This window comes from Corynebacterium sp. FDAARGOS 1242, from assembly GCF_016889985.1.
Taxonomy (GTDB): domain Bacteria; phylum Actinomycetota; class Actinomycetes; order Mycobacteriales; family Mycobacteriaceae; genus Corynebacterium; species Corynebacterium minutissimum_B.
Genome location: NZ_CP069568.1, coordinates 172,002 through 402,687, shown reverse-complemented (window position 1 = coordinate 402,687; position 230,686 = coordinate 172,002). Strand labels below are relative to the sequence as shown.

Genomic DNA, 230,686 nt, shown 5'->3' with positions numbered 1-230,686 from the left:
ATCATACTAAGCAAAGTTGATTTTCCGGAACCGTTTAGTCCGATAATTCCGATCGACTCCCCCGGCAAGGCGATCAGGGAAGCATCGACTATAGCGTCCACAACTGTTTTCCCACGACCTGCCCGCGTCATACTGGCATCTGAAGAACGCCCCTGACTTATCACGTATCTCTTGGACACATTGTCCACTACAACGTTTGCCCGTTCTACATAATTGATGTCAGGTTCCGATTCCTTCACAGCAGGAGCCGTTGACTCTTCACGCATTTGTGCTTCTTTCTTCCGCTTCGCAGAAAAATACTCGCCGGGTTCAGCCGGCAACTTAGACGAGTCGAACATACTGGTCCTCCGCTCTCCAAAAGAAGATAAAACCAATCACAAAGGCACCTACGCTCCATGCTAAGAGCTCTCCCCACGTCGAAAGGCTCGGCGCGGTGCGGTATATAGAGCAGTCACGGACAGCTGTAAGAAAGATGTAGCAGGGGTTAGCCGACATTATCTGATGAACCGCTGAATGCTCTGTAAACCTGTCGATTGAGAACATCACGCCCGACAAGAAAAACAAGCCACGAGTCAGAAGTCCCAAAATGGTCTTAGCCTCTGGGACCTGTGCAGTGAGACGAGCAGTGATCATCATTAGGCCGCAGCCAAAAACATGGATTAGAAGGAATAGCGGTATCACAAAAACTACAGTCCACGATGGCCACGTTCCCCACTGAAAAAGAAAAGCCGCTATGAGCGCCACACACGCTGGCAATACGTTATCTATTAGTGAACGCAATGCGGTCGAGAAAGGAATTGATGCCCTTGGAAACTGAAATGCCCGAATCATCGAGCGCGAGGACTGCATGAGACTGATGCCAGCGTTCATGAGCCCCGTCATCATAGACATGAAGATAATCCCGATGAAAAGAAAACCAATGAAGTTCTCGATACCACGAGAGGTCTTCAGGAGAAGGCCGAAGAGAAAACCATAGAGCGCGACATCGAATAAAGGGTTTAGCACAAGCCACAACTGCCAAAGACGATAATCCCGTGTTGTACGAAGCGCCTTGGCGCGTGCGTCTGCGGCGATAAAGTGTCGTCGGTCCACCAACTGTGAAATGTACTCCCCAAGAGTAGGGCGTGTAGCCAACGGATGGAGACCTTCAGGGTTGACTATCTGTACGCGACCTTCATGTCGCGCTACCTGGGCATTGAGCTCTTCGACTCCTCGCTGTGAAGTCTTGGAACCGCGCCATTTGTGGCGTGCCAATATGAATCAGCCCTTCCAGATTTATTGTGTTCGAACGTCCATATAAGTCACGATCTTCGCTGAGGACGCTGAGAATTGCTACAGGGAATTGTACTCAGTCTGTCTAAGAAGTTCGTCGAGAACACCACGGGCTTGCTCGACGTCACCCGCCTGCGAAGTGAATTCAAGTGGAAGCCCTGACAGAGGCGAGCCCTCTACGATGACTCCCCACACAGCTGCCCCACTACCGACGTAGTCAGCATACTTCGAGGGAAGGAATGGGTTAAGGCTCAACGCTGTCCCCGCTGTGTTGGTGTCATTGACAACAAGAGCGTCGAAACGCGTGGAAACGTTAAGGAATTCGAGGTACGGCAAATACCCGTTGATGCAGAGGCATTCCGCTGCGGGATGATTCCACAATTGACGACGAAGCTGGTCGGGCGCCGCGGTGAAGATATGAAGGCGGAACAGGTTACGCACCGGATGATCTTGGAGCGCGGTGAGAACGTCACCAATTCCGCGGTTGGCATAGAAGTTGCCAAAGTAACCGATATTGATGTGATCTGCATCGAGGGCATAGTCCGCCTCCACGAGCTGATACATCTCTTTTGTCGGCTCTGCGTGGTGCCGAATCGTCGACTTAGCGCGCACAAACTCTTGGAGGTCGGTGGGATAACGCTCCAACATGACTTGTCGCTGGTTGGAATTAGTGAAGATGACTTCGTCGGCATACAGCAGTGTTACTAGTTCAGTAAGCTCAAAGTGAGTGGTATACGAGATGTTCGGCCAATCAGATCGCGTGACCATCGTCTTAAGCTTGTGAGTGGTCACTCCCCTAGTGAGCTTTCCCGGCCGAGGTTTTCCGTCTACACCAATGCAGAGTGGATCAGAGAACTCCGCCTCCCATCGTGTCTCAGGATGGTTGTCTTTAAAAAGAGCCGCAGCCACATGGGAACCGGACCAAAGAGCGCGCGAATACATCGATTTATAGGGACCGTAGGCCTTCGCGCGCTTGGCGGCTTTCGTCGCAGCTTGTCGTGCATAAGAACAAATAGCACCCCAGTGTGCAAAAGAAGCGACGACATCGAGCTCTTCAGCGTGAACAAGATAAGGATCCACGATGAGCTTTGTCGAATCATCGTGACCGCGCACGCGCCCCATATTTGCATAAAAGACGTCAACAAGCTCCGCATCATTCCGAATCACTTTTGCTGTCACGTTGGCCGAAGTGTCTGCGAAGGGCGGGAAACAGTAGGAGAACACTAGTCGATTCGCTTTTTCGGTACGCAAACCGCCCCAGCGCAAACCAGGAACACCAATATCTACGGCAGTGTCGATGGCCCGCTGAACATCTGTGGGATGGGCGCGTAGGTAAGTCTCGATGAATCCGAATTGGGCATCCTCAAGCTTCTGAAGGGCCTGCTGCTTAGAGTCACCCTCACGAATCTCGCGGAGTTGTGCAATGCATTCGAGACGCTGCGCTACGTTGAAATCAAAGCTCTCAACTTGGCGCGACACAGAATCGTGTCGGATGGTTCTCAAATACGATGAGTTGCTTGGTGCTGCTGGAACGTTGAACACGAGTCCTGATTCTTCAAGGAAGTGTGCAAAGTAGGCGACGTCCTCACCCGAACGCAGCGATTCCTCATAGCGATAGTTTTGGGCCAGCTCCGAAGGGAATACCTTGCAGGCGTTAAAGCCGAGTGCCCACGGCGCTCTCGCTACTGGAACGGTGGTGCCGCGAAGTGTTGATATACGCGCATTGAGCGAATTCTCTTGAAGGGACCCATCATGTCCCTTATCGAGGATCGGCAGAAGCACACAAACGCCATTGCGAGCATGCTCTAACCCCGTCTCAAGGAATCGAGGTTGAAGGGCGTCATCATCATCGAGAAAAGTAACGAAATGGCGACCAGCACTTGCAATACCAAGGTTGCGGGCGCGGCCGACGCCGGGTGATGCGGTCCGAAGTACTCGTAGATCGAGCTGCGAGAATTGATCTTCCAGATCTAGTTCTATGTCTAGTGCCGCTGGCCCGTTGAAGACGACTAAGACCTCGAAGAGATCGGTGCTTAAGGTTTGATTCGAAAGCGAAGCGAGCGCCGCAGTGAGGCCAGAGCTTGCATCGTTGGTTGAATCATGCGCATAAGAGGGAATGATGACACTGATTCCTGGAAGATTGGCGCTCATCTTATCTTCTCCAACATTTTGTACAGCGACACCACCGCAGAGCTTGGTAGATATTGCTTAACTGGCTTAGCCAAGGTCGCAACGCGTGAAATCACTAGTGTTCGGAGCGTCGGGGCATCGGGGGCTGGACCCTGGTCGCGCGGACCGACATTGGACGCCGAAAGAGGCGCGGAAAGTCCCCGAAGAAAATCATCGGGGGGCCGAGACGTACCGGCTGATTCCTCTACTCTGAGATGAATCCATCTTTCGGAAATGTGCACTCCTGCGACGCCTAGATCTTCGCTCACTATGTCATCGCTATCAACTAGGTCATAGAGGTTGTCCGCCGCTGAGCGCGGCGCCCAGTATTCGACTACTTCCCTATCCCGGATGAGCCGAGCGAGAATAGGAGTTGCTTGGGCAGCGGGAACGTCGGCAAGCACCGCCGGCATATTAACCGCGTGATCGAGTTCCTCCTCGCTGAAACAAAACACCACTGTCCCATGGCTAGCGGGTAAGGGCTGGAGCTGCTCTGAAGAGCACAGGAGCACTGCATAGTCGGTCTCGGCGGGCTTGTAATCATCAAGCGATCCAATTCTCATCGGCACGTTGTCCTTGCCTAGCTAGTTCTTTTCCGAAACAACGCTCGTTACGATCTCCCGAATGACGTGCGGAACGGCTTCATCACGTTGTTTGGCAACCCATTCACGTCCACGCGCGGATACGTGAAGCCTCGAGCGGTCCTCTATGAGGCTTATCCACATATTTGCCAGAGCTTCTGGATTATCAGGTTCCACAACATGCCCAGCCTCAAGTTTCTCAACCAATGCGGCTGCTTCTCCTTGCACTACACCACTAATGTGGAGGCCAACCGACATCAACTCATAGGTCTTTGAAGGCACCGTGCGAGTTAGTGGCTCCCATGAGGTGAGATGAACCAACGCCGTGTCTGCCCAGTCATAAAACTCTTCTAGTCGCTCTGCGGGATAACGGTGCTCGATCGAGGCGTCAGCCCCTGTTTCTTGAATCAAGTCCCTAACAGCAAGCCACGCAGCGCCGTCGCCGACGATGCGTAACCGCACCTTATAGCCCCGATCCTGAGCAATTTTTGCCGCTCTGACTGCATTATCGATTCGCTGAGCACGCCCCACTGTGCCGGCGTAGAGGACATGAAGCTCATCTCGCTGTATCCGGCTCATATCCGCGGCCAGATACTTAGTCTTTGGCGGAAACACATTACGGACGGTGCGAATAACACGTTTACGGCCGTCCCGCTTCGCAGGCAATGTGGCACCCAAATCCGTTGCTAGGTCCTTGGAGGTCGTGATGATTCCATTGGCATGGGTTAACGCGCGCATCATGGCCGTCTCAGTAAGAGCCGTCAAAACTTGGAAAGGGCCTTTGCTCAAGACCACCTCGCGGATCGAGCGTCTGCCCGTTCCGGAGTTCCAGTCATCTTTCTCACGTAGAAGCTCCGGCCATGCGTCGCGAAGATCCACGATGTAGGGAGCTCCAAGATGCCGTGCGACCAGCATGGTGACCACCGAAGTTGGGAGAGCAGGGACGGTGCCGATAATTAGATCGGGAGAAATCTCCTGAATTTGCTTCCGATGCGTCACTTGCATTGCCAGCATCGAAGTTGCGACTGAGGCTTGGTTTAATATTCGGCGAGTTAACGTAGAACCAGCAGGGAAAAACCCTGAGCGGAAGATCCTCTCACCCGAGTTTCCTAGCTCAGCTCGGCGGCAGCCAAGGATGGCGTCTTTAGACAGCCACTGCTTCAAACGGATTTGACGTTGGTAGTGAGGTGGAGGCGCAATCACAGCCACCTCATGCCCAGCCTCGACAAGGATCTTTGTCAGCCACGACCACCGTCGCTGCGGCACGCCGTTCTCTGGGGCCCAGTACTGGGAGAGGACTAGAATCCGCATCCTACGCCGTTCTTCCTAAGTGTCGACATCCTGCGCGGCCCTACAATTAGACCGCGCGGATGTTTCTTTAGCGCCAAATACCCTTGGTATCAATAACAGTCTTGCCTTCTAGCACAGACTGATTGAGGTTAACGAACTCCTTGTGGTTAACGAGGAGGAGAACTACGTCAGCAGCCGCAATAGCTTCCTTCGTGTCCTGCTTTGTAAGGTTGGAAATGTTCGAAAGCACAGCGGGAAGCTCATCGACATTCGGCTCAACGACCCGGATATCGAGCTCTGGGTTATCCACACCGAGACGCTTCACGATTTCCAAGGAAGGCGATTCACGCAGATCATCGATGTCGTTCTTAAAAGCAATACCAAGAGCCGCCACAACTGGCTTCTCTTTACCCTCTAGAGCCGTGACTACTTGCTCAATAACCCATTCCGGCTTGCCGTCGTTGACATCACGTGCCAGCTTAATGAGCTTGGCTTCCTCTGGTGCCGCCGACACAATGAACCACGGGTCAACCGCGATGCAATGACCGCCAACGCCTGGCCCCGGCTGCAGGATGTTCACGCGCGGGTGGTGGTTCGCTAGCTCAATGAGCTCCCAGACATCAATCCCCAAACGGTCGCAAATCAGGGATAGCTCATTAGCGAACGCAATGTTGACGTCACGGAAGGAGTTTTCCGTAAGCTTTGCCATCTCTGCAGTCGTAGCGTTGGTCATAAGAAGTTCCGCTGTACAGAAAGTTGCGTACAGATCACGAGCAAGCTCAGTGCCCTTGGGCGTCAAACCACCGATAACACGGTCATTGTTTTCCATTTCTTCCATGATCTGGCCCGGTAGAACTCGCTCTGGGCAGTGAGCTACGAAAATGGCGTTATCATCTTCATCATTAAGGGACAGATCCGGTCGCAGCTCAATGAGGTGCTTCGCCATATCCTCAGTAGTGCCCGGAGGAGAGGTCGACTCCAAAACGACAAGCGCGCCAGGGCGAAGGTGCGGGGCAAGCGCCTCAGACGCAGCACGAATGTACTTGGCATCTACCTTGTGATTGTCCTGGAAAGGTGTTGGAACGCAAACAATGTAAGCGTCAGCTTCAACCTGCTCAGCCTGCGCGATAAGGTTTCCTTCTCCTACCACCTTGGCCAGAAGCTCTTCGAAACCCGGTTCAAAAAAGGGCACTTTGCCTTCATTAATAAGCTTGACGAAACGTTCATTTACGTCAACGCCGACGACTTTGACGCCCTTTGAGGCGATAAAAGCCGCCGTAGGTAGACCGATGTATCCGAGGCCTACAACGCAAACTTTGTCAAAGCTATTGGCAGCATTCTCCTGAGGCGTCATCTTTTACCTTTCTCGCTACAGTGCTCAGTCAACGGTAGCATGCGAAGCCATTCCACAAACGCGACAGTCTCACTAATAGAAAAATCTACTGCCGGTTTAGCGTTCCCCGCTTTTAGTTTCCTTCGGACCCTATATCCACTGCCCACAGAAATCCCATTTTACCGCCTCTTCACGATAAGCTGACGGACTATGTCACTGAGGAGAAACTACGCGCGCTATGGCGCTTCAACTACTTTTTTCGATTCTGTAGAGGAATTTCTCAACTCAGCCGTGCCAGGTAGCTCTTCCGAGGAGGCTGAGGCGATTTCAATTCGCTATGGTGCTGCCTTCATGGATGTGCTCGTTGAAGATCGCGGCGCCGATACGACTATCGTGTTGTTTCACGCGGCCATTGACCCAGACAAGACCACTCTCCCAGTCTTCATTGGTCGGCACATGGTCGAAGGTGTTGATGCCAACCTGGTGTATGTTTCCGATCCCTCGCTTGATCGGGGCGCAAGTATTGGGTGGTTCACGGGAGATGAGTCGCGCCCATTTCAGGAAGACTTCACTTCGTGCCTGACTCATATTTTCGCTAACTTTTACCCTGATGTGCCTGTCGAGGACTTGGGGAAGAAGGCTATCTTCTTTGGGGCATCAGCCGGTGGATTTGCCACGCTGTATTTCTCGCGCCGCTTCCCCGGTTCATTAGCCGTAGTGTCGAACCCTCAAACCCATATCGGACGCTACCTTGAGCCGCAGGTAAAGGCGTACCGCAAGAAGTGTTGGAGTAGCCGGAAGCTCTCCGAGACGACCATGACCTTCGACTTGGTCACTGAGTACGGTAAAGGTTTCGATAACTTCGTGGCCTACCTTCAAAACCGGGACGATGAGCTGCATTACACCCAGCATTATCTGCCATGGTCCCAAGCAGTGGCTAAGCATCCACAACAGTGGAAGCTTCTCCTCGGGGATTGGGGCGAAGGCCATGCCCCTGCTCCACAGATGCTCCTCACCGGAATTCTCGGCTACGCAGCATCACTAGCTGGCGATTGGGAGCGACTCTTCGAAGACGAGATGTTTGCCAGTTCAGACTAGGGCCGCCCCTAGTTGCGTAGCTTCTTGTTCAGCTGGTCCAAGCGTGCGATGACCTTGTTAGCGCGATCCTCCCCAAGAACGCTGCGCACGTTAGCCACGATGCTCGTCCGATTCTGATAAACGCTGTCGATCGCTTGGTCAACTAGCCTACGCACGCCTCGGCTTCGCGCTAAATTCCAGTTCTCCTGACTGACGAAGCGCGCCTTCCCGCCTCGCTGCTGCATGACGATCTTTGCGACCCGAACTCCCTCGGCTCGCTCGCTTTGTGCCAGAATACGGAAGCCACGAAGGATGTGGCCATGCTCCAAATGAAGGCTCACCAATGTTCGAAAGGTTCCGTCCTCCGTAGGAACGTACGCGAAGTGCCCGATACTCGGGTTATTGGAGGCAGCAAACCCCTCGACTGTCTTGTAGGAAGGAACGCATCGCCCACGGGAATCCTCAATCCACAGGCTCACGAGGAGCTCATTATCGAGTTCGCACTCTGACTCTCCGTAGATGGCGAAGCTGACATCTCCGCTAGCAGGCTGAAGAATGTAGTGCTGACCGCCGCCAACGGTGTCATCAATATTTAGCGAAGTGCTCGTGCTCTGCATCTGCTTAAACACCGTGGGAAAGGCAGCCTCAAGGGCAGCGACATCCGTAAAAGGTGGGAAGGCCGCCATGTTCTCCATGAGGCGTCCCATCACTACGCCTGGCTCATGGCGCATGGCGTTGTCTTGCCCCTCGTGGATAGCACGCAAGTAGCCCACCTGAGAGGCATCCAAAATCACTGGCGCATACCGATCTGATTTATCGTGCGGCCCGCTTTGAGGCTCCACGACGGTGCCGTCTCCCCGCACGGAGCAGATGGATAACAAGCCCATCGAGTTCATCGGCGTGTGGGCTTCACGCAGGTGGAAGAACTGGCCATCTGCATAGACCGCCTCAATGCCAAGCGGCATGCTGACGAGCATGCCTTCAAACTCCGGTTTGATATAGGGCGCAGTGGCTCGGAAGTAGTGAGCGGATAAAACGTCGTCGTCGTCTAGGCGGTAGCGCCCAAACGTTCCCTTAAACCCAATTTCTTGAACGTAGCGACGCACCGCTGTCCACCCGCTATCACCATCAGGAAGCTCGTCGAGGCGCAAAACTTCGAAGTTGTCTGCCGCCTCTTGCAGCTGCGCCCTGAACTTCTGCGGCAAGGACTCAGAGAAAGAGACAACGTGCTTCACATCGAAACCATCGGCGGCCTTCGCAAGTGTTGGCACCGTGTGGTTGAGAAAAATGTCCGTGCGTAGCGACAGGCGTGCATCATCGTAGAGGTAGTCGCGGTATTCGTCTTCCGAGAACCCGGTCTGCTCGTTGCTCGCACGCCACGACGTCGAATCGGGGACGAAGAGACTAAAGCGAGTATGTCCGACGAACATGAAGAAACCTCTACCTCTTCCCTGCGAGTGATATCTGACGGACAGTCTAGCCTTGTTTAGGGGTGGGCTTAAAAGATGCCACACTGGGCCGTTTGAAAAAGCGTGCTGTGCTGGCGATTTGTAATCATCATCGCAAACCTTATATAGTTACATCTCGTTGCACCGAGCGAGGTTACTTGCTCAGCAGCATACGCATAATCCTCCATAGCTCAGTTGGCAGAGCATTCGACTGTTAATCGAAGGGTCACTGGTTCGAGCCCAGTTGGAGGAGCAGATAACGCGCTCGTTGACTATAACAGTAGTCAACGAGTTTTTCTGCTTTTAGGCTCAAGGGCGCTTTCGCGCTCAATGCGGGCCTAGCTCAAAACCAAAGCACATTTAACCTCTCAGAAACTTTGACGAAAGGTTCCTGTTCTACGGTGTCTATGTCTCATCACCGACTACCTCTCGAAGGAACTTTTTCTCATGCGTATTCGTGCTATCGCACTTGCAACTGCTGTTGCTTGTGCTGTTTCCTCAGCTCCAGCTTTGGCTGCTAATGCTTCGACCTACTACTCCACTAAGCAGCACTATGAGCCGCAAGGTTCTGTCTACGCTGAAGCACCCGCAGGCTTTCACCAGATCTACACGTCAACCGTAAACCGCCACGGTTCCCGTGGCTTGTCCAGCTTCAAGTACGACGACCTAGCACAGCAGATGCTGGAGTACGCCAAGGAGCACGACCAGCTCACCGAGTTGGGTGAAAAGCTCATCCCTCAGGTTGAAGCCATGATCATTGTGAACAAGGAACTCGCGGGCGGTACTGGCCAGGATGCCGGCTATGGCAACCTCACTGTCGTAGGCCGTGAGGAACTACAGGGCATCGGGCAACGCAATGCTCAGCGCAACTCCGCATTGATGGACCGAATCGAGGATGAGAACCTCAAGGTCAAGTACATTTCTTCCGGTGAAGACCGTGCCAATGACTCCGGCTGGAACTTCGGCGAGTCCTGGCTTTCGGAGAATCCCAAACTTGCAGACAACCTTGTTGACGGTACGGAGGACGGCCACGTGACCATTGAGACACGAACTGACCTCATGTACGCGCACAAGGATAAGAATGCCCCTTCCTATGAGAAGTACTCGGAATGGAAAGACTCCGAGACCCTCGACAGCAAGGTCGAGGAGGCATATGCCAAACCAGCATCGCAGACCGCTGCACGCAGCCTGCTAAACAAGATCTTCACCGAGGATTTCATCGCGGGCCTCGAAGACGGATCCATCAGTTTTGTGGGCCGAGAAAAGGACGACAAGACAGTCGAGGGCATTGTGGACGCCGCCCTGCAGTTCTACAACCTGTATATCATTGCCCCTGCTCTTGCCCATGAGGAGAAGACTCCGGCAGAGGGTTGGATCTTTGACCAGTATATGGATGAGGCGAGCGGCCCAACCTTTGCTTACCTCCTCGACGTTGAGGATTACTACCAGAAAGGCCCTGCTATTGAAGGCCAGACGGTGGCCTACGACAACTTCGAACCGCTGCTCAAGGAAATGATTCAAGGCGTCAAAGACCGCGCCGACGGCGGTGACATCGCTGCTGAGTATCGCTTTGGTCATGCGGAAACCATTATCCCTCTGGCAGCTTTGCTGAAGCTCCCTGGCTCTGAGAAGGGAATCCCCGCTGATGAACTCTATTCGTGGGAGAACTCCGACTGGCGTGGAGACAAAGTAGCGCCGATGGGTGCCAATATTCAGTGGGATGCTTTCCAGAACGAGCACGGAGAAACGCTCGTGCGCATGCTTTACAACGAGAAGGAAATCGCTTTCCACGACGGTTGTGAGCCCATCGCTGAGGGGTCGACGTTCTACACCATCGATGAGCTTTCCGAGTGTCTGCCACTTGGCTCAACGTCGGACCATTCCAAGGCCCGTCTCAAGGAAGATAAGAATCAGGACAACCCGCAGCCGTCACCGTCTGGTGCCGTGTCTTCCAAGGCCGAGGTGTGGGGTGTTGTCGCTGCGGTCGTTGGCGCACTGGCAATCGCTGTCGGTACCGCTGCTGCTAACACTGAGCAGATTAAGCGCATCCTCAACAAGTATGGAATCCACTTGCCCTTTTAAACTGCGGACTTAGACGCGACAGAACTAGCCGGCTCCATTGATCCTTATGGGTTGATTGGCCGGCTTTTATTTTGCGCCTAGCGCTTCACCACATGCACATCCACCCCACCAAAGAGGCTGAAGCAGTTCACCACGACTTCTGGGGCGCTGGCGGGTAGCTCGGCGGGGTCGGTGGCTCCCTTTTCGACCTTGATGTCGTGGCCGCCAAAAAGGCCAATGCCGCTCACACGGACACGGAACCCTTCCGGAATCCAGACATCGACGCCGCCGAATACCCCGACCGCTTGGATCGTCGTGACGTGTTCTTTGAGGGAGGCTCCGCGAAAGTCCACGTCAGTGCCGCCAAAGATGCCCATGGTGGTGTGATGAGAAGCGATGGGCGTACTACGCACCGTGGTGCCGCCAAAGATGCCGAGGGAGAGGCTCTTCGCGCCATGAACGGCAGGCTCAACCTGAGCCAAGGCACGGCTTACTACCGGTTCGGTCTCACTGTTGACGCGGGTAGTGTTGAGTTCATGGGAGCTCCGCTGTGCGACCTCATGGCCACCAAAAAGTACTCTTTCAGGGTTGTCGAGGAGGTCTGATACAAGGTCAAGCAACTCACCACGGGTTACTGCTTCCGCACAGGCATCAGAGCGTTCCTCGAACTCGGTAACGCTGAGTTGTCCCACAGACATCGCATCAGCCAGAATCTGTGAAGTCGTAGTGCGCTGGGGGGTTGTGCATTTAATGTCGCATGGTTCCATATCTTCATTTTACCTGGTACCGCGTTGTTCAGCGCGAGAAAAAGAAGTGGTCTCTCCCCCACACTGAAACAGGTTAGGCACCAATTTCCGGAGAAAAGTCTGGAAGGCGCTCCCCTATTCCAAGGAGCTCAGCAATAGCTGCCACGGCGCGCTCAGCGCCTTTGCCATCGCCGTACGGGTTGACGGCGTTGGCCATGGCGTCGTAGGCAGCGGAGTCATCAAGAAGCAGCTTGGCTTCTGCCACGATGAGGCTGCGGTTGGTGCCCACCAGCTTCACAGTGCCGGCGACGACGGCTTCGGGGCGCTCGGTGTTCTGACGCATGACCAGAACGGGCTTGCCCAATGCCGGGGCTTCCTCCTGGACTCCGCCGGAGTCCGTCAAGATGATGGTAGCGCGGGCGAGCAACTTGGTGAATTGGTCATACGGCAGTGGGTCCGTAATGATGACGTTAGGCAGGGACTCTACCTCCGGAAGGACGGCGTCGCGCACCTTCGGGTTGAGGTGCAGTGGCAACGCAAAGTTGATGTCCGGGTAGGCCTCCGCGAGATCCTTGACAGCGCCGCCGATTTCCTTCATGGCTTCGAGGTTCTCGCGGCGGTGGGTGGTGACCACGACAAGGCGCTTGTCAGATGCTGCGGCTTCCTGAAGAGCGGAATCCTCAAACTCGGTATCCCAACTTGCGGCTTCCAGCAGTGCATCGATAACCGTATTGCCGGTCACCGCGATGTCCTTGGAACGAACGTTTTCGCGGCGGAGATTCTCCATGGAACCTGCCGTGGGTGCGAGGTGCAGCTCAGCTACCTGGCCAATGAGTTTGCGGTTAGCTTCCTCCGGGAAGGGCGAATGAATGTCACCGGTGCGCAGGCCAGCTTCGAGGTGCACGATTTTTACACCACGATGGAAGCCGGCAAGCGCAGCTGCCATGGCGGTGGAGGTATCTCCCTGCGAAACAATGACATCGGGCTGTTCGGCATCGATAACCTCATCAAGGCCCATGAGAGCACGAGAGACAATCTCATTAAGGCTCTGCCCGGGCTTCATCAGCTGCAGGTCCAGCTTCGGCTCAATCCCGAACATTGTGTTGACCTGCTCCAGCATCTCGCGGTGCTGCCCCGTAGAGACAGCCACCGATTCAAAGCGATCGTCCTTTTCCAGTGCCTTGATGACCGGTGCCACCTTGATTGCTTCCGGGCGGGTGCCATACACAGTCATGATCTTCGGCTTAGACATAAACTTCCTTCGACTTTACTGGGAGAGAATTTCTTTTAGAGTCTACATTGCTTGTGCTACGTGCACATTTCCATCTGCGTCCACACTCACGTGCGCACCCAACGCCTTCACCAGGTTGATGCGCTGCCACGAGCCGCTTGCGCCCTGCCAATCCAGTGGGGTGCCGGGCGCGGTAGCGGTCTGGCGGAGGACGTCGGCGCGCTGTTCGTAGTTGAGGTTGGGGTGGGCGGCCTCGAGGAGGACGGGTGCGGCCTTGGGCACGATCATGGGCGCGTCTGGGTGATAAACGGTGCTCAATCCGTAATCGGCCATAGGTTCATACCGCTCGGCGGCTTGGGCAGCGGTGGTATAGGTGGTGCCGGCAGCATTCTGCTCGTCCACAAGGGTGACGATGTCCTTGCCGGTGCGCCACTGGATCTCAGCACGGATTTCGGCCTCGGCTTGGTGCAGGGCATCGCGCATGCGCGGATCGTTGAGTCGGTCGGCGGCAGCGGCTAGGCCTGTCATGCGGCCGCCGATGACGTCCAGGGGCGAATGCACGCCCATGACCACGCGGCGGTTGCCTGCCTCAACGCCGCGCAGGGCCAGCTGCGGGCCGACCTCCGGAAGCATGGAGGCTAACAACGTGGTGACCCACACCGCTTGGTTGGTGTGGCCGGAGGGGAAGGCTGGGGAATCCAGGTAGTAGTTCTTCCTGCCGTCGTTGTAGCGCTTGATGCGGTCCGGAGCCTGTTGGAAAGGACGGGCAGCTTTGAAGTAGTGCTTCTCGGCAAAGGTAGAGCTAGCCAGTCCACCCGCGCGGGCGAGGTAGCCATTGCCCAGCAGGTATTCGGTCTTGGGCAGGCGGTGCTCAGCCAGGGCGTCGCGGAAGGCTTGGCCAAGCTCAGGGCCCATAGCATCGGAGACCGCGGCCATGACGCCATCGGTGTCCGCGGCGGCGTCGCGTTGCGCGCGGGCGATGAGGGTGGCGTCGCCAGCCGCGGCGTTGTTGATTGCCACGGCTTTATCGAGGTCCTCGGCCATGGTGGTGGGGTTGGTCTTGATGTCGTCATAAAGCCGCACCACTTCCCAATACACGCCGTACTGATAGGACGAGACATCGGAGGGAAAACCCACGAGGTAGTCCGGGGTAAAGGGCCGGGGTGTGGGCGCGCCGGGATGCTGTACTGGTGCCTCACCGGTGCTTGAGCCCGTCATGGGATCTGCGAGCGCGGGGATGGTGAAGGGAAGGTCGGCCGCCAAGGCTGCGGGCTGGGCGGAGGTGACCACCAGCACGGCGGCAATCGGGGCCGCCAGCGCGCGGGAAAATGTAGGCATAAGGGATGTCTTACACCTTTTAGGTGTCCGCGACGTGACGGAAAGGTAAACGGCGATGGTGCGCCACTAGTCTTCCGCGGCGCTGACCTCGCGAATTTCCTCGGGGCAGGCAGCGCGGGATTCTGCAGGGGTCAGGCTGGCGGTAAGAAGTGCCGCCATAGCCACGGCTGCCGACGCCGCATGCGTTGTCTTCGAATTCTCCACACATTTAACCTAACGTGAGGTGGGCCGCAGGGGAAGTCCTCAGCGGAAAACTATTCTCCACTCCCCACATAGCCTTACTTTGCGGGCTCGCGGCAGGTAGGCTGTGTCTCAGACGTGTACGTGCCAGCAAAGCCGCCTGCGCGCGTACTGTGAACGCTGATGTGAACGCCACCGCTGGTACTTGTTGCCGGCTGAAGAAGGGGATGACTAGTTTCCAATGATCCAATTTGTTGTGGGCGCTGCCGCCGGATACGTCTTTGGAACCAAGGCTGGACGCAAGCGCTACCACCAAATTAAGGGCGCCTACGAAAAGGCCGTGAACTCCCCTGTCACCAAATCCGCGGTGCGTTCGGCACGCAAGGCTGTGGCCAACCGCTTGGATCCGGACCCTCGCATGCGCGAGCTGAAGGACTACAACAAAGGGAAGCGCGGCAAGCGTGGCGCCAGCGGCACCGCGGATGGAATGACGGCGGACCGGATTTACGAGCCGGACGAGGATTAGCGCGCACGCTACAGCGCGTACGCATGGCTGCGGATTAGCGTCTGCGTCAGTTAGCGTACGCCGCGGAAGGCGCGGTCATTGAGCTCGCGGCGAGCTTGCTCGAGGGCGACGAGGTCCGCGAAGAGTGAGTTATAGGCCTCTTCGTCGTCGGAGGGGCGCATGCGGCCTAGTTGTGCCTTGAGTTGGGCTACTTGGTCGCCCACCCGGGCTTCCTGAAGTCGCGAGAGCACGGAATCGGCGTAGGCCTCCAGGTCGGTATCGGGGTTGCCGGTCTCGCCCAGCTTGATGGGTTCGACGGCCAGCTCAGAGACGAAGTTGCGGGCCATAAGATCCGGCATCTCCCCGGCCACGGCGGCGAGCCACTCCACGCCGGGCTGTTCGGCACCGGCGGTCACGCCACCGAGGGTGGAGATAGCGCGGCGGATCGTGCGGTAGGCCTCGTTGGAATAGGCGTCCTCGGTAATACCATCGAAGTAGCTGCCGGCGATCTGCGGGTACTGCAGGGCCAGCTTGAGGGCCTCGCGCTGTGGCCACAGGTGCGGCTCGCGGGGACCGGGGATGTGCATGACGGGGGCGCTGGTCTGCGCGGGTGCTGAGGACGTTTCCTCCAGGCTGGCAAAACGCGGGCGCTCCTGCTTTTTAGGTTTGCGGGCCTCCTGGCGTACTTGGTGGAGGACTTCCTCCGGGTCCGGCCAGCCCACCCACCCGGCGAGGCGGCGGGCGTACTCGCGCTGCAGAGGTTGGTCCTGGATCTGGGCTACGACGGGCACGGCGCGGCGCAGGGCCTGGAGACGACCTTCGGCCGAGTCGATGCTGAAGTCTGAAATGACCGAACGAATGACGAACTCAAACATCGGTATGCGGTCCGCCACGAGGTCGCGCACGGCGGCATCGCCGCGCTCAAGGCGAAGGTCGCACGGGTCCATACCGTCGGGAGCAACAGAGACGAAGGACTGGCCGGTGAACTTCTGCTCACCCTCGAAGGCGCGCATGGCGGCCTTCTGGCCGGCCTCATCACCATCGAAGGTGTAAATGAGCTCGCCATGGAAGTAGGAATCATCGAGCATGAGCCGGCGCAGCACTTGGAGGTGATCGCCGCCGAAGGCGGTGCCACAGGAGGCCACGGCGGTCTTGACACCCGCGGCGTACATGGCCATGACATCCGTGTAGCCCTCCACCACCACGGCCTGGTGCTGCTCCGCAATATTGCGCTTGGCCAAATCGAGGCCGAAGAGCACCTTGGATTTGCGGTAGAGCATGGTCTCCGGGGTGTTCATGTACTTGCCCAGCTTGTCATCGTCGAAAAGCTTGCGGGCGCCAAAGCCAATGACATTGCCGGAGAGATCCTTGATGGGCCACAGCAGGCGGCGGTGGAAGCGGTCAATCGGGCCGCGCTTGCCCATCTTGGAAATACCGGCGGCCTCCAACTCTTCGAAGGAAAAGCCCATACGCAGCAAGTGCTTGGTGGCGGTATCCCAGCCCTCAGGCGCATATCCACATTCAAAGTCGTAGATGATGTCCTTGGAAAAGCCTCGGTCCAGGAGGAACTCGCGGCCGGTTGCTGCCTGCGGGGTTTCTAACTGCTGGCGGTAGAACTCGTGCGCAGCCTTGTTGGCGGCGATAAGGCGCTGGCGGGTGCCGGGCTTTTCATCGCGTGCGCCGGTGGAGCCCCCTTGATAATTGATGTGGTAGCCAATTTTTTGGGCTACGGCCTCCACGGCTTCCGGGAAGGTGACCTGTTCCATCTCCATGAGGAAGCTAAAAACATCGCCGCCTTTGCCCGTGGAGAAGCAGTGATAATAGCCGCGCTGCGGGCGCACGTGGAAGGACGGGGTCTTCTCATCCTTGAAGGGGCTCAGCCCCTTGAGCGAGTCATAACCCGCGGGCTTGAGCTGGACGTATTCGCCCACGATTTCCTCAATAGGCGCGCGTTCACGGATAGCTTGGATGTCGCTGTCCGGAATTCTGCCTCGTGCCATGCGTACAGACTACCCCGCGCGGTGGACATGGAGCCATCGACGGTCAGGAGTCCTGCCGCGCGGCTTACAGTACGCGCGGACGGGATTTCAGTTTTGGCCCTATAGCTGCAATGATGGGGGCATGTCCCAGTCCTCCCCTTCCAGGAAATCACTGCCTGCTCTCATCGGTGGTGCAGTGCTCGTGCTTGTTGCGGGTTATTTTGGCATCGACCTCGGTAGTGATGGTGGGAGCAGCAACGGCGGCCAGACGGAGCAGGCCTCGGACAAGGGGGACGAGGGGGACGTCGGCAAGCATGGCTCCGAGGAGGGTGACCTGCCCACCTGCTCTATGGACTCCCTGCCTGAGCAGGCGGAGGAGACCGCGCAGGACATTCTGGCCGGCGGGCCCTATGACTATCCGGACAATGACAACGTGCGCTTTGGCAATTATGAGGGCGTGCTGCCGCAGCAGGATAAGAATTATTATCGCGAATACACGGTGGATACCCCGGGCATCGGACACCGCGGCGCCAAGCGCATCGTCACTGGTGGCGGCAGTGAGACGGACCCGGACGTGTGGTACTACACCGATGACCACTACGAGAGCTTCTGCACGATTCCGGACGCCGAGTAGTGCGTAAGAACTAAAGGATTGTAAACAGCATGGACCGCATTCTCATTACGGAGACTATCCGCAGCCGCGAGGATTTCTATGGTGCGCTGGGCCGTCTGCGCAGCAATGCGGCGGGGGCGCCGCACAACCTCGATGACCTCGCGGATTTCCTGCGGGAGCAGCACATCCAGGCGATCATTGCCGCCGACTTTGACCTAGAGCAGGACGACTTGTCGCGGATCTCTTCGGTGTTGGAGGACCAGGGCGTAGCGCTCGTGCGCTAGCTGAGGAATCCGAAGAGCTCGGCGCTGCGTTGGGCTAGGCGCTCGAGGCGGGATTCTGTCATGGAAGCGATCTGGTCGATGATGGCGCGGTCGCGCTCCACATCGGACTCGGCCTGGTTCCACCACAAGGCGAAGGTGGCGTCCAGCGAGCCGGGGGCGCCGGCGACGAGGTAGTCGTAGACGCGGTAGATGCGCTCGCGTTGGCGGTCTTGGCGGGCTAGGTGGGCGGGCTCGTCCATGACGTAGAGAACGGCGATGGTCTTGAGCAGGGTGACCTCAGCGACCGCGCCTGGCGGGACGTGGAGGTCACCATTCATGCGGCCGAGCGGACCGTCATTGGCTTCTAGGGTGGCGGAAACGGTAGCGCCCACGTAGCGGCCGACGAGCTCGGAGGTCATCTTCTTTAAGTTGGTATAGGAGCGCAGGGAATAGTCGAAGTTGCCGATGGCATTGATGATGTCCAGTTGGCGCAAGCGGTCGGCAGCCTCGAGCAGTTCGTCGGCGGTGCCGCCAAAGGCCTTAGCACCCTTGTCTGCCAGCTGTGCGAGTTCCACAAGGTCCCACAAAACACCCAGTGAGATGCGGCGGGAGATGATGCCGTCTTCGACGTCATGGACGGAATAGGCGATGTCATCTGACCAGTCCATCACCTGGGCTTCCATGGACTTGCGCTGGTCCGTGTGGCCCTGGCGGAGCCACTCCAGGACGTCCGCGTCTTCGTCATAAGCGCCGTATTTGCGGTTGAGTGTGCCGTCGGGGTTGGTCTTGGTCCAGGGGTATTTGCAGGCGGCATCAAGCGAGGCGCGGGTGAGGTTGAGGCCATAGCTGCTCAGGCCCTGCGGCGTGTCCAGGACGACTTTGGGTTCCAGCTTGGTGAGGATGCGCAGGGTCTGGGCGTTGCCTTCGAAGCCGCCGAGGGCCACCTCGTTGAGCGCGTTCTCGCCGTTGTGACCGTAGGGCGGGTGGCCAATGTCATGGGTCAGACCGGCCATATCGCAGAGATCGGGATCCAAGCCCAACCCGGCGCCGATGCTGCGCGCAATCTGGCTGACTTCCAGGGAGTGGGTCAGGCGAGTACGCGGGGTATCGCCGTCGCGGGGGCCGACAACCTGCGTTTTATCCGCCAGACGGCGCAGGGCCGCCGAATGCAGGACGCGGGCGCGGTCCCGGGAAAAGGCGCCGCGGTGCTCCTCGGTGGGGCTGAGGGCTGAGCCTTTGGGGCTCTCGCTGGCCAAGCGGGCGACGTCATCGGCGGAATAGTTGTAACTCACAGGGCTTCAGTTTAGGCGTTGTCCTCGCCCTGCTGGGGCTGCCTCGCGCCAATGACACGGTGGCGCAGAGCCTGGTTAGGTCGGATGATGCGCTCGATGCGGTAGAGGGCCGTGCGCAGGCCTGCGGAGCGCTCCTCCCCTACTGCGGTGCGCAAGCCCAGATAGATAAGCCCGCCGGTCTCGTGGGCTAGATAGCGCCACCACGGGATGGAAAAGCGCGGGGAGGGGTAATAGGGGGTGCCGAGGACGGTGGCCCTGATTCCTTCCTGGCGGGCGATGACGTAGGTGCGCAGGCGGTGGAGCGGATCGGTCACAATGACCGCGTCGGTCACGTTGAGCTTCTCGCGTGCGGCCGCCAGTGAGCTGCGGGTATCGAGTCCTTCGGGGAGGGCGGTGACGTTAAGGGGGACGTCGGCAAGCATGGCTCGTGCTACCCCCGCCTCCGTGAACTTATCTCCGGGCAAGTTCCCTCCCACGGTGATGATGGGGAGATTGTGCGCGGTGGCGTACTCGGCGGCGTAACGCACGCGACCGGCCAGGATGCGGGAGGGGCGGCCGTCGTACTGCGCGGCGCCTAAGACAATGACGTATTTCACTGTCTTACTACCTTAGCGCCGGGAAGGTATCGTGGTGCGCATGACTACTGCCGCTCGTATTGGCCGCGCTGCCCTCGCCGCCCTGGTGTTGGGGTGCGCGACGGCTGGGCCTGCTCTGGCCACAGAATTCGTTGTTGCCGCACCTGAGGCCGCCTCGCTCAAGGACAAGGTGACGGATGAGGCTGGGGTCCTCTCGAGCTCGGAGAAGTCCGAGTTGGAGGACAAGATTGTCAAGCTGCAGCAGGAACACCACGTGGTGGTTTTCGTGGTCTTCGCCTCCTCCCTGCCGGAAGGTGCGGAGGCCTATGCGGGTGAGATTGTGAAGGCCAAGGGGCCGAATTCCGCTGCCTATGTGGTGGGCGTGGAGGATTCCACAATGGGCGTGCAGACCGGTAAGGAGTGGCCGCGCGGGCGTCTGGATGCGATGTATGACGCGGCGTACGGCAAGCTTGCGGGCGGCCGCGAGTATGGGGCGTCGGCGCTGGCGCTTGTCGACGCTGCAGCTTCCGGTTCTTCCGGTTCCTCTGGTGCTTCGGGCTCTTCGGGCTCCTCTGGTTCCTCTGATGGCTCCGGTGGCAATGGTGGGCTGTGGCTGGCTGGTGGCGCCGGTGCCTTGGTGGTGGCTGGTGGCGGCATTGCGGCGGCGAGCCGGCGCAAAACCAAGAAGGACTCGGCAGCCGCGTTGGAATCCGCGCGCCAGATTGAGCCGGGGAATACCTCGCAGCTCGACCGCCTAGATCTGGCCACTCTGTCTCAGCTGGCACAAGAGGAGTTAGTCTCTACCGACGAGTCCATCCGCCGTGGCAAAGAAGAGCTCGATATCGCGGTGGCCGAGTTCGGCCCAGAGCGTACCCGCCCGTTCACGCGCGCGATGAACCACTCCACGCTGACCTTGCAGAAGGCCTTCCAGTTGCAGCAGCAGCTCAACGACAACCTGCCGAAATCTGAAGGTGAGCGCCGCCAGATGCTGGTGGAGATTATTTCCTCTTGTGGCCAGGCTGACGATGCCCTCGACGCGCAGGCAACGGACTTCGCCCAGATGCGTGACCTGCTGATTAACGCCGGCTCGAAACTCGATGAACTCACACGCCGTACGGTGGATCTGCGTGGCCGCTTGCCGCAGGCTCGTACCACCTTGTCCACCCTTGGCGGTTCCTATTCCGAGGAGGCATTGTCCTCCATCGCGGATAATCCGGAGATGGCGGAGGTCTCGCTCTCCGAGGCCGAGAAGTTACTCGAGCGCGGCCGTTCGCTGCAGTCCCAACCAGCCGGCCAGCAGGGGCCTCTCGTGGGTATTATCCGCGATGCCGAACATGCCCTTGAGGTTTCCGACCGACTGCTCACTGGTGTGGAGAACGCCGAAAACTCCATCGCTTCTGCCAAGGCCACCCTGCCGGCGCTCATCGATGAAGTCGAGGGCGAAATCGCCGAGGCCCAGCAGCTGGAACAGCAGGGCAAGGCCCAGGGCTCGCCTGCCGATTGGTCCACGCTGGAGGACTTGCTTTCCACGGCGCGGGCCGCCGTGGACCAGGCGCGCAGCAACGGCCAAGCTGACCCGTTGGGCCAGTACACCGCGCTGACGGCTATCGATACCAAGCTCGACGAGCAACTCGACACCGTCCGCGAAACCAATTCCACTCGTGAGCGCCAGATCGCGCTCTACCGCCAACAAATCGCCGCGGCGGAATCCGCCATCCAGGCAGCCGAGGACCTGCTCTCCTCCCGTGGCCGCGTGGTGGGTCCCGATGCGCGTGTGGCTCTTGCCGATGCCACCCGCCTCTACGCTCAAGCCCAGAATTCCGCATCCAAGGACCTGCGTGCGGCGCTCAACTTCTCCCGCGATGCGGCTGCGGCTGCCCAGACCGCGCTGAGGCGCGCCAAGGCGGACCTGGAGGCGTATCGCCGCCAGGAGCAGCGCCGACAAGCCACCGATGCTGCGGGCAATATCCTCACCGGCATGGTGCTGGGCCAAGTCCTCGGCGGCGGTAGCTCTCGCGGCCACGGCGGCGGCTTCGGCGGCGGGTTCTCTGGAGGCGGCTTCGGCGGAGGTGGCTTCTCGGGCGGCGGCGGTGGCGGTTTCCGCGGCGGCTCCTTCTAGCTGCGCCTTGCGATTTCTACTCAGCTCCTTCCAGCCGCCCCGCATTCACCCGGCGGCTCGGACTTGGTATGGGTCCCAGCCCTGCCTCTGGGTCTGGATCTGGGGGTTGGGGGACACAGTGCACGGGCGGCATGCCGCACAAGGCATCTGCTAGAAGGCGTTTTCACAGCTGAAAACGCCTTCTACTGCCTCTACATGGCATTTTCACGCCCAAAGATGCCTTTTGGCGGATGCCCTTTGCCACTTGCCTTCTGCCAAGTGCCTTGAGCCAGGTGCCTTGCGCCAGCGAAGCTGCTAGTGGGGATTTAGGTGCGTAAGGGGCGGGTGGAGCCGTCGAGAAGCAGGCAGCAGTAGCTAGTGAAGGCGGCGTCCGTGAGAGGTAGTGTGCCCACCGCAACCTCGAGGTCGCGGCCCCGCGGGGTGGTGCGGGCAACCTCGGTGGCGGTGCCAGATACAGCGAGGATGCGGCGCTCGCGGCGGAAAGGATTGGTGCGCTCGAGCAGGTACTCGCGGTCCTGACAGACCGCGCGCAGCTTTTTCACCGTGAAGGTAACCTGCTCCGCCGAAAAGTCGGGTCCGCGCACGCTAAAGCTGCGCGCGTCCGGGACGTGCTCGAAGGCGATGGTGGTGCCCGATCCGGGCAGCAGCAGGCCCGTCGGCGTCACGCGGGCAAGGGTCTCGCCTTCCTCATTCACCAGCGCCTCATCGCGCCACACCCAGCGCTGCATTAGATCAGCACCGTAATGATGGCGACGATGGACAACAGCACCAGCGTTGCGATGATGGGAATCGCGGTGCGCTGCGTGCGCGCTTCCAAGATGACGCGCGTAAACCAGCTCAAGCCCGCGACTTCCCAGTCGTCGAGGTCGCCGGAGTCAGAGCTGTTCTCGCCTTCGAACTCGAGGATGGCCTTGCGCACGCCGGAGTTCTTGGAGGAGAACTGGGCTACCTTGACGCCCGAGCTGTCCTCCACAATCCAGTCCCCGCCTGCCTCGTTGATGAAGGCGAAGGTGCGGCCGTCCAGGGAGGCCTCCAGGCGCTTGTCGCGCTTGGGGTTGCCGGCGAGGCGGTAGACGCGGTCGTCGCTAAGCGTGATCGACGCGCCGAGGTCACCAACGTCGAGGCGCCAGTGATCGCCTTCCACGTCAGCCGAGCGTTCCTGGAACATACCCAGCGATTCTGGCCCCTCCTCCACGAGGAGGACGGGGTTCTTGCTATCGCTGCGGTCCCAGCTGGTGTAATGCATTAGCAGCCAACCAGGCGGGCGGCCAGGTACGCCTCAAGCTCGTCGAGCTTGACGCGCTCCTGCTCCATGGAGTCACGCTCACGCACGGTGACCGCGTTGTCCTCGAGGGTGTCGAAGTCATAGGTCACGCAGAAGGGTGTGCCGATTTCGTCCTGGCGGCGGTAGCGGCGGCCAATAGCACCAGAAACATCGAACTCAACGTTCCAGTTCGCGCGCAGCTTGTTGGCCAGCTCGCGAGCCGGGGTGGACAGCTCTTCCTTCTTCGACAGCGGCAGCACGGCCACCTTGACCGGAGCCAGGCGGCGGTCAAGGCGCAGGACCACGCGCTTATCGGTGCCGCCCTTGGCGTTCGGGGCTTCCTCTTCATCGTAAGCATCGATGAGGAAGGCCATCATGGCGCGGCCCAGGCCGGCCGCCGGCTCAATGACGTACGGGGTCCAGCGCTCGCCGGCCTCCTGGTCAAAGTAGGACAGGTCCTCGCCGGAGCCCTTCGCATGCACGGACAGGTCGTAGTCCGTACGGTTGGCCACGCCTTCCAGCTCGCCCCACTTGGAGCCCTTGAAGTTGTAGGCGTATTCGACGTCGACGGTGCGCTTGGAGTAGTGCGAGAGCTTCTCCTGCGGGTGCTCATAGAGGCGCAGGTTCTCTTCCTTGATACCGAGGTCGATGTACCAGTTGAAGCGGTCATCGATCCAGTACTGGTGCCATTCTTCGTCCTCGCCCGGCTTGACGAAGAACTCCATCTCCATCTGCTCGAACTCGCGAGTACGGAAGATGAAGTTACCCGGGGTGATCTCGTTGCGGAAGGACTTACCAATGTTCGCGATGCCAAACGGCGGCTTCATACGCGCCGAGGTCATCACGTTCTTGAAGTTGACGAAGATGCCCTGCGCGGTCTCCGGGCGCAGGTAGTGCAGGCCCTGCTCATCGTCGACCGGGCCCAGGAAGGTCTTGAGCAGGCCAGAGAAGGCCTTCGGCTCCGTCCAGTCACCCGGCTGACCGGTCTCCGGGTCATTGATGTCTGCCAAGCCATTTGCCGGCTCGTGGCCGTGCTTTTCCTCGTAGGCCTCAATGAGGTGGTCAGCGCGGTAGCGCTTACCGGTGTGCTTGGATTCCACCAGCGGGTCAGTGAAGACCTCGACGTGGCCGGAGGAAACCCAGACCTGACGCGGCTGGATGACGGAGGTGTCCACACCCACGACGTCATCGCGAGACTGCACCATGTGGCGCCACCACTGACGCTTGATGTTTTCTTTCAGCTCAACGCCCAGCGGGCCGTAGTCCCACGCAGAGCGGGAACCGCCATAAATTTCACCTGCCTGGTAGACCAAGCCGCGACGCTTACACAGGCTGACAACAGTATCAATGACGGATGCCATGGTTAGTGGGACTCCTCTGGTAGGGGACAGTCTTTTTCAATGCAAACTAGTCTAGCGCGCGCCTACGTGCTCCGCGCCGTCACCCCACAAGTGCGGTGTATTCTATACACATTTTCGCATTCTTCAGCTATAGTATGTATATCTCTACCTCTATAGAAACGATTGAAAGTGAACGGCGTGAGTACCACCCCTGAAGCCCCTCTCTCCTTTGATATCAATGCCGCCGCGACGGTCATCAGCGCTTTAGATTCACCTTTGCGGATCGATATCATTCAGCGTCTAGCTGAGCGCGATCACTACGTGCACGAGCTCGTTGCCGCAACGGGTAAGTCGCAGCCACTTATTAGCCAACACCTGCGCGTTCTCAAGCGCGCGAACATTGTTGATAGCGAACGTTTGGGTCGCGAGGTGCGCTACAGCTTGGCAGCTCCTAAGGTGTTGCCGCTGCTTGCCGACGCTGCCCTGGCCACCACCTAATACCCTTATTGAAAGTGTATTGATAGGCTAAGCAGCATGGCCATCCACGACAGCATCCCGAAGCTCGGCGCGCGCAATACCCGTCAGCGCACCGCTGTGGTCGAGGTCCTTCGGAAGCTCGACAAGTTCGCGTCCGCCAAGGACATTCACCAGGCGCTTATCGACAACAACCAGAAGGTCGGCCTCACCACCGTCTACCGCACGCTGCAATCACTCTCTGAGATCGATGCGGTCGATGCGCTCCATATGCCTTCTGGTGAGACGCTGTACCGCCACTGCGATACCGATGCCCATCACCACCATTTGGTGTGTACCAAGTGCGGCCGCACCGAGGAGATCGACGGTGGCCCCATCGAGCAGTGGGCCTCCTCGGTAGCCAAGGAACACGGTTTTGAGCTCACCGGGCACGATGCCGAGATCTTCGGCACGTGTGCCGAGTGCTCCGCAGCATCCTAAGCACATCTTCTTAACAGAGAACCTTCCACCTCAGCCCGCCCTATCGTTGGGGCGGAGCTGAGGTTTTTGCCCTTTACCTGCGGCAACTCCACTTCCTCCATCAAATAAAGTAAAGCACCCTTTACAGTAAAGTTTGCTTGACATATGATGTGCGTAAAGCACGCTTTACAGCCGTCACTGATAGGAGGAACTTCATGCCCACTTCTCGCTTTGGCCGCCCCAAGTGGGGCGGTACCCAAACCACACTCATCGCCCTATCCCTAGCCGTGGGTCTACTTATTGCCGCGGCCGCCGGAGTTGCCCTTGGAGTCTTCGTACACCGCGACGCGCCGTGGCTCGCCGTTGCGGTATACACCTTGTGTCTCCTGCCCATTGCCTCTGCAGCTAGCTGGGCGTTCATGGTGGATCGTTCCACTATTCGGGGTGCTACCCCAGACCCAGAGAACTCCATCGAGTCTCACTGGTATTCACAGGCTTCCGAAAACACCCTGCATGCCCTGCTCTTTGCTATCGGTGGCCTAGGCATCATCTCGTCCATCTGGGACTTCAGCGTCTCCGGTACTCTGCTCACCATCATTCTGGGCGCCTTCGTTACTGGCACCTTTGGTATTAGCTATCTCGCCCACAAGCAGGCGGCGAGCTAAGCCGTGGATAACCGCCTCAAAGAGATACGCGAACAACGCGGGCTCTCACAACAAGGCCTCGCCACCGAATTGGGAGTCTCGCGCCAAACCATCATCAGCATTGAAAAGGGGCGCTACGATCCTTCGCTTCCCCTCGCCTTTCAGATTGCGCGCCACTTTTCCTGCCGCATCGAGGACATCTTCATCCCAGATGTCTAGGCGGGCTATTTGACACCGCCGAAGCGACGGTCACGCCGCGCGTACTCTTCCACCGCAGCGAACAGGTCTTCCGGCGTGAAGTCCGGGAAGAGCTTGTCCTGATAAATCATCTCTGCGTAGGCCGACTGCCAGAGCAGGAAATTGGAGGTGCGCTTTTCACCCGAGGGGCGCAAGAACAGATCTACGTCCGGCATATCGGGGTCATACATCACCGAGCTCACCGTCTTCTCGTTGATGGAGCGTGGGTCGAGCTCGCCGCGGGAGACCTGCTCGGCGAGGGTACGGATGCCGTCGACAAGCTCGGCGCGCCCTCCGTAATTCACGCACATCACCAGGGTCATCTTGGTGTTGTCCTTGGTGAGCTCCTCGGCGGCCTCGAGCTCCTTAATAACGGAACGCCACAGGCGCGGGCGGCGGCCGGCCCACACCACGCGCACTCCCCTCTCGTTGAGCCAGTGGCGCTGGCGGCGCAGCACGTCGCGGTTAAAGCCCATGAGGAAGCGGACCTCCTCGGCACTGCGGCGCCAGTTCTCCGTGGAGAAAGCATAGGCTGAGAGGTAGGGAATGCCGAGGGCGAGGCAGGCATCGACGACGTCGAGAAGCACTGCTTCTCCCCTACGATGGCCCTCGGTGCGCTTCATTCCGCGCTCCTCTGCCCAGCGGCCATTTCCGTCCATGACCAGCGCGATGTGGCGCGGCAGGAACTCCTGCGGGATAGCGGGCGGGTGGAGCACTCGGTTCGGGTCAGGCGTAATCACGCATTACAGTCTACTGCTCCATGATCCCCAGCGCGCCAACGCTTCGTTCAAGGTGCCATTGCAGGTGGGCGCGGGTCAGGCGATGGGCTTCCTGCGCCTGGGAGTGGGTGGGCTGGCTGGGGTGGCCGTGGGCGATGAGCCACATGTGGTGCAGGGTTTCCGGGTCTACCTCGGCGGCTCCCGGCGGGCGGCATTGGTGGCAAGCAGCTCCGCCCACGGCCGGGTGGAAGGCGTGGTGGGGGCCGGGCCTTTGGCACTGGGCGCAATCGAACAGGCTGGGCGCCCAGCCGGCGTGGGACATGGTTTGGAGGAGGAAGGCGTCGAGAAGCATAAGCGGATCGCCGTGCTGAAGCTTGTCGAGGACATCGACGCAGGCCTCGTAGAGGTAGGGATCCCCGGGGGCGTCGGCGGCGGCGAGGCGCTCAGCGGACTCGAGGGCGGCGCAGGCGGCGGTATAGCGCTCATAGTCCTCGATGATGCGCGCTCCGAAATAGTCCACCGTGTCTGCCTGCGCGATGGTGTAGAGGTTGCGGCCGGGGTAAAGCTGCACGTCAAGGTTGACGAAGAGCTGCAGGCGCGAGCCAAAGCGCGACTTCGCGCGGCGCACCCCCTTCGCCACGCCGCGCACGAGGCCGTGGTGTCGTGTCAGCAACACGATGATTCGGTCCGCCTCCCCGAAATCATAGGTGCGGATGACGAGGGCGCGGTCGCGGAAATTCTCGCGCATCTAGAAGCCCAGGCGGCCCAGCGCCTTCGGGTCCGACTGCCAATTCTTCAGCACCTTAATGCGCAGGTCAAGGTAGACGTTCTGGCCGAGGAGCTGGATGATTTCCTTGCGGGCAGTGCCAACGATGCGGCGGAAGCGGCGGCCGTCCTTGCCTTCAATGATGCGCTTTTGGCCGGGACGCTCGAGGTAGAGCACGGCGTGGACGTTGAGGACGTCGGGGCGCTCCTGGTCAGGAAGCATCTCATCGACTTCCACGGCCACGGAGTGCGGAAGCTCGTGCTTCAGGCCAGCCAGGGCGGCCTCGCGGATGAGCTCAGCGATGCGCTCAGCCTGGTCCTCGTCGGTGACGTGGTCATCCGGGTAAAACTTCGGGCCTTCCGGCAGGTGGTCGACGATAACCTGTGTCAACTCCTCCAGCTGGACGCGCTCGGTAGCGGAGACGGGAATGACGACGGCGTCAGGGTTGTCCTCGCTGAGAAGCGCATGCAGTGCGAGCAGCTGCGCGCCGACTTGGTCTTTGGAGGCTTTGTCCAGCTTGGTCACGATGCCTATGATGGGAGTTTTCGGCGCGACCTTGCGCACGTTCTCCAGAATCCAGCGGTCACCGGGGCCAATCTTTTCATCCGCGGGAATGGTCAAGCCGATGACGTCGACGTCGGCATACGTGTCTTTGACGACCTCGTTGAGGCGCTCACCCAGCAAGGTGCGCGGGCGGTGCAGACCGGGCGTATCGACGACAACAATCTGCGCATCTTCGCGGTGCACGAGTCCGCGGATGGGGTGGCGGGTGGTTTCGGGCTGGTCGGCGGTAATAGCGATCTTCTCGCCCACCAGCGCGTTGGTGAGCGTGGACTTGCCGGTGTTGGGGCGGCCCACGAAGGACACGAAGCCAGAGCGGAAGCCCTCTGGCGTGTTGGTGTACTGCGAATAGTCCGCGGCGGTGGCCTCGCCTTCTTCAGGCAGGTCCGCGAAGGCGGCGTCGAAATCGGTGCTCATATTGTTTTTCATCATAGCTCACGATTTCTGAATTCCCGCTCCCGCTGCGTGCAGGACGGAAGGTCCTTTTCGTTTGGTCCTCCTACTCTGGTCCCTTCTCTGTACAAAGGGACCTTCTGGAGCCGGTCTTCGCTCTGTACATGGTCCCTTGTCAGTGAAAAGGGACCAGACTAAAGGGACCTATTAATCGGTCGCAGGTGGCGGGTGGTTTGGTCGCAGGTGGCGGGCGGTTTGGTCGCCGGTGGTGGGTGGTTTGCTCGCCGGTGGAGGGCGGTTTGGTCGCAGGTGGAGGGCGGTTCGTAAAGGGCATCCGCTAAAAGGCATCTTCCGGGGTGAAAACGCCCTTTAGACAACGCAAAAGGCGTTTTCAGCCGTGAAAACGCCTTTTGGCTAATGCCTTATGCACGATGCCCCGTGGTAGATGCCCTTTGCTCGCGGTACATCTGCCGGTGAAGCCTGCGAAGCCGCTGAGGCCAGATAGAGGCGAGGCAGATGCTAGGTAGATGCCAAGTAGAGGCGAGGCAGATGCCAAGTAGAGGCCGGGTAGAGGGCAGGTAGAGACCAGGAAGCTAGAGTTCTTCGACGTGGAACTGCAGGCGCGGGTTGGCAAAGACGTCCTGGGACTCAATGAGCTGCAGCTCACGGGCGTCGGCCTCGTAGGTGGTGTGCAGCAAATCGTAGACCGAGGAGGCGGTGCGCTTGAGCGCTTCCTTCGCGTCGTGGGCTTCCACGTAGTGGCCAGTAAACAGCGCCGCGGTGACATCGCCCGAGCCATTGCGCTTAAAAGGCAGCTTCGGGGTGGCCACGAGGTAGACGCGCTCACCATCTACGGCGAGCATCTCAATCTCGTCCTCGTCGGTTTCGGGGCGCTGCACCGAGGTGACCAGCACGGTCTTCGGTCCGATGTCCTGGGCCTTCTTCACCGCGGCGAGGGTTTCCTCGAGGGTGTTGACGGAAGAGTCGGTAAGGTAGCCCAGCTCAAACTGGTTCGGGGTGATGATATCTGCGACCGGTACGACCTTGTCGCGCAGCAGCGGCGGGATGTCATCAGAGACGAAGCAGCCGGATTTGGCATTACCCATGACCGGGTCGCAGGCATAGAGGGCCTTCGGGTTCACAGCCTTGATGCGGTTGACGGCATCCACGATGGCACCGGCGATATCCGGTCCGCCCTGGTAGCCAGAGAGGATTGCGTCGATGCGCGGGAAGGCGCCACGCTTCTCAATGCCGTCCACGATGGCGGTGACATCACTGGCCGGAATCATCGGTCCGCCCCAGTCACCGTAGCCGGTGTGGTTGGAAAAGTTCACCGTGTGAATAGGCCACACTTCGTGGCCAGCACGCTGAAGCGGGAAGACGGCGGCGGAGTTGCCAACGTGACCGTAGGCAACATGGGACTGGATGGAGAGGATGTTCATAACCCTCCATTGTGCTACGCCCCTGAAAGCACCTCAACGTTGGGCCGGGTTTAGATTCCGCCGCCGGGAACTTCCTTGTCCAGCTCGGCGCGCTCGGCAGCATCCGGGAAGGCCTTCGGCCCAGAGGGCTTGGGCTGGTAAGAAACACCACGGGAATCGAGGTCCTCGTACCAGTCCGCCAGCAGCTCGTTCTGCAGGCCGAACATTTCCTTCTCCTCCGCGGCGGTCGTGTGGTCATAGCCCAGCAGGTGCAGGCAGCCGTGGACGGTGAGCAGAGCCAATTCGTGGCCTAGGGAGTGACCAGCGGCGTTGGCCTGGCGCTGGGCGAACTCGGGACAGAGCACGATATCGCCCAACATGGCGGGGCCTGCCTCAGGCGCGTCAGGCCGCCCGCCGGTTGCGCCCGGGGTGAGCTCGTCCATGGGGAAGCTCATGACATCGGTGGGGCCTTCGAGGTCCATCCAGCGCACGTGCAGGTCCGCGATGGTCTGCAGGTCCACAGCCGTAATAGTGCATTCAGCATCCGGGTTCACGTCAAGGCGGCCGAGGGCATAGGAGCAGACGTCGATGAGCATCTCCTCGTTGACACCGTCAAAGCCGGACTCATTGATGAATTCAATGCTCATTTCTTCTCCTCCTGCTCAGCAAAGTTATCGTAAGCGTCCACGATACGGCCCACCAGCTGGTGGCGCACCACATCGGCAGAGCCCAGCTCCGCAAAGTGAATATCCGGCACGCCCTTCAAAATGCGACGCACCAGACGCAGGCCGGAGACCTGGCCGCCAGGCAGGTCCACCTGGGAGATATCGCCGGTCACCACGATGGTGGAACCAAAGCCCAGACGGGTCAAGAACATCTTCATCTGCGCAGGTGTGGTGTTCTGGGCCTCGTCGAGGATGACGAAAGCGTCATTCAGCGTGCGGCCACGCATATAGGCCAAGGGAGCGACCTCGATGATGCCGGCTTCCATGAGCTTCGGAATCATCTCGGGGTCAATCATGTCCCGCAGGGCGTCGTATAGCGGGCGCAGGTAGGGGTCAATCTTGTCGTTGAGAGTGCCGGGCAAAAAGCCCAGCTTCTCCCCTGCCTCCACCGCGGGACGGGTCAGGATAATGCGGCTGACCTGCTTGGCACGCAGGGCTTGCACCGCCTTGGCCACCGCCAAGTAGGTCTTACCGGTACCGGCCGGGCCGATACCAAAGACGATGGTGTTCTCATCAATGGCCTGCACGTAGCGCGATTGCCCCAACGTCTTTGGCCGCACCGACTTGCCGCGGCGGGAGACAATGTCCGCCGCAAGGGCCTCAGAGACAGATTCGGGAGCATCAACTGCGACGAGGTCGAGTGTGTGCTTGACCGTGTCGGTGCTGACCGGGTGGCCACGACGCGCGATGGCCTCGAGCTCTTCCAAAACCTTGCGCGCGCGGGCCACGTCATAGTCGGGACCGGAGGCAGTCACCGTAGTGCCGCGGGCAAAAAGGTCCACGCCGACGAGGTTGCCCAGAACGCGCAGATTATCGTCCGCCGGCCCCAGCACGGTGGCCAGGTAGGCGGAGTCGAGATCAAACTTGGTGGTGATAATAGGCACGCCCAAAAGGCTACCAGCGCGAGGTCAACGTGCCGATGCTAGCCAGCGCCACCATGCTTGCCGACGCCGTCCTCAAAACCTCCGGCCCCAATTTAATCGCCGTCGCACCGGCCGCTGTGAGCTGGGCGAGTTCCTCCTCGCCGATTCCTCCCTCAGGCCCCACGAGCAGGTAGATGGTCTCGGTGGTGTCAAGGTCATTCAGGTCTTTGAGGCGTAGCGTGGCGTCCTCGTGGAGGACCAAGGCGCGTGCACCGGAAATCTCCTGGCACAGCTGACGGGTGGTCACGGGCCCGCGCACGGCCGGGATGCGAGTTCGGCGCGATTGCTTCGCCGCCGCCACGGCCGCCGATTCCCACTTGCTCAGAGCCTTCGGTGCCTTCTTCGCATCCCATTTGGACACGCAGCGATCGGCCTGCCACGCGATGATCTCATCCGCGCCGGCCTGCGTAGCCAAGTCGACGGCGAGCTCGGCGCGCTCCGACTTGGGGATCGCCTGGACCACGATGACGCGTGGGGAGGGTTCGGGGGAGGTCGCGATGTCGTCGACAAGCGCGGCGAGGGTGTCCTTGCCCTGCACGTCAGTGATGGTGGCGGTGATGCGGAGCCCGGACCCATCGATCAGGACCAGGTGCTCGCCTGGTCCCATGCGCTTGACGGTGACCGCGTGGCGGCCTTCCGCGCCGTCGAGGCCCACGGGCTGGCCGACGTCAGCGAGGGAGAGGTCCGGATGCAGGAAGACAGGCAAAGACATTAGCGGCGGAACTTATCGCGGAAGCGGCTAAAGAGGGACTCGCCCTGATTGTCCCCGGCGTGGTGGACCTCGGTGCCGCTGTGGCCAGCGGCGCGGACCTTCTCGAGGGCCTCGCGGGTCTTCTTGTCCAGGTCAGTCGGGATAACAACGTCCACGTGGGCGTGGAGGTTGCCAAAACCATCCGTACGCAGGCGCGGCATGCCCTTGCCCTGAAGAGTGATGGACTCGCCCGGCTGGGTACCCGGCGCGATGTCGAGGGTGAGCTCTTCGCCGTCGAGTTGCTCGACGGTGCAGGATGCACCGAGGGCGGCATCCACCATAGGAACGCGGACGGTCAGGTGCAGGTCATCGGCATTGCGTTCAAAGACTGGGTGCGGTTCGGTGTGGACCTCCACGTAGAGATCGCCAGCAGGGCCGCCTCCGTGGCCGACCTCGCCCTGGGACGCCATGCGGATCCGCATGCCATCGCCGATACCCGCCGGGATAGTCACGGTGATATCGCGGCGCTTGCGCACGCGGCCATCGCCGCCGCAGTGGCCACAGGGATCGGTGACGACCTCACCGAAGCCGTAGCACTTCGGGCAATCGCGGGTAGTCATCATGTTGCCCAGCATGCTGCGCTGGACTTCCTGGACCTGGCCCATGCCGCCACAGTGATCACAGGTAACTGGCTTCGCCTTGGACTCGGAACCGGTTCCCTCGCAGCGGTCACAGAGCACGGCGGTATCGACCTTGACCTGCTGCTTGACGCCACTGTAGGCCTCTTCGAGGGTAATAGTGGTGCGCAGCAGGGCATCATCACCGGGCTGGACGCGGGAACGCGGGCCGCGGGAGGCGGCCCCGCCGCCAAAGAACTCGGCAAAGAGGTCGCCCAAACCGCCGCCGCCAAAGCCGCCGAAACCACCGCCGCCCTGTGCGGCGCGGTCCTCCATGGGGTCTCCGCCCATGTCGACTACCTGGCGCTTCTGCGGATCCAGAAGAACCTCCTGGGCAAGGGAGGCCTCACGGAACTTCTCCGCGGCCTCATCATCGCCCGGGTTCACGTCTGGGTGGTACTTGCGCGCCAGCTTGCGATAGGCCTTCTTAATCTCGGCGTCGGACGCCGACTTATCTACACCAAGAATGCCGTAGTAGTCACGAGCCACGTACTGTCATCCTTCTATATCTCGTTGATGCTAAATCTATTCCGACGGGCCAGCTTACTCGCCCGCCAAAATTTCACTCACATAGCGTGCAACGGCAGAGACCTTGGAGATTGTTCCCGAATAATCCATATACGTTGGCCCCACCACGCCGAGCCCGCCAAGTGCTGCAGCCTCCGAGCCAGTGCCGAAGCCATAACGCGTGGCCACCACTGAGGTTTGGCGCAGCTCATCGGCTTCGTTTTCCTCACCGATGGACACCGAGACATCGCCTAGGTCTGGCACACGCGCCAGCAATTTCAGCACGACGACCTGCTCCTCGAGGGCCTCGATGATGGAGGGCAAGCCGTCCGGGAGCACGACGCGCGTGAGGTTCGACGTGCCGGCCAAAATGAGGCGGTCGGAGGGCTGCTCGACGAGGGTTTCGATGAGCGTCGTTGCGGCTTTGAGGACGTGGGGGCGGATGTCGGCCGGGGAATCGTCGACAAGCGCGGCGAGCTCCACCGAGGCTTCCGTGAGCGTCTTTCCCTCCAGGGTGGTGTTGAGCATGTCGCGCAGGCGGTGGGTCTGCTCGGGGTCGATCACATCATCGAGCTCCACATTGCGCTGATCGACGCGCCCATTATCCGTAATAAGCACCAACAGCAGTCGCACTGGTGAGAGTGCCACAACCTCGCAGTGTTTGACGCGGGAAACCTTAAGGTTTGGCAGTTGCACCACGGCTGCCTGCTTGGTGACCTGCGCCAACAACTGAACCGAGCGGCGTAACACGTCCTCCAAGTCCACCCCGCCTTCGAGGAAGGTGAGCATGGCGCGGCGCTCGGCCTTGGAGAGCGGCTTGACATCGTGGAGCGTATCGACGAACTGGCGGTAGCCCTTCTGCGTGGGCACGCGACCGGAGCTGGCGTGCTCTTGGGCGATGAGGCCCTCGGCTTCGAGCACGGCCATGTCATTGCGAATCGTCGCCGAGGACACGCCCAGCTGGTAGCGCTCGAGCAGGGCCTTGGAGCCGACGGGCGATTGCGAGGCGATATAGTCCGCGACGATGGCGCGCAGGACCTCTTGGCGGCGGGCATCGGTGGAGCTAGACATGTCTTTAAGGCTATCCGTTCTGGCGGGCGGTGTCTTCAGCGACAAGGAGGTCGGTGATGATGCCATCTGCGAGCAGGCGGCCCGCCTTGGTCACGCGAAGGTGGTCGCCAGCGCGCTCGAGCAGGCCACGGTCAATAAACCGCGCGGCAACCGGCTCGGCGGCCGGCGCAAGCCAGGCGGCCGGGATGCCCTCGCGCAAGCGCAGCCCCAGCATGATGCGCTCGGTGTGGCGGTCAGCCTCCGTAAGCTGCTCACGCTCCTTGACGGGCAACTGCCCCGCCTCAATCGCCTTGATGTAGGTCCGCGGATTCTTCACGTTGAAGAAGCGCTCGTCGCCTAAGTGCGAATGCGCGCCCGGGCCCGCGCCCCACCAATTGCCGTCGACCCAGTAGATGCGGTTGTGCTGGCACTCCCCACCTGGCTTGGCCCAGTTGGAGACCTCGTACCACTCGAACCCCTCGGCTTCAAGGGCGGAAGAAATCATCTCGTAGCGCCGAGCCAGCACATCCTCATCCGGTGCGGGCAGCAGTCCCTTGGACACCTTGCGGGCCATGCGCGTGCCGTCTTCCACGATGAGCGAATACGCACTGATGTGGTCCACCCCGGTGTCGAGAGCGCGCTCGAGAGTCAAGGCAACATCGGCGTCCTCTTCTGTCGGCGTGCCATAAATCATGTCCAGGTTGACGTGCTCAAAGCCTGCAGCGATTGCTTCGCGCGCGGCATCGAAGGCACGACCCGGAGTGTGGGCCCGCTCCAGTACCGCAAGCACGCCCGGCGAAGCGGACTGCATGCCGAGCGAGAGGCGGGTAAAGCCGGCGTCGAGAAGCCCGGCGAAATACTCCGGCGACGTGGACTCCGGGTTGGATTCCGTGGTGACCTCCGCACCCGGGGCAAGGCCAAAGGTATCGCGCACCCGATTCAACACTCGGCCCAGGCCCTCGGCGCCCAGCAGGCTCGGCGTGCCGCCACCAATAAAAACGGTCTCCGCTTCGCGGCCCACCTGAGCCGCCGCCATCTCCAGCTCTTTCTCTAAAGCTGAGAGATAATCACTGGTCAGATCCCCTCCCAGCTCACCCGGGGTATAGGTGTTGAAGTCGCAGTAGCCACAGCGCGAGGCACAAAAGGGCACGTGAATGTAAAGACCAAAGGGATCCATGGGGAACAAAATAACCGACTGAACCGTTGAAGCGGTAGTCTATAGTGCAGATTTGATTCCCCGATATTTGAAGAAAGGCCCCCTTTTCGTGGAACCTCCGAGTCGATGTCCCCGCTGCCAACCCAAGGCGGTGGGGTAAGCCGTGTTATCTGCCATCTTGATGATTGTGGCGGGTTTCGCCGTCATCGCTCTCATTATCGTGGCCAACGCGTACTTCGTGGCGCAGGAATTCGCCTTCATGTCGGTGGACCGCACGCAGCTGCGCCAGCGCGCTGCAACCGGGGATAAATCGGCTGAGCGCGCACTCAAAATTACGCAGAAGACCTCCTTCATGCTCTCCGGCGCACAGCTGGGCATCACGATTACGGGCCTGCTCATTGGTTATGTGGCCGAGCCCCTCGTGGGCGAAGGCCTGGGCCAGCTGCTCGGCGGCGTGGGCGTGCCGGTCGGCGTGTCCGTCGCCGTGGGTACGGTCACCGCGCTGGCGGTGTCGACGGTTCTCACGATGCTCTTCGCCGAGCTCTTCCCCAAGAACTACACCATCGCCGCCCCCATGAAGTCAGCACTGTGGCTGTCCGCTTCCACCATGTGGTACCTGCGGATCTTCGGCTGGCTGGTCCACTTCTTCGAGTACTCCTCCAACGCGCTGCTCAAGGTCTTTGGCATCGAGCCGGTGGAGGACGTCGATTCTTCCGCCACGACCGATGACTTGGAGTCCATCGTGGATGCCTCCCACGAGGCGGGTGACTTGGATGAGGACACCTACCTGGTCCTCGACCGCCTCCTCGACTTTCCCGAGCATGACGTCGGGCATGCCATGATTCCGCGCTCACGCGTGGATGTCATCGAGCCGGACACCACCATTGGTGAGGTCCGCGAGATGATGTCGGAAAACCACACGCGCTACCCCATCATCGATGATGAGCACAATCCCATCGGTGTGGTGCACCTCTACGATGTGCTGGGCACTGAGCTGCCTCCGGCCACCCCGGCTCGAGAAATCATGAAGGAACCCGTGGTGGTGCCGGAGCTCATGCCGCTTCCCGACGTTGTCACAGAGCTTCGCGACGCCGACGAGAAACTCGCCTGCGTCATCGACGAATACGGTGGCTTCGTCGGGATTGTGACCATGGAGGACCTAGCCGAGGAAATCCTTGGCGATGTCACTGACGAGCACGACCTCGAAGAGACCGAAGAAATCACCGAGCAGGACGAGACGCACTGGATCGTCGACGGTGACACTCCTATCGACGAAGTCGAGCGCGCCATCGGCCACGACCTGCCCGAGGGCGATTTCGAAACCGTCGCAGGCCTGCTCATCGCGCATTCCGGCATGCTGCCGGAAGAAGGCGAAGAACTCTCCATCGAGCTGGAGGCTGAGCCTGAAGACTGGGTCGACGGCGACGAGGCTCCCACGCGCACACTCAACGTGCGCGTCGAGGAAATCGACCGCCACGTGCCCTCCGTCCTGGCGCTCGAGCTGGTCGAGGAATTTCCGGAAGGAGAAGATGACTAATGACTGATACCTGGTGGTTTAACCTCATCGTCACCCTGCTCATCATCGCTGCTTCCGCGTTCTTCGTGGTCATCGAGTTCTCCCTCATGGGCGCTCGCCGCAACCGCTTGGAGGAAACCGCGGAGTCCTCGGCGGCCTCGCGCGCGGGTCTGCGCTCGCTCAACGAGCTGACCATCATGTTGGCCGGCGCCCAGCTGGGCATTACCGCCGCAACCTTCGTCCTGGGTGCCGTGACCAAGCCCTGGGTCCATCACCTGCTGATGGGCCCACTGGAGGCCCTTGGCCTGCCGCTGGGCGTTGCGGACGTCGTCTCCTTCCTCCTTGCGCTGCTCGTCGTGACCTTCCTGCACTTGGTCATCGGTGAGATGGCGCCAAAGTCCTGGGCCATTGCCCACCCGGAGACTGCCCTACAGCTCATCGCAGTGCCCGCCCGCGGCTTCATTTGGCTCTTCCGCCCGCTGCTGATCTGGATCAACAAGATGGCGAACAAGCTGGTCCGCATGACTGGTGAAGAACCGGTGGACCGCGCCGGTGCAGCCGGCTACGACGCGGAAACCCTCCGCCACCTGGTGGAGCACTCGCGCCTGGCGGGCACGCTTGACGACGACTCCGCCAACCAAATCACCGGCGTCATCGAGCTGGAAGCCGCCACCGCGGCACAGTTGGCCCGCGAGCACGGCTCGGAAATCTTGCCGTTGTCCGCGGATGCCACTGTGGCCGAACTCCATGACCTCGTAGTGCGCAAGTCCATCATGCGCGTGCTGGTCTACCCACGTGCCTCGCGTATCCCCCGCATCGTCCACGTGCGCGATACCTTGCTCGCGGATCCGGATACCCCGGTGCTGGACTTCTCCCGCCCTGCCCTGGCTGTGGGTTCGTCTTCCACCGTGCAGAAAACCCTGGACCAGATGCGTGCCCGCAACGAGCAGCTTGTTGTCGTGGGCAAGCCCACCAAGGACAAGACCGTGTGGATCCTCACCTGGGATGACATCATGGGCCAGCTGTGGCCACAGATTACGGAGCAGCTGGACCAGGCTGTGCCGACGTCGAAGAACCCGGGCGCCTAGCGCGCGTCCCGGGCCCCTGAATAGCGAAAAGCGCCGCCGAGAGAGGGAATCTCGGCGGCGCTCTTCTTTTGTCCTTGTGTGTTGGCAACAAGGAAGTCTGTGGTGCGGCGACTACGCGGTCGTGGCGGCCTTCTTCTGGCGCTTGGCGCGAACGCGGGCAACAACGGCGTCGATACGCGCTCGCTCCTCCAAGAAGGGCGGCGGGTTATGGCCGCGCATGGTACGCACGAAGGCGGGGTGAGCTTCGACGACGGTATGGCGCCAAGCCTGCACGGCAATAAGGGAGGATTCGCCTGCGCGCTTGTACAGATTCGGCAAGGAGACCACGTCGAGATTGCGAGCTACGGCGTCGGTTTGCGCCAGCACGTACTCAACGAGCTCGCGCAGGTAAGCAGCGACCGCAGCGGTACGGCCGCGCAGGGTTTCCGCCAGTTCCGAGACGACGACGGGTGGGCCCGAAATCGGTAGGCCTTCGGCGAGCGCGCGGGCGGTTAGCTGCTTCGGCTCCTCGACGTCATAGTCGCCGGACGGGGCAGCCGAAATGGTTCCGGATTTCAGGCCGGAGACCAGCGCGTGGCGCAGGCCGATGAGCTCCCCGACGCAGCGCCCGGAATCCACGCGGGCATCTTCGACGATGTCCCCCAGTTCGGCCAAACAGTCGAGGGAGAGTTCATCATCCCAATCCTCGATGGCCTCGATGAGGTGCTCGATATAATCGACGACTTCATCGCCGATGTTGTAGATTTCTTGGGTCAGCTCACGGTGGCGCAGCTCGGCTGCGATCTTGTGCATAGGCTGCCCTTTCCGCGAGAACCTCTAGCTGAGGTTTAGAGTTTTTCTGACCCCGCTGACTCTATTAGAGATCCTCGCGTCGGGCTGCGCGACACTCCGAAGGAATTCACAGACTCCGTCCAGCGGCTGCATGCCACCGGACCGTACCTTCGCCGACGTTACTTCTTGCCGGCGTAGAGGCGCTCGATGTCGGCAGCGTAGCGCTGCGCGACGACGTAGCGCTTAACCTTCATGGTCGGGGTGAGCTCGTTGCTCTCCTCGGTGAGGTCCTGTTCCAGGATGACGAACTTCTTAATGCCCTCAGCATGAGACACCGTGGCGTTGACCTGGTTGATGGCGTCCTGGATGTCGGCGCGTAGCCCCGGATCGGCGGCCACCTCACGCATACCTTTGGCAGCGGAAATGTTGTGCTCAGCCTTCCAGCGCTTGAGGGCGTCCTCATCCAGGGTGAGCAGCACGCCGACGAAAGGCTTACCGTCGCCCACCACCATGGCCTGGGAGATGAGCGGGTGGGAGCGCAGGATGTCTTCCATCGGGCCGGGCGACACATTCTTGCCGCCGGCAGTCACAATGAGGTCCTTCTTGCGTCCAGTGATGACGAGCTTGCCATCCTCATCGATTTCGCCGAGGTCACCGGTGTTGTACCAGCCGTCGTTAAGCGCGCCTTCCGTAGCCTCCGGGTTCTGCCAATAGCCTTTAAAGACGATGTCGCCCTTGATGAGAATTTCGCCGTCCTCATTAATACGCAGCGTCGTTCCACCCAGCGGCGGGCCAACAGTGCCGATGGACTGGTCCACAAAGTCCACCGCGGCCGCAGCGGCGGTCTCCGTCAAGCCATAACCCTCGTAGATGGTCACGCCGATACCGCGGTACCAGTGCAACAGCTCCTGGGAAATGGCCGAGCCGCCAGAGATGCAGTACTTCACCTCGCCACCCATGGCCTCGCGGATGGCCGCGTAGACCAGCTTGTCAAAGGCCTTGTGCTTGGCCTTGAGCACTCGGCTGGGGCCCTCCGGCGTGTCCAACGCCTTGGAGTATTCAATGGCGATCTTCTCCGCACGGTCAAAGATGGCGCCCTTGAAAGCGGACGAGCCGTGTGCCTTGGCCGACGCACCATTGCGCACCTTTTCAAACACGCGAGGCACACCCAAAATCAAGTTGGGGCGCGAACGCGCGAACTCGATGGTGATGGTGCCGAAGTCCGACCAGTGGTTCTGGGAAGCGCCACCAATGGTGACCGCGAGGGACACCGCGCGGCTGAAGACGTGCGCCAACGGCAGGAAGGTCAGCACGTGGGCGCCGGGAACGGCAATGGCGCCAATCGGGTTGGTGAGCAGGCCGCGGGCTTCCGCCAGCCAGTTGCGGTGCGTGAGCATGCAGCCCTTCGGGCGGCCGGTAGTACCTGAGGTGTAGACCAGCGAGGCGACGTCGTCGGTGTTGGTGGCTTCGATACGTTCGTTCACGGCGGCGTCGGAAATCTCGCGGCCTTCGAACTTCAACGTATCGATAGCAGAAGAGTTAATCTCTAGGATGCGTCGCAGCTGGGAGGGCGAGCCGTGCAGCTGTGGTGTACCGTCCTCCTGCAGCTTTAGATGCTTGACCAGCTCGGAATGCTCACGCGTTTCCGTAATGGCGAGGATTGCGCCGGAGTCCTCGATGATCCACTGCACCTGTGACAATGAGGAGGACGGGTACACCGGCACCGAAATAGCGCCGGCGGCCCAGATGGCGTAATCCAAGAGCGACCACTCGTAGCGCGTCGTCGAAATGAGCGCCACGCGGTCGCCCTGCTCGACGCCGAGGGCCATAAGGCCCTTGGCCACCGCATACACCTCTTCAACAAATTCCTTCGCGGTGACGTTGACCCACTCGTAGTTCGCAGGTCGGGTAAACATAACGCCGTGTGGGCGGGCCTTTGCCGTGGCCATCATGGCCGTAAGGCAGGTCTCCCCTTCATCAATCTGGAACTGAGCTTTGGTATGTGCCTCATTTGAAGTCACAGGTGTGTCCTTTCCCACAAAAAGTAATTCCAGCCCACTCTACCAACCGGTTTCATCGCATGCGCACGGAGGGCGTGGCACAATTGAGACCTGTGACTACCCGTGATCTGCTTCAAGAGCTCGCCCAGCGCCACGGAGTGGCCTGCGAGTACACCGCCCAGAACGGACAGCCCGTCTACGTCAGCGAAGAGACGATTACCTATACGCTGCGCGCACTCGGCGTCTCCATCTCCGATCGACCTGATGACGAAGAGCTGACCCAGGCCTTGTTTGAGGATTACCTGGATCGCGCCTCCCGCCCCCTGCCTCCGTGCGTGGTGGCTCGTGAGGGTGCAGAAAAATCCTTTGATGTTCACGTCCATGATGGTGATCCGGTCACGGTCACCATCGAGTTGGAAAACGGCGAGACCCGCCCGACCTATCAGGACCCCAACGACGCCCCGGCTGCCGACGTCGCGGGGACCATGTGGGGCGAGGCCAGCTTCCACGTCCCCGGCGATCTGCCGCTGGGCTTTCACTCTCTGCAGCTCTCCTCGCCGGGCATCGGTGAGTATGAGTGTCCGCTCATCGTCGTGCCCAACCACCTGAGCACGGCCGACCGTTATCTTGAGCGCCCCGCCGCGGGTGCCATGGCGCAGCTGTACTCGGTGCGCTCGAAGAAGTCCTGGGGCATGGGCGATTTCGGCGACTTGGCCGAGCTCGCGGAGACGTTGGCGGAAGACTATGACTTCCTCCTCATTAATCCGCTTCATGCGGGCGAGCCCATCCCGCCGGTAGAGGATTCACCGTATCTTCCGACCACCCGCCGCTTCATCAACCCGATTTATTTGCGCATTGAGGATATCCCGGAGCTGCAGCTGCTGAGCTCGGAGCTGCAGGAAGATGTAGCCGAGCTGGCTGCCGAGTTCCGCGAGCGCAACCACTCTGCCGAAGAGATTGACCGCGATACCATTTTTGAGGCCAAGCTGCAGGTTCTACGGGAGCTCTTCAGCCACGAAATGGCCCCGGAGCGCCGTATGGCCTTTAGCGAATACCAGCGCCGCGAAGGTCGGGGGCTGCGCAACTTCGCTCTGTGGTGCGCGGAAACCGAGCTGGAGCGCCACAGCGGTCGCCGCCATGCACTGGACCTCGATGTCACCGATTTGGCCGAGTTCTACTCCTGGCTGCAGTTCCTCTGCGATGAGCAGCTAGATGCTGCCCAGCGCCGAGCACTGGATGCTGGCATGTCCATTGGACTCGTGACCGATATGGCCGTCGGCATTCACCCGAATGGTGCGGATGCCGTAAACCTGTCGGAATACCTCGCCCCGCAGTGCTCGGTAGGCGCGCCGCCGGATGATTACAACCAACAAGGCCAGGACTGGTCCCAGCCACCATGGCACCCGGTACGTCTGGCGGAATCCGGCTACCAGCCGTGGCGTGACTTGCTGCGCACCATGTTGGGCAACGCTGGCGGCCTGCGCGTCGACCACGTTCTGGGCTTGTTCCGCCTGTACTGGATTCCGCGCCACTCCTCCCCGCTCCACGGCACCTACGTGACCTATAACTGGGAAGCCATGCTTGGCATCTTGGCGCTGGAGGCCGAGCGCGCCGGCGCGGTCCTCGTGGGTGAGGACCTGGGCACCTTGGAGCCATGGGTTCAGACCGCCCTGCGGGACATGGGTGTCTTGGGCACCACGATCATCTGGTTCGAACATGCCGAAGAGGGGCCCACCCCACGCCCGCAGGACCAGTATCGGCGCATGGCGATGTCCTCGGTAGGCACGCACGATCTGCCGCCCACCTTGGCCTTCCTGCGCGGTGACCACATCGCTCTGCGCGCCCGTCTGGGTCTGCTGACCACGTCCGTCGCGGAGGAAGAAGAGCAGGACCGCGAATGGCAGAACGAGGTCAAGGACAACCTGCAGGCCTACGGCATGCTGAACAATCGTGAGAACGAAGAAGACGTCCTCGTCGCTCTCCACGAGTACGTGGCCGGCACGCCCTCGGCGCTCACGGTAACCAACGTTGTGGACATGGTCGGTGACGTGCGCGCACAGAACCAGCCGGGCACGACGAAAGACCAGTACCCCAACTGGTGCATCCCGCTGTGCAATACCGCCGGTGAGCCGGTGCTGCTGGAGGATCTCCCGAAGCAGGAGCTCTACCAGCGCCTCGCCCAGGTATCCAAGCGGCCACGGTAGGCAGATCAACGCCCGCCTAGACGAGCAGCCCCACCACTGCCACGACAACGACGAGCGCAATCATGAGCCACAGGGTCAGGCTCACGCGAGATTTCGGCAGGGCCCGCTTGCGCTGAGGCTGCTCGGGGCGCTCGGGGTCCCAGAGGCCTTCACGGTGATCATCGGGAGTCATGGTCACTTATCCTAGTCCGCCCCTCCACGAGCGTGTACACGCGGTCGATGGCCCACATCAATCCCCACCCCATCACGGTTGCGGCCGGCACTGCGGTGACGGCAAGCACCGCCATTTGCGCCCACACGGGAGCTTGCACGAGCCATTCCATGCCCTCAGGGTAGCCTGTTGGGCATGAGCAGCGCACCTTTCGACGTCACCTGCCCCGCAGGCACCATCACCGGCTACGTCACGGAGGATGTGGCCCACTTCCACTCCATCGAGTATTCCCATATCCCCGGGGATTTCGAGAATCCCGAACCTGCATCTCCACGTGACCAGGATGCGCGTACGCCGCACCCAGAGAAAGTTGCGCTCACCATTACCGCGCCTTCCGCGCCGCTTGTCGACGCTAACCTGACCGCCTCCTCGCTCGCTCCCGTATTGGTCTACGTCCATGGCGGGCGCTACGAGCACGGTTCCCATGAGGACCGCCGTGCGGAGGGAACCCCCACGGCAGAGGCCGGCATCGTACATGTGCAGCTGGGCTACCGCGTTGGTCTTCCGGGCCTGGCGCGCTTTCGCGACGATGAGCCCAACCGCTACCGCGCCATTGAGGACCTGCAGCTGGGGCTGGAGTGGATTCAGTGCAATATCGAATCCTTCGGTGGGGATCCCACCAACGTCACTCTCCTGGGCCAATCCGCTGGTGCCAATGCGGTGCTGTGGCTGGCTCGCCGCGATCACTACCGTGGCGCGTTTCGCCGCGTCATTGCGCTCTCCCCTGGTTTCCCGCGCGAGAGTTTTGAGGAGCGCAAGGCCACGCTGCGCCAGGTGATGAAGAAGCCCATCACACGCTCGTCGCTGGCTTCGATGAGCGAGGAGGAGCTCAACGCCGGCTACAAGAAGTTCCGCACGAAATACAACCTCGATATGGCCCTAGGCCCCACGCCGCTGGAGTGCGCACAGCTTGCCGACGTCCCCCTCGTCCTCGGCAGCACCCGTGACGAGTTCTACAATATCCCGGCCACCGAAAAGATTGACCGCTCGCCCTTCCGCGGGATTGCCTTGCGCTATCTCGCCCCGCGCCTCGGTTTCCCACGCAATGGGTTCAAGCCCTGGTATCAGGTGGCGCAGTTCTTGGATAAAGATCGCCCCACCGGGCGCATGGTGGGCGATGCCATCATCCGCCGCTGGACGGCAGAAGTAGCAGAGAAGGCTCCGGGGCAGACATGGATGGTGGAATTTACCCGCTCCTCGGGGCCTGCGCTGCACTGCGAGGAGCTCCGCCCGCTCTTTGGCCGCACGGAGCTGGCCTCCTGGCTGCAGGAGTTTGTGCGCACCGGCGAGCCCGGCTTCGAGGAATACCGCCCGGAACATGCCATCTGGGAATACAACCTCGATGACGGCTCGCACCGCGTGGCGCACTCCAGCTTGGATTATATTTCCGCGGCCTTCGCCCAGGATGGCAGCCTGCTCTGATCCGGGGGCGTTAAGCTAAAAGGCCGGACTTAGGCCAATTTAGTGCGGAACAATCCCACCTCACCGCCGAAACCACCAGGTAGCAGTGTCAAGAGTCACGTTGCTCACCCACCCAAGACCTAAGTCAGGCCACAATGACCGTTTCCGTAGAGCACTGCACGTCTCTTCCCAAACGGATTACCTCTTCGCTCCCCTCGCAATGCGCAACGTCTGCATCGCTCCATCGACATGCTGGAAGCATCTTACAAATGGCGTCTGACAAAAGGCGTCTGACAAAAGGCATCAGTCATAAGGCGTTTTCACGGCTGAAAACGCCATTTACTCATTGCAGATGGCGTTTTTAGACCCAAAGATGCCCTTTGCCAGATGCCTTTTACAAAACGCCCTCCTGTCTTAGGTCAATTTAGTGCGGAACAATCCCACCTCACCGCCGAAAACCACCAGGTAGCAGTGTCAAGAGTCACGTTGCTCACCCACCCAAGACCTAAGTCAGGCTTCGAGGCCTACCGCCCCGCATTCAGAATGGCTAGCCCAACAGGGCCGCGCGCAGCGGCTCGTGGGTCAGCTCCTCCACCATCCATGGGCTAAAGGCAAAAGGTGTGGCCTCCGCAGCGGCGAGAACCTCGCGGGCAGGAGCCCACGCTAGAGAGTCCACCTCCTCTGGGTTCGGCTTCGGGTCATCGCTGGTCTCAAACAGGTAGACCGGGCAGATTTCATTTTCTACCACGCCGGAGGAATCCACAGCACGATAAGCAAAGTCTGGCAGTACCAAACGCGGCGTGCCGCTCAGGCCCAGCTCGAACTGGGCGCGGCGCACGACGGCGTCGACAGTCGCCTCCCCCGGCCCCGGATGTCCACAGAAAGAGTTGGTCCACACACCGGGCCACGTCTTCTTCGACAAGGCGCGGCGGCTGAGCAAAATGTTGTCGTCGCGCACAACCCATGCAGAGAAGGCGAAGTGCAGCGGTGTATCCGCGGTGTGCACCACAGCTTTGTCTGCCGTGCCGACGGGAGTGCCATCAGGCGAGGCCAAAACGACGAGTTCCGTCATAGATTGAGGTCTCCTACAAAGCGCACATTGCCAATGGTAAAGCGCGCATTCCACAGGTTTCCGGCGGAAACGTTATAGACATACTGAAGGTTGGTCGAAGCTCCTGCGCCCAACGGTTGATCCAAACCCGGCGCGGGCAAGGAGACGTGTACCTCGGGGTCATAAGGCACCGGGTCCACCGTTGCCCAGCCACCGTTGCCGTCGGCGCGCTCGAGGGTGGGTTCCGGGAGGGCGTCGGCAGGCAACGGCAACTCGCCAAGGTTGTGAATCTTCACGGTGAGCACCGTGCCGCCGCCACCGGAGTACAAGCCCTGCAGTTCATATTCGACATTGAGGCCCTCGTCTTTGGCCGGCTCCGCCAGGTTTTCGGTCACCTCGCGGACCTCCACGTCTTTAGCCTCGAACGTTGGTGGTTCCGAGCTGGAGACCACGATGTTGTCCTGGGGACCCACGTCTGGTGGCTGCAGGATGCTGCAGGCAGAGAGAGCAGCCAGACACAGCGGGGCACACGCTAGGGGGAGGTACTTCTTCACCGCGAATCCTTTTCCATCACGTCTACGGTTTCTCCCCTACCTTAGTCCACGGGTTGGATATTCCTATTAAAGGCGTAACATCGGCCGACGATGAACTCTATTCTCCGCATCGTCCGCAGTGCTTCTGCCCTGTGGCCGTTTTATCTCGGCGTCCTTCTAACCGCATCGGTCACCGCGATTCTGTCTCTCCTCACCCCGTTCATTCTCCGCGAGGCTACCGATACCGCCGTGGAAGGCGGCGCCTTGCGCACCATCCTGTGGTGGGTCTTCGCTCTCTTCCTGGCTGATGCGCTGGGCAACGTGGTGAAGAATATCGGCGGCTATATCGGTGACGTCATGGTCTCGCGCCTGCGCCAGATTCTCTCCACGCGCTACTTTGCCAAGCTGCTGTCGGTGCCGCAGGGCTATTACGACAACCAGGTCACCGGCACCATTATCGCGCGCCTTGACCGCTCGATTGCGAACGTGACGCAGTTCTTGCAGTCCTTCTCCAATAACTTCTTCGTCATGCTCATCCAGGCCGCCGCAGTCCTGGTCATCACTGCGGTGTATTACTGGCCGCTGGCGATTCTCTTGGCCGCGCTCTTTCCCATCTACATGTGGCTCACTGCGAAGACGTCGACGCGCTGGCAGAAGTTTGAGGCCATCAAAAATGAGAACATCGACGTGGCCAACGGCCGTTTTGCCGAGGTCATCGGCCAGGTGAAGGTGACCAAATCCTTCGTGGCCGAAGCCCGCGAGCTGGCCTCCTTTGGCGAGCGCTACCGCACCGTGGTGGATACTACGAAACCGCAGTCACGCTGGTGGCATTCCATGGACACCGCGCGCGGCGTAGCCATGGCGCTCATCTTCTTCGGTATCTATGGCCTTATTTTCTGGCGCACGTTGGAAGGCCACTTCTCCATCGGTGACATGGTCATGCTCCTGCAGCTGGTCAACATGGCCAAGCAGCCGGTGTTCATGATGAGCTGGATTGTGGATATCAGCCAGCGCGCCATCACCGGCTCCAAGGATTACTTCAAGGTCATGGAAGAAACCCCGGAGTCCACGGTTAACCCGCAGCTGGTGCGCGCCGCCACGACTTCCGACGTCCCCGAGCTCGACCTTTCCCCTGCCGAGCCCCTCACTCCCACCGAGGGCCACGTCTTTGCCTTTGATGATGTCTCCTTCGCCTACGAAGAGGATAAACCGGTGGTCGACGGCATCACCTTCAGCGCCCACGAAGGCCACAAGGTAGCGCTTGTCGGCGAGTCCGGTGGCGGCAAGTCTACGTTGGTCAACCTGTTGCTGGGCCTGTACCAACCAACCGCAGGAAAGCTGTCGGTGCTGGGGCATGACGTGGCCAAGCTCACGGCAGAACGCCTGCGCGCGTCGGTAGGTGTGGTTTTCCAAGAGTCTTTCCTCTTCTCCGGAACCATCAAGGAAAACATCGCCTACGGCAAACCGGGCGCCACGATGGAGGAAATCGTGGCCGTGGCCAAGCGCGCCAACGCCCACGACTTCATCGAGGAATTCCCCGATGGCTATGACACCGTCATTGGTGAGCGCGGCTTGAAGCTCTCCGGTGGTCAGAAGCAGCGTGTGGCCGTGGCTCGCGCCATGTTGAAAGACGCGCCGATTCTCGTGCTCGATGAGGCCACCTCCGCGCTTGATACCAAGGCCGAACGCGCCGTGCAGGCAGGCTTGGATGAGCTCATGAAGGACCGCACGACGCTGATTATCGCGCACCGCCTGTCCACCATTGCGGACGTGGATACCATCGTCACGCTCGATCGCGGCCGCATCTCCGAGATCGGCTCCCCGGCCGAGCTGGCGCAGTCGGATGGCATCTACGCCGAGCTGCTGCGGTTGACCCAATCCGCCTCCGCCGCCGACCGTAAGAGGCTGAAAAAATACGGATTCGTCCAAGCCACCGACGAGTAAGGTGGGGCGCATGCATTTTCCTAGCCTGAAAGAACTCTCTGCCCGCGGCACCCGCAAGTGGACGGTCTATGACGAGGACGTCATCCCCCTCTGGATCGCAGAATCAGACTTCCTCACCGCCCCCGCGGTCAAGGAGGCCATCCAAGAGGCCGTGGATGCCGAGTCCTTCGGCTACACCCCCGCCCCGAAGGCCTCCGAACTTAATGCCGCCGTGGCTGACTTCTATGAGACGCGCTATGGCTGGCGGCCGCAGCACGTGTTCTGGATCGGGGATGTTGTCCGCGGCCTATTGCTCGGCGTGCAGTACTTCACCGAGGGCCCGGTCATCGTGCCGGTTCCTTCTTACCCGCCGCTGCTGGAGCTTCCGGAAACGGCGGGACGCGAGAAGATTGAGACGTCCCTTGAGCTCGCGGACATCGAGCGCGCCTTTCAGGCCGGGGCCGGTTCCATCCTGCTGTCCCACCCCTACAACCCGCTGGGCATTGTCTTTGATGAAGACTGGCTGCGGGGCCTGGTGGAATTGGCGGACAAATACGATGCCCGCATCCTCTCCGATGAAATCCACGCCCCGCTGGTCTACGAAGGTCGCCACATTCCGCTCGGCGCCTTGTCCGACCGCGTTATTACCGTCACCGCCACGTCCAAGGCATGGAACACCGCGGGCTTAAAGTGCGCGCAGGTGTTCTTTTCCAACACTGCGGACGTCGAGCGTTGGAACTCATTGACCGGCGTGGCTAAGGACGGCACCGGCACGCTCGGCGTGCTGGCAGCGGAAGCCGCCTACCGCCGCGGCGGGGAGTTCTTAGATGAGGAAATCGAATACTTGAAGAAGACCCGTGACTGGCTGGTAGAGGAATTGCCCAAGCGCGTACCAGGTCTCAAGACCTCCCACCCGCAGGCCACCTACCTGCTGTGGTTGGACTTTAGCGAGACCGCTATCGGGGATGACCCGAAGCCCGCCGCTTGGGTTCGCGAGCACGCCAAGGTAGCGCTCAACGAGGGCGTGACCTTCGGTACCGGCGGCGAGCATCATGCCCGTCTCAATTTTGCAACCTCCCGTGAACTGCTCGAAGAGGCACTCGACCGGCTGGAGAAGGCCTTCAGCTAGAATTTACATCTCACGTCATGGGCATTATCCTTAGGAAAATGTCCATAAATGACGTTCAGGCCCCCTCCGCATCTGCCTCGAAGACGGGTTCACCCATCGGCATCGTGATCGTTGCCTCCCTCATGCTCTTCTCCATGTTCTTCGGAGCGGGCAACCTCATCTTCCCGCCGGAGGTCGGTGTCTCCTCCGGCACCAACTTCTGGCCGGCCACCTTGGGTTTCCTCGCCGCCGGTGTGGCCCTACCGGTCTTGGCCGTCATCGCGGTGGCCATCTCCGGCCAATCTGTGCGGGATATCGGAAACCACGGCGGCACGTTCTTCGGCGTGGCCTTCTCCGTCATCGCCTACTTGGCCATCGGCGCCTTCTACGCCTTGCCGCGTACCGGCGCAGTGTCCATGGAAACCGCGATTACCCCGCTGCTCGGCTGGGAGGGAACCTTTGCCAACGGCGCCTTCAACGTCGTCTTCTTCCTTATCGCATTGGCCCTGGCCTGGCGCCCCAATGACATCATCGACACCTTGGGCAAGTTCCTGACCCCGGCGTTGGTCATCCTGCTCGCCGCCCTCATTACCTTGGCCACACTGGCCAATCCCCGCGTGCCTGGCACCCCGACCGAGGAGTACGCCTCCGCGCCCTTCGTCACGGGCCTCTTCGAGGGCTACAACACCATGGACGCCATCGCGGGCCTGGCATTTTCCATCGTCATCGTGACCTCGTTGCGCTCCAAAGGTTTCTCCACCAACCGCGCGCTACTGCGCGGAACCATCACCTCCGCCGTCATCGCGGGCGCCCTGCTCGCCGCTATCTACCTGGGCCTGGCGTGGATTGGCCAAACCATGCCGAATGGTGCCTCCTATGATTCCGGCGCCGCCTTGCTTGCCGACGCCTCCAATCTCACCATGGGTAACGTCGGCCAGGCCGTCTTCTCCGCCATCGTCATCCTGGCGTGCATGACCACCGCCGTGGGCCTGATTTCCGCCACCTCAGAGTTCTTCGCCATGCTCGTGCCGAAAACCGTCTACCACTTCTGGGCTTGCCTCTTTACCGCCCTGTCCATCGCCTTCGCCTTCCAAGGTCTGGACACGGTGCTTGCCGTCGCGGTTCCCTTCATCGTGTTCTTGTACCCGCCGGCTATCTCCCTTATCGCACTGACGCTGCTGCAGCCGGTGGTCAAGCGCTGGGTCACCTTCTACTGGGCCTTCCGCTTGGCGCTCTGGGTCTCCGTGCTGTGGTCGGCCGCGACCTCCCTGGGCGCACCCTTGGACTTCTCTCCTGGCCAGGGCGTAGGCCTCGGCTGGGTTGTTCCCACTCTCCTCGCTTTCGTCGTTGGGGTTATCATCGATGTTGTATCTACAGGATCGAAAGAAAGAAGCGAGTAACTCATGACGCAGCGCGCCGCCTTGTCCATCCTCGATTTCTGCACCATCTACGAGGGCGAATCAGCCTCCGAATCTATGGCTCGATCGGTCGAGCTGGCGCAGCGCGCAGAAGCTTTAGGGTTTAAGCGCATGTGGTACACCGAGCACCACAACATGCCCTCCATTTCCTCCTCTTCCCCGGCAGTGCTCATCGCCCATATTGGTGCTAAGACCGAGCGCATCCGCCTGGGCTCGGGCGGCGTGATGCTGCCCAACCACGCCCCGTACGTCATTGCTGAGCAATTCGGTACCTTGGCCGAGCTCTACCCAGACCGCATCGACTTGGGCCTGGGCCGCGCCCCAGGCACCGATATGCAGACCCTCGGCCGGGCACTGCGCCGCGATGGCCACGCCGCCGAGCGCTTCCCGGAGGACATCAAGGAGCTGCAAGGCTATCTCTCCGGCAAGTCCATCATCCCAGGCGTCCAGGCCATCCCCGGCGCTGGCACCAACGTGCCTATCTACATTCTGGGTTCTTCTATGTTTGGCGCATCTCTGGCGGCCAAGTACGGCCTGCCTTACGCCTTTGCCTCACACTTTGCGCCGCAGCACCTTGAGTCCGCCACCTCCTACTACCGCGAGAACTACCAGCCTTCCGAAGCCTTCCCCGAGCCCTATGTCATCGCCGGAGTCAACGTCACCGCCGGTGAAAACGCCGAGGAAGAGTTCGAGCGCGTCTGCTTCCGTCGCGTGAAGGCCTTTGTGGGCCGGGGGAAGCAGCTGAGCGACGCCCAAGTGGAACAGATCATCTCCACCGCGCAAGGCCAACAAATCCTCGACATGCTCAAGTACTCCGCTGTGGGTACCGGCGAGCATGTGCGCGAGTACCTCATGCAGTGCCAAGAGCTAGCACATGCGGATGAACTCATGATTTCGCTGCAGTCGACAAATCATGAGAAGGTGTTGGGTAACATGGAGACCCTGGCACACGCGTGGGAGTTGTAGGGATTTCTCTACTTATCCAAACTTTGTGAACACGCGTGAACTAGTATTCTTCTGCATCAGCAGCGTTAACAAAGAGGAGCATGTCCGTGTCACTTCGCGGTTCCCAGCAGCACAGCAAGATTGCTGACTATCTGCGCGGGCTCATTCGCAGCAAGAAGCTCGCCCCGGGTGACTTTCTGCCCAGCGAGGCCGAACTGTGTGAGCAGTTCTCCTCCTCTCGCGGACCCGTCCGCCAGGCAGTGGCGGCACTGCGCTCCGAGGGCCTCATCTCTTCTGGCCGCGGCCGCCGCTCAGTGGTGTTGGGCCGTTTTACCTCCGAGTCCTTCGACTCCATCTTCTCCGTAACGCACTGGCTGCGCGAGCGCGGCTTCGAACCCGGCGCGAAAACCCTCTGGCTGGCACGCTGCCCCGCTACAGAGCAGGTGGCCAGCTTCCTCCAGGTTGCCGCGGGCGACCCGGTCATCTTCGTGCACCGGGTACGCAGCGCCAATGGCTTCCCGATCTCCATCGAGCGCATGTACTTCCCGCTCGACGTCGGCAGCCACATCCTCAACTTCGACGCTGACAACGGCTCTATCCACGACCACCTCAGCTCCCAGGGCGTGGAGTTCGACAATGTGAACCGTGAACTTTCCCTAGCCTCTGCCAGCGAGGAAGACGCCCGTTCCCTCAATATCGAACCGGGCACCCCGCTATGGCGCCTGCACTTGGACATCTCTGACCACTCCGGTCACCCGGTGGAGTGCACCGAGATTCTCTACTTGGGAGATCGCCTCACGCTCGGCATGACGAGCGTGCGCGGTACCACGTCCCCGCTTGAGGTCAAGCTCTCCGAAGGATGAAAACCCGACTGAGTTTGTTGGGGTTGATGGGGGTGGCGTCGTTAAGCGCCTGCTCCGCCGGCTCCACCGCGATCGTGGATTCCGACTCCACGGCGCTGACCCTTGCCACCACCACGCCCGCTACCTCCCTGGATTTCACCACGGTGGGCGGCGCTGCCATCCCGGCCGCGCTCATGAGCAATGTGTACGAGACCCTCGTGCGCATCTCCCCCGAAGGCGACATCGAACCAGGCCTTGCCGAGTCCTGGGAGGCCGAGCCCACGCGCTACACCTTCCACCTACGTGAGGCCGCCTTCTCCAACGGGGAGGCATTCACCGCGCACACCGCCGCGTGGTCCATCAACGCGGTGAAGACGGCGTGGACTAACGGCCTCAAAAAGCAGATGGACGTGGTGGAGTCCGCCACGGCTGTCGACGAGCACACGCTCGTCGTCGAGCTCTCCCGTCCCTCCGCTGGCTGGCTGTGGTCCATGGGAACCGCCATCGGCGCGATGCGCACCCCCACCGACGCCGTGGGCACTGGGCCTTTCGCCGTGGCGGGTTTTTCTCCCGGCGAATACATCGCACTGGAAGCACGGGACGACTACTGGGGAACCCCAGCCGCCGAGGACATCACCATTCGCTACTTCCCCGATTCCCTCACCGCAGTCAATGCACTGCGCTCCGGCGGGGTCGACGCGGTATGGGGCGTGCAGAATCCTGAGCTTCTCGACACCCTCGACGACACCATCGAAACCGCCATGGGCACCACGAACGGAGAGGTGTTGCTGTCCATGAACAACCAAAAAGCGCCTTTCGACGACCCCCGCGTGCGCCGAGCGGTGGCCTACGGCATCGACCGTGAGGCGGCCAATGACATTCTCTGGGAAGGCCGCGCACAGGATACCGGTGGTGCTCCTGTTCCGCCGACCGACCCCTGGTTTAGTGGGCAGGACTACTACCCCTTCGACCCAGCGCGCGCCCGCGCGCTGATGGAGGACGCCGGAGCGGTGGGCACGCCGCTCACCCTGACCGTGCCGAGCCTGCCCTACGCCCAAACGCTTTCCGAGTTCCTCTACTCCCAGCTGGAAGAGATGGGCTTTGACGTCACGCTGGAAACCGCCGAGTTCCCCGCGGTGTGGCTGAGCCAAGTCATGGGAGCTAAGGATTATCAGATGTCGCTCGTCGCGCACGTCGAGCCGCGCGATATCCCCACCATTTTTGGCAACCCGGACTACTACATTGGCTATGATTCGCCGCAGGCCCGAAAGCTGTTGGAGCAAGACGACATGGCAAGCACCGTCGATCAGATCATGAAGGACATGCCCGCTCTCACGCTGATGAACTTGCCCAATATTGTGCTCTACCGCGAGGGCCTGAGCGGCCTTCAGCCCAACCAGATTACTGACGCTATCGAATTGCGGAGCGTGCGATGAGGTTTTTGCGTTTTATCGGCACCCTCTTTGCGGCGTCGGTCATCATCTTCCTGCTTATGCGGGCCGTGCCCGGCAACCCGGCGCGCGTGGCCTTGGGTGTCAACGCCACGGAGGAGGCCGTGGAGACACTGACGCACTCCATGGGCCTGGATCGCCCGCTTCTCGTGCAGTACGTGGAGTGGATGAAGGGTCTGCTGACGGGAAACTTTGGCATTTCCTTGTCGTCCCAGCAGGACATCACTCCGCTCGTGCTCGACCGCGCTCAAGTCACGCTCTTGCTCATCGGCCTGGCCATCGCGCTGGCGCTGGCGGGCGCTATCCCTATGGGCATTCTGCTGGCCCGTTTTCGTCTGCCCGTGCTCAATGCGGCCACGCAGCTGGGCATCGCGGTACCGAGTTTCTTGGTCGGTATCTTGCTCGTCGCGGTGTTCTCCGTGCACCTGGGCTGGCTGCCGGCGAATGGCTGGCAGCTGCCGCGCGAGGGCTTAAGCCACCTCGTCCTGCCGGTCATCTCGCTGGCGCTGGTGCAAGGCGCGATGCTCACGCGCTACGTGCGCGCTACGCTCATCGAAGAGATGGGCAAGGACTATATCCGCACCGCCCGCTCCCTGGGTGAGTCCCGCACCGGGGCGCTGATCCGCCACGGCCTGCGCAACGCCGCCTTGCCGGTGCTCACCGTCACCGGCGTGCAGCTGAGCACCTTGGTGGTGGGCGCGGTGGTCATCGAGAATGTCTTCGTTATCCCGGGTCTTGGCTCGATGCTTCTCGACGCCGTCTCCACCCGCGACCTCACCACCGTCCAGACCCTCATCATGGTCTTCGTTACCTTTACGCTGACCGTCAACCTGCTCACGGACCTGGCCTACCGAGTCATCGATCCGCGGCTAAAGGAGGCGCGATGAAACCCGGCTATCTTCTGGTGGGCCTGACCATCCTGCTCGCTATGGTCTCCCTGGTATGGACGCCTTATGACCCGAACCTCATCTCCCCCGACCGCCTAGCCTCGCCCAGCTTCGAGCACCTCATGGGCACCGACCGCTTCGGGCGCGATACCTTCTCCCGGATTCTTGCCGGCGCCCAGGTCACCGTGCTGGTCGGTGTGGTGGCGGTGGCCATCGCAGCGCTCATCGGGGTGCCACTCGGCATCATCGCCGGGATGCGCGGTGGGGGCTTCATCATGGCGGCCACTGACCTATTACTTGCCTTCCCAGCGCTGCTGCTGGCCATCGTCGCCGGCGCTGTGTGGGGTTCGTCCACGCTCACGGCTACCATCGCCATCGGCATCGCCGGCATTCCTTCCTTCATCCGCGTCACGCGCTCCGGCACGCTGCAGATTATGACGCAGGACTACATCGCTGCCGCCCGCATCTCGCGCGTGCCGCCGGCGCTCATCGCGTGGCGCCACGTCCTGCCCAACCTGGGCGGCATCATCGCCATTCAGGCCTCCGTCTACTTTGCGCTGGCCGTCCTCGCCGAGGCTGGCCTGTCCTACCTCGGCCTAGGCACTGCCCCTCCGACGGCCTCGTGGGGACGCATGCTGCACGACGCCCAACCCCTCCTGGCCACCCACCCCCTCCAAGCGCTGTGGCCCGGGCTGGCCATCGCCGGCACCGTCCTCGGATTCAACCTGCTAGGAAGCCATGCTGACCGTCACTGATCTGCGCGTGGGCCCCGTCGGCCCCTTCAACTTCGAGATTGCCCCCGGCGAGCGCGTCGGCTTTGTCGGCGATTCCGGCAGCGGAAAATCCCTCACCGCCCTAGCCATCATGGGGCTTCTCCCCGACAACCTTAAAGCCACCGGATCCATCCGCTTTGAAGGCCGCGAGCTGCTCAGCATGCGCGACCGCGAGCTGCGCAGACTCCCCTTGGCCATGGTTTTCCAAGAGCCCATGACCGCCCTCGACCCGCTCATGAAGGTCGCCGAATACGGCCGCTTCCCGCACCAGCTCTCCGGCGGGCAGCGTCAGCGCGCACTGATCCACATGGCCATGGCCCGCAAACCCAAGCTGCTCATCTGCGATGAGCCCACCACCGCCCTCGACCCCCTCACGCAAGCAGAAATCCTCGAGGAAATTTCCGCCGCCACCCAGGACGATACCGCGCTGCTCTTCATCAGCCACGACCACGCAGCCGTCGAGCGCATGTGTGACCGCGTCATCCGCATCGGAGACATCACCACACCTAATCTCAGCCTGCCGCCTACCCCCACTGTGGGCGAACCAGTCATCACTCTTGAGAACGTCACTAAGACTTACCGCGGGGTTACCGCCCTCGATGACGTGTCGCTTAAGGTGCGCGAAGGTGAGCGCCTCGGCATCATCGGCGGCTCCGGCTCCGGCAAGTCCACGCTGCTCAAGCTCCTCACCGGTCTCACCGAGCCCACCAGCGGCTCCGTCACCGTCACCAAGCCCCTCCACATGGTCTTCCAAGACCCCAAGAGCTCGCTCAACCCGCGCATGCCCGTGTGGAAAATCGTGGCCGAAGGCGGCGGCACTCGGGAGGAAGCCGAACGCGTGCTTCACGACGTCGGCATCGACCACGCCGAACGCTACCCCCACGACTTCTCCGGCGGTCAACGCCAACGCATCTCCATTGCCCGGGCCGTCGTGGGCAAACCTGAGATCCTCCTCGCGGACGAAGCCGTCTCCGCCCTCGATGCCGCCTCCCGCGCGCAGGTCCTCGAGCTGCTCCAGCGCGTGACGAAGGACATGACGTTGGTGTTTGTGTCGCACGATATGGACGTCGTCAAGCACTTGTGCCCCACCGTGGCCGTGCTGCAGGACGGCCGGATAGTGGATCGCGGCGAAACGGGTAAGGTGTTGTCCCGTTATGGAACATCCCCTGCCGCAACGCCCTAGCGCCCTTCAGCTTTTTACCGCGTACAACTCCTCCGCGCGCCGCTGGCCCGGTGCCCTGCGCGCGGCGCTGGCCATCATCATTCCCGGCGCGGTCGCCATCCTCATCGGCCACCCCGATGCCGTACTGCTAGTCTCCGCCGGCGCGTTCTCTGTCATCTATGGCGAGGGGCACCCCTTCCGCACGCGGCGCCGCATTATCCTTACCGCCGGCGCGCTGCTCACGCTCGCAGCCACGGTCGGCTCCCTCATCGATGGCCTGGTCCTAACGGCGATATTCACAGTAACCCTGGCGACGGTTGGCGCGTTCATGCAGAATGCGCTGCGTCTGTCGCCGCCCGGCACGTTCTTCATGGTGATGGTAGCGGGTGGTTCGACCATGTTGCGCGGGATTTCGCCATGGGAGGTCGCCGGGTGGAGCCTCGCGGGTGTAGCCGCCGGCTATGTGCTGGGCATGTTGCCGCGGTTCTGGGATCCGCACGGGCCGGAAACGCGCGCGGTGGCGGCGCTGGAAAAGGCTGCGGATTCCTTCGAGGGGGCCTCGGATATCCTGGCCAAGCACCACCAGGCGCAGTCGGCTTTGTCCACCGCGTGGCAAGCGCTTTCCGACGCCGGCATCATCCGCGGCGGCCGCATCCGCCGCCCCGATCAGGCCACTCTCGTGCATCGCGCCTTGGCCGCGCAGCAGCGCATCGTGGCCCATCACCAGCAGGTAGGAGGCAACTCGGATGACCTGTCGGATGCGCCCACCTATGTCGACCCTGACCGCACCACGATTCCGCACACGAAACCTACGATGCGCTATCGCATTTATCGTGCGGCCGTGGGCAATTCCCACGCGGTGGTCACGGCGGAAAAGATTGCGCTGGGTGGTCTCGCGACGGCGTTCATTGGCTTGGCGCTGGGGCTTAGCCGCCCGGACTGGGGCGCGGTATCGGTGCTGTTGCTTCTACAGTGGGGTCCGGATCGGGTGCCGGGCACGATTCGCGGCGTGCAGCGCATGTTGGGCTCGCTCTTAGGCGTGTGCGTTTTCGCACTCATCGCCTGGTTTAGTCCGCATGGCTGGGCGCTACTGTTGGCGTTGGCTGCGTGCCAGTTCTGCGCAGAGATTCTCGTGGTGAAGAACTATGCGCTTTGTGTTATTTTCTCTACTCCTTTGGCGCTGCTGATGGGCAACTCACAAGGGCATCTCGCACACACGATTGGCCAGCGCATGGCGGAAATTGGCTTGTCTGTGGTCGTGGCCATGCTAGTGCTGTGGTTGTGGAAGCCGCACGCGCAGGTGACCAATCATTACCGCTTGCAAACGCGCTGCCTCGAGGCCATGGCGGCTCTCCTTGGCGCGCTGCTCATCAAAACTCCTGACGAAGCCTTGGCCCAGCGCCGCGACTTGCACTACGAGTTGCTTTCCGAGCGCCGCAGCATTCAGTCACTCGCCGCCAACGACTCCACCATTGATCCCTTTTGGGAGCGCCATACCGCACTGCAAACAGCCGGCTATTATCTGTTGGATTTCTGCGTGGTCAACCCGCTCTCACAGCCCAGCCGGGCAGAGCTCAACACGCTTATTGAAAAGGTTACCGAAGCGGAAACTCGTCAATGACCTCATAGCGCGGCCCGCCCCCGCGGCCTTCCCCGAGGAAAGACTGCACCAAACTTATCTCGCTCACCACAAATTCTGGGCCACGGTACACGCTGAGTGCATGGACTGCATCGGGGATAAGCCACGGGTCGCGCGTGCGGCGCCCCTCGCGGGCCAAGGTGAGATGCGGGCGGGATGGCTCGAGCATGAGGTGTTTGATGCGGCCTTGCACACCGGTCCACAGCACGTGTTTGTCGAAGGACCCCGCCCCGCTTAGGTTCAGCGTCACCGGCGAGCCCTCGATGCCGCGGAGCATCTCTCGGACCTCGGCGGCGTCGTTGGGCTGCTCCCCGAAGAAATCCAAGGTGATGTGCCAATTGTCCGGATCAACCCAGCGCAACCCATTGTCCTTCAGTGGGCGCACCGCCCGCACCAGGTGTTCGCGCGCTTCCGGGGAGGGAAAGACAGCGCTGAACAGGCGGATCATTTCACCGTGAGCAGGAGATTCGGATCCAGCACATGTTCCTCGACGCGCTCAAAGACGGCAAAGGCCTCCTCCAGCTCACGGACATTCTCATCAAAATTAGGCAGCGACATGGCATTCCAATCGACGCAGAAATAGGTGCTCTCATCCTAACTCACAGCGCTGTCATTTCGCTTATCTGCGGCAATGGTCACTGTGAACTCTCAGAAATCAACCGGCCCCGCGGTCGGCATCTACCCGCATAACATGCACCCGGGCTTGGTTCCCGGCATTGGTGTCGAGGACCAACGAGTCTGGAGAGAATGTCGATTACGACTTCGACACTGATACGTGGTCTGATGGCTATGAGCCCGAAACCACAGAGGAGAATAAGGAGAAATAGTGGGAATCCCTGACGACGTTGTCCTAGACGGCTATACCCTCATCGAGCAACACGAGATTGACCACGAGTTCCTCATCAATGGCTCGCCGCTCGCCGTGGATACGCCTCTGCTTTTCGCACTCACGATTGTTGGTGTTCTCCTCGTGGCGGCCAGCTTCTTCCTGCGCAGGCCGGTCCGCATCATCGCCGGACTACTGGGCGCGATCCTGACGCTTACCAAGCTGTGGTGGATGCCCATCGCGCTGGCCCGCCAGTTCGAGGACAGCCAAGTCTTCGGCTACACGCTGAAGTACTACCCCCAGTACTGGCCGGCGGCCTCCGTCATCGTGGTCGTCATCGCTATCATCGGCATCATTTCCGCCTTCCTCCGCCGACGCTAACGCGATTCCAGCACGGCAATCGCAATGTGCACGCGGTTGGTGCCGCCGAGCTTGTCCAGGATGTGCTTGATATGGGTCTTCACGGTCGTCACCGACACATAGAGCTGCCCGGCAATCTCCTGGTTATCCAAGCCCTGGGCCACTAACTGCGCCACCTCGTTTTCACGTTCGCTTAGTTCCTCCAGCGGGCTTGGCTCAGGCGCCTTGGCTGCGGGCGCGGGCTCGGGGCGCTTGAGCGCCAGCAGGTTCTTCAGAGCCTTCGGGCTTAGCAACTGCTGCCCTGCGGCCACGGCCCGCACCGCCGAGACCAGTCCTTCTGGCTCGATGGTCTTGAGCAAGAAGCCCATCGCTCCGGCATGCAGCGCATCCACGATGAACTCATCCGTATCAAAAGCGGTGAGCATGACCACCGGAATGTCTGGCGCACTCGCGCGCAGTTTCCCGGCCGCCTCGATTCCGTCCATGACGGGCATGCGGATATCCATGAGGACAACATCAGGGCGCAGGTCCAGCACGCGGGCCACGCCGTCTCGCCCATTGCTGGCCTCAGCCACCACCTCGATGTCCGGCGCGCCTTCCAGGATGAAGCGGATACCGCGCCGCAGCGCCTGCTCGTCGTCGACCAACACCACTGAAATCATTGTGCGCTTGCCTCCTCCGGTAGTTCGAGGACCCAGGTGAAGGTGGAGGCGTCGTCAAGCACGGTGAAAGTACCTCCCGCCAACCGGGCGCGTTCCTCCATGCCCAGCAAGCCGTTCCCGCCACCGGACTCCGGCTGATCCGCCACTTTCTTGTTCTGCATGGTCACCCGGACCTTATCCTCCTCGTTCTCCACCCTGAGCGTCACCTTCTGGCCCGGCGCGTATTTGCGGGCATTGGTCAGCCCTTCCTGCACGGCGCGGCCCATCGTGTGGGCGGCTAGTGTGCTCAGCTTATCGACATCCCCCTTCTCATAGCGCACCTTCGTCCCCGCCGCGCGTGCGCGCTCAATGTGTTCCTCGATGCTCGCGCGCGGATCCACGCGGTCATCCACGCGCAGCGCCTTGATGACCCCGCGCAGGTCCTCCACGGCGGCCTTGGCCTCAGACTGGATGGTTCCCGCCGCCTCGGCGATGTGCTCCGGGTCGGCGTCCTTGCGGTAGCTGAGGCCACCTGCGTACACGGAAATGAGGCTGAGCCGATGCGAGAGGGAATCGTGGATATCGCGCGCAATGCGGTTGCGCTCCTCCAGGCGCGCCCGCTCCTCGCGCGAGCGCAGCTGGTCCTCATTGAGCTCCGCCAGGCTTACCAACGTGACCTCGCGCTGGCGGCGCTGCGCGCGCACCGAGCCCGTAATCCAAGCGACGACGAGCACGATGATTCCAAAGAACCCGTATCCGAAAACCGACAGGTAGCTCAAGTGCAAGTAGGGCACCGCCATGACGGTCACATACGAGACTACCAACACCACAGTCCCCGCCAAGGACCACCGCAGTCGGCCGCGCGAGATGAGCGATATCAACACCACCAGCACTGACAGCGACAGTGGGCGAAACCCGCCTAGCGCTAAGACGAGTAGAGCCGCAATCAGCGTCACTGGGTGGCCGGGGTACTCCTCGTGGATGTTGCGCTCGCGCCGCGAGTGGTGCAGGGCAAAGGGCAGCAAGATCCACGTGACAACGGCACAGACAACCATGAAGGAGGTGATGTAAATTTCCCGGTCGGTCACCTCAAAGCTTTCGATCTGAAGAATCCATGTGGCCAAATCCGCCACCACGCAGAGCAGAATGAGCAGCACCGTGATCCACAGCGGTCTCGTCTTTCTCGTCATGGTTGTCACGATAGCCCTCCCCCACGGTATGAAAATCCTCCCTGCGGAGGATACCGGCACCCGGGGCGCGGTTCATAGTCTAAAGCGCATGAGAAGAACACGAATCTTGTATTATCTGCTCACCGCCTTTGGGCTGGTATACGTCGCTTATGATTTCTCCCACGGCGCTTTCGTGCTCACAAGTGCGCTCGCCGCAGTGTTATACGCGGCTGTCGCAATCGGTCTCACGTTGCTGATTTTGCGCAAGCACCCGGGCATTGCGCACGGGGTGGTGTGGGGCATTGCGGTTTCCAGTGTCGCCGGCCAGCTCAACGAGAACATGTACCACCTCCTTATCCGTACGGTCCCAGACTGGCTGGTCGGCGCTGGAATCGCCCCGCTCAACGAGGAAGTCCTTAAATTCCTCGGTGTCATCTTCATCTGCTCCTGCATCATCCGGCCCTGCCACTGGGCGGACTACGTCTTCGTCGGTGTGGCGGTGGGCATGGGCTTTAGCGTGAGCGAAAACGCCGTCTACTACGTCAACATGACACTGGAGAACCTCGATTCTGATGTCAGGGGAACGCTGCTAGCGCTCCTTGCCCGATTCATAGCGAACCCACTCATGCACTCCTTCTTCACCGGCATCGCAGCATACGGGCTCTCCCGCAGGCAACCGGTGCGTTGGTTGCTCCTCGCCATGGCGGTGCACTTCACGGCCAACCTCGGCCCGTCTATCTCTACCGCGTTTGAGGACGCCTTCTGGCCCATCTTCCCTACCTTCCTCATCCTCATCTCCCTGTGGGTCGCCACGATTGTCAGCATTGTGAAACTCCGCAAAATCCTCCCTGCGGAGGATACCGGGGCCAAACCACAGCTCATAGGGTCAAAAGCATGAAAAACACACTGATTTATTCCTGCATCGGCGTCCTCGCCGCAGTACCGCTTGCCGACGTCCTCCTCCCCGACCCCACTCCCGACACCACCGCCGTGCACGATATCCCAGGGCTAGAATGCCCGGAGGATCCGTACGCCTCCTCGCAGACCTGGGACTGCGAGGGCACGACCATCATTGCTGAAGAAGGCAGCTCTTCCCACGAGGTCGAGACCTACCTGCCGCGGCAGCACCGCTCGTTTACCGGGACCAGCGCGCTAACCGACGCCCCCATCACCACCCAGGCACCGGATCTTTACCGCGTCGAGGACGGCAACGGCATCACGCTGGCGAACCCGCACAACAACACCGTCTCCTTCCTGTATATCGAGGGCCCGAAGGCAAGTGACTTCGCCGACCGTGTTCAGAAGGAGGACGCATGAAGTACCTCTACTATCTGCTGACCCTCGGCGCGCTGGCCGTGTCCGCCTTCCACTACGCGGGCGAGCCCTTCCTGCCCGCAAGTGCTCTGGCCGCCGTTGTCTTCGCCGCCGTACTCGTCTCCCTCACACTGTTCTTCCTGCGCCGCCGGCCGGGAATTGCCCACGGCGTGGTGTGGGGTATCGCCGTCTCCGGGCTCGCGGTGGAACTCAACACGAACATGACCCATCTTCTCGCCCGCGCGGGCCTGGACTGGCTGGGCGCTGCGGGATATGCGCCGCTCATCGAGGAAGTGCTCAAGTTCCTCGGCGTTCTGCTTATCTGCACCTGCGTCATCCGGCCCCGCAGCTGGCTCGACTACGTCTTCGTCGGCGTGGCCGTGGGCATCGGCTTCACCGCGGGCGAAAATGCCACTGCCTTCGCGCGCTTGACGGCGGACAACCTCGACTCGGATACCGCCGGGGCGATCGGGGCGGTGGTCATTCGCCTTGTGTCCAACCCGCTCTCCCACGCGCTGTTCACCGGACTCAGCGCTTACGGTCTGTCCCAGAAGCAGCCGGTGCGCTGGCTCATTGCCGCCATCGCGGTGCACACTACGAAGAACCTCTTCCCGTCGTTAAGCGCTGCGTTCGACGACGCCATCTGGCCCGTGCTCGCCGGGGTGGTCGTCGTGGTCGCTGTGTGGATAGCCACCATCTGGGGGATTAGTGCGCTGCGGAAGAAGGCGGCTGCGCATCCTGCACCGGCGCGCGCATAGCCTTCGTGGCCGGGGAGGGGTGGGCATCCTCGGCGGCGAGGCGCTCAAAGGCCACAGCCGCCAAAGCCGCCGCCTGATCCCCCAGAACGGAATCATCAAACTGCACGAGCGGCGAGTGGTTCCACTCACGCAGATGCTCAGGCGTGTCAGGGTTGGCCGTGCCAAACCACATAAACGTGCCCGGAACCTGGGCCAATACAACGCCAAAGTCCTCCGAAGCCATCATCGGAGTGTCCATGGAAAGCACGTTCTCCGCGCCGAACATCCCCGCCCACAACGAGGCCGCGAACTGGTCTTCGCGCGGGGATGTTTTCGTCGCGGAGTAGAGCACTTCGAAATCAACCTTCGCCGTGCAGCGGTGCGAGGCCGCCACAGAGCTTGATACCTCAATGATCATCTGGCGGACTTGCTCGATCTTTTCGTCGCGAAGCACGCGCACCGTGGCATCTAGTTCCGCCTTGTCCGGGATGACGTTGACCGCGCCGTCGCCCGCGCGCAGGTTCGTCACGGTAATGACGATGGGGTCGTTGGCATCAAAACGCCGCGTTAGAGCTACCTGCAGCGCTACCTGGATCTCAGCCAAAGCAGCCACCGGGTCAATGGCATCGTGTGGGCGCGAGCCATGCCCACCTTTTCCATACACGGTAATGGTCAGGTTCGAGGAGGAAGCCATCATCGGGCCCCCGATGTGATGGAACGTGCCCCGATCCTGCGGTCCGACGTGGAGGCCGTAGGCGGCGATGGGACGTCGCCCAGCAGCGTCGAGCACGCCTTCCTCAATCATGGGCTGCGCACCACCCGGGCCTTCCTCGCCCGGCTGGAACATGAAGGTGACATCGCCCATGAGCTCCTCGCGGTGGCGGCACAGCATCTTCACCGCGCCGATAAGACCAGCCGTGTGCAGGTCATGGCCACAGGCATGCATGTTGCTATTCGTCGAGGCAAACGGGCTGCCCGTCTGCTCGCGCAGCGGCAAAGCGTCCATGTCCGCGCGCAGCAGCACCGACACCGGGCGCTCGCCGCGCTTGCCTCCGCGCAGCACTGCCACGACCGAGCTCAAATCATGCCCGCGGTGGATCTCCAAAGGCAAACCTTCGAGTGCTTCCAACACCTTCTTCTGTGTGCGCGGCAGGTGCAGGCCAATCTCCGGATTCTGGTGCATATCGCGCCTAAACTCCTGCAGCTCTGGGAGCAGCTCACGGCCCTCCTCAAGGAACACCTCGCTGGCGAGCCGGTCCCCCAACTTTGCAGAAACCATGGGAAGCGGGGGTAGTTGCTGGCGGTGGCGCGGCGCCATCTTCATGGTGTCATCCTTTCGCAGAGTGGTTTCCCCGAGCCTACCTGCGGCTGTATTAATGTACTAGGCCATGAAGGTCCTTTCCGCGCTGGTGGCCAGCTCCCTGATGTTCACGCCCGGCTCCTCCTACCAACTGTCTAGCCGCGACGAAGCCTCCTCACAGTGGGCCGTTGACACCATGTTCAACGTCATCGATGGCTTAGGCACCTCCTCCCATCTGCTCACCGACGCATGGTCCACGGAGCAGGAAGAGTACCCATACCCGATTAGGGAAATCGACGAGGTCTCCCTCGTGGAGCGGCGCGCTACCGACGAACCCGGCCGTGAGAAGTGGATCGTCTCCTCGCCGTCGATGGGGCGTGACATTCCCGTCGACGTCATCGTGGGCAACGGCGGGCCCGTGGTGTACTTTCTCGAGGGCGTAGACTCCCCGGAGACCTCGAACTGGATCACCAAGGGGCATGTGAAGCGCGTCTTCGGCAAATCCGACGCCAGCATCGTCATCCCCTCGCAGGGAGCCGGATCCATGTGGACGGACTGGAGAGAGGATGACCCGAAGTTGGGGCGCCACAAGTGGGAAACGTTCCTCATCACAGAACTGGCTCCGCTAGTGGAGGCGGAGCTCAACCACAACGGCAAACGCGGACTCATTGGGTTGTCCATGGGAGCATCGGGCGCGGTGATGATGGCGAACAACAACCCGGGTTTCTTCCATGGCGTGGCGGGCATTTCCGGTTGCTATTCCACCACCAGCAAGGTGGGCCAGGGCACGGTGGACTTGACGGTGCGCACCAAGGGCGGCGACCCGACGAACATGTGGGGCCCGCGCGGTTCGGAAGACTGGCTACGCAATGACGTCATGTCCCACCCGGAGGGGCTGCGCGGCACGGCTCTGTACCTCGCCGCGGCCTCGGGCGCATGGACGGACGAGGAACTGGCGGCTTATCCCGGAAAGTCCGTCAATGATCGCATCGGGGGCACCCTTTTGGAGGCCGGCTCACGTCGCTGTACGGAGGAGTTTTCCGCCGCGCTTTCCGACGCCTCCATCCCCCACACCACCGACTATCTCACCGACGGCACCCACGACTGGGTGATGTTTGGCAAGCAATTGCAACCGGCGTGGGATGCGATTAAACCGGCTCTCTACTAACGTCGACGACATGTCCCGATTCCGCAGCGCTTTTATCCCAGCAGGCATTCTTGTGGGAGGGCTTATCCTCCTCGCAGTGTTCTACGTCGGCTTAAGCCGCCATTACAACTCACAGGAGCTGCAGGCGCTTATCGACGGCGCTAATGCCAACGGCCAGGACTATACCGTCGTCCTCCATAACGAGTTGACTGGGAGCTATTCCTTTAACGCCGAGTAATACAGCGTTCCGGTTGCGGGGTTGGTGAACCTGTTTTAGTCTCTGTGGCCATGGGGGTATTAGAAACCTACTTCCACTACCGCAACTCGGGGATCGCGCTAGTGGAACAAGCATCCAGCTCACCCGACGAACTGCGCGCGCTCGGCGCCGACCCAGCCGACGCCACCGAGCTTTCCCACCTGCACCGCACCTACTTCGGGCAAACCCGCTTTAGCGGCAAACAACGCAAAGCCCGCGCTACCGCCCTTCAGCAGCGCCACAGCCTCGCCACGCTCACCCTCATCGAGTCCTACACCGCACGCGTGAAAAAAGACCTCGATGCCTGGAACCTACGCATAAAACTTGCCGGCACCCCCGCCCACAAAATCCGAAAAGTAGCCACCACACGCCTTAAAGAACTAAGGTCCAAGCGCCAAGCCAAACCTGGAGTCAGGTTCACCTACCGAGCCACAGGCCCCAACTCCATGACCATTACCGATGACGCACAAGTCATCGCCGATATCCGCGGCACCCTCGAATCCGTCAACAAACACAACCTCCTCGACGCCGCACGCACCGTCATTGTCACCGGTGGCATTGGCACCAGACCTGCCGTACATGCTCAAGTCGTTGTCACCCTCAACGAACTCGACCAAATCATCAACGGTGATGGGGAGGAAATCGAACTTAACCTCACCAACGGCGCGCGCATGACCGGCGCAGACTTTTTGTCCTATAAGTTTGCCGAGATTGGCTACGCCACCATCATCCACCCTTTAGAGGGACCGGTTAACTCTTATAGGCTCCAGCGGCATGCCAGTTGGAAACAACGCATCAGCCTGGCTGCTGAAACCCAAACCTGCTCTAGGCCCGGCTGCAACAAACCAGCTGACTACTGCGAAGTCCACCACCTCATCCCCTGGCAAGCAGGAGGTTTTACCAACCTTAAAAACCTCACCTTCCTCTGCGCCTACCACAACGGCATTAACGACGATGACCCCAAACGCCCCACCGGCAGGGGCTACATGTTCCGGCTGAACACCGGGGTGAGCTACATCCCACCCTGGGGTGTACCAATTACCGCCATGCCCGAATACCAAGAAGCCACAGCCCGACTCGCTTCTGAGAAAGCAGCACGACAAGCCACAGGCCAACCACCCGACCCACCGGGTGCAGGCTAAACGCCCGCGATTAGGCAACGCGAGCACCGGAACGCCAAACCACGCACCTGCACCGGAACGATGAAACCCGCCAACCAGAAAAAGGTTGACGGGTTATACGGCGTGCTCTAGTCGGCGTCGGTGGACAGCGCCGCGACGAAGGCTTCCTGCGGCACCGAGACGGAGCCGATGGACTTCATGCGCTTCTTACCGGCCTTCTGCTTCTCCAACAGCTTGCGCTTACGGGAAATATCGCCGCCGTAGCACTTGGCCAACACGTCCTTGCGCATCGCGCGGATATTCTCACGCGCAATGATCTTCGAACCAATCGCCGCCTGGACTGGAACCTCGAACTGCTGGCGCGGGATGAGCTCCTTGAGCTTCTTGGTCATCTTATTGCCGTACCACTGTGCGGAATCGCGGTGCACGATGGCGGAAAAGGCATCCACCGGATCGCCGTTGAGCAGAATATCCACCTTCACCAGGTCCGCCAGCTGCTCGCCGGCTTCCTCATAGTTGAGGGAGGCATAACCCTTGGTACGGGACTTGAGCATGTCAAAGAAGTCGAAGATGATTTCACCCAACGGCATGGTGTAGCGCAGCTCCACGCGGTCTTCGGACAGGTAATCCATGCCACCCATCTGGCCACGCTTAGCCTGGCACAGCTCCATCGTCGGGCCCACAAACTCCTCGGGCACAATGATGGTCATCTTCACAATCGGCTCATACACCTCGTTCAGCTTGCCGCTCGGCCAATCGGACGGATTGTGCACGACGGTTTCCGCGCCGTCTTCTGCTACCACACGGTAGGTCACCGACGGCGCCGTGGAAATCAGGTCCAAGCCAAACTCGCGCTCCAAGCGGTCGCGCGTGATTTCCATATGCAGCAGGCCCAAGAAGCCACAGCGGAAGCCGAAGCCCAGGGCGACGGAGGTCTCGGGCTCGAAGGTGAGGGAGGCGTCGTTAAGCTGCAGCTTCTCCAGCGCATCACGCAGATCCGGGAAGTCCGCCTGGGAGATGGGGAACAGACCGGAGTAGACCATGGGGTTCGGGTCGGCATAACCCTTGAGCGGCTCGCTCGCGCCATTCGACGCCCACGTAATCGTGTCACCCACCTTGGTCTCACGCACATTCTTCACGCCAGTGATGAGGTAGCCCACCTCGCCCGGGCCTAGGCCCTCACACTTCTGCATGGTCGGGCTGACGATGCCCACCTCCAGCAGCTCATGGTTAGTACCCGTGGCCATCATGGTGACCTTCTGGCGCGGGGTGAGCTTGCCGTCCATCATGCGGATATAGGTCACCACGCCGCGGTAGGTGTCATAGACCGAGTCGAAGACCATCGCGCGGGCCGGGGCATCCTCGCCGAACTCGGAGGTCGGGGCAGGGACGAGCTCCGCCACCTTGTCGAGCAGCGCCGGCACGCCCTCGCCGGTCTTGCCGGACACGCGCAGCACCTCTTCCGGCTCGCAACCGATAATGTTGGCGATTTCCAAGGAGTACTTCTCGGGATCCGCCGCCGGCAGGTCAATCTTGTTGAGAACCGGGATGATCTCCAGGTCATTTTCCATAGCCAGGTAGAGGTTGGCCAGGGTTTGGGCTTCGATGCCTTGGGCGGCGTCGACAAGCAGGATGGCGCCCTCACATGCCTCCAGCGCGCGGGAGACCTCATAGGTGAAGTCGACGTGGCCGGGGGTATCGATCATCTGCATGACAATCTCCTCCCCCTTGCACGCACCGGACTGAGGAATCCAGGGCAGGCGCACGTTCTGCGCCTTAATGGTGATGCCGCGCTCGCGCTCGATATCCATGTTGTCGAGGTATTGGTCGCGCATGTCGCGCTCCTCCACCACCTGCGACAACTGCAGGATGCGGTCAGCCAGCGTCGACTTGCCGTGGTCGATGTGGGCAATGATGCAAAAGTTTCGGATCTTGGACGGATCCGTAAACGTCGTGGCCGCAAAGTTTCTAGACATGCGTTTAGAATAGACGACATGACTAGGTTGGCCCGCATTTTAGGCTTCGGACGCCCCGAGCCGGTCGATGACGGCCTGCAGCGCATCACCGAACGCCTCGGAATGAACCAGCCCGATGTCGTCACGGAACCGCGCAAAGCCGCCGACATCCGCGTTGAGGCTGCCGCCGCCCACCCCCGCAGCGTCTTCTTCACACCCGACATGGATGGCCAGGCTGACTCTGGTGAAGTGGTGTGGGTCTGGGCGCCTTCCGACGGCAAACAATCCCCGCCGCGCGAACGCGCTGTGCTTATTGTCTCCCGCACCCGCACGACAGTTCTGGGCTTGCTGATTTCGGCCAACCCGAAGCATGCGAACAAAGAGGAATGGCTCGACATCGGCACCGGCGAATGGGACGAATCCGGCCGGCAGTGTTGGGTACGCACCGACCGCGTGCTGGAAATCTCTGAGGAGCAATGCCGCCGCCAGGGCACGCTCTTCCCGGAGAGGCGCTTCGAGCGCATTGCCAACCGGCTGCGCTCGCGCTACCACTGGGCGTGATTTGGGTTTTCATAGCCTGGCTTGCTAAATTTTGTGGGATGCCGAGGCATGTGTGGCGGTCAGGACCTTGGGTCCGCCTTCCTCGGTCAACATTCCTACGACTCTAAGAGGTATAACAATGGCAAACATCAAGTCCAAGCAGAAGCGCGTTCTCACCAACGAGAAGTCCCGTCAGCGCAACAAGGCCGTGCGTTCCGCCGTACGCACCGAGATCCGTAAGTTCCGCGAGGCCGTCGAGTCCGGCGACAAGGCCGCAGCTGAGAAGCAGCTGCGCGTTGCTTCCCGCGCACTGGACAAGTCCGTGTCCAAGGGCGTCTTCCACCGCAACAACGCGGCCAACAAGAAGTCCGGCATGGCCACCGCCTTCAACAAGATGGCCTAAATGAAACCGCTCCTGAAGTGGGTAGGCGGAAAACGTCAGTTACTTCCCGCCATCCACTCCATGCTGCCTGAGAGCTTCGACACTTATGTCGAGCCTTTCTTGGGCGGCGGAGCGGTTCTTTTTTCTTTGGCGCCCTCCCGCGCCCGGGTCAATGACCTCAATACCGAGCTCATTACCGTGTACGAGGTCGTCCGCGATGACGTGGACGAGCTCATCGCCCTGCTCAAGGGCTATCCGAATGATTCGGATTTCTTCTACGAGATGCGCTCCCGCGACCGTTCGCCGGAGTTTGCGCACTTAAGCGCCGTCGAGCGTGCTGCACGTACGATTTATCTCAACAAGACCTGCTACAACGGGCTTTACCGCGTGAATAACGCCGGCCAGTTCAACGCCCCGTTTGGCCGCTATGCTAATCCCACGATTTGTGATGAGCCGAACCTGCGGGCGGTTTCTTCGTATTTGTCTGCTAATGACGTGGTCTTTTCCAACGGCGATTACGCTGCGCTGGAGGCGCATGAGGGGGATTTTGTCTACTTCGATCCGCCTTATGATCCGGTAAACCCGACGAGCAATTTCACCGGCTACCAGTCGGGCGGGTTCGGCCGTGCGGACCAGATTCGTCTCAAGGAGACCTGTGACGAGCTGGATGCGCGGGGAGTGAAGTTCCTGCTGTCGAATTCCGCGACGGATTTCATCAAGGAGCTTTACGCCGACTATCGCATCGAGATCGTAGGTGCCACGCGTGCTGTGAATTCCGTGGCGTCGAAGCGCGGCAAGGTCAACGAGGTGTTGGTGCGCAACTATGCTTAACGACGCCGCGTGGGACCTCGTCTTCCCCCATATCCAGGCCGACATTGCCGAATCCGGTTTCACGGTCTTGGAGGCGAGTGAGCTCAAACGGTTGTCGGGGCGTGAGCCGCGTTTGATGGCTAAGCACGATTTTTCTGCGGCCCGCCCTAAGGTGTTTCAAGAACATGGGTTGTCCATGCTGCCGATTCGCCGCGATGCGTACTTGATTGGCCGCTTCGATCTGTACCAGCCTTTCCCGGAGCAGGCAGGGCCGCTGACGACGATGCCGGTGCCGCGGCATATTAAGTCCATCGACTTTGACAACTTGAGCTCCGAAGCCGCAGCGCTCACGGCAGCAAGCTTGAGCGGCATGGTAGATGATTTCATCGGCGCCGAGTGCGTCGCGACGGTCAGCGGGCGCATGTCGACGCTGCAGCTGCCGATGACTATCGGGGGCCGCGAGGTGGTCGTCGACCGCGCCCAGATGGAGATCGATGCCGGTTTTGAATCGACTGAGCATCTCGTCCTGCTGGAGGCGAAGAACCACGTCTCCCCCGACTTCAATATTCGTCAGCTGTATTTCCCTTTCCGCCGCTTCAGTCTGGCGTTGGACAAGGAGGTCATACCGGTCTACATGGTGTACTCCAACGGCGTGTTCCATTTCTACCGGTATGCGTTTAGGGATCCGGCGGATTTCCGCTCTATCGAGCTGGTCGCGGCTCACCGCTATATCCTCGGCCCCTCGACGGTCACCGCCGAGACCGTTCGCAGCATTCTGGCCGCCACGCAGGTAGAACGCCCAGGGTTCCCCTTCCCCCAGGCAGATTCCTTTGCGCGCGTTATTAGCTTGTTGGAAAATCCGGTTCCCAAGGCGGACATGCCGGAACAGTATGGTTTTACCCCGCGCCAGGCGGACTACTACACCAACGCGGCTCGCTACCTTGGCTTGACGGAGCTGCGCGGCGCCCGCGATGAGCGCAATGCTGCCCTCATTCAGGCGCTGGCTTCACGCCCAGTGTTCCGGGATATGCTTACGCACGTGGTTGATACGTGTCGGGCACTGAGCAAGGACGAAGCCTACGCCTTGATGCGTACCGCCGACTTGGGACTTAAAGAATCCACTCTGCGCCGGCGCTCGGCCACGGTGGCGGCATGGTCGCAGTGGGTAGCGGAGCTGCTCGAGCTGGGACAGCTCCGCATTCCGGGTTAAGGTGGCCTAGATTCTCGGTTAGGCGGCTTGGATTCCAGCCCACACGAGAGCGCAGCCGGCGACGACGAAGAACGTGCCGGAGCCGATATCAATCCACGGGCCCGCGGCGAGGAGGCGCCGGCGAATCGCGCGCGTAGAAATCACCGTGGAGAGGAAGACGAACAGCAGGTAGCTCGACAATGACATGCTCAACACCAACGCTATCGAGAGCCACAGGGGTGGGTGCGGTGGTAGCAGTGGAGCCACCAGCGCGGCCAAAAAGAGCACGATTTTCGGGTTCGACAGGTTGGTAGCAAGCCCGGTGCGGAAAACTTTACCCACCGAGCCCAGGCGAGCAGCCGCATCGTCCTCGTCCTGCGGAGGATGCTTGCGCAGCTCAAGGCCGGAGCGGATGGAGAGCACGCCCATAAAGACCAAGAAGCAGCCTCCCACGACCTGAATGAGCGACAAGACCCCCGGGAATGCCGTCAGCAGAGCAGCGGCGCCAAAGACCGTCAGCGAGCTCCAAAAGAGCACGCCGACCTGGATACCGGTGGCCGCCGCAATGGCATGGCGGCGCGAGCGCGTGGCATAGCGGGTGACCAGCACGATGTCAGGGCCTGGTGCGGCGGCTCCCACCAGGTTCATCAGCAGAATGGCCGCGAACGCGGACCAGCTCATGACAGGCGCTCGAGAAGATCCTCGCGGCCAAACATGCGAGCCGAGTCGATAGCATTGGGCTGGCCGGCGGTGGGATCAGCGTGGGCGTCAAGGAGGACGTCAATCACCGCGTCTTCCTTTTTGAAGATGGCCCCGGCCAGCGGGGACTGGCCGCGACCGTTGAGGAGGTTGACGTCAGCGCCGGCGGCGACAAGTTGGCGCACCAGCTCGGCATGCCCGTGGTAGGCAGCGAGCATGACGAAAGACTGGCCGTCTTGGTTCACCATGTCGACGTTGACGCCTTGCGCGATGTAGTCAAGCAGAGTGGCGTCGCCGGTGCGAGCGAAATCAAAAAGCTTGGTTGCAAAGTCCTGGATCTCATCCATGGTGGGATAGTTTAGCGCGCTAACTCTGCCACTCGCCGCACGGCGGCCTCGATGGCGAATTCCTCGTCGCCGCCTTGGCCCTTGACCGCGCCATCGAGTTCCGCCATGAGGATGACGGCCTTGGTGATGTTGTCCCCAGACCAGCGGCGCGCCACCGGTTGAGTAATTTTAACGGCATATGGCGCCATGCCGGTCTGGGAAGCCAGCGAGTATTGGTCTCCTCGCACGGAATACAGGCGCGCGATGTTGCCCACCTTGTTCGCCAGCGCCGAAGCGATAGCCACGGGGCTCGCGCCTAGTTGGAGCGCGCGGCGGCACGTCGACACGGCCGCTTCCACGCGCCCAGCCACCGCCGCGTCGGCGATGTCCCAGTTGGCCACCTCAGCCACGCCCACGTAGTACTCGTGGACTGCCTCGCGCGTGACCTTTCCGCCGGTGTCGAAGACAAGCTGGGAGATGGCGGAGGCGAGTTCGCGGAGGTCGGACCCGACGCCGTCGAGAAGCGCCTGCACCACGTCCGGGGTGGGGCGCACGCCGTGGGAGGCAAACTCGCGCGTGGCCCACGGAGCCAGCTCGTTGGGGTAAAGGGAAAACACCTCATGGACCTCACCGCTCTTGCGCAAGGCGGCGACGATCTCCGGCGGCTTCTTCTTTTTCTTCAGCGTCTTCGCCGTCACCGAATACAAGAGGATAAGGGTAATGCCGGGCATGGGGTTGGCGCAGGCGTCGAGAAGAATGCGCGTGACCTCCTTGCCTGCCTTTTCCACATCACTGATGACGATGCAGCGCTCATCCCCAAAAAGGGAGGGGCTGGTGGCCTCAAGGATTTCGCCTTCGCTGACCTCAGAGGCCTTGAGCTTGGTGACATCGCCCTGCTGAACGCTCAGGCGGGCGCGCTCGGCCAGGAATTCATCGTCGCCGAGGATGAGGTGCACGGACATGCCTGTCATCTTAACAGCGCCGCGATGAGCCACCCCACAAACAAGAGCACCGCGACGGGACCGGCCTCGACGGTGGTCAGCGGCATGGCGGCAGCAACGCCGTGAATCCAGTCCGCAAGCGGTTCAATGAGGATGACGAGCGGGCGGCCGAGCCCTACCTGTGCGAGCACGGCGGCAATGAGACCCACGACGGTGATGATCGGTACGACGGGGGCTGCGAGCACGTTGGCAATGACGGAGACCACCGATACCCTGCCCGCCATGAGCGCGATGAGCGGCATGGTGACGATGTCCGCGGCAATCGCCACGGCGAAGGCGCGCGCGATAATGCCAGTACCGAGTATGCGCAGCAGCAGCGGGGTCAGCGCCACGATGCCGACGGTGGCCGCGACGGACAGCGCGAAGCCAAAGCTGACCGCAAGGTCGCTATCGGCAGCGAGCAGGAAAAGCACGCCGAGGGAGAGCGCGTGGAGTGGTTCCATCGTGGAGGAATTGAGCACGGCGAGGAGGCCTGCCACCCCGGCGACGGTGGCGCGCTGGACGGAGGGCTCCCACCCCACGAGTGCGACAAAAAGTGCCAACGCGCTTGCTGACGCCCCCACCCGCACCTTCAGTCCCCTCACCACCAACGCCGCGGCAGTGCACACAATGGCAACGTTGGACCCAGACACCGCGCTTAAGTGCGAGAGCCCGGTATCGATGTAGAGCTGCTTGTCTTCGGGGCTTTGGAGGCTGGTATCGCCCAACACCATGCCGGGGATGAGGCCGTTATCGCAGATGGCGCGGAAATTCTCCGCCACGGCGGCAGTCCAGCTGTGTGAGTGGGAAGTGAGCTCGCCGCTGAAGACGGTCTGGCCCACCCCAACACGATCGGAAGAACCGGGCCGGCCGTGGATGGTCACGAGCGAGCCGGCGTAAGCTTCGGGCTGCTCGTTGAGGAAGACCGGCAGCTGCGTCGGATATCCGGGAACGCTCAAGCGGACCATCCAGCCGGAGGCGGTCTGGATGGGGTCTGCGGTGAGTTTTCCGGTGACCTCGGTGCCAAAGTGGAAAGCCTCTGCTCGCCGCATGCGCACCGCCGCCAGTGTGGCGAACAGCGCACCGCTGGATGTGCACAGAATGGCCTGGCCGGGTGCGCGCCGAAGGAAAGCGAAGCAAGCGACAAGCCCCAGTAGCAACCATGGCTGGCCGAAGAGTACAGCGAGCGTGGCCAGCCACGCCACCACCGCAGCCGGCGTAAGCCGCAGCTCCCTCATGGACGCACCTTGTCCTTAAGCTGAGCGAACTTAGCAGGCCCAATGCCGGATACATCCATGAGCTGTTCTATCGACGTGAAGTGGCCTGCCTCTTCGCGGTGCGCAATGATGGCTTCAGCCGTTGCCGGGCCCACACCCGGCAAGGTGACGAGCTCCTCGGCGGTCGCGGAATTCAGCGACACAGTGCCGTCACCGATCTCGCCCGCGCTGCCTTCTTCAGCGCCGGGGAGGGCGCCGACGGTGATCTGTTCGCCGTCGTTAAGCTTCTGCGCCAAGTTGAGGTTGTCCGTGGGTACCTTGGGGCCTGCGGCCTCAAGGGCATCGTTCACGCGCGCGCCCGGCGCCAACGTGACTAGGCCTGGGGAATCCACCTCCCCCACCACGGAGACCACGATATCCGCCGGCGGCGCGCTGCTCACCGCGGGTACCTCGTAGGGGTTAGCTGCCTCGCGCGAGCCACCCAGCCACAGCAACAGCCCTACCGCCGCTAGCCCCACCGCAACCAGGGCAAGCCGCGGTGGCACCCGCAGGCGCGGGCGCGGGTAGTCCACGGAAAGCAGCTCTTCTTCCCCTGTGGGCCGGGTGAGGTCACGCAGGCGGTCAGCGATAGCATTCATGCCCGTGACGCTACGCAGCACCTACCCCCTCCGTCGAGGGCTTAGGCCGCAACCTGTGGATAACTTGTTGAATGCGTCAACTATCAGCTGAAAACGACGGAGACGCCGATGGCTCCGGGGCCGACGTGGACCGAGAGGACGTCGGTAAGCGCAACGCGCATAAACGATGACTCCGGCAGCGCCATACGCAGCAGCTCCTCGAGGCGGCGCGCGGAGCCCTCATCGTCGTTGTACTGCACCGCAACGAACGCGGGCTTGCCCTCCGCGCGGGAGGCCACCAAGTCCACGAGCTTGGTAAAAGCCTTGGTCTGCGTGCGGGTTTTGCCCACCATCTCCAGCTTTCCTGCCTGCACCGCCATGATGGGCTTGGTCGCGAGCAGGGCTGTGGACAACATCGCCGTCGCGGCCGACATGCGCCCAGAGCGGCGAAGGTCATCGATGGAGTCGAGATAGACCCACGTGTGCCCGCGCTCCAGCGTGTTGATGGCCGCGGCGTAGCACTCCTTCAGAGACGCACCTTCCTGGGCAAGCTTTGCAGCGGTCATGGCCGCCGCGCCCATGGCCATGCCGGCGGTTCCAGAGTCGATGACGCGGACGGTGTCAGGGAAGACGCCCGAGGCCGTCACCGCCGCCGACCACGTCGAGGACAGCTCCTTGGACAGGTGGATGGCTAACACGCCGTCGTCACCGGAGCGCTCCATCTCGCGGCCGTAGAGGGCGGCAAGCTCAAGCGCGGTGAGGCCGGAAGTAGACAGCTCAGCACCGTCTTTGCCGTGGCTCTCCATGACGTGGAGATCCACCACGGTGATGCCTAGCTCCTCCACGATGTTCTCGGGTAGCCCCGCGGCGGAGTCGGTAACGACGCGAATCACTAGACGTCCGCTCCCGCGCCGCCCACGACGGCACCGCCCATGTTCCAGCCGTCGAAGTACCACTGCGCGCGGTCCACGTTCTCCGGGGTAAATTCCAACGGGGACAGCGGCTGGGAAGCATCGAATTCGGGGCGGGCGGTCAGCTGCGACCAATGGGTATTCTTCAGCCCGGAAAGGATGCCGTACTGGTGGTGATCCAGGCCCAGTAAGTGGCAGGTCAACGCGGAAATGGCGCCGCCGTGCGCGACGACGAGGACCGCACCCTCGTCCCATTCGGGGTGGGCGCGCATCAGCTCATCGATGACAGGGCGGGCGCGGGTGGCCACATCCACGCGGCTTTCTCCCTGCGGCGGGGCCCAGGTGGGGTCGTGGCGCCAGATGGCGCGCGCACCAGGGTACTGCTCGTCGACTTCGGCGGAGGTCATGCCTTGCCAGTCACCGAGGTGGGTTTCGCGCAGGCGCTTATCGACGTCCACCTTAATCCCCAGCTTTTCCCCAATCACTGCCGCGGTATCACGGGCACGGATGAGGTCGGAGGAGACGATAGCCGTGATCTGTTTGTCCACGAGGAGGTCCGCGGCGGCGCGGGCTTGGGAAAGGCCGACCTCAGAAAGCTCGGTGTCGAGGTGCCCCTGCATCCGGCCGGTGGCGTTGTAGGTGGTTTGACCGTGGCGGATGAGGAGGAGGCGGCGCGTCATAATTCGTCGTCTTCCGGCTCCGGCTGGGCCAGTGGAATCTCTTCGATGGACTCGACGTCGCGCGGATTGACTTCGGTGGACCACTCGCCTGGGCGCTCTGGAGTCTCGAGACCGGGGATCTCAAGGAGCGGGCAGTCGTGGTAGAGGCGGTCGAGACCGTAGAACTCGCGTTGGTCGTTGCGCTGAACGTGAACGACAATGGGGCCATAATCAAGCAGAACCCAGCGGTTTTCGCGGTTGCCCTCGCGGCGCTTAGGCTCAAAGCCCTTCTTGGTCAGCTCGTCTTCGACTTCCTCGACGATGGACCCCACCTGGCGCTCGGTATCGGCAGAGGCCAAGACAAAGACCTCGGTGATGGCGAGCACGTCGGAGACATCAATGGCTGCAATGTTGGTGGCCAACTTTTCATCCGCAGCCAGGGCAGCGGTTTCCGCCATGAGGCGTGCTTCATCAGTAATCGACATGACTATCCCTACACAACGCGTACAGTACTAAGACCTCTAGTCTTACACGCCGAGAACCTATTTTCCTAGTCAACCGCCGTGGCCATCCCCACGCCCCGACGATTCCTAGAGAGGCTTTTCCGGATGCGGGCTGTAGAGGTGATTCTTAGCGATGTACTGCACCACCCCATCCGGCACCAAGTACCACACCGGCTGGCCCTGCTGGGCGCGGGCGCGGCAATCGGTGGAGGAAATCGCCATGGCGGGGATTTCGATGAGCTCGATATCGTCTTGGGATTCGAGCGGCAGCATGTCTTTGCTGAGTTCGTAGCCGGGGCGGGTCACGCCAACAAAGTGCGCCATTTCCAGCATCTCTTCCCAATCACGCCAGCTCATGATGGAGGCCAGCGAGTCGGCACCAGTAATGAAGAAAAGCTCCGCATCCGGGAAAATAGCGCGCAGGTCACGCAACGTATCGATGGTGTAGGTCGGGCCTTCGCGGTCAATGTCCACGCGGGAGACTGTGAAACGCGGGTTGGATGCGGTGGCCACCATGGTCATGAGGTAGCGGTGCTCAGCGGCGGTGACCTTTTTGTCCGCCTTCTGCCAGGGCTGGCCGGTGGGCACGAAGACCACTGTGTCAAGGCGGAAGCGGTGGGCTACTTCACTGGCGGCCACGAGGTGACCGTTGTGGATGGGATCAAACGTGCCACCCATGATGCCGATGCGTTGCGGACTAGTCATGGCTGGTGAGTATACCGGCCACGGCGTCGATGACCTGCACGTCCTGCCCGGAGAGTTCCCCTAAGAAATAAGACGCGTGACGCTCAGCCTTGGTGGCCAAGGCATCGCCGGCGGCACCGAGGGTGAAGTCACAAACAAAATCGCCATCCAGACAATAATCAACGTAGCGCGTTACCGGCAGCCCGGCACGGTTCTGCGCCCACGGGACCTGGTGCAGAGGGTTGCCAAAGGTGAGCACGGCATGCAGGCGCCCGGTGTCAGCGAGGTAGCCCTCGACACTCGTCGCGACCAGCGCTCCCTGCGAATAACCGGCGGCTACCCACCGCGGGTGGCAGTCGGTGGCGGCCTCATAGTCGTCTACCACCTTCGGGGCATTGCGGGCACCGGTGCGCAGACTATCAACGGCTCCGAATGTCACTGAATAGGCCAGCTCCCCAAGAGAGTGCTGCTGGAGAACTCCAAACGCTCGCTGGACGAGCTGCAGCGGGCCTAAGTCCTCACCTTCCTGCGCCAAGGGAGGAAGGTTCATGGCGGCGGGATAAGAGTCCGGATCGAGCGCTAGCACATAGACGCCATCCATAGCGCCCGGGTGGCGCTGCTCTAACTGGTGGAACAGAGCCGCGAAGTTACGGCCCTCAAAGCCAGTGGACTCTGGGGCCTTCGCGGAGTAGCGCTGCGGCCCGACGTACTCGCCCTGCTCCTCATTTTGATCCGAACCACGGGCGACGAGGACCACGGTGCTCGGGCAAGTTTCTACGTCGCCGACGGCTGCGGCCGTCGGCGTGTTTAGAAAGGACGCTGCTGTGACCAACGCGGCAGCGCTACACGTCAGGGCAGGAGAAGAAAGCTTCACCCTACTTTATCTAGCGGAACCGAGCGCCATCGACCATTCGGCCAATGGAATCGTAAACTTGGCCATCCCACTGGTGAGGAGTGAAAAAGTACTGGCCATGGGAACCGCCGGTGGGTTCCGCGGCGTAGAGGGTGCCCACGGAGAGGTCGCACACAGCGTCGAGCGGCAGGCAGTAATCAACGCGGTTGCCGGTAGCGCGCGGGTAGGGCATGAAGCCCATCGGGCCGCCTGCGCCCTTGGTATTGCCCACCACAGATGGATCGTTCTTGCGGGTCAGCGGGTTGCCGAAGGTAACGACGCCGGCGAGCTGACCACGGTTCGCCAGTTCCTTCTCGTGGCTAGCGATCACCATCGCGCCCTGGGAATAGCCGGAAAGGATGTACTGCGGATGGCAGCCGGTGGCACCTTCGTAATCGTTGATGGCACTCATGACACCACGCTTGCCGGTCTGCACGGAGTGTGAGAACTGATCCAAGGCCGATACCGCAGTGTTCATGACTGGCTTTGCGTACTGCAGAACCACGCCGAGCGCCTGCGCCGCGGTGGTAGGCAGGCCCACGTTCGGCACTGTGTACTCCGGGTACGTCGCTGGGTAGTACTTGGGTTCCAGACCGAGGACGTAGACGTCCTTCATCATCGAGTTGCCACCGTGGGTGGCCTGGTAGTGCGATTCGGCATTGCGCAGCATGGCGCGGATGGATTCGCCTTCCCACCCATTGGAGGCACGGCCTCCCTGGTTGGAATACTGCGTCGGGTAGATCTGGCTGTTTTGACCGGAGCCACGAGCGGCCACGAAGACCACTGCGGGGCAGTGCTCATCGGCGTGGGCGGCGGGCGCGGTTACGGCCTGGGGAATGACAAGGGCAGACACTGCCATGACGGCGGCGGCCACGGAGAAAGCAATGCGGGACAGCATAAGAGGAAGGCACCAATCAGTTCTTTGTTATTACCGCGCTATAGATTACTCAGGACTTCACCACCGTGCAGCACGAACCCCCACGCAAGGCAGACAATCTACTCGAAAAGTTTTCGAGTAGATTGTTTTGCGCAGGTCAGGCTCGAAAAATTCCTTTCGAGTAGCTTTCGAGTAGCTTTCGAGTAGCTTTCGAGTAGCTTTTCTAGCTGTCCTTAGGGGCGGGTCTGACCGGTGCCCTGAAGGATCCACTTGGTGGAAGTCAGCTCCGGCAGGGCCATCGGGCCGCGCGCATGCAGCTTCTGGGTGGAGATGCCAATTTCGGCGCCCATGCCGTAGACCTCGCCATCGGTAAACGCGGTGGAGGCGTTGAGCATCACGGCGGCTGCGTCGACCTCGTTGGCAAAGGTCATGAGTACATCGGCGTCCTGGGCGGCAATGGCCTCGGTGTGGCCCGTAGTGTATTCGGCAATGTGCGCGATGGCACCATCAACACCGTCGACGACCTTGGCGCAGATATCCATGGAGAGGAATTCTTCGCGCCACTCGTCATCGGTAGCCTCCACGGCATCCTTGACGCCAAAGGCCTCGAGTTCCTTCACATCACCGTGAATGGTGATCCCTGCTTCCTGGAGGGAGGTGATGATGCGGAGCTTGGAGGCGTCGTCCAGCGCGGCGTCGATCAGCACGCCTTCCGTGGCATTGCAGACGGACGTGCGGCGGGTCTTGCCGTTGACCACCATGTCGATGGCCTTGTCCAGGTCAGCCGAAGCGTCGACGTAAAAGTGGCAATTGCCGGTGCCGGTCTCAATGGCGGGAACAGTAGCGTTTTCCACCACGGCGTTAATGAGGCGGGCGCCGCCACGCGGGATGACCAGATCAACGAGGCCACGAGCGGTGATGAGATCCTGCACGGAATCGTGGGTCTCACAGGGCAGAAGCTGCACGCCCTCGCGCGGCAGATCGAACTCCACGAGGGTGTCCTGAAGAAGTTCGACGAGCTTGGCGTTGGAGTTCTTCGCGGACTTGGAACCGCGCAGCAGCGGCACGTTGCCGGACTTTAGGGCCAAACCGAAAGCGTCCACGGTGACGTTCGGACGGGCCTCGTAGACCATGCCCATCACGCCGAGTGGTACGCGCACCTGCTTCATCTGGATGCCGTTATCCATGGTGCGGCCCTGCAGGATCTCCCCTACCGGGTCCTGGAGGGAGGCTACCTGGCGCAAGCCGCCGGCAATGCCCTCGATGCGGGCAGCGTCAAGCGAAAGACGGTCAATGAGGGATTCGGACATGCCGTTGTCGCGGCCAGCCTCGATATCAAGCTGGTTGGCAGCAAGAATGTCCTCGGTGTGCGCGATGAGGTTCTCCGCGGCTCGGTTGAGGATCTCATTCTTGCGCGGAGTGGGCAGCTGCGCGAACTGCGGCGCCACCGCCTTGGCGGCGCGGGCTTTGGACAGAACTTCTTCACGTTCGGTGGTGCTCATGCCATACCAACGTACGGAAGAAGCGCGGGTCCGTCAGGGTTTTCTTGTGAAATAGACCAAGCACCCCACCAGCGCGAAGACAGGGAAGACGAGCCAGGCCTGCGACCAGTGCGCAAGGAAGTGGAGCAGGAGGAATGCGAGGACTGCAAGGATGCCGACGATGACGAAGATATTGCCGCTTCTTTTATTCATAAAACGGAATATACAACGATTCATTACTATGTGCAGCGCACGAGGGGTTTAACCCCCAATTTCGCGGCGGCTCTCGGAGGCAGCAAGGAGCAGATTAGAACTACTGACCGATTTCTCTTTCAGGATCGTAAATCTAATATCCGGCGTGCGGATCAACGAGGGTGGGCAGCTGCTTCCCCGCCGCGAAAGCGGTAGCCACTTTAATGGTGTGCGCTCCGATCTTTTCGCGCACTGAGCGCTGCGTGTTGGCAATGTGTGGGGTGATAACCACGCGCTTGTCCTGCCACAGCGGGTGATCCTCCGGGAGCGGCTCTGGGTCAGTGACGTCGAGTGCCGCACCGGCGATCTCCCCTGCTTCGAGTGCCGTGACGAGGTCCTCGGTTTTAATGAGCGGTCCGCGTCCCACGTTGACCACCACAGCATGCTCCGGCATCTGCTTGAACGCTTCCGCATTCACCATGTGGCGGGTCTCCGGGGTCAGCGGAGCGATAAGGACGAAGTAGTCTGCTTTCGGCCAAACCTTCTCCACCTGGGAAATGGGGTAGGTCTCATCTGCTCCTTCGACCGGGTTGCCGGAACGGTTGACCGCGATGATGCGCGGTCCGAAGCCGGACAACATGCTAATCAGCCGCTTGCCAATGCCGCCGGCACCAATGATGGCCACCGTCTTATCGTCATACAGGTACGAAGTGTGGGCCTCCATGTCCGCATAGGAGTCGAAGGTGCCGTTGACGCGACGGTGTGCATGCAGCTGCGCCAAAAGCAACGCGATGGTGGATTCCGCCACCGTGTTGTCATAGACTCCGGCCGCATTCGACCACGGCACCGTACTGTCCTTCATCGCCTCGAGGACGTGGTCGACGCCAGCCGAGGGGATCTGGACGAAGCCAATGTTGTCAGGGAGTGGGTCCGGGAAATCAGTGCCGTCACCGGTGTAGATGAGGAAGGAGGCGTCGGAAAGCGCGGTGCGCTCAAACCCGGCGGCGTCGAGCACCGCGATGGTTTCCTCCCACGGCTTCGGTTCAATGGCGTACTTCATGCATGTCCTCCACTAGTATCCGGCGTCTGGGTCGAGGCGCGTGGGCATCGGTTCACCGCGCTCCCACGCGGCGGCGTTGGCGGTGAAGATAGCACCCATGTGGTGCTCGGCCACCTGAAAAGATGCGCCCATATGGGGCGTCATTGTGGCATTAGGCAGGTCATACAGCGGGTGACCTTCCGGCACCGCAGCCGAGTCCGAGGAGGTGTTGACGCAGACCTCGGCCTCGGCGAGGCTTTCCACTCGTTTATGCCCCGCGGCGTCGATGTCCTGCACTGTTGGCGCCCACACATCGGGGCCCATGAAATAACGCATTAAATTCGGGATGCGAAATTAGACAGGTAATCCGCGTGGACAACGGGACGGCGCATATCCTCCGGCAGCTCCTCGGTGTGCTTGCCCAGCAGGTCACGCAGCGTGGCGGAGTCGTAGCCCACCTCACCACGACCGATGACCTGGCCCTTCGGGCCCATGATGTCGACGATCTCGCCGGCACTGAACTCACCCTTGATGTCCGTGATTCCCACGGCCAGCAGGGAGTTTCCGCCGCGCACCACGGCTTCCATGGCGCCCTCATCTAGGCGCAAGGAGCCGCCAGTATCTGCGCAATACAAAGCCCAGAACTTCCACGCGGAGAGGCGGCGCTCCTCGCGGGTGTGGAAGACGGTGCCCACGGAGGCGTCGTCAAGCGCCTGCCCAATATTGTCCGTCGAAGTCAACAGCACCGGGATGCCGCCGCGGGTGGCCAGGCGGGCGGCGGAGACCTTCGTGGCCATGCCGCCGGTGCCGACCTTGCCACCATCACCAGCGACAACTGCCTTGAGGTCCTTACCGGTGCGCACCTCTTCGACGAACGTTGCGTCCGGCTCCGCCGGGTTCTTGTCATAGAGGCCATCCACGTCGGAGAACAGGAAGAGCGCGTCCGCGCCGACAAGGTTGGCCACGAGCGCGGAGAGACGGTCGTTATCGCCGAAGTGCATCTCGGAGGTCGCCACGGTGTCATTCTCATTCACAATCGGCACCGTACGCATCTGACGCAGCCGGTCAATGGTGCGCTGGGCATTGCGGGCGCGATCGCGCTTGCCGACGTCCGACGCGGTCAACAACACCTGCCCAATCGTACGGTTGTAGCGGGCGAAGGACACACCCCACTCATAGGCCAAGTGGACCTGCCCCACTGCGGCGGCTGCCTGCTTGGTAGCCAGGTCTGTGGGACGCGTAGTCAGGCCGAGTGGGCCCATACCTGCAGCTACGGCACCCGAAGACACGATGATGATGTCGGAGACATGCATACGCGCGCACACGGCATCCACGATCTTGTCGATCTTCTCCGTGGACGTGACAAAGTCATCACGGGTCAGCGAGGATGAGCCAATTTTGATGACGATGCGTTTGGCTTCAGAAATCTGCTCACGCAACGGTGAGGAGAACCCGCTGGATTTTTCCGAAAGAGCGGGCGCTGCCGGATACTCCATGTCCGGGGTTGGCCCCTCGAAAGGTTCGAGAGGGAGAGGATAGTCGAGCTGGTTGTCGTTTTCGGATGACATACCAGCTCAGTATACCGGGCTAGCCCTGCCAGCGATCGCGGTTCGCGGACTCGCGGGTGACTTCCTCATCCACGCCATAGTCGAACTCATCCACCAAACCGCGGCGCGCTTGGGAGGCTCGCTTACGCTCGGCGGCGGACACACGGTTGGCGCCCATGAGGCGGCCATCCTGACCGCGACCAGCATCGGTGGCGCGTCCGCCGGCCATCGGCTCGTACTCGAAGGTGATATCCCCGATGGTCACCGGGCAGCCTTCCTCCGCGCCCATCTTGTGCAACTCCGCCTCCACGCCGGCCTTGGCCAAGCGGTCCGCGAGGTAGCCCACGGCCTCGTCGTTCTCGAAATCCGTCTGGCGGATCCAGCGGTCGATCTTCTCGCCTTCGACGATGAAGCCGCCCTCCACCTCGGGGTCCTTGGTGATGGTGAAGTCGGCGAAGCGGCCCTTTTTCTTAGCAACAGATTTCGGCTGAATGATGGTGTGCGCTTTATCCGCCTTAGCCTTCGGCTGGGACTTGCGGTGCTCGTTGACCATCTCCATGAGTTTGTACTTGAGCGGGTCCAAGCCCTTGCGCGCTACGGCCGAGATGACAAACACGGGCCAACCGAATTTCTCTTCAAGGTCCTCTTTAACGAACTCAGCGAGTTCCTCTGCCTCCGGTACATCGGCCTTGTTGAGGATGATGACGCGGGGGCGCTCGCGCAAGTCCCCGAGGCCGGTGTCCTGATCCAGCAGCTCTTGGTACTTGGCTAGCTCGGTCTCGAGCGCTTCAATATCGGATACTGGGTCACGGCCCGGCTCAATCGAGGCGGTATCCACCACATGGGCGAGTACCGCGGTGCGCTCGATGTGGCGCAAAAAGTCCAAGCCGAGCCCCTTGCCTTCGGCCGCTCCCGGGATAAGCCCTGGGACGTCCGCCATGGTGAAAGACTCATGCCCCATATCCACCACACCCAGGTTGGGCTGGAGGGTGGTGAAGGGGTAATCACCGATTTTTGGCTTGGCTGCCGAAAGCACCGAAATCAGCGAGGACTTACCTGCCGAGGGGAAGCCCACCAGTCCCACATCTGCCATTGATTTTAGCTCCAGCACCAGTTCACGGGCCTCGCCGGGTTCTCCCTGCAGTGCGAATCCGGGTGCCTTTCGGGAAGCGGAAGCCAAAGCTGCATTGCCTAGACCACCGAAGCCACCTTCAGCTGCCACGAATCGGGTTCCTGGCACCGTCAAGTCTGCGAGCATGTCGCCGTCCTCGGTGTAGACAACTGTGCCCACTGGTACTTCGAGAATGAGGTCCTTGCCACGTGCACCATTGCGCATATCGCCGGCACCGTTGCCGCCGCGCTCGGACTTGATGTGCGGGCGGTAATGAAAGTCCATCAGAGTGTGGATCTGGGAGGAGACCTCAAGAAGGATGTCTCCGCCGTGGCCGCCATTGCCGCCATCGGGACCGCCGAGCGGCTTAAACTTTTCACGGTGGACGGACACGCAGCCATGGCCGCCGTCGCCTGCCTGCAGGTGCAATACCACTCGGTCAATGAATCGTGCCATGCTCGCTACTCTCCCAACTGGCCGTTACCAGTTGTCGAATCGACTCTGTATTCAATGTCTAAAGGTAGTCAGTCTACTCGCTGTCTACGCGCCTTCCTGTGGCGCCGCTCATTCCACCACACGATCGCCAGCACTGCGGCGATGAGGAGAAGCGCTAAAATCATCCACCACGATAGCTTAGGTTGCCAGCCAGTTTCTTGCTCTGCCTGCGTGTTCACTCTTTCCGCATGCACGAGCAGGCGATCTGTATTGATGCCATAGGGCGTGCAGGTAATAAGCGTGAGCTTGTCTTTGCCCGCTTCATACGTCACAGCTTCATAGTCTTCGGGCTTGACCACCTCACGGCCAGTAACTTTATAGGTGAGCGTTTCCCCCATGACGTCAACAGTCACGGTCTCACCATCCCGCAAGCGGGGAAGATTATCAAACATTGAGGCGTTAACCATTCCGGTATGCGCAGAAATCACCGCATTGGTTCCGGGGCCGCCAACAGGAAGCGAGGAACCGAACATGTGGCCAGCCCCGCTATACAAAACTGAAGAGGCTGTGGTGTGAAAGACCGGCAGATCCACACCGATGGAGGCAATGCGCAAACGGGCTATTACTCCACCCGTCTCCGGAGCGTTGAGGGTATCTAAGTAACGCTCGAAGCCAGGTGAGTCGGGCGTCGGTGGATAAGCGTGGTGCCCTTGCTGCGCCAGCCAGTCGTTATACTCATGCGCTGCATGAATGTAGAGTTGGCGCTGCGTTGGCGGGTCGATGTCACGCACCGACCGGCCATATGACTCCGCTTGCTGGTGCAGTTGATAGTCGTTGTACTGCGTAGCAACAATGGGATACAGCAGAATGAGGATTCCGGCGACGATGAGCCAGAAGGAACGGCGCTTATTCTTCCGCTTCGTCATCGTCCTCCCTGTTGCGCATGTATATCCATAGACCCAGAGCCAATACTGCAAGACCTAAGACCAGCACCCATACCAACGTCTGTATGCCAGTATCCGGCAACATCGCGGCCAACAGGCCGCTCAAGCGCAGCGCCCCATAAGTATCAGAAGCCGATACCTGGGATGACGGTGCTGCGTCAGATTCACCAGCGTAAGCGTCTGCGGTGACCGTTACCGTTCCCTTATAGCTAAAGGCTGTGTCTGTGTTCTGGTCTATCACCACATCAAAAGAGCAACTCCGCTTCTCCCCCGCGGCTAGCCGGCCGCCGTCACCCAAATTGCATACGCCGACCGGTATGAGGCCGTTATTGTTGATCACATACTCTTCACCAGCGCTATCGCGAACTGTAAAACCAGCTAGCTCGGGCTCCTTGACCAAGAAGTTGCCGATGTGCAGGGCACCTTCGTTCTCAACTTCATAGGTAAAGCGCATGGTCTGAGCCGAATCCGGCAGAATTGCGGTATCGGCTACTGCTCCGCTGAGCGCGCTAATCGGTGCGCCATCGATCTTCTTCTTCACCTTGAGTCCCGGGAAGGAGTTCTTCGCCGTTAATGCCCACTGCGGCCCATCCGTCGACAGATCGCTTGGGGCACTTACCGGAAGCACGTCGAAAGTCCACGTACCGCCGGCAAGGCGTCCATCAGTGTCGGTCGTGGTTCGCGCTGTTGGCGTGCCTAAACGGTCGCCAGCGCTGTCAACGGAGACAACAGCGCCTACGTGTCCTTCGGCAGTCTGCTCACGGACCGTGCACGTGCGATCTACTTCAATTCCTTGCAGCGTGTGTGATTCTCCGGATTTGAGATCGAACGATGCATCACCACAACTCGATGCGAAGCTAAAGGTCTTTCCTTCGCCTGCTGCACCAGTCGACGTCTTGGTGAAAGTGACGTCAACACGGTCTCGAAGGTGCATAGCCTCCGCACCCAGCGTCATGACCGGCTCACCGGAACGTGACTGCAATTTCGGATCAATGCGGAAGTCATAGCTGTACTTCTTCATCGCATCCGTGACCTCATCAGCGGTCAGTGAAGCAAGCTTCTTTGTCGGGTTGTGGGCATCGGGCTGTCCGCCGATCCACTTACCGAATTCCACATATGGAGTGCGCTCGGACCTGGTCGCTTCCAGTTGTACTCGTGGTTGAAGGGCCGAGGACTTGCTCAGATCCAAGGTGCAGTCATAACCGACGGGTAGTTCTACAATGGTGCCGCCAGATGGCTCGGCGGTATCGGTCACCGTGTAGGTGGAGTTAGTGCTTGCCGCAGGAATATTAAAGGACTCTTGCGTACCCGAAGGATCCTTGCATACCAAGTCATATTCGTAGTTGGCTCCATCTGCGCCACCTAGGTATCCATCCTGCATCGGAACGATGCGCACAGGCACAGTGCGGCGTTGATAAGTGTTAACAAAGTCGAAAGACTCTACGGCCGAGTCAGCTGACCCCACGCGTTGGGAAATATCCTTGGAGTTTTGGCTCCACGTCAACTCAGACGGAGTAAAAGACGGCTCAGCTTCTGTTGCCGTACACCATGCACCAGATGGCACTTCCACTTCTGGACTGGTGAACAATGGAGTGGAATCAGGGAAAGCTGCGGTATCTGCAGCTCCCAATTCCGTAGGCAGCCCCACGTTAGAAGTGGAGTAACCCACGCCTTGACACTGGTAGGAGAAGTTAAAGTTCACCGGAGGATTGGCGCTGCGCAAGAGCTTCACGTCATCAGCTTCGGCGACAATCTTCTTGGTCATCTTCACTTTAGATTTGACGAACGTGTAGTAATTCGTCAGAGTAAGCACGTTGTTCGACGTTCCATCCGCATTGTCAGCTTTGATGGAAATCGGCTGCGAGGTCGTGGTTCCTTCCGTGATCTCAGAATCAATGAAGGGCTCGGCGTCATTGCGTTGCAGGCGCCACTCCACCTTCTGCGGGATCAGATGCGTTTCGAGGGTCGGCTTGCCCTCACCCTGCGACTTCTTGAGATCCAGCTGGCCAAATTTATCACCGGTAATGGAACAGTTTGCTCCAACAGGGACATCCACAAATTGGGTGTGGCCGGGCCCCGTAATCTGCTTGACCTCAATCGGCGGCAGGTCACCGGATTCTGCGCTGGTGCCTTCAGGATCAGAGCACACCATGGTGAAGTTGTGCGTGTAATAAACACTGTCACCGCTTACGTCCGGCTGGGCCTTCTCAATGTCAATCGGGGTACTGGCAATCTTGGTGAGATCAACCTTCGCCAAGGTGCGCTTGTAGGTATTAATAAGGCTGACTGGGGAGTCTCCGTTGACGGTAAACTCCAGTGTTTTCTCTGCACGTTTACCACCAGCGGCTACTTCCTGTGTGAAGGTGATGCCCTCAGCTGCGGTGGTATCACCTTCCGTTACCCGGCATGTCGAGCCATCAGGAATATCTGTGAACTCCAACGTATGCGTATCCGTGTTCGAGGACTGCGAGGAGCTGACTTTGCCATTGTGAGACACGGTAACGCCGCCATCCGGCGGAGTGCACACTACGCTGACATCGAATTCACGCTGATATTTCACGTTCTTGCGTACCTGTGAAATGTACTGAGCGGTGTCGGCGTCGAACTGAACGTCCTTGGTAATGGTCATCTTTTTATCGGAATAATCATAAGAATGGCCGATGTTAACCACAGTCTGCGGTCCCACGGCAAAGGTTCCGGAGTCGACACCTTCTGCGGTCTCAAAAGTCTTGGAAATCTCGTCTGCCTTGAGCGTGGAATTACGGTGGATTTCGTATCCATCCCCGCGCTTGCCAGTGTCAACGTTAAGTTCCTTCAGGTGACAGTTACTGCCTTCCGGAATAGTGCTGTTAGGCACTTGGTAGGAGGACACTCCCGGCTGCATAGTAAATCGAGCATGCTCTCCCAAATCGAGTGACGTGCCATTCGATGCCACGCACGACAGGGAGTACTCGACTGGCTGGGCAAAATCGTCGATGCCGGAGGTTCGTTGCTTGATGGTCACACCATCGCCAGCAGCCTGGAAGGTATTCACGATATCGGCTTTTTCTGCAGGTTCATCCACAGCGAGCTCAATCGAACCCGCATTGGATGTCCAGTCCACTCCGCGAACGGTGTCCGGATCCTTTTCGGAGAAACGGCACGTATTGCCGTAGGGCACACGCATTACACCTGCGGGGCCGTCGTTTACCAAAGACCCCAGTGCTGAATCTGCCACGTCGGCTACGAGGTTTTTCGTTTCACTTCCCGCGATGCTGAGGGTTCCGCGCAGATCCACGTTGGTATACGCCCCGTCAGACGACTCCACATTGCGCACACCGCAGTCAAAAGAAATCTCGTAGTTCGCAGGTAGCAAGTTCGAAAGACCGAGTTGGGCGCGGACAAGCTTGCTGACGTCGACGGTAGCCAGCCTACTGACATAGTGGTTCGACACCGTCACCGTATTTTGCTTTGCGTCAGTGGTGTCATCGACCTTAAGCACCGGTGTGGTCTGTGCTTCATCGTTACTCAACGTGGTTACCTGGTCAGAGGTATTGGACGCGGTAATACGGGTACGGTCTACAACTTGGTTCTGAAACTCGGGCTGTTTCGATTCCCAGATACGGCATTCGGAACCTACGCGAGCCCCTTTAATATACTGTGCGTTACTCTCACCACTTGCTAGTTGCAGAGTTCCTTCCACCTTGCCCGCAGCCTCGTCGGGGGTTTCACACACATAGGAAACCTCGTAAACCCCATCCGTCGGTACCTTAGCCGCAGCGGGACCAATCAAGGACTTATACACCTTGACATCACGCTTTTGGAAGGAATACATCGCGTCGATGGTCACGTTGGACGCTTCTTGTGGCTGATCGGAATCGGGAAGCTTGAGTGGGTAAGCTTCGGCCTCATTCTTTTCAATAACTGTCCCATCGAGCTTCACTGTACGGCCATTGAACACGATGGTTTCGGTTTCCGAACCAGTCAAACCGGACAACGGCTTGAGCACACAATCACGCCCCAAAGGTACGGACGTAAACTGGGCTTTTCCATCGAGTTCATTGTTCCCCGAACCCGTTGTGGTCATAGTGACAATCTGTTGGTAGTTTGCGCTATCACAGGTCAATTCAAAGCGGTAGTCACGCGGGCTACCCAAATTATTCACAGCCTCACCGTGGATGTGCTTAGACACATTAAGGGTACCGGTATGTCCGTGGAAGTCGTTGCCCGCGGAAACGCTACTGATACCAGTGGCGTTTGTCGTCCCCTCGGCAAGTTTGACTTTCGCTGAAGGTGTGTTGCCGGTTCCCTGGGTCACGCCATTGCCCGACCACGTCAGTTTCAGGCTTGTACCCGGGCTGGGCTGCGCATTGTTTTCGACCAGAGTACAGGTTGCTCCCGCAGGCAAACCGGAAACCGTGTAGCTGGCGCCGTCGGCAAGCGGGCGGGAATCTGCAAGCTTGATTTCTGGATATGCTGCCTTAAAGCCGGCCGGTTCAGTACACGAATAACCAAGATCGTAAGTCCGCAGCTGGATATCTTTGTAGCTCTTAGCCGTACCGGAAACAGTCTTGCGCAGGTTAAGAGAAGACGGTTTAAACTTCGGTTTCCATGTGACCTTGCACGTCATGGGCACTGACGTTTTATTCTCCATCACCAAAGTCGAGGTTCCCGTGGCAGTATCTTTTTCCAGGGACACTCCCTTGCCCGCCGGGATACTGCCTTCCTTCACCGTGATACTCTTCGTCGCATCCGCGGGGTCGGTGCATTGCCATGTTGGCTCGTAACGGTTGAAGGCGAGGTTTCTTTGCTCGCCTTGTGCACTGGAGCGAAAAAGCATGACGTCACGGGCGGTATTTCCTAAAGAATTCACGGGATCCATCTGACGCAGTGTCTGGGTATAGGTTCCCTCGCCTTGCCACGGAACGGGTATCTCGGTGCTTCCCAGTCGAGTAGCCATGGAAAAATCGAAGCTGGTTTCCTGGCCGGTCGCCGCCTTCTCCATGGTGGTATCTACCGGAGCGACATTACCGGTCATGCGTCCCATGTTGAGCGACAGAGCAAAGGCCTGCGTCCTATAACGGGTAAACAAACCGACATCGAGCGAGGTAATCCCATCCCCGCCCAGAATGTACGTACCCGCTGGGTTTTGGAAGCTGGTGTATTCCTTGCAGTAGACGTCCTTGAAAGTATTGTCTCCGCGATTGTAGTAGCTTTCCTCACCTGGTCCCAGAATATTCTTCGGTTGCCTCGCGGGATCGCAGGCCGAAAGATGCTCAGGAGGTGTAAACCTTCGGTATAGTTCCACGTCTTGGTTCAGCTCAGGAGCATCAAAGCTCATGTTCTCGCCGTACAAGCCAGACTCGGTAGCCTCAGCATCGATGGCAGTCAGCCGGTAGTCCTTAACGTAGGTACCGGTAGCCTTGTCCTTGACCTTGATATTTCGGAACTGAACTTTAGCCATCTGGCCGGGATCCCCCAAACTGCTAGGGTTGGTGAACGTGACAGCAGGGGAAGCGCTATCACCGGCAAATGGCGAGAAATACTGCACTCCGCCAAGCTCGTTGCCGAAAACACGACCATTGACTGGGCCTGTAGAAAGGCCGAACTGATTCACATCGGTAGACCAATTGGTGCTTCCTCCGCCTACGCGTTCAGAGTATTTAAGGAGATTTACGGTATAGCTCAGTTCGTAGCGGCCCAAGTCCTTGGTTACATTCTTGGGTTTATCGGACAGACCTTCCAGCAGGCCTGCCATGTCGATCCAACACAACTGCTGAGCATACGGCGCCACCTCGCCCGTACCTTTGCGGAAAGCACATTGGCGGTACACGTTCTCGTTCGTGCTCCAGTTCCGTGAAATCTGCGCCTCGGCTTGCGCACTTGTGTGCTCTTCCCACGGAGTGTTAGGCAAAGCCAGTCCAACAACGACAACTACAGCGACAACGATCACTGCGCAGAAGCGCTTTAGCGCTGTGCTCAGAGCGGTCACGTGCACGAGAGCTCCTAAAGATTGAGGTTGGTGTAAAGGGCGGAAAGACAGCATCATGGTTTCTCACCCGCCTGGGAATCGCTATCGTCCACTTCAAGTATTGCGTCCTCAGAATCACGGCGGCGTGTGAGGAAGACGATGGCAAGAGCAATGAGCGTCAGGCCGGCCAAGATAAAGCCGATAACACTTGCACCGGTACTGGCCAGCGAGTCAATCGCTTGACGCACCGGACCTGGCTTAGTTGTGTTGCCAGAGCTCTCACTGGGTGACGTGGTGGCTTTCCCGTTCGGCTGTTGCGTGGTGGGTTCAGCGGAAGGCGAATCATTACTCGGCGGCTGCGATGAGCCTCCGGAGGAGGAAGAAGAACCTAGGCCCAACGCTGCCAGCAGGGCTGCGAAAGGCCACCACAGCTGAGATGAACTAGACCCATTGTGGTCTCCCTCCTTCTTAACGCCGACTTCAACTGTGTTGGATTTCTCCGGAGCACGCCCCACCCGACAGTCAAGAGGAGAAAGAGTTCCATCGTGTTGCTCTACGTCGGCCGTCAAACGGTAATCTGCAGCATCCGTCTGTGTCTGGTCTGGTTGCGGGACACAGTACCCATCAGGGGAAAACAGTGCGGTGTTGCGAATCGGAGACCACTCCTGGAGGTTCTTATCAACCGTGGTGAGGATGTCGAAGCGCACGGAGGTATCCGGGTTACCATCACGGCTCTGCGCAAGCTTCGATAAACCCGTCTTGTTCATCGAGAAAACCACTCGGTTATTAACCGCATCAACCGTGAAGTGCTCCCCTTCGCGCAGTTCCACGCGTCCCTGAACGTTGTTAATGCGCACGTTGCGGATCCCCACCAGTTTCAACCGGGAATCTAAGGCATCCACGACAACGTACTGATGAAGTTGCTCATTGGCGTCCCGAGGCGGGACAGAGGTAGTGATGTGGAAGACTACGTCGCTTCCCTGCGTTGCAGTGTCCGTGTTTGCTTTCTTTCCGATAACCGTAGGCTGGTTCTTCGCACGAATGAGCGCGGTCTTGTGCCCTACATAAACCAAGATAGGCGTAGCTATATCGCGGTGTTCGTTGCCGACTGCTTGATTGACTTCAGAGATTTGGTATACCCCAGGTTCCAGGTTGAAGAAAGCCGCTTTACCTTCGGCATCCGTATCTGCAAACTGGGGTGGATCCGTGCGCACGCCGGGGTCACTACTCAACAAGCGCGGGTTGTCTTGGGCGAGCTTGCCCAGATCCGTCGTAGCGTCACCTGGAACATCAATGAGCCGAACGGCCTTGAACCGTGCCTGCGTATCGGCAGGCTCTCCCTGCGCACCAGAGCCCAGAGTTTTTGCAATGACCAAGCTGGCGTTGGACTCGGCCAAAGCCGGAGCCACATGCAGCAGGCTCAGACATACGATCATGAAAACCGCGAGCACGGACGCGACGTGTCCGTTGAAGTGAGCATGGATCTTCATGAGCATATGAACTTTCGCTAACGATAAACCTCTTGGCCTTGCTGGCGCTTCTTACGGCGCCGAGCCAAGAGCCAAAGCAGGTAGGCAACAATAAAGACAACAACAGCAATGGCTACGGTCATCCACGACTGCCACGGGGGCTTGAATCCTTGGTCATAGTTGGCGGGCACATCCGTGCGCTCACCATGGACCAGTAGCCGATGGGAGTTGATGCCATACGGTGTGCAGGTGACGAGGGTGAGAAGGTCTCGCCCCTCCTCGACCTGAAGGTGTTCGATTTCTTCTGGAAGAACGGTTTCGATCCCTGTGACCTTGTAGGCTAGGACCTCACCCATAACTTCCACGGTGAACACTTCACCGGTCGTGATGTGGGTAAGGTTGTCGAACATGGTCAGGGTGGCAAGCCCCGTGTGCCCCGTGAGCACCGAATGTGTTCCCTCACCTCCCACTGGAAGTGCGGTTCCGTACAGGTGCCCTACGCCATGGGCAAGCACGCTTGTCGACGTCCCGTGGTACACCGGCAAGTCAATGCCTACGCTCGGAACTCGCACGCGGGCCATGGGGCCTGCGGTGCGCAGGATATCTAGATAATTCGTGTAAGCAGGTGAATTGACATCAACACCGTTGACCCACGGATCTGGGGCTCCGACTTCCGGCAGTTGCGCGTTATACTCCGCAGCCCGCGCGAATTCAGCGGCGCGCTCATCTTCAGACAAGCGCGACACTGAACGCGTGTATTCCTCTGCGATCTGGTGCTGCTCAATGTTCTTGTAGTACGTCACCACGACTGGGGACAAGAACACCAGCAGCGCCAGGATGAGATAAACAATGGAGCGCGGATTACGACGTCGCCTTCTGCGTTGGGTCATGCAGTGCCCCGCCTTCCCGGAAACCCCTATTTAAGCAGTGCGGGAATCCTTGTAGGAGGTGTAGATACCACGGGCCAGCAGCGCGAGACCCACAAGGAATACCAAGACGATTCCCCAGGCACCGGTAGCCGGAAGCTGACCCAAAACGGAGTTGCGCTGGTTGTCGACTTCAACGGCCAAAGTCTTAGCGGCCACGTCCACAGTGACGTGCTGCGGAACCTCGTTACGGACGAAGTTCTTCGGAGCCTTGGTCTCAAGCACACAGTAGTCCTTGGTAGTCACGCCGGTGGCAGCAGCAAAAGACTGCACCGGGATGGCATAACCCTTTGCCTCAGACTTGAGGCTTGGTGCGGTGCCCGCAGAACCGGTGGTAGTAATCGTAGTTGCTGGAGTACCTTCCGCAGTGGTCGCCATGTTCAGCGGGGAACCGAGCAGCTGCCAATTCTCGCCTTCCTTCTTGCACTGGTAGAGCTCGAACTCGGCTCCGTCAAGGGAATCGCCCTCTTTGGCATTGCCAGAAGTCTTGGTGATGGTCAGGGTACCGAACGTGGTCTTGGTGGGATTGTCCTCTACATCCGGGGTAGCCGGGTCATCACCGTTGGTATCTACCTCAGCACCGTTGGGGAGGAGGATCTTCGCGGTGTTGGTGATCTCGCCGCCTTCTGGGGCCTTAGTGATGGTGGCAGGGAACTCAACGAGAACCTTCAGGCCAGGCGCCCCCTTACGGGCTTCCTGCAACTTGGCAAGGCCCGCCTTGGTGAACTCCACCTGCAGGGTATTGGAAGCAGCATCCAGGGTGGTCGTGTAATCCTCGGCTGCCAGCGTTGCACCATTGGTGGCACCAGCAAGCGAGACCTTTACATCTTCCGGCTTGACCTCCAAAGCCTCGTTGAGCGGGTCTTGAATAATGAAGCGGGTGAGTGTGTCTGCGGGTACCGGTGCGTTGACGGTGTAGGTCAGCTGCTTGCCGATAGTCGCATCAGCATCCTTAACCTGCTTGGAGGGAACCAGGTTCTGGTTCTTCGGCTGAACGGTCTGCTCGTAGCTCCACTTACCATCCACGTCGTGTGGCAGTGTAATAAGGAAGGGCGGAGCGGTGGTGTAGCCGCCGCGATTGATCTCAGTGATCTTGTAGGCGCCGACCTTCAAGTTGTCAGTTGCCGTATCAAAGGTGACAACACCACTAGCATCGGTCTTCTTGGTCACAGCGGTAAAGTTGCCGTCAATCGGAGCATCCTCTGCAGTGAAGGCAGAGAGCTGCTTCCAACCTTCCTGCGTGGTCAAGTCCACATTGACGCGCTCAACCTTGAATTCGGTATCTGCAAGCGGGGTACTGGTATCACCCGGATCGCCAAGGTACTTGGTGATAGTCAGCTTGACGTCATGGTTGGGGTCAATGAGGGAGGCTTCCTTGGGTGTAGCAGGTCCCGGAGGAACGTCCACGCCAGACTCAGAGCCAGGTGTCGCCGCAGCTGAAGCTGAAGACGGGGCGGCTGCTTCTTCACTAGGAGAGGCAGGTGCTGCTGGAGAGGGGGTTTCGGACTGTGCAAGGGCCGGAGCGGCAAAACCCGCACCTGCGATAGAGATGGTACCGGCTGCGATAACCGCAGCGAGGCGAGTAGAGACCTTATTCATATGCTTTTCCGTTCTCTCATTAGAGGGAATTAAAGGGCACGGTCACCGCACCCTTGAGGGTATTCCAACGGAATACTACTTCGCTATCACACTTCTGACAAGCGACGGTCTGCACTTATGCCGCAACCTTCATTCATAGTTCGATACAGCTTCAAGTCCAAACACTCATAGACTGCTCCTAACGGAGCACACCGAAGCAACCACAAAACGCTGAAAGTCCTTCCCTTCTTGTAGAAGAGGAAGGACTTACAATGCGAAAGCCTTGGTCTTATGCAGTAGCTTCTGCAGCGACCTCGTCGGCCGGCACGATGTTAACCATGCGGCGGCCGCGCTTAACGCCGAACTCAACGGAGCCGGCAGCAAGAGCGAACAGGGTATCGTCGCCGCCGCGACCAACGTTCTCACCCGGGTGGAACTTGGTGCCGCGCTGACGCACGATGATCTCGCCGGCCTTAACCTGCTGACCGCCGAAGCGCTTGACGCCGAGGCGCTTGGACTCGGAATCGCGACCGTTGCTGGAGCTGGAAGCACCCTTCTTGTGTGCCATGTGGTTTTCCCTCCTTCAGGGATGAATTAGAGCCGGTTAAGGCTTACTTGATACCGGTAATCTTCAGCGTGGTCACCGGCTGACGGTGACCGAGGCGACGCTTGTAACCAGTCTTGTTCTTGTACTTGAGGATGTCGATCTTCGGGCCCTTGCCCTGCTCGACAATTTCAGCGGAGACAGAGACCTTCTCCAGGTCTGCGGCCTTCGACTTGACGGTTGCGCCATCGACGAGCAGAACCGGGGTGAGAGCAACGGAGGAACCCGGCTCACCCTCGATCTTCTCGACCTTGACGAGGTCACCTTCAGCAACCTTGTACTGCTTTCCGCCGGTCTTGACGATCGCGTACATAGAGGGCTACCCCTTATCTAAACTCGGCTCGCCAGCGGCTGGGTGATGCCCCTGGCGAATGGACATTGGACAATTGCGTTCAGACCAAAAGCCGCGAGAGACGCGCGACATCAGCGCGCGGCCCGTCCAGCGCATTCATGGTCTAAACAGCGACTGTCAAAGACTACCCCGTCAGGTGCCGAAAAGGCAAAACGCCTTTTCTAGCGCGAGCTGCGACGGGTTACGCGGCGCCTACCACGCCCGCCCCTGCGGCGTGCCGACGCCCCCTTGGACCCACCTTCCTTCTCCCGTGCGGGGGTCTCGTCGCGTTGCCGGGACTTCGATGCCTGTGACGCCTCCTCAATGACAACCGACTGCTGGGATTTCATCGAGCGGCGCACCGCACGGCGACGACCACGCCCGCGGGAGCTGCGCGCCGTTGTGACGTCGCCATTTCCAGATTCTTGGGGCTTGGCAGATTCCTGGGCCGTGGCAGCGCTGCTTCCCTGCTCGTCTGCTGCCTTCGGGGCTTGCGGCTCGTGCTCGAAGTCTTCACGCTTCGGGCGGACGTCAGAACGCGAGTTGCCGCGCGTGCGACGCTTGCGGCGCGGTGACTTCTCGAATTCCTCAACGGCCTCCTCGTAAGTCTGGCGCGAGCGTTGCTTCGGCTGCTCTTCGTGCGACGGACTCTGAACCTCGGCCTTCTTCTCGGACGTGCGGGAGGTACGTGTTGCCCGGCGCGGCTTGCGGGAGCGCTTCGACTTCTTCGGCGCCATGCTCTCCGCCACGGCGTAGCCGATGGACGCGCTGTCCGGTGTGCCAGCTTCGACCTCGTCATCGCCGTCTCGGCCGTCGCGGTTGTCGCGGCCGGAGGCTTCGTCGTCTGAGTCGACGACCACCACGTTAGCCACAAGGTCCTCGAGCGCAGAATCCTTATCTTCTACCGCATCCACGTCATCTGCGTCGACACCAGAAGTATTCTCGTCGTCATCATCATGACGGTGCATTCGCACGGCAGCCGGGTGCTGCTTCGGATCGCGGTGTGGCGCGCGGCGCTCCTTACGGCCTCGGCGCTGCGGCTTGGAGTTCTCCTCCTCCGGTTCCTCATCCACTGGGTACTCGTGGATGATAATGCCGCGGCCGTTGCAGGCCTCGCACTCGGTAGAGAAGGTCTCAACCAAGCCGGTGCCCACGCGCTTACGGGTCATTTGCACCAAGCCCAGCGAGGTCACCTCGGAAACCTGGTGGCGTGTGCGGTCGCGCCCCAGAGCTTCCTTGAGTCGGCGCAGGACGAGGTCCTGGTTTTCGGGCAGAACCATGTCGATGAAGTCGACGACGATCATGCCGCCCATATCGCGCAGGCGCATCTGGCGCACGATCTCCTCGGCCGCCTCGAGGTTGTTGCGTGTGACGGTTTCCTCAAGGTTGCCGCCAGAGCCGGTGAACTTGCCGGTGTTGACGTCGATGACGGTCATGGCCTCGGTGCGCTCAATGATGAGCGTGCCGCCGGACGGCAGCCATACCTTGCGGCTAAGAGCCTTGTGCAGTTGTTCATCGATGCGGTAAGTGCTGAAGGCATCCTCGCCATCGTGCTCGCTGGCGTCATAGCGAACGACGCGGTCCGCCAGGTCATGCGCCATAGAATCCACGTAGGCGCTCACCGTGTTGTAGGAACGCTGGCCATCAACCACCAAGGTGCTGAAGTCTTCGTTAAACAGGTCACGCACCACCTTGATGAGCAGGTCCGGCTCCTCATACATCGTTACCGGCTTAGCACCCTTGGTGACCTTCTCGTGTGCAGCACGGGCGCTGATGTCCTCCCACAAGGAGTGCAGACGGTTGACGTCGGTCGCGATGTCCTCTTCCGGCACATTCTCCGCCGCGGTACGGATGATGGCACCACCATCGCCGGGGATGACGCGCTCCAAGATGCCCTTAAGGCGCTTGCGCTCTGGGGCCGGAAGTTTTCGGGAAATACCTGCGCTGCGCCCGCCCGGAACATAGACCAGGAAGCGACCAGCCAGGGAGATCTGGGTAGTCAGGCGTGCGCCCTTGTGGCCGATTGGGTCCTTGGCCACCTGAACCAGAATCTGATCACCCGATTTCAGGGCATTTTCAATTTTGCGGCCGCGCCCACCAATGCCGAGCGCGCGCCAATCGACGTCTCCCGCATACAGCACACCATTTCGCCCCTGTCCGATATCGACGAAGGCGGCCTCCATCGAGGGCAGGACGTTTTGTACGCGGCCGAGGTAGATGTTGCCGATTTGGGAGGGATGCGATTCGGTCGTGACAAAGTGCTCGACAAGAAGGTCATCCTCCAAGACACCGACCTGGGTAATGATTCCGGCACCGTCGGTGCGCTGCTTGTCACGTACCACCATCGTGCGCTCCACCGATTCCCGGCGAGCCAAGAATTCGGCCTGGGAGACGATGTGCTGGCGCTCGCGGCCCTTCTCGCGCAGCTCAGCGCGGCGGCGGCGTTGGGCTTCGATGCGGGTCGAGCCTTTGATGGCCTTGGGTTCGTCGATAAGCTCAGCCCCACGGCTGTCGCCACTGCGCCCCTCGGCACCGCGTCCACGCGAAGTACCGCGGCTGCCACGGCGGCGGCCACGCGACTCACGCAATGGTGCTGCATCCTCGTCGACGTCATCTGCATCATGCTGCTCTGGCTGCTGTCGCCGTGGCTTCGGGGTTGCCCGCGGTGCCATGAAGACTGGTGCGAAGTCGTAGACTTCTGGGTCTTCCTCCGGCATCGGCGTGATGAGTGGGGTGAGGTCATCCTCGTCCTCATCATCTCCAGACTCGGCAAGGGCTTCCTGCAGCATCTCCGCATCGACCTTGTCCACGATTTGGGAGATTTCGTTGTCAACGTTCTTGCGCACGCGCTCGCGCAACTTCTCCTCGTCTTCGCTCAGCTGTTCAGACTGGACGGGCTGTTGTGGCTGTTCCGCAACGTTATCCGTGGAGTCCTCCGGCTGGCTGAACGAGTCCTCCTTCGCAGACTTGTCCTTCTTCGACTTATCCTTTTTCGACTTTGCTGTCTTAGTTTCCTTAGCTGCCTTCTCCGTCTTGTCGGCCTTGGCAACGCGCTTCGTCGCGCGCTTGGCCCGCTTCTTCGGGGCAGTCTTCGCTGGCTTCTCCTCGGCCGATGCCTCTGCAGCTACGGCTGCGGCCTCTTCGTTGGCCTTATCCTCGATCTTCTCGTCCGCGGCCTCGGCCTTGGTGTGGGTGGCGGGTGCAAGGGCGGCGATAAGCTGCCCAATCTCCTCCGGCGTTGCCGAGGACTGCGCAGATTTTTTCATGCCCATCTCTGCGAACTGCTCAACTAGGTCCTTGGAGGCCACGCCCAGTTGCTTAGCTAGGGCGTACAGGCGGGTTTTGGGCGCAAATGCGTCACGGTCAATCCTCGCTACCGCCGCTGCCAGAGCCGATTCACTACGTACTTCTTCTTTTTTCTTGGATGCCATGGGCGGCTAATCTCCCGACGTCTGCTCACCCCGGGCGCAGGTTGCCGCCACACGGTGGTGAGACTTTAAAAACTCTCTGTTTCCGTATTCAGTTATATGAGTATCTGTGCCCTCCATTCTGGCACAGGTTTCAGTTTAAGCTACATGTTAGTATCGCCGCTATGTCCGGACTTGAGAGCGCTGACACACCGAACACCCCAGCGCGACGTGTATCTGCACCGCGCACAGTGGCTCAAGCACGCGCCCGCAACGAGATTGCACTGCGGGATATCATCACCGTTGCCGTACCGGCGGGCATCGCCTCCGGCCTTCGCGCTGTTGACCTTCCCGACCCCTACGCGGTCCCCGTGTACGCCGTGCTGTGGATCGCCATAATCTATGGTGCCTTTCGCATCATTCGTAGCAAGCCGAAGTTCGTCCAAGCTGCACAAGAAGAGTACCGGGCGGGCGATTACCCCGTTCTCGCCTACTTTCTGCCCGTCCTTGCTCTCTTCTCCCCTCTCATCACTGAGGGAATTAAGTCCACCGGGATTATCGGCGATGTCTCACTCAACCCCATCCTTAGCGCCGCCGGGCTCACTGCCCTCTCCATCCCCGCGTTCATCATCGGCGGCCGCGCTTTCGGTACCACCTCCTACCGAGTGGGCAAGCGCCGCATCAAGGCCATCACCGAACAAGGAAGCCTCGAAGGCGTCACTCAAGAGAGCATAACCGCGGTGGAGAAACACCCGGAAGTCCTCAGCGGGTTGGTCGCCGCCGGTGCAGTCACTGGCAATACCACTTCCATCTCTGAGCTGGGACGACTGCTCGGCTACGAGGAGGGGCTCGAAGAAGAACTCCGTGAACTAGAAGCGGCCGGCGTGGTGAAGCTACCTGGTCTCATCCAGTGGAGTGGTGAGCGGACCTTTAACATCACTCTGACCGAATCTGGCGTGCGCAGCATCGACGCCTCGCGCACGCGCTAGCGCGGAAGGGTGTCATCTTCCGGGAAGAGTTTCGGACCAATCCACAGCATGAAATAGACCAAACCAACGAGGACTGGGATCTCAACAAGGGGACCAATCGTACCGGCAAGGGCTTGGGCAGACATCGCTCCGAAGGTGCCGATGGACACTGCAATAGCAAGTTCAAAGTTGTTTCCTGCTGCAGTAAACGCCACGCTGGCAGACTGCGCATAGTTCATACCAACAGCCTTTGCCACGCCCAGTGACAGCACAAACATGCCCACGAAGTAGATAATCAGCGGCACCGCCACGCGCGCTACCGTTGCTGGTTGCTCCACAATGTGCTCGCCCTGCAGGGAAAAGAGCAACACAATCGTGTACAGCAGACCAATCATGGCTAGGGGCGATACGGCCGGAAGGAAACGGTTCTCAAACCATTCGCGGCCCTTTACCTTTTCACCCCAAAAGCGAGACAGCACACCCAACAGGAGCGGGATGCCCAAGAAGACGAGCACGGACTTCACAATGGCCCAGAAGGAAAAGTCAACACTTGTCACATCCAGTCCCAACCAGCCGGGGAGGATGCGAAGGTAGAACCAGCCCAGAACACCAAACATAGCGACCTGGAAGATGGAGTTGAGGGCGACAAGCACAGCCGTTGCTTCGCGGTCAGCGCACGAGAGGTCCGACCACACAAGCACCATGGCGATACAGCGCGCAAGGCCCACAATGATGAGGCCGGTACGCAGCTCCGGTTGGTCTGCCAGGAAGAGCCACGCCAGGGTAAACATAAACGCCGGTCCCACCAGCCAGTTGAGGACGAGCGATACCGCCATGAGACGGCCATCCGTGGCAATTTCCTTGGTCTTCTCGTAGCGGACCTTGGCCAAGGGCGGATACATCATGACAAGCAGACCAATGGCGATCGGGATGGAAATCCCGCCCACTTCAACGGCGCCCAAGGCTTGGCCAATTCCGGGAACGAAGTGGCCAATGAGTAGTCCGGCGGCCATCGCCAGAATAATCCACACGGGTAAAAATCGGTCAAGAAAAGACAACTTCGGGCGCTGCGACACGGCCATGCCTTCCCTCCTTCTAGCTTGAACAGAACGTGATACGAACATTCAATCTACAGTTCATATTGATAGGCGTCAATATAACGGCGGGAGTGTGGATAGCTCCTATACTGATCGCATGGCTTCCTCTTCCACGCCCGAGACCAGCGCGCGCGGCACTGAGTGCTGCTCCTTAAGCATGGGCCCGCTCAGCGACGCCGAGGCGATGCATTTTTCGCAACAATTCAAAGTCCTCGCAGACCCAGCCCGACTTCGTCTCCTGTCCATTCTGTGCGAGGAAGGCTGTGGCCCGATGAGCGTCACGGAGCTCACCGGGCTCACTGCGCTGAGCCAGCCCACGGTCTCCCACCACTTAGCGCGCCTGCGGGAGGCCGGCCTACTATCCAGGCAGCAATGCGGCCGCACCGTCACCCACCAGGTGAACAAAGACGCTTTTGCAGCCTTGCGCACGCTGCTGTCATTCGACTAACCAGCGCCCGATCTGATCTGCGCTCGAGCACGCAAGGCGGGTTCGAGCGCAGAAATGACAAAAGCCCGAACAGTTCATTCATCATTGTGAACTGCTCGGGCTTTATTGCGCGCTAGGCGCGGTGAAATTCTTTAGAGGTTCGGGAACCAGATGGAGATCTCGCGCTCAGCGGACTCCGGGGAGTCGGAACCGTGGACGACGTTCTCGCCGACGGTCAGGGCGAAGTCACCGCGGATGGTGCCCGGGGTGGCCTTCTCTACCGGGTGGGTGCCACCGGCAAGCTGGCGCCATGCGGCGATAGCGGACTCGCCCTCGACGATGCCAGCAACCAGCGGTGCGGAGGTGATGAAGTCGACGAGCTCACCGAAGAACGGCTTGTCCTCGTGCTCGGCGTAGTGCTTCTTGGCGGTCTCCTCGTCGGCGACGCGCAGATCCATGGCGACGAGCTTGAGGCCCTTGCGCTCAATGCGGGAGATGATCTCGCCCACGTGGCCGTTCTTGACGCCATCCGGCTTGATGAGAATGAGTGTACGTTCAGTCATAGGGCACATAGTACAGGTAAGCCGTGGCCGCGTCCGCGCGGAGGGGCATTAAGTGAGACGTTGCACGATTTCCTCGGCACGCTCATGGCTGGTTCCCCGGAACCACATCTGCACTTGGCGCACAGCGGTACCGTACTGACCATTTCCAAGAAGGCCCTGCAGCTCTTCTTTCTGCCACTTTTCGAGATCCTCAAATTCCACCGGACGCTGCTCGTTGTGGCTCTTGAGCATGCCCACCACGAGGAAGATGAACGCAGGAACAAGCAGCGCGAGCGGCAGCGCATAGCCGCCGTCAAACAGCTTGGCTAGGAGGGCGGCGAGGCAGAGCAGTGCGGAGAGGCCGAAGAGAAGGTAGCGCATGGTCGCTAGTCTAGCGCGTCGAGCGTGGATGTCAGCCACATGCGTGAGCTCATAAGCAGGCGCTTTGCCGCAGCAGTATGCGGGGCCCACAGCTCAAAGGCGTGGACACCACCTTCGACGACCTCGCACTGCGTGGGCACGCCAGCGAGCTTAAGCCGCTCGGCATAGTCCAGGATTTCGGCGTAAAAGAGCTCGCTTTGCCCAGCGTATAGCCAGGCTGGGGGCAAACCTGCAAGGTCAACACGCCGGCCGGGTACAGCATACGGCGCGTCCGGGTTCTCGCGAACGTAAAAGCGCCAAGCTCGTGCATTGGAGTCCGCGTCCCAGATGACGTTGCGCTCGTCGGACGCGGTCCGGTCATCGAGCATCGGGCAAAACAGCCACTGCCCTGCCGGTTGAATTCCGCCTTCGTCATGAAGCCGCTGGCACAGGGCCGCAGCCAGCCCGCCGCCAGCGCTTTGGCCGCCAATGACGATGTGTTCGGGCCTCACCCCCAACTCCTCGGCGTGGGTGAGCAGCCAGTGGTGGGCCGAGTGGACGTCGTCAAGCGCTGCCGGGTACGGGTGTTCCGGGGCAAAGCGGTAGTGGGGAGCCACGACCGTCACGCCCACCTCCGCGGCGGTTTCCTTGAGGTGCTTGACGTCCTGGCGGGGATGGCCCATGAGCAAGCCGCCGCCGTGAATCCAGAGCACTGCGGCGCGGGGATTCTCTGGTTCGTAGATGGTGGCGTGGATGTCCCGGTTCTTCACGCGCCGGGTACGCACGCCGTGGATATAGGGCGCGGGCCACAGCGCAGGCACAATTCGGCCCGCACGGCGGATGAGAGGGTTAGTCGGGTCGAAGAGCGACATGACTGCCGCACCTGCGCGCAGCTCCGTCCGAATGTACACTCGCGCCTACTTCTCGTTGAGGTGTTGCGTGGTGAGGTAGCCGCGTTCCATGCGGGCCACGATAACCGAGCGCATATACGCCGCCAAGGCCCAGAGCAGTGCAAAGATGATGAAGATGGTCGCGACAGACCAGTGGATCATAAAGCCCAGCACAATGCCGATGATGTGGAAGACAATCTGCGCGCCCACAATCCATGGCTTATTCATGAAAGGAAAGGAGGCCAGCAGGAGGACCATAAACCCGATGACTACGCCGTAGTTGAACGGGGTCCACAGGGTGCCATCGTAGAGCTTGTAGAGCATGGGCAGTGCCAGGACGAGAGTGAGCAGCTCCAGGGTGAGGGAGCTGGCCACGACCATGCCGCCGAACTGCTTGAGCGGGTCCTTCGTGGGGGCTTGGCCGAGGCCTAGCGGGCCAATTTCGTCCTCGGGGATGGGCTTGCGGGAACTCATGCGGGCTCCTTTCCAAAGAGGGCGCGGGCATCGCCTGCAGTGACGACCGAGCCGGTAATGATGATGCCGGAGCCGGACTGGACGTCGGCGTCTTCTGCCAGCTCAACGGCCTGAGCATAGGCGCCGGGCAGGTCGGGTTCAACAAAGACGCGTTCCTCACCGAAGATATCGCGGGCTAGTTCGGCCAGCTCATAGGCATCGCGGGCACGCGGGGAGGTGTTCTGAGTGATGACGACTTCCGTGAGCACGGATTCTAAGGCCGTAAGGATGCCGGTGGCGTCCTTGTCGGTGAAGATGGACACCACGCCGATAAGGCGCGCGAAGTCGAAGTCACGGTCGAGCGCTGCGGCCAGGGCCTTAGCGCCATGCGGGTTGTGGCAGGCATCTAAGAAGGTTGTGGGGCTGGTGCGCACGCGCTCTAAGCGGCCGGGCGAAATGGCCTTGGCAAAACCGGTACGCACGGAGGCAATGTCGATGGGGTTGCCTGACGACGCCCCAAAGAACGCCTCCACCGCCGCCAACGCCACGGCCGCGTTCTTGGCTTGGTGCTCGCCGTGCAGGGGCAGGAAGATGTCTTCGTAGAGACCACCAAGGCCCTGAATGGTGAGCTGCTGGCCACCCACAGCAATGCGGGATTCCAGCGCGGCGAACTCCGAACCGGCGCGAGCCACGCCGGCGCCGACGTCCACGGTGCGCTGCAGGATAACCCGCATGGCATCTGGGTCTTGTTCGGCGATGATGGCGATGTTCTCCCCCGGCGTGAGCACGTCGTCGACGTCGTGCTCGCGGGCCTTGATAATTCCGGCCTTCTCGCTGGCGATTTCCGTGATGGTGTCACCGAGGTAGTCGGTGTGGTCCATGCCGACGGGCATAACCACGGCAACTTCGGCGTTGACCACGTTGGTGGCATCCCACGTGCCGCCGAGGCCGACCTCGACCACGGCGACGTCGATAGGCGCATCAGCGAAGGCCGCATATGAGATGCCCACGAGCACCTCAAAGGTGGACATGGGGATCTCCGAGCGGGAATCCACCATTTCTACGTAGGGCTTGATTTCGCGCCAAATACGCACGAAGTCGCGCGGGTGAATGGGGTGGCCGTCGATACCGATGCGCTCGGTGACCAGCTGCAGGTGCGGGCTAGTCACCAGGCCCACGCGGCGGTGGAAGGCGCGCAGCAGCGAATCGATCATGCGCGCGGTCGAGGACTTGCCGTTGGTGCCGGCCACCTGGATGACGTGGAAGGAGCGCTCCGGATTGCCCAGCAGATCCATGAGCATCTCAATGCGCTCCAGGCTCGGCTCAATGATGGTCTCCGGCGCACGCTCGTTGAGCTCCGCGGTGACCTGGGCCAGCTCGGCGAGTTCTTCCGGCGTGGCCTGCTCGGGCGCGGCCTCTTCGTAGTCCTCCTCGCCGCCGAGGTTGAGTGTTAGGCCAGAGTCGGTAATCTCCACTGGGCCGCCATCGGTGCCCTCCGCGAGGGCATCAACGATTTCATACTCCTCGCGGCCTTTCTCCTCCGCCACTACTTGAGTCCCTCCAGACGTGCGGTGATGCGCTCAACTTCTTCCTGGGCCACCTGCTGGCGGGTGCGGATCTTCTCCACCACGGCTTCCGGGGCCTTGGACAGGAAGGCCTCATTACCCAGCTTCTTGCCGGTCTGATCCAGTTCCTTCTGCGCCTTGGCCAAGTCCTTCTCCAGGCGCTTGCGCTCGGCTTCCACGTCCACGGCACCGGACGTATCCAGGGTGACCTCCACGGTGGCCTGGGACAGGCGCACCTCGATGGAGGCGGATGCAGTAAAGTCCTCGCCCGGCTCAGTGGTGTTGGCCAGGTTGCGGATGAGGCCCTCCTGGTTCTGCAGGTCAGCCGCTGCGAAGTCGAGGCGACCCGGAACCTTCTGGGAGGGCTTCACACCCTGGTCGGAGCGGAAGCGACGCAGCTCGGTGATGAGCTTGTCGGCATCCTCGATGCGGCGGGCAGCCACCTCGTCCTTCTCCGCGCCACCGTTGGTGTGCTCCTGGGTAGGCCACTGCGCGGTGACGATGGTCTCCCCGCCGGTGAGTGCCTTCCACAGGACTTCAGTGACGAAAGGCATGGTCGGATGCAGAAGGCGCAGGACCAGGTCGAGCACGCGACCCAGGACGATTTGGGTACTGCGTCCCGTTGCCTGCTCCTCAGCGGTCGCTGCATCAAAGTCGCGCGGGATCTGTGTCTTGGCAATCTCCAAGTACCAGTCACACAGCTCATCCCACACGTAGTGGTAGAGCAACTCGTTGGCCTTTGCGAACTGGTAATCATCGAGATAGGCGTCCACCTTGACGCGGACTTCTTCGGCGCGGTCGAGGATCCAGCGGTCGGCGTCGGTCAGCGCGTCACGTGCCGGCAGCTCCGCCACACCCGCGCCGTTCATGAGCGCGAACTTGGTGGCGTTAAAGAGCTTGGTGGCAAAGTTGCGGCCGGCAGCCGCGGCGTCAACTGCCAGCGGCAGGTCCACACCCGGGTTCGCGCCGCGGGCCAGGGTGAAGCGCAGGGCATCCGCGCCATAGTCGCGTACCCAATCCATCGGGTCGATGCCGTTGCCCAGGGACTTCGACATCTTGCGGCCCTGCTCATCGCGGACCAGGCCGTGGAGGTAGATGTCCGTGAACGGCACCTGCGGGCGGCCGTCCTTGCCCTCACCGAGCAGCTCCGGGGTGTGCGCGCCGGCAAAGGTACCGAACATCATCATGCGTGCCACCCAGAAGAAGAGGATGTCATAGGCGGTAACCAGCACATTCGTGGGGAAGAACTTCTCCAGATCGTCGGTCTTCTCCGGCCAGCCCATGGTGGAGAACGGCCACAGGGCCGAGGAGAACCAGGTGTCGAGGACGTCCGGATCCTGAACGTAGCCCTCCGGGGCCTCTTCGTCGGGGCCGAGGCAGATGATATCTCGTTCAATTTCGCCAGACGCATTTGTGCGCTCTGGCCCGTACCAAATCGGGATGCGGTGGCCCCACCACAGCTGACGGGAGATGCACCAGTCGTGCATGTCATCGACCCACTCGAAGTAGCGCGGCTCCAGCGCCTTCGGGTGGATGGTGGTATCACCTTCACGGACAGCGTCACCGGACATCTTCGCCATCTTCTCCACGGCCACAAACCACTGCAGGCTCAGGCGCGGCTCAATCGGCTCGCCGGAGCGCTCCGAGTGGCCCACGGAGTGGACGTAGGGGCGAATCTCCTTGACAATGCGGCCCTGCTCGCGCAGCGCCTCGCGGATCTCCACGCGGGCCTCCTCGCGGGTCAGGCCGTCGAACTGCGTGCCGGTGTTGGCGATGTGGCCGGTGGTGTCCATGATGGTGGGCATGTCCAGGTTGTGGCGCTGGCCCATGGCGTAGTCATTCGGATCGTGCGCCGGCGTGATCTTCACCGCACCGGTGCCGAATTCCATGTCCACGTAATCATCGGCGATGATCTTCAGGCTCAAATCATCGCGGAAGGGGTGCGGCAGCTCCTGGCCCACCAGGTGGGCATAACGCTCATCGTCGGGGTGGACGGCAATGGCGACGTCACCCAGCATCGTCTCGACACGGGTGGTGGCGACAATGAGGTGCGGTTCATCGTCGTTCAGCGAGCCATAGCGAATGGACACAAGCTCGCCCTCGACGTCCTTGTACACGACCTCAATATCGGACACGGCAGTCTCCAGCACCGGGGACCAGTTAACCAGGCGGTTGGCCTGATAAATCATGCGCTCGTCGTAGAGGGTCTTGAAGATGGTCTGGACGGCGCGGGAGAGACCCTCATCCAACGTGAAGCGCTCGCGGGACCAGTCCACCGAGTCACCGATGGCACGCATCTGGTTCTGGATGGTGCCGCCGAACTCTTCCTTCCATTCCCAGACCTTATTGATGAATTCTTCGCGCTCATAGTCCCAGCGCTTCTTGCCTTCCTGCTCACGCAGGCGGGCCTCCACCTTGGTCTGGGTAGCGATACCGGCGTGGTCAGCACCCGGCAGCCACAGGGTGGCATAGCCCTGCATGCGCTTGCGGCGAATGATGGAGTCGATCAGAGTGTGGTCCAGGGCGTGGCCCATGTGCAGCTGGCCGGTGACGTTCGGCGGCGGCAGCACGATGGAATAGGGCTCGGCCTCCGAGGAGGCTTCCGGGGTGAAGTAACCAGCGTTCACCCAGCCTTCGTAGAGGTCCTTCTCTACTGCCTGCGGCTCCCAGGACTTGGGAAGCTGGTCCGCGCGGTTGGTGCCAACGAGTTGCTCTTTATTCTGATCAGTCACCTGGTCAACTCTACCCTGTGCGTCAACTGGCACCCGACCCCTGGCTAGAGTAAAGACATGTCGCACATTTCACGTCTTCGAACCCGCCATTTTGCCCGCGCTAAGCAGGATTCCCAAGCCTTTGCTTGCATGACTAGTTATGACTGCATGACCGCCGGGATTTTTGATGAAGCCGGCATAGATCTGCTGCTCGTGGGGGATTCCCTGGCCAACGTGGTCTTGGGCCGCGAGACCACGCTCTCGCTCACCCTCGATGAGATCATTCCGCTGGCCCGCGCGGTCGTCACAGCCACGTCCCGCGCCTTCGTGGTGGTTGACCTGTCTTTCGGCACTTATGAGGCCGGCCCTGCCCAGGCGCTGGAGTCTGCCGTGCGCGTCATGAAGGAGACCGGCGCACAGGCCGTGAAGTTGGAGGGCGGCGCCGAGCGGGCCCCGATTGTTGCCGCGCTTGTCGACGCCGGAATTCCCGTCTGCGCCCACATCGGTTTCACGCCCCAGCAGGTCCATGCCTTGGGCGGCTTCGTGGTCCAGGGCCGCGGCGCCGGTGCGGAGAAGCTGCACGAGGATGCCCGCGCGCTTGCCAACGCCGGCGCCTTCGCCGTGGTTCTCGAAATGGTTCCCGCCGCTCTTGCCGAGCAGGTAACCGCGGAACTGCCCATCCCCACCATTGGTATTGGCGCCGGCGCGCAGACCGACGGACAGATACTGGTGTGGACCGATGCCTTTGGTTTAGGTGGGCCAAAGGCGCCGCGCTTTGTACGGCGCTATGCGGATCTGCGCGGCGCGCTGCTCAGCGGCGCGAAGGAGTACGTGGCCGATGTGAAAGAACGCTCCTTCCCCAACGCCGAGGAATCCTTCGAGGACTAGGGTTTGATCCATGAAGATTCTTCGTACCAAAGCTGAGCTGCGGGATTTCCGCGCATCTCTTAGCGGATCTGTCGGTTTCGTGCCCACGATGGGCGCGCTTCACGACGGCCACGGTTCCCTCGTGCGCCGCGCCCGCGAGGAGAACGACCACGTCATTTGTTCGGTCTTTGTGAACCCGCTGCAGTTCACTGATTTAGGCGACTGCGAAGATTTCCGCGCCTACCCGCGCGACCTTGACGCCGATGCCGGGCTGCTGGATTCGCTCGGAGTCGATGCCGTCTTCGCTCCCAGTGTGGAAGAGATGTACCCCGGCGGCACTCCCCAGGTGTGGGTTCGCACGGGCGAGATGGGCTCGGTCTTGGAAGGTGCTTCGCGCCCCGGCCACTTCGATGGCGTGGCCACGGTGGTCACCAAGCTCTTTAACCTCGTGGGCCCCGACCGTGCTTATTTCGGTCAAAAGGATGCCCAGCAGGTGGCCATCCTGCGCCGCATGGTGAGTGACCTCGACCTGCCAGTGGACATCATCAGCGCGCCCATCGTCCGCGCAGCAAATGGTGTAGCCGAGTCCAGCCGCAACGCTCGCTTGAGCCCTGCCGAGCGCGAGCAGGCCGTGGCCTTATCCCGAGCACTCTTCGCACTAGACGCCGGCGCCTCGCTCGACGACGCCCAAGCCCAGCTCGCCTCCTCCCCCGGCATCACGGTGGATTACCTCACCGTGGTGGACCCCGCGACGCTCGAGCCCGTTGACGCACAACACCGGCCCGCCCTAGCGCTGGTGGCAGCGCAGGTGGGGCCGGTGCGGCTTATCGATAATCTCGTGCTTGAGGCCTAGTCCTTGAGCAGGTGAGCGACAGCCTCGCGCTCCTCACGCAACTCCTGTACGGAGGCCTCGATGCGCTCCTTCTGGAAATCGTTGAGCTCGAGGCCCTGAACGATTTCCCACTTGCCATCGCGGGCCACGGTGGGGAATCCCGCCACGAGCCCCTCATCCACGCCATAGGAGCCATCCGAGACGACGGCCGCGGTACGCCAATCCTCCGTGCCGTGGATCCAATCGTGCATGTGGTCCACCGCGGCAGACGCCGCCGATGCTGCCGAGGACTTACCACGCACAGCGATAATTTCCGCTCCGCGCTTGGCCACCTTCGGAATCATCTCCTCCTTGTACCAGTCCTCATCCACCTCAGCGTTGGAGAAAGTCAGGTCTGGGAACTGGGACGCGGAGTGGTTACCCCACACGGCCACCTTGGTCAGCTCTGCGGTGGGCATGCCGGTATTGAGGGACACCTGGCTCTGGGTGCGGTTATGGTCGAGGCGCATGAGAGCGGTGAACTGGCTCGGGTCCAAATCCGGGGCGCTCTGGGACGCAATGTAGGCGTTGGTGTTGGCCGGGTTGCCCACGACGAGAACACGGACGTCGCGCGCGGCGACGGCGTTAAGCGCCTTGCCCTGCTCGGTAAAGATGGCACCGTTGGCCTCGAGCAGATCGGCACGCTCCATGCCTTTCGTGCGCGGACGGGAACCCACAAGGAACGCTGCCTTGGTGTCCTTGAAGGCCACGTTCGGGTCATCGGTGACGGTGATGCCGCGCAGAAGCGGGAAAGCGGAGTCATTGAGCTCCATGGCCACGCCTTCAGCGGCGCCAATGGCCTGCGGAATCTCCAGCAGAGCCAGCTCCACTGGGGTGTCCTTGCCATAGACATCACCGGCAGCGATGCGCCACAGCAGCGAGTAGGCGATGTTGCCGGCAGCGCCGGTCACAGTGATCTTGACGGGTTGAGATGCGGTCATGTGTGACATCCTTTCGACTCGGTACTCGCCTTCCCAGCCTAGTCCCGTTTCTTTCCCCCATGGGGTGCAATTTCACCCCCGAAATACCCAAGATTGGTGTACTTGAACTCCGTCTAGACAGTTTTTCGGCATAGTAGTAAGAAGCGGGCATAACCAGCCACCAATTCAACGCGTACAAGGACGGAACATTCATGAACACTGAGGTCACATCGGTCAACGTCGGCTCTGTTGAGCACGTGATCGATGTTGCGATCGCGGAGTTCTCTGACCATGGCTACGCCGAGACCAAGCTCGACACTGTGTCGAAGCTTTCTGGCATGTCCAAGCGCATGATTCACTACCACTTCGGGGACAAGAAAGGTCTGTACCAGCAGGCCTTGGCCACCGCCGCCAAGCGCCTGAACCCGCCGGAGGGCAGCCTCGCCGTTGACTCGGCCGTGCCTGTGGAAGGCGTGCGCACCCTCGTTGACTGGATGTTCCGACAGCACGTGGAGCACCCGGAGGCCATCAAAATGATGACGATGGAATCCTCCCACAGTGTGCTGGAGTCCTCGCAGGCGATTATCGACGTCTCCCAGATCTCCCTCCACCTCGACAGACTCCTCATGCTGGGCCAAGATTCCGGCGCTTTCCGCCCGGGTATTTCCGCCAATGACATTTTCACGCTGATTTCGGCTCTGACGATGTACCGCGTGACGAATCACGCGATGATGAGCAATCTGCTCGACATCGACATGCATACCCACAACAACACGGAGGGTCTACACCGCATGGCCGTCGATGCCGTGCTGGCCTTCCTTACGGCGAATATCCCCGACATCGGTTTTGAGTCTTACCTCACCCAGAACGAGACCGAACTTGAGGCCGAGTCAGCGCCCTTGGATGTGTACTCCACTGAGGACGAGGGCGGCGCATCCACGAGCCTCTACGGGTAGCTCTCCCATTACGTTGTTAGCAGTTCCGCTTGAAGGAGCCCAGGATTCGTACTCCTAGCCCCATGCTGGGGCAGGCTATGTTTATCTGCGTTCCTTCTGCCTTGTGGCAGCGGAACTAGTCGCTGGCTTCGGTATGGCTTGTTTTCGTCCCTGTCTGAAAATGATCCGGGGGGTGATGCCGCCGAAGGCAGTGACATACTCCAGACTGCTAATAGGAACCTGACCCACACAGGATGTGTGAGGTCTCAAGTAATGTGGATGCCAGCGTGAAGTATGTCCGACCACCAGCGATGAAATAAGTCTCATACTCGTTCAATTCGCTAGGAGGTCTGGCATGACCTACGACTATGTCATCGGCATGGACGTTGGCAAATACTTTCACCACGCTTGCGTCTTAGATATCGACGGCGCCCAAGTGCTATCAAAGCGTATCAACCAAAACGAAAAATCCCTGCGCACACTCTTTTCAACGTTTAGCGCAAACGACCACAAGGTCCTTGTCGTCGTGGACCAGCCCAATAACATTGGGCGACTAACTGTCGCGGTTGCCCAAGATATCGGAATCGATGTGCGCTACCTTCCAGGTTTGGCTATGCGTCAACTCTCACGTATCCACGCTGGTAATGCCAAAACTGATATCCGGGATGCATATATCATCGCCCACGCTGCAAAGAACCTTCCGGAATCCCTCCGCAGTGTCGACCGCGTCGAAGAAGCCTTTCTCCAGTTGAAAGTCCTCAACGGCATCGACGAAGACTTAGCGCGCTCCTACACCAGGCTCATCAATCAGATTCGAAGTGCACTAGTTGGCTGCTACCCGCAATTCGAGCAAGCCCTTCGCGGCCAGGTGATCCACCGCAAATGGGTTCTGCACCTACTTGCACGCTACGGCGGGCCGACCAAGATAAAGCGCCTCGGAAAAGCCAAAGCAGCTGCCTTCGCTCGACGCTATAAGGCACGCAATCCCGAGCCCGTCATCGATGCCATATTCGCTGCCATCTCTGAGCAAACAGTCGCCATTGCTGGTGCACAATATGCCGAAATGGGCGTAGCAATGTCGGCGAAGGACGCGCTTTTAAAGCTCGAGCACCGCAAACAAATCGAGCAGGAAGTCATCGAGCTCATCAACGACATCCCCCACACTCAAATCCTGCTATCCATGCCAGGAATCGGGCCGAAGACGGCTGCCCAAATTCTCATGACCGCGGGCGACATGTCCGACTTCCCGACAGCTGCGCACCTAGCCTCTTACGCTGGCTTATCACCCCGAACGAATCAGTCCGGAACCTCAATCATGTCGAACTCACTGAACAGAGCTGGCAATAAAAAATTAAAGAACGCCCTATGGCAATCATCTTTTGCATCCATCAGATTCCACGAGCGTTCACGGCAATTCTATGAACGAAAGCGCCGTGAAGGCAAGAGACACAACGCTGCAGTCGTAGCACTAGCCCGCAGACGGCTCAACGTCCTATACGCCATGATGAGCAACCACGAGTACTACCGCGATCCCGACCAATCACAGGAAGTCAAAGCAGCCTAAACCCCAAGAACCAAACAGCCGACTGGGAAACCCCAGTCGGCTAACAGCCATGCCAGAAAACAACACGGCCAAACAACCCCGGCTGAAAAATCAACCCCGGCTAATCCACCCGCGAGGTTGACAAACTATATAGGAACACCCCCCCAGGCGGCGCCATCGCCGCCCCTCGGTTCCCCGCTCTACCCGCACAGTATTCGCCCGGGTCTCTTTTCCGACTCCGCGCGAGCTCCCTTGCCCCCGGCACCGCACGAGTAAAGGAACCAAAGTACAGGAACCATCTGCGCGCCGAGCTCAACAAAAGCCCAGCTCACGATCACGCGCCACTGCCAAAAGGTCCCACTTATCTGGTTCCTTTGCCCCTTACACCAGCTTCACGCCCCATCACCACACGGTGGGCCTATATTGCTCTGCGTCCCAGGACACTCCTCGGTACAAAGCCAACGCATCGACACGAGTATGGCATCTGCTAGAAAGCGTTTTCACGAGTAAAAACGCCATATGAACAGCACAAAAGGCATCTTCAGGAGTGAAGATGCCTTTTGAATAATGCCACCTGATTTGGCAGGTAGTACGTGGCAAGTGTTGGTTACAGGCCCAACTCTTGCTTCAGTTCCGCAGCGATGCGGTCCAGTCGCTCTTCAGCGCCTACCCAATCGACATCGCCTTCCCGCACCACTTCGAGGTAGCACTTGAGCTTCGGCTCCGTACCCGAGGGGCGGATAATGACGCGGTCGTTGGCCTCGGTTTCCAGGACCAATCCGGGGGTCGGGTCCAGGCCTTGGTAGCCCTTCGACATATCGCTCGCGCGCAGGACGGGCGAACCGGCCAGCGATTCCGGCGGGGATTGCAAGATCTGCTCCAAGGTGGGAGCAATCTGCGTGATGTCTTCGAAACGGAAAGTCAACGGTTTCGTCTTGTACGTGCCTAATTCAGCGGCGAGCTCATTGAGTCGATCTTGCAGGTCCTTGCCTGCAGACTTCAACTCGGCTGCCAAGCACGCGACGGTCACCGCGGCCGAAATGCCGTCTTTGTCCGCCACGGCTTCTGGGTCGCAGCAATACCCGATTGCTTCTTCGTAGCCAAAGGTCAAGTTAGGTGTGCGCGCAATCCATTTAAACCCAGTGAGCGTCGTGCGCCACTGGGCGCCGCGTGCCTGTGCAATGCGCCCGAGGAAGCGGCTCGACACCACCGAGTTGGCCAACACACCGCCGTCGCGAGCCAAGTAGTCACCCAACAGGGCACCGGTTTCATCACCGGTGAGCTGACGCCACCCGCTGTCAGTAGGAATGGCGACAGCACAGCGATCTGCATCAGGGTCCAGAGCCAAGATGATGTCACTTCGTGTTTTCTGAGCTGCTGCAAAGGCACAGTCAAGCGCACCTGGCTCTTCGGGGTTGGGGAAAGTAACGGTGGGGAAATCGGGATCCGGCTGCGCTTGCTCCGCCACCAGTTCAACCTCAGTGAACCCGACTGCTTCCAAAGCGTTGAGTGCTAGGTCGCCTCCCACGCCGTGCATCGGGGTGAGAGTGATGCGAAGAGCTCGCGGCCCTTCACCTGCTCGCTCTTGAATGCGCGATAAGTAACGCTCGCGGGTATCAACCTCTTCTACTTTCCCTGGGCCGTTGGCTGCATCACGAGGCACCTGATCGGCAGGGGGAGCTGCAGCAATTGCGGCGGCGATCTCAGAATCGAACGGCGGCACGATTTGCACGCCTTGACCGTCACCTTCAACTACCCGACCTCCCAAGTACACCTTGTAACCATTGTCCTGAGGCGGGTTGTGTGAGGCAGTCACCATAACCCCGGCATCAGCTCCTAGTTCCCGAACTGTGAATGCGGTGAGCGGAGTGGGATTCTGCGGAGGGAGAACCAATGCATGTCCACCCGCAGCGGCAACCACATCAGCAACATCGCGATGGAAAGCAGCAGATCCATGACGAGCGTCGCAGCCGACCACAACTTTTGGTACGTCCACCTGCTTGTTCAACACGTCCATCAACCCCGCTGTCGTCCGGATAACGACAGCTCGGTTCATCTGCGACTCACCCGGACCGATTGTGCCGCGCAGACCAGCAGTGCCGAAAGACAGCGGGCCTGCAAACAGAGTGCGTAGCGTTTCCTCATCCTGTGCCTCGACGAGGGACTCTACCTCTGCGCGAGTTGCCGGGTCTGGGTCGTGTTCGGCCCACTGCCGAGCGGTCTCCAGTATGGATGTCATTTTAAGCCTCGAATCCTTCGAGCACAGCTGCAGAGGAAGAGAGCCCCAAGCGCGTTGCGCCAGCATCAATCATGGCCTGGGCGGCCTCAGCATCACGGATCCCACCCGAGGCCTTTACTCCGAGGCGACCCTCGACGGTGTCTGCCATAAGCTTCACGGCATGGACCGAAGCACCACCAGCGGGGTGGAAGCCAGTCGAGGTCTTGACAAAATCGGCGCCTGCGCGCTCGGCGGCTTGGCACGTGGCGACGATTTCTTCATCGTCAAGCGCAGCAGATTCAATGATGACCTTCACGATGACTGGAGCCGGTGCAGCATCGCGCACGGCCTTGATGTCGGCCTCCACCGCGGCGTAGTCATGGGACTTGACCTGGGAAAGATTGACCACCATGTCAATCTCTTCGGCACCGTCTTTCACTGCACGTGCAGTCTCAGCTGCCTTCACCTCGGACTTTACAGCGCCAGAAGGAAAGCCAACGACGGTGGCTACGTGTACGCCCGCCGGCACCTCAACAGGCAATTGGTTCGGCGATACGCAAATTGAATAGGTGCCCAGTTCTCCCGCTTCCTTGGCCAAAGCGGCCACCTGGTCCGGGGTCGCTTCCGGTTTAAGCAGGGTGTGATCAATCATCTGGGCAACGTCAGTGCGAGAAGTCATAATGTCTCCTAAATGTCGGTGAATGTGTGTTAGCTGATTCGGTCAAGAATGATCGTGCGCTCTTCAGACAGCGGTTCATTGGTGATCTGAAAACCGCTGTTGAGAACCTCCAAGGAGCGCTCGAAGCGGTCTGGGGTTTCCGTGTGGAGAGTAAACAGTTTCTGTCCCTTGGTCACCTTCTCGCCCTTCGTGGCATGCAGTTCAATACCAGCGGTGGCCTGTACCGGATCTTCCTTACGCGCACGACCGGCACCCAGGCGCCACGAGCTCACACCGACAGCGAGAGCATCTAGTTCGGTCAGGTAGCCATCGGATTCTGCGATGACATCGTGGGTGTGGCTCGCTACCGGCAGAGCGGCGTCTGGGTTACCGCCCTGTGCCTTGATCATTTGCTTCCACTTGTCCATAGCACGGCCGTCCTTGAGGGCTGCCTCAACGTCGGCGTCGTGAACGCCGGCTGCCTCGAGCATCTCGCGGGCCAGAGCAACGGTGAGTTCGACGACGTCCGCCGGACCGCCACCGGCGAGCACCTCCACAGATTCCTCAACTTCAAGTGCGTTACCTACCTTGCGCCCCAGAGGGGTCGACATATCAGTCAGCAAAGCAGTCGTCTTCGTGCCAGCGTCTTTACCCAAATCGACCATGGTTTGCGCCAACTCGCGAGCCTGCTCTTGGTTCTTCATGAATGCACCGGAACCGACTTTAACGTCGAGGACCAAGGAAGACGTACCTTCCGCGATTTTCTTGGACATGATGGAGGAGGCAATCAGCGGGATAGCTTCCACCGTGGAGGTGATGTCACGCAATGCGTAAATCTTTTTATCTGCTGGAGCCAAGCCAGCACCGGCAGCACAGATGATGCAACCTGGATCCTCCAGGATTTCCATCATGCGCTCATTACTCACATCGGCCTGCCACCCTGGAATTGCTTCCAGCTTATCCAGCGTTCCTCCCGTGTGTCCGAGGCCGCGTCCAGACAGCTGAGGTACGGCGACACCGAAAGCCGCAACGAGCGGTGCGAGCGGTAGGGTGATTTTGTCACCGACGCCTCCGGTGGAGTGCTTATCGGCGGTTTTCTTCGACAAAGAATCGAAGCTCATCGTTTCACCGGACGCGATCATGGCCTGGGTCCAGCGCGAAATCTCTTCACGGTTCATGCCATTGAGGAAAATGGCCATATTAAGTGCGGCCATCTGCTCATCGCCCACCACTCCACGCGTGTAGGCGTCAATAACCCAATCAATCTCAGCAGGGCTCAGCACCCCCTTGTCACGTTTGGTACGGATAACGTCGACTGCATCAAATTTCTCGGCCACGACAACTCCTTCACTCTTGGCCTACCTACTCCGGGATGCGGAATGCAGCCCGCTGTGCTTTACCTCACTGCAAATTCGGGCTTGTGCATCGCAACACAGCCCATTATTATCGCTAATAGAACAGATGTCAATGAGGAGTTTTATTTTTGTTCCTGAAGCGCTGGAACACGCCTCCTCCCACACCGCAAGAAAGGACCCATCGCTATGGATGCGACAAAAACGCCAACAGACGTTGAGCTTTTGGAGAAGGCGAGGGAAGCAGCACACCACGCATGGGCACCGTATTCCTCATTCCCGGTCGGCGCCGCCCTGCTTCTCGACGATGGCCGGGTCATCACCGGCTCCAACGTCGAAAATGCTTCCAGCCCCCTTGGTATCTGTGCCGAGCGCAACGCCGCCGCTCACATGATTACGTCAGGAGATGCCACCGCTGATGACGGTCACTTGCCCAATCTGCCCGTAATTCGCGCTGTTGCCATCGTTGGCCTCAAGGCTGAACCGTGCTATCCGTGTGGCGCGTGCCGTCAGGTGCTGCGCGAGTTCAACTGCGAACGAGTCATCGTTTCCGTCGATGGTGCACCCCGCAGCTTCGACTTCAGTGAAATCCTTCCCCACTCCTTTGGCCCCGAGGCCCTCTAAGAGAATGGTCTGATAAACATGGAACGCCTACAAGGTCTTTTAGGAATCCTCGCGATCCTTGCGGTCATTTACGTTCTTTCCAGTTCCCGCAAAAACATAAAGTGGCGCACGATCGGTGTGGGCCTCGCCCTACAGATTGTCTTCTGCTACCTAGTGCTGGCATGGGAGCCCGGGTTCAAAGCTCTCGAAGCGGTCTCCCACGGTCTCACCAAGCTCACTGATTTCACGAACGAAGGTACGTCGTTTGTATTCGGTGGCTTACTCGGTGAAGACTTCATTTTCGCGCTCAATGTTCTTCCTGTAGTCATCTTTTTGGGCGCAATTATTGCTGCGCTCTACTATCTCCGGGTTATCCAGTACTTCGTCGAGTACGTCGGTTCGGGCATTAAATGGCTTATGGGCACATCCAAGGTGGAGTCTGTCTGGGCCACGACAGTTATTTTCCTCGGCCAGTCGGAGGCCCCTCTCGTCATCAAGCCCTACCTGCCCAAGCTCACTCGTTCGGAGCTCTACACCTGTATGGTCGGCGGCTTCGCCTCGGTCGCCGGCTCCACGCTCATTGGTTATTCCCTATTGGGCGCACCGTTGGAGTATCTTCTGGCCGCATCCTTGATGAACGCCCCCGGTTCCCTTCTCATCGCCAAGGGCCTCATGCCGGAGACCGAGGAATCTAATCTAGATGCCACGGTCAAGGACGTGCGCGATAACGATTCCAAGAACATCATCGATGCCATCAGTAGCGGTGCCATGGCCGGTGGCAAGATTGCCATTTCAGTGGCCTGCCTCCTCATTGCCTTTATCGCCATGATCGCTATGCTTTCCGCCATCCTCGGCGGCGTAGGTTCCATCTTCGGTCAAGACAATTGGTCTCTCGAAGGCCTCTTTAGTCTCCTCTTCGCGCCGGTGGCATGGCTTATCGGCGTCCCGTGGGACGACGTTATGCAGGTCGGCAACTTCATTGGCCAAAAGACAATCCTCAATGAGTTCGTTGGCTACACCGCGTTTGGTGAAAACATCGACCAGCTCAGCGACAAAGCCATCATGCTCTCTTCCTTCGCCCTGGCTGGCTTTGCCAACATCTCCTCCATCGGTATTCAGATTGGATCAATCGGCGGCCTTGTACCAGAGCGCCGCGGCGAAATTGCGAAACTCGGGCCTAAAGCCCTGTTCGGTGGTTTCTTAACCAATATGCTCAACGCCGCCATTGTGGGCGTCATCGTCGCCCCCATGGTTCTTTAACCCGCACCAAGGAGAGCCTCTCAGCACGAGAGGCTCTTTTGTTTTTCTCCTAAAGCTGAAGCAATCGGTTCGCTGTTTCTTTGTCGATGACGACATGCGTCGCCAACTTCATACGCAGCGCGGTATCGATGGCTGCCATCTTTTGAAGCCCACCGGCCACCAAGAAGCGTTGCGGAATCGCCTTTAGCTCTGAGAGTGAAATGCCGATAGTGCGCGCATCTATAGCTGGCGAGGCCACCTCCCCATCGGCCGTGTAAAAACGCGAGCAGGCGTCACCAACGGCCTGGCGTTCAAGCACATGGATCTCCTCTTCACTGAGGTATCCAAGGTTCATCAACAGGCTATCGCGCGAGACAGCTCCCACAGTGAAAACCGCAAGATCAGCGTGGCGCCCTGCATTCAAAATGGAAGAAATGTGTCGATCTTTTTCGACGATTTCTTTTGCTTCCGCAGAGTCGAAAATGACCGGCAGAGGAAGGCTTAGAGTCTCGGCTCCAAACGCCGCACTAATGCGCTTGAGCGTGTCCATGTCATTCGTCACGCGGATAGAGTGCGAATGTCCGCCTTTGAGCTGTACAATCTCGACTCCAGCCACGCTTTTTGGCTGCATATGCCGCGCCACTGAGTGCATGGTATTCCCCCAGGAAATTCCCACACTCATACCGTCATGGACAAGTTCATGGAGCATCTTGGCCCCGACGCGCCCCAAGCCCTCTGTAAGCGTGTCTTCATCACCACGAGGGCTAAAGACGAGACGAACATCCTCAAGCCCATAACGCTCCATTAGACGTTGGCCTAGTTCATCGCCGTCCTCACGGGGATCATGGATTTCCACCGTGACGTATCCGCGGGTTTTGGCATGTTGCAAGAGCTTGGCAACGGTTGGCCGGGACAACCCCATCTCAGCAGCCACCTCGCTTTGGCTCAGTCCTCCGCGATAGTAAAGCTTGGCCACCTGCAGTGATTGTTCGTCACGTAGCTCCATGGTCGATTCCTCTCATCCACTCTGGTTTGAGCCGCAAAAATGGCCGAGCGACGCTTTCCAGCACCACCCAGCCATAAATCTACAGCCGGTTTAAGCGGATTCCTTCGCTTCGTCCGAGTAGACGAACTCCGGCTCACCTTCGCCCTTCACGCAGGCTTCGGTGATATGGACGCTGGCAATATCCTCGCGGTCCGGCAGGTCATACATCACCGGAACAAGCAGCTCCTCCATGATGGCGCGCAGGCCACGCGCACCGGTCTTGCGCTCCAGTGCCAACTCAGCGATGGCATCGAGCGCTTCATCCTCGAAGTGCAACTCCGCGCCGTCCATGCTGAACAGGCGCTGGTACTGCTTGACCAAGGAATTCTTCGGCTCGACGAGGACCTTGACTAGGGACTCACGGTCCAAATTGTCTACCGTCGCCACAACCGGAAGACGGCCAATAAACTCCGGAATCAGGCCAAACTTCACCAAGTCCTCGGGGCGGACCTGCGAGAAGAAGTCAACAGACTCCTTCTCATCCTTGGTCTCTAGTTTGGCGCCGAAGCCCACACCCTTCTTGCCCACACGCTCCGAAATCACCTTGTCCAAACCTGCGAAGGCGCCAGCAACAATGAACAGGATGTTAGAGGTATCCAGCTGGATGAACTCCTGGTTCGGGTGCTTGCGCCCGCCCTGCGGCGGGATGGCCGCCACGGTTCCCTCAAGAATCTTCAGCAACGCCTGCTGCACACCTTCACCGGAAACGTCACGAGTGATTGACGGGTTCTCCGACTTGCGGGAAATCTTGTCTACCTCATCAACGTAAATAATGCCTTGCTGCGCACGCTCAACATCAAAGTCGGCTGCCTGGAGCAGCTTGAGCAGGATATTCTCCACATCCTCGCCCACGTAGCCGGCCTCGGTAAGGCTCGTGGCATCGGCGATGGCGAAGGGGACGTCGAGAAGCCGGGCTAGGGTCTGCGCCAGGTAGGTCTTACCGGAGCCAGTGGGGCCCAGCATGAGGATGTTGGACTTGGCAATCTCCACGTCCTCTTCCTGTGCCTTCTTGCGGCGACTCTCCAAGCCCGCGGCTTCTTCTGCCTTGATGCGCTTGTAGTGGTTGTACACCGCCACCGACAGCACGCGCTTGGCCTGATCTTGACCGATGACGTACTTATCTAGGAAGGCCGAAATCTCCGAAGGACGCGGCAGGCGCATCTCCTTCTCTTCATCCGCCTCGGCCTGAGCTGCGCCGAGCTCCTCCTCAATAATCTCGTTGCAGAGCTCAATGCATTCGTCACAAATGTAGACGCCGCCGCCGGCGATAAGCTTCTTTACCTGCTTTTGGCTCTTTCCACAGAAGGAGCACTTGAGCAGGTCAGCGCTTTCTTGCATACGTGCCATGAACGCCTTTCGACTCTTTTCTCTGAGGGTGTTAGTGGGGCGATTCTACCGCAGCCCCCGCGGTCTTCATTCCACTCTAGTAAACCACTCACCCATGAGCTTCATTCCCCACTGAGTGGCGCGCCATTGAATTTAAAACAGTCTTTAATCAACATAGACAGAGCTGCTTGCTCGTTTACTTCTGCTGTCCGCCCCTTCACCGACGTCGGCGTCAGCAAGGCCCTCTACACCACCGGCGCTAGCCATACCACTGGCGCTAGCCTCCTAGGCTGAAGCTCGGACACATCCGCCCCAACCGTTCAGGAGCAACTCCAGGTTCGACCTTCAAGACCAGGCCGCGACCGATCTCGACGCAGACGCCCTGCTTGTCGACGTCACCTCGCGCGACTCCGTGCGAAACCTCTCCTGGGACGTCGACAAGCGCTATGGCCACATCGTCATCCTGCCAGTTTATGAGGGCTAAGCCGCTCTTCGACGAAAGCAAGCCCCGCCCCGGAACAAATCCGGAGGCGGGGCATCGCGCCTACACGCAACTTACCTAGGCGTTGAGCTTGCGGTAATCAAAGACGGTATCGATGAGACCGTACTCCACTGCTTCCTGGGCGGTGAGAATCTTGTCACGGTCAGTATCGATGCGAATCTGCTCAGCGGTGCGGCCGGTGTGCTCAGCCAGGGTCTCCTCCATGAGGCGGCGCATACGCTCAATCTCGTTGGCCTCAATCTCAAGATCAGAGACTTGGCCCTGGGTGCCCTGCGTGCGCGGCTGGTGGATAAGCACGCGAGAGTTCGGAAGTGCTGCGCGCTTACCCGGGGCACCGGCAGCCAGCAGGACGGCTGCGGCGGAGGCGGCCTGGCCCAGGCACACGGTCTGCACGTCCGGGCGCACGTAGCGCATGGTGTCATAGATGGCCATCAGCGCGGTGAAGGATCCACCCGGGGAGTTGATATACATCGTGATATCGCGGTCTGGGTCCTGAGACTCCAGCACCAGCAGCTGCGCCATGATGTCGTTAGCGGAGGTGTCATCGACCTGGGTGCCCAGGAAGATGATGCGCTCCTCAAACAGCTTGGAGTACGGGTTGGTGGTCTTGGATCCCTGCGCGTTCTGCTCAATAAACTCTGGCAGAACGTAGCGGGAAGAAGGCATCTGAAGGTTAGACATTGTATTAAGGCTCCTTGTTCCCTAGTTGCTGATAGGACCGTTGACGGACTCGATGACGTGGTCGACGATTCCGTACTCCTTGGCCTGCTGGGCGGTGAACCAGCGGTCACGGTCAGAGTCCTTGGTGATCTGCTCAAAGGTCTGGCCGGTGTGCTCAGCGATGAGCTCAGCCATCTCACGCTTGGTCTGCGCGAACTGCTCAGCCTGGATGGCGATGTCAGCTGCGGTACCACCGACACCAGCGGAAGGCTGGTGCATCATGATGCGCGCGTGCGGCAGAGCGTAGCGCTTGCCCTTGGTGCCGCCGGAGAGAAGGAACTGACCCATGGAGGCAGCCAGGCCCATGCCGTACGTGGCAATATCGCACGGCGAGTACTTCATCGTGTCGTAAATGGCCATGCCCGCAGTGACAGAGCCACCCGGGGAGTTGATGTAAAGCGAAATGTCGCGAGTGGGGTCCTCGGCAGACAGCAGGAGGATCTGGGCGCAAAGCTTGTTCGCAATCTCATCATCGACCTGGGTTCCCAGGAAGATAATGCGCTCGCGCAACAGGCGCTCGTACACGCTATCGCTCAGATTCATACCCGTAGACGACGAGTTCATTGAAATCTTCTCAGACATTAGTGGTTCTCCTTCAAGTGAAGAATGCTTTAACTGGCCCCACCTTACCGGCATTCCTCTCAAACTTGGCCTCTGTTCGCTATGAGCGTTGGGGCACAGCGCCAAAGGCGCACACGGAAGCTGGGTTAGCATTTACTCATGTCTGTTTCCGAGCTGTCCACCAGTACCCAGAACTATTTGAAAGCTATCTGGGGGCTAAAGGAATGGTCGTCCGAGCCCGTTACCGCCACACTTATAGCGAAACAGCTGGGACTCAAGCTCTCCTCGGTCTCTGATGCAGTGCGCAAAATGGCGAAGCAAGGGCTCGTGTCACACACGCCCTATGGCTCTGTGGAGTTAACCGAACTTGGCAGGCAGTACGCATTGGTCATGGTGCGCCGTCACCGATTGCTTGAGTCTTTTTTGGTTCAAGCATTGGGCTACACCTGGGACGAAGTCCATGATGAAGCCGAAAATCTCGAACACGCGGTGTCTGACATGCTCATAGAACGTGTGGATAAGTTCCTTGATTACCCCACTAGGGATCCACACGGCGATCCTATCCCTACGGTTGACGGACAGATCACAATCCCCAGTGCGCATCGCCTCACCGACAGCGGTGCACAATCGCAGGTGACCGTGGAACGCATTTCTGATTCCGACCCACAACTGCTGAAGTTCCTTGAAGAGCGCGGCATTGTCACTGGGGCTATTCTTAGCACGCGCGAGGGAGCGCCCTTTTCAGATTCTCTCGAAATACAGGTGGCCGGCAGCACTCAGTGGGTAGTACTTGGACGCCCAGCTACCGACGCAGTGTTTGTAGCACACCACAACCTTTAGATCTTCCCCTTTGCATTAATCCTGCTCTCACCTGCCCTTTTCAAAACTACGCAATGCCGTAGTTGCAACTACGGCATTGCGTAGTTAGTCTTTTCGAATATCACCTATCCCACTTATGGCTAAGGCCAGGATGAGCAGGATTGCCATGTCAGACTCACCAGATTTGGTGTACTTTTCCAGCGTTTCAGAAAACACGAAAAGATTCGTCGAACGCTTAGATAGACCCGCGGTGCGCATTCCACTGCGCCCCAAGAAAACCGGGATGATCCAGGTATCACACCCGTACGTACTCATCGTTCCCACCTACGGCGGCGGCTCGCTCAAACGCGCAGTCCCCAAACAGGTCATCGACTTCCTCAATGACCCAATCAACCGCTCCTTTATCCGGGGCGTTATTACCTCAGGGAATACCAACTTCGGAAGTGCTTACTGCGTCGCCGGACGCATCATTTCCGCCAAGTGCCACGTACCGGAGCTGTATCACTTCGAGCTTCTCGGCACCCAGAGAGACATTGCCGCCGTAAAGCAAGGCCTTCAAAAGTTTTGGGAGCAGCAAAAGCAGCTAACGATGACACCCCATTAATCCCCCACAAGATGAAGAACACATCCGCATCACACAGATTGGAAAACACAATGTGGCCTCTCGATGCCACCCCCACACAGACTAATGGCGCTACGCCCCGCACCGCTTCAGCAAACAATGCCGGCGGTGTCGGCAAGCGCAAGAGCTACCACGCACTCAACGCGCAGCTGAACTTGTTCGACGCTTCTGGAAAAATCCAGTTTGACAAGGACATTCAGGCAGCACAAGACTATGTCACGCACCATGTCGCTCCCCGCATGCATCAGTTCGATTCCACCAAGCAACGCTTGGAATGGTTGGTTGATAATGAGTACTACGAGCGGGATTTCCTTGAGCTTTATGATGACGCCTTTCTGTGCGCCATGTATGACAGAGCTCATCGAGCTAAGCACCAGTTCCGCACCTTCCTCGGCGCATTTAAGTTCTTCACTTCATATGCACTGAAAACCTTTGATGGCTCCCGATTCCTAGAAGGCTACGAAGAACGCGTCGCCACCACAGCTTTATACCTTGCACAGGGCGACGAAGAGCTCGCAGAAAAGCTGGTGGATGACATCATGACCGGACGCTTCCAGCCCGCCACCCCTACTTTTCTCAACGCAGGCAAAGCCCAGCGCGGCGAAATGGTCTCCTGCTTCCTCCTGCGAATCGAAGACAATTTGGAGAGCATTGGCCGCTGCGTGAACTCTGCACTGCAACTATCAAAGCGCGGTGGTGGAGTGGCCCTGTTGCTGAGCAATCTGCGCGAATCCGGAGCCCCGATCAAAAAGATTGAGAACCAGGCTTCCGGCGTAGTCCCAGTCATGAAGATTCTCGAAGATAGCTTCAGCTATGCCAACCAATTGGGCGCCCGGCAGGGCGCTGGAGCCGTCTACCTGCATGCGCACCATCCAGATATTCTTCGCTTCCTGGATACTAAGCGGGAAAATGCCGATGAGAAAGTCCGCATCAAGACTCTTTCGCTGGGGGTTGTTATTCCAGATATAACCTTCCGGCTGGCCAAAGAGAACAAGGATATGCATCTTTTTAGCCCGTATGACATCGCTCGCGAGTACGGCGTAGCCATGTCTGACATGTCCATCACCGAGTACTACGACGAGCTGGTTGCCAATCCGCGAATCTCTCACACGACCATTAAGGCCCGCGAGTTTTTCACCACGCTGGCTGAGCTTCAGTTTGAATCCGGATACCCCTACATCCTCTTTGAAGATACGGTCAACCGCGCTAATCCCCTCAAAGGACATATCAATATGTCCAACCTGTGTAGCGAAATCCTCCAGGTCAACACGCCATCGACCTACGGAGCTTCGGGTGACTACACCACCGTTGGCCAGGATATTTCCTGCAATCTAGGTTCGCTTAACATTGCGAAGGCTTTTGAATCGCCGGACTTCGGGGAGACCGTCGAAACCGCAGTGCGTGCTCTCACGAAGGTGTCAGACCTGACGAATATCGAAGCTGTTCCCTCCATCGCTCACGGAAATGCTTCCATGCATGCCATTGGTCTGGGCCAAATGAATCTCCACGGCTTTCTTGCTTCACAGCGTATTCCTTATGGCTGCGCCGAGGCACTGGACTTTACAAATATCTATTTCCTCACGGTGACCTACCATGCGCTCCGCGCATCCCATGCACTCGCGGTTGAAAAAGGTCAACGATTCACAGGATTCGAAGAATCCACCTATGCCACTGGCGCCTACTTTGACAAATACATCGACCAAGACTGGGCGCCAGCCACTGAACACGTAAAACAGCTCTTCCATGAAGCAGGCGTGCAGATCCCTCAACGCGAGGATTGGCTACGCCTCAAGAATCAAGTGATGCAAGACGGCATCTACAACGCCTACTTGCAGGCAGTTCCACCCACTGGATCAATTTCCTACATCAATGACTCCACCGCGTCCATCCACCCAATTGCCTCCAAAATTGAAATACGCAAGGAAGGCCGCTTGGGGCGCGTGTACTACCCCGCGCCGGAAATGACCAACGACAACCTGGAGTATTTCGATGATTCCTACGCCGTGGGATACGAAAAAATCATCGACACCTACGCCATGGCCACCCAACACGTGGACCAAGGGCTTTCCCTGACCTTGTTCTTTACCGCTGATACCACCACGCGGGACATCAACAAGGCACAAATCTATGCCTGGAAAGCCGGAATCAAGACCCTCTACTACATCCGTTTACGCCAATCCGCGCTCCAAGGAACCGAGGTCGAAGGCTGCGTCTCCTGTGCTTTGTAGGAGCACGGTCCTCCCCCTTGTCCACAACCATTCACTCAGAAAGAAAGAAGCTATGTCTTCAACATCGAATAGTGCTGAACTAACCAGCATTTCAGTTACTCCGCCGAGCTACCGGCATGATCCTTCAGCCCGCATCCGCGCCATCAATTGGAACCGGGTGAGCGATGACAAGGATCTTGAAGTGTGGAACCGTCTCACCGCCAACTTTTGGTTGCCAGAGAAGGTCCCGCTTTCTAATGATCTCCCGGCGTGGCAGAAGATGACACCCGAGGAACGCAACCTCACCATGCGGGTGTTCACGGGACTCACCACCCTGGATACTGTCCAGGCCACCGTGGGTGAAATCTGTCAGATTCAAGATGCCCGCACCGAACACGAGGAGGCCGTGTATACCAACATCGCCTTCATGCAGTCAGTCCATGCCCGTTCATACTCTTCAGTGTTTTCTACCCTGAGCAGTACAAAGGAAATTGATGAAGCATACCGCTGGGCGGTGAATAATGACCTTCTCCAGGCACGCGCCAAGAAAGTGCTCGCGCACTATTTTGGGCCGGATCCACTCAAACGCAAGGTGTCATCGACGCTGCTTTCCTCGCTGCTTCTCTACGCGGGTTTCTATCTTCCCTTGCACTTTTCTGTCCACGCCACCCTGACAAATACGGCAGACATGATTCGCCTCATTCTGCGTGACAAGGCAGTGCACGGCTACTACTCGGGTTACAAGTATCAGCGCGGTCTGGAATCCACGACTCCGCTACGGCAGAAGGAGATGCGTGATTTCACCATTTCTTTGCTCGAAGAGCTTTATGCATTAGAGCTGGACTATTCCGGCGAGCTATATGAGCCTTTGGGACTCATGGATGATGTAGCCGTGTTCGTTCGCTATAACGCCAATAAGGCACTCATGAATTTGGGCTACCCGGATTATTTCCCGCCCGAAGAAACGGAAGTGAACCCAGAAATCCTCGCGGCCCTAGCCCCCGGAGCAGATGAGAACCATGACTTCTTCTCCGGATCTGGTTCCTCCTATGTCATTGGTACTGCTGAAGAAACGAGTGATGATGACTGGGATTTCTAAACCTTTTCCGCGACCGGACCAAGGAAGCTGGCTTGAGACCATCGCGCTTTTTGAAGCCATCCGCGAAGGAAACCAACCCGCAGCCATGCGGCTGTTGAATACATCCGCCGCACGAGAGGCCGTCCTCGGGGGGCTTCTAGGACTCATCGAACTGTACTTCCGCCATGAAGAAGGAGACAAAGTAGATGGCTTCCTCACCGCCGCCCACGCTGCCGGCCCACCACCGGCCTTTGGCTGCAAGCCTTTTCTCCCTTGACCACGTCTCCCTACACCCAACTAAGAAAGAAGGTTTACCATGACCACCCCACGTATCAGCGTTATCGTCGGCAGCCTGCGCCGAGAGTCATTTGCACGCAAGATTGCACACGAGGTGCTCACGATGATCCCTGAAGACTACGAGGCAAACATCGTGGAAATCCGTGACTTGCCGCTCTATGACTTCGACTACGATGACCCCGCCGTCACGGACAAGCCCACTCCGGCTGAGTACACCACCTTTCGCGAGACCATCAAAAACTCGAGCGGGATCCTCTTCATTACGCCAGAGAACAACCGCACTATCCCCGCCTGCCTCAAAAACGCAGTGGACATCGGCTCTAAACCCAACTCAGATGTGGCGTGGAAGAACCTTCCCGCAGGTATCATTAGCCACTCTGTAGGCCGCATGGGCGGCTACAGTTCACAGAAGAACCTTCGCCTCGCCCTGTCCTACTTCGATATGCCGCTCCCTGGTCAGCCCGAAGTATTTCTGGGCCAATCCCCCACCCTTTTCGAAGAGTCCGGACATCTCAATCAACGTACCGCAGACTTTGTCAAGGATTACGTTATGCGCTTCCTGCAGCTAACCGACGAGGCCTTTAGAGCCACGAACGGCTAGCGGTATCCCCCGCCAACACACATCACGCCCTCTACGAAGTACTCAAAGACTCCTAGAGGGCGTTCACAATGACACAAACCCCGGATTCAGGCTCATCCTTGAGTTACCTGAATCCGGGGTTTCATGCGCGCTCGCCACCACACATGTGGCAGCAGCGCGTTACAAGCGGGAGATTACTTCTCCTCGGAAGCTTCTGCAGCGTCCTCTTCTTCGATTTCACCGAAGTACTGGTCAACGTCAACCTTGTTGCCCTCTTCATCGGTGACCTCGGCACGGCAGATGGCCATTGCCAGGGCCTTGCCACGGCGAACGTCAGAGAACAGGTTGCCCAGCTGGTTGCTGGACTGCAGCTGCTGGATGAACTGGTTCGGGTCCATGCCGTAAGACTGCGCGGTGAACAGGATGTGGTCGGTCAGCTCCTGCTGGGATACCTCCGGCTCCTCAACCTCAGCCAGTGCGTCCAAGAAGAGCTGGGTGCGGACGGATTCCTCAGCGGACTTGCGAGCATCAGCATCGAACTCTTCGCGAGTGGTGCCCTGAGCCTCAAGCAACTGTGCCAGTGCCTTCTCGTCGTGAGCCATCTGGCCCATGACCTGGTGCAGCTGAGCGTGAACCTGCTCGTCGACGATGGACTTCGGCAGCTCGAAGGAAACCTCGTCGAGAGCGGCCTTGAGGACCTCATCGCGGATGTTGGCAGCCTGCTCGGACTTCTTGGTTTCCTCAACGCGGGTCTTGGTGTCTTCGCGTAGTTCGTCGATAGTGTCGAACTCGGAGGCCATCTGTGCGAACTCGTCGTCGAGCTCCGGAAGCTTGCGCTCCTTGGTCTGCTGGACGTGGACCTTCACGGTGGCCTCTTCGCCCTCGTGCTCACCGGACTGGATGGTGGTGGTGAACTCGTTGTCCTCATCGGTCTTCATGCCGCGCAGAGCGGTGTCGAGGCCCTTGATGAGGTTGTCATCACCGATGCGGTAGGTCATGCCCTCGTGGGATGCTTCCTCCAGCTTGGCGCCATCCACCTCAGTGGTGATGTCGATGACAGCGAAGTCACCGGTCTTCATCTTGCGCTTGGTGTCCTTGAGTTCACCGAAGCGGGAAGCCAGGTCCTCGAGTGCCTTGTCGACGTCCTCATCGCCGATCTCGAGCGCCGGAACCTTGACGGAAATCTTGGAGAAGTCCGGAACCTCAAACTCCGGGCGCACGTCTACCTCAGCGGTGAACTCGACGAAGTCATTGTCCTCCAGCTTGGCAATGTCAACCTCCGGCTGGCCAATAACCTTGAGCTCGTTTTCTTCAACGGCCTGCTCGTAGCGAGACGGCAACATGTCATTAACGACCTGCTCGAGGATAGGGCCGCGGCCGAAGCGGGCGTCGATAAGCTGGCGCGGAGCCTTGCCCTTACGGAAGCCGGGGATGGAAACCTGCTGCGCGATCGCCGCGTAGGCCTGTGCGATTTCCTTGTCCAGCTCAGCGAACGGAACGTTGACGGTGAGCTTGACGCGCGTATCGCTCAGCTTGTCTACGGTGGTCTTCACGAGAAACTCTCCTGATTGTGATCGTCTAAAGATGAAATTTGGGGGCCTGGATGAGTGTCCAGGCCCCCATACGTCGGGGCGACAGGATTTGAACCTGCGACCCCCTGCTCCCAAAGCAGGTGCGCTACCAAGCTGCGCCACGCCCCGTATGGAAAGCCTCTGCGCCCGGAAGATCCGCGCGCAGCTGCGCTTCATACTGGGGCTAGTGTACCGATAGCCGCTTGACTATCCCAACACCGACCCTACCTTAATCACGTTTATGCATGTCAGGGGATACTCCCCAGCTTAAAAGTCGAAGTCGAAATCAAACATTCCGCCATCGCCTCCGTCGCCGCCAAAGAGGCCATCAAAGAAGCCGCCTTCTTCGCCTCCCCCGACATCGCCGGCACCCATATCGCCGGCCTTGTCCATGCCAACGGGATCCATTTCACCAACGCTGTCCATGCCGCCACCCCAGTCGCCGCTTTCAGCCGCGGCTGCGGAGTAGCCGACGCCGGACATACCCGCGAACATCGCATTGAACATCATGGAATAGCCCACCATCCACACGCCGGTGGATAACGCATCAGCCCACCACGGGCGCGAGTACCAGCCGGCTGGAACCGGACGTCCTGCTACGACACCACCCGGGTAGTAGTTCGGGGTTTGTGCCGATGCGCTTGGCGACGCCGTCAGCGTCTCACCGTTCGCCTCCACCGTGCGGGTTTCCGTGACCTTGCCCGCTTGGCGCTGACCCTCCAGCGGCGGGAGTTCGGGGCCTGGGTCCATGCCCATAATCTCACGCGCGGCCGCCACATAATAGAGCCCCTCCAGCGCGGACTCGCGCGCTAGGTGCGCCTGCTTGACCGTGGTGGCCTGGGAAATCGCCGAGTTGGCGGCGGTAAAGCGCTCGGACGCATCCGCCATGGCTTGCTGGGAGGCGGTATCCGTGCCGCTGATATTCATCACCTGACCGCCAAGGCGCTCGGTCCAGCGGCGCGCATCAGCCAGCACATCCTCAAAACGCTGGGATTCTCGCAGCTCCTGCTGCTTCTTTCCGTTACGGGAAGACAGGAACCACACGCCACCACCGGCGATGAGAACAAGGAGCAATAAGGAGCTCACGAAAGCACCACTTTCATCTATGAGTCGAACACTGTGTTTTTGATTGCGTACCTACTCAAACTAACGCCCTTTAGCCTTATCTAGTTCCCGTTTTCACTTCAGAGCCATCGTGCGCTAAAGTAACTCGTACGCCGTTTCACGCGCCCAGCGCGCAGAGATTCGGGCTAGTGGGAATGTCGTATAGTGGCTAATACCTCAGCCTTCCAAGCTGAAGACGCGGGTTCGATTCCCGTCATTCCCTCCACGAGAAAGCCGCACTGACCACCTGTTTTAGGTACCCGGTGCGGCTTTAGTCGATCTCTAATTCGCCTGCGACGGCTCACCCACCTGGGTAGCCGCGTCGCGTGGCTTTCCCTCAGTGGGTCAAGGGGGTAGCACTAAAGCGAAGAAACCCTCCAACGCCTATCAAAAAAGCGCCAAAGCTACGCTTCTAGCTTTTGTCCCCCTTATGACGTTCAAAGATAAAGAACACGATCCCTACTATTACCAAGAGAATAATTAGCGGCAATAGCTCAATTATGCCGAAGCTCATTTCCCCTCCTTTGGTTTCATCTTAATGCGCGCCCACGGAGAAGCTTCCCGTTTCTGAGAGCCAAGGAGATTTGGAGCAAAATAGCCACGCCGCCCTACCTGCGCGTGATTTGCATGTAAGCCGGTTCCGACGCCTCCCGTAACGCGTTGTAACTTCCAGAACTGTCACCGTCGACCAGGGTGCGACCACTAACGCTTTAAACCTCAGGATGGCCCTCTCCTTACCCTCGGACGTATCAAGTATCGTTCATTTGAGACCGGTTTTCAACAGTAGGCGAGCGCTCCATTGTTTATCAGGTCCATTCCGGAGCATTAGACGCACTTTTGCCTATTACCTCTGATTCTCATCTTCTGCACGGATGACCATGCTCTGCGTAGAGTGGGCCGCATGACTGTACCCAATATCGAACTCAACGATAGCAACACTATCCCCCAGCTCGGCTTCGGCGTCTTCAAGGTAGATCCCGACAAAACCGAAGAGCTGGTCCTCGAAGCCCTCAAGGTGGGCTACCGCCACATCGATACCGCCGCCATCTACGGCAACGAGGAAGGTGTGGGCCGCGCTATCGCCAAGTCCGGCATCCCGCGCGAAGAGCTATTCATCACCACGAAGCTGTGGAATGACCGCCAGACTGATGCCGCCGCTGCACTCGATGAATCCCTGGACAAGCTGGGACTAGACTATGTGGACCTCTACCTCATCCACTGGCCCTGCCCGGACAATGGCACCTACGTCGACGCATGGAAGCAGCTTATCGAGCTGAAAAAGGCTGGGAAGGCCAAGTCCATTGGTGTCTCTAACTTCGAACTGGAGCACCTAGACCAGCTGGAAACTAAGACTGATGAGACCCCCGTGGTTAACCAGGTGGAGCTGCACCCCTACCTGCAGCGCTGGCGCGAGCTCGATGCCTTCCGCGCCCACAAGGTACAGATTGAGGCTTGGGGTCCACTAGGCCAGGGTAAGACGGACCTCTTCGAACAGCCGGAAATCACCGAGCCTGCCGAAAAATACGGCGTTTCCCCCGCTCAGGTGATTATCCGCTGGCATCTGCAAAATGGCGTCATCGTGTTCCCGAAGTCCGAGAATCCGGAGCGCATCGCGCAGAACTTCGACGTGTTCGGCTTTGAGCTGGACGAGGCCGAGATGGCCGCCATTACCGATCTCGACCTCGGGGAAGAGGGCCGCGGCGGCCCTCACCCCAAGGCGATGAACTACTAAGCCTCCGGAAGCTCCGGCGGAATGTTGGTGCGCTCGTACTCGGCAAGGATGTCGATGCGGCGCTGGTGGCGCTCGGCACGGGACCATTCCTGATCCAGGAAGGCATCCACGATGGCGAGAGCCTCCTCCTCGGAGTGCATGCGCCCGCCAATGCCGATGAGCTGAGCGTTGTTGTGCTCGCGGGCAAGACGTGCGGTCTCGGGGGACCAAGCCAGGGCGCAGCGCGCGCCCTTTACCTTGTTAGCGGCAATTTGCTCACCATTGCCGGAACCGCCCAGCACGATGCCGAGCGATCCCGGGTCGTTGACGGTCCGCAGAGCGGCCTCGATGCAGAATGCCGGGTAGTCATCCTCGGCGTCGTACTCATGGGCACCGCAGTCAATGACGTCGTGGCCCTGCTTCTCCAGGTGTTCAGCGATGATGTTCTTCATCTCGAAACCTGCGTGGTCTGCTCCTAGATAAACGCGCATGCCCCACATCTTAGCGGGCAGGACGACTGTCCGCTGAGCCCTGCCATTAATAGCGTGCGCTTGCTACGCTTGGGGCCACTCACACACAAGAGGAGGTTTTCATACCCATGACACGACGCGTGGCCAGCCTATACTTCATAGCTTTTCTCATCGGCGCCGGCTTGTTCGCCGCAGGTTTCTTCACGGAACGCAGCTTCCTCCGGCCCCTGGTCATGGCGATCGTGATGACCGCAGCTCACCTCGGGGTGGGCGCATGGTGGATAGCCCAGAAGCCACACCGCGCGGCTGGGATCACCGCCGGTGTGCTTGCACTCCTCGCGGGAGCTTCATGGGCCACGTGGGTAGTCGCCGCGTGGGAGGAGTTTCAAGCGCAAGCCTCCCTCCCAATCATCAACATTGCCGGGCTGCCCGCCTTCGCGCTTAGCCCAGTGGTCCTCATCTGCGTCATCGTCTCAGTGACGCAGAATCGAACTCGCTAAACCTGCGGGGCTTCCGTGCGGGAGCGCTTGAGTTCGAAGAAGTAGGGGAACTGGGCGAGGCGCACGGAGGCGTCGAAAAGCTCGCCGGCTTCCTCACCAGTAGGAACACGAGTAATCACTGGCCCGAAAAAGGCGGTATCACCGAACTTCACCACAGGGGTGCCAACCTCATCGCCGACCTCGGAAATGCCACGGTTGTGGAACTCGGTGAGTTTTTCATCCATTTCTTCGGTGTTGGCTACGGAGGCGTAATCGGCGTGGAGGGAGGCGTCGGAAAGCGCCTGCTTGATGATGCCGTCATAAGCACCGTAACCCTGCTTGCCGCCCTGGCCCTCCGTGTGGATGCGGGTGCCCATCGCGGTGTAGAAGGCATCGACCTTCTCCGGGGCTTCCACGGCAATCTTGGCTGCTACGCGGGCAGGACCCCAGTTGGCCTCCATCATCTTCATGTACTCCGGATCCAGGTCGCGGCCCTGGTTGAGCACGGACAGGGACATTGGTTCGAAGGTCACCTCGATATCGCGGACCTTCTCCACCTCCTTAATCCAACGCGAGGTCAGCCACGCGAAGGGGCACGAGCAGTCGAACCAGAACGTCACTTGTTGAGCCACGGTAAATCTCCTTTGCTTGTGTAGTCTGTAGCACCCCACCCTAGGCGGGTGACTACGCTGGTGCAGAGACTTAAGGTACCGAGAAAGAGGAGAGACAGTACATGACCTCGATTAACCTCACCCGCGAGGAAGCCCAGCAGCGTTCCGACATGCTGGAGGTAAGCCACTACGACGTCGCGCTAGACCTCACCGGGGAGGAGTTCTTCACCTCCACGACCGTGGTCAAGTTCCGCGTGACGAAGGCCGGCTCGACCTTCATTGACCTGCGCGGTGATGAGCTTCTCGAGGTCCGCCTCAACGGCGCTCCCCTGCCTACTAGTGCTTATGACCCCACCTATGGCATCCCGCTTTCGGGGCTGCAGGTGGCGGAGTATGAGCTGAAAGTCGTGGCGAAAATCCGCTACTCCCGCACCGGTGAAGGCCTGCACCGCTTCGTCGACCCGGTCGATGGTGAGGCCTACCTCTACACCCAGTTCGAGACCGCCGACGCCAAGCGCGTCTTCGCCTGCTTTGACCAGCCGGATTTGAAGGCTACGTACTCGCTGACTTTCGAGGTCCCGGAGCACTGGACGGTGATTACGAACTCCCCCATCACACGTTCGGGCAACACCGTGCGCGCTGCGGTGGACTACCCGCTATCTACGTATCTGATTGCGCTGTGCGCCGGCCCATACGTGGGTGTGACGGATACGTGGACCGGCAGCTTGGCGGAGCACCCGGAGGGCTCGCCCGCGCAGACTCTTGAGGTGCCGCTGGGCATTTACTGCCGCCCGTCGCTTATGGATTCGCTCGACGCGGAGCGCATTTTTACCGAGACCAAGCAGGGCTTTGATTTCTACCACCGCAACTTCGGCTTTGCCTACCCCTTTGGCAAGTACGACCAGATTTTCGTACCGGAGTTCAACGCCGGTGCGATGGAGAACGCCGGCTGTGTGACAATTCGTGACGAGTACGTCTTTACGTCTCAGGCCTCACACTATAAGTACGAGCGCCGCGCGGATACCATCCTGCACGAGCTGGCCCACATGTGGTTCGGCGATTTGGTGACCATGCAGTGGTGGGATGATTTGTGGCTCAACGAGTCTTTTGCTACCTGGTCAGCGGCGATTTCCCAGGCGGAGGAGACCCAGTACGATACCGCATGGGTAACCTTCGCCAACGTAGAGAAGGCCTGGGCCTACCAGCAGGATCAGCTGCCCACCACGCACCCGATTTCCACGGATGCCTCCGATATTGAGACCGTGGAGCAGAACTTTGACGGCATTACCTACGCCAAGGGTGCGTCGGTGCTCAAGCAGCTGCAGGCCTATGTGGGCCGTGAGAACTTCTTCGCCGGCGTGCGCCGCCACTTCCAAGAACACCAGTGGTCAAACGCCACCTTCGGGGATCTACTGCGCCACCTCGAGGAGGCCTCGGGGCGCGACCTGTCATTCTGGGCGCAGCAGTGGCTCAAGACAACGGGCGTGAACACGCTGGGCGTGGCGTTGGAGACGGACGAGTCCGGCACCATCACGCAGGCCTATCTCACCCAGCGCGGCGACACCCTGCGCACGCACCGCATCGCTGTCGGTGTCTATGCCTTGCAGGGCGAGAAGGTGGTGCGCACCGAGCGCATCGAGATGGATATCGACGGCGCCTCTACCGAAATTCCGGAGCTTGTGGGCCGCGCGCTTAGCGACGTCCCCTTCGTCCTTCCCAACGACGATGACCTGACCTACTGCCTCATCGATCTGGATGCGGGTTCTTTGCAGTTCTTGTTGGAGAATATCGAGAAGTTCGAAGATCCTATGGCCCGCACCCTGTGCTGGTCCACCGCGTGGGAGATGACCCGTGCAGGTTCGATGCGCGCCCGCGATTTCGTCGCACTCGTGGCCCGCGGTGCGGAGGCCGAGACCGAGCTCGCCGTGCTCGAGCGCATTCTCGCCCAGGCTGCTACGGCCCAGTCCACCTATGCCGATCCGGAGTGGGCGAAGGAGGATGTGCAGCTTGCTGACGCCCTCCTGGCAGGCGCCCGCTCCGACGACGCCGAGCGCGCAATCGTCTTCACCCAGGCGCTGGCCGGCATCAAGCTTCACGACGCCTCCCGCGCCTTCTTCCAGGACCTCCTTGAGGCCTCCTCGGATGCGGGCTTGCGCTGGAAGGCCATCACCGCGCTCATTGCTGATGGCTCGCTTGCCAGCGCCACCGGCCCCGAGCACGCCGGCGCCGCCATGACGGCTGTGGCTGAGGAACTCAAGCGCGATAACACCGCGACGGGCTACCAGGCTTCGCTCAAGGCGCTGGCTGCGGTGAACACCGAGGACAACAAACGCGCGGTCTGGGACGAAATCGTTGCTGGTGAGTTGGGAAACCGCGACTTGGAGTCGAAGCTAGCGGGCCTGACTTTTGTCGGCTCAGACGAGCTCCTGCCGAACGCTGAGTTCTTCGACGTGGCGGAAAAGATCTGGTCCGCGCAGTCCAACGAGATTGCCCTGACCACGGTGACCGGGTTGTTCCCGCGCTGGGATGTCAGCCAGGAGACCCTCGACCGCGCCGACGAGTTCCTCTCCCGCGACCTGGCCGGCGGCCTGCGCCGTACGGTCACCGAGCAGCGCGACCGCCTCGCCCGCGCCCTGCGCAACCGCGCCGTCGACCGCGGTTAATCGTTTTCTCCCCGCAACCAGTGTCTTTTCTGCTCCGGTTGCGGGGTTGGTGGGCCTGCTTTAAGCTTCGTGGCCATGGGGGTACTAGAAACCTACTTCCACTACCGCAACTCGGGGATCGCGCTAGTGGAACAAGCATCCAGCTCACCCGACGAACTGCGCGCACGCGGCGCCGACCCAGCCGACGCCACAGAACTTGCCCACCTTCACCGCACCTACTTCGGGCACACCCGCTTTAGCGGCAAACAACGCAAAGCACGCGCCGCCGCGATGGCACAACAACATAGCCTTAGCATTCTCATCCTGATCGAGTCCTACACCGCACGCGTGAAAAAAGACCTCGACGCCTGGAACCTACGCATCAAGCTTGCCGGCACCCCCGCCCACAAAATCCGCCAGGTTGCCACCAAGCGCTTAAAGGAGCTTCGTGCCAAACGTGTAGCTAAACCCGGAGTACGCTTCACCTACCGCTCTAAGGGACCGAACTCCATCACCATCACCGATGACGCCACCGTCATCGCCGATATCAGAGGCACGTTAGAATCCGTCAACAAAACAAACCTGCTTGATGCTGCCCGCACCGTCATTGTCACCGGTGGTATTGGCACCAAACCCGCCGTACATGCTCAAGTCGTTGTCACCCTCAACGAACTCGACCAAATTATTAATGGTGATGGGGAGGAAATAGAACTTAACCTCACCAACGGCGGGCGCATGAGCGGGGCAGACTTTTTGGCCTACAAGTTTGCTGAGATTGGCTACGCCACCATTATCCACCCCCTTGAAGGCCCGGTGAACTCTTATAGGATTAAGCGGCATGCTAGCTGGAAACAACGCATCAGCCTGGCTGCCGAATTTCAAACCTGCTCTAGGCCCGGCTGCAACAAACCCGCTGATTACTGCGAAGTCCACCACCTCATCCCCTGGCAGGCAGGAGGTTTTACTAACCTCAAGAACCTCACCTTCCTGTGCGCCTACCACAACGGTATTAACGATGATGACCCCAAACGCCCCACCGGCAGGGGCTACATGTTCCGGCTGAATACTGGGGTGAGCTACATCCCGCCCTGGGGTGTGCCAATTACCGCCATGCCCGAATACCAAGAAGCCACAACCAGACTCGCTTCTGAGAAAGCAGCACGACAAACCACAGGCCAACCACCCGACCCACCGCCAGGATCAGGCTAAACGCCCGCGATTAGGCAACGCGAGCACCGGAACGCCAAACCACGCGCCCGCGCCGCAACGCTGAAACCCGCCAACCACAGCACGGTCAGCGGGCACATCGGCGATCCCACTTGTAGCCCAAGCAGGTGCGTGCATTCTATAACCGCACGATTAGATTGGGCGCAGGGGTTAGCTCGGTCTAGGGGCAAACAAGGTTCGCGCTAAAGGAAGAAAAATTCGGGCGCAGGGGTTAGTCGAGGGACGGTGAGGGATCCTCGCCAAGCTCAACTTCGACGGAGACGGCGTCGGGGCGCAGGGTTTCCTCCAGCTGAGCGACCACGGTGCCGTCCTCCATCTTGACGGTGCGAGTAATCCGCAAGACCGGTTGCGTACGGCCGACCCCAAGTATCTTTTGTTCCTCCGTGCGCGCGGTGGCCGCCATGAGGGAATCTCGCTTGAACACCGGTGGAAGCCCCAGCTCCGCCAATAGCGTAGACAGCGGCTTCTCCAAGTCCTGCTCCTTAAGCTCTGGTGCCAAGGAATGCGGGATGAGCAGGGTCGTGGCCATGATGGGCGAGCCTTCCGACACATGCACTGCGCGCGCCTCCCACACGGGGTCCTCGTCCTCGATGCCGAGGGCGGAGGCGAGGTGGCCGGGGGCGTCGATAAGCACAAGTGAAAGCACCTGCACCGAAATATCGAGACCGTGTTCGCGCAGCTGCTGCAGAGCACTGCGCCCACTCGTCAGGCTCAGCGTCGGCGGGGTCGCACGCACGAAGGTGCCGCCAGTGCGGCCTCGTTTGCGGTCGATGAGTCCTTCAATCTGCACGATGTCGAGCGCGTGGCGCACCGTCATGCGCGCCACCTTGTATTCCTGGACCAGCTCCCGCTCCGTAGGGAAACGGTCGCCCGGCTGCAGCTCACCGGATTCAATCTTGCTCCTAAGCGAATCCGCGATCACCAAGTACGCAGGGCGGCGGCGTTGAGAGGTGGACACGTCTCACAACTGTACCGCGCCCCACGGTTTTTGCATCTCGAGCGACGGGTGCTTACTTCCGCTGGTTGAGCTCAATACGCGGGCGCACGCGAATCTCCGTCAGCTGCGTCGTCGGGCCAGCATCAACGGTGGCGCGGATGGCCTTCGCCACCTCGACCGGGGCGATAACGTGCTCCGGGTTGTAGTCCTGCAGGCCCTTGAGCATCGGGGTATCCGTCGGGCCCGGCGCAACGGTGGACACGCGGATGCCGAGCTCGCCGAGGCGCAGGCCATCAGCAAGCGCGTACAGCGCATGTTTGGTGGCCGCGTAGATGACGTTGTCGCCATAAGAGTGGATACCAGCACCAGAGTTGATGAACACCGCAAGGCCTTCTGCTGCACGCAGCGCAGGCAGAAGAAGGCGGGTCAGCTCCGCCGGAACATGCACGTTGAGGTCCATCTGCGCGCGCCAATCGGAAGGCCGAGCGCTCTCCACCAAGTGCTTATCCGCCCGGGCCGCGGCATGCACGAGCACATCGACGCGCTCGAGCGAAGCCAGCTCGTCAGGAAGCGCTGCACCGTCGAGAAGCGACAGCAGGTCGATGGCCACCGGCACGATGTTCTCCGCCTCCGGCAGCTCCCCGGCGCGCCGACCCAGGGCATACACACGGTGGTCCTGGGCTAGGTCCTTGATGATCTCCACGCCCATTCCACCAGTAGCACCGGTCACAACGGCAGTCTTCAGCATGTTTGTTCCTCCTTCGGTTAGCGGAAGCGCTTCGGCACGTCCGGCTCCCCCAGCGTCAGCATCAGGCGATTTGCCCAGTTGAAGAACGCGGAGGAGTTGATGACGTCAATGATGGATAGCGTATCGAAACCCGCCTCGCGGAGACCATCCACGTGGGAGGCGTCGAACGCAAAGGGCGACTCGGTCAGGGCCACGGCAGCATCGCGGATGGCGGACCACTGCGCCGAGCCCAGGTCAGCGGAAACACCTTCATCAAGCAAGCGGTCAATCGCTGCGGCGTCACCGCCCTCCTCCTTAGCGCGCTGCTGGTGCACCGACGCGCAGTACTCACAGCCGTTGAGTCGTGAGACCACCGTGGCGGCCAGCTCACGCTCAGCGCGGCCCAAGCCACCATCGGTGTTGTAGAAAATATCCAGGTCAGTCTTCGTGCGTGCCTCGAGCGCTGCCGGGTCGCGGGCCAGCAGTCGGAAGTATTCCATGTCGATGCGCTCGGGCTTAATCAACGCATCGCGCTGCGCGTCCGTGAACTCCTCCTTCGGCTGCGGCGGCACCCACGGCTTCCAGCCCAGCGAGTGCGCCACAAAGCCCTGCGGCTTGACGACGTCCGGCACCAACGTCCCCTCCCCCGGAACCCACTCCGTAGTGTGGGTCGGGCGCGGCGCCTCAGTCACGGCTGCAGCCTGTGCGGTGCCAGCAAGCACGGACAAGCCGTGGGCCACGCGCAGCTGGAAGGACAGGAAGCTCACGAGCTGTGCCAGCGTCACGATATCGTCGTTGGACCAGCCGGCCGCCTGCAGGTGACCAATCGCGGCCGGGGAGGCGTCCTTGGGGTGGAAGGCCAGCAGGTGGGCGAAGTCAAGGGCGGCGGCGAGGCGCGGGGAGCCGTCGAAAAGCGCAAAGCCGCCGTCGGTGTAGGGGCCGGTGGTGATGCCGCGCTCCACCGCGCGGGACACTTCTTCGGCGAGTTCCTCCGATTCCTCCGCCAGCAGGTCGGAGTAGAAGGCGACTGCAGTCGGCGCCTGATACACGCCTGCCACAAAGGTCGCGATGGCGTAGCGCTCCGCATAGCTGAACGTGCCGGGCTCTTTAGGCTCGAGGAGCGCAGCGAAGGAGGCCTGTGCGTTGTCCTGTGCTTCGGGTCGGCGCTCGCGCAGCTTGGCGACGTCCCCTTCGACGCCCGCCAGTAGGTTAATGATGTCTGCCATGGACTAATCCTTTCTTGATTGGCCCCAGGCTACAGGCCGAGGTTGAGGTCGCCGGCGCGGTAGCGCGAGCCGGGAATGGCCTCGATAAGCTTCCTGGTAAACGGTGACTGCGGGTTGCTGAAGACCTCGGCGGTGGGCCCGGATTCCACCTGCTGGCCCTTCGACAGCACGGACACGGTATCGGAGATTTGGTTGACTACCGCCAGGTCGTGCGAGATGAAGATGTAGGTCAGGCCAAGCTCCTCCTGCAGTCGGGCAAGCAGGCGCAGGATCTGCGCCTGTACGGTGACGTCGAGCGCAGAAACGGCCTCGTCAAGGATGACCAACTCCGGTTCCACAATCATGGCGCGCGCGATGGCCACGCGCTGGCGCTGGCCGCCGGAGAGCTCGCGTGGGCGGCGGTCATAGTAGTCCGGGTTGAGCGCCACCAAGTCCAGGAACTCCTTGGCCTTGGCTTTCGCCGTGCTTGCACGCGCCCCCTTCAAGTTCCGCAGCGGCTCCGCCACCGTCTGGCCGATGGACTGCTTGGGGTCCAGAGAGCCGTAGGGGTTCTGGTAGACCAGCTGGATATTGTTGCGCTCTTCGCGCAAGGCTTTGCCGCGCAGGCCCACGATGTCGCGCCCACCCACGCTAATACTGCCCGACGTCGGGGTGTTGAACATGGCGATGCTGCGCCCAGTCGTCGTCTTGCCGGAGCCGGACTCGCCCACTAGCGCGTGGGTGCAGCCCTTGGCCACGGTAAAGGAGATGTCATCGACGGCGGTGAAATCACCGAAGCGCTGGGTCAGGCCCTCCACTTGTACCAAAGGTTCGCCCGCGGTGCGTTCAGTAACCGGCGCGGCGCCGGCGTCGGCGACGGTGAGGGAGGGGGCGTCGGCAAGCAGGCGTTTGGTGTAGTCGTGACGCGGGTTCGTCAGCACGGTGGCGGCTAGGCCCTCCTCGCGCAGCTGGCCGGCCTCCATGACCACCACGCGGTCGGCGCGATCGCCCGCCACCGCCAAGTCGTGGGTGATGAAGAGGATGCCCATGCCGAGCTCCGCGCGCATATCGTCGAGGAGGTCGAGGATGATCTTCTGCACCGTGACATCGAGGGCAGAAGTGGGCTCGTCGGCGATGATGAGGTCCGGCTCCAGCGCCACGGCCGCAGCGATGAGCACGCGCTGTTTCATACCGCCCGAGAGCTCATGCGGGTACTGGTTATAGCGGCGCTCGGGGTCATCGATGCCAACGCGCTCCAGCAGCTCCAGCGCGCGGGCTTTGCGCTCGGCGACGCTGCCGATGTGGTGGATGGCTAGGCCCTCCTCCACCGAGGCGCCAATGGTCTTGAGAGGATTAAGCGAGTTGTTCGGGTCCTGCGGGATGAGCCCGATGCGGCGACCGCGCAGCTCGAGCCACTCGCGGCGGCGCAACGAGGTGATATCGCGGCCATCGAAGGTGATGGTGCCGGCATCAATCGTGGCGTTGGAGGGCAGCAGGCCGATGGCGGCCATAGCAGAGGTAGTCTTACCGGAGCCGGACTCGCCCACGATGGCGGTCATTTGCCCCGGGTACACCGCAAGGTTAACGCCCCGGACGGCGGGAACGTCACCGCGACCGGTGGAATAGGAGACGTTGAGGTCCCGCACGCTAAGCAGGGGCTGCGCTGAGTGTGTTGCTTCAGACATGTTAGGCCTCCACGGGGAAGTTCTGGGACAGGCGGTTGGCGGACATCACCACGGCAACGAGCGCGATGCCGGGCAGGATGATGAGCCACCAGGCGGTGGCCATGAAGTCGCGGCCCTCGGCAATAATGAGTCCCCACTCCGGGGTAGGCGGCGGGGCGCCGTAGCCCAGGAAGCCGAGGATGGACAGCTGCAGGATGGCAGTACCGAACTGCAGGGTGGCCAGGGCGATAACCGGAGTCAGCGAGTTCGGCAGGATGTGGCGCAGCAGCACCGTGGTGCGGGTCGCGCCAGCACCGTAAGCCGCCTCGATGTACTCGGCATTCGCCACGGTGATGACCTGGGAGCGGGCCAGGCGCGCGAAGGTGGCCACGGAGGTGGCACCGACGGCGACCGCCGCCTGCACCGAGCCGAAGCCCAGCACGATGATGATGGACAGTGAGAGCAGGATGCCGGGGATGGACAGCAGCACGTCGACAACGCGCATAAGGATGGTGTCGACGACTCCCCGCAGGGAGCCGGCCAAGAGACCAATGAGCGTGCCGACGACGAGCCCCACCGCCACGGCGATGAGCGCCCCAAGGAGGGACTGGCGCGCGCCGTACACCACGCGGGCATACAGGTCGCGGCCCACGGCATCAGTGCCCATGAGGTGGCCGTTCTCGCCCGGCGGGAGCAAGGCGACGTCGGTGCCGGCATAAGGGTCGGCCGAGGTAAACAGGCCGGGGAACAACGCAGCAAGAAAAGCCACAGCCACAACAACGATGGCGATAAGAGAGCCCGGCTTAAGCCACGGGTTTCCCTGACCACCCGCGGCGCGACGGTAGCCGCCGCGCGGCTTAGTGTGCATCATGCTCATGAGCGCACCGTCCTTTCTTCAGCGCCAACAGCCGGGGCTGCGGCGGGCGTACGGGGAGCCTTGTGGTCGGAGGACTTCGCCCGCAGGCGCGGATCGAGCACTGGGTAGAGAAGGTCCACAACAAGGTTGATGATGATGTAGGAAGTAGCAGCGATGAGCACTACTGCCAGCAGCACCGGGGTATCGCGGTTGGCTACGGCCTGGGCAGTCATGTAGCCCAAACCGGTCCGGCCAAAGACCGTCTCCGTCACCACGGCACCGCCTACAAGCTCACCGAAGAGCAGGCCCGCCATGGTCAGCGTCGGCAGAAGTGAGTTGCGCAGGATCGTGCGCCAGAAGATCCAGGACTCCGAGGCACCGCGCGAGCGCACCGCCTGAACGAAGGGACGCGATTGCGTCTCATCGATAGAGCGGATGAGCACCTGGATGAGTGGAGCAGTCATCGGAACCGCCAGCGTGAGCGTAGGCAAGATAAGCCCCTCCACGCTGCCGGGCTCAATGACGCGTACCCAGCCCAGCTGGAAGGAGAAGACCTGGATGAGCAAAATACCGATCCAGAATCCGGGCAGGGAGACCATGAGGGACGGCAAGCCACGGAAGAAGGTTGCAATACCACCCAGGCCCGGCAGCGTGGCCAAAAAGGCCACCAGCACTGCCACGATGATGGCCAAGCCGATGGCGCAAGCGGCGAGGATGAGGGTGTGGGGCAGGGCGTCGGCAAGCAGCGTGGCTACCGGCGCACCCGACTGCGTCGAGTTACCGAAATGGCCGGTCAGGAAACCTCCCAACGCGGTGAAGTACTGCACCATGAGCGGCTTATCTGCGCCCATCTCCTCACGGATAGCGTCAATCTCCGCCTGGGACAGGCCCAGGGCCGGGTCACCGAAGCGCGACTGCACCGCATCCGACGGCAGCGCCGAGAGGAGGAAGAAGGCCACGGTATAGGTAATAAGCAGCACGAGCACGGCTTGCCCGATGCGGCTAAGAATCTGGCGGGTTGTCATCTACTTGCCCTTCCTGTCGATGGTGACCTCGTAGAACCACGGGCGCGCGACCGACTCGGGGCTAAAGCCGGATACCTCCGGGCGCACGGCATAGACCACGGGTTCCTCAAAGAGCGGCAGTGCATAGGCTTGCTCGGTGATGTAATCCTGGACGTCTTCAGTGGCCTTGATGCGGCCTTGCACGTCGGGGGTGTCGAGGACGACGTCGAGAAGCTCTTGCAGGTGCTTATCGACGGGCTCCCCTTCCCCATCCTGGTTAAGGAAAGCGTCGCGGTTGTTGATGCCGTAGAGCGAGGTGATGACGTCGTAATCGGCGCGGCCCACCATCGAGTGATAAATCTGCACCTTGTTGACGTCCTTGGCGTCGGCGTTCTGGGTGGCCTGGTCACCGGCGTTGACACGGATTTCAATTCCGATGCCGCGAAGCTGGTCCTGCACCATCGTCATGACCTCCTTGGAACGCGGCTGCGGCAGCGCGGTGTTCGTGCGCAAGCTCAGCCGCTTTCCGTCCTTGACGCGGATGCCATCGGGGCCTGGTTCCCAGCCCGCCTCATCGAGGAGGCGCTGAGACTCCTCCGGGTCGAAGGTATAGGCAGCGGATTGGTCCTTGTAGGCCAAGCCGGTCTTCGCCACGGTTGAAGTGGCCAGCGGGTAAGAATCGGAGAAGAGCACGCGGAGAATCTCCTCGCGGTCGATGCCGTGGATGATGGCCTCGCGCACACGTTTGTCCTGCAGCAGCGGGTGATCGAAACGGAAGGCGAACTGGTTATTCATCGAGTTGGTACCGCGCGAGACAATGCTGATGCCACGGTCTTCCAACAAGGATTCCTGCGGGGCGGAAATCTGGCGGGCGATGTCCGCTTGTCCCGAGGTAATTGCGCCGGTGCGCACGGACTCCTCAGCGGCCAAGATGTAGTGAATACCGTCGATCTGCGCGCGGCCCTGGTGCGAGGCAGCGGGCGGCGCCCAGTCATAATCCTCGCGGGCCTTGAGATTAAGATCCGTGCCGATTTCTTCCGACTCCACCACGAACGGCCCGGAGCCAATAACGTTCACCGCGTTGCCGGGGCCGAACCCTTCGTTGTCGAGCTCGAGGGTCGAATCAGATAGCAGGCCAGCGTTGTAGGCGGAGGTGGCTTGGAGGAAGCCTGGGGAAGGTTTGGTGAAGTAGAACTTCACGGTGTCCTCGTCAACGACCTCGCCGCGGTCATAATTCGCAATCTGCTCCGAGCTAGTCAGCGTGCGGGTTTTATCGCCGCGGCCAAACAGGTCAAAGTTAGCCACGACGTTCTCCGCGGTAAGCGGGGAGCCATCGGAGTACGTGACGTCCGTGCGGATGTCGAAGGTGTACTCGGTAGCGTCCTCGTTGACTTCGGGCATCTGCGTGGCGATCCACGGCGAGAGCTCCAAGGTATCTGGGTCTTGGTAGAGGAGGCGGTCGGTGAGCTGGTTGACCACGCCGCCGTTGGGATAGAAACCTGCGGCAGGTGGGTAGAGCGTGCGGAAAAATTGCGGCTCGAGATAGGTGAGGACGTTGTCCTCCCCGGCCGGCCGGTCCGTGGCCGAGCAAGCGCCGACGGAAGCGGCAAGAGCTGCGGCCAGGGTAGCGGCGAGTGCGCGTAGAGTTTTCACGGTAAGAGCTTTCACAAGATAGTTCGTTGACGTGCGTGTGAATTTAACACAACGCATACCGACCGGTATTATTCCACTAGACAGCACAGTCTAAAAATTGAGGTTTGATTATTATGCCCTCCATCGCCATCGTTGGCGCCGGCCCACGTGGCATTTCGCTGGTTGAGCGCCTCGCCGCCCACCTGCGCGCCGCCCCTCTTGCAGCACCCCTGACGCTGCACATCATCGACGACGCCCCACTGGGCGCCGGCCGTATTTGGGATACCGAGCAAACTCGCACGCTGTGCATGAACACGCTCGCTGGCGCGGTAACCCTCTTCACCGAGCCGGGCTCCACCACCACCGCCCCGGTACTGGAAGGCCCTATTCTCTACGAGTGGATCCAGCTGCTGCGCGGCGAGCGCCCAGACCTTTCCCCCGCCAAACTGGAGCTTTACGACGCCTTCCCACCCCACCGCGACCTCGCCAGCTCCTTCACCGAGGAGCTGGAGCAGACCCGCCCAGAGTCCAACCCTTCCCGCGCGCTTTACGGCGCCTACCTGGAGTGGGTCTATGAGGTGGCACTGGCACAGCTGCCGGAGAACGTTGACGTGGTCCAGCACCGCGCCCGCGCGCTGTCCGTGGAGGACAGCGGTGAGCAGGATGTCATTACACTTTCCGATGACACCACCATCACCGCCGACGCCACCGTCCTGGCCTACGGTTGGCAGGTCCCGGCACTCAACGAATCCGAGCGCGCCCTGGCGGACGCTGCACAGTCGGGCCTGCACTGGGTCCGCCCCGACAACCCCGTCGAGCAGCCAGTGAGCGACGTTCCTGCGGGCGAGAAGGTCCTGGTCCGAGGACTGGGAATGGGCTTCTTCGACGTCATGGCGCTACTCACTATCGACCGCGGTGGTGAGTTTGTGGAGGATCCTTCGACGCGCTCCGGGCTACGCTACGAGCCGAGCGGCGACGAGCCGCACTTCATCGTGAGTTCGGGCCGCGGATACCCGTATATTCCGAAGTCGGAGTACCACGCGTTGCCACCGAAGGCGGCGCTAACCCGCTTCCGCGCCGCGGTGGCCGCTCTCGATCCGAAGGCTGAGCTCGACTTCGGCACGCAGCTTTTACCGCATATCCTGCGCGATGCCTACGCCGAGTACTACGAGAACCAGGCGCGCGTGGCCCCTGAGGCGCTTAAGCGCCCGCTCGAGGACATCCTGGCAACTATCGACGCCACCGCGGTTGATGCCGCGGACTTGCGCAGCATGGCGAACCAGCTCACCGCAGCGCTCGAGGGTTTCTCGAGCCAGCCACTGGACCTGGCACACTGGGCTCACCCGCTAGCCGATTTCGAAGGCGGTGACCTTACTGAATACATCGCCGAGGGCCTGGCCCGCGATATCCGCGAGGCAGTCGCTGCTGCCGATTCTCCGCTGAAGTCCGCGCTGTGGGCCATCTCCGCCGCGCGCAAGCCCGCCTCCATAGCTGGTTCCGAGGGCCGCATGACGTGGGAGTCCCGGACCAGTACCTACAAGGAATTCATGGCCTTCGGCCAGATGGTGGGCTCTGGCCCGCCGCTATTTCGCACGCGCCAACTGCTCGCGCTTGTCGACGCCGGCCTCGCCACCTTCCTCGGTGAGCGGCCCCAGCTCGAGGTGGGCGAGAAGTTCACGCTGCGCACCGCGCATGGCAAAGCCTCCTCTGCCTGGCTTATCGACGCCTGGATGCACTCCCCCGACGTCCGCCGCGCCGCCGACCCTCTCGCGGTCTCGCTCAACGGCCGCGTGCGTGCCTTCGTTGACCACGGCCAGGCTACCGGCTCGCCGGAAACAACCTGGAACCGTCGCGTCGTGAACCCCGGCGGTGGTGAGGACCCCCGCCTGCACATCATCGGCATTCCCACCTACGCGCAGTGGCCGGATACCACCATCTCCCCCATGCCGGGCACGGACCCGCTCATGCTGCAGGAGACCGACCGCACTGCTGGTTCCCTCCTCAACACCTTCTAGCTAACACGTGGCCCTGACTCCTCGGGGCCTCTTTCCCCCCACGGGTTTTAGTTCAGGGCGTCGAGGGCCTGCTCGAGGTCAGCCAGTAGGTCATCGATGGACTCAATGCCCACCGAGATGCGCACCAGATCCGCCGGCGGGACGAGCTCGGAGCCCTCGGCGGAAATGTGCGTCATGTTCTGCGGGTGCTCAATGAGGGACTCCACCCCACCGAGGGACTCGGCGAGTGAGATGAGCTTGGTATTGAGGCAGACCTGGCGGGCATGTTCCTCGCTGTGGAAGCGCACTGACATCATGCCTCCGAAGCCGCGCATCTGCTTCTTCGCCAGCTCGTGCCCCGGGTGGGACGGCAGGCCCGGGTACAGAACCTGCTTGACCTCGGGGCGGGTCTCGAGGAATTCGGCCACGGCCTGCGCGTTAGCGCAGTGGCGGTCCATGCGGACCTCGAGGGTCTTAATGCCGCGGGCGGTGAGGTAGGCGTCGAAAGGCGAGGAGACCGCGCCGACATTGCCCTGGAAGTAGAGCAAGCCCTCATCCATTTCCGCCGAGTTGGTAACAACTGCACCGCCGAGCACATCCGAGTGGCCGCCCAGGTACTTGGTGGTGGAATGCAGCACGTGGTCTGCGCCCAGATCTAGGGGGTTCTGCAGGTAAGGCGTGGCGAAGGTGTTATCGACGACGATCTGGGCGTTACTGCTCTCCTTGACCACGCGGGCAACCTCGGCGATGTCCGTAACGGTGGTGGCCGGGTTGGTGGGAGTTTCGAGCCAGATGAGCTTCGTGTTCTCCTGGATAGCCGCCTTGACCGCCGCAATATCCGCGGTGTTGACGATGCTCAGCTCCACGCCCCACTCGCCGTAGTCGTGGTGGAGCAGGCGATACATGCCGCCATAGGCATCGTTCCCCAAAATCACGTGGTCACCCGGGCGCACGATGATGCGGATAAGGGTATCGACGGCCGCCATGCCCGTGGCAAAGCAGCGCGCGTACGACGCGTTTTCAAGTGCCGCGAGGGTCTTTTCTAGGGAGTGGACCGTGGGGTTAGCCACGCGGCCATACTCGTAGCCGCCGCGCAGCTGCGCGAGACCATCCTGTTGGAAGGTCGTGGAAGCATAAATCGGCACGTTGATGGATCCCATATACGGATCCGGCTGGTAACCGGCATGGATGGAACGCGAAGAAAAGCCAAGAGTGCGGTTGTCAGTCATGGCACATCAGTCTAGACCAAGCTGTTCAGTAGCGAGAGTGACAGCCTTTTAATATTCACTCATTGTGCCTACTATCGGTAGGCGTCCCTCACGAGCAAACGAAAGGCCACCGTGATCACTTTTACTACCGCCGAAGACACCGCCGTCGATAGCGTCACCCAGTGGTGGCAGAGCGAGCACATGCGCTCGTGGCTCGTCGATAAGCCCATCGGCATCGGGCTCATCCTGATCGTCGCCATCGTGGGCAATTGGCTACTACGCCGCCTCATCACCAAGCTGGCTGATAACAGCATCAAAAAGGGCAAGCTGAGCTCACCTCTCTCCCCGCGCAAGACTCACGTGGAAACCGACAAAGCCCTCGCCTCCACCAACGAAGCCCGCCGAGTGTCCCGAATCCAGACCCTGGCGGGCGTCGGACGTTCGGCGGTAACTATCTTCGTCTGGGTCTGGGCCGTGCTCGCCATCCTGGACAAACTTGGCGTCAACGTCGCCCCGCTCGTGGCTTCAGCAGGTGTTGTCGGTGTTGCCCTCGGTTTCGGCGCCCAAGCGCTGGTGAAGGACTTCCTCTCCGGCATTTTCATGCTCATGGAGGACCAATACGGCATCGGCGACACCATCGACCTTGGCAACGGTGTCTTCGGAGATGTGGAATCCATCTCCCTGCGCATTACGACCGTCCGCGATATCGATGGCGCATTGTGGTACGTCCGCAATGGCGAAATTCTGCAGGTAGCCAACCATTCCGACCGCTACTCGGTGGCCCGAATCCAGGTTCCGGTTGCGCTCAGCAACGATCCGGACAAGGCCTACTCCGTCATCAACGCCGCGGCTGCCGACGCCTCCCACGACCCCGCCATCCGTGACATCATCTTGGCCGCACCTACCGTCAACGGCATGTCTGGCCTCGAGGTAGACCACATGTCCTACCGCGTGTCCGTTAAAACCCTGCCCGGCAAACAGTGGGACGTCCAGCGCGCTCTTCAGTCCAGAATTCTCAGCGCTATGCATGCAGAAGGTATTTCCACCCCCTACCCGCGTGGGATGGCCATCTTCGACATGGAAGAATCAGGTCAAGGACAAGGCCTGACGCGAAAGGAAGACTAGGCATGCAACCGAACAGTGTGTACGAGGCCATCGGTGGGATGGAGACCTTTGAGAAGCTCGTCGGCGGCTTCTACGCCCAAGTGCGCACTGACGACGTCATCGGCCCCATGTATCCCGACCAGGATTGGGACGGCGCAGAACAGCGCCTGCTGTGGTTCCTCGTGCAGTATTGGGGCGGCCCGCAGCTCTTCTCCGAGAACCGCGGGCACCCGCGCCTGCGCATGAGGCACGCCCCCTACCCCATCGACATGGCTGCCCATGATCGCTGGTTGGAGCTCATGGGAAACTCCCTAGCAAAGATCGATGAGGACACCATCCCGCCGGCCTACCGCACCATGATCTGGGATCACATGGAGCGGGTAGCGGCGATGCTCATCAATACCGCGCCTTAAAGGTTGAAGGCGTCCTTCACCGGCTGGGAGACCAACTCTCCACCGCGGGTCATCAGGCCACCAGCCAGGCCCGGGAAACGCTCAACTGCGGCATCATAGCCGCCTGCGGCAAGCGCACGCGTGTACGGCAAGGTGGCCGAACCCAGCGCGCGGGTAGAGGTGTTGGCCACGGCACCCGGCATATTGGCCACGCAGTAGAAGAGGGTGTCGTGAACCTTGAAAGTCGGGTCGTCGTGCGAGGTCTTGTAGGAGTTCTCGAAGCAGCCGCCTTGGTCAATGGCAACGTCGACAAGCACGGCGCCTTCCTTCATGCGCTTGACCACATCTTCCTTCACCAGCTTCGGCGCTGCGGCGCCCGGCACGAGAACCGCGCCGACGACGAGGTCAGCCTGGAGAAGTTCTGCCTCCAGCGCTGCCGGGTCAGACACGATAGTGCGCACGCCGCCCTGGTACTGCTCGTCGAAGCGCTGCAGCACGTGCGGGTCGAGGTCCAGCACAGTAACCTCTGCACGCAGGCCGTGGGCCATGGCCACCGCCGATGCGCCAACCTGGCCACCGCCGATGACTACCACGCGCGCCGGCTGGGTACCCGGCACACCGGAAGCCAACACGCCGCGGCCGCCCTGCGTGGACAGCAGGTGGTGTACGCCTTCAATAACGGCAAGGCGGCCAGCGACCTGGGACATCGGGGTTAGCAGCGGCAGGGTGCCACGGCCATCGGTGACAGTCTCATAAGCAACGGCGGTGGTGCCGGCCTTCATGAGAGCCTCCGTGAGGGGGCGGTCAGCTGCCAGGTGGAGGTAGGTGAAGAGCAAAAGGTCATCGCGCAGGAAGCCGTACTCTGACTCGAGCGGCTCCTTGACCTTGACCACCATGTCCGCGGCCCAGGCTTCCTCGGCGGTCGCAACGATGGTAGCGCCGGCCCCCGTGTAGAGCTCGTCCGAGAACGAGGCACCTGCGCCGGCATTGGTCTCAATGAGGACCTCGTGGCCGTCCTGCACCAGCGTCTGCACGGCGCTGGGGGTAAGGCCTACTCGGTTCTCGTTGTTCATGATTTCTTTGGGGGCTGCAATGCGCATGGTGACAGGCTCCTTTGGGAACAGAAAATGTTTGTGCCTTGCCTAGCTTAGTCCACAACGCTGCAGCTTGGGGGCCGATTTGCGTTCTGAATCGCGCTCTGCCCCTTCAGGGGCTAGGATGCCGGAAATGAGCAATCTAACCGGTAGTGTGCGTGAGGTTCGCCGTTCGTTTCTCCCGTTGGGATGGACCGCTTTCGGGGGGCCTGCGGCCCATCTGGGTTATTTCCGGGCCGAGTTTGTCCACCGCCGGGGGTGGCTGGGGGATGCCGCTTATGCCGATCTGGTTGCCATGTCGCAATTTTTGCCGGGCCCGGCCAGCTCCAAGGTAGGCATGGCGCTGGGCTACGCACGCGCGGGGCTTGCGGGTATGGCGTATTCGTGGTTCCTGTTTACGTTCCCGTCGGCGCTCATCCTCACCGTGTTTGGCCTGGCGGTTCCGGGCAGCGAGGTGAGCTGGCTCGACGGATTATTAGCCGGTCTTCTCGCTGCGGCGGCCGGCGTGGTGGTGCATGCCATTGTGGGCATGGCAAAAAAGCTCTTGACGACGCCCACCACCTGGGCTCTCGCCCTCATCAGTTCTGCCCTACTCCTGGTGGCCGGATCGGCATGGCAATTAGCCGTGCTCGCTGCGGCGGGTCTGCTGGGGGCAACGGTTCTGCGCCGATTCTTGCCGACGTCCGAGGCACCCGACACCGCTACCGGCCTCCGCCCGGTACCCGCCGGACTAGCCTGGGGCTGCCTTGGCGCGTTTTTCCTCCTGCTCGGTGGTTTGGCGGCTGCAGCACAGTTCACCGATTCCTACTTCATCACCCGCGCCAACGCTTTTTACCAGTCTGGCGCGCTGGTCTTTGGCGGCGGGCACGTGGTGCTGCCGCTCTTGGAGGACCAGTTCGTGGGGGCCGGCTGGCTGAGTCAGCAGGAATTTTTAGCCGGCTATTCGGTAGCGCAGGGAGTGCCGGGACCGCTGTTTACCTTTGCGTCGTATCTCGGTGCGGTTGATGGTGGCATCGCGGGCGCCGTCTTGGGCACGGTGCTGATCTTTCTGCCCGGTGCGTTTCTCACGCTATCGGCGCTGTATTTTTGGGCGCGGTGGAATCACCTGGCGTGGCTGCGCGGCGCGTTCTCCGCGATTAGTGCGGCCGTCATCGGCCTGCTCGTGGCGGCCCTGTGGGATCCCATCATTACCCACGGTATTACCAGCTGGGCTTCTGGAGTGATTGCGGTCGCTGCCGGTGCAGCCTTGTTCTTCAAGGCTCCGCCGTGGTCCGTCGCGGTGGGCGCGGCCCTGGCTGGCGCGGTACTGCTCTAGCGCGTGGTGGCAGAGCGCGTGTTGGCTCTGCCACCACGCTTAGAAGAGGGACAGGCGCGTCGAGTGATAGACGCTGCCAAAGGGGGCATCCACACGCACCCAACGGCCTTTTCCAGCCACTCGCAGGTGGCGAGGCACATTCATGGGGGCAGCAAACCCTGGGATGAGCCCCAAGTTGGTGCAGGCGAAAATCATCCGCATGGGGATTTCCACCTTGTCATCCCCGTTTTCCACCGTGATGACGGTTTGATTAAGCAGACTGCTCGGCGGGCCCATCGGACCAGAGAATTGGCGAGCTAGCTGCTGGCCCTGATCCGCGAGCTCTCGTACGACGGTCACGGGAAGCGAATCGATCTCCGCAAAACCGTCCTGCGGCGGCAGCGCACCGGGCCACGAGGGGTCGCGGGCGGGGCCGAGTTGAAGCTCCACGGGCTCGCCGAGGAGGTCGGGGTCGGGGGAGGTCTCGAGGGCGTCGAGAAGCGACTGCGCCGAGACCACCGCACCGTCGCGCCCAACCGTGCCTTCGACGCGGCGGGAGGCCAAGACCTCAAAAGGCGTGGTGACAAACACCTCGGCGGAGGCATCGTCGTGCTGGCGCAGGCGCACCGACGCCGAGGCGTCGAGGCCAATCGCGCGCGTAAGCAGGGCGCGAAGCCCTACCCCACCGCTACGTACTTCGAGCGTTTCACCGACCATGGACTAGGCGTTATCGTCCAGCTCAACGACAGCATGCTCGAGGATGATGCTGCGCTCCTCCTCGCTTACCTCGCGCGGCATCTGTGTCTCTGGGTCGATGGTGACCTGGACGCAGTCGATGATGCAGGCGACCTGGCCCTGGGAGTCCTTGATCTTCTGACGCGTGGTAAAGGACGTGCGGCCAAGGCGCACCACCGTGGTTTCCACCGTCACCGTGCCGTGGCGGCCATCCCACTTGATAGGGCGCACATAATCGGCCTCAATGTGGCGGACGAAGGCCACCATGTTAACGCCACGCGAGTAGAAGTTGTGCATGGCAAACGCCAAGCGCGCTTCCTGCGCCAGCTCGATAAAGTTGGCGTTCATCATGTGGCCATACATGTCGAAGTCCGACCACCGCACGCCAACGGTCAACTCGTGGACGTTATCTGTGGTGCCCTCCGACACGACATTCTGAGCGGACATTCCAGGTTCCTTCCTGAGGTTTAGGTAGGCGCTAGTCTGCGCCTACCGACTGGGCAAGGGGTTCAACCTAGCGGCTGAGTTTGCGGTGCGTCACGCGGGACGGGCGAGCTGCCTCTTCGCCGAGGCGCTCGACCTTGTTCTTCTCGTAATCACCGAAGTTACCCTCGAACCAGAACCACTGGCCCTCAGCAACGTTGCCCTCCCACGCCAGGATGTGGGTACAGGTGCGGTCCAGGAACCAGCGGTCGTGGGAAATGACCACCGCACAGCCCGGGAACTTCTCCAGAGCGTTCTCAAGCGAGCCAAGGGTTTCGACGTCCAGGTCGTTGGTCGGCTCATCGAGGAGGATCAGGTTGCCGCCTTCCTTGAGCGTCAGCGCCAGGTTCAGGCGGTTGCGCTCACCACCGGACAGAACCTTGGACGGCTTCTGCTGGTCCGGGCCCTTAAAGCCGAAGGCCGACAGGTACGCACGCGAGGGCATCTCGTTCTGGCCAACGTGGATGTAGTCCAGTCCGCCGGAGACGACCTCCCACACGGTGGCCTCGGGGTCGATGTTCTCACGGCCCTGGTCCACGTAGGACAGCTTGACGGTCTCACCGACGGTAACAGTTCCGGAATCCGGCTGCTCCAGGCCCACGATGGTCTTGAACAGGGTGGACTTACCCACACCGTTCGGGCCAATGACACCGACGATGCCGTTGCGCGGCAGGGTGAAGGACAGGTCCTTGATGAGGACACGGCCATCAAAGCCCTTGGTCAGGTTCTCAACCTCCACGACCTTGTTACCCAGACGCGGCGGGGTCGGAATCTGAATCTCTTCGAAGTCGAGCTTCTTGTACTGCTCGGCCTCGGCCGCCATCTCCTCGTAGCGCTGGAGACGGGCCTTGTTCTTAGCCTGGCGAGCCTTGGCACCGGAGCGAACCCAAGCGAGCTCGTCCTTCAGGCGCTTCTGCAGCTTCTTGTCCTTGGCGCCGGCCACCTCGAGGCGCTCGGCCTTCTTCTCCAGGTAGGTGGAGTAGTTGCCCTCGTAGGGGTAAAGCTTGCCGCGGTCAACCTCACAGATCCAGCCCGCGACGTGGTCGAGGAAGTAGCGGTCGTGGGTCACAGCCAGGACAGCGCCTGGGTAGGACTCGAGGTGCTTCTCCAGCCACTGGACGGACTCGGCGTCAAGGTGGTTCGTGGGCTCGTCGAGAAGCAGCAGGTCCGGCTCACTGAGTAGCAGCTTGGCCAGTGCCACGCGGCGACGCTCACCACCGGAGAGGTTGGTCACTGGGTCATCAGACGGCGGGCAGCGCAGGGCTTCCATGGCCTGCTCAATCTTGGAGTCAACCTCCCAAGCATCGGCGTGGTCCAGCTCCTCCTGCAGCTTGCCCATTTCCTCCATGAGCTCGTCGGAGTAGTTGGTAGCCATTTCCTCGGCGATCTGCTCGAAGCGCTGCTTCTTTTCAAAAATCTCGCCGAGGCCTTCCTCAACGTTCTCGCGGACCGTCTTCTCCTCGTTGAGCGGCGGCTCCTGGAGGAGGATGCCCACGGTCTTGCCCGGATCGATGAAGGCCTCACCGTTGGAGGGCTGGTCAAGGCCGGCCATGATCTTCAGGATCGAGGACTTACCTGCACCGTTGGGGCCCACGACGCCAATCTTGGCGCCCGGGTAAAAGGCCATAGTGACATTGTCCAAAATGACTTTGTCACCGATGGCCTTGCGCACGTTTTTCATCGTGTAGATGAACTCGCCCATGTTTCACCCTTTGCTTCTGTCAGGAATGGTAAATAACAGTACAAAGACTACATCACATGGGCGCTGACGGTGCCCCGGCCTGGTTAGACCATGACCTCCTCCGGCTCCGGAATCTCTTCCACGGAGCTCTGCGCCTGCTGGCGGTCAGCGGCCGTGTCCTGCGGGGTATCTTCGGTGGCCCGTAGCGCCTCGGGCATGGGGTCCGTCTGTTCCGACGAGGATGCCGTGCTTTCCGACGCCGTATGGTCCACGTCCGGCACCGGCGGGTTCTCTCCCAACCACAACTGCTCCGCACCTTCTTCGCCGTAGGGGGTGCCGATCTTTATAGACGTAATAATGAAACGGTTAAGGTCCAAGCCCACATGGCCGGCCTTAATGTACGTCCTGGAACGATTGCCACCCTGCGGGTCCTTCCATTGGTCGGTGACGATCGAGCCCATGACAAAGACAGGCATACCTTTCCGGAGTGATTTCTTGACGTTGATGGCACACTGGCCCCAGACTTCGGCATCGATAAAGTTGAGGTCGAGCTCGCGCCAGATGGTCTTGCCCTCCTCGGTGGTCTCAGGAACGCTGCGGGAGGAGGCGATGCGGAAACGGGTTTTGTACATCGTCTCGCTGATTTTGGTCAGGTGTGGATCGCTTGTCAGGCGTCCGGTCAGTGAAATGGGATATTGCGACATTGCGGGATCCTTTACGTGGTTCGTGATGGTGTGTGTAAGGAGGCGTTGAAGGCCTCCCTTGATTCGCATCATTGCCACGTCCCACAGCGCCGGCAATACCCTCGCCGAAAACCTGTGGATAACTTGTTGTAAACGTCAACAATGTAGGGTTTTAGGCCCCAAAACTCACAGGCCGCTACACCATTAGTGCGGGCGGAAACCCGCGTCATCCCCTTCGCTCATCTGCTTGAGCATGGCATTGTAGCTCTCCAGGTCAGCATCGCCATCGACGTCGGCCTTCGCATCATATCGGCGGGCCTGGGCACGGTCCTCACGGAGCCAGTCGATAAACAGCTTGCCAAACACCACCACCAGCGGGAACTGGCCGAAGCCCCATGAAATACCGCCACCGGTGCGCTGATCCTTGACAAGGTCCGGGTCCCACGGCAGGTTCAACGACTCATAAAACTCCAAGCCCAAGATGGACTGCATCTGCATGAGGTAGACACCGGCAAAAAGGTGCAGCGGCATTGAGAAGAAAAGGATGGCCAGACGAATCCTCGTCGGCGCGCGCCACGGCAGCGGATCAGGGCCGATAACCTCCCAGTAGTAGATGTAGCCGGAAATCAGAAAGACCCAGTTCATGATGACGTGCCCGGCATGTTCTGAGATGGCAACCTCATAGAAGCTCGGGAAAAGGTAGAGCACGTAGAGAAACGTCAGGAACTGCAGAACATTGACCGCTGGGTGCGTGAGAAAACGCAGGGTACGGGACTTGGTGAGGGCTACAGCGGCGTCGTGAAGCGTTGGCTTGCCAGGCGCCCCCGGCTCAAAAGCCTCCATCATGAGCGTCACCGGTGCGCCCAGGACGAGGCACAATGGGATGGCCATGGAAAGGATCATGTGCACGAGCATGTGCATGGAATACAGCGCAGGCATGTACAGGCCAATGCCGTTGCTCAGGATGAGCGTCATCCCCAGCGAACCCAACAGGAACCAGGCGGTCCGCTCGGCCGACCACGTGAGGCCGCGGCGCTTGAGACGCCACAGCGCATACAGGTAAAAGCCCGCGAGGACGAGACCCAGTGAGCCAAACATGAGGTCAAAGCGGAACATGGTCCACACGTTGGAGAAAGTGGGGGCGTCGAAAAGCTCATAGCCCACCAGAATCTGCATGGCATTCAAATTCGGGTCACGTGGAGGCGGTGGCGGGGTGCGGCCCATGGAAATGGCCACGCCCACGGTGGCGGCCATGATGGCGACCTCCACGATGGACACCCGAATGAACAGGCGCGGGGAACTCTTAAGCTGCGGAATGGTGATGCTGCGATGCACGTAACCGACCGCCGCAAGCACCACGGTGAGCACAGCTTTGCTCAACACCAGCAGGCCGTAGCGCGTAGAGAAAAGATCGCTCAGCTCAACGCGAATGAAGGCATTGACCACTCCTGTCGCGGCAAGAGCCACGATGGAAAACAGCGCCACAGAGGAGTAGCGGCGCACTGCCACATCCATGTCGGGACCGAGGCGGCGGCCGTGGGCAATAAGTCCCATGAGCCCACCGACCCACAACATAATGAAGAAGAGGTGGAGAAGCAGTGAATTCGTGCCATAGTCGTGGTCACCGCCGGCCGCGGAGTGGCCTTCCAACCCGAGCGGAACAGTAAGGAGCAACGACAGGAAGAACACGCCTACCTGCCCCGCCCATGTGCGGGCAAGGAAGCCGACGAGGGACACAAGAGCGGCAAGACCAGCGGTAAGCAGCCAGACTTGCGACGCCGCAATCTGCCCCACCGCCATGCCCATCAACTCCGGGTTGAGCACCTGGGCAATGGGCGTGCCTGTCAGGTCCGACATCACGAGGGGAACCTCAAGCAAGGACACCCCAGCGGTGCCGACGGCAGCCCAGGCGCCGGTGCGGGCGGCAATGTGGCCGTCAACGGTAAGGCCGGCCCGAATGAGCTGATCATTGTCCTTATCTGGCACGGCCGGGTAGATGAAGAAAGCACTGGCCATGAACGAGCCAATAGATAGCGCCATGAGCATCCACGCGGCTGCACGGAAGAAGGGAAGGCCGAAGGTGGTGATGCGGCCTGGGTCAGGGATGCCCAGCGCCGCGAGCGAGTCCGCGAGAAAAAACAGCGAGATAATTCCGCCGACAAGACCCGCAAAAACGACAAAAGAAAGATTGAGAAAGCGGGAAGATTGGGCCCGTGGACCTGATTGTGCGACCGCCGTCACAGGCGCGTGTTGGCCTTGTGAGCTGGAGTTATCTTTCTCTTCGTGCATAGTGGGCAGTGTACCGCCCCCTCTTCTCTCTTACCTAAAAGGCAGCAAAGTCTCAGCAATAGGGTAGTCTGCACTCATGGACTCTCGTCAGCTTCACCATTTTCGCACCATCGTGGACCACGGCTCGTTCACGCAGGCTGCGGAGACGCTGCGGCTTACACAGCCGTCATTAAGTCTGACCGTTCGCAGGCTTGAGGAGGACCTCAACGTCAAATTACTTTCCCGTGGGCGCAGTGGTGTTAAGACTACGGAGGCTGGTGAGTTCCTCTACGGAGTCGCTACCTCGATCGACACGCTACTGACCACAGCCACCACGCGGCTAGCGGAAATTGCAGCGGGAAACGCAGGTTCAGTGACCTTGTGCTCAGCGCCTGAGTTTAACTGGTTGTTTATGCCCACAGTATTGCGGCGTATGCGCGAGCGCGCGCCACAAGTAAACGTATCCTTAAGTGACGTTGAGCCCTCCGAGACACTCAAGCGCGTGCTGGAGGGTACCGCAGAGATTGGCATCATCCCCAGCACCAATCCACAACGCTTCCAGCACATTTACGGCGAGCAGCTGACGATTAACCGCGCGGCGGATATGGAATTCCTCGTAGCTCTCCCCCAGCGCTTGTCCCACCTGCCGGACCCGGTGCGCTTGTCTGCACTAACGGCAGAAACGTGGCTGCTGCCGCAGCGTTGGACGGAGCTGAGCGGGCTGCCGGAGCTGCTAGACCACCTGTGGTCCACTGCCCCTGAGTGCAAGCCTGCCACCGTGCAAGAGGTCTCGACTCTGCAGACGGGCCTGCCGCTCGTGGCGGGCGACTACGGCATCAGCCTCATGCCCCACACCGCCCAGGCTTTGGGCCAGCGGGGAGTGCACTTCCGGCGCATCGAGGAGCACCTGCCGTCGATGCAGGCCCTGCTCATCCACCGCGCAGACCGGGCGCTGACCCCGGCGGCGCAGACGCTTCTCGACGTCCTCCTGGACACCTCCTCCGAGCTTCCTCCAACGAGCTAGGTTTCCGGCTCAGTGACGTGCTGCGTTATGATGTCTCGGTACGCCTCCATAGCTCAGCGGATTAGAGCAGTGGGTTTCTACCCCATGTGTCGCGGGTTCGAGTCCTGCTGGGGGCACGCAGGTCAGAGCCACTTTTTGCCGCTTTAATGGGCGGTTAGAAGTGGCTCTTTCTCGCTCTCATTTATGCTGAGAAGTATGGATATCACTCTCGCCACGTTTGACCATGCCCCAGACACTGCGCTGAGGGGGAAGCGCTTTCGGAATGCATGGGCGCCGTCGGAAAGCTATGCCCAGTCGCGCCGAGGAGTACTCACCGGCCAATATCCGCAACGCGGCGCAACTACACGCATCACGGAGGTCTTCGAGGAAGCGGGCTATGAGATTCGGCAGGACACCGACGAGGTTTCTGCCGCGCAGAACGTGTTCCGGCTCCTCGAACAACCGGATCCCGCCGCGGTGGCATCACTCGACGGCATCGTGGCGGTAAGTTCGCTCCAGGCAAGCGAGGATGGCACCGCGCCGATGTCGCTGTTGTGGCCTGGTGTAGCGGAGGACGGCGAGAGCATTGAGCTAGTATCCCCGTTGGACCTTGCGCCGACGCTGGCGGCCATCGCTGGCCTTGACGTGCGTCCGAACGCCGCACTGTCCTTTGACGGACTCAACCTCGTGCCCTTGCTGCGCTACGGTGCGGCGGGGCATGCGGCGCTGTTCTTCGATAACGGTGTCCGCATGATGGACGCCACGCTTATCGACGGCACCGCTACTCCGCCCTCCGCCCTCCCGCGATTGCAGGAGGAGTGGGGGCTGTGGAAGAGCTTTATGGACATGGGGCCGCTTCAGTAATTACTGGACGGGGATGACGACCCACAGAATGAGGTAGAGCAGGACCCCGGAGAAGCCCAAGAGCGTGGCTACAACGAAGAGCACGCGCACCAGAGTCGGGTCAAGGTCGTAGGTTTCTGCGATGCCACCGCAGACGCCTCCGATCATCGTGTCGGTAGTGGAACGAGTTAGACGCTTGTTATTCATGATGTCTCCTTTCAACTTCCATTATTCAGAACGAGTGCGGGAAAGGCATCGGGAAAAACCCTGATTTTCCTCTACTCTGGGTGGAAACCTTGACCCCAGAGAAAGGACGCCGTTTCACCATGGCTCATTCACCCGGACTGCCTGCCCCTACCCGCACGTCCTATGCCCTGCTTACTGGCGCTAGCCAAGGCATCGGTGCCGCAATGGCCAAGGATTTAGCGGCACGCGGCTACAACGTCATTCTTGTTGCCCGCCGCAAGGATGTCTTGGAGTCCATCGCTGCGGAGCTGCGTTCCCGCCACGAGGTCGACGCCATCGCACTGGCCGCCGACCTCTCCGAGGCTGCCGACGTCTCCCGGGTCATCGACTTCATGTCGGGCAAGGAAATCTCCATCATCGTCAACTCGGCGGGCATCGCCAGCTTTGGCAAGTTCATGGACCAAGACTGGGACTACGAGACGCGCCAATTCGACCTCAACGCAAAGGCCGTGCACCGGTTGACCCGCGCAGCACTTGATCAGATGCTGCCACGACGAAACGGCGCTATCTGCAACGTTGGTTCGGCTGCCGGCAACGTCTCCATTCCCAACAACGCCACCTATGTGTTCACCAAAGCCGGCGTCAATGCTTTCACGGAGGCGCTGCACTACGAGCTGAAGGGCACGGGCGTTAGTTGCACGCTGCTCGCCCCTGGGCCGGTTCGCGACGCCGTCATTCCGGAGGAAGAGCAATCCATCGTGGACAAGGTGGTACCAGACTTCCTGTGGACCACATACGAGTCTTGCTCTGAGGAGACTCTCGAGGCTATGGCCCGCAACCAGCGCCGAGTGGTTCCCGGGCCGCTGTCGAAGGCCATGAATGCACTGGGCAAGATCGTCCCTACTCCGATTGCCGCGCCGCTCATCGGCAGCTTCTATTCCAAGATGGCCTAAAACACACCAGAGGCGCCCCCCTCTCTTGCCGAGAGTAGGGCGCCGTAGTGCGTGCGGGGTTACTTACCCTGCAACGGGGCGTCCTGTGCAATGGCCTTCTGCGCGGCCTCCTCGCGAGCGAGCTTGCGCTCTACCCAGAACTCGGCGTTCTTGATTCCGAGCGCCTCGGGGTCGAACTGCGGGTCCTTGCCGGCCTTCTTCTGCGCGCTGTAGTCCTTGAGGCACTTGAGTGCCGGGATTTGCAGGAAGAGAATCGCGATGATGTTAAGCCAGGCAGTTGCGCCCACACCGATATCACCTAGAGCCCAGGCAGCACCCGGAGTAGAAGTAGCGCCGATAACCACGGAACCAACGAGCAGCACGCGCAGTACCCACACCAGCGTCCGACGGGCGACCTTGTTCTTGATCCAACGGTTGAAGTAGGTGAGGTTAACTTCCGCCATGTAGTAGTAAGCCAGCACCGTGGTGAAGGCGAAGAACGCAATAGCAATGGCAATGAAGGTTGGACCGAAACCAGAGAGCAGAGTGTCGAGGCCGTGCTGAACATAGCCCGGGCCGACTGCAATATCGTCCGGAATCGCACCGGCGTAGCGCACCGGACCGTCCTCGGATTCGTTCTCAAAGACCTTGTACATGTCAGTGGAGATGATGATGAACGCGGTAGCGGAACACACGAAGAGGGTATCGATGTACACCGCGAAGGCCTGAACGAAGCCCTGCTTCGCCGGGTGGGACACTTCGGCAGCAGCTGCGGACTGCGGGCCCGTACCCTGGCCGGCCTCGTTGGAGTAAATACCGCGCTTCACACCCCACATGATGGCAGAGCCTAAAAGGCCGGAGAAAGCTTGCTCTGCACCGAAGGCGGACTTGAAGATCATGCCGAAGACCTCGGGGATCTGGCTGAAGTTCACAAAGAGAATGATGATGGCGAAGAGGATGTAGGCACCAGCCATGAACGGAACAACGAGGGAAGCGAAGTTGGCGATGCGCTTGACGCCACCCACGATGATGATGGCGAGCACGCCTGCGAGGACGACGGCGGACCAACCAACGCTAATACCCCATGCATTATCGACGGCCGCGGCTACACCGTTGGCCTGAATAGCCGGCAGGAAGTAGCTGGTGGCCAGAATCATGGCGACGGCGAACACGCAGCCGTAGACCAACATGAAAGGGCCTGCCTTGGTGTGCTTGTAGGCCTTCTCGATGTAGTAGGCCGGGCCACCGCGGTACTCGCCAGTGTCCTGGTCCTTCTCCTTGTAGACCTGCGCCAACGTACATTCAACGAAGGACGTCGCAGAGCCCAGCAGCGCCACAGCCCACATCCAGAACACCGCACCTGGGCCACCGAAGGCGATAGCGGTGGCAACACCGGAGATGTTGCCCACGCCCACACGGCCGGCCAGGGAGATCATGAGGGACTGGAAGGAGGAAACTCCGGATTCAGAGCTTTCGCCGTCCTTGAGCTGCTTGATCATGTCGGGGATGCAACGGATTTGGAGAAACTTGGTCACCACGGTGAAGTAGATGCCTGCGCCAAGGCACAGGAAAACCAACACGGGCGACCAAATTACTGTGTTGAGTGTGTCGATAAAGCCTGACATCGGAGGAAACCGTCCTTCGGGATTTGTGAGTGCCGTCACTTTTCGGGCTGGATTCATCATGGCCCATCACCTAAGGCCTTCGTGAGTAGAATCATGAAAAAAGTTCGGCCCCTCTGCCGTATCCACTCACCTCCACACAGCAAACCCCCAGCTCACATCGATTTAGGCGAACTACCCCACCTCTTTGAGAAAACCTAAACATGCGGCCACTAGTCACCCCCTTAGGCACCCCCGATAGCGCCCTGAGCCCTGCCAAGAAGGCCGCTACAAGGGAGGAAACTAAGGTGGGAGCCATGAGTGAAATCCCTACCAAGAATGACCGCCTTGTCTGGATTGACTTGGAGATGACCGGACTCGACCCCAAGCGCCACGTCATCGTGGAGGTCGCTGCCGTAGTTACCGACGCCGAGCTCACCATCCTGGACGAAGGCCTCGACCTCGTAGTCCACGCCACCGAGGACGAGTTGGACCAGATGGATAACTTCGTCGCCACGATGCACGCCAAGTCTGGGCTCGACAAGGAGATTCGCGAATCCACCGTGACGATTGAAGAGGCAGAGGAAGCGGTACTGAGGCTCGTCGAGAAGCACTGCGACCCCAACCACCCCGCTCCGCTGGCCGGAAATTCCATCGCCACCGACCGCATGTTCATCCGCACCTACATGCCGCGCTTGGATAAAGCCCTGCACTACCGCATGATTGACGTCTCGACGATTAAGGAGCTTGCGCGGCGCTGGCACCCGCGGGCCTATTTCAACCAGCCCGATAAGGGCATGGCGCATCGAGCCTTGCAGGACATCATCGAGTCCATCCGCGAACTCGACTTTTACCGCCGCAGCGTGTTCCGCACCGATGAAGGCCCTACGAGCGAGGAAGCGGAGCAACTGAAGGCTGACACGACCACGGATTACCAGGCGTTTTTGTAAAATCACCGGCGTGGGTTAACCTGTATCTCGTTGCTTTCAGGCAACGATGGTGGCTGTAGTTCAGCTGGTAGAGCACCAGGTTGTGATCCTGGGTGTCGCGGGTTCGAGCCCCGTCAGCCACCCCAAAGTCGCCCACACCGCACGATGAAACTCGTGCGGTGTTTGCGTTTTCCGGTTGCGGGGTTGGTGAACCTGTTTTAGTCTCTGTGGCCATGGGGGTATTAGAAACCTACTTCCACTACCGCAACTCGGGGATCGCGCTAGTGGAACAAGCAACCAGCTCGCCCGATGAGCTTCGCGCGCTCGGCGCCGACACCAGTGACGCTACTGAGCTTGCCCACCTTCACCGCACCTACTTCGGGCACACCCGCTTCACCGGCAAACAACGCAAAGCACGTGCCGCCGCGATGGCACAACAACATAGCCTTAGCATTCTCACCCTGATCGAGTCCTACACCGCACGCGTGAAAAAAGACCTCGATGCCTGGAACCTCCGCATCAAACTCGCCGGCACACCCGCCCACAAAATCCGAAAAGTAGCCACCACACGCCTTAAAGAACTAAGGTCCAAGCGCCAAGCCAAACCTGGAGTCAGGTTCACCTACCGAGCCACAGGCCCCAACTCCATGACCATTACCGATGACGCACAAGTCATCGCCGATATCCGCGGCACCCTCGAATCCGTCAACAAACACAACCTCCTCGACGCCGCACGCACCGTCATCCTCGACGGCGAAGCCGGCACCACACCCACCATCCACGCCCAAGTCGTTGTCACCCTCGACGAATTTGACCAGATTATCAACGGCGACGGCGACGAGATAGAACTGCTCCTCACCAACGGCGCGCGCATGACCGGGGCAGAATTCCTATCGCATAAATTCGCCTCCACCGGCTACGCCACCATCATCCACCCCGTGGAAGGGCCCATTAACTCCTACCGCACACAACGCAGCGCCAGCTGGAAACAACGCCTCACCTTATGCGCTGAAACCCAAACCTGCTCTAGGCCCGGCTGCAACAAACCAGCTGACTACTGCGAAGTCCACCACCTCATCCCCTGGCAGGCAGGAGGTTTTACCAACCTTAAAAACCTCACCTTCCTCTGCGCCTACCACAACGGCATTAACGACGATGACCCCAAACGCCCCACAGGCAGGGGCTACATGTTCCGACTCAACACCGGGGTGAGCTACATCCCGCCCTGGGGTGCACCGATAACCGCCACACCCGAATACCAAGAAGCCACAACCAGACTCGCTTCTGAGAAAGCAGCGGGGCAACCACCCGACCCACCACCAAGCGCAAGCTAAAACCACCACCAGGTACTGGCTAAACCCGCCGCGAGCACACACGCGCACCCCACGCCACAACCCGCCAGCCACACCACGGCCAGCGGGCACCTTGGTGATCCCACACGTTAGACTGCAGCAATGATTGATTTCACCGCCTCCGCCGATGTTGTCGCTCCCCAACTGCTAGGTGCGGTGTTAACCCACAACGGGGTCTCCATACGCATCACTGAGGTCGAGGCCTACCTTGGTTCTTACGATGAGGCCTCCCATACTTTTAATGGCCGCACCCCACGCAACGCAGCGATGTTTGGCCCACCAGGCCGCCTCTACGTTTATATGTCCTACGGCATACATCGCAACGGCAACATTGTCTGTGCACCGGAAGGCCGCGGCGAGGGCTGCCTGCTGCGCAGCGGGGAGGTCATTAAGGGGACAGACCTCGCTTACGAGCGACGCGGAAACACCGATTTTCACAATTTGGCCCGTGGTCCCGGAAACCTAGGGAAAGCCCTCGGTTTCACCCTCGACGACAACGGGACCATCATCAACTTGAACGAACGCACCGAGGAACCCGAGTGGGTATGTGGACCGCGCATCGGGATTTCCAAAAATACAGAGGCAGCCCTGCGCTTCTGGATCCCCTTCGACAAAACTGTATCCCGGCGTCGCGGCATGCCCGCGTAAGGTATCCAGACACCAGCGCTTGGCCGCTAGCTATCAGCCAACCCCGGCCCTACAGGAACTTGGTCAATAATCGCCGCTAACTCCGACGATGCCTGCTTCATGTCTTCAACGTCTTCTGCATCGCCTTTGGAGTGCCGGAACATATAATTCAGTACGCCCACGTTTCCCACGCTGGTAGCACAGAAGAATTGCCGAAGATCCGCCGCTGGGTTCTTCGCACAGGCAAAATAGCGGCCCCCAGCTTCAAAGTCTAGTTCCTCAAAGGGAAGTACTTCTTGGCCATGTTCTTCCTGCTGGCGCTGGTAATCTTTTGCAGCGAATGTACGCAGCTCTTGCGCTGCACGTTGAGGATTCTCAGGGCACACATCGTAGATGTCCCCTTCCTCGTAATAGAAGCTATCGACTGAGAACTGATAAAGATCGGCTTGATAAAAGCGGCTCCAACCGCGATCCGCAACGGCGTCGTACGCGGGGTCATGCTGAAGCCCGGCAAATTCCTCCGGCATCGCCTCCAGAAACGTTTGCAGGCTCACCTCAGTACTGCATGCTGCAGAATCACCCGTTTCGCCCGTTGGCGACACTGTACTGTCGCGTCCCCCTTCAGCTTGCTGCGCATCCTCTGTCGTACACGCCGCAAACAAAAAGACACCATCACCAAAGGAAGGACAACGAATTTCGGCCTAGACATGTGATCACCCATACGACGTCGAAAGGATTATGGTGCAACCCTAACCTCTGCATCGAGGTGAGCTATTGATTCGCGGTAGCGTTCCCCGCAGACCAGGTGGCCCAATCCATGTTCCAGTCCCCCAAACCATCAAGCGGGCTGAGCACCCCGCCGCCAGTGTTGGAGACCCTGACCACGTCACCGCGTTTGACGGTGTTCTGGAACCACTGGGCGTCCTCGGTCGTGACATTGATACAGCCATGAGACTGGTTGTAGCTACCCAGCGCCCCCACCGCCCACGGAGCAGCATGAATGTAGATACCGGAGTAGGACATCTGCGTTGCCCATTTGACGTCGGTCTTGTATCCGCCGGCATCGAGTGCCAGTCCGAAGGTGGTGGAATCCATGGTCAGCTCCGGATACTGGTCACCGATGACATACACGCCGTTCGGGGTATCCCACTTTCCATCCGCGCCCATGGAAATCGGAATCCGGCGCAAAACCTCACCGTTTTTGAATACCGACATCATCTTGGAGTTGTTGTCCACCAACGTGATGACGCGGTCACCGATAGTGAAGTTCGTTGAGGCGTCCTCACCGCCATAGACGCCGCCGCCGAGGTTTCGGCCGTAGAGGTCGACGTCGACAGTCACGCTCGTTCCCGGCTCCCAATACTGCGCCGGGCGCCAGCGCACTTCCTGGTTGTTAACCCAGTAGAAAGCGCCCTCCACCGACGGCTCAGTCTTGACCGTGATGGCCTCCTCAGCTGCTCTGCGGTCGGTGACATAATTGCCAAAACGCACGCCAATAACCTGCCCTACGCCCACTTCAGACTCTGGGAGGGGACTCAAGGCAACTTCAGAAACGGCCGCCGCCTGTGGCGTGGTGAAGGTAATGGCTTTATGGTTGCCGTCCTTGTCTTTCGCATCGATGGTGTAGGTGCGGTTATAACCCAGCACCTCGGTGTTCTTCCACGTTTTCGAATCCGAGGAAAGCTCATCTTCCACCACCTTGCCAGACTCGTTGGTCATGGTGACCTCTTTGAGCCCCGCAGTGGAGGTAACTTCAATCGGTTTAGAAGGGTCAACATCTTCTGCCCCATCCTTGAGCGAGAACTTGAGCTGCTTCGCCTTTGCGGCTGCCGACGCCGACGCTTCCGCCGCCGCGCTCTCCTGCGCCTCTTCGGCCGACATCTTCGCTGCTTCTTCCCCAGACTCTGGAGAACCAATAGTACAGGCAGCCATCAGGGACGCGGCCGCCACGAGACCCGTGAGAAAACCTGTGGGACGTGCCTTAGGGAATAGAGAACGCACACAAACCCCTAGATAGATGAGACGCTGATAAAGACAATGCACCCAGCCTAGTCCGCACAACCGCCGTCAAACTAGATGACCCCGCCGCCTTTAACCGTTTCGTTATCGATCCGCGGATTATGGAAGGAAGCGCCGCCAGGTATGCGTTGAGCAATGGCGTTCTAACACACTCAAAACCGCTGACAACCTGGCGATTTTACCTTTTTCAAGCCAGGGTGTTAAAGTTACATCTCGTTGCACGGCAGGCGCTGAGGAAATCAGGAGCCCGCTAAGACAACGACTGCGCCATTAGCTCAATTGGCAGAGCAACTGACTCTTAATCAGTGGGTTCGGGGTTCAAGTCCCTGATGGCGCACAGTACATCCCCTTCATCAACTCAGTTGGTGGAGGGGATTTCGCATTCCCCGGTAGCAAAAGAGGGAGCTTGTGCTTGCCCTTAAAACACCTCGAGTTGCTCCAGCTTGGGCCGCCACCAGGCGGCGGTCGTCGCGAGGAATTTCTTGTGCTCCGGCCCAGATATCTCATTGAGGGCCCGCAGGTACTCGGGCACCATGGCGCGCGGCAGACGCAGCCCCATGGTCAGATGGGGTGTCCAGCGTGGACCGCGTCCATCCGGGTTTGCGGCACTGACTTGGCGCGCGGCGGTCTCCAACTCATCGGTGGTTTCCAGCATCCATGCCACCGTCTGTTTGCTCTTGGTGCCGAAAACAACGGTCCCTACGCGGCGAAACACCGCAGGCAGGAGAGGCGGAAGCACGTCGCGGGCCACATCCACGACAGCCGTATCCATCGTTGGCGCAAAGGTCACCGTGATGTGCGGGCGCTGGCGCTGGAGGGGAAAGCCCCGCTCCGCTAGCGCGGAAAAGACCTCCCGCACAGACTCTTCGTCCTCCGGATTGAGGTACAACAGGAGGTTCTCAGGCGAATTGCGACTCACGCCGCCTAAGTCTAACTAACCGCCTGCAGCGCCACCACGGGATGTCCGCGGTGCTCGACGATATCTGCCTCCACGCAATACACCTCGCGCAGAAGCTCAGTGCTCAACACATCTGACGGGATCCCGTGCGCATGTACCTGCCCGTCCTTCATCACAACGAGCTGGTCGCACATCCGGGCTGCCAGGTTGATGTCGTGGATCGCCACGAGTGCGAGGCTGCCTTCCTCCCTCGCCTTCGCCGACACATGGCCCAGTACGAAGAGTTGGCGGTGGAGGTCGAGGGCGGAGGTGGGTTCGTCGAGAAGCATGAGGCCTGGGTGCCCCACGAGCATCTGCGCCACGGCGACGAGCTGGCGCTGGCCTCCTGAGAGCTCATTGAGGTAGCGCTGCGCAATCGCATCGAGTCCCAGGGAGTGCAGCACTTCGGCAGTGCGAGTGATGGGGTCCTCGTATAGTTCCCGGCGGGCCGCAATAAGAACGGCCTCAAAGGCCGACAACGCCGCGCTGTTCGGCAGGTCCTGTGGGACGTATCCGATGAGCTGACGGCGCCGCTTCCCGCGCGGAGCCTCGCCATCAACACGGAAATCCACCGTGCCGCCGCGAGCGCGGTGAACGCCGGCCAGCGTCGTGATGGTCGTCGTCTTGCCGGACGCATTCGGCCCCAGTAACCCCACCACCTGCCCGCCGCGCAGCGTCGGAAGGCTTAATCCATCCACCACCATGTGTGAGCCGTACCCGGCTGACAAGTCAGAAACGGTGAGTTCTACGTCCACAGTGCCCTCCTCCGGGTCATGACGATGGCGATGAACAACGGCGCCCCCAAGAGCGAGGTGACGATGCCGATGGGGATGGCCACGCCGGGCTTGATGACGAGACTAAGCGCGTGGGCGGCGCACATGACCGCCGCACCTGCAGCCATGGAGGCCGGCATGAAGTAACGCTGGTCCTCACCCACCAGCATGCGCGCGATGTGCGGGCCAACCAGGCCGATAAAGCCAATGATGCCGGCGAAGGCCACGGTGGTGGCCGCGACGAGCGAGACCACGATAAGCACGATGATGCGCAGGCGGGAGGTGTTGATGCCGAGGGCGGTGGCGCGGGCGTCGCCAAGCCGCAGTGCCGTGAGCCTCCACGAGAGTGCACCCAAGATGGGCAACGCCACCGCCAGCACACCTGCCAGAACGGCGTTGGCCTGCCACGTGGCACGAGTCAACGAGCCCATGGACCAGAAGACGATTTGCTGGAGGGCCTCGCTGGAGGAGCGGTACTGAATGAGCGCCAACATGGCTTGGAAGAAGAAGACGAGGCCGATGCCAAGCAGCACCATTGTCTCCGACTTCGCGCCGCGAAGAACGGCGGCGACAACGATGATCGCCGTGGCGATGGCCGCGGACAGCCACGCGATAAGCGCGAGGTTGAACTGCGGCTGGGCCAGCAGCTGCCAGCGCAGCACGATGGCGCTGGCCCCGCCGAAGGCCGCGGCGGCGGAGATGCCGAGGGTAAAAGGCTCGGCGAGGGGGTTATCCAAGATGGTCTGCATGTGCGCGCCCGCCACCGACAAACTGGCGCCGATGAGCAGGGCCATGACTGCCATCGGTAGGCGCAGGTGCCAGAGGACCGTCCGCGTTTGCTTGTCGACACCTCCCGGGTCCACCAGACCCCGCAGCACCTCACCCGGAGTGAGGTCGATAGCACCAACGATGACGCTAAGTAGGAAAGCAGCGAGGGCTACGGCGGCAAGAGCGAGGACGATGGCGATGCGGCGGCGTGTCACACGGGCGTGCTCCCGCGCGAGTGCCGCGGCGGCCGCCGCTGGGTTCGGCGCAAGGCTCGACGCAGCGTTCGGCGCTGGGTCTGACGCTGGGTCTGACACTGTGTTCGGCTCGGTGTCGGCGCTCGTGGTGCGCTGGGCGCTGCCCGAGCGCGCAGTAGATGCGGTAATACTCATGATTAGTTGGTGCTGAAGAAGGTTCCGTCGCCAGAGACAGGCGAGTATTTCTCTTGGGCGTCGGCCCATTCCTGCTGCACGTCGATGTCAGCGTAGTCCTCCGGGTGGAGCCAGGCAGCGATCTGGAGAAGTGCTAGGTAGTTGAAGGGCGAGTTGTAGAACTGGTGCCACAAGCCGTGGAGTTGGTGCTCCTTCACGGCCGTGAGATCAGGAAAGCCGGGTTGGACGTCGGCAAGCATGGCGGCGCTGTCGTGCGCGTCCTTCTCGCTGATGCCGTACCCTGCAGCCGCGAAGCCGGTGTGGCCCGTGGAGCTATCAACCTTGGCGGACCAGTCGCCGCCGGTGGCGATGATCATGTCAGGGTCAGCGTCGATGACCTTTTCGGGGGTAAGGGCGCCGGACTCGCCATCGATGAGGCCATCAGCCACGTTCTTACCGCCGGCAACGTTGACTAGCTGGGAGATGTTGGAGTCATTCCAGGAGCCACAGCAGTCCGACACACCTGCCGCGCGCCACACGAAGGTGGATGGTTTGTCTTTCACCTTCGCCGCGCGTTCTTTCACTAGGTCAACGTTCTTCTGCCAGTCCGCGATGAATTCCTCGGCGCGATCCTCGTGGCCAAAGATATCGGCGAAGATTTCCATGGTGGGGACGGTGTTCTCCAGCGGCTTGGCGCGGAAGTCGGTGACGGCGTAGGTGAGTCCAGCCTGGTCCAGTTTGTCGGTAAGTCCTGCGGTTTGGGAGGCCTCGTATTGGTCTTTGGAGAGAACAATAAGGTCTGGGTCGAGCTTGATGAGTTCCTCCACGGTGACATCACCCTTGGTAAAGCCTCCGATTTCGGGCAGCTCATTCACCTTGGGGACGGTCTTTTCCAACTCGCGATAGTAGTCGGGCACGTTCTGCTTGAGATCTGAACCGATGGCTACGACCTTGTCGAGGGGGTCGTCAGCATTAAGGACGCCGGTGGCGAATACTGCGCGCCCCTCGCCCAGGATGACGCGCTCTGGCTCCTGGTCCAGCTCCACGTGGCGGCCGGCTAGGTCCGTGAAACTCACGGCAGCGGTGCCGTCTGCAGATGCAGACTGCGTAGCGTTTTCAGCCGTTGTTCCGGCGGCACAGCCTGCCACGGTACTGGCAAATGCTGCCACAAGGGCGAAGGCGCCAACTCGTCGCCGTGCTGTCAGGTGCTGTGTGGGGCGTAGAACCACTGTGCTTCCTCGTTCTTTCATGTTCGCGTGCAGTATCGCACTCCAATAAGGACGAGTTCATAGTACACATTCAGCTTAGGCTACCCAAAGCCCCGATAGGGTAGCCTTTGCTTCTCTTGGAGAAGGCGGGGTAAAAAGAAACCCTGCCTTGGACGTTTCCAAGACAGGGATCTCACGCGTGCGCCGTCGGCGCAGCGCCCGTAAAGGGGTGCTTAGCGGCGCTCAGCCAGCAGGCGCTGCAGCTCCTTAATGTCGGACTTGCGGCGCTTGGAGCGGAAGACGGAGAAAGCGATGAGGCCAACGACGGCAGCGCCGACGCCAGCGAGTGCCATCTGCACGTTGCGGTCCTGCAGCTTCTGGGTGGCAGCCCCCTTGGCGTCGTCCACAAAGTTCTGCGGCTTGCTGCGGTAAGCCAGCTCATCCAAGGTGCTAGCCAGCTGACGGCGGGTGCGCTCGATGTCGCGCTGGATATCATCAATGTTGCGTGCCACGGGAAATCTCCTGAGATTTTGACTGTGTTTTTGTTCTAACGTCGACATTCTACATTGACCCCAGCGTTGCCCGCATGTCTACTCGCACGGTGGGTAGGACCGCGATCACGGTAGGGTGGGGACCATGACTGAAGCACAACGACTGTCCGTGGGAGACACAGCACCGGCTTTTTCCTTGAGCGACGATGCCGGCAACACCGTGAGCCTGAGCGACTTTGCCGGCCAGCGCGTCCTGGTCTACTTCTACCCGCGCGCTAACACCCCTGGCTGCACCAAGGAGGCCTGCGATTTCCGCGATAGCCTCGAGCAGCTCAACGGAATGAATATCGCCGTCGTGGGCATTTCGCCCGATAAGCCGGAGGCCTTAAAAAAGTTCCGTGAGGACCACGAACTGAACTTCCCCCTTCTGTCTGACCCCACCAAGGAAGTCATGACCGCTTATGGCGCTTTCGGGGAGAAGAAGAACTACGGCAAGGTCGTCCAAGGCGTTATCCGTTCTACCTTCCTCGTGGAGGAAGACGGCACCATTGGTCAGGCCATGTACAACGTCAAGGCCACTGGCCACGTTGCCCGCGTGCTCAAGGGGCTCAACTAGATCGTGGAATCCAGTTCAAAGTCACCGGAGATACTGGTCCCGAGGCGTCGGCCAGCGCAAGCGCGCAGCCGCGCCAAATATGACCGGATTTTGTCCTGCGCGCGTCAGACGCTCGTGGACCATGGCTTTGAGTCTTTCACCTTCGACGAGGTCTCGCGCCGCGCGGAGGTACCCATCGGCACGCTGTACCAATACTTTGCCAACAAGTATGTGCTGATGTGCGAGCTTGACCGCCAGGACACGGCGGAAATGTTGGCGGAAGTCGAGCGTTTCTCGCACCGCGTCCCGGCGCTTCAATGGCCGGACTTTCTTGAGGAATTCATCGACCGTATGGCGCGAGTGTGGCGCAATGACCCCTCGCGCCGCGCGGTGTGGCATGCCGTGCAATCCACGCCGGCGACCCGTGCCACGGCCGCGGACACGGAGTTGTCCCTGCTCAAGCCCATCGCGGAGATCCTCGAACCCCTAGCTCCCGGTATGGACGATGCCGCCCGGGTAGAAATAGCGGCCTTCCTCGTCCACACCGTCGTGTCCTTGCTCAACTACAGCATCATGCGCTCCGAGGACAGCGTCGATGGCGTGGTGGAAGAGATTAAGCGCATGCTCATTGCCTACCTCTTCGCTATTGCGACGGGCGGCTGAGAATCACCGTGGCGGTGGCATAGTCGCCGTCATGGCTGATGGAGAGCGCTGTGGTGTACTCACCCAAGGAATCGTGCGCTTGGCGGGCTATCTCCCCGCGCAGTGCTAGGGCCACGCGGCCCCAGGCGTCGGGGTGAACCTCAATCTCTGCCCAGTCTACGGATTCCTCTGCCATGACCGGAGCACTCCCATAGAGCGCCTGGGACCATGCCTTGATGAAGGCTTCCTTGGCGGCCCAGCGCCCAGCCAGGTGCTGCGCGCGGGCCTCCCCTTCCAACCCGCGGGACTGCGTTACGCGCAGCTCGAAGGCGCTAAAGACCCGCTCGAAACTCGTGCCCGGGGTATCCAGCTGCTGAGCAAAGGAGGGAATGTGCACTAGGTCGGTGCCCACGCTCACGCCGCTTACTGTCATGCGGGCCAGCTTAGCGCGCCAGCTCCTGCTTGAGCTCCTCCAGCTCATCGCCGCCGGCCATCCACTGGGTCAGCTCGGGAAGGGTAACGTCCGCCTTGGCGGCATCTAAGGACATCTCTCCAACGGTCAGGACCACGAAGTGGTCGCCCACCAAATAAGCGTGCTGCGGGTTGTGGGTAATAAACACCACGCCCATGCCGCGCTCGCGGGCAGCGTTAATGAATCGCAACACCATGCCGGACTGCTTCACGCCGAGTGCGGCGGTGGGCTCGTCCAGGATGATGTAGCGCGCGCCAAAGTAGATGGCACGCGCGATGGCGACCACCTGGCGCTGGCCGCCGGAGAGTGCGGAGAGTTCCACGGAGACGTCGCCAAGCACAATGCCCATCTCAGCCAGCTGGTCATGCGTAATACGCTTCATCTCTTCCTCCCGCAGACGCCCCAGCGCCCCCGTGAGCTCCTGCCCCAGGAAGAAGTTGCGCCACACCGACAGCGAGGGCACCAAGGCCAAATCCTGGTACACGGTGGCGATACCGGCATCGAGGGAATCACGCGGGCTATCGAAACGAACCTCGTCCCCATCGACCGTGATGGTGCCGCCGGTGGGCTGGTTGAGGCCCGCGAGAATCTTGATCAGCGTGGACTTACCCGCGCCGTTGTCTCCCAGAACGCAAGTCACCGCGCCTTCCTGCACGGTGAGGTTGATGCCGCGCAGTGCGTGGAAGTTGCCGAAGGTTTGGGAAATATCGTGCAGCTCAATCATGGTTTATCGCCTCTTGGTGAAGTTAGCTACCGACGTATTCGTCAGCACAGCAAAAAGCAGCATGGCGCCGAGGAAGAACTTGAACCAGTCCGGGTTCCAGCCCGCATACACGATGCCCTGATTGGTCATGCCGAAGATGAGCGCGCCGATGGCGGTGCCCACCGCAGTGCCTCGCCCACCGGTCATGGAGCAGCCGCCAATAACAGCGGCGATGATGTAGAGGAACTCGTTACCAATGCCCTGACCTGCCTGGATGGAATCGAAAGCGAAGAGCGTATGCATACCGACGAACCACGCGGCAAAACCGACGAACATAAACAGCGCCACCTTGACGCGGCGCACGGGAACGCCTACGGCACGGGCGGCAGCATCGTCGCCACCGACGGCGAAGATCCAGTTTCCCCAGCGCGTTTTGTACAGCACCCACGAGGCAATCGCCACGAAAAGGATCCACCACAGGACCGTGGCACGGATACTCAGCGAGCCCACGTGGAGGGTGCCAGCGAACACCACGCGTGCGGAGGGAAAGCCTTCCATATCCGCGATGGTGGGCGTCGCCACCTGGCCGGTGACCAGCTTGGTGATGGCCAGGTTAAGGCCCTGCAGCATGAGGAAGGCCGCCAAGGTGATGAGGAAGGAATCAATCTTGGTGCGCGTGACCAACAGGCCGTTGAGTGCACCGATAGTCAGCGCCGTGAGCAGAGATAGCCCCACGCCTACCCAGGAGTTGAGGTGGAAATTGTAATTGAGCATCGTGGCCACGAGTGCCGCCGAGGTCACGGCCACACCGGAAGACAGGTCGAACTCGTTGCCGATCATGAGCAGGCCCACCGCGAGGGCCACAATGCCCAGCGTGGAGCTGGCATACAGCACCGTGGAGAACGCCTCCAGGGAACGGAAAGCGGGGGCGACAATCATGAACAGAACAAAAATGACCACCGCGCCGAGCAGGCTGGCCAACTCTGGGCGGCGGATAAGACGGGAGAATCCGCTGCGCTGGGTCAGGCGGGTATCGCCTGTGCTTGCCGACGCCTCCTCGTCCCCCCTCACCGGCACCGCCTGGCTCATCGCAGGCCCTCCTTTGCCGACTCAGAGATGATGTCCACGTTGGTGGAATCCACGAAAGACGGACCGGTGTAGACCGGGCGACCGCCGCCCAGAGTGGAGCCGTTACGGTGCGCAAGCCACAGGGCGTCGACCGCAAGGTAGCCCTGCATGTAGGGCTGCTGGTCCACGGCCCATTGAACCTTGCCGTCCGCGATGGCGTCGACAAGCTCAGCGTTGGTATCGAAGGTGGCCACCTTCGCTTCAGAACCAGCATCCGCCACCGCGGCGGTCGAGCGCATAGCAACCGAAGCCTGCAGGGCCATGACCCAGTCGATGGACTTATCCTGCGCAAGCTTGGCGTTGATGGTGGACTGCGCGGCGGTGAGGTCCTTGCCGTTGACGTAGAGGATCTCCACCTTTCCGCCGGCCATGCCCTCCTTGAGGCCGGCACAGCGCGCCTCCTGGGAGGAGTTGCCCTGCTCGTGGATGACGCACAGCGCGTGTTTGGCGCCATCGTCCTTGAGGCGCTCACCAGCCTTGGTGCCCGCGACCTTTTCCTCTTGGCCGAAGAAGGCGCTCATGCCGTACTTTTGGTAGTCATCCATGCCGGCATTCAGCCCCACGGTGGGGATTCCAGCGTCGGCTGCCTTCTTAGCCACAGGGCCAATAGCGCCCGCATTCGGCATAGTCACGGCGATGCCGTCGACACCAGAGTCGATGGCGGACTGGACCAGGTTGGCCTGGTTGGGAGCCTCCGGGTCTGAGGAATAGCGCAGCTCGATATTGTCCTTGCGCGCCGCATCCTCCGCGCCCTTGCGCACGAGGTCCCAATACGTGTCACCGGGCGCGCCGTGGGAGACCATGGCGACAACGAGGCGTTCGGTATCGACGCCTCCGGCTAGTTCGCCGTCGGCGCTGGGGCGGGGTGCGCCACCGGTGGCGGAGCACCCCCCAATCGTGGCGGCAAGGGCAACAGTAATAACACCAAGTAAAGGTTTTGTGCTGATTTTCACCCTTGCATGGTGCCCCAGCCCGCACCTCGAGTTCAACCCGTCTGACCTGCTTCTTTATCGTTTCAGACGGTGCACGCTGGGGGTATCCGGCAGCTTTCTACCCCCGCTCGGCGTCGGGTTCGAGTACACCATGACGCATTCGCGCGTCTTCACTCAGCAGCACGGCAGCCTCGCGTTCCTTGACCTCCGCAGCGTGTCCATCGCCCAGATTGCGGTGGACCGGCCGCTGGTAGAGCGCCGAGCCGCCCCGCATGGCTTCCTCGAGGCGGCGTAAGCCATAGCGCTCTCGCATCTCGGCTCTGTCGCGCCATGCCCGTGCATAGTCCTCGCCGCGTTCAGCCACGAGTGCCGTCACGAAGGCCCCTGGATGCACGACCGCGATGAGCGCGGAGACATGGCCGAAGCCCAAGGACGTCACCAGCCCCGCTTTGGGCGGGGTCCGGCGCAGGTCCAGCGGTTGGCGCAACCACACGAGGTGCTCGTGCCGGCGCAGCTCAGGGTCCACGCAGTCCAACGAACGGTTCGGCGGAACGATACCTCCGCGCAGCACCTGGCAGAGTCCGATGAGCTGGAAGGCGGCGGCACCGCCTTTGGCGTGGCCGGTCAGAGTCTTTTGCGAAATCACGTAGAGCGGGTTCCCGTCGCTGCGCCCGAGGGCACGCGCGATGCGCTCGTGGAGGTCGGACTCATTAGGGTCATTGGCGCTCGTGGAGGTGTCGTGCTTGGACACCACCGCGATGTCATCTGGCACCACACCGAGTTCCTGCAAAGACTGCGCGAGGCGCGAGTCTGCTCCCCCGCGCGCGGCTGACAGCGCGCCAAGGCCCGGCGCGGGGATGGAGGTGTGCGCGCCGTCAGCGAAGGACTCGGCAAAGCCCACCACGCCGAGGACCGGCAGGCCCAGCTCCGCGGCTAAACTTCCGCGCGCAAGCAGCAGCGTGCCGCCACCTTCAGACTCGACAAAGCCGCCGCGGCGGCGGTCGTTGGCCCGGGAGAAGAAGCGGTGCTCGATGCCCTTGGCCTCCATTTCTGAGCTATCGGCAGTAGCCGCCATGTCGCCGAAGCCGGTGATTCCTTCCACGGAGAGTGCATCAATTCCGCCGGCGACAACGACATCTGCCTTGTGCAGGCGCAGCTTGTCCACGGCTTCCTCGACGGAGACCGCCGCCGTTGCGCATGCCGCCACTGGATGCACCATCTGGCCGTAGCCGCCGACGTAAGACTGCATCACGTGCGCGGCAATGACGTTGGGCAGGGCTTCCTGCAGGATGTCGTGTTGGCGGGGGTGGGCGAGGAGCTTATCGACGTACAAGGAGCGCAATGCCTCCTGCCCCGCCATACCGGTTCCCTGGGTGGAGCTCACTCGCGCCGGGTGGACGTGGGCAAGCAGCTCGGCTGGGCTAAAGCCCGCGGCAAGGAACGCCTCGACGGTGCACACAAGGTTCCATAGCGCCAGGCGGTCCACGCTTTCCAGCATGTCCGAAGGGATGCCGTAGACCCCAGGATCGAAGCCTTCCGGAATCTGGCCGCCGACGAATCGCGTCATGGCTACGCGCCGCGGCACGCGTACAGCGGATCCGGCAGGGCGGGTCACCTGCCATTCAGCCTCACCGCCGGGGCTCGTGAGCACTCGCCGCATTGTTGCGCCCTCGCAGCTATCCACGAAGGACTGTGCGGTGGCTTCATCCTCCACGGCGAAGGTGATCGGTTTCTCCAGGTAGATGGTGGTGAGTTCAGGCGCGAGATTATCCACCATGGGCAGGTGTGGGCCGAAGTCATCGTGGAAGCGGCGCACGCCGATGCCGGCAAGGACCTCATCGTGGAAGCGGTCGTAGATATCTTCCTCTGCGATTTCTTCGCCCTCCGGCGTGGTCCACGCTGCCGAGGAGTCATCCCACGTCACGAGGCCACGGCTCCACGCCAGCTCCAGAACGCCTGTGGCGGAGAGATCACCGCTGACTTCCGCCTCGAAGCGCGTTCGCGAAGTGCCTAGCGGGCCCAGCTCCCCTGCTCCCACGATGACGACCATATCTTCCAAGGACTGGCTAACCCCATCGAAGCTGGGTGTCGTCCACTCCAGTGGCGCAAGCACATTCGGCAGAGCCTTGACGGTGCGCGGCGCTGGGCTGGGGGACTTGGTGGGGGTCGGGGGGACGTCGCCAAGCGCGGCGTCGCGAGCAAGCGCAGCGAAGTCCAGGTCGGCCCCAGCCAAACCGCCTGTGAAGTCCATAACCACCGGCGCTTCGGCAGTCTGGATGAGGATGTCCTCGTTCGCGGCATTATCCACAAGGCACATCGCCATGTCCTTCGCCGAGAAGGTGCTCACGCCGCGGGCCTCAACCTGCTCGACGAGTGGATCGTTGCCCGCCATGAGCCCTGTACCGCGCACCCAACCAATGAGCGCGTGGACCAGCGAGGTCCGCGCGCCCCAGGTGTTTTGCTCGGAGTGCCAGCGCTGTACCAGGGCGTCGAATGCTGCCTTGGCCTCGCCATAGGCACCGTCGCCACCGAAGCGCCCACGATTGGGTGATCCGGGAAGAACCACATGGAGGCGATGCCCCAAGTGGGTATCCGCGCCCAGCGCAGACAGGCCCGCGATGAGCCTTTCTACCGACCACAGCAACAAGCGCATCTGCGCTTCTGCTTCAGGACCAGCCTCCGCCACGGTGCCGCTTACGCGCGGGGCGGCAAAGGGGAAGAGCAGGTCCGGCACGAAGGACGGCTTGCGCAGCTCGGTCTTTCCGCCCACGGTGTCCGTCTGTTCTGAGCCGATCCACTCCACCAGCGCGTCGATGTCGGCGAAGGAGTTAAGGTTGGCCGGGACTACCCACAGCGCTGCTGTGCCAACGGCACGGGTGCGGTACAGCTCCTTGAAAAACTCCAGGCGGTCCGGGGTAAGCTGCGAGGTCGTCGCGATAACGGTGGCACCTTCGACGAGCAGCTCGGAGATAATTTCCGCGCCAATCGAGCCCGGCGAGCCACCTGTGACCACGGCCACCTGCCCGGAGTGGAGCAGGAATTCACCGGGTACCTCAGCATCCACCGCTTGGTGGTGATAGCCCAGGTACTCGGCCATACGCGCAACCTCCGCGCCGGCACCCAGGACATCAAGGGGCGGATCTTCGACGCCGGCCGCCGCAGCGCGGACAAGGCCCTCGCGGGCATAAGCCCAGCAATCATCAAACAGGACAGCCTTCTTCGCGTCGAAGGCCGGCGCTACGCGCTGCGCCCAGTCCGGGCCAAGCTCCGCAGCCACAAGGTTGGCGAGGTGCTCGTCGTGCACCTTCTGCTCACCGTGCTCAGCGTCGTCACCGTGCTCGGCGTCCTCACGGCCAAGGGCTTCCAGCAGCGTGTGGGCGGAATCCTCGAGCGCGGATTCGAGCCGCTCCGTGTACGCAGCCAGCGCCGCTGGATCCACGACGGTGGCAGCGCTCGCGTGCGAAACCCTGGCCACCGTGACGTCGGCGCGGGTTGCGGTGGCGTTAAGGGAGGCGTCGATAAGCTCATCCAGCCCCTTTACGGTGGTAGCAGCGCTGACGGGTAATGTGGCCAGCTCCCCGCCGCGCAGGGACGCGCCCTCCCGGCTGCCCAGCACGAGCTCCGCCAGTGTGCGCTCGACCCAGCCCGGTCCCAGACCCCACTCATTGTTCACACGTTCGGCAATATATCCCGGCTTCTTTCCCGCCGGTCCGGTCACGCGGCGCACGGCCTGCGCCACCTGCTCGGTAAGCACCGGGCCAAACGCGTGATAGCCCGGCGCGCGCTGCGCCACGGTCTGCGCCAGCTCGCTCACCGGCATGTCCGCCGCACCGTCGATGGCGGCGATGCCGAACTCTACGCCCAGGTCCAACAGCAGCTGGTTGCGGCGGGAGGATACGCCCTCTACCAAACCTTCAATCGTGTCGGTGGCCGCAATCTGATCGGGACGCACCTTCGTCCACAGGGCGATGAGCATCTCAACCGCCTGCTGTGTGCTCAGCGGCTGGTCAGGAACCTTTTCGGTCGCGGAAACGGGGGTGGCTGTGTGGGTAGCCGACAGCTCATCGGCCGCGAGCTGTGGTGTGGGCTGTGGCGGCTGAGAAGGCTCGTTCGTCGGCGCGGTCTCCCGGGCCGGTGCCGGCTCTGTGTCCTCGGCGAAGACCCGGGCATGGTCGCGCTCGGTGTTGAGGACCTCGACCTGAACGCCGTCATATTCCGGCAAGCTAAGAGTCTGCCCCATCATGTTGGCCACTGTGGGAGCGTGCCCCACCCCGACCTCGACGAAGCGCTCTATGCCTAAGCCCGGAAGCCCGGAAGCGGTCTGCACACCGCGCGGGGTCAGCAGCAGGTCCTGCGTTTCGATCCAGCGCACCGGGGAAGCAAACTGCCAGGCCAGCAACTCCACCAGCAGCGTGCGGCCAAGCCTCTGCGGGTGTGCCGCGGCTGCTGCGAAGTCCTCCAGGATGGCCGCGATACGCGGCGAATCAACGACCTCTGCGATGGCTTCCACGAAATCACGGTCCACGGCGAAAGGCCGGGCAACGAGGTTGGGCACGTAGCGCCCCACCAGCACATCCAGGTCGATGTCCTGCGGGATGAGCTCATCCAAGTGGGCGCAGAAGTCATCTACTCCGTCCACCAAACGTGAGGAGTGGAAAGGCACATCAATGCCGGGGATGGGAACGAAGGCATGCTGGCCAGGAGCCCAGTGCTCGGCGTTCTCCTCGATGGCAATAAGGCCATCCACCGTCCCAGCAATGGCGTACTGGTGCCCGGCCACGTTGTAATTGACCACCTCGAGGAACTCCCCGGTGACCTCAATAGTTTCGGCAATGTAGTCCGTGACCTCATCGGCGCGCATCCCCATCTTGTGGGGCCTTAGCGCGCCCAACCCGTAGCGCGAATAGCCCTCAGCATCGCGCTCCACGAGACGGTCCATGGTGAGGCCGCGCACGTAGACGATCTCCAAGACTGCCTCGAGTGTGAGCACCTCGGCGTAGGCAGCCAGCGCGTTGTACTCGCCTACGGAGTGCCCGCCAAAGGCCGCCGTGCTATCCAGAACCCCGGCTTCTTTCAACGCAGCAATCTGCGCGCAGCCCAGCGTGGCCATGGCTACCTGTGTGAACTGGGTAAGGTACAGAACACCATCGGGATGGGAATACGTCGTGCCACGCACGGCCACGGTATCCGGGTTATTCCGCACGATCTCCAGAATGGAAAAGCCCAGATGCTGCCTCGTGTGCGCATCGGCGCGCTCCCACACCGCACGTGCGGCGGGAGAAGTCCCATACTCCTGCATCCCCATCCCCGGAGCCTGAATTCCCTGGCCGGGGAAGGCATAAAACGTGCGAGGCGTGCTCATCGTGGCGCGTGCCTCCAGCACCACCACGCCGTCACTCGTCGCGGTCACGGAGCGGACCTCGCCGTGGCCGCTGCGCTTATCGACGCCCACCCGGTCCACCACCAGCTCCACCTCACTGCCTGGACGTACCGGCGCGAGCATGGTCGCAGACCATTGTAGGACTCGGGTGCCATCGAAGGCTGCGGCAGTTTGTGCCAGCGCCGAGGTCCACATGCCATGCGCAATGGGGCCATTGTCTAGCCCCGCCAGTGCGGCAGCATTCGCAGACGTGTGAATGGGGTTATGATCCCCTGTCACCACAGCGAAAGGACGCATGGAGTCAGGCGCCGTAACGGTGAGGCGGTGGCGGAACGACCGCGGGGTCTCCCGAACGAACTCGAAAGCGCCCTCAGCGGCGTCGTCTGCGCCCGGCGCAACACGAGTGCCGGTGCGGCCGGGGATGAGGAAACGTTCGCGCAGCCGGGCAAAGTTGCCCTCGTGCTCAATGTTCACCGCGACCTCAACCACGCGGCCTGAGACCGTATCCCACACGCCTCGCAGGCGGGCGGTGGCCTGTACTTGTAGGGGATCCGCGCCCGGTGCGGCTGCGGCGGCGAGAAGCCTCGCGGCTCCTTCGGCTAGTTCCAGCGAATGCTCAAGGTGGACAAGGTTAAGCAGGCCCTCAACCACGGGTTCCACTACCGCGCCATGCTCGCCGGCCGCACCCTGATCACCGGCCGTGCGGGCCTCTGCGATGACGGCGAAAATGGCCGGCCAAGCAGTACCTACCAAGACGTCGGGCACGACTGGGCCATCGGCGCTACCGGCACTGGTCACGGAGACATAGTTCGCGATGTCCGCTGCATCGAGCGTGGCCGTGACCGTAGCGCTGCTGTGGTCTACCTCCGGCAGTGTTCGCCCAGCAGCCACGCGGGCCAGCTCCCGCATAGCGGAAGCAGCATCCTCGGCGCTGACGACGGGCGAAGCGCCCGGCACGCTCGGCGCGGTGATACGCACGCGCAGCGCGGCATCAGCGTCCGCACCGCCGTAGGCACCGCCACGAGCACTGAGGCCTAAAGGAACGGTAAACCAGAAATCCGCGGAGTCGGTGCTTACCGGTTCAAGGGTCGCGCCGGGCACATCGAGGCGTAGTGGATTCGCCTGCTCGCGGCCAGCCCAATTGAGGCAGGGAGCCCGGCGGATGAGTTCCTCAGCGCTGGGCACAGGAGCATCCAGGTGTGGACTGGGAGCTGCTGAAAGCAGGTCGATGGTGGCCTGTTCGAAGCGCTTGAGCAACTGCGCAACCGGTTCGTTGGCGTATTCAATGCCCTCGACGCCTGCTGTACCTGGGATGATGCAGACACTGTCGGCATCGAAGTGCTCGTCATGGGCCTGCCACAAGGAATCCTGGCGGAAGCGGCGGCGCACGGAAGCATCGATAATCGGCACAAACCCCGGTGGCTTACCGGGGCCGTCGACAAGGAACACGAACCACGCAGCATCCGTCGGGTGGAGGGCAGCGTCGCCATAAAGCTCAACAAGCTCGTCAATAGCGGCCGCAGGGTCGGTGGCATCGACCGTGACCTGCAGGGCTATCTCACCGTGGTCGACCTCATGCAGGCGGGCTTCAGTACGCGCCACCATGTGCTCGAAGCGAGTGCACCACGATTCATCCGCCCAGCCGTCGTGGAAGGACAACTCCACATAACGTCGCAGCCACTCGGCGTAGCTCATGGCGTCGAGGTCCCCAAAGTAGGGCTTACACGTCTTTGCTAGGGCAGCACTGATCTCTTCGCGGTGAGCATCCACTAGCTCCTCATCACCCGCGACTGCATCGAGCAATCGCCCGGCATGGGCGAAGGAATTATCCAGCTCATGGATGCTAGCGCCGAGGTCGGAACGGCCCGAAGTGACATCGTCTTCCGTGGCAGCAACGAGTGCCTGCTTCACCGACGCCGACGCCGTGGACTCGGCGGTGGCCATGGCGGCGGTGCCGATCATGATGGCGTCGACAGGCGCTGCGGGCAGGCCACGACGCCGCGACCACTCGCCGGTGAGGTACTCCGCGCCCTGCGCTGGGGTGGCGATGCCGCCGCCGACGGCAAGCAGAACGTTGGGGTGCCGGCGGATATCGTCATAGGTGGCGGCAAGGAGCTCGTCGAGGTCCTCAGCGGAGTGGTGGCCGCCGGCTTTGCCACCTTCTACCTGCATAATGAGCGGAGTGGGAACGGTACGGGCGATGGCCAGCACCTGCTTGATCTGTTCCACTGTGCCGGGTTTGAAAGCTACCCACGGGATGTTCTCCGCGTGGAGGCGCCGTACTAGGTCACTTGCTTCCTCGTGCGGCGGGATGCCGGCAGAAATGACCACGCCGTTGAGCGGCGTCCCCGCGGCCCGTGCCCGGGGAATGGCACGCTGGCCTTCAATCTGGCGCCGCCACTGTGAAGCAGATAAGTACAGAGCATTGAACTGGGCGTTAACACCCGGCGCGAGAAGGCGTGCGAGTCTCTCCAGGTTCTGGTTCAGAATGTCCTCGGTGTGCTGGCCGCCGCCGGCAAGCTCCGCCCAGTGCCCAGCATTGGCAGCCGCGGCAACGATTGCCGGATCCACCGTGGTTGGTGTCATGCCGGGCAGCATGACCGGGGAGTAACCTGTCGTTTCAGTAAAACGTGTGGAGAGGCGTCCGCCAACCAGACGTGGCGCGAAATCGGACCAGGCTGCCGGCACGGCAGAGGCACGGCCGGGCTCGAAGAGCTGCGCTTGGCCCTCAGCGGTACCCACGGCTAGGGTTCCCACGCCACGTCCGGCCACCACCTCTCGGGTTAGCGGCTCAACGCCGCGGGTGGGTCCTATCTCCAGAATCCAGCGCGCGCCGGCGGCAACCGCCTCGTCGACGCGGGCAGGCCAGTCAACGGTATCTGTCAGCACAGCGCGGGCAAGCTCGCCAGCAAGCACAGCATCGAGCTCGAGGGCGGCGGCCCAGCGCTCCACCTGCTCCACAGCTGGAGCTAGGGCCGGATGGTGGAAGGCGGCATCAACATCAAGGTCCGTGAAGGTCACCTGTTCATCTGCCATGCTGCGACGCACGCGGGCAAGCTCCTCCGGGGTGCCTACGATGACGCTGCGTTCGCGGCCGTTGATGAGACCGATATGGGCACCCAGCTCGTGGAGTTGTTCCTGTGTAGCTCCCTCAACTACCACCATGGGCGCTCCCTGCGCGGTGCGCACGAGCCCGTGGATGCGGGCAGTCGTCGTCAGCGCAGCACCAATGAGCCGGGCTATGGCCAGTGCCTCGCCTGGGGTCGCGCGACCAGACGTCACAGGGGCGGCAAGCACGCCTTGGGAATGACCAAGACTCAACACGGCATTAGATATATCTAGGCCCTGTGCCCGCACAGACTCCAGGACCGCAAGCTGAGCGCACAGGATACCCGGAGTGGACACAGCGGGGGCGGATAGCGCAAACCCAGATTCTGCCTCCGCCCACGTTAGTGGTGCGAAGCCGTGCGGGGAGGTGGGAAGGAGGGCGTCGCTGAGCGGAGCGAGTATCTCTTCCGCGTCGGCGAGATAGGTCGCAAGCTGCGGCCGCACCCCCGCAGCGAGTGCCTCCCGGAGGGTAGGCAACCAGGGGAAACCCTGGCCGGAAAAGGACAGCGCATAAGGTGCCGCGCTTACTCCCTGCGCAGCGATGTTTGGGATATCCACGCGCGCTATTCCCCCAAGACACGCGCTACACGTTGCGCAGCTTCGTCTAGGGAGGGCTGCGTTTGGGGCTTGGGCAGGCCACAAAAGACCTGGCAGGCGTGGTCCGGAACGACCTCAGCGGAGCGCGACAGGCCGCGCTCGGCGAGGTACTCGTCAAAGAACATATCGATACTCATACCGACATCAGATTCTACCCACTAGGATCAATGCGTCATGGCCTCTCGCACCCCCTTCTTTCTCGCTGCTCTACTCAACGTCCTCGTTGTTGCATTGGTGGTGTGCGGCCTGCTATTTCCCTCCCCTGCCGAGCACCCAGACACTGCGCAGGGCAACGCGCCCTCATCAACGCGCGAAGAGCCCACGAGCACTCCTAAGGAGGACAGTCCCGAGGTTGACGCAGACAGACGCGAGGTGGCTGAAGCCTTGGCCGCGCTGGAATCCTTGGAAGTCAAAGGCCGCGCGCCGATGACGGATTACGATCGCGCGCAGTTTGGGCAGGCGTGGTCCGACGATGTCACCGTCGAGTTTGGCCATAATGGCTGCGATACTCGCAACGATATCCTGCGCCGTGACCTGGACAATCTTGTCATCAACGAGGGCACCTTTGACTGTGTAGCGATGTCCGGCACGTTGCATGACCCGTACTCCGGGCAGGTCATCGACTTTCAGCGTGGGGCGGGGACATCCGAGGCGGTGCAGATTGACCACGTTGTCGCGCTGGCCGACGCCTGGCAGAAAGGTGCCCAGCAATGGTCGCCCGAGCAGCGCCGCAATTTTGCTAATGATCCACGCAATCTTCTCGCCGTCGACGGGCCGCTTAACCAGCAAAAAGGCGCCGGCGATGCCGCCACGTGGCTGCCGCCTCATAAGGCCTTCCGCTGTGAGTATGCACAGCGCATCGTTGACGTGAAGGCGGCGTATGGCGTGTGGGTAACCGAAGCAGAGAAAGAAGCACTCAGCCGCCTGCTGCAGGAGTGCTAAAGACAGGAGAAGGGCCTTCCCCGGTATGTCGGGAAGGCCCTTCACCGTTGCTACGGGCAGTGTTTAGTGGCCGTTGTTGTTCTGGTTGAGCTGATTGCGCAGCTGGTTGAAGTAATCACGCGCGGACTGCGGCTGGGCATTGCCCTGCGGAGGCGTAGGGAAGCCCGGCATGTTACCGAAGCCCTGCTGTTGCGCATTCTGGACATGTTCTTGGGCCTGCTGTTGAGCGCGCTTAGCCTGTTCCATGACTTCAGCGTCACGGCTGGCACGCTCGTCACGCTCACGGCGCTCCTTCTCCTCGCGGCGGCGACGTTCAGCAGCTGCATCTTCGCGGCTGTGCTTTGCTTCGCCGGCCGGCACCTTTGGCTTCGGAGCGGAATTAATGGCGTCGGTCGACAGGAGCGTGTCGCGCATACCGCTGAAGAGGTCCTGCATGCCGCCCGGGTTAGACGGCATGTAGAGCACGTTGGTGTGGGCGCGGTCCGCCACATCCACCATGGCGTCGAGGTACTGGGAGACCAGCATGAGGGTCTCTGGGTTCTCCTCCACACCGGCAGCGCGCAGCAGCTCGTACTGCTGGGCAATACCTTCGACAATTTCCTTACGCTGGTCAGCCACACCGCGACCCTGCAGCTTCTTGGCCTCAGCCGCACCTTCCGCTTCCTTAACCACGCGGATCTTCTCAGCCTCTGCCTGGGCCACGGCAGCCTCGCGCTCTCGCTGTGCTGCGTTAATGGAGTTCATGGATTCACGCACACGGGCATCCGGGCGAATATCGGTAACGAGGGTGTTGACGAAGTTCCAGCCGTAGGCAGCCATGTTGTCGCGCAGGGACATAGCTACGTTGCGGGCGATGGTGTCCTTGGAGGAGAAGGAATCATCCAGGTTCATGTTCGCCACAGAGGAGCGAACGTTGTCCTGCACATAAGCCACAATCTGCTGCTCATGGTTGGACAAGGTGTAGAAGGCCTGACGCTCGCTGCCCTGGACTACCTCATACTGCACGGCCACAGGAATCTGGACGAAGACGTTGTCCTTGGTCTTAGTCTCCACCATGACATCGAGCTGGCGAATCTGCAGGCTGATCTTGGCGCGGACGCGGTCAACCAACGGCACCTTGAGGTGCAAGCCCGCGTGGGCAACGTTGACGAACTTACCCATACGCTCAATGATGGCTGCTTCCTTCGTACGCACGATGAAGAAGCCATCGAAAGCTAGGGCGGCGAGAAGCAGGACTATCACGCCAAAGACAATGAGGGGACCCATGGATTAGCCTTTCTAGGATCAGTTCACTTTTCGCAACTATTTTGCCATAACGTGACACCCACCACGAGGCTGCGTGGAGCACTCCCCACCAATCGTTGCTCACTAGTAATACGCCTGCGCCCCGAGCGCCCTAGCTTTTCCTCCCTAGCGCTCGTCGGCCAATCGGAAGAGCTCGCCCAGAATCCCCGAACCGTCCTCCGCAATCCCGTTGTGCTGGAAGCGATTAGTTACCATCGGACGCAGGTCACGGTAGGTCTCCCCCGTTGCCATGGAATCCTCGAAGGGGACGAAGATGTCGTCGAGGTAGATGGCGGCAGCAGCGATCAGGGGGACGTCGGCAAGCACTGCGGGATCATACGGGGACCTGGTCCACTCATGCGCAGCCAGTTCCTCCGCACCTTCTTTGAAGGGGCGCAGCGCCGGGTCCTCGTCGAATTGCCAGGGGAAGATGTGTTCGCCGGTCAGATACGTGCCGTCTTCAGCATACTCGGGGAACTCCTCGCGGATGCGGTGCGCCGCCCAGCCTGTAACGGCTTGGCCGCCGACGCCACCGTAGATGGATTCATGAATCGCCGCGTACAGTGGGCCGGCCTGGAAGCTCACGCGGCTTCCGACGTCGTTGAGGAAGTCCGAACGCAAGCGCTTTTCACCATTCACTGTGCGGAAAGGTTCCTCCAGCAGGTAGGCCAAAGAATCAAAGCCAGTGCCGCGGCCCAATTCAATACCGATGGTGCGGAAGCGGCGCGCAGACAGGCGCTCACCCGTGGGTAGGAGTTCTTCCGAGTTGTCTAGGTGGTGGAGGATTTCCTCGACGCGCGCTTGAGCCCACGGGAACTGGGCGTAAAAGCGCTCATGGCGGACCTTGAGCTTGGCAAAGGTCGTGCGGTAGAGGTCATCCGCCCCCTTGGTCAAGGTGGGCAAGCCACCCGTAAGGAAAGCCCGACCGATGGACTGTGGGAACATCGAGGCATAGGCGGTGATGATGAATCCCCCGAAGGATTGGCCGAAGAGATCCCAGGACTCCTCCCCTAGGTGCTCACGCAGGCGCTCGGCATCGCGCACAATGTTCTCCTGGCGCAGCTGCGCCAAGCGCTGCGCCGTGCGGTCCTCAGCCGGGCTAAGTTCGTCGATGCGGTGGCTGCGCCCGGTGCCACGCTGATCCATGAGGATCCAGCGGTAGCGCTCCAGGCCCTTCCCGATAAGCCCGGTAGCGTCAAGCGGCCGCGGAGACGGAAAACCCGGCCCGCCCTGGTTATAGAGCAGTGCCGGGTAGTTCTCACCGCCCGGTGGGATGATCTCGCGCGCGTAGAGTTCGAAAGAACCTGCGGCGGGATTGTCATAATCCCAGGGGGCGGTGAGGGTGTGTTCCTTGATGGTGTGGCCGAAGCGTTTCATGCTTCTAGTAGACCACGAAACCCTCCTTGCGGAACGCATCTCGGACAGATTCAACGTCTTCCGGTTTAGGTGGCTTGGTGTCCTCAAGAGTGTACGGGTAGCCCAGCTCGTGCCACTTGTCCGCGCCCATGTTGTGGAAAGGCAGCACCTCGACTCGCTCGACGTTGCTCTTCCAGCGGGACGCAATCTTGACCACGTTGGCGACGTTTTCTGGGGAATCCGTCAGGCCAGGGACGAGCACGAAGCGAATCCACACCGGCTTGCCCATCTCATTGAGACGGTCACCGAAGTCGATGGTGGGTTGCAGCTCGCGGCGCGTGACTTCCTTGTAAGTCTCCTCGTCACCAGCCTTGACATCCAAGAGAACGAGGTCAATGTTGTCCAAGTCCTCGTCGCGCAGGCGCGCACCCAAGTATCCCGACGTGTCAATCGTCGTATGGATACCCGCGTCGTGGACCTCCTTAAGCAAACGCCGAGCGAACGCAATCTGGAACAGCGCCTCGCCGCCAGACATGGTCAGTCCGCCCCCGGAGGCAGTAAAGACTGGCTTATAGCGCTTAATGCGCTTGACCACGTCTTCGATGCGCTCCAGAGTGCCGACCTTCATTTCCATCGTGTCAGGGTTGTGGCAGTACTGGCAGCGCAGCGGGCATCCCGACATGAACACCGTCATGCGGGTTCCAGGGCCATCAACGGCGGTCACCAGCTCCCAAGAGTGAACGAGGGCAATGTCGCCAGAACGGCGTGCCTGCATCAACTCCGGGCGGCTGAACTCGTCGAGGTCATTATTTGTGCCCAAACCGGCGGCGGCGCCGCGCACCTTGTCACCCTCTTCAGGGGACAGGTGGACGACGCCGGTAATGCCATCTGCCATTTAGGAGCCCTGGTGGAAGGTACGGGAGATGACGTCGAGCTGCTGCTCGCGGGTCAGCTTGACGAAGTTCACTGCGTAGCCAGACACACGGACAGTGAGGTTCGGGTACTTCTCCGGGTGCTCAACAGCGTCCTCCAGGGTGGACTTGTCCAGGACGTTGATGTTGGCGTGGTAGAGGCCCGAGTCCATGTTGTTGGCGGAACGGTTGGCCTTCATGGTTGCGAGACGCTCGTCGAAAGTTGGGGTAGCCATGATGTTTTCTCCTTTTCGGAAGTGGTGTGAAAGTGGTTTATTTGGAATCCATGATGAAGCCGGCGTCGAGGACACCCACCAGGTTGGTGATGCGTTCCTCAGGCGTGCGGCCCAAACCGGACGGGGTGATGGTGTTCGTCAGCGAGATGCCGTCGAGCGCATCCTTGTAGTCCAGCTTGCCCACCGACAGCATGGAAGCAACCATGCCGTGGTTGTCTGCACCGTTCTCCGGGTTTGCGCCCGGGGCGAACGGAGTACCTGCCTGGTGGCCAGACGGGAAGGAACCGGTGGCCTTGCCGTAGACCACGTTGGAGGTAATGGTCAGCACAGACTGGGTCGGGATGGCGTTGCGGTACATCGGGATGGCCTTAATCTTCGCCATCACGGTGTGGACGATGGTGGCGGCGATGTCATCGGCGCGGTCATCATCGTTGCCGTAGAACGGGAAGTCACCTTCCGTCTTGTAGTCCACGATGAGACCAGTCTCATCGCGCACCGGGTAGACCTTGGCGTACTTGATGGCGGAGAGGGAGTCAGCCACGATGGACAGACCCGCGATACCGCAGCCCATGGAGCGCACGATGTCAGAATCGTGCAGCGCCATCTCGATGGACTCGTAGGCGTACTTGTCGTGGCAGTAGTGGATGATGTTGAGGGCCTCAACGTAGGTGCCCACAACCCAGTCCAGCATCTCCTCGTACTTCTGCCAGACCTCGTCGAAGTCCAGCGGGCCATCACCCTGGATAGCCTCGTAGCCGTCCACGACTTGCTTGCCGCTGACCTCGTCGCGGCCACCGTTGATGGCGTAGAGCAGGGCCTTAGCGGCGTTCACGCGGGCGCCGAAGAACTGCATTTGCTTGCCGACGGCCATCGGGGACACGCAGCAGGCAATCGCGGCGTCGTCGCCCCACTGCTCACGAATCTGCTTATCGGACTCGTACTGGATGGACGACGTCTCAATCGAGATGTGAGCACAGAATTCCTTGTAACCAGCCGGCAGCTGCGGATCCCAGAAAATGGTGATGTTCGGCTCCGGCGACGGGCCAAGGTTGACCAGGGTCTGCAGCAAACGGAAGGAGGTCTTGGTGACCATGTGGCGGCCGTCAGAACCGAAACCAGCATCGGTCCAGGTTGCCCAGTACGGGTCACCAGAGAAGATCTGGTCGTAATCCTCGGTACGCAGGAAGCGCACGATGCGCAGCTTGAGCACCAGCTGGTCGATGATCTCCTGAGCGTCTTCCTCAGTGATGATGCCAGCGGCAAGGTCGCGCTCGAAGTAGCAATCGAAGAAGGCGGAGAGTCGGCCGATGGACATGGCGGCGCCATCCTGAGACTTAATGGAAGCCAGGTAGCCAAAGTAGGTCCACTGCACGGCTTCGTGAGCGGTCTTGGCCGGCTTAGAGATGTCAAAGCCGTAGGACTCAGCCATGACCTTGAGCTTCTTCAGAGCCTTGATCTGCTCAGCATGCTCCTCACGGTAGCGAGCCCAGTGCTCGGAGAATCCGACATCGCCCACTGCATGCTTGGACGCTTCCTTCTCAGCGATGAGGTAGTCCACACCGTAGAGAGCCACACGGCGGTAGTCGCCAATGATGCGGCCACGGCCATAAGCATCCGGCAGACCGGTAATGATGTGGGAAGAACGAGCAGCGCGGATGCGCGGGGTGTAGATATCGAAGACGGCATCATTGTGCGTCTTGCGGTAGCGGGTGAAGATCTTCTCCACCTCGGGGTCGGTTTCCTTACCGGCCTCCTTGATAGCCTGCTTGACCATGCGCCAGCCACCATTCGGCATCATGGCGCGCTTCAGCGGGGTATCCGTTTGCAGGCCAACAATGACGTCGTCCTCTTCGCAAATGTAGCCAGCCGGGAAAGCGTCAATATCAGTTGGGGTGTGGGTGTCGACATCGAAGATGCGCTTCTTGCGCTCGATGGACAGGTAGTTTTCTTCCAGGTGCTCCCAGACGCGCTTGGTCTTTTCGGTCGGGCCCTCCAGGAAGGAAGCATCTCCGTCATAGGGGGTGTAGTTGCGCTGGATGAAATCGCGGACGTCGATGTTCTCGGTCCACGGGCCTTCTTCAAAGCCCTTCCATCCCTCAAACTGGACGGATTGCTCAGTTGCGGTGGTCACTATAATGACTCCCTTCGTACTTCATACGACGTGTGGAAAATCTGCCACAGAAGGGTTTTGGTGACTCCAGTTCACGGGCAATTCGGTCATCACGGTTGTCACCGAACCCCTCTCTGCAGCCCATAGTAGGGGCAAAGCTGTAAATACTCATATCCTGCGTTTTATGGGGCAGATCACTAAAAGCACCACAAAGTGGGCACCCCGCTGGTCACCGGATCCATGGGTAACGACCGTACTGTTGACTCACGGGGGTAGACTACCCCCTAAAGTGGCATTCACCACACATTTTCCCGTTAATCGGGCCAGCTCAAGCTCCTTCTTGGTGTGTGTCCGCGCCGCGCTCTATTGTTATGCGCAGTATCCTCATCTCGCCCTTCAGCAAGGAGCTCTTCGCGTGTCTGACACCGCCGCTACTGCTAGCCCCGCCACTGCCCCAACTCACCCCGTGGACGTTGTCCCGCCAGCGCCCAAGCTGGCGGCTCTCGGCCTCCAGCACGTTCTCGCGTTCTACGCCGGCGCAGTGATCGTTCCGCTACTCATCGCTGGTTCCCTGGGCCTCGATGAGGCCACCACAATCCACCTCATCAACGCCGACCTGTTGACCTGTGGTCTGGCAACGTTGATCCAAGCGGTGGGCGTCGGCAAGCACATTGGCGTCCGTCTCCCCATCATCCAGGGCGTGACCACCACAGCGGTGAGCCCCATCATTGCCATTGGCATGAGTTCAGGTGACCAGCCGCTACCCACAATCTATGGCGCGATTATTGCCGCCGGTATCTTTACGTTCTTCGCCGCGCCGGTCTTTGGACGCGTGCTCAAATACTTCCCACCCATCGTGACCGGCACCGTGCTTCTGGTCATGGGTACCTCACTGCTCGCGGTGTCCGCCAATGACTTCGTGAACTACGCCGACGCCGCCCCCGCCTCGCGCGACCTTCTCTATGGTTTCGGCACGCTCACCATCATTATCATCGTGCAGCGTTTCTTCCGCGGCTTCCTGGGCACACTCTCTGTACTCCTCGGCCTCGTCATCGGCACTGGCGTGGCCTTGGCACTAGGTGATACGTCCTTTGACGGCGTGCGCGAGGCCGACGCCATCGGTATAACCACACCTTTCTACTTCGGTATGCCGAAGTTCGACATCATGGCGATTCTTTCCCTCATCATCGTCATGATCATCACCATGGTGGAAACTACCGGCGATGTCTTTGCTACCGGTGAGATTGTCAAGAAGCGCATCAAGCGCGATGACGTCGTGCGCGCCATTCGCGCCGATGGTCTCTCAACCACCCTTGGCGGCGTGATGAACTCCTTCCCCTACACCTGCTTTGCGCAGAATGTCGGACTCGTACGTCTTACTGGTGTGAAGTCCCGCTGGGTAGCCGTGTCCGCCGCCGGCTTCATGATTATTCTGGGCCTGCTGCCCAAGGCAGCTGCCGTGGTGGCAGCCATTCCGTCCCCAGTGCTCGGTGGTGCTTCCCTAGCACTCTTTGCCAACGTCGCATGGGCCGGCCTGCAGACCATTGCCAAGGAAGATATCACCGACGGCCGCAACGCCGCCATTGTCACCACCGCACTGGGACTGGCCATGCTCGTCACCTTCAAGCCGGACGTGGCAGCGGCCTTCCCAGAATGGGCACAGATCTTCGTCTCCTCCGGTATGTCCATCGGTGCGATTACCGCCATCCTGCTCAACCTGCTGTTCTTCCACGTCGGTACGCAATCCGGTGACGATATCAGCCGCATCGACGGCGAAGGGGTGTCTCTCACCGAGCTCAACGCCATGGAGCGCGAGGAATTTGTCAGCGCGCTGCGCCCGCTCTTCAACAACGAAACGTGGCCTCTGGAGGCAGCTTGGGAGTCCCGTCCCTTCGACGACGTCAGCCGCCTGCGTGAGGCCATCCAGGTCGCCGTGCTGACCGCCCCGCGTGAGCAGCGCCGTGCGCTCATCCACGATTACCCGGCCATGGATGAGCTGCTGCTTGCCGACGTCACCGAGGCCGCCACCATCTCCGCCGACCGCGGCTCGCTTGCCCTCGATGACTTGGATGATGTCCAAACACAGCAGCTTATCGACGTCTCCCGGGCCTACCGCGAGCGATTCGACATGCCCTTCGTGGCTTACCTAGACACCAACGATTCTGCCGACCGCGTCATCGACGGAGGCGTGCGCCGCCTCGCCAACTCCGACGAGCTGGAGCAGCGCGTCATCTTGAGCGAAATCATCGAGATTGCCAACGACCGCTTCGACATCCTGCTGGCCGATGCCAACCCGGTACGCGCTTACTGGGACCGCAAGTTCACCGAGGTGGAATGAACATAGTTCATTCCACGTTCGATCGGTTCATTCCACGTTCGATCGGGTCATTCCACGTAGACTCGGGTCACTGGAATTCCATGGTGACCTGGGCCTGTGGGTCGACGCCGCGGATGATGCCCTCATAGAAATTGCGAGCTTGGTCCTGCAAGAGGTCGCGGTTATCGTTGATGTCCTTGCGCTTCTTATCAGCGCTGAGGACATCAGACACCGTGGAGGCAGCATCGAGTGGCTGCGTGGTCCAACTCAGCACGCCGTTGTCTTCTACTGCGGTCTTGAACTCCTCGTCGGTATGACCGATGAAGATAAATTCCGGGATGCTGACGGTATAGGCGTGCTCACCGGTCTCCGTGACGCGAACATCCTTGCCTTCAATTCCCAGCTTCGCCTTGTAGGAGTACTGCACGAACTGTGTGCGATCGGTCCACGGGACGCGCACCCCAAAGACTTCGCCGGCGGAAGACTTCTCCGCCAGTCCCTGAATTCCGAGACTGAGCAGCACCACCTGTTCTTGGCGCTCCACCGCGGTGACTATCTGCGAATTCGTGGACTCCACTGGTGCGCTATACACATCGCGCGGCTGACGCACGATATACATACCCAAACCGGCGCAGACGAGAGAAAGAAGCACTACGACGGCAATAAGCGTGGTGCTGAGCTTGCGGTTAGACATGAGCTTAAAGCTGGAACTGCTCGGTAACCTCAACGCGGCGCTTGTGCTCCATCCAGAAGGACAGGAACGGCACCACACCGGCCAAAGCAGTAGTGATGAGCTTGCCCACCGGCCACAGCGCACGCGGACCCAGAATCAGAATCGACACGAGGTACACCATGTAGGCCACACCATGCGCTTGGGCGATGAGCGTGGCCCAGGACGGCATTTCCATGCCCACGCCGTACTGCAGAATCATGCGCACGACCAGAATAAGCAAGAAGATACCCGTAACCGTGGCCGCGATGGAGAAGAACTTCAGTGGTCCGCGAATGCGCTCCTTGCGGTCTGGGTGCACGGCATTGTTCGCTGGGTTGGTCATGAGTTCTCCTCTTCGGTGCCGCGGCGGCGGCGCTGCTTATTCATGGCATTAAAGGTCTCGACGTCCACCTGCGGGCGCGGCGGCAAGAAGTCTTCGTCGATTTTAGTCACCTGTTGTTCCTTGGCTACGTCCTTGGCCTTGGCTTCATACCGGGCTGGCTCCTGCCCCAACTCGAGAGCTTCATTCTCCGCATCAATGCGCTCGTTCTCATAACGCAGTGCGGTGCGGTAAGCATAGACCACGAAGACAGCAAACAGCGGCCACTGGAAGGCATAGCCCAAGTTTTGGAAGGTTCCTGAACCGGACTTGAAGCGGGTCCACTGCCAATAGGCAAGAAACAAAAAGAGCACGACGAAAAACGCGATGAGGACGATGTGCCACCATCGGACCTTCATCTTCTTTCTCGGGGCTTGGTTGGTGCTCACGCGTATCAGCCTACCCACCATGGTTCGAAAAGTGGATTTCCATCGTAGGCCTGCCGCCCTGTAAGCTATTCAGCGTTGCTCCGAACACAGTATGTTTCGCGGCTACGTCTTTCAGCGCCCGTGGCGGAATTGGCAGACGCGCTAGATTTAGGTTCTAGTGTCTTATGACGTGTGAGTTCAAGTCTCACCGGGCGCACACCATCAAGGTCTGCGTTGAAGCTTCTTACTTCAGCGCAGGCCTTGTTTTTTCTTGAAGGCGATAGTGCCCGTGCCTGGTTCTAGTTTGGTCCCCCACCTCGCTAGCCCAGCTGGTGGATGCCGGGGCTAGCGGTAAAGGTGGGGCGGCTGCTTAGACCTGGCGGGCGAGTGTTGCTAGGGGCTCGCGCAACTGCGCCAGGGCGCGGCCACGGTGTGAGACCGCGTTTTTCTCCTCAGGCGTCATCTCCGCAGCAGAGCGCTGCTCGCCCTCGGGCTGAAAGAGGGGGTCGTAACCAAAACCATTCTCGCCCTGCGGTGCGGTGAGCAGCGAACCGGGCCAGCGGCCCTCCACCACGTGTTCCTCACCATCAGGAGTGACCAGTGCACAGACGGAGACGAAGGCCGCCGCGCGGCGCTCAGCAGGAACGTGCGCCATCTGCCCCAGCAGTAGGCGGTTATTCGCCTCATCATCGCCGTGACCACCGGACCAGCGGGCAGAAAGCACTCCCGGCATGCCGTTGAGTTCCTCGACGGCGAGGCCTGAATCATCGGCAATCGTGGCAAGCCCAGTGTGCTGTACCCCGGCGCGGGCCTTGATCAGAGCGTTGTCAGCAAAGGTGCGGCCATCCTCAACGGGCTCCGGATAGGGCTCCACGGCCGACAATGGGAGAAGCTCGATACCCTCAATTCCGGCATCGGCCAGGATCTTCTCCAACTCTTTTAGCTTCTTCGCGTTATTGGAAGCAACGAGAAGCTTTACCATCCCAGGGCCGCCTTCTGTGCCTCAATGAGCTGAGCACAACCAGCCTGGGCCACATCGAGCATGTCGTTAAGCTCCTGACGGCCGAACAGTCCGTGCTCGCCGGTGCCCTGAATCTCGACGAAGTCGCCGCCTTCCTGCATGACCACGTTGAGATCCACCTCTGCGCGAGAATCCTCCTCATAAGGCAGGTCCAAGCACACATGGCCGTCGATGATGCCGACGGAGACCGCCGCGATGGGGTCGAGCAGTGGCTCGCCCGGCACAACGCCTTCCTCCTTGAGGTAGGCAATCGCATCAGCCAAAGCCACATACGCACCGGTAATGGACGCGGTACGAGTACCGCCGTCTGCCTGCAGCACATCGCAGTCCAACTGGATGGTGTTCTCCCCCAGCTCAGACAGGTCCACCGCCGCACGCAAGGAACGGCCAACAAGGCGAGAAATCTCGTGGGTGCGACCCTTGACTTTGCCCTTCATGGACTCGCGCGGCATGCGCTCATGCGTCGCAGACGGAAGCATGGAGTACTCAGCAGTGAGCCAGCCTTCGCCGGAATCCTTCTTAAAGCGCGGGACACCAAACTCCACGGAGGCGGTGCACATGACGCGGGTATTGCCGAACTCCACGAGCACCGATCCAGCCGGGTTGGTGGTGAAGTTGCGGGTAATGCGGACGCTACGGAGCTGGTCGAGCGCGCGACCATCAGCACGAGTGAAATCAGTCATGCCCCTACCCTACCGCGCGGGTTTAGAGCTCGAATTCCATCCCCGAGGCGCCCAGAACGATCTCGCCATCAAACTCGCGCGTGGCAGCCGCATACGTCGCTGCGGCGTCACCCCACGGCTGCAGGTGAATGAGCACGAGCTTCTTCACCCCAGCTTCGCGGGCCAAGCGGCCGGCTTCGGCACCGGACATGTGCATGTTAGGAGCTTTACCCTCCGAGGTTTCGCCCCAAGCGGCCTCGCACAAGAAGATATCGGCGCCTGATGCAGCGTCGATAAGCGCCGGCGTGTACGCCGAGTCCGCGGAGTAGCACAGCGTGGCACCGCTTTTCGCGTGTTCCATGCGTAGCGCATAGGTTTCTACTGGATGCACGGTGCGGAAAGGGGTGATGTAGACATCGTCGACCAACTGGCGTTCGCGGTCGACCCACGGGCTAAACGCGAATGTATCACTCATATCATCCACGCCGTTGGGCTCATCCGAGGACAAACGGCCCAAATGGGACTCAGTGGATGACGGCCCAAGGCAGAAGTTGCGGGAGGCAGCCGGCGCAGTGGGGTGGAAACGGCGCCACACCATCAGTGACGGGAAGTCCAAGCAGTGGTCCGCATGCAGGTGGGTCAACGCCACGTGGGCATCGCACGGATCTTGGTGTTCTTGCAAGCGGGCGAGGGTCCCGGGGCCCAGGTCCATAACGATGGACGGGGCAGAGTCGAAAGACACGAGGTAGCCAGAGGCCGGGTTACCAATAGTGGGCACCGAGCCTGAACAGCCGAGGATGGTCAACTTCATGCGTTCAATAGTTCCACGAAACAATGAGGATTGCTGGATTTGAATCGATTGTACCTGTTCATCCGCCATTAAATCTGGGGCCCGAGAAAGCGGGCCGCCAGTCGTGAGAATGACTCGTGGTCACCGGTGCACTCAAAACTGCGAGTGGGGGTCTGCCCTTCGGGCGCGAGCATGTCGGTGGTGGTGAGGATGCGCATGACATCCTTCGCAGTCTCTTCAGCCGAGGACACCAGTGCGACATTGTCACCAATAGCAAGCTGAATGACACCGGTGAGCAGCGGGTAATGCGTGCAGCCCAGCACGAGGGTATCCACGCCCGCCGACTGCAACGGAGCGAGGTATCCTTCCGCCACACCGAGGATCTGGCGGCCGGCGGTAATACCGCGCTCCACAAAGCTCACGAAATCCGGGCAGGCCACAGCGAAGGATTCGACGTTCGGGTTCACCGCGAAAAGATCCTGGTAAGCACCAGAGGTGATGGTACCTTCGGTGCCGATAACGCCAATCTTGCCGTTGCGCGTCGTGGCGATAGCGCGGCGCACTGCCGGGCGGATAACTTCGACGACGGGGATGCTGTAGCGCTCACGGGCGTCGTGAAGAAAGGCCGCCGTAGCTGTATTGCAGGCGATGACAAGCATCTTGCAGCCGCGCTCCACCAGCTCGTCTGCAATCGCCGTGGACAACTCACGTACTTGGGCGATTGAGCGTGGGCCATACGGCGCGTGGGCGGTATCGCCGATATAGATGATGGACTCATCCGGCAGCTGCTCCATGATGGTGCGCGCAACGGTCAACCCGCCCACACCGGAATCAAAAATGCCGATGGGAGAAGAGGCGTCAGGCATCAGCGCATCCCTGCCTGCGGTTGCGGTTTTACCTTCTTAATCGGGTCATCGGAGGTAATCACCATGCCCGCCACAATGCCGCCAATAGCACCAAAGAGGTGACCCTGCCAGCTCACTCCTTCATAGATGGGCAGCACGCCCCAGATGAGACCGGAGTAGGCAAAGCCCAAGCCAACGCCCACAAGGAACTGACTAAGCGAGCGGTTAAAAATACCGCGCACGATGAGGTAAGCCAACCAGCCATAGACCATGCCGGAGGCACCGATATGGGAGGTACCTGGCCCGCCGAGAAGCCACGTGCCCACGCCGGCAATGAGCACGACGATGATGGTGACTTCCCACCACGCCTTGCGGCCAGACAGACCGATAAGGAAGCAGAAAATAGCTCCTGGCAGGGAGTTTCCGATGAGGTGCTCAAAGTTGGCGTGCAGCAGTGGCGCAGTAAAGATTCCCCAAATACCGTTGAAGTCCAGCGGATGAATTCCATACTGTCCCAGGTCATTGCCGAAGAAAAGGAAGTTAATGATGTGGATAATCCACTCGATGGCCAAGAAGCCCACGGTGAGCGACAGGGCCGTCTTGAGGCGCCCGGTACGCGTGTAATTCTTCGAATCGCCCGCATTAACGGTGCGCTTCTGACCTACCCCGGCACTATCCGGAGCGGGCTGGAAGGGGTTGGGCTGATAGGAATTCTGCTGGCCAAACGGTCCACTGCTCGTCATAATGCCCCAACTTTAGCAAGAGAGCAACGAAGAGTACGCCTCCAAGCCCAAGCCTGGGGCGGCATTAACCACGGCATCTACGATGGCAGCCTCCACGGCATCGGCCGCCGCGGCACTGAGGGAGGCGAGAACTTCGGCGTCGACTCCGGGCGCGGTTTCTGCCGTGCTTGCCGACGTCTCCCCTACCCTCCCCGTCGCCGCCGCAAAGATCGTGTCGCCATCCAGCGGCGAGTGGGCTGGGCGCACAGCGCGGGCAATTCCATCGTGGCCAGCCAGGGCTAGGCGCTTGGCCTGCGCCTTGGTGAGAGGAGCATCCGTAAGTACCGCGCCGATGGTGGTGTTGAGATGCGCCTCCGCTAGGCTCGTCGCGGCAGCAAAGCGCTTGACGTCTACGGCTGATTTGTCAGGTGCGCCAAAGAGCCGGCCGGTCTCTCCATCGATCACTTGGCCCACGGGGTTGGCAACGACGACGGCGGCGAGGGTGTAGGGGGAGGCGTCGACAAGCGCACTGCCCTCCCCTCCCCGAATCTTTCCTGCACAGGCGCCCACGCCGGCGCCGACGCTACCGGTGGTGTCATCGTGTCCCGCCAATGCGGAACGCAGTGCCTGCGCGCCATCCTCTGCGGAGGGACGCTGGGGACCGGCAAGCAGGTCAAAGATGACGGCTCCGGGCACGATGGGAACGCGCGGGCCCGGTTTATCTTCGCCGAAGACCGGAAACCCGATGCCGGCTTCCTCAAGTCCTCGCATAACGCCATCGGCCGCGGCCAAACCAAAAGCCGAGCCGCCCGCGAGGACAATCGCGTGGACGCGCTCGACGGTGTTGTGTGGCTCTAGCAGATCAGTTTCGCGCGTACCGGGACCGCCGCCGCGTACATCAACGCTGGCGACGGCTCCGCGCTCACCGCAATAGATAACGGTGACACCAGTATCCTCACGCGTGGTGTGGCCGACAGAAAAGCCAAGCTCAGGAACAGTTCGCATGGCTTTAGTCCATGATGACGTTGAGCAGGGCGTCCTGGCAGAAGGCTAACCACTCCACAAGGGTGTCGCGGTCCGCCCCCTGGGAGCTGTGCTCGACATCGCCTGCTGCCACGAACAAACGCAGATCATTGAGCCCAGCGAGGAAAGCGTGGGCTTCCTCCTCACTGATGGTGACTTCAACTCCGCCAGTTGGACCAAGCGCGGTGTTGATGACTTGGAGATTCTCCAGCTTGGCGCGGGCAATATCGTTTTCGTGCAAGGAGCGCAGCAGCGCATTATCGCCATCGAATTCCTCATCGCCGGGCTTCTGGAAATCCGGGAAGAGGCGAGCAAGCGATGGGTCCTCCGGCGCTTCCGTGTGACCGGTAGGCATATCCACCATGTCCGCCAACTCATCTTTCGGCGCCGATTGGGCACGGGCAATGATGGCCTCCGAGACCGTCGCGGTGAGGTCCCCGATCACCTCGCGCTCCATGGGCTCAAAAACAGCGGTGTACTTAGCACCGCGCATGAAGGACTTTTTCTTCTTCCAGGCTTGCATGCTGTCCCCTCCTTAGCCTGCCTGCTGCATCGTGGCCCACAGACCCGCAACCTGCAGCTTCTTCACATCGGCCTCGACCTTGTCACGCTCACCGCTGGAGACGGCGGCCTTACCTTCGGTGTGAACCTGCATCATGAGCTCGTTGGCTCGCTTCTTGTCATAGCCCAGGACCGTCTGGAAGACATAGGAGACGTAGCTCATGAGGTTGACGGGGTCATCCCAAACGATGCACATCCACGGCAGGTTTTCGCTCGTGGCGACGTCGACCTCAATGGCCTCATCCAATTCCGGGGTGGCCATGGGCGAACTCATCACCACGCCCGCGGACGTTTCTCGGTGCGCATTCATGCCCTCTACACTAGCCAAAAACTGTGACACTGTGAGCGGCTATACTGACGAGTACTCAATATGTGATTATCGTTTCCAGGTGGCTGCCGTCGATGAATTCCTTTGCTCTCCCCACCGCCCTGGCGGATATTCTTGCTGGTCGTACTCCATCCCGCGAGGATATTGCTCGCCTTCTCCAAGGCATCCTCACTACCCTCGTGCTGGGAGGCACACTCGTAGCCGCCGTGATCAGCCTGACGTCACCTTCACGGGGCGGAAGCTCGGATGACAGGCCAGCCCCCGAACCCGCGCCGGCCTCCTGCGACTATGAGCTGCCCGCACCCCACATCCAGCGCACATTGGAGACTATCCAAAACGAACTTATCGAGGCCCTCAATACCTGGCGCGCGGAAGACAACCAAGGCCCACTCGTGCCGTTGATTGACCGCCAGACCGCGGCCCGCGAAAAGGCCGAGTGCAACGCGGTGACGAAGACCGAAAAGCCAGCGGACGAGAATATTCAGATGGTGCAGCATCACCTGCCTCTGGACCAGGCCAGCGCCTATGAATTCGTGGAGGCCTTCCGCCAGTCGCCATCTCACGTCGCAGCTCTCCGGGACCGCCGCATGTCCACCGCCGCCGTCGGCGCGGCCTATAACGATGGTCAGGTTTACGTAGTCATCCAGCTGGAAGAATAGATTGGCTGAATTTTTGCTGCATGCTGAGTAGCATCTTCGATGTGACTAATACCTCAGACAACGTCGTGAACGCCGGAAATGTCCCTTCCGACCGATCCACGGCCCTGCTCACCGATAAATACGAGCTCACCATGCTGCAGGCAGCCCTGCGCGATGGTTCAGCTCACCGCCAGGTAACGTGCGAGGTTTTCGCCCGTCGCCTGCCCAACGAGCGCCGCTATGGTGTCGTCGCCGGCACCGAACGCGTGCTGCGAGCCGTTCGGGATTTCCGCTTTACCGCGCGCCAGCTGGCGGAGATGGACTTCCTCGATGAGGAGACCAAGAATTTCCTCGCTCACTACCGCTTCTCTGGCCAGATTGATGGCTACCGCGAAGGTGAGATTTACTTCCCCTATTCTCCGCTGTTGACCGTGCGCGGCACCTTCGGTGAGTGCCTCATCTTGGAGACGGTCATTCTCTCCATCATGAATTCCGACTCTGCGGTGGCCTCGGCCGCCTCGCGTATGGTCGTGGCTGCCGACGGCCGCCCGATTATTGAGATGGGCTCGCGCCGTGCTCACGAATACGCCGCGGTGACGTCCGCGCGTGCTGCCTACCTGGCGGGTTTTGAGGCCACCTCCAACCTCGAGGCAGGCTACCGCTACGATATTCCGGTCTCGGGGACGGCGGCGCACTCGTGGACTCTGGCGCACGTTAACGACGACGGCACACCGAACGAGGAAGCTGCGTTCCGCGGCCAGATCGAAACCCTTGGCGTGGGCACCACGCTGCTGGTCGATACCTATGACATCACCAAGGGTGTGGAGACCGCCGTGAAGGTTGCTGGCACGGAACTCGGCGGCGTGCGCATCGACTCAGGCGATTTGGCTGCGGTAACGCGCCGCGTGCGTAAGCAGCTCGATGACCTGGGTAACCACAACACCAAGATCGTGGTTTCCTCCGACCTCGACGAGTTCGCCATCGCCGGCCTGCGCGGAGACCCCGTCGATGTCTATGGAGTGGGCACCTCCGTGGTGACTGGCTCGGGCGCGCCGACTGCCGGCATGGTGTACAAGGTCGTGGAAGTCGATGGTCATCCGGTGGCCAAACGCTCCTCCTCCAAGAAATCCCACGGAGGAGCCAAACGGGCGCTGCGCACATACCGCTCTTCCGGTGTGGCCGTCGAGGAGCTCGTGCTGCCTTTCGACGCTGAGGATCCGGACACCGGCACCCTCACCGCCCGTGCTATGACCGTGCCGCTCATGCGCGATGGGGAAATCGTCGACGGACTTCCCTCCCTCCACGAATCCCGCGATTACCTCGCCAACGCCATCACGACTCTGCCGTGGGAAGGCCTGGCGCTCACTCGCGATGAACCGGCGGTGCCGACGCGTTTCATCGGCTTCACCTCCTAAAGACACACCGGCTCCGCCCGGCGTTAGCCGAGCACTACACTGGGGCAAATGGACGAGCACTCAGCAACGGTTGATCTTCTCGACGCCGCCGTCGCCGCGCTTGGCGGGGCCCGGCGCGAGGGCCAAGTGCGCATGGCCCAAGCGGTCACTTCCGCTTTGGAGAAGGAACGCCACCTCGCGGTGCAGGCAGGCACCGGTACCGGTAAATCTTTGGCCTACCTCGTGCCGGCGTTCCGGCATGCTCAGGAAACCGGCAACACCGTCATCGTGTCGACCGCTACCTTGGCCCTGCAGCGTCAGCTGGTGGAACGCGATCTTCCGCGTTTAGCCGAGGCCCTCGAGCCCCACTTGGAGAAGAAGCCGACCTTCGCCATCATGAAAGGCCGTTCCAACTATGTCTGCCTCAACAAGGTTGCCCGCGCCTCCGAGTTGGAGGATGAGGAAGCCCTGCTCGATGCCGCCGACTCCCCTTCCTACCTGGGCCGCCACGTCCAGCGCGTCTACGAGTGGGCTGAGGATACTGACACTGGTGACCGAGAGGATCTTGAACCGGGCGTGCCAGATCTGGCCTGGCGGCAGGTCTCGGTGACGTCTGCTGAGTGTGTTGGGGCGGCGCGCTGTCCGCACGGCGAGGACTGCTTCGCAGAGCTGGCGCGGCGCCGCGCTGCGGACGTCGACGTGGTGGTCACCAACCACGCGCTGCTGGCTATCGACGCCGTTGCAGACGTGAATATCCTGCCGGAACACGACGTGGTCATCATCGATGAGGCCCACGAGCTCGACGGGCGCATCACCTCGGTGTCAACCTCAGAAATTACCGGCCGCGCCCTCAAGATGGCTGCAACCCGCGCCAAGGCGCTGGGTGCCAACGGCAAGGACCAACGCTTAAGCGAGCAGGCAGCCGAGCTTACCCAGCTCTTGGGAGAATTCCTCCCCGGCCGCTGGACCGACCTTCCGGAGGAAGCCAAGCAGCAGCTCATGGCGCTGGCAGATACCCTTTCCTCCTGCCGGGAGACCATTGCCCGCACCCCGGAAGGCGAGCAGGCTAACGATCCTGAGAAATTTGCCGAGCGCCAAAACCTGTCTAACCACCTCTCCACCCTCGTCGAGGCCATCGCCCGCATCCTCGATGTCTTCGCCACCGGAGATCCAGCCGCGCATGCGGATGTGGTGTGGCTAGAGCGCGATGAACGCACGCTGACCGATACCCTCGCCGTCGCACCGCTCTCCATCGCCGGCATGCTGCACGAAAAGCTCTTCGGCGAGCAGACCGTGGTGCTTACCTCCGCGACCTTGGCCCTGGGTGGTCGCTTCGACGCCATGGCTGCGCAGTGGGGCCTGCCGAAAGGAACGTGGGATTCCCTCGACGTAGGCTATCCCTTCAACCCCGCGCGCAGCGGCATCCTGTACACCGCGAGCCACTTGCCGCAGCCGGGCCGTGATGGACTCAGTCCGGACACCATCGAAGAAATCCGCGAGCTCATCATGGCCGCGGGCGGGCGCACCCTGGGGTTATTCTCTTCGCGCCGCGCCGCCCAACAGGCCGCTGAGGAGCTCAAGCCGCAGGTCCCCTTCGATATTTTCCTCCAAGGTGAAGACTCCATCGGTGCGCTGGTGGATAAATTCACCAAGAACGAGAATTCCTGTCTCTTTGGCACCCTGAGTTTGTGGCAGGGAGTCGACGTGCCCGGTCCCTCCTGCTCGCTCGTGCTCATTGACCGCATCCCCTTCCCCCGCCCGGATAACCCGCTCATGCAAGCCCGCACTGAGGCCGCGAAGGCAGCCGGCCGAAACGGATTTATGGAAGTCTCCGCCACGCATGCTGCGCTGCTCATGGCGCAGGGAGCGGGAAGGCTTCTGCGCTCCGTCGATGACCGCGGTGTTGTCGCTGTGCTTGATAACCGCCTCGTGACCAAACGCTACGGCTCATACCTGTGTGATTCCATGCCCCAGATGTGGCGCACCACCGACCCGGACGTCGTCCGCGGCGCGCTCAAGCGGCTCATCGAAGCACGCTAAGGACGACGCAACGCACACACCGTGGCTGAGTCCGGTGCTACCTCGGTAAACCCCGCATCCCGGACCACCACGGCGTCCTGCCGGGCGCAGGCCTCAGCAAAGTCCTCGGGATCTACCTCTCGCACGCACAGCGCAAAGTCCTGTGCTGCCCACTTTTCCACCTCGTCCAAGCTCATCGCCGCGGCAAGCAACATGGAGCCATGCCCCACTTGGGCAGCGGCCTTGCCTGCGCTCATCTCGAGGGAGGCATCGATGAGGATAAGGGGGACGTCGCCAAGCGCCGGCCGCGGTGCATCCTTCGGCAGATCCGTGTGACCGATCTGCAGCTTGGCCACGAGTGGATCGACCTCGGAGACCGCAGAGGGCACGAAGGCTCGGGCGCGATCTGCCACCGTCACACCAGGCAAGCCCTGCACATCGCGCCATGCCTTGTTGCGAGCTCGCCGTGCAACCTTACGGATGCGGTGCCCATACCACTGCCCCAATGCTTCAGCGAAGGCACCCTCTTGGCCGGCGCGTTCATCCAAGCAGAGCTTGACGACGGCCCTCGCCGCCGCCTCCAGCACCTCCGTGCGGCTCGGCGGATCCTGCTTGGGCAGGTTCAGCGCAATCTGCATGGCCTGGACGGTCTCTGGCTTGTCAGGGTCCTCAGGATCATCGCGCCAGCTGCGCTCACTGCAGGCTTCGACGAGCCGGCGGTGAGCCTCGCGGAGACTAGTCAACGACGACCTCTTCCATGGGAATGCCCAAGATTTGCAGGATTTCATCCATATACGGGTGGTTAACGGAGGTGTCCGCAACCTCACGCAACGCAGGTTTGGCGTTAAAGGCAATGCCAAGGCCCGCGGCGGAAATCATGTCAATGTCATTAGCCCCATCGCCCACTGCAACCGTCTGGCGCATGCTCAAACCAGAATCGGCGGCGAACTCACGAAGGAAGTTTTCCTTAGCCTTGCGGTCGACGACGTCTCCGATGACCCGACCAGTAAGCTTGCCGTCTTCAATTTCCAAGGTATTGGCGCGAACGTAGTCAAGGTCGAGCTCCGCGGCGAGATCCTCAAGGACTTGGATAAAACCGCCGGATACGACCGCCACGCGGTAGCCCATGCGCTTCAGCGTACGGATGGTGGTGCGCACACCCGGAGTGAGCTCAATATCAGCGGCGGTCTGCGCGATAACGGATTCCGGAAGACCAGCCAAGGCGGCTACGCGCTCACGGAGGGATTCTTCGAAATCCAATTCTCCGCGCATGGCGCGCTCGGTCACCGCAGCTACCTCTGCCTCTTTACCGGCATGGGATGCGAGCATTTCGATAACCTCGCCCTGAATCAGCGTGGAGTCGCAATCGAAGCAGATCAGGCGCTTGGAGCGGCGCTGCAGGCCGGAGCGCTCAATGGCAATGTCGACGCCCTGCTCGGTGGCCAGACGGGCCAGGGTGGCGCGAACGGGGTCCGCGGAACCTTCAACGGTGATGTAGAGTTCAAGGCCGTTAAGTGGGTACGTCGACAGCCCGCGAATGCGGTCAATGTTGGCGTTGAAGTTGGCCAATTCTTGCGCAATCGCAGAGACATGGCTGGCATTGAGTTGGCGGCCGAGCACCACGACGACGTGCGTGGACCGCGGGCGCGAAGTGGCTTCATCCGCGCGCAGCTCCACGGTGAGCGACTGAGCATAAATGCTGAGGGTGTTGCGCAGTCCCTTTTCCATCGCCTCCACGCGCGAGCTATCAACGCGCACGTAGGCCGACAGGGAGATGCGCCCGGAGAAGATAGCCTGCTCGACGTCGACAAGCTCAACGTTATAGGAACCAAGGACGCGGAAGAAGGCCGCAGAGACACCTGGCTTGTCGGGACCGGACGTTGTCACAACGGCGAAGGCAGTCTGGTTAGGGTGATCGTTCTGGTTATCCACGCTGTCATTATCGCATGTCCCTTTCGTCCGCAGACGACCCCCTAACCTGACTTAGGCCAATTTAGTGCGGAAGTTCGTGGCCGGTGATTGCTTGGATGGTGGCGGTGAGGTCGGGCGGGAGTGGTACGGCGGCGTGAATGGTTTCGTCACCAATGACGAGTTGAAAGCTGCGGTATTTCTTGAGTGTTCTCACGAGGCGTTTGATGGATTGACCACTGCGGGTCTCCATCAGGTGGGCCACGGCTAGTGCTGCCATCACAATATTGAGATGTGCTGTGATCGAGTCTTGTTTCCTGGCGTAGATTGGGCGTGCTTTCAGGTCTGATTTCGACATCCGAAACGATTTCTCAATGTTGAATAACCTGCGGTAATGCCCGATAACCTCCTGGGCGTCAAGAGCGGTCAGGTCGGTTTCATAGCCTTTAATTCCGGCTAGGGCTCGGTGTTTGGCAGCAAGAGCGTAGTTGACCTTCTTGTTCGGAGCGGAAAGATCGATATAGCGGTTACGCTTGATAGCGATATCGCCGTCAACAGCCCGTTTAGCTTTTGCGACTTGCTCTTTGATTCCGCGCAGGCTGCGCCTAGCCCGATCGTGGGAGTACTGGTAATGCGTCACCGTATTCGGGGTTGTGTGTTTGCGCCCATCGCTTGCCGAGGCTTGTGTCCAGATCTGGCCGTGGGTGTAGTCTTCACCGGGGTTTTCCCGCCGCCAGGTTTCAATCACCTCAGGCACGGTGGGGGTTTTCACCGACAAAATGTAGTGCAGACCTGCGTCAATGAGTGCTTGTTTGTTCGCCGCGGAGAACATCCCTGCATCAGCAACGACGGTGACTTCATCGAGTTGGTAGGCCTCTTGGAACCGTGTGATCATCGGCAGCATCGTGTGGGTTTCTGCCGAGTTGCCAGCAAACGCGCCCACATGCAATGGAAACCCAGTGGCATCAGTAAGCAGCCCGACAAGGATTTGTGGCTCTACACGGCGTTCCTTGGAAAACCCGGGTTTGCGAAGCTCATCAGGAGTATCGGTTTCAAAGTACAAGGTGGTCACGTCGTACAAGATGAATGCGCCTGGTCCAATACCTGCATGATGAGCCAACGCTTGGGTTAGTATCTCTCCGAATGATTCGGTCGCGAAGGAGGAAAGACGCCTCTGGATGGTGCGGTAGCTTGCGCTGGTGATGCCAACCTCGGCAAGAGTCTCGATGGAATCCAGCTTTGAGCCGGGATGGATGATCCGGGCACGCACCAGATCGCGAAACACCGGATCATCACCGCTTGCTGCAGCAAGACCTAACTCGTTGAAACACGCATCAATACAGTCCAGCAAGTAACCGGCCCGCTGACCGACTACCGGCAGCGGGTTGGAAACGCTGCCTGTTGCCGGTGCGATGTGTTTCACCTCGCCGAAGTCCAATGCCAGTTGGTCACCATCGACGATGCGTTGAGCTTCAGCTCTTAAAAGTGCAAGCTCAGACTCTGAATGCGCTGAGCCGACATGCTTCATCCTTTTCGCACCTTTGCGTTCAGAGAACACCACCTGCACCGCCATCGCCCCAGAAGCGGTCTTGACAGTGCGAATATAAGGACTCACAAAAATCAGACTACTGAACACCCCCGGCACTACCCACTTAGTGCGGAAAAATTCCTCCCCACCGACGAAAACCAACAGGTAACAGTGTCAAGAGTGACTTTACTCACCCACCCATGACCTAAGTCAGGGAACCTTCAACGGTGATGTAGAGTTCAAGGCCGTTAAGTGGGTACGTCGACAGCCCGCGAATGCGGTCAATGTTGGCGTTGAAGTTGGCCAATTCTTGCGCAATCGCAGAGACATGGCTGGCATTGAGTTGGCGGCCGAGCACCACGACGACGTGCGTGGACCGCGGGCGCGAAGTGGCTTCATCCGCGCGCAGCTCCACGGTGAGCGACTGAGCATAAATGCTGAGGGTGTTGCGCAGTCCCTTTTCCATCGCCTCCACGCGCGAGCTATCAACGCGCACGTAGGCCGACAGGGAGATGCGCCCGGAGAAGATAGCCTGCTCGACGTCGACAAGCTCAACGTTATAGGAACCAAGGACGCGGAAGAAGGCCGCAGAGACACCTGGCTTGTCGGGACCGGACGTTGTCACAACGGCGAAGGCAGTCTGGTTAGGGTGATCGTTCTGGTTATCCACGCTGTCATTATCGCATGTCCCTTTCGTCCGCAGACGACCCCCTAACCATTACAGACGGCACACACGACAAACGCCGCCTCCCCATCGCAGTGATGGGGAGGCGGCGTTTTCAGGAGTTCGCGTATCTCTCCGCGCCCGTCCGGGCTAGCGAGTGACTAACCGGACTGGGGCACGAGACCCGCAGGATTAGTGGCCGTAGTGTGCTTCCTCACGGATGCGCTTGACCATGTGCGGGTAGTGCAGCTCGAAGGCCGGACGCTCAGAGCGGATACGCGGCAGGGAGACGAAGTTGTGGCGCGGCGGCGGGCAGGAGGTAGCCCACTCCAGGGAGTTGCCGTAGCCCCACGGATCGTCCACGGTAACAATTTCACCGTAGCGCCAGGACTTGAAGACGTTCCAGATGAGCGGGATAACCGAAGCACCCAGGACGAAGGAGAAGATGGTGGAAATCTGGTTGAAGACCGTGAAGCCATCCGACTCCAGGTAGTCAGCGTAACGACGCGGCATACCCATGTTGCCAACCCAGTGCTGAATCAGGAAGGTGCCGTGGAAGCCGATGAAGGTCAGCCAGAAGTGGATCTTGCCCAGACGCTCATCCAGCATGCGGCCGGTCATCTTCGGGAACCAGAAGTAGAGGCCAGCGAAGGCGGAGAACACCACGGTACCGAACAGGGTGTAGTGGAAGTGAGCGATAAGGAAGTAGGACTCAGCCAGGTGGAAGTCCAGGGCCGGGGAAGCCAGCATAATACCGGTCATACCGCCGAAGAGGAAGGTAGCCAGGAAGCCCATGGCGAAGATCATCGGGGTATCCCAGGTGATGTGTCCCTTCCACATGGTGCCGACCCAGTTGAAGAACTTCACACCGGTCGGAACCGCAATCAGGAAGGTCATGAAGGAGAAGAACGGCAGCAGGATGGCGCCGGTCACGAACATGTGGTGTGCCCACACAGCCATGGAGAGTGCACCGATGGCAAGAACGGCGAAGACTAGGCCGATGTAGCCGAAGACCGGCTTACGGGAGAAGACCGGGACGACCTCAGAAATAACACCGAAGAACGGGATAGCGAGGACGTAGACCTCTGGGTGGCCGAAGAACCAGAACAGGTGCTGCCACAGGATGGCGCCACCGTTAGCGGAGTCGTAGATGTGGCCGCCCAGCTTGCGGTCGTACAGAACACCAAGGGCTGCTGCGGTCAGCAGCGGGAAGATCATCAGAACGATGATGGAGGCGGTCAGCACACACCAGGTGAAGACCGGCAGACGGAACATGGTCATGCCCGGTGCACGAAGGGTCAGCACCGTGGTGATCATGTTGACTGCGGAAGCAATGGTGCCGACACCGGTAGCGCCCACACCAACGATCCACATGTCCGCACCGATACCCGGGGTATGAACGGAGTCAGCCAGCGGCATGTACATGGTCCAACCGAAGTCAGCTGCGCCACCTGGGGTGACGAAGCCGAGCAGCATGACGATGCCGCCGGTAAGGGTGATCCAGAAACCAAAAGCGTTCAGACGCGGGAAGGCCACATCCGGTGCACCAATCTGAAGGGGCAGAACGTAGTTACCGAATGCCCACACAACCGGCGTTGCGAAGAGCAGCAGCATGACGGTGCCGTGCATGGTGAACAGCTGGTTGAACTGTTCGTTGGACAGGAACTGCAGGCCCGGGCTGAAGAGCTCAGCGCGGAGGAGCAGTGCCATGAAGCCACCGAGGAAGAAGAAGCTGAAGGCCATAATCATGTACATGATGCCCAGCTGCTTGTGGTCGGTGGTGGTCAAAAGCGTCCAAGCCTTGGAACCAGTCTTAGCGTTACCAGTCGGCTCCGGACGTGTGGGCGCGACGTAATCGTCGAGCCGTGGCGCCACAGCGGTCATAAAATCCTCCTGAAGAACAAGTGCCTCACCACGTGGTGCGCAGCGCACGATCTCGCGCTTCGATCCACATAATCAAACACCTAGGTTTACTCGCCTTATATTAGGGCACGGCACCGGCAAATATCCAGCGCTCGCTCAACTTCTGCCAACGTTGCTAACCCCGTTTGGAGCAGGAAAGGTCCCCGAACTGCCTGCACGACGACAGCCGCTGCGCCGATGCCCACTCCGAGGTGCACCTCCCCCGTGATTCAGAACACAACGGCGGGGGTGCAGCCGGCCCAAAATACGAAAAACGCACCCCCTGAAAGAATCAACCTTTCGATTGATCCTTCCGTCAGGTGCGTGTCATGCCCAACATCGGGATAAGCGCTGTTGCGGATGTGATCAGCGCCCTATCGCAGCCGAATGTTGCATGGCTAAGTGTGGGGCTTGTTTAGAAATCCCAGTCGTCGTCAGTCGTCTCCTCCGCCTTACCAATGACATAGGAAGAGCCGGAGCCAGAGAAGAAGTCGTGGTTCTCGTCGGCATTCGGGGACAGAGAAGAGAGGATCGCCGGGGAGACGCGAGTCTCATCCGCCGGGAAGAGGCCCTCAAAACCAAGGTTGTTGAGTGCTTTGTTGGCGTTGTATCGCAAGAAGCGCTTAACGTCCTCGGTCCACCCCAGCTCGTCGTAGAGATCCTCGGTGTAGTCAATCTCATTCTCGTAGAGGTCATAGAGAAGATCGAAGGCGTAGCCCTTCATTTCTTCTTGACGCTCCGGGGAGAGCTGCTTGTAGCCCTGTTGGAATTTGTAGCCGATGTAGTAGCCGTGTACGGCCTCATCGCGGATGATGAGGCGAATGATATCGGCCGTGTTCGTCAGCTTGGCGCGGGACGAAAAGTGCATCGGCAGGAAGAAGCCCGAGTAGAAGAGGAAGGACTCCAGCAGTGTGGACGCGACCTTCTTCTTCAACGGGTCATCACCCTGGTAGTAGGACATGACAATCTTCGCCTTGCGCTGAAGGTTCTCGTTTTCCTCAGACCAGCGGAACGCATCGTTGATCATCGGGGTCGACGCCAAGGTCATGAAGATGTTGGAGTAAGACTTCGCGTGCACCGACTCCATGAAGGCGATGTTGGTTAGGACTGCCTCTTCGTGTGGCGTGACGGCGTCGGGAAGCAGCGATACCGCACCCACCGTGCCCTGGATGGTATCCAAGAGCGTCAGACCGGTGAAGACACGCATGGTGGTCTCCTGTTCCTTCTCCGTCAGCGTCTTCCAGCTGGGGATGTCATTGGACACTGGAACCTTTTCCGGGAGCCAGAAGTTACCCGTGAGACGGTCCCACACCTCGGAATCTTTCTCATCCGGGACAGTATTCCAGTTGACCGCCTTCACCGGAGCCTCGTGGCTGGCGATGTAGTCGTCATACTCGTGAGACACGCGCGTTACCTCGTCTTTCTAGTCTGAGTGTTCCTGTGGCCATCGTACCCACTTGGCCTGCATTCCGGTAAGTGTCGCTACTCCCCATGCATCCAGTAGCGACAACGGGCTAATTTATACTGACGTTTTATGTGTTCCGAGTCCGCGTTTCTCACGCAGAGGGAGGTATTGGCATCGTGGCGACTACGCAAGAGCCACACACTCCGCTGCTAAGCACCGTGCTGGACACCATGGGATCAGACATCGTCAGTGGCACCCTCCCCGCTGGTGAACGTTTTACCCTGAACGATATTTGTCAGCGCTTCGATATCTCACGCACCGTGGCCCGCGAAGCGATGCGCGCCCTTGAGCAACTGGGCATGGTGGCGTCCTCGCGGCGCGTCGGCATTACGGTGCTGCCGATTAGCGAGTGGGCCGTCTACGATTCCTCCATCATCACGTGGCGCCTGAACTCGGAGAAGTCGCGGGACGGGCAGCGCAGTTCCCTCAATGAGCTGCGCTTGGCCATCGAACCTATTGCAGCGTCCCTAGCAGCTCAGCATGGTTCCCCGGCGGACAAGGAGGAGATCCTCGAGCTGGCGCAGCGCCTGCACGCTTTTGAGGACACTCCCGCGCGGCGAGTCGGCGAGCAACTCGCAACCGACCTGCGCTTCCACACCATGGTGCTGCATGCATCGGGCAATGAGATGTTTGCGGCACTGAGCCCGTTTCTTCTATCCATGGTGCGCGGACGCTCGGTGTTTGGCTCGCGCAAGCGCAACCCCACCGCGGGAACGGCGCAGCTCCATTTGGATTTAGCGCACGCTATCCATCGTGGGGACGCTACAGAGGCAGAAAAAATCGCACGCGCCATCCTCACGGAGGCACGTGCGAAAGAGACCTAACTCAAAGGTCTACAGCATGCAAGATACGCAGCCCTCAACCTCAGTTCCCTCCAACGCCATCTGGCGCAGGCGGATGTAGTAGAGGGTCTTAATGCCCTTGCGCCAGGCATAGATTTGCGCGCGGTTGATATCACGGGTGGTGGCGGTGTCCTTGAAGAACAAGGTCAATGACAAGCCCTGATCCACGTATTTGGTGGCCACAGCGTAGGTGTCGATGATCTTCTCGTAACCGATCTCGTAGGAATCCTTGAAGTACTCAAGGTTGTCGTTATCCATGTGCGGCGCCGGGTAGTAGACGCGGCCGATCTTGCCTTCCTTACGGATTTCGATCTTGGAGGCAATCGGGTGGATAGATGAGGTCGAGTTGTTGATGTAGGAAATCGAACCAGTCGGCGGCACCGCCTGCAGGTTACGGTTGTAGATGCCGTGCTTGGCGACGTCCTCCTTCAACTGCACCCACTCCTCCGCCGTCGGCGTGTGAATGGAAGAAGCCGCGAACAGCTCCTTGACACGCTCGGTGCGGGGAGCGAAATCAGCTGGGTCGTAGCGGTCGAAGAATTCACCGCTTGCGTACTCGGATTCGGGGAACTCCGTGAAGTACTCGCCGCGCTCACGAGCCAGTTTGTTGGATGCACGGAGTGCGGCGTACATGATGGCCGCGAAGTAAGCGTTGGTGAAGTCCAAGCCTTCTTCCGAGCCATACTCGATGTGCTCGCGACCGAGGTAGCCGTGCAGGTTCATCTGGCCCAAGCCGATGGCATGGGAATCATCGTTGCCCTTGCGCACCGACGGTACGGAGTTGATGGACGTCTTATCCGCCACTGCAGTCAGGCCGCGGATGGCGGTTTCCACGGTCAGCGCAAAGTCCGGGGAATCCATGGTGGCCGCAATGTTGAGCGAGCCCAGGTTGCAGGAAATGTCGCTGCCCAAGGTCTTGTAGGTCAGGTCTTCATTGAGCTCGGAAGGAGCATTCACCTGCAGAATCTCAGAGCACAGGTTCGACATGTTGATGCGGCCGGTCTTGACCGGGTTCGCGCGGTTTACGGTGTCCTCGAACATGATGTACGGGTAGCCGGACTCGAACTGTAGCTCCGCGATGGTCTGGAAGAAGTGGCGGGCATTGATCTTCTTCTTGCGGATGCGCGGATCCTCCACCATCTCTTCGTAGTGCTCAGTGACAGAGATATCTGCGAAAGGCTTGCCGTAGACGCGCTCAACGTCATACGGGCTAAATAGGTACATGTCATCGTTCTTGCGGGCCAGCTCGAAGGTGATGTCCGGAACGACGATTCCCAGCGACAGGGTCTTGATACGGATCTTTTCATCCGCGTTTTCACGCTTCGTATCAAGGAAGTTCATGATGTCCGGGTGGTGCGCGTTGAGGTATACCGCACCAGCGCCCTGGCGTGCGCCAAGCTGGTTGGCATAGGAGAAGGAATCCTCCAGAAGCTTCATCACCGGAATGACGCCGGACGACTGGTTCTCGATGTGCTTGATCGGCGCGCCCGACTCGCGGATGTTGGTCAGCAGCAGTGCCACGCCGCCACCGCGCTTGGACAGCTGCAGTGCGGAGTTGATGGAGCGGCCAATAGACTCCATGTTGTCCTCGATGCGCAGCAGAAAGCAGGATACGAGCTCGCCACGCTGGGCCTTGCCAGCGTTAAGGAAGGTCGGGGTCGCCGGCTGGAAACGGCCGGTCATGATTTCGTCCACGAGGTGCTCAGCCACCTCGGTATCGCCATCCGCAAGGAAAAGTGCCGTCATGGACACGCGATCTTCGAAGCGCTCAAGGTAGCGGCGGCCATCGAAAGTCTTCAGCGTGTAGGAGGTGTAGTACTTGTAGGCGCCCAGGAAGGACTTGAAGCGGAACTTGTAGGAGTATGCGCGCTTGAACAGGGACTTGATGAAGTCGAAATCGTACTGCTCGAGCAACTCCGGCTCGTAGTACTTATTTTCCACCAGGTAACGCATCTTTTCTTCCAGGTCGTGGAAGTAGACGGTGTTCTGGTTCACGTGCTGGAGGAAGAATTGGTTCGCGGCCTCACGGTCCTTGTCGAACTGAATCTTGCCGTTCTCGTCATACAGGTTGAGCAGTGCATTCAGCGCGTGATAGTCCAGCTGCTCTTCAGGCTTCACAGGTTCGGCGACGGTCTTACCCAGTTGCGTGGTCACGACGTTCACGGGCCTTTCTTTGCTATGGCGAAATTGGAGAGACGAAAATCTACAGGGAATACATAGGAGAAGCCCTAGGCCGCAAGGCCTAAGGCTGCAGCGTTGGCCAGCAGGCCTTCGCGGCAAATTGTGACATCTTCCTCGGTACCAAGAAGTTCGAAACGGTACACATAAGGCACCTTACACTTGGCGGCGATGACATCGCCCGCCTTGCCAAAGTCGGTACCGAAATTACTGTTTCCTCCGGCCACGACCGCACGGATAAAGCTGCGGTTGTGTTCGTTATTGAGGAACCGGATGACCTGCTTGGGCACGGGTCGCGTGTTCTGCTTGCTTATCGATGCCCCTCCCCCATACGTCGGACACACCAAGACGTAGGGTTCGTTGACGATGAGCGGATCATCAGTCAGGCGCAGCGGGATGCGGGCGCTAGGAAGGCCGAGCTTCTCAACGAAGCGGTGGGTATTTTCCGTGGCGGAAGAGAAATACACGACCAACATGATGAATTGTTATGCAGTTGCCGCCAAGGAGCTCAGGCCCTTGATGCGGTCAGGACGGAAGCCAGACCAGTGCTCGCCGTTGGCCTCGACGACCGGTGCCTGGACATAGCCCAGGGCCATGACGTAGTCGCGAGCCTCATCGTCCATGGAGATATCCACCATGTCGTACTCAAGACCGGCGCGGTCGAGAGCCTTCTTAGTGGCGTTGCACTGAACACAAGCGGGCTTGGTGTAGAGAGTGATGCTCATATGACGGTTTCCTTTGACGCTGCACACGTAGTGACTAATGAATTCTGCTGAGTGACTTTTAGCTCTGGCTACGCGGTGTAGGGCCGCCGCCTGAGCAACATCAACGACACTATACTTTGTGCCAAAACCCCGCAACTAACACTACATATAGTAGTTACACCAGTGATATTCCCAGGATGTAAGTCCCCCGGACCCCACATATTGACCTCGTGCACCCTGCTTCTTCGCCAACGCCGTAACTACACGCGTGGTATTTCCCGCAAGTTAACCAAACGTTCACCCGTTTTGTGGCAAACACCACAAACGGGCGCGGCCCGCGCCGCGCCCGTTAAGTCTCATTCACGAAGCAGTCAGGAGACCTCAGTCCGTCATACACGTTGACGAGTCCGGCCCCTGCCCCTCTTCGCGGGTCAAACCGAAAAGCACTTGGCTCATCACCGTGGTGTCTCGAGGCAAATCTGGATGTAGCGGCTCTGCCCCACACAGCTCACCGAGGTCGATATTCACCACGTCAGCGCCGCCCACAGCTTCCAGCACAGAGGTCGAGTTGGGGGTCACGGTGACATCAGCAGGCGAGTAAATCGAGGTATACAACGGGCCCGGCGCCGTGTCCGGCAAGGCATTGAGATTCTCCATGAACTCAGACCCCACCACCTGCTGGATACCAGCGCTGCTTGCAAAGAAGCGCGCCAAGTTCGGCATGGCCGCAATCATCTTCGCCAACACCGTCCCCATACCGTCGAGCGTGGTGCCGTGGAAATTGCCGCCTAGTGCCACCGCATGGGAAACATGTTCCGGCGAGCCATACATCTGGGTGTAGGTCTTAATGTGCAACCCGCCCTGCGAGTGCCCCACGAGGTTCACCTTCTCGCTTCCGGTTACTTCCCGTACATAGTCAATCTGTTCTGCGACCTCACGCGCCGACTCGTCGAGGTCGGCGATCCCCTTCGTGCGTGCACTTGCGTTCTGCAGCGTCACATCATAAGCCCCGTAGTCAAACGCCCACACGCACATCCCTCGGTCTTGCAGAACTGGGATGAGTTCGTCCCACGTAGAAGCATTGTCAGATGTTCCATGTATGAGCACAACCGGCTCACGTACCTCACCGCTCGCTACGCAAGAGGGATCATTGATGCCCAGTGACGGGTCAGCCGTACTGACCAAATCAATGTCTACAGCGTGGGCCACCGGTGCCGAGAACCCAACGACGGCAGCACACATCGCCGCCGCGATACGCCTTTTCATACGCTATTTCTTCTTTCTATTGTCCGCTGGGGAGTGTTCTAACCCCACCCGATAATTATATTCATCGGAGCTAATTTGGCGAGGCAGACGGGCATAAAAAAATTCCGCCTCCCCCAAATTAAGTGGAGGAGGCGGAATGAGAATCCCTCGATTCTTAGCCCTGGCGAGCCTTGAAGCGCGGATCCTTCTTGTTGATCACGAAGACCTTACCGTGGCGGCGAATAACCTGGGCGCCCGGCTTCTTCTTCAGCGACCGAAGCGACTTGCGAACCTTCATCGGGCGCTCCTTTCGTTATGCGCAAACTTCATGCGAGTGGTTAGTTCAAAGCATAGCCGGGCGAAGGGCCCAGCAATGACACGAGGAAAAATGTTACCGCACAAGCGCGTCATTACCAAAACACTCACGCTTGAGAGTATTTCGACCGCAATTCCTCGGAGACCTCACCCAGCGTCTTGCCCATCGTTTCCGGTACGAGCGCGCGCGTATAGCCCAGCGCTACCACGCCCAACACCGCAAAGACGCCAAACGCTAGTGAACCGCCAAGCCACTCCACCACCGGCAGGAAGAACTGCGCTACCACCCAGTTGCTCACCCACAGGGCCAAGCCCGCAATGCCCATTCCCAAACCGCGTACCTGCGCCGGCACGATCTCAGAAATAAGGAGCCACGTTGCCGGTGACACCGCCGCTTGTTGGCACGCGATGAACGCCGCCATGCAGGCCAACGACACCATAGCCAGCGGTGTCGAATCCTGCGCGAAGTGGTACACCACTGCAAGCACCACGAGCGATACTACGTTGCCACCCAGCCCAACCATGAGCAGGCGACGCCGCCCCACGCGGTCTACAACGCGCATACCGACCACGCAGGCAATAACCGACACCACGCCGATCACCATGGACGTGTACACCGAGCTTGTCGTCGACAAGCCCACCTGATTCATCATGGTCGGCGCGAAGTACACAATCGCATTAACGCCCGTAATCTGCTGCGTCAGCCCCATGAGCATGGCCAGCCCGACCGCCCAGCGCATCCACCTGTGCGCGGACAGTGCGGCCCATTCGCCTGTGCTTGGCGACGCCCCCTTCTCCTCCCCCGCCCCTACCCGTGCGCGCACAGCGGCCGCGTCATCATGACGGCCCTGCGAGGCCAGCCATACCGGCGTATCAGGCAAGAAGAACATTCCAATGGCCAGCGCGGCACCCGGCACCGCCGCGAGTCCCAGCATCCACTGCCAGCTGCCCGTTGAGGCAAGCGCGGAGTTCACCCCATAAGCCACTAGCTGACCTACCACAATCATGAGCGTGTTCAGTGACACCATCCGCCCACGCACCGCGGCCGGAGTGATTTCTGAGATGTACATCGGCGACACTATGGACACTGCGCCTACTGCTAGCCCCAAGACTGCGCGGGCCGTGGCAAGTTCCGTCGTCGAACCCGCCAATGCGCACCACACCGATCCCGCAAGGAAGATAAGGCCGCCGAGGATAAGCGCGCGACGTCGGCCCATCCTATCCGCAACACGCCCCGCAGCCAGCGCACCCACGGCAGCCCCGACGAGCAGCATTGAGGTCACCAACCCCTCCTGGTGTGCTGACATATCGAACTCTGAGCCCACAAAGAGCAGTGCGCCAGACATGACGCCGGTGTCATAGCCAAAGAGGAGACCCCCCAGCGCTGCCACGCCAGCGATGACCAACACGTAAGAATCTTTGTTCACGAGTGCATATTGTCGCAGGCGGCTACCATGGTCGTCATGTCACACGAATCCACAAACCTCCAGCAGGACATCATAAAAGCCCTGGGTACCAAGCCCTTGATCGATCCAGCGGAGGAGGTTGAGCGCCGCGTCACATTCCTCGCCGACTACCTTCGTACCACCGGCGCGAAAGGCTACGTCCTCGGCATTTCCGGCGGCCAGGATTCCACGCTAGCTGGCCGCTTGGCGCAGCTGGCCGTCGAACGCGTCGAGGGCGCGCATTTCTGGGCGCTTCGCCTCCCCCACGGCGTGCAGGCAGATGAGGAGGATGCCCAGGTAGCGCTCGACTTCATCCAGCCCGATTACCGCCTGACCATCAATATCGCTGAAGCCACAGCTGCCCTCAATAGCGCGGTTGCTACTGCTCTCGAGGCTTCCACACTCGGCGATTTCAACCGCGGCAACCTCAAGGCCCGCCTCCGCATGGCTGCCCAGTACGCGGTGGCCGGGGAGGTCGGCGCCCTGGTAATTGGTAGTGACCATGCCGCCGAAAACGTCACTGCATTCTTCACCAAGTGGGGAGACGGCGCCGCCGATCTCATCCCGTTAGCCGGCCTCAACAAGCGCCAGGGCGCCCAGCTTCTTGAGCACCTCGGTGCACCTGAATCCACGTGGACAAAGATCCCTACTGCGGACCTTGAGGATGATCGCCCGCTGCTTTCGGACGAAGAAGCCCTCGGCGTCACCTATACCCACATTGATGATTACCTCGAAGGCAAGGCCGTGCCTGCCGACGCCCAGGAACGCATCGAAACCCTCTGGCGCCAAGGCGCCCACAAGCGTGTCATGCCTCCCGGCCCTCAATAGCCGCCTTGCGGTTGCGGGGTTGGTGGGCCTGTTTTAGTCTCTGTGGTCATGGGGGTATTAGAAACCTACTTCCACTACCGCAACTCGGGGATCGCGCTAGTGGAACAAGCATCCAGCTCACCCGATGAGCTTCGCGCGCTCGGCGCCGACCCAGCCGATGCCACAGAACTCGCCCACCTTCACCGCACCTACTTCGGGCACACTCGCTTCACCGGCAAACAACGCAAAGCACGTGCCGCCGCGGTCGCACAACAACATAGCCTTAGCATTCTCACCCTGATCGAGTCCTACACCGCACGCGTGAAAAAAGACCTCGATGCCTGGAACCTACGCATCAAGCTTGCCGGCACCCCCGCCCACAAAATCCGCCAGGTTGCCACCAAGCGCTTAAAGGAGCTTCGTGCCAAACGTGTAGCTAAACCCGGAGTCCGCTTCACCTACCGCTCCAAGGGACCTAACTCCATCACCATCACCGACGCCCCGACCGTCATCGCCGATATCCGCGGAACCCTAGAATCCGTTAATAAAACAAACCTGCTTGATGCCGCCCGCACCGTCATTGTCACCGGCGGTATTGGCACCAAACCCGCCGTACATGCCCAAGTCGTTGTCACCCTCAACGAACTCGACCAAATCATCAACGGGGATGGGGAGGAAATCGAACTTAACCTCACCAACGGCGCACGCATGACCGGCGCAGACTTTTTGGCCTACAAGTTTGCCGAGATTGGCTACGCCACCATCATCCACCCCCTTGAAGGCCCGGTGAACTCCTACCGGATTAAGCGGCATGCCAGCTGGAAACAACGCATCAGCCTGGCAGCTGAATTCCAAACCTGCTCTAGGCCCGGCTGCAACAAACCAGCTGATTACTGCGAAGTCCACCACCTCATCCCCTGGCAAGCAGGAGGTTTCACCAACCTCAAAAACCTCACCTTCCTATGCGCCTACCACAACAGCATTAACGACGATGACCCCAAACGCCCCACCGGCAGGGGCTACATGTTCCGGCTGAACACCGGGGTGAGCTACATCCCGCCCTGGGGTGTGCCAATTACCGCCATGCCCGAATACCAAGAAGCCACAACCAGACTCGCTTCTGAGAAAGCAGCACGACAAACAACAGGCCAACCACCCGACCCACCGGGTGCGAGCTGAAGCTTCGCACCCACGCCGAGACGCCGAAACCCGCCAACCACACCACGGTCAGCGGGCACATCGGCGATCCCACACCTAGCTGAGGAGCTCAATCGTGGCTTGTGCCGCCCTGCCTAAAGGTCCGTAATAGGCAGGCCCATGCGTCGTAGCGTGAACCGCCAAGGGGTGCAGCTGGTGCATCGGCACCCACTTTTCGTATTCTGCCGGCACCCCATAACCGCGCAGAATCTCCTCATAATACGGCGTGCCAAAAAGCTCCAGCATGGCTAGGTCTGTCCACGGGTGCCCGCCATGCGCAGCTGGGTCAATCATGACTGCCGAGTCCGCAGTAAAGAGCACGTTGCCCGCCCACAAATCACCATGGATCCGCGCAGGCGCCACATCCCAGGACGCTGATTGAAAGGCATCGGTGGCGCGCTGGGTGACGTCGCGAAGCTCCTGCGGCAGCGTCACCACAAAGGGAAGTACGCGCTGCTGCGCGTAAAACTCTCCCCAACTCGAGCATGGTTCACAGGGCTGCTCCACGCGCCCAATGAAGTTCGCACCTTCCCATCCCTCGGGCGGAGCACCGAAGGCCGAAGCACCTGACTCATGTACCTCGCGAAGCGCCGCACCGAAGGTACGCGCTGCCTGTGCGCTCGGACGCGCCTGCGCTACGCGACGCGTACTAATCGTCGAATCCGTCAGCCCCGCGACCTCAACCACGACGTCCTTACGTGCGGCTGCTAACCAGCGCAGGCCCGCGGCCTCCGCGCCGGCTTGGTCAGGTCGCGCTACTGACTTGGTATAAACATCCATGCACCCCAGCATAGGAAAAGGCCGCCTCCCTTCACGGAGACGGCCAGCGGTGGAGCTAACGGGATTCGAACCCGTGACCCCCACACTGCCAGTGTGGTGCGCTACCAACTGCGCCATAGCCCCAAGGCGGTATTGAATTTTAAAGTGGAGCTAACGGGATTCGAACCCGTGACCCCCACACTGCCAGTGTGGTGCGCTACCAACTGCGCCATAGCCCCTCATACGAGGTACAACCTTCACGGTTGCAACTCGTAACAATATATCGCGCCCCAATTCGCGAACCAAATCGCGAGATGGGGCGCGTTATTTACTCAATCGCTACTTATCCAGGACGAGGTCAACCCATTCCATGATGGACGTGTTCTCATCCTCCGGGATGTCCTTGCCATCCTTGATGATGCGCGGCGAGGACACGCTGCCAGTTTCGGACTCCAGCTTCTCGTAGTTGGCGGCAACGAGCTCGTTGCCTTCGCCCACCTCGGCTTCCTTGATGGCCATGACGGTGTCCTTGTCAGCGCCCAAGGACTTCGCGGCGTCAGCGAAATCAGCCAAATCCCACTTGTTGTAGACCTTGGACTGGTTCTCCATCAGGTACTTACGCAAGTTCCAGTACAGCTTGGCATCACCAGACTTGGCCACCTGTTCCATTGCAGCAGCAGCCTTGGAGGAGTGACCCTTGTTGGTCTTGATGCTCTCAAGGCCGTTCTGGCTTCCGTCCAAGAAGTTCAGGGAGCGAACGTGGACGATGAGCTTGCCCTCGTCGATGGCGTCCTTCATCTGCCCGTCAGTTTCCTTGGCCAAGTCACCACAGTGGGGGCAAGAGTAGTCTTCGTAGAGCTCAACCTCGACAGCGTCCTTCCCAGCCTCAGCGGACTTGAGGGTCACTGCGTTGTCTGCCAGAGACATTTCCATGGTGACGTCTTCTGCAGCGTAGTCCCCCAACGCATCGGTTTGGGCGCTGCGACCTTGGTAGACGATGTAGCCGATAACCACGGCCACGATGACCAGAAGAACAGCGAGGCCCCAGAGGAATCCACTATTACCCTTGGAGTTGGGGTCTTTAACTGTGCTCATTGAACAACCTTGCCTTCATGACATTTCTTCGAACAGATGGAAGCCTACACACCGTAGTTAAGGGTGCAGTGCAAACTTGGTAAACGGACGCTTGATCGTCCACACCATTAAGACAGAATAGAAGACATCACGCAGTAGTGTCATCATGTAGTTCATCACTTGGGCATCCTTGTCCGGGTTGGCCTCGAAGCAACCACAATCAATTCCGAGTCCACGCAGCCATGCTTGCGCAATGCCGATCATGAACAGAATCAGCACTACCTGCCCTACCCACGCCGATTGACGCAAGAAAAGCCCCAGGAGCAGCAGCAATCCGCCGCACACCTCCAATGGACCGATGAGGTAGGACAAGTAGTGCGACCACTCGGGCGTGAAAATCTCATAAGCTTTAATACTCTGCGATACCGCGAGCTGGTCAGAGAACTTCGACAGCCCAGCCTTGATCCAGATGTAGGCCATGTAGAACCGCGCGAATGCACTGATGATGTCGAGCACCAAGGCGGTGCTCACCTTCTTTTTTGCCACGCATCAACCTTAGCAAACCCACTACCAGTACCTTTAATACTTTTCCAGAGGCAAAGGAGTGGCTATGAACCGAGAACCTCAGCGACCAGCGCTTGAGCTTCCGACTGCACCTGCTTGAGGTGCTCCTCACCGCGGAAGCTCTCGGCATAAATCTTGTACTTATCCTCGGTACCGGACGGGCGGGCGGCAAACCACGCGTTCTCCGTGGTCACCTTGAGGCCGCCAATGGCCGCACCGTTGCCGGGGGCTTCGGTGAGCTTGGCGACGATCTCTTCACCCGCCAACTCCGTTGCGGTGACCTGCTCCGGAGAGAGTTTCTTCAAAATCGCCTTCTGCTCACGGTTGGCCGGGGCATCGGTACGCGCATAAGCCGGCGCACCGTATTCTTCCGCCAGCTCCGCATAGCGCTGGGACGGGGTCTTGCCGGTCACTGCCAGGATCTCCGCCGCCAGCAGGTCCAGGATGATGCCGTCCTTGTCCGTCGACCACACCGTTCCGTCGAAGCGCAAGAAGGAGGCACCGGCGGATTCCTCGCCACCGAAGCCCAGTGAGCCGTCGACAAGCCCCGGCACAAACCACTTGAAGCCCACCGGAACCTCCACGAGTTCACGGTTCAGGCTGGCTACCACGCGGTCGATCATGGAGGAGGACACCAAGGTCTTGCCCACCCCGGCGTTACCCCACTCCGGGCGGTGGCTAAACAGGTACTCGATGGCCACGGCCAAGTAGTGGTTCGGGTTCATCAAGCCCGCATCCGGGGTAACAATGCCGTGGCGGTCAGCGTCGGCATCATTACCGGTAGCCAGGTCATACTTCGCGCGGTTCTCAACCAACGAAGCCATAGCGTCCGGCGAGGAGCAGTCCATGCGGATCTTGCCATCAGTATCCAGCGTCATGAAACGGAAGGTGCCATCCACCTCCGGGTTCACCACGGTCATGTTGAGCCCGTAGTGCTCAGCGATGGCCGCCCAGTAGTCCACCGAGGCACCACCCATGGGGTCCGCACCGATGCGTA

215 protein-coding genes and 9 tRNA genes (2 of these 224 only partly in view) are annotated in these 230,686 nt (G+C 60.5%); 79 read left to right on the top strand and 145 right to left on the bottom strand.

Annotated elements, in window-relative coordinates; translation table 11 throughout:
* The 5 genes from I6J72_RS01945 to wecC all read right to left on the bottom strand — a co-directional run.
* Positions 1–338 carry the 5' portion of an ABC transporter ATP-binding protein gene (locus I6J72_RS01945; protein WP_204099720.1) on the bottom strand. The gene continues 610 nt to the left of window position 1, outside the view, so 338 of the gene's 948 nt are visible here — the first part of the coding sequence; the start codon lies at positions 336–338; the stop codon falls past the left edge of the window.
* Entirely contained in the window at positions 322–1,134 is an 813-nt protein-coding gene (locus tag I6J72_RS01940; protein WP_204099719.1) for an ABC transporter permease, read from the bottom strand. Before I6J72_RS01940 ends, I6J72_RS01945 begins: the two co-directional genes overlap by 17 nt.
* A 198-nt stretch (positions 1,135–1,332) precedes the next feature.
* Positions 1,333–3,423 (bottom strand): glycosyltransferase family 2 protein, encoded by a 2,091-nt coding sequence (locus I6J72_RS01935; RefSeq protein WP_204099718.1) that lies wholly within the window; start codon positions 3,421–3,423, stop codon positions 1,333–1,335.
* A gap of 602 nt (positions 3,424–4,025) precedes the next feature.
* Complete coding sequence (locus I6J72_RS01930) at positions 4,026–5,225, bottom strand: glycosyltransferase (RefSeq protein ID WP_239107448.1); 1,200 nt, start codon at positions 5,223–5,225, stop codon at positions 4,026–4,028.
* Positions 5,226–5,400: 175 nt separating this feature from the next.
* Positions 5,401–6,666, bottom strand: coding sequence for a UDP-N-acetyl-D-mannosamine dehydrogenase (wecC, locus tag I6J72_RS01925; protein ID WP_204099716.1), 1,266 nt, complete (start codon positions 6,664–6,666; stop codon positions 5,401–5,403).
* A gap of 189 nt (positions 6,667–6,855) precedes the next feature.
* Here wecC and I6J72_RS01920 point away from each other — a divergent pair, with 189 nt between their 5' ends.
* Entirely contained in the window at positions 6,856–7,743 is an 888-nt protein-coding gene (locus I6J72_RS01920) for a hypothetical protein (protein WP_204099715.1), read from the top strand.
* 8 nt (positions 7,744–7,751) lie between these two features.
* Here I6J72_RS01920 and I6J72_RS01915 read toward each other — a convergent pair whose 3' ends face one another.
* Positions 7,752–9,152 (bottom strand): glycosyltransferase, encoded by a 1,401-nt coding sequence (locus I6J72_RS01915; RefSeq protein WP_204099714.1) that lies wholly within the window; start codon positions 9,150–9,152, stop codon positions 7,752–7,754.
* 198 nt (positions 9,153–9,350) lie between these two features.
* On the opposite strand from I6J72_RS01915, the gene I6J72_RS01910 reads away from it, so the two are divergent.
* Positions 9,351–9,423, top strand: a tRNA-Asn gene (locus tag I6J72_RS01910).
* Positions 9,424–9,617: 194 nt separating this feature from the next.
* Positions 9,618–11,252 (top strand): histidine phosphatase family protein, encoded by a 1,635-nt coding sequence (locus I6J72_RS01905; RefSeq protein ID WP_204099713.1) that lies wholly within the window; start codon positions 9,618–9,620, stop codon positions 11,250–11,252.
* Positions 11,253–11,329: 77 nt separating this feature from the next.
* Here the strand turns inward: I6J72_RS01905 and I6J72_RS01900 are convergent, their stop codons facing one another.
* The 4 genes from I6J72_RS01900 to I6J72_RS01885 all read right to left on the bottom strand — a co-directional run bounded on the left by I6J72_RS01900 (position 11,330) and on the right by I6J72_RS01885 (position 14,750).
* Positions 11,330–11,929, bottom strand: a complete 600-nt coding sequence (locus I6J72_RS01900; RefSeq protein WP_239107444.1) for a DUF1707 domain-containing protein — start codon at positions 11,927–11,929, stop codon at positions 11,330–11,332.
* 142 nt (positions 11,930–12,071) lie between these two features.
* Positions 12,072–13,229 carry a non-hydrolyzing UDP-N-acetylglucosamine 2-epimerase gene (gene wecB, locus I6J72_RS01895; RefSeq protein WP_204099711.1) on the bottom strand — a complete coding sequence of 386 codons (1,158 nt, stop codon included), beginning with the start codon at positions 13,227–13,229 and terminating at the stop codon, positions 12,072–12,074.
* A gap of 42 nt (positions 13,230–13,271) precedes the next feature.
* Entirely contained in the window at positions 13,272–14,546 is a 1,275-nt protein-coding gene (locus I6J72_RS01890; RefSeq protein WP_204099710.1) for a phosphatase PAP2 family protein, read from the bottom strand.
* Between the two features lie 66 nt (positions 14,547–14,612).
* The gene (locus I6J72_RS01885) at positions 14,613–14,750 is read right to left on the bottom strand and encodes a hypothetical protein (RefSeq protein WP_204099709.1); all 138 of its coding nucleotides are present in this window, start codon (positions 14,748–14,750) and stop codon (positions 14,613–14,615) included.
* 217 nt (positions 14,751–14,967) lie between these two features.
* On the opposite strand from I6J72_RS01885, the gene I6J72_RS01880 reads away from it, so the two are divergent.
* Positions 14,968–15,252, top strand: coding sequence for a hypothetical protein (locus I6J72_RS01880; protein WP_049157298.1), 285 nt, complete (start codon positions 14,968–14,970; stop codon positions 15,250–15,252).
* Between the two features lie 50 nt (positions 15,253–15,302).
* Here I6J72_RS01880 and dnaG read toward each other — a convergent pair whose 3' ends face one another.
* Entirely contained in the window at positions 15,303–17,231 is a 1,929-nt protein-coding gene (gene dnaG, locus I6J72_RS01875) for a DNA primase (RefSeq protein ID WP_204099708.1), read from the bottom strand.
* 121 nt (positions 17,232–17,352) lie between these two features.
* Between dnaG and I6J72_RS01870 the strand changes: the two genes are divergently transcribed.
* Positions 17,353–17,844: a ribonuclease domain-containing protein gene (locus tag I6J72_RS01870; RefSeq protein ID WP_204099707.1), complete on the top strand. Its 492-nt coding sequence runs from the start codon at positions 17,353–17,355 to the stop codon at positions 17,842–17,844.
* A gap of 29 nt (positions 17,845–17,873) precedes the next feature.
* On the top strand, positions 17,874–18,107 hold the full coding sequence (locus tag I6J72_RS01865; protein WP_204099706.1) for a hypothetical protein: 234 nt from the start codon (positions 17,874–17,876) through the stop codon (positions 18,105–18,107).
* Here the strand turns inward: I6J72_RS01865 and I6J72_RS01860 are convergent.
* Together I6J72_RS01860 and I6J72_RS01855 are read right to left on the bottom strand one after the other, a co-directional pair.
* Positions 18,104–19,378: a deoxyguanosinetriphosphate triphosphohydrolase gene (locus I6J72_RS01860; RefSeq protein WP_204099705.1), complete on the bottom strand. Its 1,275-nt coding sequence runs from the start codon at positions 19,376–19,378 to the stop codon at positions 18,104–18,106. The two genes, I6J72_RS01865 and I6J72_RS01860, sit on opposite strands and share 4 nt — an antisense overlap.
* 11 nt (positions 19,379–19,389) lie before the next feature.
* The gene (locus I6J72_RS01855) at positions 19,390–19,974 is read right to left on the bottom strand and encodes a YdcF family protein (protein WP_204099704.1); all 585 of its coding nucleotides are present in this window, start codon (positions 19,972–19,974) and stop codon (positions 19,390–19,392) included.
* Between the two features lie 40 nt (positions 19,975–20,014).
* Between I6J72_RS01855 and I6J72_RS01850 the strand changes: the two genes are divergently transcribed.
* Complete coding sequence (locus I6J72_RS01850; protein ID WP_204099703.1) at positions 20,015–22,072, top strand: TPM domain-containing protein; 2,058 nt, start codon at positions 20,015–20,017, stop codon at positions 22,070–22,072.
* Between the two features lie 305 nt (positions 22,073–22,377).
* On the opposite strand, the gene I6J72_RS01845 is transcribed toward I6J72_RS01850, so the two are convergent.
* Genes I6J72_RS01845 through I6J72_RS01835 form a run of 3 tightly spaced genes read right to left on the bottom strand, consistent with a single transcriptional unit; the run spans position 22,378 to position 24,697 of the window.
* On the bottom strand, positions 22,378–22,800 hold the full coding sequence (locus I6J72_RS01845) for a hypothetical protein (RefSeq protein WP_204099702.1): 423 nt from the start codon (positions 22,798–22,800) through the stop codon (positions 22,378–22,380).
* Positions 22,800–23,318: a hypothetical protein gene (locus I6J72_RS01840; RefSeq protein ID WP_204099701.1), complete on the bottom strand. Its 519-nt coding sequence runs from the start codon at positions 23,316–23,318 to the stop codon at positions 22,800–22,802. Before I6J72_RS01840 ends, I6J72_RS01845 begins: the two co-directional genes overlap by 1 nt.
* Positions 23,318–24,697, bottom strand: coding sequence for a glycine--tRNA ligase (locus tag I6J72_RS01835; RefSeq protein ID WP_204099700.1), 1,380 nt, complete (start codon positions 24,695–24,697; stop codon positions 23,318–23,320). Before I6J72_RS01835 ends, I6J72_RS01840 begins: the two co-directional genes overlap by 1 nt.
* Before the next feature lie 177 nt (positions 24,698–24,874).
* Here I6J72_RS01835 and I6J72_RS01830 point away from each other — a divergent pair, with 177 nt between their 5' ends.
* The 4 genes from I6J72_RS01830 to I6J72_RS01815 all read left to right on the top strand — a co-directional run bounded on the left by I6J72_RS01830 (position 24,875) and on the right by I6J72_RS01815 (position 26,472).
* On the top strand, positions 24,875–25,174 hold the full coding sequence (locus I6J72_RS01830; protein ID WP_204099699.1) for a helix-turn-helix transcriptional regulator: 300 nt from the start codon (positions 24,875–24,877) through the stop codon (positions 25,172–25,174).
* Positions 25,175–25,210: 36 nt separating this feature from the next.
* A complete protein-coding gene (locus I6J72_RS01825) occupies positions 25,211–25,630 on the top strand; it encodes a Fur family transcriptional regulator (RefSeq protein WP_204099698.1) in 420 nt (139 codons plus the stop codon).
* Positions 25,631–25,824: 194 nt separating this feature from the next.
* Positions 25,825–26,274 (top strand): hypothetical protein, encoded by a 450-nt coding sequence (locus tag I6J72_RS01820; protein WP_204099697.1) that lies wholly within the window; start codon positions 25,825–25,827, stop codon positions 26,272–26,274.
* A gap of 3 nt (positions 26,275–26,277) precedes the next feature.
* Entirely contained in the window at positions 26,278–26,472 is a 195-nt protein-coding gene (locus I6J72_RS01815) for a helix-turn-helix transcriptional regulator (RefSeq protein ID WP_070686508.1), read from the top strand.
* 5 nt (positions 26,473–26,477) lie between these two features.
* Here the strand turns inward: I6J72_RS01815 and I6J72_RS01810 are convergent, their stop codons facing one another.
* From I6J72_RS01810 to hemW, 10 genes are all read right to left on the bottom strand, one after another.
* Entirely contained in the window at positions 26,478–27,230 is a 753-nt protein-coding gene (locus tag I6J72_RS01810) for an isoprenyl transferase (protein WP_204099696.1), read from the bottom strand.
* A gap of 10 nt (positions 27,231–27,240) precedes the next feature.
* Positions 27,241–27,957 (bottom strand): DNA repair protein RecO, encoded by a 717-nt coding sequence (recO, locus tag I6J72_RS01805; protein ID WP_204099695.1) that lies wholly within the window; start codon positions 27,955–27,957, stop codon positions 27,241–27,243.
* Complete coding sequence (era, locus tag I6J72_RS01800; protein ID WP_370552151.1) at positions 27,958–28,953, bottom strand: GTPase Era; 996 nt, start codon at positions 28,951–28,953, stop codon at positions 27,958–27,960.
* A 569-nt stretch (positions 28,954–29,522) separates the two neighbouring features.
* Positions 29,523–30,371, bottom strand: coding sequence for a pyridoxal kinase PdxY (gene pdxY / locus I6J72_RS01795; protein WP_204099694.1), 849 nt, complete (start codon positions 30,369–30,371; stop codon positions 29,523–29,525).
* Positions 30,372–30,421: 50 nt separating this feature from the next.
* Positions 30,422–30,997 carry an rRNA maturation RNase YbeY gene (gene ybeY / locus I6J72_RS01790; RefSeq protein ID WP_039676349.1) on the bottom strand — a complete coding sequence of 192 codons (576 nt, stop codon included), beginning with the start codon at positions 30,995–30,997 and terminating at the stop codon, positions 30,422–30,424.
* The gene (locus tag I6J72_RS01785; protein ID WP_204099693.1) at positions 30,994–31,959 is read right to left on the bottom strand and encodes a PhoH family protein; all 966 of its coding nucleotides are present in this window, start codon (positions 31,957–31,959) and stop codon (positions 30,994–30,996) included. The genes ybeY and I6J72_RS01785 overlap by 4 nt, the downstream gene beginning before the upstream one ends.
* A 10-nt stretch (positions 31,960–31,969) precedes the next feature.
* Positions 31,970–32,710, bottom strand: a complete 741-nt coding sequence (locus I6J72_RS01780; RefSeq protein ID WP_204099692.1) for a 16S rRNA (uracil(1498)-N(3))-methyltransferase — start codon at positions 32,708–32,710, stop codon at positions 31,970–31,972.
* Entirely contained in the window at positions 32,710–33,855 is a 1,146-nt protein-coding gene (dnaJ, locus tag I6J72_RS01775; RefSeq protein ID WP_070686520.1) for a molecular chaperone DnaJ, read from the bottom strand. The genes I6J72_RS01780 and dnaJ overlap by 1 nt, the downstream gene beginning before the upstream one ends.
* Positions 33,856–33,909: 54 nt before the next feature.
* On the bottom strand, positions 33,910–34,944 hold the full coding sequence (gene hrcA, locus I6J72_RS01770; RefSeq protein WP_204099691.1) for a heat-inducible transcriptional repressor HrcA: 1,035 nt from the start codon (positions 34,942–34,944) through the stop codon (positions 33,910–33,912).
* Positions 34,945–34,954: 10 nt separating this feature from the next.
* Entirely contained in the window at positions 34,955–36,100 is a 1,146-nt protein-coding gene (gene hemW / locus I6J72_RS01765) for a radical SAM family heme chaperone HemW (RefSeq protein ID WP_204099690.1), read from the bottom strand.
* 142 nt (positions 36,101–36,242) lie between these two features.
* Here hemW and I6J72_RS01760 point away from each other — a divergent pair, with 142 nt between their 5' ends.
* Both I6J72_RS01760 and I6J72_RS01755 read left to right on the top strand, forming a co-directional pair.
* The gene (locus I6J72_RS01760) at positions 36,243–37,616 is read left to right on the top strand and encodes a hemolysin family protein (protein WP_039676355.1); all 1,374 of its coding nucleotides are present in this window, start codon (positions 36,243–36,245) and stop codon (positions 37,614–37,616) included.
* Positions 37,616–38,683: a CNNM domain-containing protein gene (locus tag I6J72_RS01755; RefSeq protein ID WP_204099689.1), complete on the top strand. Its 1,068-nt coding sequence runs from the start codon at positions 37,616–37,618 to the stop codon at positions 38,681–38,683. The genes I6J72_RS01760 and I6J72_RS01755 overlap by 1 nt, the downstream gene beginning before the upstream one ends.
* Before the next feature lie 111 nt (positions 38,684–38,794).
* Here I6J72_RS01755 and I6J72_RS01750 read toward each other — a convergent pair whose 3' ends face one another.
* Positions 38,795–39,475, bottom strand: a complete 681-nt coding sequence (locus I6J72_RS01750) for a hypothetical protein (protein WP_070670691.1) — start codon at positions 39,473–39,475, stop codon at positions 38,795–38,797.
* 158 nt (positions 39,476–39,633) lie between these two features.
* Positions 39,634–41,475, bottom strand: a complete 1,842-nt coding sequence (locus tag I6J72_RS01745) for a long-chain fatty acid--CoA ligase (RefSeq protein WP_070670693.1) — start codon at positions 41,473–41,475, stop codon at positions 39,634–39,636.
* 59 nt (positions 41,476–41,534) lie between these two features.
* Here I6J72_RS01745 and malQ point away from each other — a divergent pair, with 59 nt between their 5' ends.
* Complete coding sequence (gene malQ / locus I6J72_RS01740) at positions 41,535–43,658, top strand: 4-alpha-glucanotransferase (RefSeq protein WP_239107442.1); 2,124 nt, start codon at positions 41,535–41,537, stop codon at positions 43,656–43,658.
* A gap of 16 nt (positions 43,659–43,674) precedes the next feature.
* Here the strand turns inward: malQ and I6J72_RS01735 are convergent, their stop codons facing one another.
* Together I6J72_RS01735 and I6J72_RS01730 are read right to left on the bottom strand one after the other, a co-directional pair.
* Positions 43,675–43,830, bottom strand: a complete 156-nt coding sequence (locus I6J72_RS01735) for a hypothetical protein (protein WP_168165563.1) — start codon at positions 43,828–43,830, stop codon at positions 43,675–43,677.
* Entirely contained in the window at positions 43,817–43,981 is a 165-nt protein-coding gene (locus I6J72_RS01730; RefSeq protein ID WP_168165564.1) for a hypothetical protein, read from the bottom strand. Before I6J72_RS01730 ends, I6J72_RS01735 begins: the two co-directional genes overlap by 14 nt.
* A 23-nt stretch (positions 43,982–44,004) precedes the next feature.
* On the opposite strand from I6J72_RS01730, the gene I6J72_RS01725 reads away from it, so the two are divergent.
* Positions 44,005–45,291 carry a carboxylesterase family protein gene (locus I6J72_RS01725; protein WP_070670695.1) on the top strand — a complete coding sequence of 429 codons (1,287 nt, stop codon included), beginning with the start codon at positions 44,005–44,007 and terminating at the stop codon, positions 45,289–45,291.
* Positions 45,292–45,817: 526 nt separating this feature from the next.
* Here I6J72_RS01725 and idi read toward each other — a convergent pair.
* Both idi and I6J72_RS01715 read right to left on the bottom strand, forming a co-directional pair.
* Positions 45,818–46,342 (bottom strand): isopentenyl-diphosphate Delta-isomerase, encoded by a 525-nt coding sequence (gene idi, locus I6J72_RS01720; protein ID WP_070670697.1) that lies wholly within the window; start codon positions 46,340–46,342, stop codon positions 45,818–45,820.
* Complete coding sequence (locus I6J72_RS01715) at positions 46,339–46,875, bottom strand: hypothetical protein (protein WP_070670699.1); 537 nt, start codon at positions 46,873–46,875, stop codon at positions 46,339–46,341. The genes idi and I6J72_RS01715 overlap by 4 nt, the downstream gene beginning before the upstream one ends.
* A 90-nt stretch (positions 46,876–46,965) precedes the next feature.
* On the opposite strand from I6J72_RS01715, the gene I6J72_RS01710 reads away from it, so the two are divergent.
* The 10 genes from I6J72_RS01710 to I6J72_RS01665 all read left to right on the top strand — a co-directional run bounded on the left by I6J72_RS01710 (position 46,966) and on the right by I6J72_RS01665 (position 58,984).
* Positions 46,966–48,798 (top strand): ABC transporter ATP-binding protein, encoded by a 1,833-nt coding sequence (locus I6J72_RS01710; RefSeq protein ID WP_070670701.1) that lies wholly within the window; start codon positions 46,966–46,968, stop codon positions 48,796–48,798.
* Positions 48,799–48,808: 10 nt separating this feature from the next.
* Entirely contained in the window at positions 48,809–49,906 is a 1,098-nt protein-coding gene (locus tag I6J72_RS01705) for a MalY/PatB family protein (RefSeq protein ID WP_070670702.1), read from the top strand.
* Between the two features lie 38 nt (positions 49,907–49,944).
* Positions 49,945–51,285, top strand: a complete 1,341-nt coding sequence (gene brnQ / locus I6J72_RS01700; RefSeq protein ID WP_070670704.1) for a branched-chain amino acid transport system II carrier protein — start codon at positions 49,945–49,947, stop codon at positions 51,283–51,285.
* 3 nt (positions 51,286–51,288) lie between these two features.
* Positions 51,289–52,269 (top strand): LLM class flavin-dependent oxidoreductase, encoded by a 981-nt coding sequence (locus tag I6J72_RS01695; protein WP_204099687.1) that lies wholly within the window; start codon positions 51,289–51,291, stop codon positions 52,267–52,269.
* 80 nt (positions 52,270–52,349) lie between these two features.
* Entirely contained in the window at positions 52,350–53,111 is a 762-nt protein-coding gene (locus I6J72_RS01690; protein WP_370552150.1) for a GntR family transcriptional regulator, read from the top strand.
* Positions 53,108–54,526 carry an ABC transporter substrate-binding protein gene (locus I6J72_RS01685; RefSeq protein ID WP_239107441.1) on the top strand — a complete coding sequence of 473 codons (1,419 nt, stop codon included), beginning with the start codon at positions 53,108–53,110 and terminating at the stop codon, positions 54,524–54,526. Before I6J72_RS01690 ends, I6J72_RS01685 begins: the two co-directional genes overlap by 4 nt.
* Entirely contained in the window at positions 54,523–55,428 is a 906-nt protein-coding gene (locus tag I6J72_RS01680; RefSeq protein WP_204099686.1) for an ABC transporter permease, read from the top strand. Before I6J72_RS01685 ends, I6J72_RS01680 begins: the two co-directional genes overlap by 4 nt.
* Complete coding sequence (locus I6J72_RS01675) at positions 55,425–56,183, top strand: ABC transporter permease (protein ID WP_204099685.1); 759 nt, start codon at positions 55,425–55,427, stop codon at positions 56,181–56,183. The genes I6J72_RS01680 and I6J72_RS01675 overlap by 4 nt, the downstream gene beginning before the upstream one ends.
* On the top strand, positions 56,167–57,384 hold the full coding sequence (locus I6J72_RS01670; RefSeq protein ID WP_204099684.1) for an ATP-binding cassette domain-containing protein: 1,218 nt from the start codon (positions 56,167–56,169) through the stop codon (positions 57,382–57,384). Before I6J72_RS01675 ends, I6J72_RS01670 begins: the two co-directional genes overlap by 17 nt.
* Positions 57,356–58,984 carry an FUSC family protein gene (locus I6J72_RS01665; protein WP_204099683.1) on the top strand — a complete coding sequence of 543 codons (1,629 nt, stop codon included), beginning with the start codon at positions 57,356–57,358 and terminating at the stop codon, positions 58,982–58,984. Before I6J72_RS01670 ends, I6J72_RS01665 begins: the two co-directional genes overlap by 29 nt.
* Here I6J72_RS01665 and thpR read toward each other — a convergent pair.
* A complete protein-coding gene (gene thpR, locus I6J72_RS01660) occupies positions 58,959–59,450 on the bottom strand; it encodes an RNA 2',3'-cyclic phosphodiesterase (protein ID WP_204099682.1) in 492 nt (163 codons plus the stop codon). The genes I6J72_RS01665 and thpR overlap by 26 nt on opposite strands.
* Positions 59,451–59,828: 378 nt before the next feature.
* On the opposite strand from thpR, the gene I6J72_RS01655 reads away from it, so the two are divergent.
* Positions 59,829–60,209, top strand: a complete 381-nt coding sequence (locus I6J72_RS01655) for a hypothetical protein (RefSeq protein WP_070670721.1) — start codon at positions 59,829–59,831, stop codon at positions 60,207–60,209.
* Here I6J72_RS01655 and I6J72_RS01650 read toward each other — a convergent pair.
* Together I6J72_RS01650 and I6J72_RS01645 are read right to left on the bottom strand one after the other, a co-directional pair.
* The gene (locus I6J72_RS01650; protein ID WP_204099681.1) at positions 60,206–60,850 is read right to left on the bottom strand and encodes a response regulator transcription factor; all 645 of its coding nucleotides are present in this window, start codon (positions 60,848–60,850) and stop codon (positions 60,206–60,208) included. The two genes, I6J72_RS01655 and I6J72_RS01650, sit on opposite strands and share 4 nt — an antisense overlap.
* The gene (locus tag I6J72_RS01645; protein ID WP_239107440.1) at positions 60,847–62,019 is read right to left on the bottom strand and encodes a sensor histidine kinase; all 1,173 of its coding nucleotides are present in this window, start codon (positions 62,017–62,019) and stop codon (positions 60,847–60,849) included. Before I6J72_RS01645 ends, I6J72_RS01650 begins: the two co-directional genes overlap by 4 nt.
* 88 nt (positions 62,020–62,107) lie before the next feature.
* Here I6J72_RS01645 and I6J72_RS01640 point away from each other — a divergent pair, with 88 nt between their 5' ends.
* Genes I6J72_RS01640 through I6J72_RS01630 form a run of 3 tightly spaced genes read left to right on the top strand, consistent with a single transcriptional unit; the run spans position 62,108 to position 64,070 of the window.
* Complete coding sequence (locus I6J72_RS01640) at positions 62,108–62,896, top strand: PrsW family glutamic-type intramembrane protease (protein WP_239107437.1); 789 nt, start codon at positions 62,108–62,110, stop codon at positions 62,894–62,896.
* Positions 62,893–63,315, top strand: a complete 423-nt coding sequence (locus I6J72_RS01635; protein ID WP_204099678.1) for a hypothetical protein — start codon at positions 62,893–62,895, stop codon at positions 63,313–63,315. Before I6J72_RS01640 ends, I6J72_RS01635 begins: the two co-directional genes overlap by 4 nt.
* A complete protein-coding gene (locus I6J72_RS01630) occupies positions 63,312–64,070 on the top strand; it encodes a PrsW family glutamic-type intramembrane protease (protein WP_204099677.1) in 759 nt (252 codons plus the stop codon). Before I6J72_RS01635 ends, I6J72_RS01630 begins: the two co-directional genes overlap by 4 nt.
* Here I6J72_RS01630 and I6J72_RS01625 read toward each other — a convergent pair.
* Positions 64,018–65,373: a M20 family metallopeptidase gene (locus I6J72_RS01625; RefSeq protein ID WP_204099676.1), complete on the bottom strand. Its 1,356-nt coding sequence runs from the start codon at positions 65,371–65,373 to the stop codon at positions 64,018–64,020. The two genes, I6J72_RS01630 and I6J72_RS01625, sit on opposite strands and share 53 nt — an antisense overlap.
* 64 nt (positions 65,374–65,437) lie before the next feature.
* Between I6J72_RS01625 and I6J72_RS01620 the strand changes: the two genes are divergently transcribed.
* The 3 genes from I6J72_RS01620 to I6J72_RS01610 are packed head-to-tail and all read left to right on the top strand — an operon-like array spanning position 65,438 to position 67,894.
* Positions 65,438–66,517 carry an alpha/beta hydrolase family protein gene (locus I6J72_RS01620; protein WP_204099675.1) on the top strand — a complete coding sequence of 360 codons (1,080 nt, stop codon included), beginning with the start codon at positions 65,438–65,440 and terminating at the stop codon, positions 66,515–66,517.
* Positions 66,518–66,527: 10 nt separating this feature from the next.
* Entirely contained in the window at positions 66,528–66,734 is a 207-nt protein-coding gene (locus tag I6J72_RS01615; RefSeq protein ID WP_204099674.1) for a hypothetical protein, read from the top strand.
* Between the two features lie 50 nt (positions 66,735–66,784).
* Positions 66,785–67,894, top strand: coding sequence for an HNH endonuclease signature motif containing protein (locus I6J72_RS01610; RefSeq protein WP_204099673.1), 1,110 nt, complete (start codon positions 66,785–66,787; stop codon positions 67,892–67,894).
* Positions 67,895–68,001: 107 nt separating this feature from the next.
* Here I6J72_RS01610 and lepA read toward each other — a convergent pair whose 3' ends face one another.
* Complete coding sequence (gene lepA, locus I6J72_RS01605; RefSeq protein WP_204099672.1) at positions 68,002–69,849, bottom strand: translation elongation factor 4; 1,848 nt, start codon at positions 69,847–69,849, stop codon at positions 68,002–68,004.
* A gap of 18 nt (positions 69,850–69,867) precedes the next feature.
* Between lepA and I6J72_RS01600 the strand changes: the two genes are divergently transcribed.
* The 4 genes from I6J72_RS01600 (at position 69,868) to I6J72_RS01585 (ending at position 72,770) form a co-directional block, all read left to right on the top strand.
* Complete coding sequence (locus I6J72_RS01600) at positions 69,868–70,389, top strand: type II toxin-antitoxin system PemK/MazF family toxin (RefSeq protein WP_204099671.1); 522 nt, start codon at positions 69,868–69,870, stop codon at positions 70,387–70,389.
* Positions 70,390–70,507: 118 nt separating this feature from the next.
* A complete protein-coding gene (gene rpsT, locus I6J72_RS01595) occupies positions 70,508–70,771 on the top strand; it encodes a 30S ribosomal protein S20 (protein WP_039676378.1) in 264 nt (87 codons plus the stop codon).
* Positions 70,772–71,581, top strand: coding sequence for a DNA adenine methylase (locus I6J72_RS01590; protein WP_115023179.1), 810 nt, complete (start codon positions 70,772–70,774; stop codon positions 71,579–71,581).
* Positions 71,574–72,770: a hypothetical protein gene (locus I6J72_RS01585; protein ID WP_115023180.1), complete on the top strand. Its 1,197-nt coding sequence runs from the start codon at positions 71,574–71,576 to the stop codon at positions 72,768–72,770. Before I6J72_RS01590 ends, I6J72_RS01585 begins: the two co-directional genes overlap by 8 nt.
* Positions 72,771–72,788: 18 nt before the next feature.
* Here the strand turns inward: I6J72_RS01585 and I6J72_RS01580 are convergent, their stop codons facing one another.
* The 25 genes from I6J72_RS01580 to I6J72_RS01460 all read right to left on the bottom strand — a co-directional run bounded on the left by I6J72_RS01580 (position 72,789) and on the right by I6J72_RS01460 (position 102,152).
* Positions 72,789–73,430 carry a LysE family translocator gene (locus I6J72_RS01580; RefSeq protein ID WP_204099670.1) on the bottom strand — a complete coding sequence of 214 codons (642 nt, stop codon included), beginning with the start codon at positions 73,428–73,430 and terminating at the stop codon, positions 72,789–72,791.
* Positions 73,427–73,795, bottom strand: coding sequence for an ankyrin repeat domain-containing protein (locus I6J72_RS01575; protein ID WP_204099669.1), 369 nt, complete (start codon positions 73,793–73,795; stop codon positions 73,427–73,429). Before I6J72_RS01575 ends, I6J72_RS01580 begins: the two co-directional genes overlap by 4 nt.
* Before the next feature lie 11 nt (positions 73,796–73,806).
* Positions 73,807–74,745: a DNA polymerase III subunit delta gene (gene holA, locus I6J72_RS01570; RefSeq protein WP_204099668.1), complete on the bottom strand. Its 939-nt coding sequence runs from the start codon at positions 74,743–74,745 to the stop codon at positions 73,807–73,809.
* Positions 74,742–75,992 (bottom strand): ComEC/Rec2 family competence protein, encoded by a 1,251-nt coding sequence (locus I6J72_RS01565; RefSeq protein WP_204099667.1) that lies wholly within the window; start codon positions 75,990–75,992, stop codon positions 74,742–74,744. The genes holA and I6J72_RS01565 overlap by 4 nt, the downstream gene beginning before the upstream one ends.
* Entirely contained in the window at positions 75,989–76,609 is a 621-nt protein-coding gene (locus I6J72_RS01560; protein WP_204099666.1) for a helix-hairpin-helix domain-containing protein, read from the bottom strand. The genes I6J72_RS01565 and I6J72_RS01560 overlap by 4 nt, the downstream gene beginning before the upstream one ends.
* Before the next feature lie 83 nt (positions 76,610–76,692).
* Positions 76,693–77,481, bottom strand: coding sequence for a DegV family protein (locus I6J72_RS01555; protein WP_204099665.1), 789 nt, complete (start codon positions 77,479–77,481; stop codon positions 76,693–76,695).
* Entirely contained in the window at positions 77,481–78,179 is a 699-nt protein-coding gene (locus tag I6J72_RS01550) for a histidine phosphatase family protein (protein WP_204099664.1), read from the bottom strand. The genes I6J72_RS01555 and I6J72_RS01550 overlap by 1 nt, the downstream gene beginning before the upstream one ends.
* Positions 78,176–78,643 carry a ribosome silencing factor gene (gene rsfS / locus I6J72_RS01545; protein WP_039676388.1) on the bottom strand — a complete coding sequence of 156 codons (468 nt, stop codon included), beginning with the start codon at positions 78,641–78,643 and terminating at the stop codon, positions 78,176–78,178. Before rsfS ends, I6J72_RS01550 begins: the two co-directional genes overlap by 4 nt.
* Positions 78,644–78,748: 105 nt before the next feature.
* Positions 78,749–79,366, bottom strand: a complete 618-nt coding sequence (nadD, locus tag I6J72_RS01540; protein ID WP_204099663.1) for a nicotinate-nucleotide adenylyltransferase — start codon at positions 79,364–79,366, stop codon at positions 78,749–78,751.
* Positions 79,359–80,219: a cutinase family protein gene (locus I6J72_RS01535; protein ID WP_239107435.1), complete on the bottom strand. Its 861-nt coding sequence runs from the start codon at positions 80,217–80,219 to the stop codon at positions 79,359–79,361. The genes nadD and I6J72_RS01535 overlap by 8 nt, the downstream gene beginning before the upstream one ends.
* Before the next feature lie 10 nt (positions 80,220–80,229).
* Positions 80,230–81,135: a cutinase family protein gene (locus I6J72_RS01530; protein ID WP_204099662.1), complete on the bottom strand. Its 906-nt coding sequence runs from the start codon at positions 81,133–81,135 to the stop codon at positions 80,230–80,232.
* A gap of 212 nt (positions 81,136–81,347) precedes the next feature.
* A complete protein-coding gene (locus I6J72_RS01525) occupies positions 81,348–82,616 on the bottom strand; it encodes a glutamate-5-semialdehyde dehydrogenase (RefSeq protein WP_204099661.1) in 1,269 nt (422 codons plus the stop codon).
* Positions 82,617–82,649: 33 nt separating this feature from the next.
* A complete protein-coding gene (locus I6J72_RS01520) occupies positions 82,650–82,808 on the bottom strand; it encodes a hypothetical protein (protein WP_181815391.1) in 159 nt (52 codons plus the stop codon).
* Between the two features lie 133 nt (positions 82,809–82,941).
* Positions 82,942–83,847, bottom strand: a complete 906-nt coding sequence (locus I6J72_RS01515; protein WP_204099660.1) for a D-isomer specific 2-hydroxyacid dehydrogenase family protein — start codon at positions 83,845–83,847, stop codon at positions 82,942–82,944.
* 12 nt (positions 83,848–83,859) lie between these two features.
* Complete coding sequence (locus I6J72_RS01510; RefSeq protein WP_204100536.1) at positions 83,860–84,162, bottom strand: hypothetical protein; 303 nt, start codon at positions 84,160–84,162, stop codon at positions 83,860–83,862.
* Positions 84,162–85,322 carry a glutamate 5-kinase gene (gene proB, locus I6J72_RS01505; RefSeq protein ID WP_239107550.1) on the bottom strand — a complete coding sequence of 387 codons (1,161 nt, stop codon included), beginning with the start codon at positions 85,320–85,322 and terminating at the stop codon, positions 84,162–84,164. Before proB ends, I6J72_RS01510 begins: the two co-directional genes overlap by 1 nt.
* Before the next feature lie 91 nt (positions 85,323–85,413).
* Positions 85,414–86,940, bottom strand: a complete 1,527-nt coding sequence (gene obgE, locus I6J72_RS01500) for a GTPase ObgE (RefSeq protein ID WP_204099658.1) — start codon at positions 86,938–86,940, stop codon at positions 85,414–85,416.
* Between the two features lie 68 nt (positions 86,941–87,008).
* Complete coding sequence (locus I6J72_RS01495) at positions 87,009–87,845, bottom strand: class C sortase (protein WP_204099657.1); 837 nt, start codon at positions 87,843–87,845, stop codon at positions 87,009–87,011.
* Positions 87,826–93,834, bottom strand: coding sequence for a DUF5979 domain-containing protein (locus tag I6J72_RS01490; protein ID WP_204099656.1), 6,009 nt, complete (start codon positions 93,832–93,834; stop codon positions 87,826–87,828). Before I6J72_RS01490 ends, I6J72_RS01495 begins: the two co-directional genes overlap by 20 nt.
* A gap of 53 nt (positions 93,835–93,887) precedes the next feature.
* Entirely contained in the window at positions 93,888–95,309 is a 1,422-nt protein-coding gene (locus tag I6J72_RS01485) for an isopeptide-forming domain-containing fimbrial protein (protein WP_204099655.1), read from the bottom strand.
* Positions 95,310–95,320: 11 nt separating this feature from the next.
* Positions 95,321–96,172 (bottom strand): class C sortase, encoded by an 852-nt coding sequence (locus I6J72_RS01480; RefSeq protein WP_204099654.1) that lies wholly within the window; start codon positions 96,170–96,172, stop codon positions 95,321–95,323.
* Between the two features lie 30 nt (positions 96,173–96,202).
* Positions 96,203–97,807 (bottom strand): SpaH/EbpB family LPXTG-anchored major pilin, encoded by a 1,605-nt coding sequence (locus tag I6J72_RS01475; protein WP_070669517.1) that lies wholly within the window; start codon positions 97,805–97,807, stop codon positions 96,203–96,205.
* Positions 97,808–98,075: 268 nt separating this feature from the next.
* Positions 98,076–98,354: a 50S ribosomal protein L27 gene (gene rpmA, locus I6J72_RS01470; protein ID WP_039676398.1), complete on the bottom strand. Its 279-nt coding sequence runs from the start codon at positions 98,352–98,354 to the stop codon at positions 98,076–98,078.
* A gap of 43 nt (positions 98,355–98,397) precedes the next feature.
* Complete coding sequence (gene rplU / locus I6J72_RS01465) at positions 98,398–98,703, bottom strand: 50S ribosomal protein L21 (protein WP_010190885.1); 306 nt, start codon at positions 98,701–98,703, stop codon at positions 98,398–98,400.
* Positions 98,704–98,903: 200 nt separating this feature from the next.
* Positions 98,904–102,152: a translation initiation factor IF-2 N-terminal domain-containing protein gene (locus I6J72_RS01460; protein WP_204099653.1), complete on the bottom strand. Its 3,249-nt coding sequence runs from the start codon at positions 102,150–102,152 to the stop codon at positions 98,904–98,906.
* A gap of 161 nt (positions 102,153–102,313) precedes the next feature.
* Here I6J72_RS01460 and I6J72_RS01455 point away from each other — a divergent pair, with 161 nt between their 5' ends.
* Positions 102,314–103,117 carry a hypothetical protein gene (locus I6J72_RS01455; RefSeq protein ID WP_239107433.1) on the top strand — a complete coding sequence of 268 codons (804 nt, stop codon included), beginning with the start codon at positions 102,314–102,316 and terminating at the stop codon, positions 103,115–103,117.
* Here the strand turns inward: I6J72_RS01455 and arsB are convergent.
* Positions 103,114–104,178, bottom strand: a complete 1,065-nt coding sequence (arsB, locus tag I6J72_RS01450; RefSeq protein WP_070669515.1) for an ACR3 family arsenite efflux transporter — start codon at positions 104,176–104,178, stop codon at positions 103,114–103,116. The two genes, I6J72_RS01455 and arsB, sit on opposite strands and share 4 nt — an antisense overlap.
* Before the next feature lie 112 nt (positions 104,179–104,290).
* On the opposite strand from arsB, the gene I6J72_RS01445 reads away from it, so the two are divergent.
* Positions 104,291–104,641, top strand: coding sequence for a metalloregulator ArsR/SmtB family transcription factor (locus I6J72_RS01445; RefSeq protein ID WP_070669514.1), 351 nt, complete (start codon positions 104,291–104,293; stop codon positions 104,639–104,641).
* 131 nt (positions 104,642–104,772) lie between these two features.
* On the opposite strand, the gene ndk is transcribed toward I6J72_RS01445, so the two are convergent.
* Genes ndk through I6J72_RS01415 form a run of 6 tightly spaced genes read right to left on the bottom strand, consistent with a single transcriptional unit; the run spans position 104,773 to position 111,162 of the window.
* Positions 104,773–105,183 (bottom strand): nucleoside-diphosphate kinase, encoded by a 411-nt coding sequence (gene ndk / locus I6J72_RS01440; RefSeq protein ID WP_039676402.1) that lies wholly within the window; start codon positions 105,181–105,183, stop codon positions 104,773–104,775.
* A 48-nt stretch (positions 105,184–105,231) separates the two neighbouring features.
* Positions 105,232–105,543, bottom strand: coding sequence for a hypothetical protein (locus tag I6J72_RS01435; protein ID WP_204099652.1), 312 nt, complete (start codon positions 105,541–105,543; stop codon positions 105,232–105,234).
* 5 nt (positions 105,544–105,548) lie between these two features.
* Positions 105,549–106,433 carry an alpha/beta hydrolase gene (locus tag I6J72_RS01430; RefSeq protein WP_239107431.1) on the bottom strand — a complete coding sequence of 295 codons (885 nt, stop codon included), beginning with the start codon at positions 106,431–106,433 and terminating at the stop codon, positions 105,549–105,551.
* 6 nt (positions 106,434–106,439) lie between these two features.
* Positions 106,440–106,886 carry a DUF4233 domain-containing protein gene (locus I6J72_RS01425; protein WP_204099651.1) on the bottom strand — a complete coding sequence of 149 codons (447 nt, stop codon included), beginning with the start codon at positions 106,884–106,886 and terminating at the stop codon, positions 106,440–106,442.
* Entirely contained in the window at positions 106,883–108,412 is a 1,530-nt protein-coding gene (locus I6J72_RS01420; RefSeq protein ID WP_204099650.1) for a folylpolyglutamate synthase/dihydrofolate synthase family protein, read from the bottom strand. Before I6J72_RS01420 ends, I6J72_RS01425 begins: the two co-directional genes overlap by 4 nt.
* Entirely contained in the window at positions 108,412–111,162 is a 2,751-nt protein-coding gene (locus I6J72_RS01415) for a valine--tRNA ligase (protein ID WP_204099649.1), read from the bottom strand. The genes I6J72_RS01420 and I6J72_RS01415 overlap by 1 nt, the downstream gene beginning before the upstream one ends.
* Positions 111,163–111,219: 57 nt before the next feature.
* On the opposite strand from I6J72_RS01415, the gene panB reads away from it, so the two are divergent.
* Complete coding sequence (gene panB, locus I6J72_RS01410) at positions 111,220–112,029, top strand: 3-methyl-2-oxobutanoate hydroxymethyltransferase (RefSeq protein WP_204099648.1); 810 nt, start codon at positions 111,220–111,222, stop codon at positions 112,027–112,029.
* 10 nt (positions 112,030–112,039) lie between these two features.
* Entirely contained in the window at positions 112,040–112,861 is an 822-nt protein-coding gene (gene panC / locus I6J72_RS01405; RefSeq protein ID WP_204099647.1) for a pantoate--beta-alanine ligase, read from the top strand.
* On the opposite strand, the gene I6J72_RS01400 is transcribed toward panC, so the two are convergent.
* Complete coding sequence (locus I6J72_RS01400) at positions 112,858–113,820, bottom strand: malate dehydrogenase (RefSeq protein ID WP_204099646.1); 963 nt, start codon at positions 113,818–113,820, stop codon at positions 112,858–112,860. The genes panC and I6J72_RS01400 overlap by 4 nt on opposite strands.
* A 191-nt stretch (positions 113,821–114,011) precedes the next feature.
* Between I6J72_RS01400 and I6J72_RS01395 the strand changes: the two genes are divergently transcribed.
* Together I6J72_RS01395 and I6J72_RS01390 are read left to right on the top strand one after the other, a co-directional pair.
* Positions 114,012–114,755: a TetR/AcrR family transcriptional regulator gene (locus I6J72_RS01395; protein WP_204099645.1), complete on the top strand. Its 744-nt coding sequence runs from the start codon at positions 114,012–114,014 to the stop codon at positions 114,753–114,755.
* Between the two features lie 334 nt (positions 114,756–115,089).
* Entirely contained in the window at positions 115,090–116,298 is a 1,209-nt protein-coding gene (locus I6J72_RS01390) for an IS110 family transposase (protein ID WP_070672735.1), read from the top strand.
* A 586-nt stretch (positions 116,299–116,884) separates the two neighbouring features.
* On the opposite strand, the gene I6J72_RS01385 is transcribed toward I6J72_RS01390, so the two are convergent.
* From I6J72_RS01385 to I6J72_RS01375, 3 genes are read right to left on the bottom strand one after another with little or no spacing between them, the layout of a single operon-like run.
* Positions 116,885–118,516 carry a phospho-sugar mutase gene (locus I6J72_RS01385; RefSeq protein ID WP_204099644.1) on the bottom strand — a complete coding sequence of 544 codons (1,632 nt, stop codon included), beginning with the start codon at positions 118,514–118,516 and terminating at the stop codon, positions 116,885–116,887.
* Position 118,517: 1 nt separating this feature from the next.
* On the bottom strand, positions 118,518–119,174 hold the full coding sequence (gene deoC / locus I6J72_RS01380) for a deoxyribose-phosphate aldolase (RefSeq protein WP_204099643.1): 657 nt from the start codon (positions 119,172–119,174) through the stop codon (positions 118,518–118,520).
* 29 nt (positions 119,175–119,203) lie between these two features.
* Positions 119,204–120,490 (bottom strand): thymidine phosphorylase, encoded by a 1,287-nt coding sequence (locus I6J72_RS01375; protein ID WP_204099642.1) that lies wholly within the window; start codon positions 120,488–120,490, stop codon positions 119,204–119,206.
* A gap of 204 nt (positions 120,491–120,694) precedes the next feature.
* Between I6J72_RS01375 and I6J72_RS01370 the strand changes: the two genes are divergently transcribed.
* Together I6J72_RS01370 and I6J72_RS01365 are read left to right on the top strand one after the other, a co-directional pair.
* On the top strand, positions 120,695–121,129 hold the full coding sequence (locus tag I6J72_RS01370) for a cytidine deaminase (protein WP_070669502.1): 435 nt from the start codon (positions 120,695–120,697) through the stop codon (positions 121,127–121,129).
* A gap of 18 nt (positions 121,130–121,147) precedes the next feature.
* The gene (locus I6J72_RS01365; protein ID WP_204099641.1) at positions 121,148–122,368 is read left to right on the top strand and encodes a NupC/NupG family nucleoside CNT transporter; all 1,221 of its coding nucleotides are present in this window, start codon (positions 121,148–121,150) and stop codon (positions 122,366–122,368) included.
* Between the two features lie 49 nt (positions 122,369–122,417).
* Here I6J72_RS01365 and I6J72_RS01360 read toward each other — a convergent pair whose 3' ends face one another.
* From I6J72_RS01360 to I6J72_RS01345, 4 genes are all read right to left on the bottom strand, one after another.
* Positions 122,418–123,353 (bottom strand): sugar-binding transcriptional regulator, encoded by a 936-nt coding sequence (locus I6J72_RS01360; protein ID WP_070669500.1) that lies wholly within the window; start codon positions 123,351–123,353, stop codon positions 122,418–122,420.
* Between the two features lie 90 nt (positions 123,354–123,443).
* Positions 123,444–124,739 (bottom strand): ATP-dependent Clp protease ATP-binding subunit ClpX, encoded by a 1,296-nt coding sequence (gene clpX / locus I6J72_RS01355; RefSeq protein WP_204099640.1) that lies wholly within the window; start codon positions 124,737–124,739, stop codon positions 123,444–123,446.
* Between the two features lie 538 nt (positions 124,740–125,277).
* On the bottom strand, positions 125,278–125,901 hold the full coding sequence (locus I6J72_RS01350; RefSeq protein WP_039676418.1) for an ATP-dependent Clp protease proteolytic subunit: 624 nt from the start codon (positions 125,899–125,901) through the stop codon (positions 125,278–125,280).
* A 21-nt stretch (positions 125,902–125,922) separates the two neighbouring features.
* Positions 125,923–126,522: an ATP-dependent Clp protease proteolytic subunit gene (locus I6J72_RS01345; RefSeq protein WP_039676419.1), complete on the bottom strand. Its 600-nt coding sequence runs from the start codon at positions 126,520–126,522 to the stop codon at positions 125,923–125,925.
* A gap of 138 nt (positions 126,523–126,660) precedes the next feature.
* Here I6J72_RS01345 and I6J72_RS13215 point away from each other — a divergent pair, with 138 nt between their 5' ends.
* The 6 genes from I6J72_RS13215 to I6J72_RS01315 all read left to right on the top strand — a co-directional run bounded on the left by I6J72_RS13215 (position 126,661) and on the right by I6J72_RS01315 (position 132,125).
* Positions 126,661–127,341, top strand: a complete 681-nt coding sequence (locus I6J72_RS13215) for a metal-dependent transcriptional regulator (RefSeq protein ID WP_039676420.1) — start codon at positions 126,661–126,663, stop codon at positions 127,339–127,341.
* A 115-nt stretch (positions 127,342–127,456) separates the two neighbouring features.
* Positions 127,457–127,924, top strand: a complete 468-nt coding sequence (gene nrdI / locus I6J72_RS01335) for a class Ib ribonucleoside-diphosphate reductase assembly flavoprotein NrdI (RefSeq protein WP_039676421.1) — start codon at positions 127,457–127,459, stop codon at positions 127,922–127,924.
* A 50-nt stretch (positions 127,925–127,974) separates the two neighbouring features.
* Positions 127,975–130,170 carry a class 1b ribonucleoside-diphosphate reductase subunit alpha gene (gene nrdE / locus I6J72_RS01330; RefSeq protein WP_204099639.1) on the top strand — a complete coding sequence of 732 codons (2,196 nt, stop codon included), beginning with the start codon at positions 127,975–127,977 and terminating at the stop codon, positions 130,168–130,170.
* A gap of 52 nt (positions 130,171–130,222) precedes the next feature.
* Positions 130,223–131,248 carry a class 1b ribonucleoside-diphosphate reductase subunit beta gene (gene nrdF, locus I6J72_RS01325; protein WP_204099638.1) on the top strand — a complete coding sequence of 342 codons (1,026 nt, stop codon included), beginning with the start codon at positions 130,223–130,225 and terminating at the stop codon, positions 131,246–131,248.
* Positions 131,229–131,504, top strand: a complete 276-nt coding sequence (locus I6J72_RS01320) for a hypothetical protein (protein ID WP_070564615.1) — start codon at positions 131,229–131,231, stop codon at positions 131,502–131,504. Before nrdF (I6J72_RS01325) ends, I6J72_RS01320 begins: the two co-directional genes overlap by 20 nt.
* A gap of 39 nt (positions 131,505–131,543) precedes the next feature.
* Positions 131,544–132,125: an NADPH-dependent FMN reductase gene (locus tag I6J72_RS01315; RefSeq protein WP_070447780.1), complete on the top strand. Its 582-nt coding sequence runs from the start codon at positions 131,544–131,546 to the stop codon at positions 132,123–132,125.
* Positions 132,126–132,298: 173 nt separating this feature from the next.
* Here the strand turns inward: I6J72_RS01315 and tig are convergent, their stop codons facing one another.
* From tig to I6J72_RS01300, 3 genes are all read right to left on the bottom strand, one after another.
* The gene (tig, locus tag I6J72_RS01310; protein WP_181815392.1) at positions 132,299–133,657 is read right to left on the bottom strand and encodes a trigger factor; all 1,359 of its coding nucleotides are present in this window, start codon (positions 133,655–133,657) and stop codon (positions 132,299–132,301) included.
* 73 nt (positions 133,658–133,730) lie between these two features.
* A tRNA-Pro gene (locus I6J72_RS01305) sits at positions 133,731–133,804 on the bottom strand.
* Positions 133,805–133,942: 138 nt separating this feature from the next.
* On the bottom strand, positions 133,943–134,761 hold the full coding sequence (locus I6J72_RS01300; RefSeq protein ID WP_204099637.1) for a DUF1542 domain-containing protein: 819 nt from the start codon (positions 134,759–134,761) through the stop codon (positions 133,943–133,945).
* A 169-nt stretch (positions 134,762–134,930) separates the two neighbouring features.
* Here I6J72_RS01300 and I6J72_RS01295 point away from each other — a divergent pair.
* Together I6J72_RS01295 and I6J72_RS01290 are read left to right on the top strand one after the other, a co-directional pair.
* Positions 134,931–135,005 (top strand) — tRNA-Gly (locus I6J72_RS01295).
* 675 nt (positions 135,006–135,680) lie between these two features.
* Positions 135,681–136,511, top strand: coding sequence for an aldo/keto reductase (locus I6J72_RS01290; protein WP_204099636.1), 831 nt, complete (start codon positions 135,681–135,683; stop codon positions 136,509–136,511).
* On the opposite strand, the gene I6J72_RS01285 is transcribed toward I6J72_RS01290, so the two are convergent.
* Positions 136,508–136,981 (bottom strand): ribose-5-phosphate isomerase, encoded by a 474-nt coding sequence (locus I6J72_RS01285; RefSeq protein WP_115023267.1) that lies wholly within the window; start codon positions 136,979–136,981, stop codon positions 136,508–136,510. The two genes, I6J72_RS01290 and I6J72_RS01285, sit on opposite strands and share 4 nt — an antisense overlap.
* Before the next feature lie 107 nt (positions 136,982–137,088).
* On the opposite strand from I6J72_RS01285, the gene I6J72_RS01280 reads away from it, so the two are divergent.
* A complete protein-coding gene (locus I6J72_RS01280) occupies positions 137,089–137,460 on the top strand; it encodes an MFS transporter (protein WP_204099635.1) in 372 nt (123 codons plus the stop codon).
* On the opposite strand, the gene I6J72_RS01275 is transcribed toward I6J72_RS01280, so the two are convergent.
* Positions 137,457–138,071, bottom strand: a complete 615-nt coding sequence (locus I6J72_RS01275) for a DsbA family protein (protein ID WP_204099634.1) — start codon at positions 138,069–138,071, stop codon at positions 137,457–137,459. The genes I6J72_RS01280 and I6J72_RS01275 overlap by 4 nt on opposite strands.
* A 101-nt stretch (positions 138,072–138,172) precedes the next feature.
* Here I6J72_RS01275 and pepN point away from each other — a divergent pair, with 101 nt between their 5' ends.
* Both pepN and I6J72_RS01265 read left to right on the top strand, forming a co-directional pair.
* The gene (gene pepN, locus I6J72_RS01270) at positions 138,173–140,713 is read left to right on the top strand and encodes an aminopeptidase N (protein ID WP_204099633.1); all 2,541 of its coding nucleotides are present in this window, start codon (positions 138,173–138,175) and stop codon (positions 140,711–140,713) included.
* A 75-nt stretch (positions 140,714–140,788) separates the two neighbouring features.
* Positions 140,789–141,901 (top strand): HNH endonuclease signature motif containing protein, encoded by a 1,113-nt coding sequence (locus I6J72_RS01265; protein ID WP_204099632.1) that lies wholly within the window; start codon positions 140,789–140,791, stop codon positions 141,899–141,901.
* A 229-nt stretch (positions 141,902–142,130) separates the two neighbouring features.
* Here I6J72_RS01265 and I6J72_RS01260 read toward each other — a convergent pair whose 3' ends face one another.
* The 7 genes from I6J72_RS01260 to I6J72_RS01230 are packed head-to-tail and all read right to left on the bottom strand — an operon-like array spanning position 142,131 to position 150,022.
* Positions 142,131–142,877 (bottom strand): GntR family transcriptional regulator, encoded by a 747-nt coding sequence (locus I6J72_RS01260; protein ID WP_070673140.1) that lies wholly within the window; start codon positions 142,875–142,877, stop codon positions 142,131–142,133.
* Between the two features lie 52 nt (positions 142,878–142,929).
* Positions 142,930–143,604 (bottom strand): SDR family oxidoreductase, encoded by a 675-nt coding sequence (locus tag I6J72_RS01255; RefSeq protein ID WP_204099631.1) that lies wholly within the window; start codon positions 143,602–143,604, stop codon positions 142,930–142,932.
* A gap of 17 nt (positions 143,605–143,621) precedes the next feature.
* Positions 143,622–144,809, bottom strand: coding sequence for an alkylhydroperoxidase domain protein (locus I6J72_RS01250; protein ID WP_204099630.1), 1,188 nt, complete (start codon positions 144,807–144,809; stop codon positions 143,622–143,624).
* A gap of 29 nt (positions 144,810–144,838) precedes the next feature.
* Complete coding sequence (locus I6J72_RS01245; RefSeq protein WP_204099629.1) at positions 144,839–146,473, bottom strand: ABC transporter ATP-binding protein; 1,635 nt, start codon at positions 146,471–146,473, stop codon at positions 144,839–144,841.
* A 1-nt stretch (position 146,474) separates the two neighbouring features.
* Entirely contained in the window at positions 146,475–147,329 is an 855-nt protein-coding gene (locus tag I6J72_RS01240) for an ABC transporter permease (RefSeq protein WP_204099628.1), read from the bottom strand.
* Positions 147,326–148,333, bottom strand: a complete 1,008-nt coding sequence (locus tag I6J72_RS01235) for an ABC transporter permease (protein WP_204099627.1) — start codon at positions 148,331–148,333, stop codon at positions 147,326–147,328. Before I6J72_RS01235 ends, I6J72_RS01240 begins: the two co-directional genes overlap by 4 nt.
* Positions 148,334–150,022 (bottom strand): TIGR04028 family ABC transporter substrate-binding protein, encoded by a 1,689-nt coding sequence (locus tag I6J72_RS01230; protein ID WP_204099626.1) that lies wholly within the window; start codon positions 150,020–150,022, stop codon positions 148,334–148,336.
* Positions 150,023–150,078: 56 nt separating this feature from the next.
* On the opposite strand from I6J72_RS01230, the gene I6J72_RS01225 reads away from it, so the two are divergent.
* Positions 150,079–151,959, top strand: coding sequence for an FAD/NAD(P)-binding protein (locus I6J72_RS01225; protein ID WP_204099625.1), 1,881 nt, complete (start codon positions 150,079–150,081; stop codon positions 151,957–151,959).
* A gap of 47 nt (positions 151,960–152,006) precedes the next feature.
* On the opposite strand, the gene I6J72_RS01220 is transcribed toward I6J72_RS01225, so the two are convergent.
* Positions 152,007–153,167, bottom strand: a complete 1,161-nt coding sequence (locus tag I6J72_RS01220; RefSeq protein WP_204099624.1) for a cystathionine gamma-synthase — start codon at positions 153,165–153,167, stop codon at positions 152,007–152,009.
* A gap of 180 nt (positions 153,168–153,347) precedes the next feature.
* On the opposite strand from I6J72_RS01220, the gene I6J72_RS01215 reads away from it, so the two are divergent.
* Positions 153,348–154,271: a mechanosensitive ion channel family protein gene (locus tag I6J72_RS01215; protein WP_204100393.1), complete on the top strand. Its 924-nt coding sequence runs from the start codon at positions 153,348–153,350 to the stop codon at positions 154,269–154,271.
* Between the two features lie 2 nt (positions 154,272–154,273).
* Positions 154,274–154,663, top strand: a complete 390-nt coding sequence (locus tag I6J72_RS01210; RefSeq protein WP_070673120.1) for a globin — start codon at positions 154,274–154,276, stop codon at positions 154,661–154,663.
* On the opposite strand, the gene ald is transcribed toward I6J72_RS01210, so the two are convergent.
* Positions 154,660–155,742 carry an alanine dehydrogenase gene (ald, locus tag I6J72_RS01205; RefSeq protein WP_204099623.1) on the bottom strand — a complete coding sequence of 361 codons (1,083 nt, stop codon included), beginning with the start codon at positions 155,740–155,742 and terminating at the stop codon, positions 154,660–154,662. The genes I6J72_RS01210 and ald overlap by 4 nt on opposite strands.
* Positions 155,743–155,869: 127 nt before the next feature.
* On the opposite strand from ald, the gene chrA reads away from it, so the two are divergent.
* Positions 155,870–157,051, top strand: a complete 1,182-nt coding sequence (chrA, locus tag I6J72_RS01200) for a chromate efflux transporter (RefSeq protein WP_239107429.1) — start codon at positions 155,870–155,872, stop codon at positions 157,049–157,051.
* 39 nt (positions 157,052–157,090) lie between these two features.
* Here chrA and I6J72_RS01195 read toward each other — a convergent pair whose 3' ends face one another.
* The 5 genes from I6J72_RS01195 to I6J72_RS01175 all read right to left on the bottom strand — a co-directional run bounded on the left by I6J72_RS01195 (position 157,091) and on the right by I6J72_RS01175 (position 162,901).
* Positions 157,091–157,747: a hypothetical protein gene (locus I6J72_RS01195; protein ID WP_204099621.1), complete on the bottom strand. Its 657-nt coding sequence runs from the start codon at positions 157,745–157,747 to the stop codon at positions 157,091–157,093.
* Positions 157,748–157,750: 3 nt separating this feature from the next.
* Complete coding sequence (locus I6J72_RS01190) at positions 157,751–158,212, bottom strand: thioesterase family protein (protein WP_204099620.1); 462 nt, start codon at positions 158,210–158,212, stop codon at positions 157,751–157,753.
* Positions 158,213–158,279: 67 nt separating this feature from the next.
* A complete protein-coding gene (gene ettA / locus I6J72_RS01185) occupies positions 158,280–159,950 on the bottom strand; it encodes an energy-dependent translational throttle protein EttA (protein ID WP_070673111.1) in 1,671 nt (556 codons plus the stop codon).
* An 83-nt stretch (positions 159,951–160,033) separates the two neighbouring features.
* On the bottom strand, positions 160,034–160,633 hold the full coding sequence (locus I6J72_RS01180) for a single-stranded DNA-binding protein (RefSeq protein ID WP_204099619.1): 600 nt from the start codon (positions 160,631–160,633) through the stop codon (positions 160,034–160,036).
* Between the two features lie 183 nt (positions 160,634–160,816).
* Positions 160,817–162,901: a cytochrome c oxidase assembly protein gene (locus I6J72_RS01175; protein WP_204099618.1), complete on the bottom strand. Its 2,085-nt coding sequence runs from the start codon at positions 162,899–162,901 to the stop codon at positions 160,817–160,819.
* 76 nt (positions 162,902–162,977) lie between these two features.
* Here I6J72_RS01175 and I6J72_RS01170 point away from each other — a divergent pair, with 76 nt between their 5' ends.
* From I6J72_RS01170 to I6J72_RS01160, 3 genes are all read left to right on the top strand, one after another.
* The gene (locus I6J72_RS01170) at positions 162,978–163,904 is read left to right on the top strand and encodes a LysR family transcriptional regulator (RefSeq protein WP_204099617.1); all 927 of its coding nucleotides are present in this window, start codon (positions 162,978–162,980) and stop codon (positions 163,902–163,904) included.
* Between the two features lie 42 nt (positions 163,905–163,946).
* Positions 163,947–164,020: transfer RNA gene (locus I6J72_RS01165), tRNA-Arg, on the top strand.
* Between the two features lie 79 nt (positions 164,021–164,099).
* A complete protein-coding gene (locus I6J72_RS01160) occupies positions 164,100–164,747 on the top strand; it encodes a hypothetical protein (protein WP_204099616.1) in 648 nt (215 codons plus the stop codon).
* Here I6J72_RS01160 and I6J72_RS01155 read toward each other — a convergent pair whose 3' ends face one another.
* The gene (locus I6J72_RS01155) at positions 164,748–164,933 is read right to left on the bottom strand and encodes a PspC domain-containing protein (RefSeq protein WP_204099615.1); all 186 of its coding nucleotides are present in this window, start codon (positions 164,931–164,933) and stop codon (positions 164,748–164,750) included.
* Positions 164,934–165,052: 119 nt separating this feature from the next.
* Between I6J72_RS01155 and cmrA the strand changes: the two genes are divergently transcribed.
* Complete coding sequence (gene cmrA, locus I6J72_RS01150; protein ID WP_115023321.1) at positions 165,053–165,865, top strand: mycolate reductase; 813 nt, start codon at positions 165,053–165,055, stop codon at positions 165,863–165,865.
* Between the two features lie 59 nt (positions 165,866–165,924).
* Here cmrA and I6J72_RS01145 read toward each other — a convergent pair whose 3' ends face one another.
* Positions 165,925–167,469 (bottom strand): sodium:alanine symporter family protein, encoded by a 1,545-nt coding sequence (locus I6J72_RS01145; protein WP_204099614.1) that lies wholly within the window; start codon positions 167,467–167,469, stop codon positions 165,925–165,927.
* A gap of 293 nt (positions 167,470–167,762) precedes the next feature.
* On the opposite strand from I6J72_RS01145, the gene orn reads away from it, so the two are divergent.
* The 4 genes from orn (at position 167,763) to I6J72_RS01125 (ending at position 170,374) form a co-directional block, all read left to right on the top strand.
* Positions 167,763–168,395: an oligoribonuclease gene (orn, locus tag I6J72_RS01140; protein WP_070673096.1), complete on the top strand. Its 633-nt coding sequence runs from the start codon at positions 167,763–167,765 to the stop codon at positions 168,393–168,395.
* Positions 168,396–168,444: 49 nt separating this feature from the next.
* Positions 168,445–168,520: transfer RNA gene (locus I6J72_RS01135), tRNA-His, on the top strand.
* 87 nt (positions 168,521–168,607) lie between these two features.
* Complete coding sequence (locus I6J72_RS01130; RefSeq protein WP_204099613.1) at positions 168,608–169,708, top strand: HNH endonuclease signature motif containing protein; 1,101 nt, start codon at positions 168,608–168,610, stop codon at positions 169,706–169,708.
* Between the two features lie 120 nt (positions 169,709–169,828).
* Positions 169,829–170,374, top strand: coding sequence for a DNA-3-methyladenine glycosylase (locus I6J72_RS01125; RefSeq protein ID WP_115023331.1), 546 nt, complete (start codon positions 169,829–169,831; stop codon positions 170,372–170,374).
* 26 nt (positions 170,375–170,400) lie between these two features.
* On the opposite strand, the gene I6J72_RS01120 is transcribed toward I6J72_RS01125, so the two are convergent.
* A complete protein-coding gene (locus I6J72_RS01120) occupies positions 170,401–170,907 on the bottom strand; it encodes a hypothetical protein (RefSeq protein ID WP_204099612.1) in 507 nt (168 codons plus the stop codon).
* Positions 170,908–171,124: 217 nt separating this feature from the next.
* A complete protein-coding gene (locus tag I6J72_RS01115; protein ID WP_239107427.1) occupies positions 171,125–172,354 on the bottom strand; it encodes an Ig-like domain-containing protein in 1,230 nt (409 codons plus the stop codon).
* A 282-nt stretch (positions 172,355–172,636) separates the two neighbouring features.
* Between I6J72_RS01115 and I6J72_RS01110 the strand changes: the two genes are divergently transcribed.
* Positions 172,637–172,709: transfer RNA gene (locus I6J72_RS01110), tRNA-Lys, on the top strand.
* A gap of 81 nt (positions 172,710–172,790) precedes the next feature.
* Here the strand turns inward: I6J72_RS01110 and I6J72_RS01105 are convergent.
* From I6J72_RS01105 to I6J72_RS01085, 5 genes are all read right to left on the bottom strand, one after another.
* The gene (locus I6J72_RS01105) at positions 172,791–173,291 is read right to left on the bottom strand and encodes a 2'-5' RNA ligase (protein ID WP_204099611.1); all 501 of its coding nucleotides are present in this window, start codon (positions 173,289–173,291) and stop codon (positions 172,791–172,793) included.
* 11 nt (positions 173,292–173,302) lie between these two features.
* Positions 173,303–174,064: an ABC transporter ATP-binding protein gene (locus I6J72_RS01100; RefSeq protein WP_204099610.1), complete on the bottom strand. Its 762-nt coding sequence runs from the start codon at positions 174,062–174,064 to the stop codon at positions 173,303–173,305.
* Positions 174,055–175,239 carry an iron ABC transporter permease gene (locus tag I6J72_RS01095; RefSeq protein WP_239107425.1) on the bottom strand — a complete coding sequence of 395 codons (1,185 nt, stop codon included), beginning with the start codon at positions 175,237–175,239 and terminating at the stop codon, positions 174,055–174,057. Before I6J72_RS01095 ends, I6J72_RS01100 begins: the two co-directional genes overlap by 10 nt.
* Before the next feature lie 2 nt (positions 175,240–175,241).
* On the bottom strand, positions 175,242–176,447 hold the full coding sequence (locus tag I6J72_RS01090) for an ABC transporter substrate-binding protein (protein WP_239107423.1): 1,206 nt from the start codon (positions 176,445–176,447) through the stop codon (positions 175,242–175,244).
* A 212-nt stretch (positions 176,448–176,659) separates the two neighbouring features.
* Positions 176,660–176,938, bottom strand: coding sequence for a DUF3618 domain-containing protein (locus I6J72_RS01085; protein ID WP_039676689.1), 279 nt, complete (start codon positions 176,936–176,938; stop codon positions 176,660–176,662).
* A gap of 124 nt (positions 176,939–177,062) precedes the next feature.
* On the opposite strand from I6J72_RS01085, the gene bcp reads away from it, so the two are divergent.
* Both bcp and I6J72_RS01075 read left to right on the top strand, forming a co-directional pair.
* Complete coding sequence (bcp, locus tag I6J72_RS01080; protein ID WP_204099608.1) at positions 177,063–177,533, top strand: thioredoxin-dependent thiol peroxidase; 471 nt, start codon at positions 177,063–177,065, stop codon at positions 177,531–177,533.
* 3 nt (positions 177,534–177,536) lie between these two features.
* Complete coding sequence (locus tag I6J72_RS01075; protein ID WP_115023346.1) at positions 177,537–178,175, top strand: TetR family transcriptional regulator; 639 nt, start codon at positions 177,537–177,539, stop codon at positions 178,173–178,175.
* Here the strand turns inward: I6J72_RS01075 and I6J72_RS01070 are convergent.
* The 6 genes from I6J72_RS01070 to I6J72_RS01045 all read right to left on the bottom strand — a co-directional run bounded on the left by I6J72_RS01070 (position 178,156) and on the right by I6J72_RS01045 (position 190,611).
* A complete protein-coding gene (locus I6J72_RS01070; RefSeq protein ID WP_204099607.1) occupies positions 178,156–178,587 on the bottom strand; it encodes a holo-ACP synthase in 432 nt (143 codons plus the stop codon). The two genes, I6J72_RS01075 and I6J72_RS01070, sit on opposite strands and share 20 nt — an antisense overlap.
* Before the next feature lie 10 nt (positions 178,588–178,597).
* Entirely contained in the window at positions 178,598–179,350 is a 753-nt protein-coding gene (locus tag I6J72_RS01065) for an ATP-binding cassette domain-containing protein (RefSeq protein WP_039676697.1), read from the bottom strand.
* A 3-nt stretch (positions 179,351–179,353) separates the two neighbouring features.
* Entirely contained in the window at positions 179,354–180,418 is a 1,065-nt protein-coding gene (locus I6J72_RS01060; protein WP_204099606.1) for an ABC transporter permease, read from the bottom strand.
* A complete protein-coding gene (locus I6J72_RS01055; protein WP_370552162.1) occupies positions 180,415–181,404 on the bottom strand; it encodes a substrate-binding domain-containing protein in 990 nt (329 codons plus the stop codon). The genes I6J72_RS01060 and I6J72_RS01055 overlap by 4 nt, the downstream gene beginning before the upstream one ends.
* 103 nt (positions 181,405–181,507) lie before the next feature.
* Positions 181,508–190,435 carry a type I polyketide synthase gene (locus I6J72_RS01050; protein ID WP_239107421.1) on the bottom strand — a complete coding sequence of 2,976 codons (8,928 nt, stop codon included), beginning with the start codon at positions 190,433–190,435 and terminating at the stop codon, positions 181,508–181,510.
* A 5-nt stretch (positions 190,436–190,440) separates the two neighbouring features.
* Positions 190,441–190,611, bottom strand: coding sequence for a hypothetical protein (locus I6J72_RS01045; protein WP_204099604.1), 171 nt, complete (start codon positions 190,609–190,611; stop codon positions 190,441–190,443).
* A 37-nt stretch (positions 190,612–190,648) separates the two neighbouring features.
* Here I6J72_RS01045 and I6J72_RS01040 point away from each other — a divergent pair, with 37 nt between their 5' ends.
* Positions 190,649–191,416 carry an HNH endonuclease family protein gene (locus tag I6J72_RS01040; protein ID WP_204099603.1) on the top strand — a complete coding sequence of 256 codons (768 nt, stop codon included), beginning with the start codon at positions 190,649–190,651 and terminating at the stop codon, positions 191,414–191,416.
* A gap of 63 nt (positions 191,417–191,479) precedes the next feature.
* On the opposite strand, the gene I6J72_RS01035 is transcribed toward I6J72_RS01040, so the two are convergent.
* The 5 genes from I6J72_RS01035 to I6J72_RS01015 form a co-directional block, all read right to left on the bottom strand.
* Entirely contained in the window at positions 191,480–192,682 is a 1,203-nt protein-coding gene (locus I6J72_RS01035) for an SPFH domain-containing protein (protein WP_204099602.1), read from the bottom strand.
* A gap of 144 nt (positions 192,683–192,826) precedes the next feature.
* Positions 192,827–194,077 (bottom strand): alpha/beta fold hydrolase, encoded by a 1,251-nt coding sequence (locus I6J72_RS01030; RefSeq protein ID WP_204099601.1) that lies wholly within the window; start codon positions 194,075–194,077, stop codon positions 192,827–192,829.
* A gap of 4 nt (positions 194,078–194,081) precedes the next feature.
* Positions 194,082–194,951 (bottom strand): pyruvate formate-lyase-activating protein, encoded by an 870-nt coding sequence (gene pflA, locus I6J72_RS01025; RefSeq protein ID WP_070673047.1) that lies wholly within the window; start codon positions 194,949–194,951, stop codon positions 194,082–194,084.
* Complete coding sequence (gene grcA2 / locus I6J72_RS13195) at positions 194,952–195,203, bottom strand: autonomous glycyl radical cofactor GrcA2 (RefSeq protein ID WP_042532094.1); 252 nt, start codon at positions 195,201–195,203, stop codon at positions 194,952–194,954.
* Between the two features lie 37 nt (positions 195,204–195,240).
* On the bottom strand, positions 195,241–197,334 hold the full coding sequence (locus tag I6J72_RS01015; RefSeq protein WP_204099600.1) for a pyruvate formate lyase family protein: 2,094 nt from the start codon (positions 197,332–197,334) through the stop codon (positions 195,241–195,243).
* Between the two features lie 394 nt (positions 197,335–197,728).
* On the opposite strand from I6J72_RS01015, the gene I6J72_RS01010 reads away from it, so the two are divergent.
* Positions 197,729–199,651: a solute carrier family 23 protein gene (locus I6J72_RS01010; RefSeq protein ID WP_204099599.1), complete on the top strand. Its 1,923-nt coding sequence runs from the start codon at positions 197,729–197,731 to the stop codon at positions 199,649–199,651.
* 67 nt (positions 199,652–199,718) lie between these two features.
* On the opposite strand, the gene I6J72_RS01005 is transcribed toward I6J72_RS01010, so the two are convergent.
* The 3 genes from I6J72_RS01005 to I6J72_RS00995 are packed head-to-tail and all read right to left on the bottom strand — an operon-like array spanning position 199,719 to position 201,080.
* Positions 199,719–200,324 (bottom strand): hypothetical protein, encoded by a 606-nt coding sequence (locus I6J72_RS01005; protein ID WP_204099598.1) that lies wholly within the window; start codon positions 200,322–200,324, stop codon positions 199,719–199,721.
* Positions 200,325–200,328: 4 nt separating this feature from the next.
* On the bottom strand, positions 200,329–200,685 hold the full coding sequence (locus I6J72_RS01000) for a DUF3817 domain-containing protein (protein WP_039676715.1): 357 nt from the start codon (positions 200,683–200,685) through the stop codon (positions 200,329–200,331).
* Entirely contained in the window at positions 200,682–201,080 is a 399-nt protein-coding gene (locus tag I6J72_RS00995; protein WP_204100389.1) for a hypothetical protein, read from the bottom strand. The genes I6J72_RS01000 and I6J72_RS00995 overlap by 4 nt, the downstream gene beginning before the upstream one ends.
* Positions 201,081–201,224: 144 nt before the next feature.
* Between I6J72_RS00995 and I6J72_RS00990 the strand changes: the two genes are divergently transcribed.
* Positions 201,225–201,306 (top strand) — tRNA-Leu (locus tag I6J72_RS00990).
* Between the two features lie 153 nt (positions 201,307–201,459).
* Here the strand turns inward: I6J72_RS00990 and rdgB are convergent.
* The 8 genes from rdgB to clpS all read right to left on the bottom strand — a co-directional run bounded on the left by rdgB (position 201,460) and on the right by clpS (position 207,023).
* Positions 201,460–202,071 carry an RdgB/HAM1 family non-canonical purine NTP pyrophosphatase gene (gene rdgB, locus I6J72_RS00985; RefSeq protein ID WP_204099597.1) on the bottom strand — a complete coding sequence of 204 codons (612 nt, stop codon included), beginning with the start codon at positions 202,069–202,071 and terminating at the stop codon, positions 201,460–201,462.
* Positions 202,065–202,793, bottom strand: coding sequence for a ribonuclease PH (rph, locus tag I6J72_RS00980; RefSeq protein WP_039676720.1), 729 nt, complete (start codon positions 202,791–202,793; stop codon positions 202,065–202,067). The genes rdgB and rph overlap by 7 nt, the downstream gene beginning before the upstream one ends.
* Before the next feature lie 22 nt (positions 202,794–202,815).
* Positions 202,816–203,583: an MBL fold metallo-hydrolase gene (locus I6J72_RS00975; RefSeq protein WP_204099596.1), complete on the bottom strand. Its 768-nt coding sequence runs from the start codon at positions 203,581–203,583 to the stop codon at positions 202,816–202,818.
* Positions 203,584–203,651: 68 nt separating this feature from the next.
* Positions 203,652–204,428 carry a glutamate racemase gene (murI, locus tag I6J72_RS00970; RefSeq protein ID WP_204099595.1) on the bottom strand — a complete coding sequence of 259 codons (777 nt, stop codon included), beginning with the start codon at positions 204,426–204,428 and terminating at the stop codon, positions 203,652–203,654.
* Complete coding sequence (locus I6J72_RS00965; protein WP_204099594.1) at positions 204,428–205,150, bottom strand: rhomboid family intramembrane serine protease; 723 nt, start codon at positions 205,148–205,150, stop codon at positions 204,428–204,430. The genes murI and I6J72_RS00965 overlap by 1 nt, the downstream gene beginning before the upstream one ends.
* Before the next feature lie 12 nt (positions 205,151–205,162).
* Positions 205,163–206,134: a P1 family peptidase gene (locus I6J72_RS00960; protein ID WP_204099593.1), complete on the bottom strand. Its 972-nt coding sequence runs from the start codon at positions 206,132–206,134 to the stop codon at positions 205,163–205,165.
* Between the two features lie 4 nt (positions 206,135–206,138).
* Positions 206,139–206,675 (bottom strand): DUF2017 domain-containing protein, encoded by a 537-nt coding sequence (locus tag I6J72_RS00955; RefSeq protein WP_204099592.1) that lies wholly within the window; start codon positions 206,673–206,675, stop codon positions 206,139–206,141.
* 12 nt (positions 206,676–206,687) lie between these two features.
* Positions 206,688–207,023, bottom strand: a complete 336-nt coding sequence (gene clpS / locus I6J72_RS00950) for an ATP-dependent Clp protease adapter ClpS (protein WP_239107410.1) — start codon at positions 207,021–207,023, stop codon at positions 206,688–206,690.
* Between the two features lie 92 nt (positions 207,024–207,115).
* Between clpS and I6J72_RS00945 the strand changes: the two genes are divergently transcribed.
* The 3 genes from I6J72_RS00945 to I6J72_RS00935 all read left to right on the top strand — a co-directional run bounded on the left by I6J72_RS00945 (position 207,116) and on the right by I6J72_RS00935 (position 211,113).
* Positions 207,116–207,700 carry a hypothetical protein gene (locus I6J72_RS00945; RefSeq protein ID WP_204099591.1) on the top strand — a complete coding sequence of 195 codons (585 nt, stop codon included), beginning with the start codon at positions 207,116–207,118 and terminating at the stop codon, positions 207,698–207,700.
* 131 nt (positions 207,701–207,831) lie between these two features.
* Positions 207,832–209,094: a nicotinate phosphoribosyltransferase gene (locus I6J72_RS00940; protein ID WP_239107546.1), complete on the top strand. Its 1,263-nt coding sequence runs from the start codon at positions 207,832–207,834 to the stop codon at positions 209,092–209,094.
* A gap of 48 nt (positions 209,095–209,142) precedes the next feature.
* A complete protein-coding gene (locus I6J72_RS00935; protein ID WP_204099590.1) occupies positions 209,143–211,113 on the top strand; it encodes an ATP-dependent DNA helicase in 1,971 nt (656 codons plus the stop codon).
* On the opposite strand, the gene I6J72_RS00930 is transcribed toward I6J72_RS00935, so the two are convergent.
* The 6 genes from I6J72_RS00930 to nrdF (I6J72_RS00905) form a co-directional block, all read right to left on the bottom strand.
* Positions 211,110–211,835, bottom strand: a complete 726-nt coding sequence (locus tag I6J72_RS00930) for an aminoacyl-tRNA hydrolase (RefSeq protein WP_239107408.1) — start codon at positions 211,833–211,835, stop codon at positions 211,110–211,112. The genes I6J72_RS00935 and I6J72_RS00930 overlap by 4 nt on opposite strands.
* The gene (gene serB / locus I6J72_RS00925) at positions 211,828–213,024 is read right to left on the bottom strand and encodes a phosphoserine phosphatase SerB (RefSeq protein ID WP_239107406.1); all 1,197 of its coding nucleotides are present in this window, start codon (positions 213,022–213,024) and stop codon (positions 211,828–211,830) included. The genes I6J72_RS00930 and serB overlap by 8 nt, the downstream gene beginning before the upstream one ends.
* Before the next feature lie 61 nt (positions 213,025–213,085).
* The gene (locus I6J72_RS00920; RefSeq protein ID WP_204100386.1) at positions 213,086–214,567 is read right to left on the bottom strand and encodes an IS1634 family transposase; all 1,482 of its coding nucleotides are present in this window, start codon (positions 214,565–214,567) and stop codon (positions 213,086–213,088) included.
* Positions 214,568–214,733: 166 nt separating this feature from the next.
* A complete protein-coding gene (locus I6J72_RS00915) occupies positions 214,734–215,198 on the bottom strand; it encodes an ACT domain-containing protein (protein ID WP_239107403.1) in 465 nt (154 codons plus the stop codon).
* A 186-nt stretch (positions 215,199–215,384) separates the two neighbouring features.
* On the bottom strand, positions 215,385–217,076 hold the full coding sequence (ctaD, locus tag I6J72_RS00910; RefSeq protein ID WP_204099588.1) for a cytochrome c oxidase subunit I: 1,692 nt from the start codon (positions 217,074–217,076) through the stop codon (positions 215,385–215,387).
* A 433-nt stretch (positions 217,077–217,509) separates the two neighbouring features.
* Complete coding sequence (gene nrdF / locus I6J72_RS00905; protein WP_070673013.1) at positions 217,510–218,499, bottom strand: class 1b ribonucleoside-diphosphate reductase subunit beta; 990 nt, start codon at positions 218,497–218,499, stop codon at positions 217,510–217,512.
* Between the two features lie 230 nt (positions 218,500–218,729).
* Here nrdF (I6J72_RS00905) and I6J72_RS00900 point away from each other — a divergent pair, with 230 nt between their 5' ends.
* Positions 218,730–219,383, top strand: coding sequence for a FadR/GntR family transcriptional regulator (locus tag I6J72_RS00900; protein ID WP_204100385.1), 654 nt, complete (start codon positions 218,730–218,732; stop codon positions 219,381–219,383).
* 9 nt (positions 219,384–219,392) lie between these two features.
* On the opposite strand, the gene nrdE (I6J72_RS00895) is transcribed toward I6J72_RS00900, so the two are convergent.
* The 6 genes from nrdE (I6J72_RS00895) to I6J72_RS00870 all read right to left on the bottom strand — a co-directional run bounded on the left by nrdE (I6J72_RS00895) (position 219,393) and on the right by I6J72_RS00870 (position 225,270).
* Positions 219,393–221,555, bottom strand: coding sequence for a class 1b ribonucleoside-diphosphate reductase subunit alpha (gene nrdE, locus I6J72_RS00895; RefSeq protein ID WP_204099587.1), 2,163 nt, complete (start codon positions 221,553–221,555; stop codon positions 219,393–219,395).
* Positions 221,556–221,629: 74 nt separating this feature from the next.
* Positions 221,630–222,055, bottom strand: coding sequence for a class Ib ribonucleoside-diphosphate reductase assembly flavoprotein NrdI (gene nrdI / locus I6J72_RS00890; protein ID WP_204099586.1), 426 nt, complete (start codon positions 222,053–222,055; stop codon positions 221,630–221,632).
* A gap of 9 nt (positions 222,056–222,064) precedes the next feature.
* Positions 222,065–222,304 (bottom strand): glutaredoxin-like protein NrdH, encoded by a 240-nt coding sequence (nrdH, locus tag I6J72_RS00885; RefSeq protein WP_204099585.1) that lies wholly within the window; start codon positions 222,302–222,304, stop codon positions 222,065–222,067.
* 360 nt (positions 222,305–222,664) lie between these two features.
* Positions 222,665–223,549, bottom strand: a complete 885-nt coding sequence (locus tag I6J72_RS00880) for a triacylglycerol lipase (protein WP_204099584.1) — start codon at positions 223,547–223,549, stop codon at positions 222,665–222,667.
* Positions 223,550–223,703: 154 nt separating this feature from the next.
* The gene (gene ykgO, locus I6J72_RS00875; RefSeq protein WP_003847162.1) at positions 223,704–223,826 is read right to left on the bottom strand and encodes a type B 50S ribosomal protein L36; all 123 of its coding nucleotides are present in this window, start codon (positions 223,824–223,826) and stop codon (positions 223,704–223,706) included.
* Between the two features lie 124 nt (positions 223,827–223,950).
* Positions 223,951–225,270, bottom strand: a complete 1,320-nt coding sequence (locus tag I6J72_RS00870) for a sugar porter family MFS transporter (RefSeq protein ID WP_115023403.1) — start codon at positions 225,268–225,270, stop codon at positions 223,951–223,953.
* Between the two features lie 27 nt (positions 225,271–225,297).
* On the opposite strand from I6J72_RS00870, the gene nadE reads away from it, so the two are divergent.
* Together nadE and I6J72_RS00860 are read left to right on the top strand one after the other, a co-directional pair.
* On the top strand, positions 225,298–226,116 hold the full coding sequence (gene nadE, locus I6J72_RS00865; RefSeq protein WP_115023406.1) for an ammonia-dependent NAD(+) synthetase: 819 nt from the start codon (positions 225,298–225,300) through the stop codon (positions 226,114–226,116).
* A gap of 48 nt (positions 226,117–226,164) precedes the next feature.
* Positions 226,165–227,274, top strand: coding sequence for an HNH endonuclease signature motif containing protein (locus tag I6J72_RS00860; protein ID WP_115023409.1), 1,110 nt, complete (start codon positions 226,165–226,167; stop codon positions 227,272–227,274).
* Between the two features lie 75 nt (positions 227,275–227,349).
* On the opposite strand, the gene I6J72_RS00855 is transcribed toward I6J72_RS00860, so the two are convergent.
* The 6 genes from I6J72_RS00855 to pgm all read right to left on the bottom strand — a co-directional run.
* On the bottom strand, positions 227,350–228,072 hold the full coding sequence (locus I6J72_RS00855; RefSeq protein WP_181815396.1) for a fructosamine kinase family protein: 723 nt from the start codon (positions 228,070–228,072) through the stop codon (positions 227,350–227,352).
* Positions 228,073–228,122: 50 nt separating this feature from the next.
* Positions 228,123–228,195 (bottom strand) — tRNA-Ala (locus I6J72_RS00850).
* A gap of 22 nt (positions 228,196–228,217) precedes the next feature.
* Positions 228,218–228,290, bottom strand: a tRNA-Ala gene (locus tag I6J72_RS00845).
* A gap of 100 nt (positions 228,291–228,390) precedes the next feature.
* Positions 228,391–229,146 (bottom strand): thioredoxin domain-containing protein, encoded by a 756-nt coding sequence (locus I6J72_RS00840; RefSeq protein WP_204099583.1) that lies wholly within the window; start codon positions 229,144–229,146, stop codon positions 228,391–228,393.
* Positions 229,147–229,203: 57 nt separating this feature from the next.
* Complete coding sequence (locus I6J72_RS00835; RefSeq protein WP_070672989.1) at positions 229,204–229,671, bottom strand: MauE/DoxX family redox-associated membrane protein; 468 nt, start codon at positions 229,669–229,671, stop codon at positions 229,204–229,206.
* A 62-nt stretch (positions 229,672–229,733) separates the two neighbouring features.
* Positions 229,734–230,686, bottom strand: partial view of a phosphoglucomutase (alpha-D-glucose-1,6-bisphosphate-dependent) gene (gene pgm, locus I6J72_RS00830; RefSeq protein ID WP_204099582.1) — the 3' portion only. Its footprint extends 664 nt past the window's final position; the window shows 953 of its 1,617 coding nt (coding positions 665–1,617); its start codon lies beyond the right edge, outside the window — the gene reads right to left on this strand; the stop codon is at positions 229,734–229,736.

Coding starts and splice junctions, on each gene's coding strand:
- I6J72_RS01935 (WP_204099718.1), bottom strand. CDS start 3,423: ATGAGCGCCAATCTTCCAGGAATCAGTGTCATCATTCCCTCTTATGCG.
- wecC (WP_204099716.1), bottom strand. CDS start 6,666: ATGACGCCTCAGGAGAATGCTGCCAATAGCTTTGACAAAGTTTGCGTT.
- I6J72_RS01920 (WP_204099715.1), top strand. CDS start 6,856: ATGTCACTGAGGAGAAACTACGCGCGCTATGGCGCTTCAACTACTTTT.
- I6J72_RS01915 (WP_204099714.1), bottom strand. CDS start 9,152: ATGTTCGTCGGACATACTCGCTTTAGTCTCTTCGTCCCCGATTCGACG.
- I6J72_RS01905 (WP_204099713.1), top strand. CDS start 9,618: ATGCGTATTCGTGCTATCGCACTTGCAACTGCTGTTGCTTGTGCTGTT.
- I6J72_RS01900 (WP_239107444.1), bottom strand. CDS start 11,929: ATGTCTGTGGGACAACTCAGCGTTACCGAGTTCGAGGAACGCTCTGAT.
- wecB (WP_204099711.1), bottom strand. CDS start 13,229: ATGTCTAAGCCGAAGATCATGACTGTGTATGGCACCCGCCCGGAAGCA.
- I6J72_RS01890 (WP_204099710.1), bottom strand. CDS start 14,546: ATGCCTACATTTTCCCGCGCGCTGGCGGCCCCGATTGCCGCCGTGCTG.
- I6J72_RS01880 (WP_049157298.1), top strand. CDS start 14,968: ATGATCCAATTTGTTGTGGGCGCTGCCGCCGGATACGTCTTTGGAACC.
- dnaG (WP_204099708.1), bottom strand. CDS start 17,231: ATGGCACGAGGCAGAATTCCGGACAGCGACATCCAAGCTATCCGTGAA.
- I6J72_RS01870 (WP_204099707.1), top strand. CDS start 17,353: ATGTCCCAGTCCTCCCCTTCCAGGAAATCACTGCCTGCTCTCATCGGT.
- I6J72_RS01865 (WP_204099706.1), top strand. CDS start 17,874: ATGGACCGCATTCTCATTACGGAGACTATCCGCAGCCGCGAGGATTTC.
- I6J72_RS01850 (WP_204099703.1), top strand. CDS start 20,015: ATGACTACTGCCGCTCGTATTGGCCGCGCTGCCCTCGCCGCCCTGGTG.
- I6J72_RS01845 (WP_204099702.1), bottom strand. CDS start 22,800: ATGCAGCGCTGGGTGTGGCGCGATGAGGCGCTGGTGAATGAGGAAGGC.
- I6J72_RS01840 (WP_204099701.1), bottom strand. CDS start 23,318: ATGCATTACACCAGCTGGGACCGCAGCGATAGCAAGAACCCCGTCCTC.
- I6J72_RS01835 (WP_204099700.1), bottom strand. CDS start 24,697: ATGGCATCCGTCATTGATACTGTTGTCAGCCTGTGTAAGCGTCGCGGC.
- I6J72_RS01825 (WP_204099698.1), top strand. CDS start 25,211: ATGGCCATCCACGACAGCATCCCGAAGCTCGGCGCGCGCAATACCCGT.
- I6J72_RS01820 (WP_204099697.1), top strand. CDS start 25,825: ATGCCCACTTCTCGCTTTGGCCGCCCCAAGTGGGGCGGTACCCAAACC.
- recO (WP_204099695.1), bottom strand. CDS start 27,957: ATGCGCGAGAATTTCCGCGACCGCGCCCTCGTCATCCGCACCTATGAT.
- era (WP_370552151.1), bottom strand. CDS start 28,953: ATGAGCACCGATTTCGACGCCGCCTTCGCGGACCTGCCTGAAGAAGGC.
- pdxY (WP_204099694.1), bottom strand. CDS start 30,371: ATGAACATCCTCTCCATCCAGTCCCATGTTGCCTACGGTCACGTTGGC.
- ybeY (WP_039676349.1), bottom strand. CDS start 30,997: ATGAGCATTGAATTCATCAATGAGTCCGGCTTTGACGGTGTCAACGAG.
- I6J72_RS01780 (WP_204099692.1), bottom strand. CDS start 32,710: ATGTCTTTGCCTGTCTTCCTGCATCCGGACCTCTCCCTCGCTGACGTC.
- hrcA (WP_204099691.1), bottom strand. CDS start 34,944: ATGTCTAGCTCCACCGATGCCCGCCGCCAAGAGGTCCTGCGCGCCATC.
- hemW (WP_204099690.1), bottom strand. CDS start 36,100: ATGGATCCCTTTGGTCTTTACATTCACGTGCCCTTTTGTGCCTCGCGC.
- I6J72_RS01755 (WP_204099689.1), top strand. CDS start 37,616: ATGACTGATACCTGGTGGTTTAACCTCATCGTCACCCTGCTCATCATC.
- I6J72_RS01750 (WP_070670691.1), bottom strand. CDS start 39,475: ATGCACAAGATCGCAGCCGAGCTGCGCCACCGTGAGCTGACCCAAGAA.
- malQ (WP_239107442.1), top strand. CDS start 41,535: ATGCGCACGGAGGGCGTGGCACAATTGAGACCTGTGACTACCCGTGAT.
- I6J72_RS01735 (WP_168165563.1), bottom strand. CDS start 43,830: ATGACTCCCGATGATCACCGTGAAGGCCTCTGGGACCCCGAGCGCCCC.
- I6J72_RS01730 (WP_168165564.1), bottom strand. CDS start 43,981: ATGGAATGGCTCGTGCAAGCTCCCGTGTGGGCGCAAATGGCGGTGCTT.
- I6J72_RS01725 (WP_070670695.1), top strand. CDS start 44,005: ATGAGCAGCGCACCTTTCGACGTCACCTGCCCCGCAGGCACCATCACC.
- idi (WP_070670697.1), bottom strand. CDS start 46,342: ATGACGGAACTCGTCGTTTTGGCCTCGCCTGATGGCACTCCCGTCGGC.
- I6J72_RS01710 (WP_070670701.1), top strand. CDS start 46,966: ATGAACTCTATTCTCCGCATCGTCCGCAGTGCTTCTGCCCTGTGGCCG.
- I6J72_RS01705 (WP_070670702.1), top strand. CDS start 48,809: ATGCATTTTCCTAGCCTGAAAGAACTCTCTGCCCGCGGCACCCGCAAG.
- brnQ (WP_070670704.1), top strand. CDS start 49,945: ATGTCCATAAATGACGTTCAGGCCCCCTCCGCATCTGCCTCGAAGACG.
- I6J72_RS01695 (WP_204099687.1), top strand. CDS start 51,289: ATGACGCAGCGCGCCGCCTTGTCCATCCTCGATTTCTGCACCATCTAC.
- I6J72_RS01690 (WP_370552150.1), top strand. CDS start 52,350: ATGTCCGTGTCACTTCGCGGTTCCCAGCAGCACAGCAAGATTGCTGAC.
- I6J72_RS01685 (WP_239107441.1), top strand. CDS start 53,108: ATGAAAACCCGACTGAGTTTGTTGGGGTTGATGGGGGTGGCGTCGTTA.
- I6J72_RS01680 (WP_204099686.1), top strand. CDS start 54,523: ATGAGGTTTTTGCGTTTTATCGGCACCCTCTTTGCGGCGTCGGTCATC.
- I6J72_RS01675 (WP_204099685.1), top strand. CDS start 55,425: ATGAAACCCGGCTATCTTCTGGTGGGCCTGACCATCCTGCTCGCTATG.
- I6J72_RS01670 (WP_204099684.1), top strand. CDS start 56,167: ATGCTGACCGTCACTGATCTGCGCGTGGGCCCCGTCGGCCCCTTCAAC.
- I6J72_RS01665 (WP_204099683.1), top strand. CDS start 57,356: ATGGAACATCCCCTGCCGCAACGCCCTAGCGCCCTTCAGCTTTTTACC.
- thpR (WP_204099682.1), bottom strand. CDS start 59,450: ATGATCCGCCTGTTCAGCGCTGTCTTTCCCTCCCCGGAAGCGCGCGAA.
- I6J72_RS01650 (WP_204099681.1), bottom strand. CDS start 60,850: ATGATTTCAGTGGTGTTGGTCGACGACGAGCAGGCGCTGCGGCGCGGT.
- I6J72_RS01645 (WP_239107440.1), bottom strand. CDS start 62,019: ATGACGAGAAAGACGAGACCGCTGTGGATCACGGTGCTGCTCATTCTG.
- I6J72_RS01640 (WP_239107437.1), top strand. CDS start 62,108: ATGAGAAGAACACGAATCTTGTATTATCTGCTCACCGCCTTTGGGCTG.
- I6J72_RS01635 (WP_204099678.1), top strand. CDS start 62,893: ATGAAAAACACACTGATTTATTCCTGCATCGGCGTCCTCGCCGCAGTA.
- I6J72_RS01630 (WP_204099677.1), top strand. CDS start 63,312: ATGAAGTACCTCTACTATCTGCTGACCCTCGGCGCGCTGGCCGTGTCC.
- I6J72_RS01625 (WP_204099676.1), bottom strand. CDS start 65,373: ATGAAGATGGCGCCGCGCCACCGCCAGCAACTACCCCCGCTTCCCATG.
- I6J72_RS01620 (WP_204099675.1), top strand. CDS start 65,438: ATGAAGGTCCTTTCCGCGCTGGTGGCCAGCTCCCTGATGTTCACGCCC.
- I6J72_RS01615 (WP_204099674.1), top strand. CDS start 66,528: ATGTCCCGATTCCGCAGCGCTTTTATCCCAGCAGGCATTCTTGTGGGA.
- I6J72_RS01610 (WP_204099673.1), top strand. CDS start 66,785: ATGGGGGTATTAGAAACCTACTTCCACTACCGCAACTCGGGGATCGCG.
- lepA (WP_204099672.1), bottom strand. CDS start 69,849: ATGTCTAGAAACTTTGCGGCCACGACGTTTACGGATCCGTCCAAGATC.
- I6J72_RS01600 (WP_204099671.1), top strand. CDS start 69,868: ATGACTAGGTTGGCCCGCATTTTAGGCTTCGGACGCCCCGAGCCGGTC.
- rpsT (WP_039676378.1), top strand. CDS start 70,508: ATGGCAAACATCAAGTCCAAGCAGAAGCGCGTTCTCACCAACGAGAAG.
- I6J72_RS01590 (WP_115023179.1), top strand. CDS start 70,772: ATGAAACCGCTCCTGAAGTGGGTAGGCGGAAAACGTCAGTTACTTCCC.
- I6J72_RS01585 (WP_115023180.1), top strand. CDS start 71,574: ATGCTTAACGACGCCGCGTGGGACCTCGTCTTCCCCCATATCCAGGCC.
- I6J72_RS01580 (WP_204099670.1), bottom strand. CDS start 73,430: ATGAGCTGGTCCGCGTTCGCGGCCATTCTGCTGATGAACCTGGTGGGA.
- I6J72_RS01575 (WP_204099669.1), bottom strand. CDS start 73,795: ATGGATGAGATCCAGGACTTTGCAACCAAGCTTTTTGATTTCGCTCGC.
- holA (WP_204099668.1), bottom strand. CDS start 74,745: ATGACAGGCATGTCCGTGCACCTCATCCTCGGCGACGATGAATTCCTG.
- I6J72_RS01565 (WP_204099667.1), bottom strand. CDS start 75,992: ATGAGGGAGCTGCGGCTTACGCCGGCTGCGGTGGTGGCGTGGCTGGCC.
- I6J72_RS01560 (WP_204099666.1), bottom strand. CDS start 76,609: ATGAATGCTATCGCTGACCGCCTGCGTGACCTCACCCGGCCCACAGGG.
- I6J72_RS01550 (WP_204099664.1), bottom strand. CDS start 78,179: ATGACGCGCCGCCTCCTCCTCATCCGCCACGGTCAAACCACCTACAAC.
- rsfS (WP_039676388.1), bottom strand. CDS start 78,643: ATGTCGATTACTGATGAAGCACGCCTCATGGCGGAAACCGCTGCCCTG.
- nadD (WP_204099663.1), bottom strand. CDS start 79,366: ATGACTAGTCCGCAACGCATCGGCATCATGGGTGGCACGTTTGATCCC.
- I6J72_RS01530 (WP_204099662.1), bottom strand. CDS start 81,135: ATGCTGTCCCGCATTGCTTTCTCCGTGGCCGCCGCCGTCATGGCAGTG.
- I6J72_RS01525 (WP_204099661.1), bottom strand. CDS start 82,616: ATGAGCACCACCGAACGTGAAGAAGTTCTGTCCAAAGCCCGCGCCGCC.
- I6J72_RS01520 (WP_181815391.1), bottom strand. CDS start 82,808: ATGAATAAAAGAAGCGGCAATATCTTCGTCATCGTCGGCATCCTTGCA.
- I6J72_RS01515 (WP_204099660.1), bottom strand. CDS start 83,847: ATGAAGTACGCCATTGAACCGAAGCCGTGGGAGGAAACCATCGCGGTG.
- I6J72_RS01510 (WP_204100536.1), bottom strand. CDS start 84,162: ATGCGTTATTTCATGGGCCCCGATGTGTGGGCGCCAACAGTGCAGGAC.
- proB (WP_239107550.1), bottom strand. CDS start 85,322: ATGGAGTATCCGGCAGCGCCCGCTCTTTCGGAAAAATCCAGCGGGTTC.
- obgE (WP_204099658.1), bottom strand. CDS start 86,940: ATGGCACGATTCATTGACCGAGTGGTATTGCACCTGCAGGCAGGCGAC.
- I6J72_RS01495 (WP_204099657.1), bottom strand. CDS start 87,845: ATGACGAAGCGGAAGAATAAGCGCCGTTCCTTCTGGCTCATCGTCGCC.
- I6J72_RS01485 (WP_204099655.1), bottom strand. CDS start 95,309: ATGCTCATGAAGATCCATGCTCACTTCAACGGACACGTCGCGTCCGTG.
- I6J72_RS01480 (WP_204099654.1), bottom strand. CDS start 96,172: ATGACCCAACGCAGAAGGCGACGTCGTAATCCGCGCTCCATTGTTTAT.
- I6J72_RS01475 (WP_070669517.1), bottom strand. CDS start 97,807: ATGAATAAGGTCTCTACTCGCCTCGCTGCGGTTATCGCAGCCGGTACC.
- rpmA (WP_039676398.1), bottom strand. CDS start 98,354: ATGGCACACAAGAAGGGTGCTTCCAGCTCCAGCAACGGTCGCGATTCC.
- rplU (WP_010190885.1), bottom strand. CDS start 98,703: ATGTACGCGATCGTCAAGACCGGCGGAAAGCAGTACAAGGTTGCTGAA.
- I6J72_RS01460 (WP_204099653.1), bottom strand. CDS start 102,152: ATGGCATCCAAGAAAAAAGAAGAAGTACGTAGTGAATCGGCTCTGGCA.
- I6J72_RS01455 (WP_239107433.1), top strand. CDS start 102,314: ATGTCCGGACTTGAGAGCGCTGACACACCGAACACCCCAGCGCGACGT.
- arsB (WP_070669515.1), bottom strand. CDS start 104,178: ATGGCCGTGTCGCAGCGCCCGAAGTTGTCTTTTCTTGACCGATTTTTA.
- I6J72_RS01445 (WP_070669514.1), top strand. CDS start 104,291: ATGGCTTCCTCTTCCACGCCCGAGACCAGCGCGCGCGGCACTGAGTGC.
- ndk (WP_039676402.1), bottom strand. CDS start 105,183: ATGACTGAACGTACACTCATTCTCATCAAGCCGGATGGCGTCAAGAAC.
- I6J72_RS01435 (WP_204099652.1), bottom strand. CDS start 105,543: ATGCGCTACCTTCTCTTCGGCCTCTCCGCACTGCTCTGCCTCGCCGCC.
- I6J72_RS01425 (WP_204099651.1), bottom strand. CDS start 106,886: ATGAGTTCCCGCAAGCCCATCCCCGAGGACGAAATTGGCCCGCTAGGC.
- panB (WP_204099648.1), top strand. CDS start 111,220: ATGTCGCACATTTCACGTCTTCGAACCCGCCATTTTGCCCGCGCTAAG.
- panC (WP_204099647.1), top strand. CDS start 112,040: ATGAAGATTCTTCGTACCAAAGCTGAGCTGCGGGATTTCCGCGCATCT.
- I6J72_RS01400 (WP_204099646.1), bottom strand. CDS start 113,820: ATGACCGCATCTCAACCCGTCAAGATCACTGTGACCGGCGCTGCCGGC.
- I6J72_RS01395 (WP_204099645.1), top strand. CDS start 114,012: ATGAACACTGAGGTCACATCGGTCAACGTCGGCTCTGTTGAGCACGTG.
- I6J72_RS01390 (WP_070672735.1), top strand. CDS start 115,090: ATGACCTACGACTATGTCATCGGCATGGACGTTGGCAAATACTTTCAC.
- I6J72_RS01385 (WP_204099644.1), bottom strand. CDS start 118,516: ATGACATCCATACTGGAGACCGCTCGGCAGTGGGCCGAACACGACCCA.
- deoC (WP_204099643.1), bottom strand. CDS start 119,174: ATGACTTCTCGCACTGACGTTGCCCAGATGATTGATCACACCCTGCTT.
- I6J72_RS01370 (WP_070669502.1), top strand. CDS start 120,695: ATGGATGCGACAAAAACGCCAACAGACGTTGAGCTTTTGGAGAAGGCG.
- I6J72_RS01365 (WP_204099641.1), top strand. CDS start 121,148: ATGGAACGCCTACAAGGTCTTTTAGGAATCCTCGCGATCCTTGCGGTC.
- I6J72_RS01360 (WP_070669500.1), bottom strand. CDS start 123,353: ATGGAGCTACGTGACGAACAATCACTGCAGGTGGCCAAGCTTTACTAT.
- clpX (WP_204099640.1), bottom strand. CDS start 124,739: ATGGCACGTATGCAAGAAAGCGCTGACCTGCTCAAGTGCTCCTTCTGT.
- I6J72_RS01350 (WP_039676418.1), bottom strand. CDS start 125,901: ATGTCTAACCTTCAGATGCCTTCTTCCCGCTACGTTCTGCCAGAGTTT.
- I6J72_RS01345 (WP_039676419.1), bottom strand. CDS start 126,522: ATGTCTGAGAAGATTTCAATGAACTCGTCGTCTACGGGTATGAATCTG.
- I6J72_RS13215 (WP_039676420.1), top strand. CDS start 126,661: ATGTCTGTTTCCGAGCTGTCCACCAGTACCCAGAACTATTTGAAAGCT.
- nrdI (WP_039676421.1), top strand. CDS start 127,457: ATGGCTAAGGCCAGGATGAGCAGGATTGCCATGTCAGACTCACCAGAT.
- nrdE (WP_204099639.1), top strand. CDS start 127,975: ATGTGGCCTCTCGATGCCACCCCCACACAGACTAATGGCGCTACGCCC.
- nrdF (WP_204099638.1), top strand. CDS start 130,223: ATGTCTTCAACATCGAATAGTGCTGAACTAACCAGCATTTCAGTTACT.
- I6J72_RS01320 (WP_070564615.1), top strand. CDS start 131,229: ATGATGACTGGGATTTCTAAACCTTTTCCGCGACCGGACCAAGGAAGC.
- I6J72_RS01315 (WP_070447780.1), top strand. CDS start 131,544: ATGACCACCCCACGTATCAGCGTTATCGTCGGCAGCCTGCGCCGAGAG.
- I6J72_RS01290 (WP_204099636.1), top strand. CDS start 135,681: ATGACTGTACCCAATATCGAACTCAACGATAGCAACACTATCCCCCAG.
- I6J72_RS01285 (WP_115023267.1), bottom strand. CDS start 136,981: ATGCGCGTTTATCTAGGAGCAGACCACGCAGGTTTCGAGATGAAGAAC.
- I6J72_RS01280 (WP_204099635.1), top strand. CDS start 137,089: ATGACACGACGCGTGGCCAGCCTATACTTCATAGCTTTTCTCATCGGC.
- pepN (WP_204099633.1), top strand. CDS start 138,173: ATGACCTCGATTAACCTCACCCGCGAGGAAGCCCAGCAGCGTTCCGAC.
- I6J72_RS01265 (WP_204099632.1), top strand. CDS start 140,789: ATGGGGGTACTAGAAACCTACTTCCACTACCGCAACTCGGGGATCGCG.
- I6J72_RS01255 (WP_204099631.1), bottom strand. CDS start 143,604: ATGCTGAAGACTGCCGTTGTGACCGGTGCTACTGGTGGAATGGGCGTG.
- I6J72_RS01250 (WP_204099630.1), bottom strand. CDS start 144,809: ATGGCAGACATCATTAACCTACTGGCGGGCGTCGAAGGGGACGTCGCC.
- I6J72_RS01245 (WP_204099629.1), bottom strand. CDS start 146,473: ATGTCTGAAGCAACACACTCAGCGCAGCCCCTGCTTAGCGTGCGGGAC.
- I6J72_RS01240 (WP_204099628.1), bottom strand. CDS start 147,329: ATGAGCATGATGCACACTAAGCCGCGCGGCGGCTACCGTCGCGCCGCG.
- I6J72_RS01235 (WP_204099627.1), bottom strand. CDS start 148,333: ATGACAACCCGCCAGATTCTTAGCCGCATCGGGCAAGCCGTGCTCGTG.
- I6J72_RS01230 (WP_204099626.1), bottom strand. CDS start 150,022: ATGCGTTGTGTTAAATTCACACGCACGTCAACGAACTATCTTGTGAAA.
- I6J72_RS01225 (WP_204099625.1), top strand. CDS start 150,079: ATGCCCTCCATCGCCATCGTTGGCGCCGGCCCACGTGGCATTTCGCTG.
- I6J72_RS01220 (WP_204099624.1), bottom strand. CDS start 153,167: ATGACTGACAACCGCACTCTTGGCTTTTCTTCGCGTTCCATCCATGCC.
- I6J72_RS01215 (WP_204100393.1), top strand. CDS start 153,348: ATGCGCTCGTGGCTCGTCGATAAGCCCATCGGCATCGGGCTCATCCTG.
- I6J72_RS01210 (WP_070673120.1), top strand. CDS start 154,274: ATGCAACCGAACAGTGTGTACGAGGCCATCGGTGGGATGGAGACCTTT.
- ald (WP_204099623.1), bottom strand. CDS start 155,742: ATGCGCATTGCAGCCCCCAAAGAAATCATGAACAACGAGAACCGAGTA.
- chrA (WP_239107429.1), top strand. CDS start 155,870: ATGAGCAATCTAACCGGTAGTGTGCGTGAGGTTCGCCGTTCGTTTCTC.
- I6J72_RS01195 (WP_204099621.1), bottom strand. CDS start 157,747: ATGGTCGGTGAAACGCTCGAAGTACGTAGCGGTGGGGTAGGGCTTCGC.
- I6J72_RS01190 (WP_204099620.1), bottom strand. CDS start 158,212: ATGTCCGCTCAGAATGTCGTGTCGGAGGGCACCACAGATAACGTCCAC.
- ettA (WP_070673111.1), bottom strand. CDS start 159,950: ATGGGCGAGTTCATCTACACGATGAAAAACGTGCGCAAGGCCATCGGT.
- I6J72_RS01180 (WP_204099619.1), bottom strand. CDS start 160,633: ATGTCGCAATATCCCATTTCACTGACCGGACGCCTGACAAGCGATCCA.
- I6J72_RS01175 (WP_204099618.1), bottom strand. CDS start 162,901: ATGCACGAAGAGAAAGATAACTCCAGCTCACAAGGCCAACACGCGCCT.
- I6J72_RS01170 (WP_204099617.1), top strand. CDS start 162,978: ATGGACTCTCGTCAGCTTCACCATTTTCGCACCATCGTGGACCACGGC.
- I6J72_RS01160 (WP_204099616.1), top strand. CDS start 164,100: ATGGATATCACTCTCGCCACGTTTGACCATGCCCCAGACACTGCGCTG.
- I6J72_RS01155 (WP_204099615.1), bottom strand. CDS start 164,933: ATGAATAACAAGCGTCTAACTCGTTCCACTACCGACACGATGATCGGA.
- cmrA (WP_115023321.1), top strand. CDS start 165,053: ATGGCTCATTCACCCGGACTGCCTGCCCCTACCCGCACGTCCTATGCC.
- I6J72_RS01145 (WP_204099614.1), bottom strand. CDS start 167,469: ATGTCAGGCTTTATCGACACACTCAACACAGTAATTTGGTCGCCCGTG.
- orn (WP_070673096.1), top strand. CDS start 167,763: ATGAGTGAAATCCCTACCAAGAATGACCGCCTTGTCTGGATTGACTTG.
- I6J72_RS01130 (WP_204099613.1), top strand. CDS start 168,608: ATGGGGGTATTAGAAACCTACTTCCACTACCGCAACTCGGGGATCGCG.
- I6J72_RS01125 (WP_115023331.1), top strand. CDS start 169,829: ATGATTGATTTCACCGCCTCCGCCGATGTTGTCGCTCCCCAACTGCTA.
- I6J72_RS01095 (WP_239107425.1), bottom strand. CDS start 175,239: ATGAGTATTACCGCATCTACTGCGCGCTCGGGCAGCGCCCAGCGCACC.
- bcp (WP_204099608.1), top strand. CDS start 177,063: ATGACTGAAGCACAACGACTGTCCGTGGGAGACACAGCACCGGCTTTT.
- I6J72_RS01070 (WP_204099607.1), bottom strand. CDS start 178,587: ATGACAGTAAGCGGCGTGAGCGTGGGCACCGACCTAGTGCACATTCCC.
- I6J72_RS01065 (WP_039676697.1), bottom strand. CDS start 179,350: ATGATTGAGCTGCACGATATTTCCCAAACCTTCGGCAACTTCCACGCA.
- I6J72_RS01060 (WP_204099606.1), bottom strand. CDS start 180,418: ATGAGCCAGGCGGTGCCGGTGAGGGGGGACGAGGAGGCGTCGGCAAGC.
- I6J72_RS01045 (WP_204099604.1), bottom strand. CDS start 190,611: ATGAGTATCGATATGTTCTTTGACGAGTACCTCGCCGAGCGCGGCCTG.
- I6J72_RS01040 (WP_204099603.1), top strand. CDS start 190,649: ATGGCCTCTCGCACCCCCTTCTTTCTCGCTGCTCTACTCAACGTCCTC.
- I6J72_RS01035 (WP_204099602.1), bottom strand. CDS start 192,682: ATGGGTCCCCTCATTGTCTTTGGCGTGATAGTCCTGCTTCTCGCCGCC.
- I6J72_RS01030 (WP_204099601.1), bottom strand. CDS start 194,077: ATGAAACGCTTCGGCCACACCATCAAGGAACACACCCTCACCGCCCCC.
- pflA (WP_070673047.1), bottom strand. CDS start 194,951: ATGGCAGATGGCATTACCGGCGTCGTCCACCTGTCCCCTGAAGAGGGT.
- grcA2 (WP_042532094.1), bottom strand. CDS start 195,203: ATGGCTACCCCAACTTTCGACGAGCGTCTCGCAACCATGAAGGCCAAC.
- I6J72_RS01005 (WP_204099598.1), bottom strand. CDS start 200,324: ATGTCTAACCGCAAGCTCAGCACCACGCTTATTGCCGTCGTAGTGCTT.
- I6J72_RS01000 (WP_039676715.1), bottom strand. CDS start 200,685: ATGACCAACCCAGCGAACAATGCCGTGCACCCAGACCGCAAGGAGCGC.
- I6J72_RS00995 (WP_204100389.1), bottom strand. CDS start 201,080: ATGAAGGTCCGATGGTGGCACATCGTCCTCATCGCGTTTTTCGTCGTG.
- rdgB (WP_204099597.1), bottom strand. CDS start 202,071: ATGGTAAAGCTTCTCGTTGCTTCCAATAACGCGAAGAAGCTAAAAGAG.
- rph (WP_039676720.1), bottom strand. CDS start 202,793: ATGACTGATTTCACTCGTGCTGATGGTCGCGCGCTCGACCAGCTCCGT.
- I6J72_RS00975 (WP_204099596.1), bottom strand. CDS start 203,583: ATGAAGTTGACCATCCTCGGCTGTTCAGGCTCGGTGCCCACTATTGGT.
- murI (WP_204099595.1), bottom strand. CDS start 204,428: ATGCCTGACGCCTCTTCTCCCATCGGCATTTTTGATTCCGGTGTGGGC.
- I6J72_RS00965 (WP_204099594.1), bottom strand. CDS start 205,150: ATGACGAGCAGTGGACCGTTTGGCCAGCAGAATTCCTATCAGCCCAAC.
- I6J72_RS00960 (WP_204099593.1), bottom strand. CDS start 206,134: ATGCGAACTGTTCCTGAGCTTGGCTTTTCTGTCGGCCACACCACGCGT.
- I6J72_RS00955 (WP_204099592.1), bottom strand. CDS start 206,675: ATGCAAGCCTGGAAGAAGAAAAAGTCCTTCATGCGCGGTGCTAAGTAC.
- clpS (WP_239107410.1), bottom strand. CDS start 207,023: ATGAATGCGCACCGAGAAACGTCCGCGGGCGTGGTGATGAGTTCGCCC.
- I6J72_RS00945 (WP_204099591.1), top strand. CDS start 207,116: ATGAATTCCTTTGCTCTCCCCACCGCCCTGGCGGATATTCTTGCTGGT.
- I6J72_RS00940 (WP_239107546.1), top strand. CDS start 207,832: ATGCTGCAGGCAGCCCTGCGCGATGGTTCAGCTCACCGCCAGGTAACG.
- I6J72_RS00935 (WP_204099590.1), top strand. CDS start 209,143: ATGGACGAGCACTCAGCAACGGTTGATCTTCTCGACGCCGCCGTCGCC.
- ctaD (WP_204099588.1), bottom strand. CDS start 217,076: ATGACCGCTGTGGCGCCACGGCTCGACGATTACGTCGCGCCCACACGT.
- I6J72_RS00900 (WP_204100385.1), top strand. CDS start 218,730: ATGGGATCAGACATCGTCAGTGGCACCCTCCCCGCTGGTGAACGTTTT.
- nrdI (WP_204099586.1), bottom strand. CDS start 222,055: ATGTTGGTCGTGTATTTCTCTTCCGCCACGGAAAATACCCACCGCTTC.
- nrdH (WP_204099585.1), bottom strand. CDS start 222,304: ATGAGCATCACTCTCTACACCAAGCCCGCTTGTGTTCAGTGCAACGCC.
- I6J72_RS00880 (WP_204099584.1), bottom strand. CDS start 223,549: ATGAAAAGGCGTATCGCGGCGGCGATGTGTGCTGCCGTCGTTGGGTTC.
- ykgO (WP_003847162.1), bottom strand. CDS start 223,826: ATGAAGGTTCGCAAGTCGCTTCGGTCGCTGAAGAAGAAGCCGGGCGCC.
- nadE (WP_115023406.1), top strand. CDS start 225,298: ATGGTCGTCATGTCACACGAATCCACAAACCTCCAGCAGGACATCATA.
- I6J72_RS00860 (WP_115023409.1), top strand. CDS start 226,165: ATGGGGGTATTAGAAACCTACTTCCACTACCGCAACTCGGGGATCGCG.
- I6J72_RS00855 (WP_181815396.1), bottom strand. CDS start 228,072: ATGGATGTTTATACCAAGTCAGTAGCGCGACCTGACCAAGCCGGCGCG.
- I6J72_RS00840 (WP_204099583.1), bottom strand. CDS start 229,146: ATGAGCACAGTTAAAGACCCCAACTCCAAGGGTAATAGTGGATTCCTC.